Annotated in this window: 182 protein-coding genes, 1 other RNA gene, 2 pseudogenes and 2 riboswitches; of the genes and pseudogenes, 134 read left to right on the top strand and 51 right to left on the bottom strand. The window is 52.0% G+C overall.

Annotated elements, in window-relative coordinates; all coding sequences use genetic code 11:
• Positions 1 to 108: 108 nt before the first annotated feature.
• Both BOW06_RS04465 and BOW06_RS04460 read right to left on the bottom strand, forming a co-directional pair.
• Positions 109 to 423: pseudogene (locus BOW06_RS04465) on the bottom strand (YraN family protein); the annotation flags it as partial.
• Between the two features lie 13 nt (positions 424 to 436).
• On the bottom strand, positions 437 to 1756 hold the full coding sequence (locus BOW06_RS04460; RefSeq protein WP_078454461.1) for a penicillin-binding protein activator: 1320 nt from the start codon (positions 1754 to 1756) through the stop codon (positions 437 to 439).
• Positions 1757 to 1810: 54 nt separating this feature from the next.
• On the opposite strand from BOW06_RS04460, the gene rsmI reads away from it, so the two are divergent.
• Positions 1811 to 2665: a 16S rRNA (cytidine(1402)-2'-O)-methyltransferase gene (rsmI, locus tag BOW06_RS04455; protein WP_043116011.1), complete on the top strand. Its 855-nt coding sequence runs from the start codon at positions 1811 to 1813 to the stop codon at positions 2663 to 2665.
• A 34-nt stretch (positions 2666 to 2699) separates the two neighbouring features.
• Here the strand turns inward: rsmI and BOW06_RS04450 are convergent, their stop codons facing one another.
• Positions 2700 to 3131, bottom strand: coding sequence for an Hsp20/alpha crystallin family protein (locus BOW06_RS04450; protein WP_043116010.1), 432 nt, complete (start codon positions 3129 to 3131; stop codon positions 2700 to 2702).
• Between the two features lie 143 nt (positions 3132 to 3274).
• Here BOW06_RS04450 and rnpB point away from each other — a divergent pair.
• The 17 genes from rnpB to ftsZ all read left to right on the top strand — a co-directional run bounded on the left by rnpB (position 3275) and on the right by ftsZ (position 21509).
• An RNA gene (gene rnpB / locus BOW06_RS04445) (RNase P RNA component class A) lies at positions 3275 to 3633 on the top strand.
• Positions 3634 to 3876: 243 nt separating this feature from the next.
• The gene (gene mraZ / locus BOW06_RS04440; RefSeq protein ID WP_043116009.1) at positions 3877 to 4344 is read left to right on the top strand and encodes a division/cell wall cluster transcriptional repressor MraZ; all 468 of its coding nucleotides are present in this window, start codon (positions 3877 to 3879) and stop codon (positions 4342 to 4344) included.
• 4 nt (positions 4345 to 4348) lie between these two features.
• Positions 4349 to 5281 carry a 16S rRNA (cytosine(1402)-N(4))-methyltransferase RsmH gene (gene rsmH, locus BOW06_RS04435; protein WP_043116008.1) on the top strand — a complete coding sequence of 311 codons (933 nt, stop codon included), beginning with the start codon at positions 4349 to 4351 and terminating at the stop codon, positions 5279 to 5281.
• Complete coding sequence (gene ftsL / locus BOW06_RS04430; RefSeq protein WP_043116007.1) at positions 5278 to 5541, top strand: cell division protein FtsL; 264 nt, start codon at positions 5278 to 5280, stop codon at positions 5539 to 5541. The genes rsmH and ftsL overlap by 4 nt, the downstream gene beginning before the upstream one ends.
• Positions 5538 to 7331, top strand: coding sequence for a peptidoglycan D,D-transpeptidase FtsI family protein (locus tag BOW06_RS04425; protein WP_052132019.1), 1794 nt, complete (start codon positions 5538 to 5540; stop codon positions 7329 to 7331). The genes ftsL and BOW06_RS04425 overlap by 4 nt, the downstream gene beginning before the upstream one ends.
• Complete coding sequence (locus BOW06_RS04420) at positions 7331 to 8851, top strand: UDP-N-acetylmuramoyl-L-alanyl-D-glutamate--2,6-diaminopimelate ligase (RefSeq protein ID WP_230209788.1); 1521 nt, start codon at positions 7331 to 7333, stop codon at positions 8849 to 8851. The genes BOW06_RS04425 and BOW06_RS04420 overlap by 1 nt, the downstream gene beginning before the upstream one ends.
• On the top strand, positions 8848 to 10215 hold the full coding sequence (locus BOW06_RS04415; protein WP_078452605.1) for a UDP-N-acetylmuramoyl-tripeptide--D-alanyl-D-alanine ligase: 1368 nt from the start codon (positions 8848 to 8850) through the stop codon (positions 10213 to 10215). Before BOW06_RS04420 ends, BOW06_RS04415 begins: the two co-directional genes overlap by 4 nt.
• Positions 10215 to 11294: a phospho-N-acetylmuramoyl-pentapeptide-transferase gene (mraY, locus tag BOW06_RS04410; protein ID WP_043116004.1), complete on the top strand. Its 1080-nt coding sequence runs from the start codon at positions 10215 to 10217 to the stop codon at positions 11292 to 11294. The genes BOW06_RS04415 and mraY overlap by 1 nt, the downstream gene beginning before the upstream one ends.
• 22 nt (positions 11295 to 11316) lie before the next feature.
• On the top strand, positions 11317 to 12669 hold the full coding sequence (gene murD / locus BOW06_RS04405) for a UDP-N-acetylmuramoyl-L-alanine--D-glutamate ligase (RefSeq protein WP_078455141.1): 1353 nt from the start codon (positions 11317 to 11319) through the stop codon (positions 12667 to 12669).
• Positions 12669 to 13856 carry a putative lipid II flippase FtsW gene (gene ftsW, locus BOW06_RS04400; protein ID WP_052132017.1) on the top strand — a complete coding sequence of 396 codons (1188 nt, stop codon included), beginning with the start codon at positions 12669 to 12671 and terminating at the stop codon, positions 13854 to 13856. The genes murD and ftsW overlap by 1 nt, the downstream gene beginning before the upstream one ends.
• Positions 13838 to 14908, top strand: coding sequence for an undecaprenyldiphospho-muramoylpentapeptide beta-N-acetylglucosaminyltransferase (gene murG / locus BOW06_RS04395; protein WP_043116001.1), 1071 nt, complete (start codon positions 13838 to 13840; stop codon positions 14906 to 14908). The genes ftsW and murG overlap by 19 nt, the downstream gene beginning before the upstream one ends.
• Complete coding sequence (gene murC / locus BOW06_RS04390) at positions 14901 to 16337, top strand: UDP-N-acetylmuramate--L-alanine ligase (protein WP_143555787.1); 1437 nt, start codon at positions 14901 to 14903, stop codon at positions 16335 to 16337. Before murG ends, murC begins: the two co-directional genes overlap by 8 nt.
• Complete coding sequence (gene murB, locus BOW06_RS04385; protein ID WP_078452603.1) at positions 16334 to 17212, top strand: UDP-N-acetylmuramate dehydrogenase; 879 nt, start codon at positions 16334 to 16336, stop codon at positions 17210 to 17212. The genes murC and murB overlap by 4 nt, the downstream gene beginning before the upstream one ends.
• Positions 17209 to 18162 (top strand): D-alanine--D-alanine ligase, encoded by a 954-nt coding sequence (locus BOW06_RS04380; protein ID WP_043115999.1) that lies wholly within the window; start codon positions 17209 to 17211, stop codon positions 18160 to 18162. The genes murB and BOW06_RS04380 overlap by 4 nt, the downstream gene beginning before the upstream one ends.
• Positions 18159 to 18953: a cell division protein FtsQ/DivIB gene (locus tag BOW06_RS04375; RefSeq protein ID WP_043115998.1), complete on the top strand. Its 795-nt coding sequence runs from the start codon at positions 18159 to 18161 to the stop codon at positions 18951 to 18953. The genes BOW06_RS04380 and BOW06_RS04375 overlap by 4 nt, the downstream gene beginning before the upstream one ends.
• A complete protein-coding gene (gene ftsA / locus BOW06_RS04370) occupies positions 18950 to 20185 on the top strand; it encodes a cell division protein FtsA (protein ID WP_043115997.1) in 1236 nt (411 codons plus the stop codon). Before BOW06_RS04375 ends, ftsA begins: the two co-directional genes overlap by 4 nt.
• 73 nt (positions 20186 to 20258) lie before the next feature.
• The gene (gene ftsZ, locus BOW06_RS04365; protein ID WP_043115995.1) at positions 20259 to 21509 is read left to right on the top strand and encodes a cell division protein FtsZ; all 1251 of its coding nucleotides are present in this window, start codon (positions 20259 to 20261) and stop codon (positions 21507 to 21509) included.
• Between the two features lie 196 nt (positions 21510 to 21705).
• Here the strand turns inward: ftsZ and moaE are convergent, their stop codons facing one another.
• The 5 genes from moaE to BOW06_RS04340 form a co-directional block, all read right to left on the bottom strand.
• Positions 21706 to 22161, bottom strand: a complete 456-nt coding sequence (moaE, locus tag BOW06_RS04360) for a molybdopterin synthase catalytic subunit MoaE (protein ID WP_043115994.1) — start codon at positions 22159 to 22161, stop codon at positions 21706 to 21708.
• Between the two features lie 2 nt (positions 22162 to 22163).
• Positions 22164 to 22409, bottom strand: coding sequence for a molybdopterin converting factor subunit 1 (gene moaD / locus BOW06_RS04355; protein WP_043115993.1), 246 nt, complete (start codon positions 22407 to 22409; stop codon positions 22164 to 22166).
• Positions 22410 to 22602: 193 nt separating this feature from the next.
• Complete coding sequence (locus BOW06_RS04350) at positions 22603 to 24681, bottom strand: LTA synthase family protein (protein ID WP_179115154.1); 2079 nt, start codon at positions 24679 to 24681, stop codon at positions 22603 to 22605.
• 67 nt (positions 24682 to 24748) lie between these two features.
• Complete coding sequence (moaC, locus tag BOW06_RS04345) at positions 24749 to 25225, bottom strand: cyclic pyranopterin monophosphate synthase MoaC (RefSeq protein ID WP_043115991.1); 477 nt, start codon at positions 25223 to 25225, stop codon at positions 24749 to 24751.
• Entirely contained in the window at positions 25222 to 26484 is a 1263-nt protein-coding gene (locus BOW06_RS04340) for a molybdopterin molybdotransferase MoeA (RefSeq protein ID WP_078454465.1), read from the bottom strand. Before BOW06_RS04340 ends, moaC begins: the two co-directional genes overlap by 4 nt.
• Positions 26485 to 26514: 30 nt before the next feature.
• Here BOW06_RS04340 and BOW06_RS04335 point away from each other — a divergent pair, with 30 nt between their 5' ends.
• Together BOW06_RS04335 and lpxC are read left to right on the top strand one after the other, a co-directional pair.
• Entirely contained in the window at positions 26515 to 26712 is a 198-nt protein-coding gene (locus BOW06_RS04335; RefSeq protein WP_078454459.1) for a hypothetical protein, read from the top strand.
• On the top strand, positions 26705 to 27625 hold the full coding sequence (lpxC, locus tag BOW06_RS04330; RefSeq protein WP_043115987.1) for a UDP-3-O-acyl-N-acetylglucosamine deacetylase: 921 nt from the start codon (positions 26705 to 26707) through the stop codon (positions 27623 to 27625). The genes BOW06_RS04335 and lpxC overlap by 8 nt, the downstream gene beginning before the upstream one ends.
• 7 nt (positions 27626 to 27632) lie before the next feature.
• On the opposite strand, the gene BOW06_RS04325 is transcribed toward lpxC, so the two are convergent.
• On the bottom strand, positions 27633 to 28067 hold the full coding sequence (locus BOW06_RS04325) for a DciA family protein (protein ID WP_043115986.1): 435 nt from the start codon (positions 28065 to 28067) through the stop codon (positions 27633 to 27635).
• Positions 28068 to 28194: 127 nt separating this feature from the next.
• On the opposite strand from BOW06_RS04325, the gene BOW06_RS04320 reads away from it, so the two are divergent.
• The 4 genes from BOW06_RS04320 to BOW06_RS04305 all read left to right on the top strand — a co-directional run bounded on the left by BOW06_RS04320 (position 28195) and on the right by BOW06_RS04305 (position 34226).
• Complete coding sequence (locus BOW06_RS04320) at positions 28195 to 29061, top strand: M23 family metallopeptidase (RefSeq protein WP_179115153.1); 867 nt, start codon at positions 28195 to 28197, stop codon at positions 29059 to 29061.
• A 170-nt stretch (positions 29062 to 29231) separates the two neighbouring features.
• Positions 29232 to 32033, top strand: a complete 2802-nt coding sequence (gene secA, locus BOW06_RS04315; protein WP_179115152.1) for a preprotein translocase subunit SecA — start codon at positions 29232 to 29234, stop codon at positions 32031 to 32033.
• Between the two features lie 12 nt (positions 32034 to 32045).
• Positions 32046 to 33251: a bifunctional glutamate N-acetyltransferase/amino-acid acetyltransferase ArgJ gene (argJ, locus tag BOW06_RS04310; RefSeq protein ID WP_043115982.1), complete on the top strand. Its 1206-nt coding sequence runs from the start codon at positions 32046 to 32048 to the stop codon at positions 33249 to 33251.
• Between the two features lie 24 nt (positions 33252 to 33275).
• Positions 33276 to 34226, top strand: a complete 951-nt coding sequence (locus tag BOW06_RS04305) for a Nudix family hydrolase (RefSeq protein WP_078454456.1) — start codon at positions 33276 to 33278, stop codon at positions 34224 to 34226.
• Here BOW06_RS04305 and zapD read toward each other — a convergent pair.
• From zapD to pilB, 5 genes are all read right to left on the bottom strand, one after another.
• The gene (gene zapD, locus BOW06_RS04300; RefSeq protein WP_043115979.1) at positions 34206 to 34976 is read right to left on the bottom strand and encodes a cell division protein ZapD; all 771 of its coding nucleotides are present in this window, start codon (positions 34974 to 34976) and stop codon (positions 34206 to 34208) included. The genes BOW06_RS04305 and zapD overlap by 21 nt on opposite strands.
• Before the next feature lie 73 nt (positions 34977 to 35049).
• A complete protein-coding gene (gene coaE / locus BOW06_RS04295) occupies positions 35050 to 35658 on the bottom strand; it encodes a dephospho-CoA kinase (protein WP_078454455.1) in 609 nt (202 codons plus the stop codon).
• Position 35659: 1 nt separating this feature from the next.
• Entirely contained in the window at positions 35660 to 36526 is an 867-nt protein-coding gene (locus BOW06_RS04290) for a prepilin peptidase (protein ID WP_043115977.1), read from the bottom strand.
• A gap of 18 nt (positions 36527 to 36544) precedes the next feature.
• A complete protein-coding gene (locus BOW06_RS04285; protein WP_052132016.1) occupies positions 36545 to 37798 on the bottom strand; it encodes a type II secretion system F family protein in 1254 nt (417 codons plus the stop codon).
• Positions 37799 to 37806: 8 nt separating this feature from the next.
• Positions 37807 to 39504: a type IV-A pilus assembly ATPase PilB gene (gene pilB / locus BOW06_RS04280; protein WP_078462829.1), complete on the bottom strand. Its 1698-nt coding sequence runs from the start codon at positions 39502 to 39504 to the stop codon at positions 37807 to 37809.
• 356 nt (positions 39505 to 39860) lie between these two features.
• Here pilB and BOW06_RS04275 point away from each other — a divergent pair, with 356 nt between their 5' ends.
• Positions 39861 to 40313, top strand: coding sequence for a pilin (locus tag BOW06_RS04275; protein ID WP_043115974.1), 453 nt, complete (start codon positions 39861 to 39863; stop codon positions 40311 to 40313).
• 387 nt (positions 40314 to 40700) lie between these two features.
• Positions 40701 to 41153 (top strand): pilin, encoded by a 453-nt coding sequence (locus BOW06_RS04270; RefSeq protein ID WP_078452593.1) that lies wholly within the window; start codon positions 40701 to 40703, stop codon positions 41151 to 41153.
• Between the two features lie 161 nt (positions 41154 to 41314).
• On the opposite strand, the gene BOW06_RS04265 is transcribed toward BOW06_RS04270, so the two are convergent.
• The gene (locus BOW06_RS04265; protein WP_043115971.1) at positions 41315 to 41530 is read right to left on the bottom strand and encodes a PP0621 family protein; all 216 of its coding nucleotides are present in this window, start codon (positions 41528 to 41530) and stop codon (positions 41315 to 41317) included.
• A gap of 333 nt (positions 41531 to 41863) precedes the next feature.
• Here BOW06_RS04265 and sucC point away from each other — a divergent pair, with 333 nt between their 5' ends.
• The 4 genes from sucC to BOW06_RS04245 all read left to right on the top strand — a co-directional run bounded on the left by sucC (position 41864) and on the right by BOW06_RS04245 (position 46022).
• Positions 41864 to 43027, top strand: coding sequence for an ADP-forming succinate--CoA ligase subunit beta (gene sucC / locus BOW06_RS04260; protein WP_043115969.1), 1164 nt, complete (start codon positions 41864 to 41866; stop codon positions 43025 to 43027).
• A 17-nt stretch (positions 43028 to 43044) separates the two neighbouring features.
• On the top strand, positions 43045 to 43914 hold the full coding sequence (gene sucD, locus BOW06_RS04255; protein ID WP_078452591.1) for a succinate--CoA ligase subunit alpha: 870 nt from the start codon (positions 43045 to 43047) through the stop codon (positions 43912 to 43914).
• 123 nt (positions 43915 to 44037) lie between these two features.
• Positions 44038 to 45651 (top strand): NAD+ synthase, encoded by a 1614-nt coding sequence (locus tag BOW06_RS04250; protein ID WP_043115967.1) that lies wholly within the window; start codon positions 44038 to 44040, stop codon positions 45649 to 45651.
• 32 nt (positions 45652 to 45683) lie between these two features.
• Positions 45684 to 46022, top strand: a complete 339-nt coding sequence (locus BOW06_RS04245; RefSeq protein WP_043115965.1) for a P-II family nitrogen regulator — start codon at positions 45684 to 45686, stop codon at positions 46020 to 46022.
• 235 nt (positions 46023 to 46257) lie between these two features.
• Here the strand turns inward: BOW06_RS04245 and BOW06_RS04240 are convergent, their stop codons facing one another.
• Positions 46258 to 46998, bottom strand: coding sequence for a pteridine reductase (locus BOW06_RS04240; protein ID WP_078454454.1), 741 nt, complete (start codon positions 46996 to 46998; stop codon positions 46258 to 46260).
• Between the two features lie 94 nt (positions 46999 to 47092).
• On the opposite strand from BOW06_RS04240, the gene BOW06_RS04235 reads away from it, so the two are divergent.
• On the top strand, positions 47093 to 48262 hold the full coding sequence (locus BOW06_RS04235; RefSeq protein ID WP_052132014.1) for a class I SAM-dependent methyltransferase: 1170 nt from the start codon (positions 47093 to 47095) through the stop codon (positions 48260 to 48262).
• Positions 48263 to 48302: 40 nt separating this feature from the next.
• Here BOW06_RS04235 and BOW06_RS04230 read toward each other — a convergent pair whose 3' ends face one another.
• Entirely contained in the window at positions 48303 to 49118 is an 816-nt protein-coding gene (locus BOW06_RS04230) for an outer membrane protein assembly factor BamD (protein WP_078454453.1), read from the bottom strand.
• Positions 49119 to 49147: 29 nt separating this feature from the next.
• Between BOW06_RS04230 and rluD the strand changes: the two genes are divergently transcribed.
• From rluD to clpB, 4 genes are all read left to right on the top strand, one after another.
• Positions 49148 to 50149 (top strand): 23S rRNA pseudouridine(1911/1915/1917) synthase RluD, encoded by a 1002-nt coding sequence (gene rluD, locus BOW06_RS04225; RefSeq protein WP_078452589.1) that lies wholly within the window; start codon positions 49148 to 49150, stop codon positions 50147 to 50149.
• Between the two features lie 22 nt (positions 50150 to 50171).
• On the top strand, positions 50172 to 50903 hold the full coding sequence (gene pgeF, locus BOW06_RS04220; protein ID WP_043116686.1) for a peptidoglycan editing factor PgeF: 732 nt from the start codon (positions 50172 to 50174) through the stop codon (positions 50901 to 50903).
• Complete coding sequence (locus tag BOW06_RS04215) at positions 50900 to 51562, top strand: lysophospholipid acyltransferase family protein (RefSeq protein ID WP_052132013.1); 663 nt, start codon at positions 50900 to 50902, stop codon at positions 51560 to 51562. Before pgeF ends, BOW06_RS04215 begins: the two co-directional genes overlap by 4 nt.
• Before the next feature lie 70 nt (positions 51563 to 51632).
• Positions 51633 to 54209 carry an ATP-dependent chaperone ClpB gene (gene clpB / locus BOW06_RS04210; protein ID WP_078459451.1) on the top strand — a complete coding sequence of 859 codons (2577 nt, stop codon included), beginning with the start codon at positions 51633 to 51635 and terminating at the stop codon, positions 54207 to 54209.
• On the opposite strand, the gene BOW06_RS04205 is transcribed toward clpB, so the two are convergent.
• Positions 54206 to 54988, bottom strand: coding sequence for a TatD family hydrolase (locus tag BOW06_RS04205; RefSeq protein WP_078452587.1), 783 nt, complete (start codon positions 54986 to 54988; stop codon positions 54206 to 54208). The two genes, clpB and BOW06_RS04205, sit on opposite strands and share 4 nt — an antisense overlap.
• A gap of 189 nt (positions 54989 to 55177) precedes the next feature.
• Here BOW06_RS04205 and BOW06_RS04200 point away from each other — a divergent pair, with 189 nt between their 5' ends.
• Complete coding sequence (locus tag BOW06_RS04200; protein WP_052132093.1) at positions 55178 to 55996, top strand: arsenite methyltransferase; 819 nt, start codon at positions 55178 to 55180, stop codon at positions 55994 to 55996.
• An 11-nt stretch (positions 55997 to 56007) separates the two neighbouring features.
• Here the strand turns inward: BOW06_RS04200 and BOW06_RS04195 are convergent, their stop codons facing one another.
• The 7 genes from BOW06_RS04195 to BOW06_RS04165 all read right to left on the bottom strand — a co-directional run bounded on the left by BOW06_RS04195 (position 56008) and on the right by BOW06_RS04165 (position 60810).
• On the bottom strand, positions 56008 to 56802 hold the full coding sequence (locus tag BOW06_RS04195; RefSeq protein ID WP_043115957.1) for a thymidylate synthase: 795 nt from the start codon (positions 56800 to 56802) through the stop codon (positions 56008 to 56010).
• Positions 56786 to 57640: a prolipoprotein diacylglyceryl transferase gene (gene lgt / locus BOW06_RS04190; RefSeq protein ID WP_078452586.1), complete on the bottom strand. Its 855-nt coding sequence runs from the start codon at positions 57638 to 57640 to the stop codon at positions 56786 to 56788. The genes BOW06_RS04195 and lgt overlap by 17 nt, the downstream gene beginning before the upstream one ends.
• A gap of 213 nt (positions 57641 to 57853) precedes the next feature.
• Entirely contained in the window at positions 57854 to 58177 is a 324-nt protein-coding gene (locus BOW06_RS04185; protein ID WP_043115954.1) for a TusE/DsrC/DsvC family sulfur relay protein, read from the bottom strand.
• A 96-nt stretch (positions 58178 to 58273) separates the two neighbouring features.
• Positions 58274 to 58969, bottom strand: coding sequence for a type I-MYXAN CRISPR-associated protein Cas6/Cmx6 (cas6, locus tag BOW06_RS04180; protein ID WP_043115953.1), 696 nt, complete (start codon positions 58967 to 58969; stop codon positions 58274 to 58276).
• Positions 58970 to 58978: 9 nt separating this feature from the next.
• Positions 58979 to 59692, bottom strand: a complete 714-nt coding sequence (locus tag BOW06_RS04175; protein ID WP_043115951.1) for a hypothetical protein — start codon at positions 59690 to 59692, stop codon at positions 58979 to 58981.
• A 6-nt stretch (positions 59693 to 59698) separates the two neighbouring features.
• The gene (locus BOW06_RS04170) at positions 59699 to 59890 is read right to left on the bottom strand and encodes a hypothetical protein (RefSeq protein ID WP_043115949.1); all 192 of its coding nucleotides are present in this window, start codon (positions 59888 to 59890) and stop codon (positions 59699 to 59701) included.
• Positions 59891 to 59895: 5 nt separating this feature from the next.
• Positions 59896 to 60810 carry a TauD/TfdA family dioxygenase gene (locus BOW06_RS04165; protein WP_078454452.1) on the bottom strand — a complete coding sequence of 305 codons (915 nt, stop codon included), beginning with the start codon at positions 60808 to 60810 and terminating at the stop codon, positions 59896 to 59898.
• A gap of 402 nt (positions 60811 to 61212) precedes the next feature.
• Here BOW06_RS04165 and dsrA point away from each other — a divergent pair, with 402 nt between their 5' ends.
• From dsrA to BOW06_RS04050, 23 genes and pseudogenes are all read left to right on the top strand, one after another.
• A complete protein-coding gene (gene dsrA / locus BOW06_RS04160) occupies positions 61213 to 62463 on the top strand; it encodes a dissimilatory-type sulfite reductase subunit alpha (RefSeq protein WP_078454451.1) in 1251 nt (416 codons plus the stop codon).
• A gap of 93 nt (positions 62464 to 62556) precedes the next feature.
• A complete protein-coding gene (gene dsrB / locus BOW06_RS04155) occupies positions 62557 to 63627 on the top strand; it encodes a dissimilatory-type sulfite reductase subunit beta (protein WP_043115945.1) in 1071 nt (356 codons plus the stop codon).
• Between the two features lie 14 nt (positions 63628 to 63641).
• Positions 63642 to 64034: a sulfurtransferase complex subunit TusD gene (gene tusD, locus BOW06_RS04150; protein ID WP_043115944.1), complete on the top strand. Its 393-nt coding sequence runs from the start codon at positions 63642 to 63644 to the stop codon at positions 64032 to 64034.
• 15 nt (positions 64035 to 64049) lie between these two features.
• Positions 64050 to 64457 (top strand): sulfurtransferase complex subunit TusC, encoded by a 408-nt coding sequence (tusC, locus tag BOW06_RS04145; RefSeq protein WP_043115942.1) that lies wholly within the window; start codon positions 64050 to 64052, stop codon positions 64455 to 64457.
• Between the two features lie 11 nt (positions 64458 to 64468).
• Positions 64469 to 64765: a sulfurtransferase complex subunit TusB gene (gene tusB, locus BOW06_RS04140; protein WP_043115941.1), complete on the top strand. Its 297-nt coding sequence runs from the start codon at positions 64469 to 64471 to the stop codon at positions 64763 to 64765.
• Positions 64766 to 64799: 34 nt separating this feature from the next.
• Positions 64800 to 65132, top strand: a complete 333-nt coding sequence (locus tag BOW06_RS04135; RefSeq protein ID WP_043115940.1) for a TusE/DsrC/DsvC family sulfur relay protein — start codon at positions 64800 to 64802, stop codon at positions 65130 to 65132.
• 155 nt (positions 65133 to 65287) lie between these two features.
• Entirely contained in the window at positions 65288 to 66007 is a 720-nt protein-coding gene (locus BOW06_RS04130) for a respiratory nitrate reductase subunit gamma (RefSeq protein WP_043115938.1), read from the top strand.
• Between the two features lie 35 nt (positions 66008 to 66042).
• A complete protein-coding gene (dsrK, locus tag BOW06_RS04125; protein ID WP_043115937.1) occupies positions 66043 to 67590 on the top strand; it encodes a sulfate reduction electron transfer complex DsrMKJOP subunit DsrK in 1548 nt (515 codons plus the stop codon).
• Positions 67591 to 67657: 67 nt separating this feature from the next.
• On the top strand, positions 67658 to 69613 hold the full coding sequence (locus BOW06_RS04120; RefSeq protein ID WP_043115936.1) for an NAD(P)-binding protein: 1956 nt from the start codon (positions 67658 to 67660) through the stop codon (positions 69611 to 69613).
• Positions 69614 to 69640: 27 nt separating this feature from the next.
• Positions 69641 to 70063 (top strand): hypothetical protein, encoded by a 423-nt coding sequence (locus BOW06_RS04115; RefSeq protein ID WP_052132012.1) that lies wholly within the window; start codon positions 69641 to 69643, stop codon positions 70061 to 70063.
• A 20-nt stretch (positions 70064 to 70083) separates the two neighbouring features.
• The gene (dsrO, locus tag BOW06_RS04110) at positions 70084 to 70845 is read left to right on the top strand and encodes a sulfate reduction electron transfer complex DsrMKJOP subunit DsrO (protein WP_043116682.1); all 762 of its coding nucleotides are present in this window, start codon (positions 70084 to 70086) and stop codon (positions 70843 to 70845) included.
• Between the two features lie 3 nt (positions 70846 to 70848).
• On the top strand, positions 70849 to 72069 hold the full coding sequence (nrfD, locus tag BOW06_RS04105) for an NrfD/PsrC family molybdoenzyme membrane anchor subunit (RefSeq protein WP_043115934.1): 1221 nt from the start codon (positions 70849 to 70851) through the stop codon (positions 72067 to 72069).
• A 67-nt stretch (positions 72070 to 72136) separates the two neighbouring features.
• Complete coding sequence (locus BOW06_RS04100) at positions 72137 to 73534, top strand: cobyrinic acid a,c-diamide synthase CobB (protein WP_078454450.1); 1398 nt, start codon at positions 72137 to 72139, stop codon at positions 73532 to 73534.
• Positions 73522 to 73833 (top strand): HesB/IscA family protein, encoded by a 312-nt coding sequence (locus tag BOW06_RS04095; RefSeq protein ID WP_043115931.1) that lies wholly within the window; start codon positions 73522 to 73524, stop codon positions 73831 to 73833. The genes BOW06_RS04100 and BOW06_RS04095 overlap by 13 nt, the downstream gene beginning before the upstream one ends.
• 16 nt (positions 73834 to 73849) lie before the next feature.
• Positions 73850 to 74959: a hypothetical protein gene (locus BOW06_RS04090; protein ID WP_043115930.1), complete on the top strand. Its 1110-nt coding sequence runs from the start codon at positions 73850 to 73852 to the stop codon at positions 74957 to 74959.
• 37 nt (positions 74960 to 74996) lie between these two features.
• On the top strand, positions 74997 to 75593 hold the full coding sequence (cysC, locus tag BOW06_RS04085; protein WP_043115929.1) for an adenylyl-sulfate kinase: 597 nt from the start codon (positions 74997 to 74999) through the stop codon (positions 75591 to 75593).
• Between the two features lie 78 nt (positions 75594 to 75671).
• Positions 75672 to 76550, top strand: a complete 879-nt coding sequence (dapA, locus tag BOW06_RS04080; protein ID WP_043115927.1) for a 4-hydroxy-tetrahydrodipicolinate synthase — start codon at positions 75672 to 75674, stop codon at positions 76548 to 76550.
• An 18-nt stretch (positions 76551 to 76568) separates the two neighbouring features.
• Complete coding sequence (gene bamC / locus BOW06_RS04075; RefSeq protein ID WP_078454449.1) at positions 76569 to 77735, top strand: NlpB/DapX family lipoprotein; 1167 nt, start codon at positions 76569 to 76571, stop codon at positions 77733 to 77735.
• A gap of 8 nt (positions 77736 to 77743) precedes the next feature.
• Positions 77744 to 78520, top strand: coding sequence for an MBL fold metallo-hydrolase (locus BOW06_RS04070; protein ID WP_043115925.1), 777 nt, complete (start codon positions 77744 to 77746; stop codon positions 78518 to 78520).
• A gap of 74 nt (positions 78521 to 78594) precedes the next feature.
• Positions 78595 to 82482, top strand: coding sequence for a phosphoribosylformylglycinamidine synthase (purL, locus tag BOW06_RS04065; protein WP_043115924.1), 3888 nt, complete (start codon positions 78595 to 78597; stop codon positions 82480 to 82482).
• A 224-nt stretch (positions 82483 to 82706) separates the two neighbouring features.
• A complete protein-coding gene (locus BOW06_RS04060; protein ID WP_078452577.1) occupies positions 82707 to 83990 on the top strand; it encodes an NAD(P)/FAD-dependent oxidoreductase in 1284 nt (427 codons plus the stop codon).
• Between the two features lie 143 nt (positions 83991 to 84133).
• On the top strand, positions 84134 to 84478 hold the full coding sequence (locus tag BOW06_RS04055) for a YkvA family protein (RefSeq protein WP_043115922.1): 345 nt from the start codon (positions 84134 to 84136) through the stop codon (positions 84476 to 84478).
• A 5-nt stretch (positions 84479 to 84483) separates the two neighbouring features.
• Positions 84484 to 85185: pseudogene (locus BOW06_RS04050) on the top strand (aspartate/glutamate racemase family protein).
• A gap of 58 nt (positions 85186 to 85243) precedes the next feature.
• Here BOW06_RS04050 and BOW06_RS04045 read toward each other — a convergent pair.
• Both BOW06_RS04045 and BOW06_RS04040 read right to left on the bottom strand, forming a co-directional pair.
• Positions 85244 to 86242, bottom strand: coding sequence for a DUF3137 domain-containing protein (locus BOW06_RS04045; protein WP_143556036.1), 999 nt, complete (start codon positions 86240 to 86242; stop codon positions 85244 to 85246).
• A gap of 15 nt (positions 86243 to 86257) precedes the next feature.
• Positions 86258 to 86845, bottom strand: a complete 588-nt coding sequence (locus BOW06_RS04040; protein ID WP_078454960.1) for a LemA family protein — start codon at positions 86843 to 86845, stop codon at positions 86258 to 86260.
• Positions 86846 to 87030: 185 nt separating this feature from the next.
• Between BOW06_RS04040 and BOW06_RS04035 the strand changes: the two genes are divergently transcribed.
• Entirely contained in the window at positions 87031 to 87312 is a 282-nt protein-coding gene (locus tag BOW06_RS04035) for a hypothetical protein (RefSeq protein ID WP_043115920.1), read from the top strand.
• Between the two features lie 23 nt (positions 87313 to 87335).
• Here the strand turns inward: BOW06_RS04035 and BOW06_RS04030 are convergent, their stop codons facing one another.
• A complete protein-coding gene (locus tag BOW06_RS04030; protein ID WP_043115918.1) occupies positions 87336 to 87818 on the bottom strand; it encodes an EVE domain-containing protein in 483 nt (160 codons plus the stop codon).
• Between the two features lie 185 nt (positions 87819 to 88003).
• Here BOW06_RS04030 and BOW06_RS04025 point away from each other — a divergent pair, with 185 nt between their 5' ends.
• Both BOW06_RS04025 and BOW06_RS04020 read left to right on the top strand, forming a co-directional pair.
• Positions 88004 to 89932, top strand: a complete 1929-nt coding sequence (locus BOW06_RS04025; protein WP_043115917.1) for a tetratricopeptide repeat-containing sulfotransferase family protein — start codon at positions 88004 to 88006, stop codon at positions 89930 to 89932.
• Positions 89933 to 90000: 68 nt separating this feature from the next.
• The gene (locus BOW06_RS04020; RefSeq protein ID WP_043115916.1) at positions 90001 to 90189 is read left to right on the top strand and encodes a hypothetical protein; all 189 of its coding nucleotides are present in this window, start codon (positions 90001 to 90003) and stop codon (positions 90187 to 90189) included.
• An 18-nt stretch (positions 90190 to 90207) separates the two neighbouring features.
• Here BOW06_RS04020 and rsgA read toward each other — a convergent pair whose 3' ends face one another.
• Positions 90208 to 91215: a small ribosomal subunit biogenesis GTPase RsgA gene (gene rsgA / locus BOW06_RS04015; RefSeq protein WP_043115914.1), complete on the bottom strand. Its 1008-nt coding sequence runs from the start codon at positions 91213 to 91215 to the stop codon at positions 90208 to 90210.
• A 6-nt stretch (positions 91216 to 91221) separates the two neighbouring features.
• Complete coding sequence (locus BOW06_RS04010) at positions 91222 to 91485, bottom strand: hypothetical protein (RefSeq protein WP_043115913.1); 264 nt, start codon at positions 91483 to 91485, stop codon at positions 91222 to 91224.
• Between the two features lie 165 nt (positions 91486 to 91650).
• Between BOW06_RS04010 and orn the strand changes: the two genes are divergently transcribed.
• A complete protein-coding gene (gene orn / locus BOW06_RS04005) occupies positions 91651 to 92232 on the top strand; it encodes an oligoribonuclease (protein WP_043116677.1) in 582 nt (193 codons plus the stop codon).
• Here orn and queG read toward each other — a convergent pair.
• A complete protein-coding gene (gene queG, locus BOW06_RS04000; RefSeq protein WP_043115912.1) occupies positions 92229 to 93293 on the bottom strand; it encodes a tRNA epoxyqueuosine(34) reductase QueG in 1065 nt (354 codons plus the stop codon). The genes orn and queG overlap by 4 nt on opposite strands.
• A gap of 78 nt (positions 93294 to 93371) precedes the next feature.
• On the opposite strand from queG, the gene BOW06_RS03995 reads away from it, so the two are divergent.
• The 13 genes from BOW06_RS03995 to BOW06_RS03935 all read left to right on the top strand — a co-directional run bounded on the left by BOW06_RS03995 (position 93372) and on the right by BOW06_RS03935 (position 108563).
• Positions 93372 to 94874, top strand: coding sequence for an NAD(P)H-hydrate dehydratase (locus BOW06_RS03995; RefSeq protein ID WP_078454463.1), 1503 nt, complete (start codon positions 93372 to 93374; stop codon positions 94872 to 94874).
• A 3-nt stretch (positions 94875 to 94877) separates the two neighbouring features.
• A complete protein-coding gene (gene tsaE / locus BOW06_RS03990; RefSeq protein ID WP_179115151.1) occupies positions 94878 to 95339 on the top strand; it encodes a tRNA (adenosine(37)-N6)-threonylcarbamoyltransferase complex ATPase subunit type 1 TsaE in 462 nt (153 codons plus the stop codon).
• A gap of 115 nt (positions 95340 to 95454) precedes the next feature.
• Positions 95455 to 96873 (top strand): N-acetylmuramoyl-L-alanine amidase, encoded by a 1419-nt coding sequence (locus BOW06_RS03985; RefSeq protein ID WP_200885992.1) that lies wholly within the window; start codon positions 95455 to 95457, stop codon positions 96871 to 96873.
• A gap of 152 nt (positions 96874 to 97025) precedes the next feature.
• The gene (gene mutL / locus BOW06_RS03980; RefSeq protein WP_052132008.1) at positions 97026 to 98861 is read left to right on the top strand and encodes a DNA mismatch repair endonuclease MutL; all 1836 of its coding nucleotides are present in this window, start codon (positions 97026 to 97028) and stop codon (positions 98859 to 98861) included.
• On the top strand, positions 98858 to 99781 hold the full coding sequence (miaA, locus tag BOW06_RS03975; RefSeq protein WP_078454447.1) for a tRNA (adenosine(37)-N6)-dimethylallyltransferase MiaA: 924 nt from the start codon (positions 98858 to 98860) through the stop codon (positions 99779 to 99781). The genes mutL and miaA overlap by 4 nt, the downstream gene beginning before the upstream one ends.
• Positions 99782 to 99874: 93 nt before the next feature.
• Positions 99875 to 100129 (top strand): RNA chaperone Hfq, encoded by a 255-nt coding sequence (hfq, locus tag BOW06_RS03970; RefSeq protein WP_043115908.1) that lies wholly within the window; start codon positions 99875 to 99877, stop codon positions 100127 to 100129.
• A gap of 29 nt (positions 100130 to 100158) precedes the next feature.
• Complete coding sequence (gene hflX, locus BOW06_RS03965) at positions 100159 to 101451, top strand: ribosome rescue GTPase HflX (RefSeq protein ID WP_078452572.1); 1293 nt, start codon at positions 100159 to 100161, stop codon at positions 101449 to 101451.
• A gap of 110 nt (positions 101452 to 101561) precedes the next feature.
• Positions 101562 to 102740, top strand: coding sequence for an FtsH protease activity modulator HflK (gene hflK / locus BOW06_RS03960; protein ID WP_043115903.1), 1179 nt, complete (start codon positions 101562 to 101564; stop codon positions 102738 to 102740).
• Positions 102740 to 103597 (top strand): protease modulator HflC, encoded by an 858-nt coding sequence (gene hflC, locus BOW06_RS03955; RefSeq protein WP_052132006.1) that lies wholly within the window; start codon positions 102740 to 102742, stop codon positions 103595 to 103597. Before hflK ends, hflC begins: the two co-directional genes overlap by 1 nt.
• Positions 103598 to 103669: 72 nt before the next feature.
• Positions 103670 to 103855, top strand: coding sequence for a DUF2065 domain-containing protein (locus tag BOW06_RS03950; protein WP_078462828.1), 186 nt, complete (start codon positions 103670 to 103672; stop codon positions 103853 to 103855).
• Between the two features lie 18 nt (positions 103856 to 103873).
• Complete coding sequence (locus BOW06_RS03945) at positions 103874 to 105064, top strand: ATP phosphoribosyltransferase regulatory subunit (RefSeq protein WP_043116665.1); 1191 nt, start codon at positions 103874 to 103876, stop codon at positions 105062 to 105064.
• A 37-nt stretch (positions 105065 to 105101) separates the two neighbouring features.
• Positions 105102 to 106394: an adenylosuccinate synthase gene (locus tag BOW06_RS03940; RefSeq protein WP_043116663.1), complete on the top strand. Its 1293-nt coding sequence runs from the start codon at positions 105102 to 105104 to the stop codon at positions 106392 to 106394.
• Positions 106395 to 106556: 162 nt separating this feature from the next.
• Positions 106557 to 108563 (top strand): sodium-translocating pyrophosphatase, encoded by a 2007-nt coding sequence (locus BOW06_RS03935; protein ID WP_078454446.1) that lies wholly within the window; start codon positions 106557 to 106559, stop codon positions 108561 to 108563.
• Between the two features lie 108 nt (positions 108564 to 108671).
• Here the strand turns inward: BOW06_RS03935 and glnD are convergent, their stop codons facing one another.
• Positions 108672 to 111293: a [protein-PII] uridylyltransferase gene (gene glnD, locus BOW06_RS03930; RefSeq protein ID WP_078454445.1), complete on the bottom strand. Its 2622-nt coding sequence runs from the start codon at positions 111291 to 111293 to the stop codon at positions 108672 to 108674.
• 3 nt (positions 111294 to 111296) lie between these two features.
• On the bottom strand, positions 111297 to 112064 hold the full coding sequence (gene map / locus BOW06_RS03925; RefSeq protein ID WP_043115896.1) for a type I methionyl aminopeptidase: 768 nt from the start codon (positions 112062 to 112064) through the stop codon (positions 111297 to 111299).
• A 225-nt stretch (positions 112065 to 112289) separates the two neighbouring features.
• Between map and rpsB the strand changes: the two genes are divergently transcribed.
• The 35 genes from rpsB (at position 112290) to BOW06_RS03750 (ending at position 147165) form a co-directional block, all read left to right on the top strand.
• The gene (gene rpsB / locus BOW06_RS03920; protein WP_078452568.1) at positions 112290 to 113093 is read left to right on the top strand and encodes a 30S ribosomal protein S2; all 804 of its coding nucleotides are present in this window, start codon (positions 112290 to 112292) and stop codon (positions 113091 to 113093) included.
• Between the two features lie 58 nt (positions 113094 to 113151).
• Entirely contained in the window at positions 113152 to 114036 is an 885-nt protein-coding gene (tsf, locus tag BOW06_RS03915) for a translation elongation factor Ts (protein ID WP_078454444.1), read from the top strand.
• Positions 114037 to 114099: 63 nt separating this feature from the next.
• Entirely contained in the window at positions 114100 to 114822 is a 723-nt protein-coding gene (gene pyrH, locus BOW06_RS03910) for a UMP kinase (RefSeq protein ID WP_043115891.1), read from the top strand.
• Positions 114819 to 115376: a ribosome recycling factor gene (gene frr / locus BOW06_RS03905; RefSeq protein ID WP_043115890.1), complete on the top strand. Its 558-nt coding sequence runs from the start codon at positions 114819 to 114821 to the stop codon at positions 115374 to 115376. The genes pyrH and frr overlap by 4 nt, the downstream gene beginning before the upstream one ends.
• A gap of 34 nt (positions 115377 to 115410) precedes the next feature.
• Positions 115411 to 116160 carry a polyprenyl diphosphate synthase gene (gene uppS, locus BOW06_RS03900; protein WP_043115888.1) on the top strand — a complete coding sequence of 250 codons (750 nt, stop codon included), beginning with the start codon at positions 115411 to 115413 and terminating at the stop codon, positions 116158 to 116160.
• Positions 116147 to 116971: a phosphatidate cytidylyltransferase gene (locus BOW06_RS03895; protein ID WP_043115886.1), complete on the top strand. Its 825-nt coding sequence runs from the start codon at positions 116147 to 116149 to the stop codon at positions 116969 to 116971. The genes uppS and BOW06_RS03895 overlap by 14 nt, the downstream gene beginning before the upstream one ends.
• On the top strand, positions 116968 to 118140 hold the full coding sequence (gene ispC, locus BOW06_RS03890) for a 1-deoxy-D-xylulose-5-phosphate reductoisomerase (RefSeq protein ID WP_078454443.1): 1173 nt from the start codon (positions 116968 to 116970) through the stop codon (positions 118138 to 118140). The genes BOW06_RS03895 and ispC overlap by 4 nt, the downstream gene beginning before the upstream one ends.
• Before the next feature lie 6 nt (positions 118141 to 118146).
• A complete protein-coding gene (rseP, locus tag BOW06_RS03885) occupies positions 118147 to 119496 on the top strand; it encodes an RIP metalloprotease RseP (RefSeq protein WP_078455131.1) in 1350 nt (449 codons plus the stop codon).
• 272 nt (positions 119497 to 119768) lie between these two features.
• Complete coding sequence (bamA, locus tag BOW06_RS03880; RefSeq protein WP_256858095.1) at positions 119769 to 122150, top strand: outer membrane protein assembly factor BamA; 2382 nt, start codon at positions 119769 to 119771, stop codon at positions 122148 to 122150.
• A gap of 33 nt (positions 122151 to 122183) precedes the next feature.
• The gene (locus tag BOW06_RS03875) at positions 122184 to 122720 is read left to right on the top strand and encodes an OmpH/Skp family outer membrane protein (RefSeq protein ID WP_043115882.1); all 537 of its coding nucleotides are present in this window, start codon (positions 122184 to 122186) and stop codon (positions 122718 to 122720) included.
• On the top strand, positions 122720 to 123748 hold the full coding sequence (gene lpxD, locus BOW06_RS03870; protein WP_078452565.1) for a UDP-3-O-(3-hydroxymyristoyl)glucosamine N-acyltransferase: 1029 nt from the start codon (positions 122720 to 122722) through the stop codon (positions 123746 to 123748). Before BOW06_RS03875 ends, lpxD begins: the two co-directional genes overlap by 1 nt.
• 69 nt (positions 123749 to 123817) lie before the next feature.
• Positions 123818 to 124252 carry a 3-hydroxyacyl-ACP dehydratase FabZ gene (gene fabZ, locus BOW06_RS03865; protein ID WP_043115881.1) on the top strand — a complete coding sequence of 145 codons (435 nt, stop codon included), beginning with the start codon at positions 123818 to 123820 and terminating at the stop codon, positions 124250 to 124252.
• A 31-nt stretch (positions 124253 to 124283) separates the two neighbouring features.
• Positions 124284 to 125054, top strand: a complete 771-nt coding sequence (gene lpxA / locus BOW06_RS03860) for an acyl-ACP--UDP-N-acetylglucosamine O-acyltransferase (protein ID WP_043115880.1) — start codon at positions 124284 to 124286, stop codon at positions 125052 to 125054.
• Positions 125054 to 126223: a lipid-A-disaccharide synthase gene (gene lpxB / locus BOW06_RS03855; RefSeq protein WP_043115879.1), complete on the top strand. Its 1170-nt coding sequence runs from the start codon at positions 125054 to 125056 to the stop codon at positions 126221 to 126223. Before lpxA ends, lpxB begins: the two co-directional genes overlap by 1 nt.
• Positions 126216 to 126806, top strand: a complete 591-nt coding sequence (gene rnhB / locus BOW06_RS03850) for a ribonuclease HII (protein WP_043115878.1) — start codon at positions 126216 to 126218, stop codon at positions 126804 to 126806. The genes lpxB and rnhB overlap by 8 nt, the downstream gene beginning before the upstream one ends.
• Before the next feature lie 70 nt (positions 126807 to 126876).
• Positions 126877 to 130419 carry a DNA polymerase III subunit alpha gene (dnaE, locus tag BOW06_RS03845; protein WP_052132003.1) on the top strand — a complete coding sequence of 1181 codons (3543 nt, stop codon included), beginning with the start codon at positions 126877 to 126879 and terminating at the stop codon, positions 130417 to 130419.
• Positions 130420 to 130427: 8 nt separating this feature from the next.
• On the top strand, positions 130428 to 131387 hold the full coding sequence (gene accA, locus BOW06_RS03840; RefSeq protein ID WP_043115877.1) for an acetyl-CoA carboxylase carboxyl transferase subunit alpha: 960 nt from the start codon (positions 130428 to 130430) through the stop codon (positions 131385 to 131387).
• Complete coding sequence (gene tilS, locus BOW06_RS03835; protein ID WP_179115398.1) at positions 131374 to 132669, top strand: tRNA lysidine(34) synthetase TilS; 1296 nt, start codon at positions 131374 to 131376, stop codon at positions 132667 to 132669. The genes accA and tilS overlap by 14 nt, the downstream gene beginning before the upstream one ends.
• 251 nt (positions 132670 to 132920) lie before the next feature.
• Entirely contained in the window at positions 132921 to 133163 is a 243-nt protein-coding gene (locus BOW06_RS03830; protein WP_043115876.1) for an OadG family protein, read from the top strand.
• Between the two features lie 19 nt (positions 133164 to 133182).
• Positions 133183 to 134979, top strand: coding sequence for a sodium-extruding oxaloacetate decarboxylase subunit alpha (oadA, locus tag BOW06_RS03825; protein WP_043115873.1), 1797 nt, complete (start codon positions 133183 to 133185; stop codon positions 134977 to 134979).
• Positions 134979 to 136271: a sodium ion-translocating decarboxylase subunit beta gene (locus BOW06_RS03820; protein ID WP_078454440.1), complete on the top strand. Its 1293-nt coding sequence runs from the start codon at positions 134979 to 134981 to the stop codon at positions 136269 to 136271. The genes oadA and BOW06_RS03820 overlap by 1 nt, the downstream gene beginning before the upstream one ends.
• 135 nt (positions 136272 to 136406) lie before the next feature.
• Positions 136407 to 136919, top strand: a complete 513-nt coding sequence (locus BOW06_RS03815) for a YceD family protein (protein WP_078452560.1) — start codon at positions 136407 to 136409, stop codon at positions 136917 to 136919.
• A 21-nt stretch (positions 136920 to 136940) separates the two neighbouring features.
• Positions 136941 to 137114 carry a 50S ribosomal protein L32 gene (gene rpmF, locus BOW06_RS03810; protein WP_043115869.1) on the top strand — a complete coding sequence of 58 codons (174 nt, stop codon included), beginning with the start codon at positions 136941 to 136943 and terminating at the stop codon, positions 137112 to 137114.
• Positions 137115 to 137155: 41 nt separating this feature from the next.
• Complete coding sequence (gene plsX / locus BOW06_RS03805) at positions 137156 to 138163, top strand: phosphate acyltransferase PlsX (RefSeq protein ID WP_043115868.1); 1008 nt, start codon at positions 137156 to 137158, stop codon at positions 138161 to 138163.
• Positions 138160 to 139128 carry a beta-ketoacyl-ACP synthase III gene (locus BOW06_RS03800; protein WP_043115867.1) on the top strand — a complete coding sequence of 323 codons (969 nt, stop codon included), beginning with the start codon at positions 138160 to 138162 and terminating at the stop codon, positions 139126 to 139128. Before plsX ends, BOW06_RS03800 begins: the two co-directional genes overlap by 4 nt.
• A 33-nt stretch (positions 139129 to 139161) precedes the next feature.
• Complete coding sequence (gene fabD / locus BOW06_RS03795; protein ID WP_043115865.1) at positions 139162 to 140103, top strand: ACP S-malonyltransferase; 942 nt, start codon at positions 139162 to 139164, stop codon at positions 140101 to 140103.
• Positions 140096 to 140836 (top strand): 3-oxoacyl-ACP reductase FabG, encoded by a 741-nt coding sequence (fabG, locus tag BOW06_RS03790; RefSeq protein WP_043115864.1) that lies wholly within the window; start codon positions 140096 to 140098, stop codon positions 140834 to 140836. Before fabD ends, fabG begins: the two co-directional genes overlap by 8 nt.
• Before the next feature lie 120 nt (positions 140837 to 140956).
• Positions 140957 to 141190: an acyl carrier protein gene (gene acpP / locus BOW06_RS03785; RefSeq protein WP_043115862.1), complete on the top strand. Its 234-nt coding sequence runs from the start codon at positions 140957 to 140959 to the stop codon at positions 141188 to 141190.
• Between the two features lie 114 nt (positions 141191 to 141304).
• Entirely contained in the window at positions 141305 to 142549 is a 1245-nt protein-coding gene (fabF, locus tag BOW06_RS03780; RefSeq protein WP_043115860.1) for a beta-ketoacyl-ACP synthase II, read from the top strand.
• Positions 142550 to 142554: 5 nt separating this feature from the next.
• Positions 142555 to 143385, top strand: a complete 831-nt coding sequence (gene pabC, locus BOW06_RS03775; RefSeq protein ID WP_078452558.1) for an aminodeoxychorismate lyase — start codon at positions 142555 to 142557, stop codon at positions 143383 to 143385.
• Positions 143375 to 144430, top strand: a complete 1056-nt coding sequence (mltG, locus tag BOW06_RS03770) for an endolytic transglycosylase MltG (RefSeq protein ID WP_078454439.1) — start codon at positions 143375 to 143377, stop codon at positions 144428 to 144430. The genes pabC and mltG overlap by 11 nt, the downstream gene beginning before the upstream one ends.
• Positions 144430 to 145068 carry a dTMP kinase gene (gene tmk / locus BOW06_RS03765; protein WP_043115856.1) on the top strand — a complete coding sequence of 213 codons (639 nt, stop codon included), beginning with the start codon at positions 144430 to 144432 and terminating at the stop codon, positions 145066 to 145068. The genes mltG and tmk overlap by 1 nt, the downstream gene beginning before the upstream one ends.
• A complete protein-coding gene (locus BOW06_RS03760) occupies positions 145065 to 146033 on the top strand; it encodes a DNA polymerase III subunit delta' (RefSeq protein WP_052132000.1) in 969 nt (322 codons plus the stop codon). The genes tmk and BOW06_RS03760 overlap by 4 nt, the downstream gene beginning before the upstream one ends.
• A complete protein-coding gene (locus BOW06_RS03755) occupies positions 146033 to 146383 on the top strand; it encodes a PilZ domain-containing protein (RefSeq protein WP_052131999.1) in 351 nt (116 codons plus the stop codon). Before BOW06_RS03760 ends, BOW06_RS03755 begins: the two co-directional genes overlap by 1 nt.
• A gap of 2 nt (positions 146384 to 146385) precedes the next feature.
• Complete coding sequence (locus BOW06_RS03750) at positions 146386 to 147165, top strand: TatD family hydrolase (protein ID WP_043115855.1); 780 nt, start codon at positions 146386 to 146388, stop codon at positions 147163 to 147165.
• 211 nt (positions 147166 to 147376) lie between these two features.
• Here BOW06_RS03750 and BOW06_RS03745 read toward each other — a convergent pair whose 3' ends face one another.
• The 6 genes from BOW06_RS03745 to gcvT are packed head-to-tail and all read right to left on the bottom strand — an operon-like array spanning position 147377 to position 152685.
• Positions 147377 to 147748: a diacylglycerol kinase gene (locus BOW06_RS03745; protein ID WP_043115854.1), complete on the bottom strand. Its 372-nt coding sequence runs from the start codon at positions 147746 to 147748 to the stop codon at positions 147377 to 147379.
• A 3-nt stretch (positions 147749 to 147751) separates the two neighbouring features.
• Entirely contained in the window at positions 147752 to 149200 is a 1449-nt protein-coding gene (gcvPB, locus tag BOW06_RS03740) for an aminomethyl-transferring glycine dehydrogenase subunit GcvPB (protein ID WP_043115853.1), read from the bottom strand.
• Positions 149201 to 149241: 41 nt separating this feature from the next.
• Positions 149242 to 149742: a thiol peroxidase gene (tpx, locus tag BOW06_RS03735; protein WP_078452554.1), complete on the bottom strand. Its 501-nt coding sequence runs from the start codon at positions 149740 to 149742 to the stop codon at positions 149242 to 149244.
• 53 nt (positions 149743 to 149795) lie between these two features.
• Positions 149796 to 151157, bottom strand: a complete 1362-nt coding sequence (gcvPA, locus tag BOW06_RS03730) for an aminomethyl-transferring glycine dehydrogenase subunit GcvPA (protein ID WP_078452553.1) — start codon at positions 151155 to 151157, stop codon at positions 149796 to 149798.
• Positions 151157 to 151552 carry a glycine cleavage system protein GcvH gene (gcvH, locus tag BOW06_RS03725; protein WP_043115849.1) on the bottom strand — a complete coding sequence of 132 codons (396 nt, stop codon included), beginning with the start codon at positions 151550 to 151552 and terminating at the stop codon, positions 151157 to 151159. The genes gcvPA and gcvH overlap by 1 nt, the downstream gene beginning before the upstream one ends.
• Positions 151553 to 151593: 41 nt before the next feature.
• Positions 151594 to 152685, bottom strand: a complete 1092-nt coding sequence (gene gcvT, locus BOW06_RS03720; protein ID WP_043115848.1) for a glycine cleavage system aminomethyltransferase GcvT — start codon at positions 152683 to 152685, stop codon at positions 151594 to 151596.
• Between the two features lie 60 nt (positions 152686 to 152745).
• A riboswitch (glycine riboswitch) is annotated at positions 152746 to 152869 on the bottom strand.
• Positions 152870 to 152879: 10 nt separating this feature from the next.
• Positions 152880 to 152980: riboswitch (glycine riboswitch) on the bottom strand.
• A gap of 351 nt (positions 152981 to 153331) precedes the next feature.
• On the opposite strand from gcvT, the gene BOW06_RS03715 reads away from it, so the two are divergent.
• Genes BOW06_RS03715 through rimI form a run of 3 tightly spaced genes read left to right on the top strand, consistent with a single transcriptional unit; the run spans position 153332 to position 156036 of the window.
• The gene (locus tag BOW06_RS03715) at positions 153332 to 154879 is read left to right on the top strand and encodes a 2-isopropylmalate synthase (RefSeq protein ID WP_078452552.1); all 1548 of its coding nucleotides are present in this window, start codon (positions 153332 to 153334) and stop codon (positions 154877 to 154879) included.
• Positions 154880 to 154888: 9 nt separating this feature from the next.
• The gene (locus BOW06_RS03710; protein ID WP_179115150.1) at positions 154889 to 155572 is read left to right on the top strand and encodes a uracil-DNA glycosylase; all 684 of its coding nucleotides are present in this window, start codon (positions 154889 to 154891) and stop codon (positions 155570 to 155572) included.
• Positions 155569 to 156036 carry a ribosomal protein S18-alanine N-acetyltransferase gene (rimI, locus tag BOW06_RS03705; RefSeq protein ID WP_043115846.1) on the top strand — a complete coding sequence of 156 codons (468 nt, stop codon included), beginning with the start codon at positions 155569 to 155571 and terminating at the stop codon, positions 156034 to 156036. Before BOW06_RS03710 ends, rimI begins: the two co-directional genes overlap by 4 nt.
• Before the next feature lie 45 nt (positions 156037 to 156081).
• Here the strand turns inward: rimI and BOW06_RS03700 are convergent, their stop codons facing one another.
• The 3 genes from BOW06_RS03700 to BOW06_RS03690 are packed head-to-tail and all read right to left on the bottom strand — an operon-like array spanning position 156082 to position 157778.
• The gene (locus tag BOW06_RS03700; RefSeq protein WP_043115845.1) at positions 156082 to 156459 is read right to left on the bottom strand and encodes a glutaredoxin family protein; all 378 of its coding nucleotides are present in this window, start codon (positions 156457 to 156459) and stop codon (positions 156082 to 156084) included.
• A 20-nt stretch (positions 156460 to 156479) separates the two neighbouring features.
• The gene (locus tag BOW06_RS03695; protein ID WP_043116650.1) at positions 156480 to 156794 is read right to left on the bottom strand and encodes a BolA family protein; all 315 of its coding nucleotides are present in this window, start codon (positions 156792 to 156794) and stop codon (positions 156480 to 156482) included.
• A 33-nt stretch (positions 156795 to 156827) separates the two neighbouring features.
• Positions 156828 to 157778: a PDC sensor domain-containing protein gene (locus BOW06_RS03690; protein ID WP_043115844.1), complete on the bottom strand. Its 951-nt coding sequence runs from the start codon at positions 157776 to 157778 to the stop codon at positions 156828 to 156830.
• Between the two features lie 93 nt (positions 157779 to 157871).
• Here BOW06_RS03690 and hisI point away from each other — a divergent pair, with 93 nt between their 5' ends.
• The 12 genes from hisI to rimO all read left to right on the top strand — a co-directional run bounded on the left by hisI (position 157872) and on the right by rimO (position 169919).
• Positions 157872 to 158303, top strand: a complete 432-nt coding sequence (gene hisI, locus BOW06_RS03685; RefSeq protein ID WP_043115842.1) for a phosphoribosyl-AMP cyclohydrolase — start codon at positions 157872 to 157874, stop codon at positions 158301 to 158303.
• Positions 158300 to 159079: a hydroxyacylglutathione hydrolase gene (gloB, locus tag BOW06_RS03680; protein ID WP_043115840.1), complete on the top strand. Its 780-nt coding sequence runs from the start codon at positions 158300 to 158302 to the stop codon at positions 159077 to 159079. The genes hisI and gloB overlap by 4 nt, the downstream gene beginning before the upstream one ends.
• Complete coding sequence (locus BOW06_RS03675; protein ID WP_078454438.1) at positions 159080 to 160417, top strand: dihydroorotase; 1338 nt, start codon at positions 159080 to 159082, stop codon at positions 160415 to 160417.
• A 141-nt stretch (positions 160418 to 160558) separates the two neighbouring features.
• Complete coding sequence (ribF, locus tag BOW06_RS03670; protein ID WP_043115838.1) at positions 160559 to 161491, top strand: bifunctional riboflavin kinase/FAD synthetase; 933 nt, start codon at positions 160559 to 160561, stop codon at positions 161489 to 161491.
• Positions 161492 to 161528: 37 nt separating this feature from the next.
• Positions 161529 to 164345, top strand: coding sequence for an isoleucine--tRNA ligase (gene ileS / locus BOW06_RS03665; protein WP_078454437.1), 2817 nt, complete (start codon positions 161529 to 161531; stop codon positions 164343 to 164345).
• Complete coding sequence (gene lspA, locus BOW06_RS03660; protein ID WP_043115834.1) at positions 164345 to 164821, top strand: signal peptidase II; 477 nt, start codon at positions 164345 to 164347, stop codon at positions 164819 to 164821. Before ileS ends, lspA begins: the two co-directional genes overlap by 1 nt.
• A 172-nt stretch (positions 164822 to 164993) precedes the next feature.
• Complete coding sequence (locus BOW06_RS03655) at positions 164994 to 165407, top strand: sulfur globule family protein (RefSeq protein ID WP_078462830.1); 414 nt, start codon at positions 164994 to 164996, stop codon at positions 165405 to 165407.
• Between the two features lie 298 nt (positions 165408 to 165705).
• On the top strand, positions 165706 to 166179 hold the full coding sequence (locus tag BOW06_RS13035) for a hypothetical protein (protein ID WP_078462827.1): 474 nt from the start codon (positions 165706 to 165708) through the stop codon (positions 166177 to 166179).
• A 163-nt stretch (positions 166180 to 166342) separates the two neighbouring features.
• Positions 166343 to 166969, top strand: a complete 627-nt coding sequence (locus BOW06_RS03645; protein ID WP_043118949.1) for an L-threonylcarbamoyladenylate synthase — start codon at positions 166343 to 166345, stop codon at positions 166967 to 166969.
• Between the two features lie 8 nt (positions 166970 to 166977).
• Positions 166978 to 167937: an esterase-like activity of phytase family protein gene (locus tag BOW06_RS03640; RefSeq protein WP_078452543.1), complete on the top strand. Its 960-nt coding sequence runs from the start codon at positions 166978 to 166980 to the stop codon at positions 167935 to 167937.
• 65 nt (positions 167938 to 168002) lie between these two features.
• The gene (locus BOW06_RS03635; RefSeq protein ID WP_078454435.1) at positions 168003 to 168581 is read left to right on the top strand and encodes a transglycosylase SLT domain-containing protein; all 579 of its coding nucleotides are present in this window, start codon (positions 168003 to 168005) and stop codon (positions 168579 to 168581) included.
• Positions 168582 to 168587: 6 nt separating this feature from the next.
• Entirely contained in the window at positions 168588 to 169919 is a 1332-nt protein-coding gene (rimO, locus tag BOW06_RS03630; RefSeq protein ID WP_043118936.1) for a 30S ribosomal protein S12 methylthiotransferase RimO, read from the top strand.
• Between the two features lie 70 nt (positions 169920 to 169989).
• On the opposite strand, the gene BOW06_RS03625 is transcribed toward rimO, so the two are convergent.
• On the bottom strand, positions 169990 to 170205 hold the full coding sequence (locus tag BOW06_RS03625; RefSeq protein ID WP_078452540.1) for a YgaP family membrane protein: 216 nt from the start codon (positions 170203 to 170205) through the stop codon (positions 169990 to 169992).
• A gap of 86 nt (positions 170206 to 170291) precedes the next feature.
• Between BOW06_RS03625 and BOW06_RS03620 the strand changes: the two genes are divergently transcribed.
• Complete coding sequence (locus BOW06_RS03620) at positions 170292 to 171836, top strand: bifunctional aminoglycoside phosphotransferase/ATP-binding protein (RefSeq protein ID WP_052132358.1); 1545 nt, start codon at positions 170292 to 170294, stop codon at positions 171834 to 171836.
• Between the two features lie 9 nt (positions 171837 to 171845).
• On the opposite strand, the gene dusA is transcribed toward BOW06_RS03620, so the two are convergent.
• Positions 171846 to 172823 carry a tRNA dihydrouridine(20/20a) synthase DusA gene (dusA, locus tag BOW06_RS03615; protein WP_078454434.1) on the bottom strand — a complete coding sequence of 326 codons (978 nt, stop codon included), beginning with the start codon at positions 172821 to 172823 and terminating at the stop codon, positions 171846 to 171848.
• A gap of 153 nt (positions 172824 to 172976) precedes the next feature.
• On the opposite strand from dusA, the gene BOW06_RS03610 reads away from it, so the two are divergent.
• Positions 172977 to 173837: a glycosyltransferase family 2 protein gene (locus tag BOW06_RS03610; RefSeq protein ID WP_043118930.1), complete on the top strand. Its 861-nt coding sequence runs from the start codon at positions 172977 to 172979 to the stop codon at positions 173835 to 173837.
• 278 nt (positions 173838 to 174115) lie between these two features.
• Positions 174116 to 174373, top strand: a complete 258-nt coding sequence (locus BOW06_RS03605; RefSeq protein WP_043118928.1) for an acyl carrier protein — start codon at positions 174116 to 174118, stop codon at positions 174371 to 174373.
• On the opposite strand, the gene BOW06_RS03600 is transcribed toward BOW06_RS03605, so the two are convergent.
• From BOW06_RS03600 to BOW06_RS03590, 3 genes are read right to left on the bottom strand one after another with little or no spacing between them, the layout of a single operon-like run.
• The gene (locus BOW06_RS03600; RefSeq protein ID WP_078462826.1) at positions 174359 to 175297 is read right to left on the bottom strand and encodes a hypothetical protein; all 939 of its coding nucleotides are present in this window, start codon (positions 175295 to 175297) and stop codon (positions 174359 to 174361) included. The genes BOW06_RS03605 and BOW06_RS03600 overlap by 15 nt on opposite strands.
• A 2-nt stretch (positions 175298 to 175299) precedes the next feature.
• Positions 175300 to 176250 (bottom strand): hypothetical protein, encoded by a 951-nt coding sequence (locus BOW06_RS03595; RefSeq protein WP_043118926.1) that lies wholly within the window; start codon positions 176248 to 176250, stop codon positions 175300 to 175302.
• 25 nt (positions 176251 to 176275) lie between these two features.
• Positions 176276 to 177172, bottom strand: a complete 897-nt coding sequence (locus BOW06_RS03590; RefSeq protein WP_052132357.1) for a sulfotransferase domain-containing protein — start codon at positions 177170 to 177172, stop codon at positions 176276 to 176278.
• Between the two features lie 131 nt (positions 177173 to 177303).
• On the opposite strand from BOW06_RS03590, the gene BOW06_RS03585 reads away from it, so the two are divergent.
• Entirely contained in the window at positions 177304 to 180594 is a 3291-nt protein-coding gene (locus BOW06_RS03585; protein WP_078454433.1) for an Npt1/Npt2 family nucleotide transporter, read from the top strand.
• Positions 180595 to 180630: 36 nt separating this feature from the next.
• Here BOW06_RS03585 and BOW06_RS03580 read toward each other — a convergent pair whose 3' ends face one another.
• From BOW06_RS03580 to BOW06_RS03570, 3 genes are all read right to left on the bottom strand, one after another.
• Positions 180631 to 181458, bottom strand: coding sequence for an MBL fold metallo-hydrolase (locus tag BOW06_RS03580; protein ID WP_043118924.1), 828 nt, complete (start codon positions 181456 to 181458; stop codon positions 180631 to 180633).
• A 118-nt stretch (positions 181459 to 181576) separates the two neighbouring features.
• Positions 181577 to 182329: a FecR family protein gene (locus BOW06_RS03575; RefSeq protein ID WP_043118923.1), complete on the bottom strand. Its 753-nt coding sequence runs from the start codon at positions 182327 to 182329 to the stop codon at positions 181577 to 181579.
• Positions 182330 to 182340: 11 nt separating this feature from the next.
• The gene (locus tag BOW06_RS03570; protein ID WP_043118921.1) at positions 182341 to 183699 is read right to left on the bottom strand and encodes a tetratricopeptide repeat protein; all 1359 of its coding nucleotides are present in this window, start codon (positions 183697 to 183699) and stop codon (positions 182341 to 182343) included.
• A 332-nt stretch (positions 183700 to 184031) separates the two neighbouring features.
• Here BOW06_RS03570 and BOW06_RS03565 point away from each other — a divergent pair, with 332 nt between their 5' ends.
• Positions 184032 to 186263: a CHASE2 domain-containing protein gene (locus BOW06_RS03565; RefSeq protein WP_078455174.1), complete on the top strand. Its 2232-nt coding sequence runs from the start codon at positions 184032 to 184034 to the stop codon at positions 186261 to 186263.
• Between the two features lie 48 nt (positions 186264 to 186311).
• Here BOW06_RS03565 and BOW06_RS03560 read toward each other — a convergent pair whose 3' ends face one another.
• Complete coding sequence (locus BOW06_RS03560) at positions 186312 to 186833, bottom strand: cyclic nucleotide-binding domain-containing protein (RefSeq protein WP_052132355.1); 522 nt, start codon at positions 186831 to 186833, stop codon at positions 186312 to 186314.
• Positions 186834 to 187272: 439 nt separating this feature from the next.
• On the opposite strand from BOW06_RS03560, the gene BOW06_RS03555 reads away from it, so the two are divergent.
• From BOW06_RS03555 to BOW06_RS03540, 3 genes are all read left to right on the top strand, one after another.
• A complete protein-coding gene (locus BOW06_RS03555; protein WP_143556037.1) occupies positions 187273 to 189447 on the top strand; it encodes a hypothetical protein in 2175 nt (724 codons plus the stop codon).
• Entirely contained in the window at positions 189440 to 191392 is a 1953-nt protein-coding gene (locus BOW06_RS03550) for a hypothetical protein (RefSeq protein ID WP_078454848.1), read from the top strand. The genes BOW06_RS03555 and BOW06_RS03550 overlap by 8 nt, the downstream gene beginning before the upstream one ends.
• 612 nt (positions 191393 to 192004) lie before the next feature.
• Positions 192005 to 192469: a hypothetical protein gene (locus BOW06_RS03540; protein ID WP_078459974.1), complete on the top strand. Its 465-nt coding sequence runs from the start codon at positions 192005 to 192007 to the stop codon at positions 192467 to 192469.
• The last annotated feature ends 354 nt before the right edge of the window (positions 192470 to 192823 follow it).

Genomic DNA, 192823 nt, shown 5'->3' with positions numbered 1-192823 from the left:
ACTGAACAATCGTCCCCGAAAATGTCTTGGCATTAAAACGCCCAATCAAGTATTTTTCGGGATTAACCCATCCGTTGCACTAGTGAGTTGAATCCGCGTCCATTTGATTGGCCTCTTTTCTGAAATAGCGATCACGTCGAACCGGCATTCGGCATCGATCTGTGCAGATTGGAGGTAGCGTTGTGCAGTGAGAATAAGCTTGCGCTGTTTTCTGCTATCGACCGTCTCCTCGGGGAGCCCGAAACGGGTACTCTTCCGGTAGCGCACTTCAATAAATACCAGCGCCCCGGAATCCTGCATGATGAGATCGATTTCACCGCAGCGACAGCTGTAATTTTTCGTGACAAGAGATAGCCCCCGCTTTTGCAGGTAGTTCAGTGCCAGGTTTTCAGCTGTTGTTCCACTACTCCTTGTGGTTTGCATGGGCTGGCCCCGGCTAATGCACTGTGGGTGGCTGCACCTTGATCTGATCTTTGTCGTAATAGATCCAGGCAGGGTGGCGTCGGATGATGCCATCCTGGTCTGAGAACAGCAGACCGGTACTGCCTCTGATGGTCCTGTCAGGCGAAAGCTGCCAGCTGTTCAGGGCCAAAATCATGGCGTCTATACCCATCGCGTAGTAAGCAGCGTAATTGGAATCGAAACCTGGCATGGAGGCGATATCGTTCCATCCGGGTACGGCGCTGCTGATAATATCGCTTTGATAGCCGCTGGACTGGCTCGCACTGGCGGTCAGCATCGCCCAGTCGGGTTCGTTGCTTTGCGGTTGAATGGCAAGTGCCTCGGTGGCAGCGGTCTCGGCGTCCTGCGCAGTTGTATCGGCTTCACCTTGTGTTGCACTTGCAGGTTCGGGCCTCTCATCCGGGATGTTGATCGGCATGGCCGGCATCCAGGCGTTTCTGAGGTCTGCCGTATTGTGTGCGAACAGGCGGCGGTCGTAACCGCGTGCGCTGATATAGACAGGCAGGTCGAAATTGCCGTAGTAGAGCAGGAATGTTCTGAGTTCACGTGCTTTTGCGGGTTTGCCGACAACGTAGACAAAGTCACCACTGTTTTCGAGTACCGATTTGACTGCATCAGTGAGTCGCTCACGGTTGGTTTTTTTCTCCTGGCTGTCTGTTACTGTCTCGCCGGGAAGCGGGTATGCGGCAATTGTAGCGGTGACACCGCCAAGGCGTTCCCAGTGTTTGCTGAAGCCGGCAAGGTAGCGGCTGCCCCATGTTGTTTCCGGGTAGAGGATTGAGGCTGTGCGGTAGCCGTCGGCAAAGGCCTTGTTGGCGATTTGTCGGCCATCTTCATCCGGTGACAGGCCAAACTGGAAAACACCATAGGGAGATATGTCACTCACCTGGTTGAGGGTGATAACTGTTCTTGGCAGGCTGGTTGTCTCACGCATGACCTGGTCCACGTTCTCGCGTGAGAGAGGGCCGACCATGATGTCAGCACCGGTTGTTGTGGAGAGGAGTGCATCTGAAAGATCATTGCCCGAATCGATAAACTCAAGCATCGGGCGCTGTGAAGGCGATCGTCTGCTGTTGACCAGTTCCATGCCATTGCGTATCGCGGCCGAGACCCGTCCATACTTTCCGCTCATCGGCAGCATCACTGCAATCCTCGTAGAGGCATCGGGTGCAGATGTGGCAGCGGTGCGTAGAGGTGCATCTGTCCTGATGCCCCTGCCGCCGCAGGCAGAAAGTGTTGTGACGACTATGGTTGCTGCCAATAGCAGCTTGATCGGTGATAGCATGGGTTTCATATTATTTTGAATCGTACTCCTGTGAAGGATTCAGTATCGGAACTCGGAGCGGTGATGTCAACTGAACAAAAATCGGGCGTTCTCTATATCGTTGCCACGCCGATAGGAAATCTTGAAGATATTTCACGACGTGCAGTCAGGATTCTGTCTGAAGTTGATCTTGTCGCTGCCGAGGATACCCGTCACACGGGGCAACTGTTAAGTGCGTTGGGGATTCGCGCCGAGTTGCTTTCTGTGCATGAGCACAATGAAGAGAAACGTAGTGGTCAGTTGATCGACAAGCTCTCCTCGGGGCTTTCGGTTGCGTTGGTCAGTGATGCGGGAACGCCACTGATCAGTGATCCGGGCTTTGTCGTTGTGCGTGCGTGTCGAGAGGCGGGCGCGCGCGTGGTTCCGGTGCCCGGGCCAAGTGCCGTTATCACGGCGCTGAGCGTTTCCGGCTTACCTTCCGACCGCTTTCAGTTCGAGGGTTTTTTACCGCGCAACAGTTCAAAGCGTAGGTCGCGGCTCGAGGAGTTGATGAATCTGCCACACACACTGATCTTTTATGAATCATCTCACCGTTTGCGTGAATCACTCGAGGATTTCAGAACGGTTTTCGAGGCCAGCAGGCAGGTGGTGATAGCGAGAGAGCTGACCAAGCAGTATGAAACTCTTCTTAGTGGAACGTCGGGTGAGCTTCTCGAGATGCTTACAGACGATGCAAACCAGACGCGTGGCGAGATGGTGGTCCTGGTTGAGCCTGCACCGGAGGGTGGTGGTGAAGAGCTGGTCATCGGTGTCGACAAGCTGCTCAAAGCTGCACTGGATGAGTTACCACCAAGTCAGGCAGCAGCGATGGTGGCGCGCCTGACAGATTTGCGTAAAAAAGAGCTCTATCAGCGTGCCATGGAGATGAAAGAGCCCTGATCGCCTGCGCGATCAGGAATCCATTTGTTGTCGCTTAAGACTGTACCGAGATGCGGCGTGGCGACTGTGGTTCCTGCTTGGGGATCACTACTTCAAGTACGCCATCCTTGCTGGAGGCGCTGATGTGTTCGGCATCAACACCTTCTGGCAGTGCAAAACGGCGTGCGAATATGCCGTGAGAGCGTTCCACTCGCTTGAAGCCTTGTCCACTTTCAGTAGACTCGTGTTTACGCTCTCCCTTGATGGTAAGCACATTCTGATCCATGGAAAGCTCGATTTCATCTGCGCTGACGCCGGGAATGTCGGCGTGCAGAACGAAGCGATCATCCTCTTCCTTGATATCCACCGCAGGCGTCCAGTCACTGCCCTCGACACGACTGGTGTCATCGCCTCTTGAAGGCAGCTGGTTCAACTCCCTGTTCCACTGGTCAAGCAAACTCCAGGGGTCGCGTGTCATGATAGCCATAGTTTTATCTCCTCTGATAATTCAGATATTCAGTAAATTTCTGTTCCTGAAATAAATATAGGGCGGGGGTTTGCGGATTCAAGGGTGTGAGTGGCAAAAGTTGTTGGTTGCAACTTGCCACCGAAAGTAGTACCTTGCTCGCGAGAGTCGACCAGATGATCGCTGCCGCGCAAGCGGGAGAGGAAAGTCCGGGCTCCACAGGACAGGGTGCCAGGTAACGCCTGGGCGGAGAAATCCGACGGAAAGTGCCGCAGAAAAGATACCGCCTAAGCCCCTCGGGGCCGGTAAGGGTGAAATGGTGCGGTAAGGGCGCACCGCGCAACTGGCAACAGTTGTGGCATGGTAAACCCCACCCGGAGCAAGACCAAATAGGAAAGCGTGCACTTGTTGCAGTCTGTGGTCCGCAGGCGCTTTCGGGTAGGTCGCTCGAGGGATGTGGCGACGCATCCCCTAGATGAATGATTATCCACGACAGAACCCGGCTTATCGGTCGGCTCTCACCCCACTTTTTTTCGCCTTTGTTCTCTATTTGATCTACTTATCTTAATAATTCACTTTAAAAGCATTCTTTATGGAGATGTTTTAAGCGAGCTTTTTTAAAAACAGCGCATCAGCTGTAAGTGATTGTAAATTCAGTCTTTTTTTATCCATTGACCTTGACTCGACCGCTAATCCAACCTATTATTTAGGTGTATGTGGGGGAAAGTGGGGAAATAGGGGGAGAAATCCCTTAAAAGGGCTATTTATGTATTTTGGAACCAACCTCGTCAAGATGGATGCAAAGGGCCGGGTCGCGATACCAGCGCGACACCGCGATCGCTTGCGCGAGCGTTGCGGTTCCCGCGTCGCGGTGACGATTCACCCGACAGGCGGTTCCTGCCTGTGGATGTATCCATGGGACGAGTGGGAGACAACTGCCGAGATGATTGCATCCCTGCCGTCATTGAAACATGAAAATGCTGTCCTTAAACACATCCTCTTTACCAATCTCTTTGAACTTGAACTTGACGGGCAGGGCAGGATTCTGCTGCCGGCGTCACATCGTGTGCACGCTGGGCTGGATGCCAATGCCCAGGTCGGCATTGTCGGAATGGGCAAACGTTTCGAGATCTGGTCTGAAGCGGCGCTTGAGGAGCAAAACGCAGCCTGCCTGGAAGCTGCAAGACAGACGGACTCGGAAGTTTCTGACAGTCTGCAGCAGTTGATGCTCTAACCCTATGGAGAACGAACATGTTCCAGTGCTACTCAACGAGACACTGGAGGCGCTGTCGGTTAAGCCTGACGGCGTCTATATCGATGGGACTTTCGGGCGTGGAGGGCACAGTGCAAAAATTCTGGAACAGCTTGGAACGGACGGGCGCTTGATCGGGATTGACCGGGATGCCGCCGCTGTTGCCTGTGCGCAGCAGCGTTTTGGTGATGATCCTCGCTTCCAGATGTTCCATAAAGGTTTTGAAGCCTTGGCGGAAGTGGCTGCCGAAGCAGGAAAAACGGGCAAGGTTGACGGTATTTTGCTTGATCTTGGCGTTTCTTCGCCGCAATTAGACGAAGATGAGCGTGGATTTAGCTTCATGCGTGACGGGCCGCTCGATATGCGTATGGATCAGCGTGAGTCCATGACTGCGGCTGATTGGCTGGCAACTGCATCGCAGGAGGAGATTCGCGATGTATTGAGGCGTTACGGCGAAGAACGATTTGCCGGGCGCATCGCTACAGCGATAGTGACGCAGCGAGATGAACAGCCAATTGTTACGACCTTGCAGCTGGCACAGCTTGTTGAGGCGTCAGTACCGCGAAAGGAGAAGGGTAAGCATCCGGCGACACGTACCTTCCAGGCGTTGCGCATCAAGCTGAATCGTGAGCTCGAGCAGGTCGAATCAGCATTGCAACAATCACTGGAAGTGCTGAAGCCGGGTGGACGCCTGGTAGTGATCAGTTTCCACTCGCTGGAAGATCGCCTGGTTAAACGCTTTATGCGTTATCAGTCTACCGCGGATCACCTGCCGAAGGGATTGCCGGTATCAAGCGAGGGAATGCATGCGCCAATGCGCCTGGTTGGTAAGCCGGTGGCGCCCGGCGAAGAGGAGATTAACAGAAATCCGCGTGCACGCAGTTCGAGACTGCGTGTCGCCGAGAGGCTGGCGGCATGAAGTGGCTGGTGCTGAGCACTTTGATCGTGGCCGTGGTGTGGTCCGGCCTCGCACTGGTCGAGACGCAGCAGCAGCGCCGTGAGTTGTTTGCTGAAAAAGAGTCGCTGCGTGTGCAGCTCGATGAATTACAGATTACATGGGGCAAGCTGCAGCTCGAACTGGCGACATTCGCCGGGTATGTACGAATTGAAGAGCTGGCACGTGAAAAGCTTTCGATGCATATGCCTTCTATAGAACAGATACAGGTGCTTGAGCCTTGAAGAAGCGCGTTAAAAACCAGGAATCTGCTGCAAGCCGCCTGCGCAAGAGTAAGGCCAGGCAAGCTGCTGCCTTGCCGGTACCTGCTTATGATATGCGTCGCCGTTTTATGCTGTTCGTTATTTTCCTCGTCGCGAGTGTGCTGGTGGCAGGTGCCTGGTATCAACAGGTGAGCCGAACAGATTTTCTGCAAAAGCATGGTGATCGTCAGAACCTCAGGAAAGTACCTGTTTCTGCCGAGCGCGGGCGCATTTTTGATCGCAATGGCGAGGTACTGGCAGTGAGTACGCCTGTTGACTCCATATGGGCTGACCCCAGTTGCATCAAACAGGATAGTCAGACAGTTCGTACCCTGGCTTCCGCACTCAAGCAGGACCCGGATGCATTGCGTCAGCGCCTGGCTCTCTACAGCAACAAGCGCTTTGTCTATCTCAAGCGCTGGCTTAAGCCGCAGGACGCAGCGCACGTACTCAGCGTTGCTGATGAGTCAGGAATTCGTTGCGTCAACATCAAGCGTGAGTATCGTCGTTACTATCCGTCTGGCGAGGTGTTTGCCCACGTTGTCGGTTTTGCCGGGCGTGATGACAGTGGGCAGGAGGGTATCGAGCTACTCTACGAGGAGGCGTTGCGGCCGCACAGTGGGGAGCAGTTGGTACGTCGGGATGCCAGGCGACAGCTGTTTGATGTCCTGCAAAGTATCAAGGATGCAAAATCGGGAGAGGATGTCACGCTCAGCCTCGACAGGCGTTTGCAGTATTTCGCCTACAGGGCGCTGAAGAACGCAGTTAGCAAGCACAAGGCAAATTCAGCATCGCTGGTGTTACTGGATGTGACCACCGGTGAAGTACTGGCGATGGTCAACCAGCCATCGTTTAATCCCAATGCAAATCGCAGCAACCGTGGTGGACGTCTGCGTAACCGTGCCGTCGTTGATACGTTTGAGCCAGGCTCGACCATGAAACCAATCACGGTTTCATCGGCAATGCAGTTGGGTGTTGTCGATGCAAAATCAAGAATAAAAACAACTCGTAAGGGGCTGCTCAAGGTCGGGTCGAACACAATTAAGGATCCGAAAACCTATGGCGAGCTCGACCTCGCCGGCGTGTTGCGCAAGTCAAGTAATGTTGGTGCGGCAACCATCGCCCTGCAGATGAAGAGCGAAGAGTACTGGCGCATGCTCGATTCATTTGGATTTGGTCTCTCTACCGGCGTCGGCTTTCCCGGTGAGAGTAGTGGTCATCTACCTAACTACAGCCGCTGGGCAGAGATCGAAAAAGCGACTCTCGCTTTCGGTTACGGACTGTCGGTATCTGCGTTGCAACTGGCACAGGCCTATAGCGTGATTGCTGCCGATGGCATCAAGCGCCCGGTGACCTTGCTGAAAAGCTCGCAGCCGCTGGACCAGCAGCGCATTCTGGATCATGACATTGCGCGTGATGTTCGCGAGATGATGGAGGCGGTCGTCTCAACAGAGGGGACAGCGCCGCTTGCCGCAATCGCCGGTTACCGTGTTGCCGGTAAGACGGGTACTGTGAAAAAAGTCGGCAAGGATGGTTATACCGATAAGCGCTATCGTGCGCTATTTGCCGGTATTGCTCCCGCATCAAATCCGAGGCTCGTGCTGGTGACGGTTTTCGAAGAGCCAAAAGGTGATGTGTATTACGGCGGACAGGTCGCAGGGCCTGTTTTTGCCGATGTCATGGGGCACGCGCTGCAGTTGATGAATATCGCTCCCGACAGTGATGTGCCACGCCCTCCACTGCATCTGACAGCGATGGGGGGCACGCAATGATGGCTGCCGACAAACGCAAGCAGATGATAATCCTGGATAGCCTGCTCACCGGTATCGTTACGCTACCGCAGGAGGTGGCGCAGTTGGCAGTCACCTCTGTAACCCAGGATAGCCGCGAGGTTAAACCGGGTTCGTTGTTTATTGCGCGTGCTGGTCTGCGCTCTCATGGTCTCGATTATCTCGACACAGTGGTGTCGCAGGGTGCAATTGCTGTAGTGGCCGAAATTGATGAGCGTTGGAACGCAGAGCGTATTGAAGGTGCGTCGTCTGTCATTCCTGTTGTCGCGCTTGAAGAGCTGACGCAGGCGGCTGGTGTGATTGCAGCCAGGTTTTATGGCGACCCTTCAGCGAAGCTTGATCTTGTCGGTATTACCGGAACCAATGGAAAAACCAGTTGTGCCTGGATGCTTGCACATGCGTTGAACCTGCAAAGCCATGCTTGCATGATCGGGACCATTGGCAACGGCACACCGGGAGAGTTGTCATCGGCAACCCATACCACGCCTGATGCGGTGACCCTGCAGGGGCTTCTGGCAGAGATGCATGATACGGGGTGCTCTTCCGTCGCCATGGAAGTTTCGTCACATGCGATGACGCAGGGAAGAGTTGCCGGTGCCCGTTTTGATGTTGCCGTATTTACCAATCTCAGTCGTGACCATCTTGATTACCACGGCAGCATGGAGGCCTATGGCGATGCCAAGGCGCGGCTGTTCAGGATGCCGGGGCTGAAAGCGGCGGTCATCAATTTCGATGATGACTATGCTGAAACAATCTCCTCTGTCCTGGATGACGGTGTGAAGTTAATTCCTGTTTCATCAAGGGGTGAGATGCATGCGCTCGAATCGGGCCTTGCGGCAGAAAAAATAGAAACCACGGCGGCCGGCCTGGCATTTGACCTGCACTACATGGGTGATGTGGAGAGAATGCATACAGGTCTGTTCGGGCGTTTCAATGTTGATAACCTGCTGTTGTCAGCAGGTGCGCTGATTTCACTGGGGCACTCTCTCAAGCAGGCGATCTTTCTACTCTCGCAGGTGCAGCCCGTACCTGGTCGCATGCAACTGCTGACCAGGGAGAATGCGGCAACGGTTGTTGTCGATTATGCACATACCCCGGATGCACTTGAGAAGGCGCTGGATGCGTGTCGCGAGCATACACAGGGTGACCTCTGGTGTGTATTTGGATGCGGTGGTGACCGTGATCAGGGCAAGCGTGCAGAGATGGGGCGCGTTGCGAATTCTCTTGCCGACCGCCTCGTCATTACAAGTGACAACCCGCGTTCCGAGGAGCCGCAGTTGATCGTTGATCAGATTCTTGAGGGTGTTGCTGATCAGGCAAAGAGCCAAATCGAACTTGATCGGGCGCAGGCAATTGCTCTTGCCCTTCAGCAGGCATCTGCGGATGACCTTGTCCTGATCGCAGGTAAGGGACACGAGGAGTACCAGATTATCGGTGACCGACGCACCCATTTCAGTGATGTCGAGGTGGCCAGGCGCTGTTTCGAGGAGATGAGTGCATGATCAGTTTCAGCACCAGCGAAGCAGCAAGAATTTTAGACGGCAGGCTGATCGGCTCGGACGTGGTTTTTGACCGTGTCGGTAGCGACAGTCGTGCAGTTGAAAGTAATTCGCTGTTTGTTGCGATTTCCGGTGAGCGCTTCGATGGCCATGAATATGTAGGACAGGCGGCTGCAGATGGCGCAGTTGCCGCCCTGGTTGATCACCCGCTGGAAGACGGTATTGCACAGATAGTGGTTGATGATGTGCTTCATGCCTTTGGTGAACTCGCTTCTGCATGGCGACAGAAATCCGATGCACGCGTGATTGGTCTCACCGGTAGTAACGGCAAGACCACTGTCAAGGAGATGATCTCTGCGATTCTGGATCAGAAAGCTGATGTCCTGATGACCCGGGGTAATCTGAATAACGATATCGGGGTTCCGTTGACGCTCACCCGTCTGCAGGATGAAGCCTGGGCCGTGATTGAGATGGGTGCAAATCATCGTGGTGAAATCCGTTACCTCACTCATCTTGTAAAACCGGATATTGCCCTGCTGAATAATGCCGGGCGTGCTCACCTCGAGGGTTTTGGTTCTCTGCAGGGGGTTGCCGAGTCCAAGGCGGAGATCATCGAGGGGCTAGGTGATGACGGTGTATTCGTTTGTCATGGTGATTCCGAATGGCTGTCCATGTGGCGCAGCCTGGCGGGTGATCACAAGCTGGTGACATTTGGCGTCTCTGAACATGTTGATGTACGCCTGCTTGAGGAGTCGATTCGCTCCGAGTGGGATGAGAAGGGTTTTTCCCAGTCATTCGAATGCGTGCTTGAGGGAAAACAACTGAGCCTGACTATTCCCCTTGCAGGTCGTCACAACTGTATGAATGCAGTTGCTGCTGTTGCTGTTGCGCACGAGGCTGGAGTTGCTATGCAAGACATGGCAACTGCGCTGGCAGGGCTGAAGCCTGTCCCCGGACGTCTCATGCCGCTCTTTTCCGAACGCTGTCGTGTGTTCGATGACACCTATAACGCAAATCCGGACTCAGTCACCGCCGCGATCACAGTTCTCAAAGAACTGCCCGGGCGTTCAGTGCTTGTATTGGGGGATCTTGCCGAACTTGGTGAGGGCGCTGAACAGCAACATGCAAATCTTGGCGTGGTTGCACGTGAAGCAGGAATTGATCTGCTGCTGACGTTTGGTGAACTGAGTCGTCATGCAGCGGACGCTTTTGGCGAGAATGCATATGCAGCTGCATCACTTGATGAAATGCAGCAGTTTCTGAATGAAAAACTGATTCAAGGCGACACTGTTCTGGTCAAGGGATCGAGGGCCTCGGCGATGGAGCGGGTTGTCCAACTATTAATGGACGCAGGGGTGCAAAACTGATGCTGATTCTTCTTGCCAATTACCTGGCTCAGTTTGACAGCAGCTTTGCAGTCGTTGGCTATATCACCTTACGCGCCATTCTGAGTGTGCTGACGGCCCTGATTTTCTCATTCGTTGCTGGCCCGGCAATTATTCGCAAGCTGGCAACCTACAAGGGACAGCCGGTACGTGACGATGGCCCGGAGAGCCATTTCAGCAAGGCGGGTACACCAACCATGGGTGGTGTCATGATCCTTGCCGGAGTTGCTGTGGCGACACTCTTGTGGGGAGACCTCGGCAACCGCTATGTCGTGATCGCACTACTGACCACCATGGGATTCGGCATCATCGGCTTTATTGATGATTACAAAAAAATCGTCAAGCAGGACCCCAAGGGGCTGGCATCCAGACACAAGTATCTGTGGCAGTCGATTCTGGGTATCGGTGCAGCTACTGCCCTCTACATGACGTCAACAGCTCCGCAAGAGACGCAGTTCCTGATCCCGATATTCAAGGATGCCGTGTTTGATATGGGGCTTTTTTACATTGTCATGAGTTATTTCGTCATCGTCGGTTCATCCAACGCGGTGAACCTGACCGATGGGCTAGATGGTCTGGCGATTATGCCGACTGTGCTGGTCGCCGGTGGGCTTGCCGTTTTCGCCTACCTGTCGGGACATAGCAACTTTTCTGAATATCTGCACATGCCTTACCTCCCCGGGGTTGGCGAGTTGGTGATTTTCTGTTCGGCACTGATTGGTGCAGGTCTTGGTTTTTTGTGGTTCAACACCTACCCGGCAAAGGTGTTCATGGGTGATGTCGGTGCGCTTGCAATTGGTGCGGCACTCGGCGTGGTCGCAGTTTCGGTGAGGCAGGAGGTCGTGCTGGTCATTATGGGAGGGCTTTTCGTCGTCGAGACGCTCTCGGTGATGCTGCAGGTGTGGTCATTCAAGACACGTGGCAAACGTATCTTCCGCATGGCGCCACTGCATCACCACTATGAACTCAAGGGATGGGCAGAGCCAACCATCATCGTGCGTTTCTGGATCATCAGTCTGATCCTGGTGCTGGTTGGATTGGCAACATTGAAAATTCGTTAATGGCAGAGATGTGAACACAGCAATGGCAATAACAGAGGACAAGATGGAGGCACCCCGCACGCTGGTCGTTGGACTGGGCGTGACCGGTCTCTCCTGTGTCCGTTTTCTGTGTGCACAGGGCGTGTCAGTTGAGGCGTGTGACAGTCGGGGTATTCCCCCCGGCCTGGCGCAACTGCAGAGTGATTACCCCGAGGTTGTTGTTGTGACAGGTGCCTTCAATCCAGAGCAGTTCGCACGTGCTGAACGCCTGGTTGTGAGCCCTGGCGTGCCATTGGCTGAAGCTGCGATTCAGGATGCAATAGAAGCAGGTGTCGAGGTTATCGGTGACATCGAGCTTTTCATTCGTGAAGCAGCAGCGCCGATCATCGCGATTACCGGATCCAACGGCAAAAGCACTGTCACCACCCTGCTTGGTGAAATGGCGAAAGCCGCTGGTAAAGCTGTCGCAGTTGGCGGCAACCTGGGTATCCCGGTTCTGGATCTGCTTGATGAGACGGCTGAGCTCTATGTGCTGGAGTTGTCGAGTTTTCAGCTTGAGCTGGTTCACTCTTTGCGAGCCGAGGCTGCTGTTGTGCTGAATCTTTCGGCTGATCACATGGACCGTTATGACAGCTATGCCGATTACGTCGCTGCAAAAGCTGTTGTCTACGCCAATGCGAAGCACGCAGTCGTCAACCGTGATGATGCAGATGCAGCGGCACTGGCTGAGACAGAAAAGAGTGTCGGCTTTACCACGGCCGAACCCTCAGACGGCGATTTCGGTTTGCGCTCGATCAATGGTGAAAGCTGGTTGTGCCATGGTGATGAAGCACTGTTACCGGTTTCCGGACTGAGGATTGTCGGACAGCACAACGTTGCCAATGTGCTTGCGGCTCTTGCGCTGGGACATGCTTCTGGCCTGCCGATGCAGGCGATGCTGGATGCAGCTGTGGAGTTTCACGGTCTGCCACATCGCACCCAGTTTGTTGCCGAAAAAAATGGTGTCAGTTGGTACAACGACTCCAAGGGCACCAATGTCGGTGCCGTGGTATCGGCTCTGCAGGGGCTTGATCACAATGATACGAGTCGTACCGTGTTAATCGCCGGAGGTGATTGCAAGGGCGCGTCATTTAACGAACTTGCAGAAGTTGCACCCACCTATATACGTACGCTTGTGCTGATAGGGCGTGATGCGCAGCAGATCGCTGACGCATTGCCGGCACAGGTCCATATTCAATATGCAGGAGACATGGCCGAGGCCGTGGCGGCAGCATCTGCCGCTGCACTTCCGGGTGACCGCGTGCTGCTCTCTCCTGCTTGCGCCAGTTTCGATATGTATAAAAACTATATCGAACGTGGTGAAGTCTTCATGGCTGAAGTGGGGAGGTTGTTGTAATGATTGCTGTCGCTCAGATCATTCAACAGCGCTTCAAGGAGCCTCTGGCACTGGATTACCAGCTGCTGGGGGCTGCTTTGACCCTACTCTTTGCGGGCCTGGTTTTTGTTACATCAGCGACATTTCATCGTAGCGAGGCGGCGCCCTGGTTTTATGCCCAGCGCCACATGATTGCTATTTTTATTGGTCTCGGTGCGAGCCTGGTTACCCTGGCGATACCAATGCGGGAGTGGGAGCGCTGGAGCCCATGGCTGTATGCCGTTGGATTGTTATTGCTGGTTATGGTGCTGATACCAGGTGTTGGGCGTGAAGCCAATGGTGCGCGACGCTGGATCCCGATGGGGCCTTTCAACCTGCAGAGCAGTGAGTTCATGAAACTCTTCATGATGATGTTTCTTGCAGGCTACCTGCACAGGCGCGAGAGCGAGGTGGCAAGAAAGGTGTGGGGTTTTATCAAGCCGATCATCCTTATCATCATGGCCTCGGTGCTGATCCTGCTGCAGCCGGACCTTGGAACCACCTTTGTTCTGATGATGACTGCTCTCGGCATGTTGTGGCTGGCAGGTGTTCCTTTGTGGCAGTTCAGCATCATTCTCGCGATGGCTGCTGCTGCCGTGGTGGCACTGATTGTATTCGAGCCGTTCCGCTGGGAGCGTATCAAGGCATTTATCGATCCGTTTGCTGATCCACTTGATTCCGGCTACCAGCTGTCCAATGCGTTGATCGCATTCGGGCGTGGCGAATGGTTTGGTGTCGGTATCGGAAACGGTATACAGAAACTCTTCTACCTGCCAGAGGCGCACAATGACTTTCTGCTTGCGGTGATTGGTGAAGAGCTCGGCATGATGGGTACAGTTGCCGTGATCGCTTTGTTTACCTTTATTGCATGGCGTGCGATTCGTATCGCCGTTCTGGCCGAGAAGGCGGGTAATCGATTCTCTGTCTATGTTGCCTATGGTTGTGGCCTGTGGATCGGTCTACAGGGCTTTATCAATATTGCGGTCAATCTCGGCATGATGCCGACCAAGGGATTGACGCTGCCACTAATGAGTTACGGCGGTAACAGTATCATCGTTGCCTGCCTGGTCATCGCGATTCTACAGCGTATCCACATGGAAGTGAGTGGCATCGTTGCAGCACAAAAACCGGTCAAGAAGGAGGGTGCGTTATGGCGCAGATTCTCGTAATGGCCGGTGGTACAGGCGGGCACGTTTTTCCCGCACTTGCGGCTGCAAAAGAGCTGATCGCAAGGGGGCACAAGGTGACATGGCTGGGCTCGAAAGAGAGTTTCGAATCACGCCTTGTACCTACAGAGGGTATTGAGATCGATACCATCGACATCAAGGGGCTGCGTGGTAATGGGATCAAGCGTCTGCTGCTTGCGCCGTTGCAACTGAGCCGTGCGCTGTTGCAGGCATCACGTGTATTGAAACACCGCACTCCTGATCTTGTTATCGGCATGGGTGGTTTTGCCGCTGCTCCTGGCGGTGTGGCTGCACGCCTGATGGGGATTCCCCTGCTGATTCATGAGCAGAACGCAATTCCCGGATTGACCAACAGGCTGCTTTCGAAAATTGCATCACGTGTGTGCCAGGCTTTTCCGGGCGCCTTCGAGGGCGACAAGGTAGTACTGACCGGCAATCCTGTACGCCCGGAAATCACGACTTTGGCAGAGCCACAGAAACGGTATGACGCACGCGAGGGCAAATTGCAGCTGCTTGTCGTTGGTGGGTCACTTGGCGCTGCAGCACTCAACAAAACCGTACCTGCTGCATTGGCACTGATTGATGCTGACAAGCGGCCCGTGGTTCGCCACCAGGCCGGTCGCAACAAGGATGCTGCTGCTGCTGAGAGTTATCGCAGCGCAGGTGTTGATGCCAGCGTTAGCGCATTTATTGATGATATGGCGGAAGCATTCGCATGGGCCGACCTGGTGATTTGCCGTTCCGGTGCGCTCACCGTATCTGAGCTTGCCGCAGCTGGTGTGGCGGCCTGCCTGGTTCCCTATCCGTACGCTGTTGATGATCACCAGACAGCGAATGGAAGTTACCTGGCGGATGCAGGCGCTGCCGAGCTGATACAGGAGCGCGACCTTGATGCACATCTGCTGGCGAACTTTATTGTCGCCAGTGACAGGGCAAAGCTGAAGAAGATGGCTGTGATAGCCAGGCAGCTTGCCAAACCGGATGCAACGTCACGGGTTGCAACTCTTTGCGAGGAGGCTTTAGGGCATGGCTGATAATCCAGTAATGAATGGACGCACAGCAGAAGCGATGCAGTCACGCGTCAAGCATCTCTACTTTGTCGGTATCGGTGGATCCGGTATGAACGGTATTGCGCAGGTAATGCTCAACCTGGGTTACAAAGTGTCCGGTTCTGATATCGCCGAGAATGTCCCTGTCAGGCAGCTGCGAGACATGGGCGCGACCATCTATATCGGTCATGCCGCTGAACAGATCGAGGGTTGTGATGCGGTTGTCGTATCAAGTGCCATCAAGCAGGATAATCCTGAGCTGGTCGCCGCAAAGGCGCAGCGCATTCCTGTTGTACCACGTGCAGAAATGCTCGCTGAGTTAATGCGCTTTCGTTACGGTATCGCTGTCGCCGGTACACATGGAAAAACCACCACTACCAGCCTGGTGGCAAGTATTCTTGCTGAGGGTAATCTTGATCCGACATTCGTGATCGGCGGAAAACTGAACTCGGCAGGTGCCAATGCGCAGCTGGGTGAAAGCCAGTACCTGGTTGCCGAAGCGGATGAGAGTGATGCCTCTTTTCTCTACCTGCAGCCGATGATTTCGATCGTCACCAATATCGATGCTGATCACATGGGCACATATGGTGGCGATTTTGACCAGCTGCGCCAAACCTTTATCGAGTTTCTTCACCACTTGCCATTCTATGGTCTTGCGGTGATGTGCATCGATGATGATGAAGTGCGCCAGCTGCTGCCGAAAATTACCAGTCCTGTTCTTACCTATGGTGCAGCGGATGATGCAGATGTACGCGTTGTCGATATGGTTCAGGAAGGGATGAAAACAAACTTTACAGTTGAACGTGCTGACCGCGAACAACTGCAGGTCTCCCTGAATATGCCGGGTGAGCACAATGTGTTGAATGCACTGGCTGCAATTGCAGTTGCGACAGAGCTCGGTGTTGATGATGAAAGTATCCAGCTTGCATTGACACGTTTTGAAGGTATCGGTCGCCGTTTTCAGATCAGTAACGTGGCATGGCGCGATGGAGAAGTTCTGGTGGTAGACGATTACGGCCATCATCCGCGTGAGCTTGCCGCAACCTTGACTGCAGCTCGTGAAGGCTGGCCGGAGCATCGAATCGTGCTTGCCTTTCAGCCGCATCGCTATTCACGTACACAGGAACAGTTTGATGATTTTGTCGCGGTGCTCTCTTCAACAGATGTGCTGTTGCTCGGTGAGGTTTATGCGGCTGGCGAAACGCCAATACCCGGTGCCGACGGACGTTCACTGACACGTGCCATTCGTCAGCGCGGTGAACTGGAGCCCATCTTTGTTGAGCAGGTTGATGAGTTCTCTGACCGGATTGCAGCGATCATTGAACCGGGTGACCTGATACTGGTCATGGGTGCGGGTGATATCGGCAAGGTTGCAGCCAGTCTGCCTGCGGACCTTGAGGAGTGTGGCAAATGAAGCTGCGTGGCGAACTTCAGGAGAATGTGTCAATGGGTGACTTCTGTAGCTGGCGCACCGGTGGTGAAGCCAAGCGCCTCTATCGTCCCGAAGATGCAGAAGATCTTGCGCTGTTTCTCTCGGGCCTGCCTGAGAATGAACCACTCTTGTGGGTCGGACTCGGCAGTAACCTGCTGGTACGTGACGGAGGCTTTAACGGTACCGTGATCGTAACCAAGAACAGGCTTCTCGAAATGCGATTCATGGAGAACGGCATATTACGTGCAGAGGCGGGAGTTACCTGTGCCAAGATCGCGCGTATCTGTGCCCGTGAAGGCTTTACCGGATTGGAATTTTTTGCAGGCATTCCGGGTACGGTTGGCGGTGCGCTGGCAATGAATGCAGGCGCTTTCGGCAGTGAGACCTGGGAGCATGTCGAAGCTGTCGAAACCATTGACCGACAAGGGCAAATTCATCGTCGTTCGCCAGATGAGTACCGCGTTGCGTATCGCCATGTTGAAGGAAAGGAGGGGGAGTGGTTTCTGGCTGCAGAATTCCGCTTGGAGAATGGCGATGTTGATGAAGCGCAGGAGAAGATTCGTGCCTTGCTGGATAAGCGCTCGGCTACACAGCCGACTAACCAGGCAACTTGTGGTTCGACTTTTCGAAATCCCGATAATGATTATGCTGCACGACTGATTGAAGAGGCGGGCCTCAAGGGATTTGCCATCGGTGGTGCCATGGTCTCGGAAAAACATGCAAATTTCATCGTTAACCAGGGTGACGCAACGGCCGCTGATATTGAACAGTTGATTGCGCACGTGCAGACAACGGTTGAGGAACTGAATGGTATTCAACTGGTTCCTGAAGTCCATGTTGTGGGAGATCCATCATGAGCCAGATTAGTGCAGAACAGAAACAGGCACTCGGAAAAGTTGCCGTATTGATGGGTGGTACGGCTGCAGAACGTGAGGTGTCACTGGTCAGTGGTGCTGCAGTTCTTGCCGGGCTGCAACACAAGGGTGTTGATGCGCATGGTATTGATGTCACGGGGCCGGAGAGCTTGTCACAACTGATCGATGGTGGTTTTGATCGGGTTTTTATCGTCCTCCACGGCCGTGGAGGTGAGGATGGCGCCATGCAGGGTGCGCTGGAGATTCTCGCATTGCCATATACGGGAAGTGGGGTACTCGGTTCTGCGATTGGAATGGATAAGTTCCGTACCAAGCTGTTGTGGAATGCGATTGGCTTACCGACACCTGCCTATCGCATGGTACGCAAGGCAGCAGACCTGGATGCAGTTGCCGAGCTGGGTTTTCCCCTGATGGTCAAGCCTGCCCAGGAGGGCTCAAGTATCGGTATGGCGAAGGTTACCTCGGCAGACCAGTTACGTGGAGCCTGGGAGGCAGCAGCAAAATATGACGCCAATGTACTGGTTGAGCAATGGATAACTGGCAGTGAGTACACGGCGGCCGTTGTTGGTGATGAGGCAATGCCTGTGATTCGCCTTGAAACCGATAGTGATTTCTATGACTACGAAGCGAAGTACGAGTCGGATGAAACACGTTACCTGATTCCCTCCGGTCTCTCTGATGAGAAGGAGAGAGAGGCACAGAAGCTGGCCCTCGAGGCCTACAGTGCAGTCGGGGCAAGTGGCTGGGGACGTGTTGACCTGATGATGGATGAGTCGGGAAATTTCTGGCTTCTCGAAGTGAACACTGTGCCGGGCATGACAAGCCATAGCCTTGTACCGATGGCAGCACAGGCGAGAGGAATCGATTTTGACTCTCTGGTTGTGCGCATTCTTGAGCAGACACTCGAAGATGACAGCGAGGTGAATGCATGACCGCGACGCGTAATCGCAAGGTGTCACGCAAAGTCAAAGCGCCGCCTCGCAAGCCGATCGAGTGGCGTCGTCACCTGCGCGTTGCGCTGATTGTTTTTTGTGTGCCGGTCATCGCGTTTGCAGCCCTGTTCGTCTACCAGGCAGTTGCCGAACGTATGCAGTTGCCGATTACCGAAGTGATTGTAGATGCACCAGGCAAACAACTCGACAGCGATGCAATCAAGCAGGCGGTCGCTCCGGCAATTGCCGATGGTTTCCTGGCCGTGGATGTTCACGAGGTACAGCAGCGCGTTCTCGAGGTGCCCTGGATTGCGGAAGCGAGTGTGCGTCGTATCTGGCCCGGAACATTGGTCATACGGGTTGAACAGCATCGTCCGAAATTACGCTGGGGTGCGACAAAGCTGATTAGCCTCAAGGGCGTGCTTTACGAGCCGCCGGATATGCTTGATTACATGCACCTGGCGCGACTTAACGGTGATGACGCCTACCACACGCTGGTGTTTCAGAAATACCAGCAACTGGGTAAGAGATTTAAATCATTCGGTGAGATCGAATCACTCAGCCGAAGCAGCAGGGGAGGCTGGAGCATGATCCTTGATAGTGGCCTGGCTATCGTGCTTGGCAGCAGCGAGGTTGATGCCCGCATCGATCGTACCCTGAGATTTATGCGTCACTTCAGCGATCAACTGGCATCGCTGAGCCGAATTGATGCACGTTATTCAAATGGAGTGGCTGTGGAGCTCGACTTGCAGGATTACGAACAGAATATTTCAGAGGAAACTACATCATGAGCAAACGTGGCGACAGCAAGCTGATTGTTGGTCTTGATATAGGAACTTCCAAGATCGTCGCCCTTGTTGGTGAGATTCGCGACGATGATGAGATCGAGATCATCGGTATCGGCACGCACCCGTCTAGCGGGTTGAAAAAAGGCGTTGTCGTAAATATCGAGTCAACCGTCAGTTCTATTCAGCGTGCCGTGGAAGAGGCCGAGTTGATGGCGGGTTGTGAAATTCACTCCGTCTATGCAGGCATTGCCGGTAGTCACGTCAAGAGCCTTAACTCACACGGTGCGGTTGCAATCAAGGATGGCGAGGTGACCCGCAGCGATGTCGATCGCGTTATCGATGCGGCACAGGCAGTTGCCATCCCGGCTGATCAGAAGATGCTTCATATCCTGCCGCAGGAATTCATTATCGATGACCAGGAGGGAGTGAGTCAGCCTGTCGGAATGTCGGGTGTGCGTCTTGAGACGCGTGTGCACATGGTTACCGGAGCGGTCAGTGCTGCGCAAAATATTGAAAAGTGTGTCAGGCGTTGTGGTCTTGAAGTCGACGACCTGATTCTTGAGCAGCTCGCTTCCAGTTACTCGGTCCTTTCGGATGACGAGAAGGAGCTGGGGGTATGCCTGGTGGATATCGGTGGGGGTACGACAGATATCGCGGTGTTTACCGAGGGTGCGATCCGTCACACGGCGGTGATTCCAATCGCGGGCGACCAGGTGACCAATGACATAGCAGTTGCATTGCGTACACCGATGCCAAACGCCGAGGCAATAAAGATGCGTTATGGCTGCGCACTGAGACAGTTGGCGACAGCTGACGAAACCATCGAGGTTCCGAGTATCGGTGATCGTCCACCGAGACGTCTTTCCCGTCAAACGCTGGCAGAGGTTATCGAGCCACGTTACGAGGAACTGATTCAGCTGATCCAGGTAGAGCTGCGTCGCAGTGGTTTTGAGCCACGACTTGCTGGCGGAATCGTTATGACAGGCGGCAGTTCCAAGGTTGAAGGACTTGTGGATCTGGCCGAAGAGATTTTTCACATGCCGGTACGACTGGGTATACCCCAGCATGTTACTGGCATGTCTGAAGTGGTGAGCAATCCTATTCACGCTACTGGCGTTGGATTGCTCTTGTTCGGGCACCGGGAGGAGGCAGCGCGCATCAAGGATGCGCCTTCACCATCGGGTGCAAAAGGTATCTGGGATCGTATGAGAAGCTGGTTCCAGGGTAATTTTTGATGCAGGTGTGGAGAGATCGGAAAGCGTTTTCCGGTACATCATCAGGCATCGTTAACGGGCGTGGAGAGAAAATATGTTTGAGATAGTAGATAGTTACTCGCAAGAGGCAGAGATCAAGGTAATTGGCGTAGGTGGCGGTGGCGGTAACGCCGTGTCACACATGCTGCAGGCAAACCTTGAAGGTGTTGATTTTATCTGTGCCAACACTGATGTGCAGGCACTCAATAAAAGTGGCGTTGCGACACAATTGCCGATTGGTACCAGCCTGACCAAGGGTCTCGGAGCCGGTGCAAATCCGCAGGTTGGACACCAGGCTGCACTCGAAGACAAGGAGCGTATCAAGGAATTGCTGCACGGTGCGGACATGGTCTTTATCACTGCAGGTATGGGTGGTGGAACCGGAACCGGAGCGGCACCAGTCGTTGCCGAGGTCGCACGTGACATGGGCATCCTGACAGTTGCCGTGGTTACCAAGCCTTTCGGTTTTGAAGGCAAAAAGCGCATGAATATTGCTGAGGCAGGCATTGAGGAGTTGCGCAAGCATGTCGATTCACTGATCACCATCCCGAATGAGAAGCTGCGTGAAGTGCTGGGTTCCAACATGTCACTACTGGATGCATTCAACTCTGCAAATGACGTACTGCTCAATGCTGTACAAGGTATTGCCGAGTTGATTACCAAGCCTGGCTTGATCAACGTGGACTTTGCAGACGTTAGAACCGTAATGTCGGAGATGGGTATTGCGATGATGGGCAGTGGTGCTGCATCCGGTGAGGACCGTGCACGTGATGCTGCAGAAATTGCCCTGCAAAGCCCGCTCCTCGAGGATATCGACCTCGCAGGTGCAAAGGGTGTGCTGGTTAATATTACCGCAGGACTCGATCTGTCAATTGGTGAGTTCGACGAGGTTGGTGTGACCGTTAAGGATTATGCAGATGAAGATGCGACTGTTGTTGTTGGTACTGTCATCGATCCGGACATGCAGGACGAACTGCGTGTAACAGTGGTTGCTACAGGTCTCGGTGGTCAGACCAAGGGCGCACACAAACCAGTTCTGAAAACGATTGAAGTGCCCACTGAACAGAGAGTGCCACAGAGAGCTGTGGGGTCTGATCTTGAAGCCGGAGCTGATGCTGTTGCCGGTAATGCGTCGGGTAGTACGCCTGCAGAGGGAAGCAGTCCGTATGCGGGCCTTGATGAGCCGACAGTAATTCGCCGACAAAATGAGGCGCAGAGTCGCCCGGTAGATGCGCAGGATGCACTCGATCAGAATGATATGGATTACCTGGATATCCCGGCTTTTCTGAGGCGCCAGGCGGACTGACAAATGTTACATTCGTAAGAATGTACGTTGATGCAAACAGCATGCTCTCCACACGCTGATTTGCATGAGGGTTTTGTGCCCTCTGTATGAAACGCCCGTGGGAGGTCGCTGGTGCGCTAGCTAGCGTGTCAGCGGCCTGACCTCAGGAGTCACTGACTTCGGCGGGATGAATCTCTACCGGGCCAGGTATGGCCAGTCACTTCCAGCGCTCTGCCGCATCTGAGTCTGTCTCCCTCGCATCCACCCAGCGGCTACCCGATGCAGTCTCCTCCTTTTTCCAGAAAGGCGCTTGTGTCTTCAAGTAATCCATGATGAATTCACATGCAGAAAATGCATCACCACGATGGGCACTGGCAGTAGTAACAAAAACGATCTGGTCACCAGGCAGCAGTTTGCCGACACGGTGAATGACCATTGCATCGATCAGTTGCCAGCGTTCAATCGCCTGCTCAAGAATCTCCTGAAGGGATTTTTCCGTCATGCCGGGGTAGTGTTCAAGCGTCATTGAAGAGACTTTGTCGCTGAGATTGAGATCGCGAACAAGCCCGGTAAATGTCGCGACGGCTCCTATCTCGGTGCGTGATTGTTGAAAATGGCGTATTTCAGCGCCAATATCAAAATCCTCATGCTGTATACGAACGGAGCCCGGCATCTTCAGCCACCTGTGACAGGGGGAAAGAAAGCAATCTCATCACCATCTGCTGGTTGGGAGTCGAGCGACCCCATGGTGTGATTGAGTGCCACCATCAGCTTACCGTCCGATAGTGTCGACTGCCATGGCTCGCCACGTTGCTTAAGCATTTCAACAAGGTCTCGCACTGTATCGAAACCACTATCGAGTTCCTCTTCGCGGCATCCCAGTTCTTCTGCGAGCCGGGCAAAGTAGCAAATTCTGATCATCTCGTCTCCATTACCTGTCTCGTGGTGGAGGAAGCTTTCACCACTGTAGTTGGGCTGAGCTGGAGGGATTGGAATCGAACGCTTCTCTCCGCTCAGTGTGACCGATGTTATCGCAGCACAGGGTTTCTTGCCAGTTGAACGAATTCAAGAGACACCAATACCTGGTCAGTTCGGGGTTGTTTCGCATGGCGGCCTACCGGCTGACTGAAGCGGTGGTATCAGACGTTGAATTTGCCTGCTCAACCGGAATATAGCGCTTCTCTTTTGCGAGCCTTGCCGAGGTCTCATAAAGAGAGAGGTACTCATGCCTGAGCCGTTCGACGACATCGGGATGGGTATCAGAAATGTCATCCTCGATGATTTCATCATTGCGAATCTCGAATAGTTGGATTTCATCTCCGGTTGCTGCAAAAGGTGAATAGCGCAAGGCGTAGTTGCCTTTGAGGTAGAGGCTGTCGTAGCGGTTGCTGCTGATGGCACCGGCATCTGGCAGCGTTTCCTGTAACAGGCTGTTTCCCATGCCGCTGTATATGTGATTGCCATCCAGCAACTGCAGTATGGTCGGAATGATATCTACCTGGCTTGCATAGTGCCCGGGGTGTGGCTGCCAATGGTCTTTCATCACTTCGAGACGCGGGTTGTAAATAATCAGTGGCACCCTGATACGTTCCATCATGCCCTCATCATAAAGTACGCTGGTGTGATCAGCCACGATAACAAACAGGGTCTCTTCAAAAGCGGTGCGATTTCCCCTGAGGGTCTTGAACAGAGACTCGATACTTTGATCCAGATAGTGGAAGGCATTTGCTTTTTTGTTCTTGAAAGGCCTCTCGGCATCTTCCGGGATTTGCCATGGTGAATGCGTCGTGGTGGTGAGCAGGTGAGCTGTATATGGTGTGTCGACAGCGGCAAGGAAGTCGGCAGCCTCTTGTAAAAAGAAACCGTCAAATATGCCCAGTCCGTTGCTGAACTCAGGCATCACCTCTTCGCCTCCCAGGCGTACTTGAAAATCGAGGTAATCGAGTGACTTGTAGCCCTGGTTGCTCATAAAACTGCTGAATAGTTCACGCCGGTTGTGGAAGGCATGCATGGAGAAGTGTTGGTAGTGATCAGTTCCCAGCAGGTGGGGAAGGGAGGCGAAATAACCGTTGATCTCCACTGGCAGGAAATATTTCCAGTTCTGGTTAAAGAAGGCTTTGTGTACACCGGTGGCGGTAGAAAACACAGCACCGTCGGTAGCGTTGAAGCTCTGCACCATGTTATCAAAGTAGAGTCCTTTTTGGCTGAGCTGGTTCATGAAGGGAGTCATTTCCCTGCCCTCCTTACGGCGTCCGATGACCGACTGGCTCAATCCCTCGACCTGGATAATAATCACGTTCTTCAGTCCAGGCTCAAGTCGTTGTTTCAGCGTGTGCATGAGTGGATAGGTTTCATTGCTGCTGTCATTTCCCAGCAATATTTTTCCTGTCTTCAGTGCTTCCTCGCGATCAAGCAGTTCGGTCTTGTCTGATGACATGCCGGTAAAGGTTGCGGGTACATAAAAGCGCAGAAAATCATGGAACGGATTAACCACGGCCTGGTTGGTCTGGTAGCCATCAAAGCGCATATAGAGCTGGCTGGTTGTCGGAAATGGAATCCAGCCAAGCGTCCAGTGTTTTTTTACCTTGTTATCAACTGCGTCAAGATTGGAGATTGAGAAAAACAGGATTAGCATGATGCCACGACCGAGGTGACGGCGCGGTTTCCACAGGTCGAGTTTCATACCCGGCAACTGACGTGTGGCTCTATAGGAAAAATAGAACACCATTACGGTAAGAAGCAGGCTCGTGGTGATGAGCGCCGGGTGGAGTTGGATAAATGGAAGGATGGCGATCAGGACTTCATCTGGACTGGTGATGTTGGCGAGAAGCATCTCCCATAAGTGCTGATCACGTTCCATAAAGAAAAGTATGTTGGATAAGCCCAGGATGATGTGAATCAGGGTTAGTGTGATCAGTGTTAAAACAAAGGCGCGCAAGCGGAAATGACGTGTCAGGAGAAAGACAAGCGTCATGAGCGCGAGCTCGATTGCGACAAGTGCTGTATCCAGTCGCATGCCATACAGGGTAATCAGTAATACGTCGTCACTTGATGTGCCGGGTGAAAAATAGTGGATAAAAGCTATGCGGTAGAGCAGGTAAATTATCAGCGTGGTGAACAGGAATACAATAGAGGCAATCGCAGCCGGCTTCATGATACGTGGCTGGGTGGGGTTGTCCTGATTAGTGTCCATAGAGTGCTCCATAGATGAAAAGGTGGTTGTCCTGTTAATTACGCTGGTGTTGTTGTCAGTCAGTTTTTTACTTGCGTTTCCAGTGACCGCTCTTTCCACCCTTCTTCTCAAGCAGGGCGATCTCACCAATGACCATGCCTCGGTCAACGGCCTTGCACATGTCGTAGATTGTCAGGGCAGCGACCGATGCTGCGGTCAGTGCCTCCATTTCGACACCCGTGGGGCCAACTGTTTTACAGGTAGCAAGTATATGTACCGAGTTGTCGGTTTCATCCGTAGTCAGTTCAACAGTGACAGATGATAGTTGCAGTGGGTGGCACAGGGGGATCAGTTCCCAACAGCGCTTGGCTGCTTGTATGCCTGCGATGCGAGCGGTTGCGAGTACGTCACCTTTCTTATGGTTGCCTTCGATGATCAGCTTCAGTGTTTCCGGCAGCATGCTGACCTGACCGCTGACTCTTGCCTCTCGTACTGTTGCCTGCTTGGCCGAGACATCGACCATGACGGCATCACCCTTATCATTTATATGTGTCAATTTGCTCATGACATAAGTCCGCTGAATGGATAGAAGACGACTCTATCGCCTGTAGTGACGGTTTTATGTTCCCGAACCTCGACGAAGCCGTGCGCCCATGAAGTCGAGGAGAGTACGCCTGAGCCCTGGTTCGGGTAAAGTATCGCGCTTTGGCGTCCTTGTGCATCTGTCTGCAGCTGTGCACGCACGAATTCACGACGTGAACCCGATTTTTTCCAGTCGAAACCGGCGCTGACCTGGTACGAAACAGGCATCACATCTTCACGTTGCTGCATGGTCAGCAGGAAGGGGCGTGCCAACAGGCAGAAAGTGGAGAAGACAGAGACCGGGTTTCCGGGTAGACCGATAACCGGTGTATCGTCGACCTGGCCAAACACGACCGGTTTTCCCGGTTTGATGGCGACGCGCCAGAAATCGATTTTGCCGAGAGACTCGAGGGCTGCACGGACATGATCCTCTTCACCGACCGAGACACCACCGCTGGTAATAATGCAATCAGCCTCCGAGGCAGCCTGCTTGAAGGTTTCTATGGTAGCTTCAAGCGTATCCTCAGTAATGCCGAGGCTCACCAGTTCGCAGCCACATGCGCTGAGCAGCGCATTGAGTACAGACTGGTTTGAGTTGTAGATTTGGCCTGGCTCAAGCGGCTTGCCCGGTTGCACCAGTTCACTGCCGGTAAAGAATGTAGCGACACGCACGCGCCTGTAGACCTCGATTTCACCGATACCAACCGAGGCAGCAAGTCCGATATCCTGTGGCAGCAGTCTGCGACCTTTATTTAATATGGTCTCATTACGGGTAATGTCTTCACCCCTGCTGCGAACATTCTGGCCTGTCCTGATCTCGCCGCAGAAGGAGACGCTGCCATCCTCACCTATTGATGCGTTCTCCTGCATCACCACTGCATCAGCATTTGCGGGAATGAAAGCGCCCGTAAAGATACGTGCGGCGGTACCTGCTTCAAGAGGGTCGGGAGAGATGCCCGCCGGAATGCGTTGAGAGATTCTCAATGGCTCTCCCTTGTAGTCTGCGTTGGCAATGGCATAACCGTCCATGGCACTGTTGTCTGCCGGTGGCACATCGATTCCTGACACTAGGTCGACTGCAAGAATGCGGCCGGCCGCATCATGCAGTGGCACTGTTTCTGTATCGCTTATTCCTGGTGCTGCACACAGCAGGGCATCGAGTGCTGATTCCAGAGGTTGTAATTTTTCTCTGGAGTTATCACAATCACAACTGTTGTTCAGATCACGGGTGCTTGTTGTCATATTGATTTCATTCGAAGGAAGAGAGTTTGGATGCAATCTTACGCGATTCCTGTCGATGGGACACGGGGTGATAATAGAATTTTCTTTCGTAAAGCAACAGATAAGCTTGCATTGAGAAACCAATTCGTGTTCAATATTAGGGTATTCCCTAATGATAAGAAACAGCCACTTACAGGCGGTTCTTCGGTCACGGCACAATTAATAATGAGAGCATTGCGTGATGATTAAGCAGCGTACTTTGAAAAACAGCATTAAGGCGACTGGTGTCGGCCTTCATTCAGGTGAGAAGGTGCTGCTAACATTGCGCCCCGCAGCCCCTGATACAGGAATTGTTTTTCGACGTCTTGATTTTGATGCGCCTGTCGACATTGAAGCACGGGCAGAAAACGTTGGTGACACGAGCCTTTCGACTTCCCTTGTGAATGAAGAGGGCGTCAAGGTCTCCACAGTCGAACACCTGCTCTCCGCATTTGCCGGTCTCGGTATTGATAACGCATTTGTTGATGTCAGTGCGGTAGAAATTCCAATCATGGATGGCAGTGCGGCACCCTTCGTATTCCTGATTCAGTCAGCCGGTATTGTTGAGCAGGATGTCGCCAAGCGTTTTATTCGTATCAAAAAACCTATTGAGGTCACGGACGGTGACAAGCGAGCCTCGTTCGAGCCTTTCGATGGTTTCAAGGTGAGTTTTGGTATCGAGTTCGATCACCCTGCCTTTGTTGAGCGTCCTGCTTTTGCATCCATCGATTTCTCTTCCACCTCTTTTGTTCGCGAAGTCAGCCGTGCACGTACATTCGGTTTCTTGCGCGAGATCGAGGCTTTGCGCGAGATGAACCTGGCACTGGGCGGAAGCCTGGATAACGCTGTTGTCGTCGATGAGTATCGGGTCATCAATGAAGATGGTCTGCGTTACGATGACGAGTTCGTCAAGCACAAAATCCTTGATGCGATCGGCGATCTTTACCTGCTGGGTCACAGCCTGATAGGGCATTTCAACGGTTACAAATCAGGGCATGCGCTGAATAATAAGCTGCTGCGTGAGCTGCTGGTTCAGCAGGATGCCTGGGAAGAGGTGACTTTCAACGAGGAGGCGAATGCGCCAATCTCCTATGCCAGGCCGGCGACTCCGGAGACGGCATAACCATTATTTAGTGTTTCGGTCTTACTGCTTGTGCCAGGCGTTTCAGGATGGCATCAAGTTCAGGATCAGAAGAGTGGCCGATAGACGATTCGATAAGATCGGCGGCCAAGTCTGAGTGACGAGCCCGAGAGGTGATTTTATTTGTGATTTTTGGTTGTGTACGCGAAGCCTGTACCTTGCATGATATATAGCGTACACCCAGTTTATCTGCTAGTTTTTTAGATATAAGTCGCATTCTGCTCGCCCATGCGGGTGAGCTAAGATAGATAGTCATTGTCCCCTTTTGCTGGTGGACACTGACACAGTGGGAGGCAAGCTCCGCGGGAACCATTTGTCGTAACTGGATCAAGCGGTTATGATCGGCGTCTGCCTCCTGCAGAAGTTTCTTGATAGATGGCGCCTTGCGCAGGATTTGCTGAAGGCTCTTGGGCTCTTTTTTCATGGATGATTAAGTGTTCGGATTTATAATTAATAAGGGCGACCGGTGTTTACCAGGTCGGCTTAATTACATGGTGACATCTTTGATCGCAAAAAAGAACCGCATTTCCATAGGATCTATAGTATCGCTGGTGCTTGTGCTTGCTGTTGTAGGCGCAATCAGTGGTGGTGTTGGAGTCATGCTTGGCTATGAACGCGGTCTTCAGCAGGCATCCCCTGAGATGCTGACCAAGATTGATCTGCTTCAGCATAATCTTAACGAAGATCGTCAGACCGTGATAAAAGCACAGGAACGTGCAGAGGATGAACTTGACGCGCTGGCTGTCAGGTTCGGTTCCATCCAGGCGCAGGTGATGCGTCTTGAGGCTGTCGGTGAACACCTGGTTGGCGTTGCTGAACTCGATGAGAGTGAGTTTGTTTTTGGCCAGGAGCCTGGTCTTGGCGGACTTGATAACGGCAGTGACGGCGAGAGTGAATCAGGTATTCGCTTGCTGGCGGAGCTGGATAATTTTGAGACCCTGCTGAAGCAGCAGGAGTATCAGCTGACACTTCTTGAAGAGGTGTTGATGAATAAGGATGTACTCAGGGAGATCAAGCCTTCCGGTCTACCTGTCGGTAAGGGTGGCTGGGTCTCTTCAGGCTTCGGAAGTCGTATCCATCCTATTTCCGGCAAGCGGAAAATGCACCTGGGAGTCGACTTCCCGGGCAGGAGAGGGACAGAAATTCTTGCAGTAGCTCCTGGTATTGTTACTAAGTCCAAGTACGTGAGCGGCTATGGCTACCTTGTTGAGATTCGCCATGCCGATGGCTATTTGACTCGCTATGCACACAACAGCAAGCTTCTGGTTGGCGAGGGCGATCTTGTCGAAAAGGGTGAGAAAATTGCCCTCATGGGCCGCACAGGCTCGGCCACCGGTACGCACCTGCACTTCGAAGTGCGCAAGGACGGCGTTGCAGTCAACCCTAAAAAATTCATCAAGCACGTCGACAAATCCTGAATCTGTTGCCCGGCACAGATTCCAGCCGGGATATCATTTCTATCAGAAATAGCCGGTTTCGGCTAAGTTATGCGATTTCCTCCTGTTTTTTGGCAAATCTGCCCCAATCTTCGTGTCTCATGGCCGCGAATACGGTATCATCAGCGGCTGAAATTTGTGACGGATAGATAATGGCAAAGCTACTTTCCAAGATATTTGGCAGCCGTAATGACCGGCTGGTCAAACGTATGCGCAAGACAGTTGCGCAAATCAATGATCTCGAACCTCAATTCGAAGCGCTTTCCGATGAGCAGCTGAAGGCGAAGACCACTGAGTTCAGGGAACGCCACGAGGCCGGCGAATCACTCGATGCATTGATGCCGGAGGCCTTTGCTGCCGTACGCGAAGCGAGTCGCCGCGTGCTTGGTATGCGCCACTTTGATGTGCAAATGATTGGCGGCATGGTTCTGCACGATGGCAAGATTGCCGAGATGCGTACCGGTGAGGGTAAGACACTTGTTGCAACCCTGGCTGTCTATCTCAATGCGCTGGATGGTAATGGTGTACATGTTGTAACCGTCAACGACTACCTGGCTCGCCGCGATGGTGAGTGGATGGGGCGCCTGTATAATTTTCTTGGTCTCTCGCTGGGCATCATTCAGTCGTCCGGTCTGAATCCTGACCAAGCGTCTTTTCTCTTCGATGCTGATTACAAGGGTGACGAGGGTGGCTATCTTCACCTGCGCTACGCTACGCGTAAAGAGGCGTACGAGGCTGACATTACCTACGGTACGAACAACGAGTATGGTTTCGATTACCTGCGTGACAACATGGCCTTCTATGCAGAGCAGCGTGTGCAGCGCTCTCGCAGTTTTGCCGTGGTTGACGAGGTTGACTCCATCCTTATCGATGAGGCCAGGACGCCTCTGATTATCTCGGGGCCTGCCGAGGGTGATCAGGAAATCTACTCCCGCATCGACAAGCTGATTCCGGCCCTGACGCGCCAGGATCCGATCACGAATGAAGATGGCGAACCGGATTTTGGTCCGGGTGACTACTCGGTGGACGAGAAAGCACGCCAGGTTTTTCTCAGTGACGAAGGTCATGAGCATATCGAGCAGACGCTGGCAGATGCAGGTTTGCTGGATCCGGAAACCAGCCTTTACGATACGCAGAATATAATGCTGATGCATCATGTCAACGCAGCACTGCGTGCACATGTGCTGTTCCAGAAGGATGTCGACTACATTATTCAAAACGGTGAAATTGTCATCGTTGATGAATTTACCGGCCGAACCATGCCCGGACGTCGCTGGTCCGAGGGCCTGCACCAGGCGATCGAGGCGAAAGAGGGTGTGGCGATCCAGAAGGAAAACCAGACGCTCGCATCGATCACCTTCCAGAACTTTTTCCGCCTCTATGACAAGCTCTCGGGAATGACTGGTACGGCCGATACCGAGGCCTTTGAATTACAGTCGATCTACGGTCTTGAAGTGGTTGTTATCCCGACCAACAAGCCAATGACGCGTGATGATCGTGCAGACCTGGTCTACCTGACACCGGATGAAAAGTACGAGGCGATTATCGAGGATATTCGCGACTGCGTTAAACGTGGCCAGCCCTCGCTGGTTGGTACTGCCTCGATCGAGGTTTCAGAACTGATTTCGAAACTGCTGAATCAACGCAAGATTCCACACCAGGTGCTCAATGCGAAACAGCATGAGCGCGAGGCGCATATTATCGAGGATGCCGGTCGTCCGGGTGCGGTTACTATTGCAACCAATATGGCGGGTCGTGGTACCGACATCGTTCTTGGCGGCAGTCTTGATGCTGAACTGCAGGCGCTGAATGATGATGCTTCAGATGCGCAAGTTGAGAAGATCAAGTCAGAGTGGCAGGAGCGTCATGCCAAGGTCCTTGAAGCTGGCGGCTTACACGTAATCGGTACAGAGCGCCACGAATCACGCCGTGTCGATAATCAGCTGCGTGGTCGTTCGGGACGTCAGGGTGATGCCGGTTCAAGCAGATTTTATCTCTCGTTGCAGGATAGCCTGATGCGTATTTTTGCATCTGATCGAGTTTCCGGCATGATGCAAAAGCTGGGCATGGATAAAGGCGAGGCGATTGAGCACCCATGGGTTAACAAGGCGATTGAGAATGCCCAGCGCAAGGTTGAAGGGCGCAACTTCGATATTCGTAAGCAACTGCTCGAGTACGATGATGTCGCCAATGACCAGCGTAAAGTTGTCTATACACAGCGCAACGACCTGATGGATATGGAAGATGTCTATGACACCATCCTGGCAATGCGCGAGGAAGTGCTCAACGATACCATCAGCCTCTATTTTCCTCCGCAGAGTCTTGAGGAGCAGTGGGACGTGCCCGGCCTCGAAGAGGCGCTGAAGCGTGAATTCGCACTGGAAGCCCCGCTACAGAAGTGGCTTGATGAAGACCACGACCTGCATGAGGAGACATTGCGGGGTCGACTGCTGGAGATGCTCAACACGATTTACGACAAGAAAGTCGAGCTGGCCGGTGCCGAGCAGATGCGAAATTTCGAAAAGGGCATCATGCTTGAGACGCTGGATACGCACTGGAAAGAGCACCTTGCGGCGATGGATTACCTGCGCCAGGGAATTCACCTGCGTGGCTATGCACAGAAAAATCCCAAGCAGGAGTATAAGCGCGAGGCATTCGAAATGTTCTCGGCAATGCTCGATACGATCAAGGTCGATGTTATCAAGACGCTGTCACTTGTTCGTATTCAGCAAACATCTCCTCTGGATGTGCCGCATGAAGCGCCAAAGCAGATGGAGTTCATGCACCAGGAGTTCAAAGGCCTTGGTGACAGCGCGTCAGCTGAATCGGAGTCAGAGCCATCTGAGGAAGAGCATCAGCCATTTGTGCGTGATGAACGCAAGATTGGCCGCAACGAGCCGTGCCCATGTGGCTCCGGCAAAAAATACAAGCAGTGTCACGGTAAGCTATCTTGAGGAAGCCTGCGCATGACAGCCACTGACAAGGTTTACCCGGTTGCAGGTATCAGGTTAGCAAGTGTTGCTGCAGGTATTCGCTACAGTGGACGCGATGACCTGGTTGCAATTGAGCTGGCTGATGACGCCAGCATAGCTGCTGTTTTTACCCGCAACGCCTTCTGTGCTGCTCCCGTAACTGTTGCGCGTGAACATCTTGAGGCTGGTACACCGCGATACCTGCTGGTTAATTCCGGCAATGCCAATGCCGGAACCGGCGATAACGGTCTGCGAGCAGCGCGTGAATCCTGCAAGTCACTTGCAGCCGCCGCCGGCTGCGCACTCAGCCAGGTTGCACCATTCTCAACAGGCGTAATTGGCGAAGATCTCAATACGCAGGCAATTGCTGCAGCGGTTCCTTCATTGCTTGAAGGCTTGCAAGAGGAAGGCTGGCAGCGTGCGTCACAAGCTATCATGACGACTGATACAGTCGCCAAGCTGGTGAGCAGGAGAGTCAAAGTTGGTGATAGCGAAGTGACAGTCACTGGTATGGCAAAGGGTTCTGGCATGATTCGTCCGGACATGGCAACCATGCTTGCCTATGTCGCAACTGATGCAGGAATGCCGCAAGAGTTGCTGCAGCAGTGCCTCAATGAGGCGGTCGCCCCAAGTTTCAACAGCATTACTGTCGATGGTGATACCTCGACCAATGACGCCTGCGTCCTGATCGCAACCGGCTGTAGCGATGTCGTGGTTGATGACCTTGAAAGCTCCGCCGGTAATACCGTGTGCTCCGCAGTTCTCGACGTCTGCATGGAGCTCGCAAGAGCCATCGTCAAGGATGGAGAAGGTGCAACCAAGCTGGTCGAAATTCATGTCAGCGGTGCTGCAAGTGTTGAGGAGGCGAGGGATGTTGCCTACACGGTAGCGCATTCACCATTAGTCAAAACGGCAATGTTTGCCAGCGATCCGAACTGGGGCCGAATCCTCGCGGCTGTCGGCAGGGCGGGTGTTGAAGCGCTCGATCTCGATGCCGTACGTATTCTGCTTGATGATGTTCTGATTGTGTCAGGCGGTGGGCGTGATGCCGGTTATACCGAGGAGGCAGGACAAGCCGTTATGGATAGGGATGCCTATACCATTCATATTGAACTGGGGCGTGGTGATGCGAGTAGTCTCGTATTGACCTGCGACCTGTCGTTCGACTACGTTAAGATCAATGCCGAGTATCGAAGCTGATTTGATCGCTCGCTCACTATTCACATGCTACATGTTTCTGTAGCAGTTATCCGTGATCAGGCAGGACGTATCTTGCTGTCGCGTCGCCCTGATGATAAGCATCTCGGCGGGTTATGGGAATTTCCCGGCGGCAAGCTTGAACCTGGCGAATCCCTTGCGGATGGCCTCAAGCGCGAGATTGACGAGGAGCTTGGCATCCTGGTTGAGACCCACCGTCCCCTGATACAGGTCAGGCATGCGTATCCTGATCGTGAAGTGCTGCTCGATGTTCATCTTGTTGATCGGTGGCACGGTGAGGCGTCCGGGCGGGAAGGGCAGGAGATTGCCTGGGTTGAGCCTGATTCCCTTGCACGCTATCCATTGCCTCCAGCCGACAAGCCAATTGTCACAGCGTTAGAATTGCCCTCCCGCTACCTGGTGACTCCGCCTGGTATTGATCGTGTTGAATTGATGCGGCGTCTTGATTTCATCGCCGCAAAAGTACCCCGGCAGGAGCTGATTCTGTTACAGCTGCGCCTGCTTGAACACAGTCACGCGCAAGTGATCGAGATTGCACAACAGATGTTGGATCGCTATACAGAACTTGCCCTATTGGTTAAAGAGGTTGGGATGGCTGATGAGCTTGGCTGCGGTGTGCATCTGCGCGCGGCTGACCTGATGGCGCTCGACCAGCGTCCATTGTCATCTGCCCAAATGGTTGCTGCCTCTTGTCATACGCATGAAGAACTCATGCAGGCGGTTGTGCTGAATGTCGATTTCGTCACACTCTCGCCGGTGCAGAGAACGCTGTCGCATCCACATGCAGCACCACTGGGCTGGGACATGTTTGGTCAAATGACTGAAAATGTCACCATGCCGGTTTATGCGCTAGGTGGTATGAGTGAGTCTGACATTGAACGGGCATGGCAGGCAGGTGCCCAGGGTATCGCAGGTATCAGTGGGATTTGGCCTGTTCTAGAAGACGCACTTGGTTAACTCAAAGGGAACTGATTCAGTTGTTTGTGTAGGGCGATCCTTAAAGCTGTCCACTTTCAGAAAACGTACGCTGAATCTGTGCTTCCCACCACTGACTTCAGCAATCAGTCCCAGTTTGACGGGTATGGTTACGCGCAGCATCTGCACTGGTGTTTTCCTGTCGAGTGATTGCGGGAAGAATCCCTGTTCGGCAACTTCCTTGACAGGTCTGCTGCTGGTCCTGATCAGGTCAATAAGAAGGGCTGCAGAATTCTGCAATGGTTCAAGAGGGGCCATCCATTCCTTCAACTGCTTACAGCGTACTTGTGCGCTTTGCTGTAGCCAGAGGTTATAAACAGGCATATCAAAGTCACAGCTCCCGCCCGGTATTGAGGTTCTCTGCGTTATCGATTTAAGTAATTCGTGATCACGTAGCTCCTGTCCGAGCTGGCAGGAGATGTTGTGAAGTCCGCTGAGGTTATTTTCGAGCTGGCTGACAACAGAGTCCAGGCGGCTCATGTCGACATCAGAGTGTTGGCTGATGCGCACCAGGTTAGTCATGTGGCGCTCAAGCTCTTTAATGACTTCTGACTTGATATCCGAACGGGAAAGAATTGAAGAGATTTGTAACAGAACATTGACTGCAACGCGCGAATCAACCTGCTCCTCACGTGGCTGGAATGCTGAGAGCTGGTCGAACAGGTGCGCAAGTCGCAGCAACAGACGCGTGCGCTCGTTGAGAGGATGTTCGAATGTAATATTCTTTGCCACTTGTTCAGCAGTATCCTGATTGCAGTCCTGTCATAGCTATTGTGCTCGATTTATTCCCTAAATAAAAGCGGCCTTATTCACTTGTGGTCGCTTGGCTTAGTCGGGTGTAGTGTTTGTGCAACTCCTCAACCTTCTGCTTCAGTGCATAGATACTGTCATCATTCGTGATGATATCGTCTGCAACTGCAAGCCGAACTTCCCGGTCCGACTGTGCTTCAACCATTTTTCTGGCAGCTTCACCGGATAATTTGTCGCGTTCAACCAGTCGTTCCAGTTGTTGCTGTCGTGGTGCGTCAACGACAAGAATGCGATCAAGCTCGTACGGATAGCGGGTTTCTGTCAGAAGAGGGATGGCGACAATGACATAGTCTGCGTCGGATTCGGCAATGCGTTCATAGACACGCTGCCTGATCGCAGGGTGGAGTAACTCCTCCAGGGCGATTCGTTCCTCGTTGTTATTGAAAATACGTTGACGCAGCTTGGCTCGGTCGAGTGCCTGTGACTCATCAAGGATATCTTCACCAAAGAGTTCGCAAATCTGTTTCAGCAGTGGATTGCCGGGTTCTACCAGTTCCCTGCTGATAAGGTCCGTATCAATAACTTCAGCGCCGAGTTTTTCGAACAGGTCGGTGACAACAGATTTTCCGCTGGCAATGCCGCCAGTCAGTGCGACATGCAACATGCTAGGCGAGGCCCGAGATGCCAAGGTACCAGGTATTGATCTCGTTGCCCCAGAAGAGCGCGATGAGTCCGCCGAGTGCAAGGTAGGGGCCGAAGGGCAGAGCTTTGCCCATGCGCGCCTTGCCGGCAAGCATCAGGATGACAGCTCCCAGTACTCCGGAAAGTGATGAGATGATCAGTATCTGCGGCAGTAGTTGCCAGCCAAACCAGGCGCCAAACAGGCTGAGGAGTTTGAAGTCTCCGAAGCCCATGCCATCCTTGCCGGTAACCAGTCGAAACAGGTGGTAGATACTCCAGAGCAGCAGGTAGGCGAAAACGGCTCCATAGATGGCATCGACTGGTGATGCAAACAGGGACTGGGTGTTGATAAACAGACCGAGCCAGACTAACGGAAGCGTGATGCTGTCGGGCAGTAACTGCTCATCGATGTCGATAAAAGTCAGGGCGATCAATGCCCAGACAAGAATAATCGCGGCGAGTGCCTGTGCAGTTACTCCAAAGTGGATGATTGCGTAAAGCGTCAGCAGGCCAGTCAGAAGCTCGATGAAAGGATAGCGCAGGCTGATCGATGTGTTGCAAGTGTGGCATTTGCCACGTAGCAGCAGGTAACTGATGACTGGTATGTTGTGCCAGGGCTTGATCCGGGTCTTACATGTCGGGCAGTGCGAAGCGGGCAGAATGATCCCTGGTGGTTCATCCTCTGTTGATACTTCTTTGCCAAGAAACTCCTCGCACTCCTGTCTCCAGCTGTATTTCATCCTTGCTGGCAAGCGCAGGATCAGAACATTCAGAAAGCTGCCAACCAGTAGTCCTATGATGCAGGCAAATACCAGGATGAGTGGCAATGGCACAAGTTGTAAATCCTGCATCAGTCCAATTCAGTCCTGTTATCCGACAACATTACCGAACTGGAAGATCGGCATGTACATGGCAATAACCAGGGTACCGACGATAACACCGAGAACGACAATGATTAATGGTTCGAGCAGGCTGTTGAGAGAATCAACCGCGTTATCAACAGCCTCGTCGTAATAGTCAGCTATTTTCCCAAGCAGTGACTCGAGAGCACCTGTCTCTTCACCGATGGCAATCATCTGTCGCATCAGGTTCGGGAAGAGCGGTTCCTGGGTCATGGCAAAGTTGAGTGTTTGACCGGTGGATACACTGTCACGCATACGCAGGACGGCATCCGTGAACACAGCGTTGCCTGTTGCCCCGGAAACTGAAACAAGAGATTTGACGATGGGTACACCTGCGGCAAGCGTTGTCGCCAGCGTACGGGAAAAACGTGCGAGCGAGGAGTTCAGCATGATCTCGCCAAGTACTGGCATTTTCAACAGCAGGCGACCAACGGTTCGCTGAAACTTTGGAGAGCGTTTCCATGACCTGATGAAAAGAATGAACATCGTGGCGATGCCGATCAGCATTAACCATCCATATTCGGCCATGATATGGGAGGCGTTGATAACGACCCGGGTGAGGAGAGGTAGATTGGTCCCTGCAGATGTAAAGATTTTCTCAAACTGCGGGATAACATAGATCAGGATGATCGTGGTTACGGTAATAGCGACAGTGATGACCGCTGCCGGGTAGATCATTGCTTTCTTGACCTTGGCTTTCAGGCTTTCGGTTTTTTCCCGGTAGTCAGCCAGTTTCCGCAGCACCTCTTCGAGAATACCTGCATCCTCACCGACCTTGATCAGGTTGATGTAGAGCGTATCAAAATATTTCGGGAAATGGGTCATACTATCTGAGAGAGTCGAGCCACTCTCGATCTCTGTACGCAAGCTGTCGACCATGCGTTTGAACAAGGGGTTATCATGGCTGCCTGCGATGATTGACAGGCCTTGTACCAATGGAACACCGGCATCAATCATGGTGGATAACTGGCGCGTGAAGAAAGTGATGTCCCTGCTCTTGATGGACTTTTCAGAGAGCTTGGTCAGAAGTGTATCTTTCTTGATACTGAGCTTGTTAGGGGTTACGTTCTGTTTGCGCAGCTGGGCATTGGCCTGCTTGAGGTCCTTTGCCTGTACTTCGCCTGAAACTTTTTTTCCCCGACTGTCTCTCCCGTCCCACTTGTAGGTCTTTATTTCTACTGTCTTGACGGGAGATTGGGAGTCTTTCGGTTGTTTTGCCATGCTTGTTATTAATCCAGGGTGACGCGGTTGATTTCTTCGAGACTGGTGAATCCCTGCTTGATCTTCTCAAGGCCGGAACGACGCAGGTTCCATACACCCTGGGTTTCAGCCAGTTCATCCAGCTCCAATGTTGTACCGCCTTCAAGAATCATCTTCTGCATCGCCTCGTTGACAGGCAGAAGCTGGAAGATACCGGTACGACTGTTATAGCCTTCGGTACACTTGTCACAGCCGACCGCTTTGAAAAGATTGATGCCCTTTTTGATGTCCTCGAGTGAGAAACCTTCTTCGAGAAGAACTTCATCAGGCAGGCTCTCGGGTTCCTTGCAGTGTGGGCAGAGGACGCGCACGAGACGCTGTGCCATTATCAGCAGAACCGAGGCGGCAATGTTATAGGGCGGCAGTCCCATGTTGGCTAGACGTGTCAGGGTCTGGGGTGCGTCATTAGTATGCAGGGTTGAAAAAACCAGGTGGCCTGTTTGTGCTGCCTTGACGGCAATCTCGGCGGTTTCAATATCACGAATCTCACCCACCATGATGATATCCGGATCCTGACGCAGGAATGCTCGCAGAGCACTGGCAAAGGTCAAGCCAACCTTGGGGTTGACATTGACCTGGTTAATCCCCGCCAGGGGGATTTCTACCGGATCCTCTGCGGCAGAGATATTGGTTCCGGGTTTGTTAATTTTGTTCATCGCCGAGTAGAGAGTTACGGTTTTACCACTACCGGTAGGACCCGTGACCAGGATCATGCCGTATGGACGCCCGATGGCTTCCCTGTAGAGCTTGTTTTGCTCATCTGTCATGCCGAGAATATCAATATCGAGTTTGGCGGTACTTGGATCGAGTATACGCAGCACGACCTTCTCACCATATAGAGTAGGCAGGGTATTGACACGAAAATCGATCGACCTGTGTTTCGACAGGTGCAAACGGATACGACCATCCTGCGGGATGCGTTTTTCCGTGATGTTGAGCCTTGCCATGATTTTCAGGCGTGATGAAAGCCGTGCGCCAGTTGTGATAGGGGGTCTGCCGACTTCACGCAAAACGCCATCCTGACGGTAGCGGATACGGTAAAACTTTTCGTATGGTTCAAAGTGAATATCCGAGGTTTCACTGTTGATTGCATCGACGAGGATTTTGTTAATGAAGCGTACGATAGGCGCATCATCACTGTAAGAGACCTGCTCTTCTTCATCGTCCTCTGATTCACCTGCGTCGAATTCGATGTTATCAAGATGGGCTGTATCGAGCGCGTCGAACGCTGCTTCATCACCCTTGAACATGTCAGAGTCGAGAAGCGCTTTCATCGCATCATCGTCAATGACTACCGGCCTGGTCGAGAGTGCGGTCTTGAAGGAGATCTGCTCAATCGCCTCAAGTGAGACAGGATCTGTAATACCTATAAAGAGGGTTCTTCCGTGCTGGTGCAGCGGCATCACGCGCCGTGAACGGATGAACTCCTCGGGCAGAAGGTTGAGAGGCATATCCTGAACAATGATGGAGTCCAGATCGAGAAAAGGCAGGCTGTAGGCATCCGAGATCAGAAGACTGATTTTTCGAGGGGTAAAGTCATCGGACTTGAGTAGCAGTGAAACCTGGGATGTGTCTGTCTGGCGTGATTCTTCGATTAGTTTTTCTGCGTCCTCTTTGTTTATGAGTCCGCGTTTATGCAGATGTTTTACCAGTCCAGTCAGTGCCATGGTTTTTCCTGTACTTAAACGGTGTTACCGGAGATTGTTGAGATGCCGGAATCTCTTTACATGCCTAGTGTTCAGGTTAATGCATTAACCTGCATATTTCCACTGTTAGGAATGTCGGATTAAAAAATTAAAACAGAATCTTTCTTATTGCATTGAACATTATATATTATGCTAGACTAAAGTTTATGGGAGCATTGATTTGACTGGTTTTTTGGTCGAAGGCGCTCCGGATGAGAACTTTTGTTGACTCCAGTGGTGTTGGATGTCCATAATCAACAATATAGGCAGTGGTGATGCTTGAGACTCATCATGCTGAAACTAAGATATTGAAATACTTAAACAAGGGGTTTATTCAAATGAAAGACGTAAACAAACAGGTCAGAAAAGAGCAGGGTTTCACACTGATCGAGCTGATGATTGTGGTTGCCATTATTGGTATTCTTGCTGCACTGGCATTGCCCGCATATCAGGACTACACGGTTCGCGCCAAGGTTTCAGAAGGTATTATGCTGGCCAGTAAGTGTAAAGCGTCAGTAGAAGAGGCCAGGCAGAGTGGTGTGTCTAATGATGCAGATGACTGGAACTGTGGCGAGGGTGGTTCTTCTACATCTCCAATAACTGACTATGTTGATCAGTTGGCAACCGATACGAGTGGTAATATTACTATTCATTTTGATACAGACCTGACAGGCGATGATAATGAAATCGTACTCGGCGTACCGGCAACTGTTGGTGGAACCTGGTCTTGTGGTCCGGCTGCATCTGGTGGTGTTGACACAAAATACTTGCCATCTACTTGCAGCGATTAAAATTAATTTAATCAATGCGCAAAAAAGGCAGCCTGGCTGCCTTTTTTGCGCATGGAATCAGGCGGCGATGTGTTTGACGGTATCCTGTTGTATTAAGGTGGTCTGAATCCAGTACGCAGTGAGGTCGCTGGTATGCGGCATTCAATCCGTAGCTAAGGTGATCAACCGGGGTGTCGCGACTAATGTATATATACATATATACTGCTTGTAGTTAACTGGTGCTATGCTGAAATAACGCGTAACATAATTGTATACATAATTGGTTTGACAGTGATTATATTGCAGGTTAAATTTATCAGTAATCGTTGCTGGTGAATTGTATTACGCTATCCTGCATATATAAAAAATACTTCTTGAATAGAGAAGAGATCATATTAGGGATCGGGCATGTTAAAGAGCTGGACCAAGAGGGCTGCTGGATTCACTTTGATAGAATTAATGATGGTGATTGCCATTATCGCCATCCTTGCATCAATTGCCTTACCTGCATACAACGATTTCGCAGTTCGAGCAAAAGTGTCAGAAGGTCTGATGCTTTCAGGATCTTGTAAACAGGTTATTTCAGAGAAGTTTCAGGAAGGGACTACCACGCAGGCAACGCCAGACTCGTGGGGATGTGGTGAGGGTGGTAGTGCAGGGTCGCCGCGTAGCCTGTATGTCGATCAAATCAGTACTTCAGTGACAGGTACGATTACGATCTATATTGATACAGCCCTGGTTGGTGCAGACAACCAGATAGCAATCGTACCGCAGAGTAGCTCAGGGACAACCGACTGGGAATGCACCGCACCTGCAGTGGGTGGAGTGGTTGGACGGTACCTGCCGGCGTCTTGTCGCTGATGTTTCTTTCCAAAAAACGTACGCACTAAATCAGCAAGCAGTGCCTCGCAAATGTTGCCTTCAGTGAGAACGGATCAGATTTTTTTCAATTGATTGCTAGCGGGTGTCGGCCCGGTGACTGTAGCCAACCTGGTGACAATGCACCTATTGTTCAGAAGAAATCATCCCTTTGCATGATCACGGCAGCAGTAGTATTTTCCATCAACCTCGAATGACATCTCGAGTGGTACATGCAGGCCGCATTTTTCACATGCGACCATTTGTGCTTTCTTCTCTTTGCCTGACTGCTCGGGTGGCTTGAATTGCAATAGCCTCAGCCATGATCGAATGAAAAGTACGGCAAGGCCAAAAACAGCGGCCAGAATCAGGATTTTCATGTTTTACTCTCCATCTGAGCAGGGGTAATTCAATTTATCCAACATTTCACAGTGAAAAAACGAATAATAGTATGATTGTCCTATAACAATTAAAAAATATTATTAATTTTGTCTATTCAATTAGTTACATGCTTTGACTTACTGTTTTAAAATACATATCTATCATTTTCTTGTATTTTTTTCTCGTTAGTAGCAGTTTTCTGGCTATACTCATGCTGCACCGCATTACCCGTGCTGTGCAACAGGTAGACACGGGCTGCCAGCGCTGTACATCAGCGACTTGCCCGTTACTATCTGCATAATAACTGAATTTAACCACTATCTGGATAAGCTATGAATCTTCACGAGTATCAATCAAAGGCGCTGTTCCGTGATGCCGGTATTCCTGTCCCACAAGGAGAGGTGATTGCCAGTGCGGGGGAAGCGAGGGAAAAGGCTGAGGCACTTGGCGGTGAGCGCTGGGTTGTCAAGGCGCAGGCCCATACGGGCGGACGCGGCAAGGCTGGTGGCGTTGCCATCGTCGACAGCCTTGAGCAGGTTGAGAGCGAAGCGCAACGCATGCTTGGCATGACCCTGGTTACACACCAGACAGGTGCTGACGGCCTGCCGGTAAACGAGTTGCTGATCGAAGAGCCAACTGCAATTGCACGTGAGCTCTATCTCTCTGTTCTTATCGACCGCGGCAGTCGCCGTGTTGCTTTCATGGCATCAAGTGCCGGCGGTATGAATATTGAAGAGGTTGCTGACGAGACACCCGAAAAGATAATTACTATCCAGGTTGACCCTGTAGCAGGTTTGCAGCCTTACCAGTGCCGTCGTGTTGCCTTTGCACTTGAACTTGAAGGTACACAGATTCGTGAACTGCAGGCGATCATGGTGAATCTCTACAACCTGGTTCTGAATAATGATGCCAGCCTGGTCGAGATTAATCCGCTGGTCACTACCGGTGAAGGTAATCTTGTTGCACTTGATGCCAAGATTAACCTCGACAGCAATGCTCTCTACCGTCATCCAAACCTGGTCGCGATGCGCGACATGAGCCAGGAAGACGAGCGTGAGGCAGCTGCTGCTGAGCATGAGCTCAATTACATCAGCCTCGATGGCAGTATCGGTTGTATGGTGAATGGCGCTGGCCTGGCAATGGCAACCATGGACCTTGTCAAGTTGCATGGTGGTGAGCCCGCCAACTTTCTTGATGTTGGCGGTGGTGCAACAGCAGAACGTGTTGCAGAAGCATTCAAATTGATTCTTTCCGATGACCAGGTTAAAGCCGTGCTGGTGAATATTTTTGGTGGCATCGTACGTTGTGACCTGATTGCCGAAGGCATTATCAAGGCGGTCAATGAGGTAGGGGTCGAAGTTCCTGTCGTGGTTCGCCTTGAAGGGACCAATGCACCGCAAGGACTAGAGATGCTCGACAAGAGCGGACTCAACCTTGCAACAGCGGGCGGCCTGACCGAGGCAGCCAAGAAAGTGATTGAACTGGCCTCGGCCTGAACACCTGGAGAGTATCAATGAGTATTCTGATTAACAAAGAGACAAAAGTTATCTGCCAGGGCTTCACCGGAAAGCAGGGCACATTTCATTCAGAGCAGGCAATAGCCTACGGCACCAACATGGTCGGTGGTGTAACGCCTGGCAAAGGCGGCCTGGAGCATCTGGGGCTGCCGGTTTTCAACACGGTGCATGACGCGGTCGAGGCGACCGGTGCAGACGCCACCATGATCTACGTGCCACCTCCTTTCGCTGCTGATGCGATTCTTGAAGCTGCAGATGCAGGTATCAAGGTGATCGCATGTATTACGGAAGGCATACCGGTTCTGGATATGCTCAAGGTCAAGGCTGCACTGGCATCAACAGATGCATACCTGATCGGCCCCAACTGTCCGGGAATTATCACCCCGGGTGCCTGCAAGATCGGCATCATGCCTGGTAACATCCACCAGCAGGGCAAGATCGGAATCGTTTCACGTTCCGGCACCCTGACCTACGAGGCGGTACATCAGACAACCAATGCGGGACTGGGACAAAGCACTTGTGTCGGTATCGGCGGTGATCCGATTCACGGCATGAATTTTATCGACTGCCTGGAGCTTTTCCAGCAGGACCCGCAGACAGAAGGAATTGTCATGGTTGGTGAAATTGGTGGTTCTGCAGAGGAAGAGGCCGCGGCCTATATCCAGGCCAATGTCACCAAGCCGGTTGTTGCCTATATTGCCGGAGTCACCGCGCCTGCGGGTAAGCGTATGGGTCATGCCGGCGCTATCATCAGTGGTGGTGCAGGTACAGCGGAAGGCAAGTTCGCAGCTCTCGAGGCTGCCGGTGTGGCAACAGTTCCTTCACCTGCCGAAATTGGCGAGAAAATGGCATCATTGCTGGCCTGATCCCGCAGCATCTCGCTTTCAAAGACTGGTATGATCAGCATTAAGAGCTGTTGGTCATGCCAGTTTTTTGGTTTGGCTCATCGGCAGCAGGTATCAGGATAAAAGAATAGTCGCGAGGTAATTATGACATTGCGAGTTGTCATAGCGCAGGTCAACCTGTTGGTTGGTGATATTGAGGGGAATGCAAGACAGGTAATCAGGCTGGCATCACGTGCGCGTGATGAACAGCAGGCTGACCTGATCGTGTTTCCGGAACTGACACTGACCAGTTATCCACCTGAAGATCTGCTCTTGCGTCCCGAGTGCCATGACAGGATTGAGAAGGCGCTGACTGAAATCATCTCTTCCATTTCAGGTATTACAGTCGTTATCGGCTACCCGCGTTCGACTGATACCGGCATGTATAACATGGCGGGCGTGTTTCGTGATGGTGACCGGCTCGGTGAATACAGCAAGTGGTTACTGCCCAACTACAGCGTGTTTGATGAGAAGCGCTATTTTAGTGAAGGTGACAAACCCCTGGTTGTCGATGTTGAGGGAATACCCGTCGGCATTACCATCTGCGAGGATTCGTGGTTTTCAGAACCGACTGCTGCGGCCGCAGCGGCAGGTGCGAAACTTGTTCTCAACCTCAATGCTTCTCCCTTCCACACAGGAAAACCTGTCGAGCGTGAAGAACTGGTAGGGAAACGTTCGTCAGAGAATGGTATTCCCATTGTTTACTGCAACCTTGTCGGCGGACAGGATGAGCTGGTGTTTGATGGTGGTTCATTTGTCACCGATGCCGCTGGCAGCGTGTGCGCACGCGCGCCATTTTTTGTCGAGTCACAAGAGCTCATTGTCTTCAGTGAAGAGGATGGCGTGCTGGAGCCGGAGCAGTCTGAAGTAGCTCCCCATGCTGATGAGGAAGTCGAGGTTTACCAGGCGCTGGTACTTGGTGTTCGTGATTATGTTAACAAGAACGGCTTCAAGGGTGCGGTGCTGGGTTTGTCCGGTGGTATTGATTCTGCCCTGACACTGGCAATTGCAGTTGATGCACTGGGTGCCGAGCGTGTCGAGGTTGTACTGATGCCGTCACGCTATACGGCGGATATGAGTAACGAGGATGCAGCAGTCCAGGCTGACAAGATGGGCGTGCTCTACCGGGTGATTCCGATTGAACCGGCGTTCAGGGCGTTTCTGGGTATGCTGGAAGATGAGTTTGCAGGTTTGCCCGAGGATACTACCGAGGAGAATATCCAGGCACGCTGCCGCGGTATTATTCTTATGGCCCTGAGTAACAAGACGGGTAAAATGCTCCTGACCACGGGTAATAAAAGCGAAATGTCTGTCGGTTATGCCACCCTCTATGGTGATATGGCAGGCGGATATGCGCCAATCAAGGATGTACCGAAAACGCTCGTCTATCGACTCGCAGAGTATCGTAACCAGGAAGAAGAGGTGATTCCGCGGCGTGTTATAGAAAGGCCGCCTTCAGCAGAGTTGAGACCTGACCAGGTCGATACGGACAGCCTTCCTGACTACGAGGCTCTCGACTCGATTTTGTGGCATTATGTAGTGCTTGATCACAGCGTCGAACAGATCGTTGCCGATGGCCACGATGAAGAGACGGTTCGTCGCATTACCGGTATGGTCGACAGGAATGAATACAAGCGGCGCCAGGCTCCCCCGGGAGTCAGGATTACACGACGTGCATTTGGTCGTGACCGCCGTTACCCGATAACCAACGGTTTCTAGAAAGAGGTTTGCTTAAGGAGCGGAGACAGATAATGAAAAAAGTAGATGCAATCATCAAGCCATTCAAACTCGACGATGTACGTGAAGCCCTGTCAGATATTGGCATAACCGGCATGACGGCCACCGAGGTAAAGGGTTTCGGTCGTCAGAAGGGACATACCGAACTCTACCGTGGTGCTGAGTACGTGGTTGATTTTCTTCCCAAAGTGAAAATTGAACTGGTGGTGGCTGAAGAGCAGGTCGACCAGTGTATCGAGGCGATTACCAACGCATCTCGCACGGGCAAAATCGGTGACGGCAAGATATTTGTCAGCCCGATTGAGCAGGTCGTGCGTATCAGAACAGGTGAGACCGGCAAGGAAGCGATTTAAGTCTATTCACTGTAGGTGCCCTGTCCAGGAGCGATTGCTTGACCGGGGCAGGAATGGCGCTACACCCTATGCCCCGTCTCTCCTTGTCTGCGCCTGATCGCTTAAACCACGGCGCGAAAGGAACTCGTTCACTGTGTTTGTTCAGACAACCTTTCGCTTGCCCCGTGGTTTGAACTGGCTCCGCCAACGGAGAACCAGAGCATAGGGTGTAGCAGATGTCAGGCGCTTTGCCGGCTCACTGTTGCGTCATGCGCCCGCCATCAACAGCAATTATCTGTCCGGTAATATAATCGACTTCCGTCACCAGGAAGCGGATCGTACTGGCGATGTCATCCGGGCTTCCGGGGCGTTGCAGTGCTGTGCGTGACAGCATGCGGTTCTTCTCTTCATCAGCGAGGCCGTGTTCGGGCCACAGGATAATTCCTGGTGCGACGCCGTTGACACGCACATAGGGTCCAAGTTCCCGTGCAAGTACTTTGACCATCATCGCGTTGGCCGCTTTTGCCATTGAATAAACCGCGAAATCTTTTTTCGGACGGAAGCCGTGAACATCGACCATGTTGACAATTGAGCCATTCGTCTCCGTCAGCCATGGGGCAGCGGCCTGGGCAAGAAAAAAGGGTGCTTTCATATTTGTACCGACAAGATCTTCCCACTGTTCCGTCTCCACGTGCCCCATTTTTGTTGCATAGAAACTTGAAGCGTTATTAATCAAAACATCGAGACGTTGGTTGAAGGCAGCGGCCTGCTCAACGAGCCCAGGAATGATTCCATCCTCGAGTAAATCGCCTTGAAGAATAGTCGCTGAGCGCTCACGCAGTGAATTGAGCGCAGCTGCCAGTATTTCCGCGTTGTCAGTCGAATTGCGATAATGAATCACTATGTCATAACCGGCAGCATGCAGCAGGCGTGCTGTGGCGGCACCAAGCCTGGTAGCACCACCTGTAATCAGGGCTGTTTTTCTTGTCTGTTCCACTGCAGTTGCCTCTTTTGAGTCTATTGGCAGAAATTGTTGCTGCCTGATTTGCTACACTCGTTTTATCGAATAACGCATTTCATTATTACTCGCTATGCACATAAAGTCACTGCCACGGCCCGGAGATGAAGAGCTGGCACTCAGCAAACGCTTGCAGGCTGCCATTTGCGACGAAATTGAAGTGGCTGGTGGCAATGTCGGCTTTGATCGTTACATGGAGATGGCTCTCTATTACCCGGGGCTCGGTTATTACGCTGGTGGGCAGCAGAAGTTTGGTGCACATGGGGATTTTGTTACTGCGCCAGAGGTGTCGCCACTCTATGGACAAGCACTGGCACGCCAGGTTGCCGAACTGTTGCAGCAACTCGAGAATGGCTGCGTGATTGAGTTCGGTGCCGGCTCGGGAAAATTGGCAGTTGACCTGGTAACACAATTGGAAGTGGATGACTCTCTACCGCAAAGCTATACGATCATTGAGCTGAGTGCCGAACTCAGGCACAGGCAGCAGCAGACAATTCGTGAGTCGATCCCGCAGCACGAGTCACTGTTTCACTGGCTGGATCACTTGCCGGAGAGTCGTGTTGAGGCAGTCATTATTGCCAACGAGGTGCTTGATGCGATGCCGGTGCATCGTTTTCGCCATATTGCCGGCAGATTCGAAGAGCGACTGGTCGGTTGCCGTGAAGGGCGTCCCGTTTCCAGTTGGGGGAGGTGCTCGGTGGTTCTTACTGAAGCAATTGCAGCTCTCTCTGTCGATTTTGACGAGGGCTATGAATCCGAGATCAACCTGCGCTTGAGCCCCTGGATTCATGCCCTCTCAGATATTCTCGATCGTGGTGCAATCCTGTTGATCGATTATGGTTACGCGCGGCGTGAGTACTATCATCCCGACCGCTATACGGGCACCCTGATGTGTCACTACCGGCACATAGCGCATGATGATGCTCTATTGTGGCCCGGGTTGCAGGATATCACTTCACATGTTGATTTCACCGCAGTTGCTGAAGCGGCCTCTGCAGTGAGTCTCGATGTCCGCGGCTACACCAGCCAGAGCAATTTTTTGATTGGTTGTGGTATTGATGAGTTGATCGCCGGGTCTGCGCAGGGGCTTAGTATGACCGACTCGTATAGCCAGGCAGAGGCGGTCAAGCGCCTGATGTTACCAACCGAGATGGGTGAGGTATTCAAGGTGATGGCTCTGAGCCGGGGGATCGAGCAGCCCTTGCTGGGGTTTGGTTTCAGGGATTTAACCGGCAGCCTGTAGGAGCGCCACCAGGGTGGCGGCGTTCCTGCAGGTTGTTTGATCAGTTTTTGTCGAGACCCAATGTGTCCCAGATACTGCGCAGCAGGCTCTTTTCACCTTCCTTGTACTCGTCAGAGGCGAAGTTGACCTTGTTAAGCTCCAGAACTCGACGTGTGTCATCAGCAAGTTTCGGCAGCTCCATCTTGTCATAGGCCTGCGCCATGATTTCAAGGGCGTCCTTGACAGAAGGTGTGCGCTGATAATTCTGAACGACATAGATTCCGCGGTTGGCGGCTGCAAGGTAGGCGCCACGATCCAGGTAGTATTGAGCAACATGGACTTCGTGACGGGCAATTGTGTTGTGCAGGAATATCGCACGCTGCTTCGCATCCTTGGCATAACGGCTTGTCGGGAAGCGTTCTACAACTTCGCGAAATGCATCATAGGCATCCTTGAAAGTTTCCGGATCACGCTGTGATGAATCGGTTGGTATAAAACGGTCCAGCAGGCCAAGGTTGCGGTTCAGGTTAACCACTCCCTTCATGTAGTAAGCGTAAGCAACCTGCGGATGTTCCGGGTGCAGACGAATGAAGCGGTCGAGCGCATCAATGGCTGAGTCGGCTTCGTCATACTTGTAGTAGGCAAACGCAACGTCCAACTGCCCCTGTGCAGCCTGGTGACCGTAAGGGTAACGAGCCTCGAGTTTTTCGTAATACTCGATCGCGCCTTCATAGTCACCCTCAGCCAAGGCTGACGATGCTTCTGTGTAGAATCGATCTGCTGACCAGTTCCTGGTTTTATCATCATTTTTCTTGTTTGATGCACAACCCGTTAGCAGGATTGCAACGATCAAGATGTATAGGAAGTGCCGCCCCATCTGAGATTAATTCCTGTAATATTCGCCGAATGGACGAAAGTATAACGGATTTGACGTTGGAAGCGACAGAATCTGATCAATCTGAACCGGATTATCTGCAGGCCGTGGTCGATTTGGAGCTCTCGGGCAGCCGTCTCGACCAGGCTTTGGTGGCTTTTTTTCCCGATTATTCGCGCAGCAGACTGCAATCCTGGGTGAAATCCGGGCGCGTTCGCGTGAACGGTGAGACTGCCCGAAACAAGGATAAGGTCAAAAGCGGCGATGTGATTCTTCTCGATGCTGAAGAGGAGAAAGTGACTTATGTGGTTGCCGAAGAGATCGCACTCGATATCGTGTTTGAGGATGAGCACCTGATCGTGGTCAACAAGCCTGCGGGGCTTGTTGTGCATCCGGCTGCCGGCAATCCGGCCGGAACCCTGCAAAACGGCCTACTCTATCATGCGCCGGAACTGGAGAAGCTCCCGAGGGCGGGTATTGTCCATCGACTCGACAAGGAAACCTCCGGTCTGCTGGTGGTGGCGCGCAGCCTGAAGGCACACAAACGCCTGGTTGAATTGCTGCAGGCGCGTGATATTCACCGTGAATATCGCACGGTCGTCAATGGTGTGTTGATCACCGGCGGTCATATCGATGCACCGATCGGGCGTCATCCGACTCAGCGCGTCAAGATGGCGGTCGTGCCATCCGGCAAAGAGGCACAAACCGATTACCGTGTGTTGGAGAAATTCCCTGCACACACACTGCTGCAGGTTAAATTGCATTCTGGTAGAACGCACCAGATTCGCGTCCACATGGCACATATTCGTCACCCGGTGGTCGGTGATCCGGTTTACGGTGGGCGTTTGCGCCTTCCTGCAGGCGCTTCAGAGCCACTCAAGGAGGCTTTGAGGAGTTTCAAGCGCCAGGCACTGCACGCCTTCAAACTGGGTTTTGATCATCCAGACACTGGTGAATATGTCGAATGGCAGGCCGAGATGCCTGATGACATGCTGAACCTCCTCGAGACACTGCGAGAAGATGCCAATGCCTGATCGTATCGTCAGGCATGACGAAATTGACTGGATTGAACCCGACTGGCCTGTTCCGGCGAGCATCAGGGCCATCTCCACCATGCGTCATGGAGGTGTCAGTGCTGCACCATGGGCGAGCCTTAACCTGGGTGATCATGTCGGGGATGATTCACAGCATGTTGCACATAACCGGGCCGAATTGATTCGCGCAGCTGAAATTCCTGCTGAGCCGCACTGGCTCAGGCAGGTGCATGGCTGCGATGTGGTCGAGACGCAGCAGGTTCAGGGTGGATGTGACGCGGATGCAGCCTGTTCATTTCAAAGCAATGAGGTGTGCGTGGTGATGACGGCTGACTGCCTGCCTGTACTGATCTGTGACCGAAGTGGCACCATGGTTGCAGCTGCACACGCGGGCTGGCGAGGTCTCTGTGATGGTGTGCTGGAAGCGGCAATCGCGAAACTGGACTCGCCAGCCGAAAACCTCATGGCATGGCTTGGCCCAGCCATCAGCCAGCAGGCATTCGAGGTTGGTGAGGAGGTGCGTGATGCCTTTATTGCCAGGGACAGCAGTGCGCAAGAGGCATTTATACAAAACCAACAGGGGCGCTGGATGGCGGATATCTACCAGCTGGCACGTCAACGCTTGGAAAGTGCTGGAGTTGCCGATATATATGGAGGTAACTACTGCACTTTCACTGAAGAGAGTGACTTCTTTTCATATCGGCGTGACGGTATCACTGGGCGCATGGCGAGCATGATCTGGATTGAATCATGAGTACATTGACCTGGCTGTTGCTTGTGGTCTCAACAATCGTTGTGCTGTTTCACTTTGTAATGCCTGCTTATAACGGTGCAGAATGGGGAACACCCTTTCTCAACCGCCTCGATGGTCTCAACCGTCTCTTCTGCCGCTTTGTTCATCGGCTTCCGGAAGACAATTTCGACTTGCCTGAAACCGGGCCTGCAATCGTCGCTTCCAACCATGTCTCGGGGCTTGATTCTCTACTGCTTCTCGCAGCCTCACCGAGGCCCTTGCGTTTCATGATTGCACGTGAGCAATACGAACGTTTTGGCATGCAGTGGCTCTTCCATGCACTTGGTGCGATCCCGGTCGATCGCAGTGGCAGACCTGAAAAGGCGATGCGCGAGGCCCTCAACGCATTGAAAGCGGGAGAGGTCATCGCAATATTTCCGCATGGAAAAATTCATCTTCCAAGTGATCCCCCGCGGAAACTGAAAGGCGGCGCAGCGAGACTGTCAGCAATATCCAAATGCCCGGTTCACGCACTCATGATCGAAGGTATACGCCTGAAGGGCGTGGTGGTCGCCTCGGTTTTTGTCCCTTCGCGCGCCACGGTAAAAGAGGTAGATGTACTCTACCCGGAAGATGGTGCGCATGCGCTTCATGAGGAACTCGAGAAGATCTACACATGAGGCGTTGATTCTGCGTCGATTGTCCCTATATAGAAAGCAACAGATTATTATTTATAAGTGAGTTGTACCCATGCGAATGGACAAATTGACCAACAAGTTTCAACTGGCGCTGGCCGATGCCCAGAGCCTGGCTGTCGGACGGGATCACCAGTTTATTGAACCTGTTCATCTTCTGATCGCGTTACTCGACCAGGAGGGCGGTAGCGCACGCCACCTGCTGTCGAGTGCTGATGTCAACGTTAACCAGCTACGTTCCCGTCTTGGCGAGATGCTTGAGCGTCTGCCGACTGTTGAGGGGAGTGCCGGTGATGTCACTGTTTCAAATGACCTCGGGCGCCTGCTCAACCAGACCGACAAGTTGGCACAAAAGCGCAAAGATCAGTACATCTCCAGCGAACTCTTTCTGCTTGCCGCGATTGAGGACAAGGGCGAAGTAGGCAAGGTACTGCGCGATGCAGGCGCCGCCAAAGGCAGTATAGAGCAGTCAATTGACTCCGTTCGTGGTGGAGAAGCTGTGAATGACCCCAATGCCGAGGACCAGAGGCAGGCACTGGAGAAATATACGATCGATATGACCGAGCGTGCCGAACAAGGCAAGCTTGATCCTGTTATCGGGCGGGACGAGGAGATTCGTCGCTCAATCCAGGTGCTGCAGCGTCGTACCAAGAACAACCCGGTGCTGATCGGTGAACCGGGTGTCGGTAAAACCGCAATTGTCGAAGGTCTCGCGCAGCGTATCGTCAACGGCGAGGTGCCCGAGGGTATCAAGGGCAAGCGTCTATTGTCGCTTGACCTCGGCGCACTGCTTGCAGGTGCCAAATTCCGAGGTGATTTTGAGGAGCGTCTCAAGGCGCTGCTCAATGATATTGCCAAGTCCGAGGGGAATATTATTCTCTTCATCGATGAGATCCACACCATGGTTGGTGCGGGTAAGGCGGAAGGTGCGATGGATGCCGGCAATATGCTCAAGCCTGCACTGGCACGCGGTGAACTACACTGTATCGGCGCGACCACGCTGGATGAATATCGCAAGTATGTCGAGAAGGACGCTGCGCTCGAGCGTCGTTTCCAGAAAGTCCTGGTTGATGAACCGAGTGTCGAGGATACCATCGCTATTCTGCGTGGCCTCAAGGAGCGCTACGAAGTGCATCACCGTGTCGAGATTACCGATCCGGCGATTGTTGCCGCGGCAACCCTGTCAACTCGTTACATCACTGACCGCCAGCAGCCTGACAAGGCGATCGACCTGATTGATGAGGCGGCATCAAGAATTCGCATGGAGATCGATTCCAAGCCAGAGTCTATGGATCGTCTCGAACGCCGTCTGATCCAGCTCAAGATCGAGCGCGAGGCGCTCAAGAAAGAGTCGGACGATGCATCGAAAAAACGTCTCAGGGTGCTTGAAGAGCAGATTGCCGAGCTGGAGAGCGAGTTCTCCGACCTTGATGAAATCTGGAAGTCGGAAAAGGCAGCCGTGCAGGGTACTGCACATATCAAGGAGGCGCTTGAGCAGGCACGTATCGAATATGAAACCGCCAATCGCGCAGGTGACCTGCAGCGTATGTCGGAACTCCAGTATGGACGCATTCCCGAACTCGAGAATCAGCTCTCCCATGCAGCAGAAGCAGAGGCCGGGCAGCAGGAGACACAGCTGTTACGCAGCAATGTCACCGAGGAGGAGATTGCCGAGGTGGTGTCACGCTGGACCGGAATTCCTGTCAGCAAGATGCTTGAGGGTGAGCGTGACAAACTACTGCAGATGGAACAGCAGCTTGGCAAACGTGTCATCGGGCAGAGCGAGGCGGTTTCTGCAGTGTCAGATGCGATTCGCCGTTCGCGTGCAGGACTTTCAGATCCGAATCAGCCGAATGGTTCGTTCCTGTTTCTCGGTCCGACCGGTGTCGGAAAGACCGAGCTGTGTAAATCGCTTGCCGAGTTCCTATTCGATACTGAAGAGGCGATGGTGCGTATCGACATGTCGGAGTTCATGGAGAAGCATTCGGTTGCGCGTTTGATCGGTGCGCCTCCTGGATATGTCGGTTACGAGGAGGGTGGATATCTGACCGAGGCAGTGCGTCGCAGACCCTATTCCGTGATTCTGCTCGACGAGGTCGAGAAAGCACACCCGGATGTCTTTAATGTTCTGTTACAGGTGCTTGATGATGGTCGCCTGACGGATGGCCAGGGTCGTACGGTCGATTTCCGCAATACCGTGATCGTCATGACCTCCAACCTGGGTTCTGACCTGATTCAGCAGATGGCCGGAGAAGAGAACTACGAGTCGATGAAAAATTCCGTGATGGAAGTTGTCGGTGGTCATTTCCGTCCCGAGTTCATCAACCGTCTCGACGAGATCGTGGTCTTCCATCCACTCGGTCGCGAGCAGATTCGGGCGATTACGGATATCCAGATCAGCTACCTCAGGGAGCGTCTTGCTGATCGTGACATCACCCTGAATGTTTCAGATGCAGTGCTTGATCTTCTTGGTGAGGCGGGATTCGATCCTGTCTACGGAGCGCGTCCACTCAAGCGCGCTATCAGGCAGCAGCTTGAGAACAGGTTGGCACAGGAGATACTGTCAGGACGATTCGGTCCCGATTCAACAATCCACGCCGAGCTCTCTGACGGCGACGTTGTTTTTAATTAAACATGAGCTTGGGAATCGCCCGGCAGGTTGAAAACCCGCCGGGCGTTTTCTGTTGTATAGCGCTCAACTTCATCAGGTGATTCGTTACGCAACTTAGCAATCTCATCACGGACCTCAGGCAGGTACGCAGGAGAGTTGCGTTCACCATGATGATTGAATCCGGTCATGTCCGGAGCATCTGTTTCCAGCACGATGGTCTCGCGGGAAACCTGGCTGGCGAGTGTGTGCAGTCTGCGTGAATGCGGATAGGTCAGCATGCCGCCGAAGCCGAGGCAGAATCCGAGAGCCTGGTAATGACCTGCCTGCTGTAGTGAACCATTGAAAGCGTGCACGGTACCGCCGCGTACAGGTGTCTTCTTTAGCAGCTGAATCATCTCGTCATGTGCTTTTCTGACATGCAGAATCACGGGAAGGTCGATTTCTGCAGCAATTTCCAGCTGCTGTTGCACGAGCTTTTTCTGGTGATTTCTGTCCGGATCCGAGAGGGCAAAATCGAGACCGATTTCTCCTACGGCGACAACTTCCCCGTGTTCAACAAGCAGTTCCCTGAGCCTGTCAATATCCGGTGCCTGGTGCTGATCCATAAAGTAGGGGTGCAGGCCGAGAGCTGCATGCAGAAAAGGGTGTTCGCGGCACAGGTGTAGTGTGCGGAGCCAGCTATCTGCTGTTGTTCCCGGAATAACCAGGTCTGTTACACCGGCGTTGGCAGATTCCGTCAGTACAGCATCACGGTCGCGGTCAAACTCTTCAAAATCAAGATGACAATGGCTATCGATCATTTCTGTATTGTGGCTTTCCGTGGCGTGAATGGAAAGCCCTTCCTTGTGCTGTCTCCACCAGAGGGTTGAAATCGGCTATCATCGATACCATTGTTGAAGAGGCCAATTCGACCGTTTCACAAGGACGGTAGAGCTAAAATTATGGAGATCGAAATAGTGAGCAAAAGTGATTCATGTTGTTCTGATGATATGCAGAATGATGCCGCGAGCAGTGACGATGCTCACCGGCAAAGTATTCGTGAGGCCTATGCGAAGGTTGCGCAGGCAGATAACGAAGGCGCCAGCTGCGGAGTTGAGAGCAGCTGCTGTGGCGTCAGCGACGATATCGCGATCAGTTCCCTGATTTCGACCCGGCTCGGATACAGCAAGGCGGAACTTGATATGGTGCCGGAAGGTGCCGACATGGGGCTCGGTTGCGGTAATCCCAAGGCAATTGCAGCGCTGCAGCCGGGCGAGGTTGTCGTTGACCTGGGGGCCGGCGGTGGTTTTGACTGTTTCCTGGCAGCAGCAGAAGTGGGTGCTGACGGACACGTGATCGGCATCGACATGACACCGGACATGTTGTCGAAGGCACGTGCCAATTCGGTCAAAGGCAAGTTTGCCAACGTCGAGTTTCGACTTGGCGAGATCGAGTACCTGCCGGTTGCCGATGACACTGCTAACGTGATTATTTCCAACTGCGTTGTTAACCTTTCGTCCGACAAGCCGCAGGTTTTCCGCGAGGCCTACCGTGTGCTCAAGCCGGGTGGTCGTGTGGCGATTTCAGACGTTGTTGCAACTGCCGAAATGCCGCAGGAGATAAAAGAGGATATCGGCCTGGTCGCCGGTTGCATGGGCAACGCATCCCTGGTTGCCGATCTCGAAGAGATGATGCTCGCGGCCGGTTTCGAGCAGGTACGGATTCAGCCGAAGGATGAATCAAAAGAGTTCATCAAGGACTGGGCGCCGGGCACGAGTGTCACCGACTATGTTGCCTCTGCAACCATCGAGGCGGTCAAGCCTGCCTGACTATTGTTTGTCTAAATGGCTACCGGTGCCTTGATATGAGGATGGCACTGGTAGTCAACCACTTCGAAATCATCGAAGCTGAATTCAAACAGGTCTTTTATATCAGGATTTATACGCATGCTCGGCAGCGCGAAAGGCGTGCGTGAAAGTTGCTCGTCAGTCTGCTCAAGATGATTCAGATAGAGATGCGCATCACCGAATGTGTGCACGAAATCACCAGGCTCCAGCCCACACACCTGCGCCATCATCATGGTCAGTAGTGCATAGGAAGCAATATTGAAGGGTACCCCCAGAAAGATATCGGCACTGCGCTGGTAGAGCTGACAGGAGAGTTTGCCGTCAGCAACGTAAAACTGGAAAAAGGCGTGGCAGGGTGCCAGTGCCATCTTGTCGAGTTCACCGACATTCCATGCTGAAACGATAATGCGGCGAGAATCAGGATTGGTTTTGATCTGCTCGATAACCTGTGTGATCTGGTCGATATGTCTGCCGTCCGGTGTCGGCCATGAGCGCCACTGGTAGCCATAGACAGGGCCAAGATCACCATTTTCATCCGCCCATTCATCCCAGATGGAGACACCATTCTCTTTCAGGTAACGAGTGTTGGTATCGCCTTGCAGAAACCACAGCAGTTCATGAATGATAGAGCGCAGATGCAGTTTCTTGGTGGTTACCATGGGGAAGCCATCGGCAAGGTTGAAGCGCATCTGGTGGCCAAAACGCGACAGGGTACCTGTACCGGTACGGTCTTCTTTGCGGGTGCCTTCATCGCGCACGAGGCGCATCAGGTCAAGATACTGTTGCACTGGGGGTCTCCATATTTTTTTTATAAGCGACCAGCAATAACAGGACGCCACCGATAATCATCGGTAGAGAGAGTAGCATACCCATGGTAAACCAGCCGCCAAACAGGTAGCCGATATGCGCATCAGGCATGCGCACAAACTCTACCGAGAAGCGAAACAGGCCATAGAAAATCAGGAACAGCGCCGAGACGGCCATCACTGCTCTCTGTTTGGCTGAGTAGAACCACAGGATCAGGAACAGAAGGGCACCCTCCAGTCCTGCCTCGTAAAGTTGAGAGGCATGTACTGGTGCAGACATGCCTACATCTGATACACCAACGCGCTGGCATAGCTCATAAGATCTTTCGCAGGGAACTTTCATGCCGACTGCAAGTGATGTCGGGCCACCCCAGAGTTCAGCATTGATAAAATTGGCAATGCGACCGGTCAGCAGGCCGATTGGTACAAGCGGGGCGATAAAGTCGGTTACTGCAAAAAAGCGGCGCGAGGTTTTTCTTGCATACAGCCACATCGCAAGCATGACGCCCAGCAGGCCACCATGGAATGCCATGCCGCCTTCCCAGATGCGCAGGATGCGTATCGGATCGGCGAGCGTTTCATCAAATGAATAGAACAGGATATAGCCAAGCCTGCCACCAAGAATCACGCCGAGTGCGGCGTAGAAAATCAGGTCTTCTATCTCTGCTACTTTCCAGCCGCGGGCTGGCTGTGTACGGGCGCGATAGCGTGCCAGCCACCAGGCTGCGACGAAACCGACCAGGTACATGATACCGTACCAGTGAATTTTCAGTGATCCGATGGAGAGCAGGACCGGGTCGAGATCTGGGTATGTGAGCATTTTGGTCTGTGGGTTTGCCAAACTGCGGCTAGTTTAGCATTGCCGGATTCGCATGTGGTTGTTCAATTGGTAAAAGGCACAAGGCACAAGGTACAAGAATTTGTTGTGAAGCTGTCAGGGCAGAGTAGGCCTTTCACCTTTCACTTTGTGCCTTGCCAACTGAAAAAGGCGGCCGAAGCCGCCTTTTCAACAGGTATTGAACCTTCTAACAGATCAATATCCGCCTTTACGTGCGATGTAAGGCAGTCCCGCAATGCGGTTGCCCTGCTTGCTGGGTGCGCCCGGGAAAAGGACGTAGAGGTCCTTGCTACCGATTTTCTTGCCCCAGACTTTGCTCATGCCCTTGACGATCATACGCTCCATCGGCTGGTTCTGGTTGTTGTTGAAGTACTCGTCACGCAGGTAGTTGAGTACATCCATATGTTCCTGGGACAGCTCGCTCATGGTGTCATCAGCTGCTGCAAGTTCACGTGCAACATCTTCGCTCCATGCGTTTGGATCTGTCAGATTGCCGTTTGCGTCAGTATCAAGTGCCATGTTTCTACTCCTGTTCTTGTCAAATTGTCATAAATATTGTGTGCAGATTTTATGAAAAGAGAGTGTGTGCTGACAACTAGCCTCTTTGGGATAGACTCACTTCTCTTCCTCTTCGCCTTTGTTGACCGCTTCTATGCCCTTGTGCGGGATGAAGATGCCAAATCCCATGTGCCTGCCGGGGCCTAGCCCAACTTCCTGCAGCTTGAGAGTCTCCTCGGTTAACAGGTCTGCCAGCATCAGGCTGCGGCTCTCGATCGGACCGTCCGGCGTATAGACACTGACGTTTTTGCCGCACATCGCCTTCTTGATGCGGATGTCGTGCTGTTTCAATTCATTGGCGATACGCTGCAGGAAATTCATTTCGCTCTCATCCGGGTCGCTCTGCACGTAGCGTGAGAAGATTGTTCCCTGCTTGCTCAGCGGACGTTCTTTTGCCTTGCCGAGTGTGATTTGGCAGCCGCCCAGGTCGAGCTGTGCGCCGCTGAGTTTCTCTTCAGCCGCACTGGCATGCTCACGTGGGACGCGCAGGGTGAACTTGGTTCTGCGCGAGATGATGAGACGATTCTCGGTGTTGAAGTCGGGTCTTTCCCAGCCGTTCTGCGAGCCGGCTACATGAATCGTGTGTACCCCGAAGCGTCCATCCTCAAGTATCTCGGGCGCAATCGAGGTGATCGCAGTCGAGAGTGCGTATGCGTGGTCGACCGGTATTTCACGTCCGCGAATCTCGAACAGAAGATCTAGGATGCTATCCGGTACCTTTTCGTTTATTTTTTCGTCTTCTTCCCAGAACATGCCTGTTACCTAGTGGGGTAGTGATGCCTGGATTGCGTCGCGGTCGATCCACCAGTCATCCTGTGCCAGCACATCGATGACGTTGCGCAGACGTACCAGGAATTTGTCAGGATCGTTGAGTTCGAGTTTCTCGATCCAGAAGGAAAACTGCTCCTCGTTGTCTACCTGTGAGTGGCGCCGTGCGACCTGTCCAAGCATCTGGTTGGAGAAGAAGGTGAGGCGCTCTTTCTCTGTGCCTTCCTCGGCACGTACATCTGCGAGGAACAGGGCTGTCGCGGCAGCAACTGCAGCACCGTCGGCATCATCCGGGGTGTCGTCAACGATATGGCTCAGCAGATGAACGCTGATTTCCGGATCTATCGGGAATGTCACACCTAGCCAGGCGCCATTACCGAGAGCAACAAGTGAATCGGGCTGGTCACACTGGTAGAGAATGTCGCAGGCATCTGCTGCCTCTTCCCAGGCCTCGGCTTCTGCATAAATGTCGAATGCAGTACGCCCCAGCGGCCAGGCCTCGGCGCCACGCTCGAGTATCTGGTGGGCACGTGCCATCTCCAGTAAAAGTTTTGCGCGCTCGAGCGGGTTTGCACTCTCGGGTAATTTTGCCAGCTGCTGTTTAAGTTCGTGCAGTTCGCCTTCCAGCTGGGCGTCCTGTCCCAGCGTCTTGCGCAATGAGTCAGCAGCCGTATCCTGTAGTTTGTTCGGGTCAAATATGTCCGTCATGTCAATTTACCTGCCAAGTGTGCTGAAAGCTGCTTCGAGACGCTCTTCCCAGTCATTCGGTGTATCGAAGTACTGGGGTTTGACGTCGATACGGAAAAAGCGTTCACCGCTATTGGCAATTTCACTCACGGCAGCCTCAAGCTCCTCAAAGGTCTTGAACTGCTGGTTGGCAATCATAATTTCACTGAGTAATAGCATAATCTTTATCCGTTTTGGTAACCGGTTCCTGCGATACGGTCACTGAATCTTGCGCGGTAATATAGCCGCTGCTGTTCCGGTGCATCGCCATCTTTAAAAGCATCGCGGCGATGCAGGACATTGTTACAGATGACACCTTCCCCGGGCTGCATGTGGTGATGGATCACCGGGTATTCATCTCCACTCATCAATTCGACAATGCGTGCTGCTGCACGTTGTGTATCGGCGTCATCCCGCCAGATAATATTGCGTGTTCGGGCAGAGTAGCGCATGTGCAGGTTGCCGTCGGCACGAATCGAAAAAACAGGCCCGGTATGATCGGGACGAATCTCGACGCCATTTTCGATGTTGGCCGGAATCGTCATTGCCTCCGGGTGCATGAGGGCGTCGATCATTGCAGGGTCCTCGTCTCGCAGCATCATGTAGAGCAGTTCATGATCCATCAGGTCGTTGCTGCCACCCTCAGCCGCCTGTCGCAAGCAATACAGCAACATACCGTATATCTGTTCATCGCTGTCATTGTAATAACCATCCGTATGCCAGCTGATTTGTCTGCTGGTATAGGGGATATATGGGGTGCCTTCCTGTTTTTTCACACAAATTGCGCTGACACCGCTCTCTTCGGACTTGAGGTTGGCATCGAGGCTCGTCAATCCCAGCTGAGATGCAAACTGTTTGATCGTGTTCTGGTCAAGAGTGTCACGCTCTTCCATACGAAACAGCACCCAGTTGGTTGCCCTGACGCGTTCACGTATGGCGTCAAGCTCCGACTGTGTCAGCGCGGCAGGATTATGCACGACAACTGGATCGGCAAGCATTTCTGCTGCCGGTTGCTGTTCGAGCTTCCATTTTTTCCAGTTTTCATAGGCCTCTTTATTGGCCGTCAGAAAGGGCGAATCATGTTGCGTTGCTACATTCATGGGTTTATTACAATTTTATTGACTGCTTATAGAGTAGCGGCTAGGATACCTGCCAAACACATTCTTTGTACAGGGTTATTTTTTTCTTAACTCATTGGATTTATAGAGAAAAAGTGTGGAGGAGCAGCATTTTACCTGATATTCAGTGGTTTTCTGTACATCGGTTCAAAGTAGGCATATCCCCAAGGGGATAGCAATAAATTGCCTCTCCCCCACTTTGGTGGAATACCACTGATGTGTTGCACTGGACTATATTAGCGGCTGTTAATGGGACGGGAAGGTGATGTACTTTTCTCCCTTCTCGTTAAGAACCAGAATTTATTGATCCTCTTCCACGAAGTGGGTCGACAGAATTTTTTATGCATTTAGAACTAAAGCGTCTCAGTCAGGAGAACAAGCGAAATGGCAATTAATAAGCACCATACTCCGATGCTGGACCAGCTGGAAAGCGGTCCTTGGCCAAGCTTTATTTCCGGTATCAAGCGTCTGCGTGACGAGCATCCGGAAGAGCGTATCAACAAGATTACCAATGATCTTCTCGGTCAGCTTGAGCACTCATATGAAACCCGTAAAGGCTACTGGAAGGGCGGAACTGTTTCTGTATTCCAGTACGGTGGCGGAATCATCCCACGTTTCTCAGAAGTTGGTCATGCATTCCCGGAATCAAAAGAATTCCATACACTGCGTGTTCAGCCACCTGCAGGTAACCACTACAGCACTGACATGCTGCGCCAGATGGCAGACAGCTGGGAGAAGTATGGTTCAGGCCTGGTCACCTTCCACGGACAGACCGGTAACATCATGTTCATCGGTACTGATACTGAACAGACCCAGCACTTCTTTGACGAGATCAACGACTATGGTTGGGATCTTGGTGGCGCCGGTCCTTGTGTACGTACTGCAATGTCATGTGTTGGCGCAGCGCGTTGCGAGATGTCCTGCACCAACGAGCAGAAAGCACATCGCCTGCTGGTGAATAACTTCACCGACGATGTTCACCGTCCTGCTCTTCCATACAAGTTCAAGTTCAAGGTCTCCGGTTGCGGAAACGATTGTCAGAACGCAGTTGAGCGTGCCGACTTCGCAGTTATCGGTACCTGGCGCGATGACATGAACGTCAACCAGGACGAGTTCAAGGCCTACGTTGGACGCAAGGGTCGCCAGCACGTGATCGATAACATTATCACTCGCTGCCCAACCAACGCACTGTCACTGAACGACGATGACAGCCTGGAAGTGAACAACAAGGACTGTGTCCGTTGTATGCACTGCCTGAACGTTGTGCCTAAAGCACTGCACCCCGGCGATGACCGCGGTGTCACCATCCTCATCGGTGGTAAGCGTACCCTCAAGATCGGTGACCTCATGGGTACCGTTGTTGTTCCTTTCAAGAAGCTCGATACCGAAGAAGATTGGGAAGAGATTGTTGAACTGGCTGAAGAGATCATTGATTTCTGGGCTGAGAACGCACTTGAGCACGAGCGTTGCGGTGAGATGATCGAACGTATCGGCCTGGTGAACTTCCTTGAAGGCGTCGGCGTTGAAGTTGATCCGAACATGGTCAACAACCCGCGCGAATCTTCCTACATCCGTATGGATGGCTGGGATGAGGAAGCCGTCAAGTGGTTTGATCGTCAGGCTGAAGCTTCTTAATAAAAGAAGATTCGCTCGACATATTGATACTCTGTTCCCGGCTGATTGCAGCCGGGTGCAATACTGAATTTTTCGAAATTTCTGGAGGTAGAAATGGCAGACATGCGTGACCCGATCGAAACCGGGTGCCCTGATCCATTCCAGTACATGCATCCTATGATGCGCCGTAACTTTGGCCTGTGGGCTTATCATGAAGACCCACGTCCGGGTGTGCTTCTGCACGTTGCTAAAAACGGCGACAAGCTGTGGACCATCAAGGCCGGTACCCAGCGTATTCTGGATCTCTTCACTCTGCGCACCCTGTGCCAGATTGCGGATGACTATTCTGACGGTTTTATCCGTTTCACAATCCGTTCAAATCCTGAGTTCTTCGTAACTGAAGAGTCTCGTGTTGAGCCGCTGATTGAGAAACTGGAAGAGGCTGGCTTCATCGTTGGTGGTACCAAAAACTCTGTAACAACCCTGTCGCATACACAGGGCTGGCTGCACTGTGACATTCCCGGTACCGATGCATCAGGCGTGGTCAAGTCCATGATGGACGAACTCATTGATGAGTTTAAAGTTTCAGAAATGCCTAACCGTGTTCATATCACGACTTCTTGCTGCCAGATCAACTGTGGTGGCCAGGGTGATATCGCGATCAACGTACAGCACACCAAGCCACCAAAGATCAATCATGATCTGGTTGCTAACGTCTGCGAGCGTCCAACTGTTGTTGCACGTTGCCCGGTTGCTGCGATTCGTCCGGCAATGGTTAACGGCAAGCCTTCACTGGAAGTTGACGAGAAGAAATGTATCTGTTGTGGTGCATGTTTCCCTCCTTGTCCTCCAATGCAGATCAACGATGCTGAGCACACCAAGCTGGCAATCTGGGTCGGTGGTAACCACTCAAACGCACGTGGTAAGCCGACTTTCCAGAAGCTTGTTGCAGCTGGTATTCCTAACAACCCGCCGCGCTGGCCTGAAGCAACTGCTATCGTCAAGCGCATCCTTGCTGAATATAAAGCAGGCGCGCGTGATTGGGAGCGTGTTGGTGAGTGGATCGAACGTATCGGATGGCCGCGTTTCTTTGAACTCGTTGAGCTGCCCTTTACCAAGTACCACATCGATAACTGGCGTGGAGCTCGTAAGAGCCTGAACGCTTCAGCGCATATCCGCTTCTGATTCGGAGTGACGAGATGAAGTTAACCATTCAGGTCAATGAAGGGCCTTATCAGCACCAGGCGTCTGATTCTGCTTACTTCTTCACCAAGGCGGCTCTTGAGAAGGGGCACGAGATTTTTCGTGTCTTCTTCTATCACGATGGAGTCAACAACGGCACGCGTCTGACGACGCCTCCGCAGGACGACCGCAACGTCGTCAGTCGCTGGAGCGAGCTGGCAGCAGAGCATGATCTCGATCTTGTTATCTGTGTCGCCGCTGCCCAGCGTCGTGGAATCGTTGATGACGGTGAAGCAGAGCGTAATAAAAAGGACGCGACCAACATCGCACCTGGCTTTCGTATCTCTGGCCTCGGCCAGTTGGTCGAAGGTGGGATTCAGAGCGACCGTCTGGTCGTGTTCGGCGACTGATGCGGAGAATCGGATATGTCTGAAACGAAAAAATTCATGTACGTCAACCGCAGAGCGCCTTACGGCACCATCTATGCATGGGAGTCGCTTGAAGTTGTTCTGATTGGTGCGGCATTTGAACAGGATGTCAGTCTTGCGTTTATCGACGACGGCGTCTATCAGCTGGTCAAGGGCCAGGATACTGCCGGTGTTGGTATGAAGAACTTCTCACCGACTTATGCAGCGCTTGGCGACTATGAAGTTACCAAGATCTACGTTGAAAAAGAGTCACTGGAAGAGCGTGGCCTGACACTCGACGACCTTCAGCACCTTGTCTGGGAAGATGAGGATGATGACTGGGCCGAAAAGGATTCCATTCGTCTGGTTAGTCGTGCAGAACTTGCCGAGGTATTTTCCGGGCAAGACGTCATGTTTAACTTCTAGGGGAGAAGCAAATGTCAATTTTACATCTGGTGAACAAATCCCCTTACGAGCGCGATAGCCTGGATACTGCTGCCGACTACATGGTCGATGGCGATGCCATGCTGTTAATCGAAGATGGGGTCTACGCTGCCATGAGTGGTGGTAAAGCTGCATCAAAAATCAGCGGAATGAAAGTTTCCGTACTGGGTCCGGACCTGGCTGCACGCGGCATCTCGGAAGAGAAGCTGGTTGATGGCGTTACTGTCGTCGATTATGCGGGCTTTGTCGATCTGGTTGAATCAAACGACAAGGTTCAGTCCTGGCTGTAACCTGCAATTTATTTCTTATTTAGGAGATACACAAATGCCTATCGAAGTGAACGGTAAGACATTCGAAACTGACGAAGAGGGCTACCTCGCTAACATTAACGAGTGGGAGCCAGGTGTTGCTGAAGTTATGGCCAAGGAAGACGAACTTGAGCTGACCGACGAGCACTGGGACATCATCAACTTCCTGCGCGAGTACTACGAAGAGTACCAGATCGCACCAGCAGTACGCGTTCTGACCAAAGCGGTTTCCAAGAAGCTGGGTAAGGAGAAGGGTAACAGCAAGTACCTGTACGGCCTGTTCCCATACGGTCCTGGTAAGCAGGCATGTCGTTATGCCGGCCTTCCTAAGCCAACCGGTTGTGTCTGATTAATTTCGGATGATTTCGGGGGTGCCCTTCCATTTGGAGGGGCATCCATCCCGGCAGGGAAAATTTGCAGGTCGATCTTCACCCGGAAGATGGACTGCGTGTGGCTCGACCTGCACATTTTCAAGCTGTTGTTAACATTTAGAGGATTGGGAACATGTCTGTGGCCTACGCCATTTTGTTCTACATAGCACTTGCGATTCTGGTGATTGGTGTTGCGCGTCGCGTGATCATGTATGCGAAAGCACCTGCACCGCTCAAGATTCCAACAACTCCGGCACCGACAACGCAGACAGGTGTTGTCATGCGACTGTTCCGCGAAGTGGTCTTTTTTGAAAGTCTTTTCAAATCGACCAAGTGGACCTGGATTTTTGGCTGGATGTTCCACATCGGGCTGTTTGCCGTGCTCGCACGCCACAGCCGCTACTTTAATTCATTGATGCCCGCCGAAATTGTTGGCCCGCTCAAATATGCAGCCTTTGCGATGATTATCGGCCTGGTTGGCTTGCTGATCCGTCGCTTTGCTGTGGACCGCGTACGCTATATTTCGTCTCCATCAGATTTCGCCATGCTGTTTCTTCTGATTCTGATCGGAGTCAGCGGTGCCATGATGACCTTTGTATCGCATACCGATATCACCATGGTGACACACTTTTTTCACACTTTGATGTGGCCGTTTGACGGTATTGGTCAGCTACCGGGAGATATCCTGGTTTGGGTTCACCTGCTGTTGGTTGCATCGCTGATGATTATTTTCCCAGTGAGCAAGCTGCTCCATGCGCCGGGCGTATTTTTCAGCCCGTCACGCAACCAGGTGGATAACCCACGTGAACAGCGCCACATCTCTGATTGGGCGAAGAAGCTCGAACAGAATTGATTTTGCAGAAGAGAAGAGCCGACTGAGGAACACTCATGGCAAAAGTAGATTACGAAATTCCAGAGTTACAAGAGTATGTCGAGGTTCCAGAATTAGAGTCTGGCACCATGGCGCACAGTGCGCCGTATGTCGCCAAGCCCGAGTTCCAGGAACCACTAGGCTACGTCGGTGAAGTGCAGGACGACTGGAAAGAGAAAACCCTTGACGCAATGGGGGACATGCTGGGCAAATACCGCGGTCTGCAGGTATTTATGGATTCTTGTGTTAAATGTGGATCATGTACTGACAAGTGTCATTACTACCTGGGTACAAAGGACCCGCTGAACATGCCGGTTGCGCGTCAGGACCTGATGCGTCGCGTCTACCGCCGCTACTTTACTTTCGCGGGTAAATTTTTCGGCAAGCTCGGCATGCCCGAATTCGTCGGTGCGAAAGAACTCGAGCGTGAAGACCTGGACGAGTGGTTCAGCTACTATCACCAGTGTTCACAGTGTCGCCGCTGTTCTGTTTTCTGCCCATACGGTATAGATACTGCCGAGATCACAATGGCGGCAAGAGAAATTCTGGCACGCGTTGGCATCGGTCAGAAATACTCAAACGAAATTATCGGCAAGGTTTACAAGATTGGTAACAACCTTGGCCTTCCCGGACCAGCACTTGAGGATACTCTCGAGGGGCTGGAAGAGGATGTCGAAGACGAAACCGGCGTAAAGGTTCTTTATCCGCTGGACAAGAAGGGTGCGGATATTTTGCTGGTGACACCGTCAGCAGACTTTTTTGCAGAACCGCACGTTGATGGCCTGATTGGTTACGGCAAGGTATTTCACGAGGCTGGCGTTAGCTGGACCCTGAGTACAACTGCTTCCGAGGCAGCCAACTTCGGTATGTTTATCGGTTCCTACGAGAATATGCGCAAGATTTCGCTGCGTATTCGCGAGGCTGCTCTTGAACTGGGTGTTAAACGCATTGTATTTGGAGAGTGCGGACACGCATGGCGTGTTGCTTACTCATTCCTGAATACACTTGCAGGTCCGTTCGATTTTCTTGATCCGGAATACCCGGTGCCACAACACATTCTTGAGTTCACCTGGAACGAAATCCAGAAAGGAACCCTGAACCTGGATCCGTCACGTAACGATGACATGACGTTGACTTTCCATGACTCATGTAACGTCGCACGCGCGACCCGCATGGGTGATGAGCCAGGTGGTCAGTTCACCATTCCTCGTAATGTGATCAAGTCGGTTTGTAACAACTATGTTGATATGGATCCGGACACTATCTATGAGAAGACCTTCTGCTGCGGTGGTGGCGGTGGTCTGCTGACAGATGACCTGATGGAGATTCGCATCAAGGGCGGCATGCCGCGTATGACAGCGTTGAACAATGTCATCGAAGAGTCCGGTGTGACTCACATGGCCGCAATTTGCGCGATTTGCAAAAGCCAGTTTACAAAGATATTACCGTACTACGGTATGGAGATGGACCAGATTGTCAGTGTCCATCAACTCGTCTCGAATGCACTGATCCTCACCGGTCAGGTTGACGAAGACGATGAAGATACAGATGAAGAAGCGGCCTGAGCCGGGCCAGCTTCAGAGACCGGTTAATAGATATTAATTTTCGAATTAGTGGGAAGGAGAAAAATCCATGGCGACTTCCAGTGATGAAATGAACACAAAACTATCCTATCGTCGTTTTGAAGAAGGCGATGACCAGTGGGGTAGCTGGACAGATAAAATCTTCAATGAAGATAACTCTCACAAGTGCCCGACTTATGTCAACAAGACGCCACCTTGCCAGGGCAGCTGCCCGTCGGGTGAAGACATCCGTGGCTGGCTTGCAATCGTTCGCGAGCAGGAGAAGCCTTCTGAAGGTGTAGAGTGGCAGGAGTATGCATTCCGCCGTTCAACTGATGCGAATCCTTTCCCATCCATGATGGGTCGCGTTTGTCCTGCGCCTTGCCAGGATGGTTGTAACCGTAACGAGGTTGAAGATTTCGTTGGTATCAACTCGGTAGAGATGTATATCGGTGATACAGCACTGGCAAACGGTTATAAATTCGAGGCAGGCGCCTCTACCGGCAAAAAAGTCGCAATCATAGGTGGCGGTCCTGCAGGTATGGCAGCAGCTTACCAGCTGCGTCGTAAAGGCCACGCGGTTACCATTTTTGAATCACTCTCCGATCTCGGTGGCATGATGCGTTTCGGTATTCCGAACTATCGTATTCCACGTGACAAGCTGGGTAGTGAAGTGCAGCGAATCCTTGATATGGGTGACGTTGAAGTAAAGCTCAACACCCGTGTTGGAAAAGATATCTCTGTTGAAGAGATTGAGAAGGGTCATGACGCGATTCTGTGGGCGATTGGCTGCTGGACCGGTCGTGGTCTTTTTGTCGACAACTGGGACGAGACTCCTAACTGTGTGACAGGTGTTGACTACCTCAAGGCGTTCAACGAAGGACGCATGAAGGCGACAGGCACGAAGGTTGTCTGTGTCGGTGGTGGTGATACCTCTATCGACGTCGTCTCGGTTGCACGCCGTCTTGGCCACGTCGAAGGTACTGACGAGCTGCCTGAAGCGATTGTCCTTGATGACGCAGCTGAGCATGGTTCGATTACAACAGTTCCGTCTGACGTTACCCTTACTTCACTTTTCCCGATCGATAACATGACTGCTGCAGAGCACGAGGTTAAAGATGCACTGCACGAAGGTGTCACCATCCTTGACGAAGTGATGCCGGTTGAGATTGTCAGAGATGCTGCCGGTCGTGCAACAGGTCTGAAAATTGCCAAGTGTACGATGGAAGATGGTCGTCCATCTCCTGTTGATGGTACCGAGCAGGTGATTGAAGCAGACATTATCGTCTCTGCAATCGGCCAGGGCGGTGACATGGCGGGCCTTGAGGATTACGCCAACGATCACAACCTTATCGATGCTGACAAGCACTACCAGGTCCCAAACAAAGCAGGTCATTTCGTTGCCGGCGATATCGTTCGTCCGCATCTGCTGACCACGGCGATTGGCCAGGCATCTATTGCAGCTGACTCAATTGACGACTATCTCGATGACGGCACAGTGAATACACGTCGTCCAAAGGTTGACGTGCACCACTTCGACCTTGAAGACAAGCTCGAGGAAGCAGGTCTGAGCCCGGATGATTTCGATCCCAATACGACTGGCGAAGGCGACATGCGTGGAACCTTCCTCGGTAACTGGGCGATTCATAACTATGAAGACCGTTCATACGCAGAGATTATCAAGAATGACGAGCTTTTCCTTGGGCACTTTGAATTTCACGAGCGTAATCACCGTAAGGAAGAGGTTCCATCTTCTGACGAGGTACTGGGTCACTTCCACGAGCGTCTGATTTGTCTCGAAGAAGAGCGTGCGCAGGACGAAGCCAAGCGTTGTATGAGTTGTGGTATGTGTTTCGAGTGTGACAACTGTGTTATCTACTGCCCTCAGGATGCGGTCTATCGTGTCAAGAAGACAGAGGCAACAACAGGTCGTTACGTCGCAACTGATTACTCTCGTTGCATCGGCTGTCATATCTGTGCAGATGTTTGCCCAACCGGCTACATCAAAATGGGTATGGGCGAATAATTGTCGGTGACAACACCGGAGCATATGATGTCAAAAAGCATCGAACAGAAAAGTGTAAAGTTTGCAGTGTTATTCGCTCTGCTGGTCTCTTTGTTGATGATCAGCACGGCGCATGCGGGCAAGAACTGGCGTGCCGAGGGTAATTCTAAGGCATCAGAGATGGCGCAAACCGGCGGAATGTGTGTCCGGGATACTGCAGATATGCGACGCAATCACATGGACTTGATTCAGCACGACAGAGACGTAACAGTCCACCAGGGGATTCGTGCCCTTGATGGCAGCCTCAAGGGTTGCGTTAACTGTCATGCCAACAAGCAGGAATCCGGTGAATATGTACCTGTGACGGCCATGAGCGGCCCTGGTGGAAGCCAGTTCTGTGCGAGCTGCCATGTCTATACCAGCGTCTCTCTGGATTGTTTCCAGTGTCACTCAACTGTTCCAACTGAATAAGCGTGGAGAGGGAAGACAAAGTGAAAACCACTGATCAGACCGACCACAAGCGTCGAGACTTTCTTAAAACCGGTGTCGCAGCATCAGCCGTAACGCTTGCTCCCGGCATTGTCATGCATACGGCAGAAGCCGCACCACGTGACAAGGCTGTAGACAGCAGTGTTCGTTGGGGCATGCTGATTGATAGCAGCAAGTGTGCAAGCGGATGTGATTCTTGCGTGCAGGCATGTAACGATGAGAACGGTCTTGAAGCATACAGCATGCCTGAAGGTGCCGATCCGGAAAAATGGGACCAACAGCGTCCAAAGTGGATACGCAGTGTGACCCTCAAGGATAATCTCAGCGGGCGTATCAGTAACCTTCCTCTCATGTGTCAGCATTGTGAGAATCCGCCATGTGCAGATGTTTGCCCGACGGGTGCATCCTTCCGTCGTGCTGACGGTGTTGTCATGGTTGATCGCCACATCTGTATAGGCTGCCGTTACTGCATGATGGCTTGTCCCTACAAGGCGCGTTCATTCATTCACGAGAATGTTGATATCAAGCCTGAGCTTGCTCCACGTGGCAAGGGTTGTGTCGAGTCATGTAATTTCTGTGTTCATCGTCTCGATGACGGTCAGACCACTACAGCATGTCAGGATGCCTGCCCGGAGAATGCGATTATCTTCGGCGATCTGAATGATCCGAACAGTGAAGTTTCCAAGGCACTGGCTGAGTATCCAAGTGTTCAGATCCGTGCGGACCTGAGACTCAATACCGGCGTACGCTACAGCGGAATTTAAGCCATGAAAAAGATTTTCTACAAAGAGTGGGATATTGCCAGCCAGACTTACTGGATGATTCTGGCAGTACTTGCAGTCATCTCTGCGATTGCCGGCTTCGCCGTGCTGCATATGGAGCACAACGGCCACTGGGTTACAGGCATGAGTAACCAGATCGTATGGGGAACTCCGCACGTATTTGCGGTATTCCTGATCGTGGCCGCTTCAGGCGCACTCAACGTTGCATCGATCGCATCGGTGTTCAACAAGAAGGCCTATAAACCACTCGCACCGCTTTCTGCGCTGCTTGCGGTAGCGTTGCTGATTGGCGGATTGTTGATCCTGGTTCTCGATCTTGGCCGCCCGGAACGCCTGATCGTCGCCATGACCACCTATAATTTCAAGTCGATTTTTGCGTGGAACATCATTCTCTATAATGGCTTTATTGCAATCGTCGCTTTCTACCTGTGGACAATTCTTGACCGTAAGATGAATCGCTTTTACAAGGCTGCCGGAGTTGCAGCATTCCTCTGGCGACTGATACTCACCACTGGTACAGGCTCTATCTTTGGCTTCCTGGTCGCGCGCCAGGGTTACGATGCCGCGATCATGGCGCCATGGTTCATCATCATGTCATTCGGTTTCGGTCTCGCAATCTACATGCTGGTACTGTCTGATTTCTTCCGTCTCAGCGGCCGCCCGCTCGGCGATTCTGTGATGTTCCGTCTCAAGAACCTGCTGGGTGTTTTCGTTGCTGCAAGCCTGCTTTTTGCGCTGATGTACCACCTGACAAACCTCTACGGTACCGAAAATCACGCATACGAGGCATTCATTCTGCGTGACGGCGGTGTCTACACGGCAGCCTTCTGGATCGGCCAGATTCTTATCGGTGGACTCCTTCCGCTTGCGATCGTGTTTCATCCTTCGCTTGGAAAGTCCCGCGCATGGATTTATGCAGCAGCCATCATGGTTATCATCGGTGGTCTTGCAACTATCTATGTCATTATTATCGGTGGACAGGCATTCCCGATGACAATGTTCCCGGGTAAGACAGTGATTGCATCTGGCTTCTATGACGGCATCAACGGTCTCGCCAGTACTTATTCACCCTCACTTGCGGAAGCGCTGCTCGGCATTGGCGGCATTGCTGTTGCCCTGCTGATCACCGCGATCGGCGTACGTATGCTGAAAATTCTGCCAATGTCATTGGCAGATGAGGTTGCGGATCCACACTCTGCCTCTTGACGGTACGGTGGCAAGCCCGGGATGAAATAGATATCATCCCGGGTAGTCACAACATATCAAGGCCACCATGGCGCACTTTTATCTCTCTGCGGCGCACAAATCCTCTGGCAAAACCACACTCAGTATTGGTCTCTGTGCTGCACTTGCTGCGCGCGGTCTGAACGTCCAGCCCTTCAAGAAGGGCCCCGACTATATCGATCCATTATGGCTGAGTGCCGCAGCCGGCTCACCCTGCAGTAGTCTTGATCTGCACGTTGAACCTCGTGATGCAGTCTATAAGCGTTTCCAGCAGCGTATACATGGCGCTGATATTGGCGTAATCGAGGGCAACAAGGGCCTGTTTGACGGGCTCTCACTGGACGGTAGTGACAGCAATGCTGCCGTTGCAAAACTGGTGGATGCACCGGTCATCCTGGTTATTGATACACGTGGTATGACGCGCGGTATTGCACCCTTGCTGCAGGGCTATGTCGGTTTTGATCAAGAGCTAACGATTGCCGGCGTCATACTCAACCAGGTTGGCGGAGCACGTCACGAGGGCAAACTGAGAGCTGCAGTCGAAACCTACACGAATATCCCTGTCATTGGTGCCATACCGCGAGATCAGCGTCTCTCTATTGATGAGCGTCACCTGGGCCTGATGCCGAGTAATGAGCACCAGGCAGCACAGCAGAAGATTGAGTCGATTCGCGAAGTGATTGAATCGTATGCAGATCTCGACAAAATTATCGAAATTGCCTCTTCGACTGCAGCTCCGGCTCCGCAAGAGCAGCCTGCAGAGGCGGTTGTCGAAGCAGGGAGCATTGATGTGACAATTGGTGTTGCCAAAGATGCGGCATTCGGTTTTTACTACGCAGAGGACCTGCAGGCATTTCATACCGCAGGTGCCAATATCGAGTATTTTGATACCATTAACGATAAGTCCCTGCCTGATGTGGATGCGCTTTTCATCGGTGGTGGTTTTCCCGAGTCTGCAATGCAGGAGCTCGAGGCTAATGAATCGATGCGTGCAGCGATTAGCGACTTCATCGAGAGTGGCAAACCTGCCTATGCCGAGTGTGGTGGCCTGATGTATCTGTGCAGATCACTGAAGTGGCAGGACAAACAATGTAGAATGGTTGGTGTGATAGATGCGGACGTAGTGATGCATGAACGTCCACAGGGCAGGGGTTACGTCTCAGTTGAAGAGACCGCGCAACACCCCTGGGCCAAAGATGAACAGGCGGCAACAGTAGCAGCGCACGAGTTTCACTACTCACGTCTCGAGAATCTGCGCCAGGATTACCTGTTTGCGTATGAAGTCAGGCGCGGCTACGGGATTAATGGAAAGAGTGATGGTTTGATACACAAGAACCTGCTCGCCAGTTATACTCACCTGCGCGACGTGGCGGGAAGCCACTGGGTCAGGCGCTTTGTCAGTTATGTGCGTCGATGTAAAGAGAGAGGTCAAGAATGTTTAAAGTGACGGAAGCTGCTGCCGAGCAGATTCGTTTAGCTGCAACCCAGGGTGGTACAGATGGCATGGCTCTGCGCCTTGCAGCAACGCGCAAAGAGGATGGCTCATTTGACTACCTGATGGGATTTGATGATTCCAACGATGAAGATATCAGCTTTAAGTGTGAAGGTATTGATGTTGTCATGGCGCCCGAATATGTCCCTATGCTGGATGAGACGACTCTCGATTATGTCGCTCTTGAAAAGGACAACATGCAGTTTATTTTTCTGAATCCGAAAGATCCAACATACGTCCCACCCGCTGAATAAGTAACAGTTTTTCTGCATGGAACTCTCCTCGGAAGATGCTCTGCGTCTTAATGTTCTGCTGGCTAACAAGCCGGACGCGATCCGTATTCACGAATCCACGATGACCTTGTATGCCCTCACTGACAAGGGCGAGATGCAGGTTCAACTCACCCCGGATTGTAATGATGACAGGTATCTCAAGCGTGTCAGGGAGATGCTCTCCGGCCACGTCCTGGGTTCGCCCGGTGGCTACCCGGTCTACCTACAGCGCTGGACACGCATGGGTCAGATGCGCGAGGACAATCTCGATCAACTGCTGTTGCTGGGCGAACCCGAGGCAGTTGTGGCGGTCAGTTGTGCTGCCGGTCTCACCGATGAGTTGGCACGACGTGCCTGGTGGGCGATGGATGATGCAGACAATGCCCGGCGTATGCTCGCCAACGAGGCTGTGCGTAGTGGCGACATGGGCCCCGTTCTTGCTGACTATCTGGTCGAGCATTTGCCTTTTGAGAGCGAACCGGACGTTCAGATGACGACAGTTGCTTTCGTGCTGCAGCCCGGTTTAATCTCTGATGAGGCAAAGCAGGATTTGTGGAAAAAGTCGCGCAGGAAGAATAGCTATCTTGTCGGTTTTCTTGAGAGCTGTCCGAATGATTTACCGGGGCAGGGTGATGCAAGTGACCTTTACCGTCGCTTTGTCGAACACTTTGATAATGATGACAATGCGGTGGTTGTTCAGCTGAAAAAGCTCCTTTCACCACAGGGGCAGGCGTTCCTTCACACTGCTGAAGCAGTACTTGCAAAACCGTCAACCCAGGAGATTGTCACCAGGAGTATTGACATCATTGCACGTTATTTCGCACCATTACGCCCCGAAGGTGTCGAAGATCTGACGCTGGAGCAGCTCACCGGTGAGCTAGAGAGTTATCCGGACGAGCAGCAGTCTCTGTTTGCGAAACTGACGGAATTTGATGACAGGACTGCAGGATGGTTGACATCGATGCGGCTGTTATCCGGCCTGGGCTATGGTGTATTACGCCCAATGCTGCGCGATTCAACTGCGATAGGCAGCCTGATGCGCAGGAAAGTCGAACCGGTCTTAAACCCGGTCAAAGAACATCTCAAGCAGTTGAGAGTTGAAGATTAGTAATCTAATGGACCGTATGACGGCCAGGAGAGTGTGAGTGAGTCAGGATGTCTACTGGCATGAGAGTGTGATCAGCCGTAATGATCGTGAAGAACGTAACGGACACAAGGGTTGTGTGATGTGGTTTACCGGTCTGTCAGCGTCTGGCAAATCGACCACGGCGCATGCACTTGAGGCAGCCTTGTTTGAAAAAGGCTGCAATGTTGTCGTTCTCGATGGAGACAATGTCAGGCACGGCCTGTGTGCCGACCTCTCTTTCAGCGCTGAAGATCGTCACGAAAACCTGCGCCGCATTGGTGAGATGGCCAAGCTTTTCAGCGAGACAGGAGCCATTGTGCTGGCGGCTTTTATCTCGCCATACCGTTCTGATCGTGAGCTTGCCCGTAGCAAGGTGCCGCATGGTGATTTTCTTGAGATTTACTGTCAGTGCTCAGTCGAAACCTGTGCGGAGCGAGATCCGAAGGGACTGTACAAGCGGGCATTGGCGGGCGAAATTGATAATTTTACAGGCGTATCAGCACCCTACGAGGAGCCATTGCGAGCTGAGATCATCATAGATACAGCCGGCAATCCGCTTGAGGAGAATGTGGACACTCTCCTCGATGAGCTGAGACACCGTTCGCTGATTTCCTGAATCGTATGAATTATGCGGACTTGTCCCCGGTACGGGCGGCAGGGTAGAATTCGTGCACTTGAATTTCAGGATATTTCCATGATTACCGGCAGTCTTGTAGCGCTTGTCACTCCGATGCTTGATAACGGCGATGTCGATTACGATGCGCTCGAGAAGCTTGTCGAGTGGCATATAGCCGAGGGAACAGACGGGATTGTTGCGGTCGGGACAACCGGCGAATCTGCGACGCTCGATGAGAAAGAGCATTGTGACGTCATTCGCGCCACGGTAGAGACCGTCAATAAGCGAATTCCGGTTATTGCAGGCACAGGTGCCAACTCGACAAGCGAGGCAATCACCTTGACGACTTGTGCAAAATCAGCTGGTGCTGATGCCTGCCTGCTGGTGACTCCCTATTATAATAAGCCGACGCAGCAGGGTTTGTACTTGCACTACAAGGCGGTGGCGGAAGCTGTCGATATACCGCAGATACTCTACAATGTACCGGGCAGAACAGCTGTCGATATGGATGTGGAGACAGTCGGACGCCTGTCAGCGGTAAGTAATATTACCGGCCTCAAGGAGGCAGCCGCAGACGGGCCGTCACGGGTTGCAACACTGCGTGAGCTGTGCGGGAGCGATTTTGCTCTCTACAGCGGAAATGATGACACCGGCAGGGAGTTTGTTCTCAATGGCGGTAATGGTGTGATTTCTGTGACAGCAAATATTGCTCCCGGTATCATGCATCGTATGATTACTGCGGCATTGACCGGCTCACCTGAATCAGGTGAACTTGATGCTCAACTGGCACCGTTGCATGACAAGCTGTTTGTTGAAAGCAATCCGATCCCGGCAAAATGGGCTTTGGCTCGTATGGGACGGATCGGATTGGGTATTCGCTTGCCGCTGACTGTGCTGGACGAAGGCTGTCATGCAGAAGTTGAATCTGCACTGCGCGAATCTGGCGTACTGAATTAAGAGAGAGAATTGGTGAAAATGATGACAATGAAGCGTGTTTTGAGTGTGTCGGCGGGAATGCTTGTATCACTGGCCCTGGGTGCCTGCAGTACGAGCAGTGTCTTGCCGGACAAAAAAGTCGAGTACAAACGCGCGAAGCAGGCAGATACTTCGCTTGAAGTTCCACCAGATCTCACAAGGGACGGACTGGCAGAGGGTGGTGTTACCTTTGGCAGCAGTGGTGTTGTTACAACCTATTCTGAATATCAGTCAGGCAAGCAGGCTGGTGCTGCTGGTGGGTATGGTCGTAGCGTACTTCCCGAAAATCCGGAAGTCGAAGTGCGCCGCGATGGCAACAAGCGCTGGCTGCTGGTTACAGGTTCTCCTGATGCAGTCTGGGACAAGGTGCTCGATTTCTGGTTTGATGCTGGCATCATCCTGGTTGAGCAGGACCCGATTGCAGGCGTCATGAAGACCGACTGGATCGAGAACCGTGCAAATATCAAGTTAGACTTCATTACCAATTTTCTGCGCAAGAGCCTCGACAGTATCTACTCCAGCGGAACGCGCGACCAGTTCCGCACGCGTCTTGAGCGTGGTTCAGAGGGTAAAACCGAGGTTTACCTGACGCATTCTGCCATGGTTGAAAAACTGGTCAGTGGTGCAGGCAGCAAGGATACCGACCAGAGCATCTGGGTGCCTGCAGACAGTGATCCTGAAGTCGAGGCAGTTATGCTGCAGCGCCTGATGGCCTTCATGGGTGCATCTGATAAACAGACAGCTCGCAAGGCAGCTGCTACGACAGCAAGTGGAGAGCGTCTCTCGTCTCTGAATACAGGTGCTGCAGTCCCATCGCTTGATGTTCGGACCGATTATGCTCGCGCATGGCGCCTCGTGGGTATTGCAATGAACCGCGTCGGTTTTACCGTCGAGGATCGTAACCGCTCTGCTGGTGACTATTATGTTCGTTACAACGATCCGGATGACGAGCGTTACACCAGTAACAAATCAGGCTTGTTGTCAAAGCTGGCATTCTGGAGCGATGGAAGTTCAGATCGCCCGGATGGTGGGGTGACCTACATTATTCACCTTGCTGAAGAGAGCGATGAGTTGTCCCGCGTTACTGTACGTGATGATTCGGGTGCGTCGGTCTCGTCCAATACGGCTACACGTATTCTCTCACTGCTGCACGCCCAGCTACGGTAAGGCGGGGCATGCGCTTCTGCTCACTCGGGAGTGGGAGTCGAGGCAACGCGACACTGATCGAGGCGGGTAATACCCGCCTGCTGGTCGATTGTGGCTACTCTGTCAAAGAGCTGGAGCGGCGTCTGCAGCTTGTCGGTATTGATCCATCCCGTATCGATGCACTGCTGATAACGCATGAGCACGACGACCATATCCGCGGTGCCAACGCTTTCGCACGACGCTATGGGGTGCCCCTGTGGGCTACGCAGGGCACCCTGCGCAAGCAGGCCGGCAGGAGAGCCTGGCATGCGGATGTTGATTTACAGCCGATCAGCAGCAGTGTCAGCGATATTAAAATTGGTGAAATCCAGGTAACACCCTACACGGTACCCCACGATTCGGCAGAGCCATGCCAGTTCCTGTTCGAAGCATCGCACAAACGTTTTGCCATGCTCACGGATGCGGGTTCCATCACGCCGCATATCGTCTCGATCCTGAGTTCGCTCGATGCACTCTTTCTGGAGTGCAATCATGACCTTGGCATGCTCCATAACGGCCCCTATCCGCCTTCACTGCAGGCGCGGGTTGCGGGTGATCACGGGCATCTAAACAATCGCCAGGCTGCCAAGCTGCTCGAATCGATTCACGTTGAAGAGCTGCAGTGCCTTGTTGCAGGTCATATCAGTGAGAAGAATAATCACCCCGATCTTGTCGAGGGTGAATTGCGCAAGGCAATACCGGATCTGAATGAACGCCTGGCCCTGTTACAGCAAGATTCAGTGAGCGACTGGTTCGATATTAATTAACCTGCGATTCTTGCGCCTCTTGGGGTAAAATCCCCCTTTCAGCCTTTCTTGTAAATAGCCTGGATTTGAGAACCATGCAGATTCTTCGCGGCTCAGCTGCAATCTCCGATTTTCGTCGTCAAAAACTTCAAGCGACTCTGTCGCAGCAACTGGGCCGTGACTGCCTTGTTGATGCCGAGTATCTCCATTTTGTCGAAACAGAGACTGAACTGGATCAGGATAGCCAGGCTATTCTGGAGCAGTTGCTGAGCTATGGCCCTGCAAGTGAGCCTGTTGCCGAACGTGGACAGATGCTGCTGGTCGTACCACGAGCCGGGACCATCACGCCCTGGTCAACAAAGGCGACCGATATTGCACATAACAGCGGAATCGCATCGATTCAGCGAATTGAACGCGGAACAGCCTATTTTGTAGATGCTGGCGAAGAGCTCAGTCCAGAGCTGTTGATGCGTACTGGTGAGTTGTTGCATGACCGTATGACAGAAACAGTGCTGTTTGATCTTGAGGAGGCTTCTGCGCTGTTTGTGCATGCCAAGCCTGCGCCCATGCGTACGGTCGATGTTATCGATGGTGGCCGTGATGCACTGGTCACAGCCAATTCAGAGTGGGGACTTGCGCTTTCCGAAGACGAAATTGACTACCTGGTTGAGAGTTTCGTTGAGTTAGGACGAAATCCAACGGATGTTGAGTTGATGATGTTTGCACAGGCTAACTCCGAACACTGCCGCCACAAGATTTTCAACGCTGACTGGCTGATTGACAATGAGGCGCGTGAGCAGTCCCTCTTTTCGATGATCCGCCACACGACCAATAGCTCTCCGGCTGATGTCCTGTCAGCCTATAGTGATAACGCCGCTGTAATCAGTGGTCACCAGGCAAAGCGTTTCATGCCGCAGCCCGGCAGTGCTGAATACAGTGCTTCGGATGAACCGGTGCACATCCTGATGAAGGTCGAAACACACAACCATCCAACTGCTATCTCTCCTGATCCGGGAGCAGCAACAGGATCGGGTGGTGAGATTCGCGACGAAGGCGCGACAGGTCGTGGTGGCAAACCCAAGGCCGGTCTGACCGGTTTCTCGGTCTCAAACCTGCGCCTGCCAGGTGCTGAACAGCCATGGGAAGAGGATTTCGGCAAGCCATCACGTATCGTTTCAGCACTCGATATTATGCTCGAGGGGCCAATCGGTGCGGCCTCTTTCAACAATGAGTTTGGTCGACCCAACCTGTGTGGTTATTTCCGCAGCTACGAGGAGCGGGTTCCGGGAACAGCAGCAGATTCTGAACTACGCGGCTATCACAAGCCGATCATGCTGGCTGGTGGTCTTGGCAATATTCGTGAAGACCATGTCGAGAAGAGCATGTTTCCGCAAGGTTCACCCCTGGTCGTACTGGGTGGTCCGGCGATGTTGATCGGTCTTGGTGGTGGTGCGGCATCCTCGATGACATCCGGTACCTCGGCTGAAGATCTCGACTTTGCCTCCGTGCAGAGAAGTAATCCGGAAATGGAGCGTCGTTGCCAGGAGGTTATAGACCGTTGCTGGCAGTGCGGTGATGATAACCCGATTCTGTTTATTCATGATGTCGGTGCCGGTGGTATCTCCAACGCGTTGCCGGAACTGGTGCACGACGGTGAGCGTGGTGCCAACTTTGAATTACGCAAAGTGCCGAATGATGATCCGGGCATGTCTCCTATGGAAATCTGGTGCAACGAATCACAGGAACGTTATGTCATGGCGGTCGACCAGGAGCGTCTTGACGAATTTGTTGCTATTTGTGAGCGTGAGCGTTGTCCCTATGCAATTGTTGGCAATGCGACTGACGAGGAGCACCTGACGCTCTCCGATGAACATTTCGGCAACCAGCCAATTGACATGCCAATGTCGCTGCTGTTTGGCAAGGCACCCAAGATGCAGCGTGATGTGACATCCGTAAAACCTGCATTGAAGACGCTGGATACCAGCGCAATCAGTCTTGGCGATGCCATCGACCGCGTTCTCAGGCTGCCGACCGTGGCGGACAAGAGTTTCCTTATCACCATTGGTGACAGAAGCATTACCGGCCAGGTGGCGCGTGAGCAGATGGTTGGCCCATGGCAAGTGCCTGTAGCAGACTGTGCCGTGACCCTCAGCGACTATTCCGGTTACACCGGCGAAGCGATGTCGATGGGTGAACGCACCCCGACTGCATTGATCAATGCGCCAGCATCAGGACGTCTTGCCGTGGCAGAGGCGATTACCAATATCGCCGCTGCACCAATCAAAAGAATCAGTGATATCAAACTTTCTGCCAACTGGATGGCTGCAGCAGGTCACCCGGGTGAGGATGCGCGTCTTTACGAAACGGTCAAGACTGTGGGCATGGAGCTGTGCCCTGAGCTCGGCATCGCAATTCCGGTCGGCAAAGACTCCATGTCGATGAAAACCGTGTGGCAACAGGATGATGAGCAGCGTGCCATGACAGCGCCACTGTCACTGATCGTGTCAGCATTTGCACCTGTCACCGATGCACGTTCGGTACTGACACCACAATTGAGGCTGGATCAGGGGGAGACGCAACTTCTGCTGATCGACCTTGGCGCTGGTAAACAGCGCCTTGGTGGCAGTGCCCTGGCACAAGTGTTCCGCCAGCTTGGAGACGAGTGTGCCGATCTCGATAATCCGGCGCAGCTCAAGGGCTTTTTCAATGCCATCCAGGCACTCAATGCAGATGGCAAGTTGCTCGCCTACCATGATCGTTCCGATGGTGGTCTGCTTGCAACCCTGTGTGAAATGGCCTTTGCAGGCCATTGCGGCTTGGCGATTGAACTTGATGCGCTTGGCAATGATGACCTGGCGCTGCTGTTCAACGAGGAGCCTGGTGCTGTCATCCAGGTTCGTCAATCTGACCATGAGTCTGTACTTGCCGTGCTTGAGTCACATGGGCTTACAGCAGTGACTCAACCGATTGGCCAACCTGTGAGCGGAGATTCCATCAATATACAGCGTGACGGTGAAGCGGTTTACTCTGCACGACGTAGTGATCTGCAGTCTGCCTGGTCTGCCACCAGCCATGCAATGCAAAAACTGCGCGATAATCCGGACTGTGCCGATGAAGCGTATGCACGTATTAGCGCAGACGACGCGGGCCTCTCTCCGAGTGTTTCTTTTGATCAGGAAGAGCGTGTTTCAGCGCCAATGATCTCTACCGGTGTGCGTCCGAAAATGGCGGTTCTGCGAGAGCAGGGAGTGAATGGCCAGATCGAGATGGCGGCAGCTTTTGATCGTGCCGGCTTTACCTCTGTTGATGTGCACATGTCGGATATTCTTTCCGGTCGAGTGGCTTTGGATGAATTCAAGGGACTGGTTGCCTGTGGCGGTTTCTCCTACGGTGATGTGCTCGGTGCCGGTGGAGGCTGGGCAAAATCGATACTTTTCAATCCGCGTGCGCGTGATGCTTTCGAGGCATTCTTCCAGCGTGAGGATACTTTCTCTCTGGGTGTCTGTAATGGCTGCCAGATGCTATCCAATCTCAAGCAGCTGATACCGGGTGCGGAATTATGGCCACGCTTTGTGCGTAACCGTTCGGAGCAGTTCGAAGCACGTACGTCGCTGGTTGAGATTGTCGAATCCGATTCAATTCTGCTCGCAGGCATGCATGGCTCTCGTCTTCCGATTGCAGTGGCGCACGGTGAAGGGCAGGCCGAGTTCGAGTCTGCTCAGCAACTGGAGCAGGTGAAGTCCCAGGTTGCGATGCGCTATATCGAGAACAGTGGAGCTGTTGCCGAGACCTATCCGGCGAATCCAAATGGCTCACCGCAGGGCATTACGTCTTTAACCACAACGGATGGTCGTGTCACCATTATGATGCCGCATCCTGAGCGCGTATTTCGTAGCGTGCAGATGTCATGGGCCCCCGAAGAGTGGGGTGAGGCATCACCCTGGCTGCGCCTGTTTGAAAACGGACGTGCCTGGGTTGATTGAAAGCCTGTCTCTCTATTCCGATAGCTGAATCAGGATGGTCACAAAAAGGCTGGAAGCCTCGTTTAAACACTGATTGACTGCATGGGAGTATTCTCTTGCTCAATGCGGTTGCTTCTGTTGAAATAGAAGGCCGCTGCCAAAATGCGGAATTAGTACAGAATAATATTCAGTTTGTCTGATATAGATAAGTCGGGCACTAACCATAAAAATAGCAGGAGAAGAGCATGGCACATGTTGTCGTATTGGGAGCAGGAACAGGGGGTATGCCTTGTGCCTATGAACTTCGCGATGAACTGGGTAAGGAGCACAAAATTACCCTGGTCAATGAGAGAGACTACTTCCAATTTGTACCATCAAATCCCTGGGTTGCTGTCGGTTGGCGTGACCGCGATGATATCTGTTTCGAAATCAAGCCCTATGTCGAACGCCGTGGCATAGACTTCCGCCATGGACGTGTTGATACGCTCGATGCAGAAAACAGCAAACTGGTCTTTCAGGATGGTGGCACCCTGGAGTATGACTTTCTTGTTGTTGCAACAGGTCCACGTCTTGCGTTTGAAGAGGTTGAAGGTGCCGGACCAGATGCGGGTAACTCACATTCAATCTGTTCTGTTGACCATGCAGAATCAGCCTTTACAGACTACAAGGCATTGCTGGAGAAAGGCAGCGGACATATCGTTGTTGGCGCAATGCCGTTTGCCAGCTGTTTTGGCCCCGCATACGAATTCGCCTTTATTGTTGATACCGATCTGCGTAAGCGCCGTGTGCGTGACAAGTTCCATATGACGCTGGTCACATCTGAACCCTATATTGGCCATCTCGGCCTCGGTGGTGTGGGCGATTCCAAGGGTATGCTCGAGTCCGAGTTACGTAATCATCACATCAAGTGGATCACCAATGCCAAGACTCAAAAAGTTGAGCCGGGCAAAATGTTCGTTGATGAACTCGACAACAATGGTGAGACAGCCAAGAGTCACGAGGTGGAATTTGACTTCGCCATGATGCTGCCGGCGTTCAAGGGTGTCGATGCCGTCGCTAATGTTGAGGGGCTGTGTAACCCGCGCGGTTTTGTCATGGTTGATGAGCATCACCGTAATCCGAAATACCCCAACATCTATTCAGCTGGTGTATGCATCGCAATTCCGCCGGTAGAGGCGACCCCGGTACCAACAGGTGCACCAAAGACCGGTTACATGATCGAGTCCATGGTGACCTCCATCGTGCACAATATTCACAATGAACTCGACGGCAAGCAGCCGGATCGTCACGGCACCTGGAATGCCATCTGTCTCGCAGACATGGGTGACACGGGTGCAGCTTTCGTTGCCCTGCCGCAGATACCCCCGCGTAACGTCGCCTGGTTCAAGAAGGGCAAGTGGGTACACATGGCCAAGATCGTGTTTGAGAAATACTTCATCCGCAAGATGAAGAAAGGCAGCTCGGAGCCAATCTACGAGAAGTATGTTCTCAAGATGCTTGGTATTACCCGCCTCAAGGATCAAAACTGATCCAGCTGACCTGAACAGAAAGCCCGGTTACATACCGGGCTTTTTTGTGGCTTTGCCGATGATGCAGGATACTGGTTGTTCATTATTTATGAGTGCATATGGGGTATATTTATAGTCAGAGAATAAATTACCGAGCAGCGTGCATGGAAGGATTCACCGAAGAGTCGTTTTGGTCAAAGATCAAGAAATACGCGATCATGGCTGGTCGTGAAGTGATTGAGTTGGCTTTAAAGCTTTATTACGCAACGCTGGATTCCGATACTCCGGCCTGGGCGAAGACAGTGATCACGGGTGCTCTTGCCTATTTCATCCTTCCTGTTGATGCAGTTCCAGATCTTTTGCCTGGCGGATATGTTGATGACCTTGGCGCATTAGCTGCAGCGGCAGCTACAGTCTCTGCGCATATCAAAGAAGAGCATGCAGCGAAGGCCAGGGAAACACTCAAGCGTTGGTTTGGAGGTGATGATAATAGTTTGGGGTCAGAGTAATAACTATGAAAACAATCGGTTTACTTGGCGGTATGAGCTGGGAAAGTACACTCGGCTATTACAGGGAAATTAACGAGGGTGTCAGTCATGCGCTCGGTGGCTTGCATTCAGCAAGGATTGCTATGTATAGCGTCGATTTCGAACAGATTGCGACACTGCAGGCGGCAGGAGACTGGGAGGGAACAGCAGATACCCTGATTGAGGCGGCTAAAAATGTGCAGTCAGCAGGAGCCGACTGCCTGCTTATTTGCACAAACACCATGCACAAGATTGCCCCGGAGATTGCGGCTGCGGTTCAGATTCCGATACTTCACATTGCTGATGCAACTGCAGAAGTGCTGATTGACGAAGGCGTAAAAACAGTTGGTCTGCTGGGTACAGCCTTCACAATGGAACAGGAATTCTATAAAGAAAGGCTTAAGAAGAACTACGGTCTTGAGGTTTTGGTGCCAAATAAAACCGACAGGGAAATCATCCATAGAGTCATTTACCAGGAGCTTTGCCTGGGGAAGATCGAGTCCGGCTCCAGGGCTGCGTATCTGCGTATCATCAATGCCTTGTCAGATCAGGGGGCAGAGGCGGTTATTCTCGGGTGCACTGAAATCTGAATGCTGGTCAACCAGGCTGATACGGAAGTCAGGTTGCTGGATACAACTGCTATACATGCAGCAAAAGCTGTTGAGTTCGCAATTGCAGAGAGTCAATAGGCTGCTACTGACTGGGCAGGACTCTCTTATTGAGATCAGTCGTAGCGTGACAGTGTGATCAGGTCTGCTCCAACTTGAGGCCTTCAATGCAGTGGATGATCGCTTTCATCTCCTCCTGGATGGCCATGGCATAAGTTTTCAGATGAACCTGCTTTCCATCATCTTTGATATCGAACCTGTTACCCCTGGTCTTTATCATCAGATTAATGTAATCGTTCTTGATGGTTGCTCTGAACGCCGGGCGATTTAATTTTCTGCCCGAAGTTAGCGTCGGGCTTTGTGCCAGTTCGGTCAGTCGTTCCATAAATGATGGAGTGAGTATGGTGCGCGAACTGATCTGATCATCGGCATAAACGTCAAAGAGTTTTTCAAATTCCGGGCTTTCAAGTCGGATAAGGTCTTTGTCGGGAAACAGCCTGTTGCCAAGCGAGTCTGCCTTGATGCGTATATAGCCCTGGTACTGCCTGTTAAGATGTATCGATAGAACATGCCCCCTGAATACGGTCTTATAAGAAGTTCTTCGATGACCCTTTGTATCTGTCTCCTGCTTCTTTTGAAGCTCGACCTCGTAGAACTGAAAGTCGGTTCCCTTTATCTCCCCCTTAACCAGATCCTCTGAACTGTATCTGTCGTATTGGGGTGCAATATCTTTCAATGCGTATCTGAACTCGCTCTCACTAGCGCCTTCTCTGCGGAGTTCGATGCCATCACCGTAGTGCCAGAGGACACGATTGCCGAAATCGAATTTTATTTTCTGCTTGAATCTGCGGACCGGTCTGTAGGCGTGTTTACTGAGGATTCCCATTAGGGCAATAATGCCCGCCCCCAGGAAGAAGGGTAACGAATGATCACCGGGATCAGCCATGGGGAATCCTTTTCCCCGCAATGCCAGTACGGCAATGATGACAATCATCAAAATGCCAGTGGTGCGAATGGCAATGCTTTTCTTTCTGTAGTTAGCCAGTAGCTCGATCGATTCTGATTCAAATACGCTCGCGTCTTTGAAAATTTCCGGGTCGAGTTGGATGCGATTTGATTCTACGCGTTCATCAGCCACGGCAATCAGTCACACTCAGAGGTAGTCGGATGCATCGACAGACTTGCGGGCGGACTCCTCTGCCTCGAAGAAGGGCATCTGGCGAATGTTTAACCAGTTGGCAAAGAAACTACTGGGAAAGATTTCGACCGTGTTATTCAGATCGCCAACAGCAGAGTTGTAGAAGCGCCTTGCTGCACTGAGGTTGTTCTCGACGTTTTCCATGGAGTCCATTGCATCAAGCATGGTGGCATCCGATTTAAGATCAGGGTAGTTCTCCACCGTGATTTTCAGCGCATCGAGCTTCGACTTGAGCATATTTTCAGCATCAATATGTTTACCGACCTGTTGCGGATCAGACTTGTCATAGCTGACGTTGGCTGAACTTCTCAGTTCAACAATCTCGCTTAACAACTCTTTCTCATGCTCCATGTATTTCTTTGCAGCCTTGAGCATGTTGGGGACCAGGTCAGTACGTTTTTGAAACTGCACATCGATTCCCGAGAGTGCCTCGAGAACCATGTTCTTTTTACGAATCAGGCTGGCGTAAATTATGTATCCCACGATTAACACGATTAAAGGGATAAGTATGATAGCCGCCGTGATAATGAGTGATGGATCCATGCGCAAGCTCTCCGTTTCGATTGATTGTCTTTTGCTGATTATGCAGGATATTGCTGAGTACGGGTATAGTCTGCAGCCGTGAACTGCCGCATGTGAAGAAAACCGCAGGCGACCAGGCTTTTTTTCACTCCTCTACAGGGGTATTCTGTTCATATTCAAGAATATGAACGGGTTTCAACTGAAAAATGAACGACATTTCGAGTAAAGAGCGTCAAATCCTCATGACCATGCGCAAGGTGCTGGCAAATATTATCAAGGACACCACGCCTGAACATAAGGATATGAAGCATCCTCTGTCAGATGTGACAATTGACCAGGTACGCAACTGCCTGGGGATGATTTCGGCGCGCGAACGTGAGCTTGCCGACAAGGCAGGTGCAGCCGTCGAAAAACCCTATTTTACCGATGAGAAGCGCACTGCCGATGTGGTTTCAATCGACTCGATCAAGCCGGGTACGAAAAAGTAGAGTTAACCCAGGTTATATCTCCGTCATTCGAGTGACAGAATAAAATCCCACTGTGCTTCACTCAGGGGCATGATCGACAAGCGGTTGCCACGGCGAACCAGTGGACAGTCCTTGAGTTCCGTGTCAGCAAACTCTTTCAGCTCCTCAAGCGTAATGTTGCGCTTGAGTCTGCGTTTGTGCCTGATATCCACCATGTACCAGCGTGGATTGTCCGGGTCGCTCTTGGGGTCGTAATATTTCTCATTCGAGTCGAACGCAGTGTGGTCGGGATAGCCCTCTTTAACAACCGTCATGATGCCGACAATACCCGGCTGCTTACAGTTGGAGTGGTAAAAGAAGACGAGATCGCCCTTTTTCATCTCATCACGCATCATATTGCGTGCCTGGTAGTTTCTCACGCCGTCCCAGTGTTCGGTCTTCTTCGGCATGGCGATGAGGTGATCAATGCCGAAGACATCAGGTTCTGATTTCATCAGCCAGTAGTTTGGCTTCTCTTTTTTCTTCATTTCAATAAGTCCGTCAATGCGTTGTATCAGGGCATTTATAAATTTCAGTTGATTGCATTCAATTGTGCGCTATTGCACAATAAAGTTCATCCTGTTGTTTCTTCATTTGATGGCGTGGCAGGTTTATTTCTGGCGCTTTCAAGGCTTTTCTCATCCAGTCCCAATAACGACCTTTTCCAAAAGATATGACACAGAGCAATATTATTTCGTTTCTCAGAACCGGCATCAATAACTTTGAGCGTGGCAACCTGGCTGTTGCGGAGGATAATTTCAAGAAAATCCTGCAGATTAACCCCCGGCATCCGGACGCCCTGCACCTTCTCGGTATTGTTGCCAGTCAAAAAGGGGACAAGAAAGAGTCAGTTAGACTGATAAAGAAGGCGATTAAATTTGCTCCAAAAATAGCGATGTATTATCGCAACCTTGGTTTGATACTAATGGATCTTGGAAAAGCAAAGGATGCAATAACGCATTTCAAGAAGGCAATCAGCATCGATGGCAAGGATGCTGATGTCTATAATGATTTGGGTACTGCTCTCAGCAGTGTTGGAAGGATTCCTGAGGCAATCGAGGCGTACAAGGACTCCTTGAAAGTCAATCCGGGCAATCCGTTGGCGTTAAATAATCTGGGCAACGATCTCTTTCAAACGGAAAAATTTAACGAGGCGAAAGAGGCATACCTGAAAGCGATTGATATTGATCCGCGTTATTCAGAGGCTCATTTTAATCTTGCCAATGCGTATGCTGCCAGTGGCCAGTTTGAAGAGGCGATCGATAGTTTTAATGCGACGATCAGTATCAAGCCTGAATATGTTGAAGCTTATTATAATCTCGGTAACGCGTTATCGAATAACGGGCAGCATAACGAGGCTATAAAAAATTACAATAAAGCAATCCAGCTCAAGCCTGATTATGCTGAGGCTTTCAGTAATCTTTGTGAGATATACGAAAAACAACACATGCTTGCCGAGTTGGAAAGTGCCATTGAGCAGGCGCGCGGAGTGCTTCCTAGCGATGAGCCATGGCTGCTGTACCGAACAGCCCAACTCGCCAGTCGGGAAAAGCGTCTGGAAGATACCCGGGATATTCTGGAAAGTATCAATCTTGAGTCTGCTCAACCAAGATTGAAAATAAGCTGCGCAGAACTTCTTGCAAAGACATATGACAAACTTGGCCAGTTTTCACTGGCTTTCGACCAATTTGAACTCAGCAATCAGCTGACCACGGAGTTTTTCAATAATCCTCAAGCCAGTGCTCAGAACTACATGGATACGGTTGTGCGACTTTCTGACGCATGGTCGAGCGCTGGAAAAGTCAACTGGCCTTCAATTCCGAATTCGGAAAACCAGCCTTCTCTTGCATTTCTTGTCGGGTTTCCACGCTCCGGGACTACCCTTCTCGACACAATTCTTCGCTCGCACCCGGACGTCTCTGTTGTTGAGGAAATGCCCATGGTGAAAGCCATGAAGGATCACCTGGCCGATACAGCATCACCTGAGTTGTTGACAGAATTGAGTGATGAGCAAGTTGGTGAACTGAGAAAGATTTATTTTGATGAGTTGCATTCAAGTGCTGAGGTCGATAGTGCGAACAAGCTCATTATTGACAAGTTCCCCCTCAACCTGATGAATGTCGGTTTAATCCACCGGGTCTTTCCGGATGCCAAATTCATCCTGGCATTACGGCATCCATGTGACTGTGTTCTGAGCTGTTTCATGCAGTACTTTAAAGTGAACGAGGCGATGGCTAATTTTCTGGATTTACAGCAGTCGGCCAAGTTGTATGATGCGGTCATGAAGCTTTGGGAGCATTACAACAATGCACTTGATCTTGAGGTTGAGTCCTTGAAATACGAAGACTTAGTGCAGGATTTACAGGGTACGGTGGAGCCGATCCTGAATTTTCTCGATCTGGAGTGGGATGACAATCTGTTTGATTATCAGAAAACAGCTATGTCGAGAGGGCGAATTAATACGCCAAGCTATAACCAGGTAACCCAGGGCCTGTATACGCAAGCCAGTGGTCGATGGGTAAATTACAAGGACAGGATTGAACAGATTATCCCAACCCTTGAGCCATGGGCTGAAAAGTTTGGTTACAAGGGCGGGGCGTGAGTTTTGGTTTCCAGGGCTGAAACATCCCATGGACTCAGCTCTGTTTGAATGACCTGGAAAGATCAATTGTGGACGAAATGATTGGTAAGAAGTTGATGATTTCAGGTATGGCAATTGAAGTGATTTCTGATGCAGGTGATCTCTGGGAAACTCGCAACATCACCACCAGTGAAACCGTGTTTTTCAATAAGTCAGTTCTTCAGAACGCAATCAAGTTGGGCAAGGCAGAAGAGATTTCAGAATCTGATAATAATTAGAATTCTGTCAGGTGCTGCCTAAGATCGCCCATTTTTAAGGGTATCCGCCAGCTGTTGAAAATGCTCCAGGCGCCAAGCCGGTATCTTGCCGGCATCGCGTGCTTCAATCAGTGCGCAGTCGGGTTCGTGTGAGTGACTGCAGTTGGAGAAGCGGCAATGCCCCAGCTGGGAAGCAAACTCCCTGAACCCCGATTCCAGTTGCTCACGACTATTGATAGTGAGGCGAAAACTGCGCACGCCGGGCGAGTCGATGATGCGTCCGCCCGTTGGCAACCTGTAGAGAGTGGTTGTTGAGGTGGTATGGCGTCCCAGCCCGGTGGCCTCAGAGATTGCGCCGGTCTGAATCTCCTGGTCCGGGATCAGGCGGTTGATCAGGGATGATTTGCCTACGCCTGATTGCCCCACAAGGATGCTGGTCTCGCCGGCGAATAGCTGGTCCAGCTGTTCGAGCCCAATCTTCTGCTTGGCACTGATTGCGATCGTCTCATAACCGATTTCCCGGTAGTCATCGAGACGCTGTTCCAACTTGCGGGATGTATCACTGTCGTCGAGTAAATCACACTTGTTGAGCAGGATCACTGCCTTAACGCCGATTAACTCGGCTGTCACCAGGTACTGGTCAATCAGGTAACCGGTTGGTTCGGGCTGTGGTGCAATGACGACGACTAGCTGGGTGATGTTGGCGGCAATCGGCTTGTCGCGACCGCTGTAGTCGGGGCGAACCAGTGCTGAATGACGCTCCTCGAGTGCCGAGACAATACCGTGATGTTCGTCAATACGATGCCAGACAACATGGTCGCCACACACGATCTGGCCTATATTCTGCCGAATCTGGCAGGGTGTCATCTGTTGCTCGTTATCTGCTACGACCACCTGCTTGCCATGGCGAATGATAACGGTTCCTTGCTGTGCCTCACCAAGCGTTTCATCACTGTCAGTGGTTGATTCGCTGCCGGCAGAGTCTCTCTGTTGTTGCTGGCGTTTTGCAATGCGTGCAGCCTGTTGCTTGCTCAGACGCCGGGCCATGCGTGCTTACTTGAATTTGTAGTGGTTGTTGTTGAGATGTTTGACAACAGCATGAATATCCTCGTCGAACCAGCGTGTTCCAAGATTGGCATCACAACGCCTGACTTGCGCCTCAAGTGCATTGATGTTTCCAACTCTGCGGTCGGTGCGTGTATAGATTTCTGTCCCATGGCACCTGGAGCAATCACGTTGTAACAACTGTTCGGCATCCTGGGCTTGTGCAGCAGTTGCTGTCAGTAGCGCCATGCCTGCAAGTAACAGTTTTTTCATTTTCTGAATCCAATCTGTGAATGTAATCACAGTTTAGTCGAAAGCGGTTGCGGGTGACACCTTCATCCATGTGGAAATAGGTGAAGAGAGGTGCATCATTGACTCTTTGATTTCACAAGTCAAAAATGGCACTCTTTACCGATACCTCTAATGGAACTGAAATACATGGCTGAAGAGCACACTCGCCTGATCTGGATCGACTTGGAAATGACAGGTCTGGATACGCGCAATGACACGATTATTGAGATCGCAACTATTGTCACCGATCAGCACCTGGAGGTCGTTGCCGAGGGCCCTGTAATTGCCATCCACAAACCGGACAAGGTATTGGATGGAATGGACGACTGGAATACCCGTACCCATGGTGAATCAGGCCTGGTTGATCGTGTGCGTGAAAGCAAGCATGATGCGGCCGCAGCTGAACGCGAGACCTTGGCTTTTCTTGAGCAGTATGTGGCCGAAGGTGCATCGCCCATGTGCGGCAACAGCATCTGCCAGGACAGACGTTTCATGGCCCGCGAAATGCCCAGGCTGGAAGCCTGGTTTCACTATCGCAATCTCGATGTCAGTACAATCAAGGAGCTTGCCCGGCGTTGGAAGCCCGATGCGTTGAAGGGATTAAGCAAGCAGGCCAAGCACCTGGCGATGGATGATATTCGCGACTCGATTGCAGAGCTCAAGCACTACCGCGAGCATTTCTTCAATCTTGAGCCAATGAACGTGGCTGACGACAACGCTGATAATTAGTCGCTGCCGAGATTCGAAAGCGCCCACTCAATATGTTCTTTTACCAGCAGTGACGCATCTGCAAGCGCCCGTTGCAGGCTGCTGATGACTTCACTTCCACCGCTGGAATTTCCCAGTGCCACGGCAAGATTGCGTTGCCAGCGCTGGTAGCCGATACGTCGGATGGCCGAGCCTTCGGTGCGCTTCAGGAATGTCTCTTCACTCCAGCTGAACAGTTCGAGCAGGGTCTTCTTGTCAAGTTCGTGACGCGGCAGAAAGTCTTCTTCTCCGGTGCTCTGTGAAAAGCGATTCCACGGACAAACGGCCTGGCAGTCATCACAGCCGTAGATGCGATTGCCGATCTGCTTGCGCAGTTCCAGCGGAATCGCTTCGTGCAGTTCGATAGTCAAATAAGAGATACAGCGGCGCGCATCAACCACGAAGGGTTCGACAATTGCTTGCGTGGGACAGATGTCAATGCATTCGCTGCAGCTGCCACAATGCTCCTCAGCGGGATCATCAATTGGTAACGGCAAGTCGACGTAGAGTTCACCGAGAAAAAACCATGACCCTGCATTCCTGCTGATGAGATTGCTATGCTTGCCGATCCAGCCAAGCCCCGCCTTTTCCGCAATCGGTTTCTCAAGAACCGGCGCCGAGTCGACAAATACGCGATAACCGAATTTGCCATGTGCTGATGTGATCCGGTCTGCCAGTTGTTGCAGGCGCTTGCGCAGCAGCTTGTGATAGTCACGTCCAAGGGCATAGCGTGAGATAAATGCCTGTGCCGGTTCTTGCGTCAGCGCGAGCAGGTCTTCCTGCTTGTCCGGCAGATAATTCATGCTCACGGAAATCACCCGCAAGGTGCCAGGTTCCAGCTCTCCCGGGCGTGAGCGTTTCACACCATGCCGCGACATGTACTCCATGTCACCATGGTAACCATTGCCAAGCCAGGCGTGCAGACGTGACTCGGCAAGTGTCAGGTCGGTATCCGTGATACCGCACTGCTGAAAGCCGAGTTCACCGGCCCACGACTTGATGTCGCTGGCGACCTGTTGAAGAGCTGTTGATGATTCAGTCATCAAATGGCGTCTGCTGGGTTATTATTGAAGTTATCCATTATCCGTTTAACCTATGCAATACACCAGTTGAAAGATCAGATGACAGAAGTGAGAAAACTGCCGCACAAAGATCAGCTGCCTTATGCACTCTATCGTGCTGCACAGGTGCGTGAACTGGATCGCCTCGCGATCGAACAGTTTTCGATTCCATCACTGCAGTTGATGGAGCGTGCAGGGAGTTTTGCATTTGACCTTTTACGCAGGACATGGCCGCATAGAAAGAGCATCACAGTTCTTTGCGGTGGTGGTAATAATGGTGGAGACGGTTACGTGGTTGCACGCCTGGCACACGAGGCTGGCTTCACAGTCCGACTGTTGCCGATGGTTGATGAGGCGCGCTTGCAAGGCGATGCGCTGACCAATGCGAAGGCGTGTGAAAAGCTTGATATCAACGTCATATCATCACTGGATATCGACACGGATCATGGCGTGATTGTTGATGCCTTGCTCGGTACCGGGCTCGACCGGCAAGTTGAGGGGCGCTGGGCCGAATGCATTGCACAGGTGAATTCAATGCGAACGCCGGTGCTTGCAATTGATATCCCCTCGGGCCTCAATGCAGACAGCGGTGCAGCTATGGGTTGCGTTGTGCGTGCAGATGCCACGGCCACATTTATCGGTTTGAAGCAGGGGCTCTTCACCGGCGACGGACCTGGCTGCTGCGGTGAAATTCATTTTGATTCTCTCGATGTGCCGGCGAAACTCTACGCCAGCCAGATTCTCACTGCCCGTCGACTCGATTGGAAGAGGGAGAAAACACTACTGCGACCATTGATGCCGACTGCCCACAAGGGGAATCAGGGGCATTTGCTGATTGTTGGTGGCGATCAGGGTACTGTCGGGGCAACACGCCTCGCTGCCGAGGCAGCGCTGCGTAGTGGTGCCGGTCTAGTTAGTGTGGCGACGCGGGAAGCCAGTTGCGCGAGCATCATTGCAGGGCGCCCCGAGATCATGGCGCAACCAATCGAGGATCCGCAGGCATTGCGGGGTTTGCTCAAGCGTGCCGATGCGATCGTGGTGGGGCCGGGCCTCGGTCAGCAGAAATGGGGTCAATCACTGTTTGATTCTCTCTGTGAGACTGAACTGCCCGTGCTGATCGATGCTGATGGACTCAACCTGCTGGCAAAACAACCGGACAGGAATGAGAAACGGATATTGACACCACATCCGGGTGAGGCAGCACGACTGCTTGATTGCTCAACAGCCGAAATAGCCAGCGACAGGATTGCTGCAGCCGAAGAGATTCAGAAGCGCTACGGTGGTGTCATTGTTCTCAAGGGAGCCGGCAGTGTGATCTGCTATGGATCAGGACGCCGTCCTGCAATCTGCAGCGAGGGCAATCCGGGCATGGCGACTGCTGGTATGGGTGATCTGCTCAGTGGTGTGATCGGCTCCCTGCTTGTGCAGGGATATGACATGGCATCTGCAGCTGAAATCGGTGTTTGCCTGCATGCGGCGGCCGGTGACCTGGTGGCACGTGATGGTATGCGTGGCATGATCGCATCTGATCTTTTGCCGAAACTGCGTTCATTGTTGGGGTAACTGATGCAGATACAGCTCGACTCAGAACAGCAACAGCAGGAATTCGGTGCGCAACTCGGTTCACTGTTGCCAGCCGTTGCCAAAGGGGGGTTTGTCATCTACCTGCAGGGGGATTTGGGTGCGGGCAAAACAACCCTGGTGCGAGGTATGCTGCGTGGTCTTGGCTGGCAGAAGGCGGTCAAAAGCCCGACCTATACGATCATGGAGCCCTACGAACTGGATGTCATCAGTCTCTACCATTTCGATCTCTATCGCCTCGCCGACCCTGAAGAACTCGATTACCTAGGACTACGCGACATGGTTGGTCACGGTGTGCTGGTATTCGAATGGCCGGAGAGGGGAGTATCGGGTCTGCCGCCTGCCGATTTGCTGATAGAAATAGCTCATCGTCAACAGGGGCGTGAGTTAAATCTGACGAGTTGCAGTGCTTCAGGGCGCTCTCTGCTGCAGAAGGTGTCGGGGTAATACCTTCCTTTTATATAAATTATTTATTAAAAAAGATGCCTATCTCTAGGAAATTATTGGAGAAAGCATTGTTTTATGCTATTTTTTAACTATTAAAGGGTCGAGGAGGGTTTTTGTGTTTGCGCGTCTGCTGATTTCTTTGGCATTGCTCACAAGCTGCTTTGTCTCTGTCCCGCTGTTGGCCGGTGAGCAGATCAAGGGTGTGCGCAGTTGGAGTGCACCTGAGCGCACGCGCCTGGTTTTTGACACCACCGGGCAGGTTGAACACAGGATATTCAGTCTCGATAATCCCGGCCGGATTGTTATCGATATCAAAAACTGTCGACTCACAGACAACTCTCCCACACTGATTGACAACCGTTTCGTCAAGGCGATGCGCAGCGGTGTTCGTGATAAAAGCGGTATTCGACTGGTTCTCGATCTCAAGGAGAACGCCACGGCGAAAAGTTTCCAGCTCAAGCCGAACGGTTCCTACGGCCACCGCCTGGTTGTTGATCTTTATGAGAAAAAACAGGTCAGCGCAGAAACAGGTGTTGACGAGGCTCTTGCACGTCTCGCAAAAGCCGAGAAGGCGACAAAAGCAGCGGCAGCGGCAAAAACAGAAAAAGCCGCTACAACTGCAAAAGTTGCTAAAACCCCGGCTGAGCCTCCCAAGCCAGCCAGGGACCTGGTCATTGCGATTGATGCCGGACACGGTGGTGAAGATCCGGGCGCACGCGGTAAACGCGGTACGCGTGAGAAAGATGTAGTGCTCTCTATATCGAAAAAACTCAAGGCGCTGGTCGATGCCGAGCCCGGCATGAAGGGCGTGCTGGTACGCAAGGGCGATTACTATATTCCGTTGCGCAAACGTATGGTGATTGCACGCAAGCAAAAAGCTGACTTCTTTGTCTCCATCCATGCGGATGCTTTCAAGGACTCTCGTGCACATGGTGCATCGGTCTACGTCTTGTCCAAGAGTGGTGCTTCAAGTGAGGCGGCAAAGTGGCTTGCGGTGAAGGAGAACTCTTCCGACCTGGTTGGCGGCGTGAGCCTCGATGACAAGGATAATGTCCTTGCCTCAGTACTACTGGATCTGTCCCAGTCTGCATCCATGCAGGTCAGCCACGATGTGGCCGGTAAGACACTCCGAAACCTGCGCAAACTGGGGCCGACACACTCACGCAAGGTGCAGAAAGCGCGTTTCGTCGTACTCAAGTCGCCTGACATCCCCTCGATGCTTGTTGAAACAGCCTTTATCTCCAACCCCGGAGAAGAGAAAAAACTGCGTAAGGCGAGTTACCAGAAGAAGCTTGCAGAAGCGATTCTTGGTGGTATCCGTACCTATTTTCACAAATCGCCACCGCCGGATACCTGGCTGGCGCGTCGTAACGACCCGGTAAAAAGTGACAAGTATGTCATCGCCCCGGGCGATACCCTGTCGGAAATTGCGGTCAAATACAGCGTCAGTACCTCTGCGCTGCGTAGTGTCAACAATATCAATGGCGATCGCATCCGCATCGGACAGGTGCTGAAAATTCCTGCTGAGGGATAACGGCTTGTAAGAGCGGCGTACTCGCCGTGATTATGTGGCAGTTTCAATCGCCCGGGGGGCTCCTACAAAACAGCAGTCAGCATCCAGCATGTAGTGACTCTGTGATAGAGTGATACCCTATTGAAAATCGCACTTCTACCAACCGATTCAACGTGAGTAACACTTTTCGGCGCGTACACGCCCTTCCTTCAGTCCTCATCAACCAGATAGCCGCTGGCGAGGTTGTCGAGCGCCCGGCTTCCGTGGTCAAGGAGTTGGTCGAAAACAGCCTGGATGCCGGCGCAACAGATATTGATGTTGCAGTTGATCAGGCCGGCGTCAAGCGCATCCGCATCCGTGATGATGGTCACGGGATTCTTTCTGATGATATCGGCTTGGCACTATCACGCCATGCAACCAGTAAACTTACATCACTGGAAGATCTCGAGCGCATAGCCAGTATGGGTTTCCGTGGTGAAGCCCTGCCGAGTATCGCCTCGGTATCACGTCTTGCCCTGACATCTCGTACTGCAGATGATGCGCATGCCACCATGGTCGATTCTGCCGGCGAGGTGAGTGCGGCAGCACACCCTGTTGGCACGACGCTGGAAGTGGTCGATCTTTTCTACAATACTCCGGCACGCCGCAAGTTTTTGAAAACCGAGAAGACCGAGTTCGGTCACATTGAGCAGCTGCTACGACGCATTGCGCTGGCACGTTTCGATGTCGGTTTCCGGTTAACCCATAATGGTCGTGAGGTGTTGCGCCTTGCGCCTGCCATGCAGCGAGAGCAGCAGCTGCAACGCCTGGCACAACTCCTCGGCAAGGGCTTTGTTGAGAATTGCCTCGAGCTTGATCACGAGGCGGCAGGTCTGCATTTGTGGGGCTGGGTTGGCTTGCCGACTTTTTCGCGTAGCCAGGCCGATATGCAGCACTTTTTCGTCAATGGCCGCATGGTGCGTGACAAGCTGGTTGCGCACGCTATCCGCCAGGCGTTTCAGGATGTGCTTTTTCACGGCAGGCATCCCGCCTATGTTCTCTACCTTGAGCTCGATCCGGTGCTTGTTGATGTCAACGTGCATCCCACTAAGCACGAGGTGCGTTTCAGGGAAGGCCGCCTTGTTCACGATTTTCTCTTCCGTACCCTGCACAAGGTGATTGGTGAGAGTCGTCCTGGTGATCTACCCGCTGGCAGCGAAGAGGGCGTGTCGTCGACTGCACAATCTTCCTTTTCTCCGGGAAGGCCCGCCTATACACAAGCGGCGGTGCCTCCACAGCAGTCACTCGGTCTCTCTGTGCGCGACAAGCAGGCAACTTATGAGGCGGTTAATCGCCTGCAGATGCCTGCATCCGGCAGACAGCAACCGGCAGTCGGCATTCAGCAGCAATCAGATGAGATGCAAGTGCCCGTTGGTGATGAGAGTGTGCCGCCGCTGGGTTACGCGGTGGCGCAGTTGCATGGCATCTATATTCTTGCCGAGAACAGTGAGGGCATGGTTGTGGTCGATATGCATGCAGCCCATGAGCGTATCACCTACGAGCGCATGAAACTGGCGCTGGAGGAGGGCGGTATGCGTTCACAACCGTTACTGGTTCCAGTCTCAGTCGATGTCAGCAGTCGTGAAGCGGAACTGGCACGAGAGTGCCGTGATCAGTTACTGGAACTGGGTATGGAGATTGATGCACTGGGCAAGGAAAAACTTGTGATTCGATCCATGCCGGTCTATCTGCAGGGTGCCAATGCCGAACAGCTGTTGCGTGATATCCTTGCTGACCTTGCGGTCCACGGTAATAGTCAGCGTGTCGCGGAGAATATCAACGAGATGCTCGGCACAATTGCCTGCCATGGCTCGGTGAGAGCGAACAGGCGCCTGACGCTACCTGAAATGAATGCATTGCTGCGCGACATGGAAGAGACTGAACGCAGCGGTCAGTGTAATCATGGCCGTCCAACCTGGGTTCAACTCGGGCTTGGTGAGATCGACAAGTGGTTCAGCCGCGGACAATGAAACAGCAACTGCCACCTGCTATTTTTATTATGGGGCCTACCGGGTCGGGCAAGACAGCGCTGGCAATGGAGCTGGTTGAGGGCCTGCCGTGCGACATCATCAGCGTTGATTCTGCGCTGGTCTACCGTGATATGAATATCGGCACCGCGAAACCGACGCCAGATGAATTACACCTTGCGCCACACCGGCTGATCGACATCTGTGACCCGGACGAGGCCTATTCAGCAGCACGTTTTCGCGAGGATGCACTGTGCGAGATGCAACAGATCACTGAGGCCGGGCGTATTCCCTTGCTGGTCGGTGGCACCATGCTCTATTTTCGCGCCCTGCAGCACGGCCTGTCGCCACTACCGGAGGCGGATGAGTCGGTTCGGACGCAGTTGCTCGAAGAGGCGCAGCAGGACGGCTGGGAAGCGATGCACCGGCAGTTGCAACAGGTAGATCCGGCAGCGGCACAGCGAATTCATCCCAACGACCCGCAGCGTATCCAACGCGCACTGGAAGTCTATCGTATTACCGGCAAGCCAATGACGGAGGTGCAGCAGCAAAAACAGGAGCTACTTCCGTACCGGGTTCTGAAGCTGGTATGGGCGCCCTTTGGCCGAGAGGAGTTGCGTGAGAGGGTCGCTGTGCGTTTCAGGCAGATGCTGGAACAGGGCTTCGAGGATGAGGTTCGCTCCCTGCTGGAGAAATATGACCTCGCCCCCGATTTGCCCTCGATGCGCAGCGTCGGTTACCGCCAGATGTTGCAGTATATTCGCGGCGAAATCAGTCATGATGAGATGGTTGAGACGGCGATCACGGCCACGCGGCAGCTCGCCAAGCGCCAGATGACATGGCTCAGAAAGGAGGAGGATGCGATCTGGCTGAAACAGCGTAGTGAGCTTGGGGAACATTTACACCATTTCGGAGTCCATTGAGTTTCAAGCTGTAGATGTCTATGATAGGCAGACTGGCGCCGGTGTTTTACGCCAAAAAATTACAATAACCAAGCCACAAAAGGATATACCATCATGTCAAAAGGGAAAAATTTACAAGATCCTTTCCTCAACGCGCTGCGTAAGGAGCGTGTACCTGTTTCGATTTACCTTGTGAACGGCATCAAGCTGCAGGGCCAGGTCGAGTCTTTCGATCAGTTTGTTGTTCTGCTCAAGAATGCTGTCAGCCAGATGGTCTACAAGCACGCCATCTCCACCATTGTGCCAGCACGGAATGTCCGTCTCGCCACTGAAGAAGATTCTGACCAGCCTGAGCCGGGTAACGCCTGATATCATTATTTTCAGGTTCTGATTAACTCGTGGAGCTTTTCGAACGCCCGGATAGTGGTGAGCGTGCCGTCCTTGTGCATGTCGGTTTTTCCGGGCAGCCAGACGAGGAGGAGCTCCAGGAGTTTGCTGAACTCGCCGGTTCTGCCGGTGCAGAGGCGATTGCACAGCTGACAGGTGTGCGTACATCACCGGATAGCAGGACATTTATCGGCAAGGGGAAGCTCGAAGAGCTCAAGGAACTGCTTGCCATGCACGACGGCGAGCTGGTGATATTTGATCATGAGCTATCACCTGCCCAGGAACGCAACCTCGAAGCCGAACTCTCCTGCCGGGTACTCGATCGATCCGGCCTGATACTGGATATTTTCGCCCAGCGTGCACGCTCCTTCGAGGGCAAGCTGCAGGTTGAGCTGGCGCAGCTCAAGCACCTCTCCACGCGTCTGGTAAGAGGCTGGACTCACCTCGAACGTCAGAAGGGTGGTATCGGCCTGCGTGGACCGGGTGAAACCCAGTTGGAGACAGACCGGCGGCTCATCGGGGCGCGTATCACCCGTATCCAGAAGCGTCTTGATAAAGTTGATGCCCAGCGCGAACTGGGGCGCAAGGCACGTCGCCGTGCAGATACGCCTACCGTTTCCCTGGTCGGTTATACCAATGCCGGCAAATCCACTCTCTTCAATCGTCTCGTTGAGGCCGATGTCTACGCTCAGGACCAACTGTTTGCGACACTTGATCCAACACTCAGGCGGCTTGAATTACCGAATAATACCTCGCTGGTGCTGGCAGATACGGTCGGATTTATTTCGCGTCTTCCGCACGAGTTGATCGCGGCATTCAAGTCAACCCTGCAGGAGACCATTGATGCTTCCCTGCTGTTGCATGTTGTTGATGCCTCCAATCCGCAATATCAAATACAGGTTGCCGAAGTGGATGATGTGTTACAACAGATCAACGCGGAAACCATCCCTCAGCTGATCGTAATGAACAAGATCGACCGAATGGAAGAGGTCGAGCCGCGTATCGAAAGAGATGATGAGGGGCGTCCGATCAAGGTCTGGCTCTCTGCCGTCAGTGGTGAGGGAATTAACCTGCTTATCGAGGTGCTGGCAGAACTCGCGGCGAGTGAGCAGGTGACGAAAACAGTCGAATTGCCCCCGTCAGAAGGCGCATTGCGAGCTGCACTCTACCGTGAAGCAGACATCCTCGAGGAGAAATACTCGGAAAAGGGCGATACGATCGTCAGTTTCAGGATGCCCCTGCGCAGCTTCAATCAACTCAAAAAGAACTTCCCTCTGTTGGGCGAGGAACCATCCGCAGAGTGAAGTAGTCCAAAATCACTTGAAGTGTATGGTATGAATTGTGCGCCAATCCGGCTAGAATTCGTGCTTTGGCATTATTTGTCCATTATTAAATTACTATTCCGGAGTTTTGAATGGCATGGAATCAACCGGGTGGCGGCGATCGCGACCCCTGGGGTGGAGGCAATCGTAATGACGGCCCGCCTGATCTAGACGAAGTAGTCAAGAATCTGCAGAAGAAGCTTGGCGGGCTGTTTGGCAAATCGCGTGGCAACGGCGGCGGTGAAAGCTCCGGTGGTGGCGGTGGCTTTCCCAGCGGTATTGGCGGCAAGGGTGTCGCTGCACTGTTGGTGGTTGCTGCGGCAGTCTGGGCTGCGAGCGGGTTCTATATTGTGCAGCCGGCAGAACGTGGTGTTGTGTTGCGTTTTGGTGCCTTCGGGGATGTTACCCAACCGGGGCCAAACTGGCATATCCCTTATCCAATAGAGGAAGTTATCAAGGTTAACGTTGATAATGTCGAGAACTTTCAAGTTGAAGCACACATGCTGACGCGCGATGAAAATATCGTCGACCTGGAACTCAAGGTGCAGTATCGCATCTCAGCTCCTGAAACCTACCTGTTCAGGGACTTTGCCCCGGAGAAAACCATACGCGATGCGACCGAAACGACGCTGCGTGAGGTTGTGGGACAGAATCCACTCGACAGCATTATCGTCTCGGAAAATCGTAGCCAGATTGCAGACGCTGTAGAGCAGGGCCTGCGTACTTTGGTCGAACGTTATCAGACGGGTCTCGAGATTGTTGGTGTCAATATTCAGCGTGCGGGTGCACCACCTGCTGTAAAAGAGGCGTTTGATGACGTCAACAAGGCGCGCGAGGACAAGGAGCGCTTCGAAAACAAGGCCGAGGCCTATGCTAACGAGATTGTACCGCGTGCACGTGGTGCTTCTGCCCGTCGTCTTGAAGATGCCAAGGCCTACAGGGCCCAGGTCATTGCAGAGGCTGAAGGTGAGTCTGCGCGCTTTCTCTCGCTCCTTGGCGAGTACAAGAGGGCGCCAGAAGTGACACGCCAGCGTCTTTATCTGGAAACTGTTGAGCAGGTCTACAGTGACACGAGTAAAGTGGTCATGGATACCAACTCAAGCAATAATCTTACCTACATTCCGCTGGACCAGTTGATGAAGCAGCGCACCCGTACAGCTCCTCAGCAGGAGCAGTTCGATGATCTTGGGACGACGGCGGCAGATCCCGGCGACAGCCAGGCAACAGAGCGTGTTGATTCGCGTGGCAGCCGTGACAGGAGGACTCGTTGATGGGTAAATTAATCGTTGGAATCGTACTGGTTGCACTGGTTGCACTGGTTTCTATGGCATTTGTCGTCGATGAGCGCGAGGTTGCTATCAAGCTGCGTCTCGGTGAGATCGTCGAGACCGAATATGATCCGGGTGTCCATTTCCGTATCCCGCTGATCAACTCCGTAATCAAGTTTGACCGCCGCATACAGACGCTTGATTCACGTCCACAGGAATTTCTCACCATTGAGAAGAAGTTCGTCGTGGTGGACTCTTTCGTCAAGTGGCGCATTTTACAGGTCGAAAAGTTCTACCGTACCACGCGCGGTGACATGCGACGTGCAGCTGAGCTGCTGGGCGAACGAATCAACACGGCACTGCGTGACGAGTTCGCCAAGCGCACCATCCAGGAAGTTATCTCTGGTGAACGTGCTGAAATCATGGAATTGCTTGCGAAGTCGGCTTCTGAAGATGCATCTGACCTTGGTGTTGAAATTATCGACGTACGTGTCAAGAAGGTTGATTTCCCCCCGCAGTTGAGCGAGGCGATCTACCGTCGTATGCGTACCGAGCGTGAACGTGCGGCCAAGGAGCTGCGTGCACAGGGTGCCGAGGCAGCCGAAAGGATTCGCGCAGAGGCAGAGCGCGAGCGTACTGAACTGCTAGCTGAAGCCTATCGTGATGCGGAGAAAATCCGTGGTGAGGGTGATGCGAAATCTGCAGAGATTTACGCCACTGCATTTGAACAGGATGCTGAATTCTATGCCTTCTGGCGCAGTCTCAGCTCCTATCGCACCATCTTCGAGCAGGGTGGTGACGTGATGCTGTTGAATCCTGAATCGGAATTTTTTCGTTACTTGAATCAGCAATCGCAGTAGAATCAGATTGTTGAGTTAGTTGCACAGGCCGGGCTTGTCCCGGCCTTTTTCAGGATTGACCCGGGCTAGACTATGCAGGATCTGTGGGCGGCACTTGCGCTGTTAATGATTATCGAGGGAATTTTTCCCTTTCTCTCGTCACAGAAATTTCGCGAGACAATGCGTAAAATGTCCGACATGGACGACAATTCGATGCGAACGGCGGGGATAATCAGTATGATTGCCGGCCTTGTCCTGCTTTACCTGGTGCGTCTGTAGAAAACGACATAGAGAATGATGAAAAGGCAAAATGAACACTGGTTGCTGCCGGAAGGCATAGACGAACTGTTACCGCCACAGGCGGAACAGGTTGAACAGTTGCGCCGGCAGTTACTGGACCTGTACCACAGCTGGGGTTATCAGCTGGTGATGCCGCCGCTGGTCGAGTACGTCGAATCGCTGCTCACCGGAACCGGTGCAGATCTTGATCTGAAAACTTTCAAACTGACCGATCAGCTGAGCGGCCGCATGATGGGTCTGCGTGCAGACATGACACCGCAGGTTGCACGCATCGATGCACACAAGTTGTGCAGCGACAAACCGTCACGGCTTTGTTATATCGGTAATGTATTGTGGACTCGTCCCGATGGTTTTGGCGGTTCACGCAGCCCGCTACAGGTAGGCGCCGAGCTTTTTGGTCATGACGGTGTTGCCAGTGATGTCGAGGTTCTGACCCTGATGCTGGAGACGCTAAAGGCAGCGGGTTTGCCGCGTATTCATTTCGACCTCGGGCACGTGGGCATCTATCGTGGCCTTGTCGAGCAGGCAGGTATCAGCAGTGAAGATGAAATGGTGCTGTTCGATGCGCTGCAGCGCAAGGCGCTGCCAGAGATCGAGAGCCTGATCGCTGAGCTGGAGCTGGACAGTGACATGGCCGACATGCTGCTGGCTCTGCCGAGTCTGAGTGGCGATATTTCAACGCTTGATGATGCGAAAAACAGGCTGGCTAAGGCATCACCAGAGGTCAAGGCGGCGCTTGAGAATCTTGAGCAGATCGCCACCGCGATCGCATCGAGAGTCAGCGAGGCGAGTGTGCATATTGATATTGCCGAACTGCGCGCCTATCACTACCAGACAGGTATTGTGTTTGCAGCATTTGCACCGGGCAGTGGTACCGAGATAGCACGCGGTGGTCGCTATAATGATATTGGTCGTGCTTTCGGACGTGCTCGTCCGGCAACAGGTTTCAGCACAGATTTGCGTGTTCTTTCGGAGCTTGGCTCTGTACAGCAGGCGCAACAACCGACACGCATTCTGGCTCCCTGGGGTGAAGATGCTGAATTGCTTGCGCTGGTTAACAGCTTGCGTCAGGAAGGACGCATCGTAATCCAGGAGTTGCCGGGGCAGGATGTTGATATGGTCGCTATGGAGTGCGGCGAGGTTATACGCAAGACAGATGCTGGCTGGCGTGTCGAGAAAGGGAATTGACACAAGTTTTTTTGATTTTATTTTCGGAAGTGTAGAGATGGGCAAGAATGTCATAGTAATCGGCTCCCAGTGGGGAGATGAAGGCAAGGGCAAGGTCGTTGACCTGCTGACTGATAAAGCGTCGGCGGTTGTGCGCTTCCAGGGCGGGCATAATGCCGGTCATACGCTGGTTATCGATGGGCAGCAGACGATTCTGCACCTGATTCCATCCGGTGTACTTCGTGAAAACGTGCTGTGCCTGATCGGGAATGGCGTGGTGCTCTCTCCTGCAGCACTGCTCGAAGAGCTGCAGATGCTTGAAGAATCCGGTGTACCGGCACGTGAACGTCTTCGTATCAGCGAATCCTGCCCACTGATCCTGCCGTACCATATTGCGCTCGACCAGGCGCGCGAGATTGCACGTGGCAAAAAGGCGATCGGCACCACGGGTCGTGGTATCGGTCCAGCTTACGAGGACAAGATTTCTCGCCGTGGCATCCGACTGGGTGAGATGGTAGATGTTGAGCACTTCAAGGCGCGTCTTGCAGAAGTGATGGAGTATCACAACTTTGCACTGGTTAACTACTACAAGCAGGATGCGGTTGATTACCAGGCGGTACTTGATGAGGCTCTGGAGCAGCGTGAGCAGTTGATTGGTTTGATCGACGATATTCCCGGTATCCTGCATCGCATGCGCCGCGAGGGCAAGAGCATCATGTTCGAAGGTGCCCAGGGCGCCCTGTTGGATATTGACCACGGTACATATCCTTATGTGACCTCTTCTAACACCACTGCCGGTGGAGCTGCTGCAGGTTCAGGTGTTGGTCCGCGCGATTTCGATTATATTCTTGGCATCGTCAAGGCCTATACCACTCGCGTTGGTGCCGGGCCCTTCCCGACGGAGCTTTTTGACGAGGATGGCCACCATCTCGGTGAAAAGGGCCATGAGTTCGGTGCCACTACCGGGCGTGAACGTCGTTGCGGCTGGCTTGATTCAGTTGCCCTGCGCCGTTCTCTCGAGATCAACAGCGTGACAGGTATGTGCATTACCAAGCTCGATGTACTTGACGGTATGGACACCCTGAAAATCTGTGTTGCCTACGATCTCAATGGCGAAGAAGTGACGCACCCACCAGCCGGGGCTGATCTGTTTGAGCAGTGCAAGCCAATCTATATAGAGCTTCCAGGCTGGAGCGAATCGACGGTTGGCGTCAAGAATTATGACGAGCTGCCGGAAGCTGCAAGGAAGTATCTGCGCAAGATCGAGGAGCTCTGCGAGACTCCGATCGACATCATTTCAACCGGTCCGGATCGCGCGGAAACCATGATTCTGCGACACCCGTTTGAGTGAGCATTGTGCAATACACCATAAAAAAATGCACCCTAGTGGTGCATTTTTTTATGCCTGAATCCCTATACTTAGAGACATTCAAAGCATAGACTTTGTCCTGCTAAGTAAAAAACCATTCAAGTTACATTGTAAAAAAAATTACACATATAAGTGGGGTAAGTTATGACTGGTGAAATAGCAGTTTCTTTTGGAGTGATAGGGCTTGTACTAGGCTTTGTCATTTTTAGTATGGTCAAGCGCCACCCGGTGACAATCGACCGAGTTGGCGAGATCGGTGATGAGATTCATCACGGTGCGATGGTCTTTATCAAACGCGAATACAGTATGCTGGGTATGTTTTCCCTGGTTCTGCTGGTTGGCCTCTACTTCAGCCTTGGCTGGGAAACAGCGCTGGCATTCCTGGTCGGTGCACTTGCATCTGCTACCGCTGGCTGGATTGGTATGTATACGGCCACCCACGCCAACTCGCGCACCACTTGTGCTGCAAAAGACGAAGGTCCAGCGGCAGCACTTTCAGTTGCCTTCTTTGGCGGTTCCATCATGGGACTGGCAGTTGCCTCGTTGGGTCTGATTGGCCTTGGTTCTCTCTACCTGGTGTTTGGCGGTGATCCCGAGACGGCTCATGCGATCCACGGTTTCGGCATGGGTGCTTCCACGGTTGCGCTCTTCTCTCGTGTCGGTGGCGGTATCTTCACCAAGAGTGCGGACGTTGGTGCCGACCTGGTTGGCAAGATAGAAGCAGGTATCCCTGAAGATGATCCACGTAATCCGGGTGTTATTGCTGATAATGTCGGTGATAATGTTGGTGACGTTGCCGGTATGGGATCGGATATTTTCGAGTCCTACTGTGGCTCCATGATCGCTACTATCGCGATTGCATCAACGTTGTCAGCGGCGACGCTTGCCAGTTTGGGTACGCAGGAAGCACTCATGAGTCTGCCATTGCTGCTGGCGTCTGCCGGCCTGTTGAGCTCGATTCTCGGTATTGCCACAGTCAAGCTGGTTTCCGGTAAGGAGCCTGCGGTGGCACTGCGTATCGGCACCATGGGAGCGACCATTCTTTTCATGGTTCTGGCCTACTTCGTAGTGACCATGACAGGTGTTTCGGTCGGCGTTTGGGGTTCAGTGCTTGCTGGCGCGCTCGGCGGTATCGTCATCGGACTGGTAACCGAGTACTACACTAACGGTTCCCCGGTAAGAAGGATTGCTGAAGCCGGTGATACCGGACCTGCAACCGTTGTCATCGCCGGTTTTGCAATCGGCATGCAATCAGTGGTGATTCCTCTGTTGTCGATTGTTGCCATTATTATTGCCTCTGACTGGCTCGCCGGTCTCTACGGTGTCGGTATCGCGGCTGTCGGCATGCTGGCTACCGTCGGTATTACTATGGCAATCGATGCTTACGGTCCTGTTGCCGATAACGCCGGCGGTATTGCCGAGATGGCGGAACTTGGTCCTGAAGTTCGCGCTATTACCGATTCACTTGATGAACTGGGTAATACTACAGCGGCGATCGGTAAAGGCTTTGCAATCGGTGCTGCTGCACTGGCTGCACTGGCGATTATTACCGCCTTCGTGGAAACCATTGCAGCAAGCAAGCCGGATTTTGCTCTCGAACTGGGTAACGCGCTGGTACTTGGTGGAATGCTGATTGGTGGCATGCTGCCATTCCTGATTGCATCCCTGACTATGACTGCTGTCGGTGAAGCCGCGTTCGACATGATCCATGAGATTCGTCGCCAGTTCCACGAGATCCCCGGTCTTCTGGAAGGTACAGCCAAGCCTGATACTGAGCGTTGTGTCGATATTGCAACTACCGCTGCACTGAAGAAGATGGTGCTGCCAGGTGTGATTGCCGTTGGTGCACCAATCGTTGTCGGTTTCGGTCTTGGTCCTGAAGCGCTAGGTGGTATGCTGGGTGGCGCTCTGCTGGCTTGTGTTCTGTTGGCAATCACCATGGCGAATGCCGGTGGTGCTTGGGATAACGCCAAGAAGTATGTCGAGAAGGGTAATCTTGGTGGCAAGGGTTCCGAGACTCACACGGCCGTCGTTGTTGGTGACACCATAGGCGACCCCTTCAAGGATACCTCTGGTCCATCAATGAACATCCTCATCAACGTAATGGCGATAGTCTCACTGGTTATCGCACCGCTGTTGGTTAATATGTAAGAGAGCAAGAGATGTTTGATTGCTGCCCGGGGCTTGCCCCGGATTACAATTATTAACGCAAAAGACCGCCCTCGTGGCGGTCTTTTGCGTTCTGGTCTGGCTATCCTGCTATTCGAGGTGCTCTAGCAGCAGCGACTTGATGCGTTCAAGATGCTCCGGGTCGGTAATGGGTTCGTCATTACGGTCGACCAGGAAGAAAGTGTCCTCTGCCTTTGCTCCCACAGTAGCGATAATGACGTTCAGCAGACGCACCTCAGCCTGGCTGAGGGCGAGACCGACGCGCGACAGCAGACCGTGCCTGTCAGCAGTCTGCAGTCGCAGTAAAGTGCGCATGTTGGTCTTGTCCTGGCTGAACTCGATGGTCGTGGGAATCTCGAAATGTTTAAGCTGGCGCGGAACATGTCGTGAATTGACCGGTGGCTCGGTAAGATTCTTTATATCGTCGATGAGGCGAGAGCGAATCTCTTCCTCGCGGTGCCTGTCACAGATCAGGCTACCGTCCTCCTCAAGTACCGAAAAGCTGTTGATTGCCTTGTTGTCATCCGTGGTTTCACAGCGTGCCTGTACTATGTTGAGCGCACACTGGTCAATTATCGAGGTGATGATGGCAAACAGGTTGTCATGATCGATATCGACAATAAGAATCTCGCTCGCACCCGGCTTCATTTCACACTGGATACGAACCTGTGGATATTCATGTTCCGGGGTGGAGAGAATGACATCAGCGTGCCAGGCTATCTCTTGCACACTATGGTGTTGAAAGTAGTCAGTACTAAATTGCATCCATAATTGTGTCACCGCTTTCTGGTCCTGATCGGCAAGTTCCTCGCGTGCCTGTGTCTGCTTTTTCTGCAGCTCGGAGTAATCATCCGCTTCAGACTGTGGATTGTTCAGCTCTCTGAGCGTGTGGCGGTAGAGTTGTTTAAGCAGGGTATCTTTCCAGCCATTCCAGCGTTTCGGATTGGTTGCACGCATGTCGCACAGTGTCAGCAGGTAGAGGTGCTTGAGGTGTTTCGGCGTCATCACAAGCTTTGCGAAGTTGCGGATGACGTCCGGATCTTCAATGTCCTTGCGCTGCGCAGTCATCGACATCACCAGGTGGTTTTTTACCAGCCAGGAGATCAGGTGCACCTGCTGTTCGGACAAATTGTGTGCACGGCAGAAATGAAGCGCATCAACCGCACCGAGTTCCGAATGGTCACCGCCACGACCTTTTGCTATGTCGTGAAACAGGGCGGCCAGAATCAGGGTCTCCTGCTGATCAATTGAAGCCATTATCTCACTCGCCAAAGGGAATTCACTGCTCAGTTCAGGAACCGTCAGGCGTCGCATATTTCGAATCAGGAACAGGGTATGCGTATCGACTGTGTAGACATGAAACAGGTCGTATTGCATACGTCCGACGATATTGGTGAAGGCGGGAATATAGGCAGCCAGCAAGCCATAACGGTTCATGCTGCGCAGCACTCGGTAAACACCATGCGATTGTCTGACAATCTGCAGGAAAAGCTGTTTTGCCTTCGGGTCGTTACGAAAACGACGATCGATAAGGTGCAAGTGCTCGTGTATCAGGCGGATCGTTGAGGCACGTATGCCACGGATCATGGGGTTCTGGGTGATGAGAAAGAAGATTTCCAGCAGTGCCAGCGGCCTGTGGCTGAAAATCTGGCTGTCGACAGCCCCGATGTAGCCATTGACGATATGAAAACGGCGGTTCAGCACTGTAATTTCGCGCTTCTCATCCGCGTTGAGGATCGATTCCTCAAAGTATTGCAGGAGTATCTCGTTGAGACGCTGCAGTCGGGCAATGGTCCGGTAGTACTTCTGCATGAACTGCTCGACTGCGAGGTTGGCCTCGTTGTCCCTGTGTTCAAATGCTGCTGCCAGTTTCTGCTGCAGGTCAAACAGCAGGCGATCCTCCTCGCGCTCGGTAATTGTGTGCAACATGAAACGAATGCGCCACAGGTGTTTTTTACCCAGTTCAAGAGATCTGAACTCGGCCTCGGTGAGAATGCCGCGTTCGACCAGTTCGTTGAGTGATGTCACTCCGAATTTGCGCCTTGCGACCCATTGGATCATCAGGATATCGCGCAGGCCGCCAGGGCCGCCCTTGATATTGGGTTCCAGATTGTGCGCGGTATCATCGTATTTTTTGTGCCGCCTCTGTTGTTCTTCAAGCTTGGCCTGGAAGAAGGCATCTGGCGGCCACACCTTGTCCGGCCCGGTTGCAGCCTGCATTTCGGTGTAGAGGCTTTCGCTACCAGCCAGCAGGCGGGATTCCATCAGGGTAGTGGTCACAGTGATGTCATTCTCTGCCTCGGTGGCACACATTTCCGGTGTGCGAACGCTATGTCCTATATTCAGCCCAATATCCCACAACAGGGTGACAATGGCAGAAATCTGTTCTTCGCTCTCCTGTTGAAGGGATTCTTCTACAAGGAACAGCAGATCAATGTCCGAGGAGGGATGGAGTTCACCACGGCCGTAACCACCAACAGCAATAAGGGCCGCTCCGCAATCAGGGTCACATTTCTGCTCCCAGATCGACTGCAACAGCTTATCGACCAGGTGTGCACGCCCCGTAATGACGCTATCGATGGAAGCGCCCTTTTTGAAAGCAGCTAGAAGGGCCTGGTTGATGGCATCGATATAACTTTTGAGCTCGCCGATATGGTCTCCTGCAGATTCCAGTGTCTTCAGGAGTGGGAGTTCAATTTCAGCAGGAAGCATTGTTCAACTCCGTTCTTCTGCACCCAGGGTGAAGACTTCGAATCCATCTTCAGTGACAGCCAGCGTATGTTCCCACTGGGCAGAAGGCTTGCGATCCTTGGTGACAACTGTCCACTTGTCGGGCAGGAGTTTGATTTGACGCTTACCGGCGTTGACCATGGGCTCAATCGTAAAACACATGCCTGCCTGGAGGGTGAGTCCGTTACCTGGTGTGCCATAGTGGAGAATCTGCGGATCTTCGTGAAACTCGCGCCCGATGCCATGACCGCAATACTCGCGTACGACTGAGTAACCACTGGACTCGACAAGAGTCTGGATCGCATGGCCGATATCGCCAATATGGACGCCCGGCTTTACCATCTCGATACCTTTCCACATCGCCTGGCGGGTAATGTCGATCAGGCGCCTGGTGAGAATCGAACCCTCGCCGACAATGAACATACGGCTGGTATCGCCGTGGAAGCCATCCTTTATAACAGTGATATCGATATTGATAATATCGCCATTCTTAAGTTTTTTGCCGCCTGGAATGCCATGGCAAACCTGGTGGTTGACAGATGTACAGATCGATTTCGGGAAGCCGTGATAGTTCAGTGGGGCAGGAATTGCCTGTTGTGCATTGACTATGTAGTCATGGCAAATAGTGTCGAGTTCTTCGGTGCTCACGCCGATCTTGACGTGTTCGCCGATCATGTCCAGAACATCAGCTGCGAGTCGCCCGGCGATACGCATCTTGTTGATTTCTTCTGCTGTTTTTATTGTGACGGCCATAATTTCGTTGTTTGCCCTGTTAGGTATTGCTGCGGATTATACAGACTCTTATCCGTTAAAGATTGAGATTGGGCGCGCATTATGCTATAAATCGCGCCCTTCATGGAGCAAAGTCGCTTCAGTGAAGTTAATCCGCACATGTATCGACACGATTTTCTGGGTGCCTCTTGAAGGTTGAGAGTCGGGATACATGGAGGCCCAACCCGATATTGGAGTTATTAAAAAATGGCAAATATCAGCATGCGCCAGATGCTTGAAGCAGGCGTACATTTTGGTCACCAGACCCGCTACTGGAACCCGAAGATGGCTAACTACATCTTTGGCGAGCGTAACAAGATCCACATCATTAATCTTGAGAAGACCCTGCCACTGCACAATGATGCGATGAATTTCATCGGATCCCTTGCAGCCAATGGCGGCAAAGTTCTCTTTGTCGGCACCAAGCGTGCGGCACGCGATGTGATTCGCGAAGAAGCCGAGCGTTGCAATATGCCCTATGTCAACCATCGTTGGCTCGGCGGCATGCTGACAAACTTCAAAACCATCAAGCAGTCTATCAAGCGCCTCAAGGATCTTGAGAGCATGAGCGAGGATGGTAGCCTTTCAACCCGTTTCAACAAGAAAGAGCAACTGACTCTTACTCGTGAAATGGAAAAGCTGAACCGCAGTCTTGGTGGCATCAAGCACATGAACGGCATTCCCGATGCGCTCTTTATTGTAGATAGCGGTTACGAGAAGAATGCTGTAGCTGAAGCCAGCAAGCTGGGGATTCCTGTTATTGCTGTCGTTGATACCAACAATGACCCGGATGCAATCGATTACGTCATTCCTGGAAATGATGACGCTATCCGCGCAGTACAGCTATATGTACAGGGCGCATCTGCGGCGGTTCTTGAAGGTCGTGCCAGTGCAGCAACAGTTGCAGCCGGTGGTGACACTGCACCTGCAGCACCAGCACCTGAAGCGGCTGCAGAGCCTACTCCAGAAGCAGCAGCTGAACCTGCACCGGAAGCACCTGCAGAAGGTTAATTCCTTCGCAAGGCTTACTGGAACCCAAACCTAATTCAATTCCTACGAGGTCGATGTAATGGCGATTACCGCGTCTTTGGTTAAAGAGCTGCGTGAAAGAACTGGCGCAGGCATGATGGAGTGCAAGAAAGCACTGGTCGAAACAGATGGCGATATCGAAACCGCTATCGAGAATATGCGTAAATCCGGTCAGGCGAAAGCTGCCAAGAAGGCTGGACGCATTGCTGCGGAAGGTCTGATTGTTTTTGCTGCCAGCGATGACAACAAGTCAGCCGCAATGGTTGAAGTCAACTGTGAGACTGACTTTGTTGCAAAGGATGAAAACTTCTCATCTTTTGCCAATGCAGTTGCAGAGCGTACGCTCAACTCTGATGTTGCGGATGTTGAGACACTGGTCGATATGCCTCTGCATGATGGTGAAGAGGCAACAATTGCTGCGACACGTGATGCACTGATTTCAAAAATCGGTGAAAACATGTCCGTGCGCCGTTTTGTACGTATCAACTCCAGTGGCGGAGTCTACTCTTATCGTCACGGTGTGCGTATCGGTGTTCTCGTCGATATGGAAGGTGGTGACGCAGAGCTGGGTCGTGATATCGCAATGCACATTGCTGCAAGCAACCCTGTATGTGTTTCTGCAGACGATGTTCCTGCCGAGAAGCTCGCCAGCGAGCGTGAAATCTTTCGCTCCCAGGCTCTTGAGAGCGGCAAGCCTGAAGCGATCGTCGACAAGATCATTGAAGGGCGTGTTCGCAAGTACCTCGAGGAGATCACTCTTAACGGTCAGGCTTTCGTCAAGGATCCCGATGTTACTGTCGGCAAGCTGCTTGAAAAGGCAGGTGCAAAGGTGATTAGCTTCACGCGCTACGAAGTGGGTGAGGGGATTGAGAAGAAACAAGAGGATTTTGCAGCCGAGGTTATGGCGCAGGTCCAGGGTTCCTGATCCGAACAGGCGTCCCGAACGGGGCGCCTTTTTTCTGGGCGTGATTCAACAGGATATGACTCAATGAGCTATCAGCGTATTTTACTGAAACTCTCCGGTGAGGCCCTCATGGGCAATGGCGATTCCGCCATTGATCCGGAGATCATGCAGCGCGTTGCCGCTGATCTTCAACAACTCGTCGCCAGGGGTGTGCAGGTTGGCCTGGTTATTGGTGGCGGCAATATCTTCCGCGGTGCCGGACTGGTGCAAAGTGGCATTAACCGTGTCACCGGTGATCACATGGGGATGTTGGCAACTGTCATGAATGCGCTTGCGATGCACGATTTTCTGCGTCGTTTACAGGTACCGAGTCGTGTCTACTCATCGTTTGATATGCAACAGGTGTGTGAGCCCTACCAGCGTGACGCAGCAGTTCGTTTTCTGGAAACGGGCGGTGTAGCTCTCTTTTCAGCCGGAACTGGCAGCCCCTTTTTCACCACGGATACCGCGGCGGCTCTGCGAGCAGTCGAAATTGGTGCCGATCTCCTGATCAAGGCAACCAGGGTTGATGGTGTCTATGATGATGATCCGCTGAAAAATCCGCAGGCAAAACGTTACGAAAGACTGGATTATGATCGGGTAGTGCGCGAGAATCTCGGTGTAATGGATCTCACAGCGATTCTGTTGTGCCGTGATCACGGTATGCCGCTGCGGGTTATGGATATCAATGAGGCCGGCGCTTTGCTGAGTCTCGTGGAAGGTGAAGAGGTTGGTACGCTTGTGCACGCAGGAGAGAAAGACAGATGATTGATGACATCAAAAAAGATGCAGCGGACAGAATGGGCAAGAGTGTCGAGGCACTGGCGCGCGAACTGTCAAAAATAAGGACTGGCCGGGCGCATCCGAGCCTGCTCGATCACCTGAGCGTCTCCTACTATGGCAATCCAACACCACTCAACCAGGTTGCAAACATCTCTGTAGAGGATAGTCGCACACTGTCAATTCAGCCATGGGAGCAGAACATGGTGGGCGCGGTTGAGAAAGCGATCCTCGAGTCTGATCTTGGTCTCAATCCCAATACTGCAGGTACTGTTATTCGTGTGCCCATGCCGCCACTGACCGAGGAGCGTCGCAGGGACCTGATCAAGGTTGTCCGCAGCGAAGGTGAGGGCGCCAAGGTAGCGGTACGTAATATTCGCCGTGATGCCAACAGTGATCTCAAAAACCTGGTTAAAGAGAAGCTGATTTCCGAGGATGATGAGCGTCGTGGCCAGGAGATTATCCAGAAATTGACAGATCAGCATGTCAAGGAAGTTGACCAGGCGTTGGAAGTCAAAGAAAAAGACTTGATGTCAATCTGATGCTTCTGCATCAATTTCCTCTGAGAGCAGGATAATGAGTCACGACGGTTGGCGAGGAGTGCCACGCCATGTTGCCATTATCATGGATGGCAACGGGCGTTGGGCCAGGCAGCAAGGCAAACCACGCCAGGCTGGCCACAAGGCCGGTGCCGAGAGTGTGCGTGCAGTCATTGAAGAAAGTGTCACTGCCGGTATCGAGGTGCTGACACTGTTCGCCTTTTCCAGTGAGAACTGGAGCAGGCCGGAGAAAGAGGTCAGCTTTTTGATGGACCTGTTTCTGCGAGCCCTGACTCGTGAAGTGAAACTGCTCCAGGAGCAAGGCATCCGTTTCCGTGTCATCGGGAATCGCTCCAACCTCTCATCGAAACTTGTGGATACCATTGTTGCTGCTGAAAAGCGAACAGCCGGCAACAGTGGCATGGTACTGCAACTTGCTGTTTCATACGGTGGTCGCTGGGACATCGTGCAGGCAGCTCAAAAGACAGCACGCCTGGTCGCCGATGGTCAACTCAGTGCCGATGATATTGATGAAAACAGTTTCTCTCAGCAGCTCTCCTTTTCAGACCTGCCGGAAGTTGACCTCTTTATCCGCACCGGCGGGGAGTTGAGGATCAGTAATTTCATTTTGTGGCAGGCAGCATACGCAGAGTTCTATTTTAGCGACACCTTGTGGCCCGATTTCTCGGCAGACTCATTACGCCTGGCCCTGAATGATTATGCCAACAGGGAGCGTCGTTTCGGGCGTACCAGTGAGCAGTTGGGGGTGAAAAATGCTAAAGCTTAGAGTTATTACGGCATTACTGCTTGCGCCACTGGTCATACTGGGAGTTCTGAAGCTCTCCAACCCGATGTTCTCCGGCGCGCTGCTACTCGTTATCCTTCTATGCGGCAATGAGTGGGCAAGACTTGCGGGTCTGCGTGGTATTGCCGAAAGGCTGTTTTACCTGTTGAGCATGGCCGGCCTGATGATCGGTTTGTGGCTGAATGCCTCTGACCCGGTTCTCAACCTTGCTATATTGGCGATTGCCGGAATCTGGATGGGGATGACAGCCGCACTCTTTGTGTGGGGGCGCAAGCCACTTCAGCAGGTTTCCAATCAGCCCGTGGTGGCACTGTTTGGTCTCATGCTGCTTCCCTTTGCCTGGTTCTCACTGTCACGCCTGCATCTTTCTTCGGAAGTTGGACCGCAACTGACCCTGGCGTTACTCTTCCTGATCTGGCTTGCCGATACTGCCGCATACTTTGGAGGCAAGCGTTTCGGACGCAATAAATTATCTCCGGTGCTGAGTCCAAACAAGACCTGGGAAGGATTTTTCAGTGCAATGCTCTCAGCCCTGTTGTGGGTAGTTGTAGTCAAGCAACTCATCGCTGTTCCTGTCGGTTATGTTTCACTGACGGCGATAGCGCTCATTGTCGCCTCGGTATCGGTTGCCGGTGATCTCTTCGAGAGCATGGTCAAGCGCCGTGCCGGCGAGAAAGACAGTGGACGGCTACTGCCCGGACACGGTGGTGTCTGGGACCGTATCGACAGCCTGGTTTCTGCAGCGCCCGTGTTTCTCGCATTAATGATCATGCTCGGTGGTTTTGACGGATGATCGGTGTAGTCGTACTGGGCTCGACCGGCTCTATCGGTACTAGCACGCTGGATGTCATCGCGCGCCATCCCGATCGTTACCAGGTAATGGTTCTTGCTGCCAACACCAGTGTCGATGCCATGTGGTCCCAGGTTGAGAAATTCAAACCGCCATACGTTGTTATGGTTGATCCGCAGGCCGCAGGCCGGCTACGTGAGAAGGTTCTTACCGCAAATCTTGATACAGAAGTCCTCAGTGGTTCAGTTTCACTCGAAACAGTTGTTGCCCTGCCGGAAGTTGATACGGTCATGGCTGCAATCGTTGGTGCCGCTGGCCTCGGTTCATCTCTTGCTGCTGCCCGGGCTGGTAAACGTGTTTTGCTTGCCAACAAGGAGTCGCTGGTTCTGGCGGGTTCGCTGTTTATGCGCACCGTCAAGGAGAATGGTGCACGGCTTCTTCCCATCGATAGTGAACACAATGCGCTGTTCCAGTGTATGCCAGCACCCGATACAGAGGTCGAAAATGGTATCAGGCGACTCCTGCTGACGGCGTCGGGTGGACCATTCCGCTCAAAATCCCTGTCAGAGTTGCAGTCTGTTACGCCTGAAGAGGCGTGTGCCCATCCGAATTGGGATATGGGCAAGAAGATCTCCGTCGATTCGGCCACCATGATGAACAAGGGGCTGGAAGTGATCGAAGCACGCTGGCTGTTTGATGTCGGATGCAAGGATATCCAGGTGGTGGTGCATCCACAGAGCGTGATTCACTCGATGGTTGAGTATGTTGACGGCTCGGTGCTGGCGCAGATGGGTAATCCTGATATGCGTACACCGATCGCCCATGCACTGGCATGGCCCGAACGGATCACCTCCGGGGTGGCGTCGCTTGACCTGTTTGAAGTGGCCCGTCTCGATTTTGAAGCACCGGATTTTGAACGTTTTCGCTGCCTCCAGCTGGCCTATGATGCAATCTCCAGTGGAGGTGTCAGCGCCGCGGTACTGAATGCCGCTAACGAGATCGCGGTGGATGCGTTTCTTCAGCGCAAGCTCACCTTTACAGATATTCCGGTACTCATTGAAGAGACGCTTGCAGATGTTGCCAACAGCGAAGTCGAATCAATCGCGCACCTGGTGGATGTGGACCGTGAGAGTCGCAGTGTGGCGAATCAGCATCTGGCACGAAGAGGCTAGGCGATTATGCTGCAAACCATTTTCTGGACCATAATCGCGATTGGATTGCTGGTAACCGTGCATGAATTCGGTCACTTCTGGGTGGCGCGCAAGCTGGGCGTCAAGGTGCTGCGCTTCTCGGTCGGTTTTGGCTCACCTTTGTGGAAAAGAACTGCACGCGATGGCGTTGAGTATGTCGTCGCCGCGATACCGCTGGGCGGATACGTAAAAATGCTCGATGAGCGTGAAGGCGGAGTCGACGAGGCAGAACTGCCAAAGGCATTCAACCGTCAGAAACTCGGTGTGAGGACGGCAATCGTACTTGCCGGTCCGCTTGCCAACCTGATTTTTGCGATATTTGCCTACTGGGCAATTTTTCTCTCCGGCGAAACCGGGCTCAAGCCGATACTGGATGAGCCGATCCCGGAATCTGCAGCTGCAGCTGCGGGATTCCGCTCCGGTGACGAGATTGTCGAGGTTGGCGGAGAGTCGGCAAATAGCTGGGAGCGTGTGATTTATCAGCTGGTTGAGTATGCCGTCGACGGAGAGGCTGCGCCTGTTAGCGTCGTTGGAGAGGATGGTATGCAGAGAGAGCTCTTTCTGCCTGCTGAATCCCTGTTGGTGCTTACCGAGAGCCAGGGTGCTGTCAGTCAAATCGGATTGGTACAGAAGCTCCCCCATATTCCTGCCGTAATCGGAGAGGTTGTCACTGACTCTCCTGCAGAGGCTGCCGGTTTTCAGCCCGGTGACAGGGTTACCGGCGTGAATGGCAAGCCAATTCAAGACTGGCATGGCTGGAGCCGCGAAATCCGTGAAAATCCGGGGCGCGGCCTTGAGGTCGAAGTTGAGCGTAACGGACGGCTACAGCTCCTGCAGTTGATCCCGGGAGAGAAGGGGAGTGGCGACAGCGTGATCGGTTTTGCCGGCGTTAGCTATACCGATGACGTCGATTTCGGCCGCTATCGATCCGAGATTCACTACACTCCGCTCGCCGCTCTGGAGAGAGCAGCGCAGGAAACCTGGAAAATGTCAGCCCTGACACTGAAAGTGATCGGGGGCATGCTTAGCGGCCAGCTCTCTGTCGAGAGTCTTGGCGGCCCCGTGACCATTGCCAAGGCTGCAGGAGACACCGCGGAAATCGGTATTGGCGCCTTTGTTCGCTTCCTGGCAATGCTGTCTGTGACGATCGGCATTCTTAATTTACTGCCGATTCCGGTGCTGGATGGGGGGCACCTGGTTTTATACCTGATCGAATTCCTTGCCGGGCGGCCCCTGCCGGACTCAGTGCAGGCACGCGCACAGGGAATCGGCATGATGATCATGCTCGGCATCATGCTGCTGGCGCTCTATGTCGATTTTGGCAGGTTTTTCGGGTGATTAAGGATTCTCTGGTCAGGCCATAATTTTTGACCTTACCGTGAGAATTCACCAATTCTACGTTGTAAATCCTCAAAATTGCGATGCAATTACGTGCGATTCTCGCCTTGAGCTGACGTAATTTAATCGGCAATTTTTTCAGGTAGACAAAATCTGAGGCTCCTTAAGGTTCAGCTTCCCGTTTCAACATTGGCAAAACTCCTTTATACTCCGAGTAATCGATTTTTTGTTGCTCAAGAATGAATAATATAACCCCGGGCTCGTTAACCATGATGAAGCAAACATCTCGTCTTTTTGTTGTAGTAATTGCGCTGCTGATCTCTTCAGTTGGCTTCGCTGCAAGCTTTTCTATCAAAGATATCCGCGTAGAGGGATTACAGAGAATATCGGCTGGTACCGTCTTCAGCTATATTCCCTATGAAGTGGGTGATCGCGTCGATCAGAATGCGCCTGCTGAAATTATCCGTTCACTCTACGGCACCGGTTTTTTCAAGGACGTTCAACTGGAGCAGGACGGTAATGTTCTGGTGGTCTCAGTTGTCGAGCGTCCTGCAATCGCCTCGATCACGCTGGAAGGCAACAAGGATATCGATGACGAGACGATCCTTGAGAGTATGCGTTCCGTAGGCTTTGTTGAGGGCCGGGTTTTTAATGAGCTGCTGCTGGATCGTACCAAGGAGGGGCTCAAGAGCGCCTACTTCGATCGTGGCAAGTACAGTGTCCAGATCGATTCCGTGATCACTCCTCTTGAGCGTAACCGTGTTGCAGTCGACCTGCTGATCAGAGAGGGCAGGACAGCCAACATTGAGGAGATCAACATTGTCGGTAACACGGCGTTTGACGAGGATGATCTGCAAGATGAATTGTCACAATCGACCGGAAGTATTATTTCGCGTTTTACCAAGGAAGACCGCTATTCACGCCAGAAGATGACGGCCGACATCGAGACCCTGCGCTCCTATTACATGGATCGCGGCTATATCAAGTTCGATGTCGATTCTACCCAGGTCAACATCAGCCCCGAGAGTGAAAAAGTCTACCTGACAATGAATATCAGCGAGGGTGATGTCTACACGCTCAGCGATGTAAAGATCGCGGGCAAGACGATTGTCGAGCCAGAGAAACTCTTTCCGCTGATTCACCTCGTGCGTGGCGAACCCTTCTCACGCAAGCTGGTTGTACGTAGTGCCGAGCGCCTCACCAGTGCACTATCTGACCAGGGATACGCTTTTGCCAAGGTCAATCCGATTCCGGTAATCGATGAAGAGAAGAAAACAGTCGCAGTCACTTTCTACATTGAGCCAGGTCGCCGCGTTTACGTGCGCAGAATCAATATCCAGGGCAATACACGTTCACGTGATCGCGTGCTGCGTCGTGAATTCCGCCAGATGGAATCTGCCTGGTATTCAGCCGAGCAGGTGACCAGGTCGAAAGAGCGCCTGTTGCGACTCGGTTATTTTGACAAGGTGGATATCACCACGTCGCCTGTACCAGGTGCGCCTGACCAGATTGATATCAATGTCAGCGTGGTTGAGCACCGCTCCGGTGAATTGATGTCTAGTGTCGGTTACTCGCAGTCGGGAGGTGTTTCACTGCAGGCGAGTATCAGTGAAGAGAACTTCTTTGGAACCGGCAAGAAGGTGAAGCTGGGATTCAATACCAGTGATGTCACGACCTATTACGAACTCAGCTATACCGACCCCTACTTCACTATGGATGGCGTTAGCCAGGGCTTTACCTTGCGCTATAGTGAAACCGACATGAGTAATGTCAGCGGTTCGGTAACAACCGACTATGCAACTGATGATGGCAGAATTGGCATCAACTTCGGTTTCCCGATTACCGAGCATGACCGTTTTCGTGTCACGGCCGATATCGACTACACCAAGCTGAAGATTGTTGATCCACATGACGGTGGTACTGATGGGGATTACTGTACTCCAGGTGATCAGACCGGGGACCTGAATCCTGCGGAAGACTTTATTTGCGGGCAGGATGGCAATGACAGCTATCTGAACTATGTTGTAGGTTTCGGTTGGACACATGACAGCCGTAACCGGGCTTACTTCCCAACCAACGGTAGCCAGATCTCCGCAGGCCTCAAGGTTGCTACACCAGGTAGTGATCTTCAGTACTTCACGGCAAATTACAACCAGAAGACCTACGTACCGGTTTGGGAAGATTTCGTGCTTGCAGGTCGTGTCAATCTCGCCTACGGCGCCGAATATGGTGACAGCAGTGAATTTCCTTTCTTCAAAAGGTTTTATGCTGGCGGCCCGGGTTCTGTGCGTGGTTTCCAGGCCTACTCGATGGGTCCGACCGAGTGTGAATATCTTGGCATTGCCGAGGACTCAAGCTGTAGCGATGCAATTGGCGGCACCATCAGCATGACTGGTTCACTCGAATTCTGGACGCCACCACCGCTAGCTGATCTGAAAGACAGCATGCGTCTTGTCGGCTTTGTCGATTTCGGTAATGTTTTCGACCCGGACATCAGTGATTTTGATGTCGGTGAGCTGCGTTACAGTGCTGGCATCGGCATGAGCTGGCTCTCCCCGGTTGGCCTGCTGAATGTCAGTTATGCACTGCCATTGAACGAAACGGAGACTGATGAGGTCGAAGAGTTTCAGTTCACTTTTGGTACGCGCTTCTGAGTGCGCGCCTGAAACCAGGTTAAAAACAACGTTATGCTGAAATTGACAAGAACCGTATTGCTGGCACTTCTTTTTGTGCAGGTATCCACGGCAAGTGCCGAGACATCTCACAAGGTCGGCTTTGTAAATGTACCCCTGATTATGAAGAAGTCGCCCCAGGTTGCCGCGATAGAAGAGGGCTTGAAGCAGGAATATCTGAGCCGTAACAAGGTGCTTGATTCACGCCGCGAAAAGCTTAAAGAGCTTGAGTTTGAACTCAAGGATTCCGGCTCTCTCTCTTTTGAAGATCGCACCGCACTGGAACGCAAGGTTCTCACCGAAAGACGTCGTCTGAAAGAGGCAACAAGTGAGCTTGATGAAGATATTGCATTCAAGAAGACCGATGAGCAGAACCGTTTACGTATTCTGATCGCCGAGACGATTGAGTCGATCGCGAGGGAACAGTCTATCGATCTGGTGTTTGAAGCCGCAGTGGTCCATGCAAGCGAGCGTGCCGATATTTCAAACCAGGTACTGGAACGTATGCAGGCAGCATTTGAGGCGAACAAGGGCGAATCAGTCAGCAAGTGATGAGTAATCACGCCATGCCTGTTAGTCTTGAACGGTTGGTAACGATAACCGGGGGCGTGTTGGAAGGTGATGGCAATCACCTGGTTGACGGAGTCGCTACCCTGCACGATGCGCAAAACCACCATGTTGCGGCTCTCACGAACAGTCGCTACAAACGAGAGGTGGAAAAAAGCAGTGCCGGATGCATATTAGTTGCCGAGAAGGATGCCGAAGGGCTGGACTGCAACAGGATTCTTCACCCTGACCCTTCATTGGGTTTTGCCATGGTGAGCAGGTATTTCAATCCACCCAGAGCGGTCGTGCCTGGCGTTGCAGATTCTGCAGTGATCGATGTCACGGCAACAGTTGCTACCAGTGCCGAGATTGGTGCAAACACGGTTGTCGGTGCCAATGCCGTGATTGGTGAAGGTGTTTATATTGGGCCTGGTTGCATGATTCTCGATAACGCCATTGTTGGAGAGAGCAGTCGCCTGATTGCCAACGTGACCCTGTGTGAAGGAGTTGAGATTGGCACGCACTGCCTGCTTCATCCTGGAGCAGTAATCGGCAGTGACGGTTTCGGATTTGCGAACGAGGCGGGCAAGTGGCTTAAAGTGCCCCAGATCGGACGTGTGGTGGTCGGAAATCTTGTTGAGATCGGTGCCAATACATCGATTGATCGCGGTTCCCTGCGTGATACGGTGATTGGTGATGGTGTCAAGCTGGATAACCAGATACAGATTGCTCACAATGTCGTGATTGGCGCACATACGGCAATCGCAGGCCTGGTTGGTATTGCAGGCTCTACAACGATAGGCAGTCACTGCACTATTGCAGGTGAGGCTGGTATTGTCGGACACCTCCAGATTGGTGATTACTGCCATATCGGGGCGCGCGCGATGGTGACGCGTTCCCTGAAAGAGAGAAGTAATGTCAGTGGTGGCGTCCCTGCTGTCGAGTCTGGCCTGTGGCGGCGTATGATAGCCAGGCTGCGGCGAATTGATGCGATGGCTGATCGCATCAGTGCACTCGAGAAAATGAAAAAATAGCCGCAGGATGCACTTTCAATAAAAATTTGTGCCCAGGCACAGTCGAATCGGAGAGAAATTGTGGTCGTAATGGATGTTCAACGGATCATGGAGCATTTGCCCCATCGTTATCCCTTTCTGCTAGTGGACAGAGTGGTCGAGATCGAAGGTACCAAGCGTCTCGTCGGGATCAAGAATGTCACCATGAATGAGCCACAATTCACCGGACATTTTCCGGTCAAGCCGATTATGCCCGGTGTCTTGATTATCGAGGCGCTTGCACAGTGCACGGGCCTGTTGGCGATGGAGTCACAGCCAGAGGAAGTGTCGGAGAATTCAATCTACTATTTTGTCGGAATCGACAAGGCTCGCTTCAAGCGCGTTGTAGTACCAGGCGATCAGCTGAGAATGGAAGTCGAATTCATCAAGCGCAAACGCTCTATCTGGGTCTTCAGCGCCAAGGCAACCGTTGATGGCGAGCTTGCTGCTTCAGCAGAAATCATGTGTACAGCACGTGAAATCTGATTTCAGGATTCTCATCTAGCGGAACAGACGTGTGATTCATCCAACAGCGATTGTAGATCCACAAGCAAGGCTTGCAGATGACGTTGAGGTGGGTGCCTACAGCATCATCGGCGCTGACGTCGAGATCGGATCCGGTAGCGTCATAGGTCCGCACGTGGTGATCCATGGCCCCACACGTATCGGCACTGATAACAGAATTTACCAGTTTGCATCAGTCGGTGAGGCGTGCCAGGACCTCAAGTACAAGGGTGAACCGACCCGGCTCGAAATCGGTGATCGCAACACCATCCGCGAATATGCAACTCTACATAGAGGTACAACCCAGGACCAGGGATTGACGCGAGTCGGCAGCGATAACCTGCTGATGGTGTCGACCCATGTCGCTCACGATTGTCTTGTCGGTGATCACGTGATTCTCTCGAACGGCGCATCACTGGCTGGCCACGTCACTGTCGAGGATCATGTCATCCTCAGCGGCTTTACACTGGTGCACCAGTTCTGCCGTATTGGGCAGCACGCCTTTGCAGGCATGGGTAGCGGTGTGAACCGTGATGTCCCCCCCTGTACGCTTGTGAGCGGGAATCCTGCTCAACCTCACGGTATCAACAGTGAAGGTCTCAAGCGACGTGGTTTTGAGCCAGAGACAATTCGTGCAATTAAAAATGCCTACAAGATTCTCTATCTGAGCGGCAGGAAACTGGACGATGCAATCAAGGAGATTGCATCAACAGCTAACGGAATTGCAGCACTCGAATCATTCGTCAGCTTCCTGGAAAATTCTCAACGAAGTATCGTTCGCTGATGTCATTGACAATAGCCGTGGTTGCCGCAGAGCCGTCGGGTGACCTGCTAGGTGCCGCGCTGATGGTCGCGCTGAAGTCCCGTCATGCAGATATCAGGTTTATCGGTGTTGGTGGTCCGGAGATGACCGCCGCCGGTCTCGACAGCAGGATTCCGTTGGAGAAACTCTCCATCATGGGTATTTTCGAGGTACTGCCGCGCTTGCCGGAATTGCTTAAACTGCGCAAGCAGTTGCGTCTCTGGTTGATAGAGCAGAAACCGGATATTTTTATCGGTATCGATGCGCCTGATTTTAACCTTGGGCTTGCCCGCTCCCTGAAAGAAACAGGTATCAAGACGATCCAGTATGTCTCACCAAGCGTGTGGGCGTGGAAGGAGAAGCGTGTAAAGAAGATACGCGCCTCGGTTGACCGGGTCCTGTGCCTGTTTCCATTTGAAGAGAGTTTTCTGCACCGACACCATGTCGCGGCAACCTATGTCGGGCACCAGATGGCAGATCAGTTGCCGATGAGTCCCAACAGGCGTGAGGCGCGTGAAGAGCTCGGCGTGCCCGAGGATGCTAATATACTCGCGTTGTTACCGGGAAGCAGGGCAACAGAAGTTGAGCGCCTTGCTCGCCCGTTTCTGCAAACAGCTGTCGAGGCCAGTGCACAGTTGGATAATCTGCACGTCGTGGTTCCACTGGTTAACGCAACGACGCGCGACCTATTCGAGAAGTTGGCTGAGCCGTTCCGTTCTGAATTGAACCTGGTACTTGTCAATCGCAACGCAACAGCAGTCATCACAGCGGCGGATGTTGTTCTGTTGGCTTCCGGTACAGCGACATTGCAGGGGATGCTGTGCAAGCGCCCCATGGTCGTGGGTTACAAGGTGAGCAGTCTTACCGCGGCCTATATCAGGCTGTTCAGGATGATAAAAATTCCCTACCTGGCGATTGCAAACCTGTTATGTGACGAAATGTTGGCGCCCGAGTTTATCCAGGAGCGTTGCCGTGCAGAATTGATGACGCCTGCTGTAGTGCAGATGTTTACGGATAAAGAACAAACACAGAATATCGTAAAGCGATATACAGAAATCCACGAACAATTACGTTGTGCTGCTGCTGCATCTGCCGCCGAGGCGGTACTTGATCAGCTGAGATATACGGGTGGTGGTGCCAATCATGCCTGAGACTTTGGTATGTGGTGTTGATGAGGTTGGGCGCGGCCCGCTTGCCGGACCGGTCGTGACGGCAGCCGTCATCCTCGATCCCGATGTCGAAATCATTGGTCTTGATGACTCCAAAAAACTGACGGCAAAGCGCCGTGATTACCTCGCTGATGAGATCCGCGAAAAATCACTCTGCTGGGCTCTTGCGCGTGCAGAAGTCGCCGAGATCGACGAGTTGAATATACTGCATGCAACCATGCTGGCAATGCGACGTGCGATTGAAGCATTGCCCATTCTCCCTGCGCTCGCACTGATTGACGGCAACCGCATTCCACCGGGACTGAATTGCAGGGCAGAGGCGATCGTCAAGGGTGACAGCCTGCACGCAGAGATTGCAGCAGCTTCAATCCTTGCAAAGGTGACACGCGACTCGGAAATGGTCGAAATGGATGCCTGTTACCCGGGTTACGGCTTTGCATTGCACAAGGGATACCCGACAAAAGTACACATGGAGGCCCTGCAAAGCCTTGGTGTTACGCCAATTCATCGTCGCTCTTTTTCTCCCGTGCAGAAAGCATTGCACGTATCAGTAAAATCATCTTGATGCAGCGGCGCGGGCAACGCAAAATAAAAGCCTCTCATAATCAGAATATCTACCAGGCTGTTTGATCGTAATGGAACCAAGGTTCGTCCATCTCTGCATTCATTCCGAATACTCACTCGTCGATGGACTGGTGCGTATCAAGCCGCTGGCTGCGAAAGCTGCACAGCAAGGCATGGCTGCAGTTGCGCTGACTGACCGTTCCAATCTCTTCGCCATGGTCAAGTTTTACCGTTCGGCATTGGCTGCCGGGGTCAAACCGATCATCGGTGTCGACCTGCTGATACATAATGAAGAGGATACGAGTCACCCCCACAGGTTACTGATGCTGGTCAGGAACGAGGCAGGCTATCTCAACCTGAATCGTTTGATCTCGCGTGCATACCGTGAGGGGCAACACCTCGGTGTGCCGATGATCGAACGCGACTGGCTTGACGAGGCAGCTGACGGCCTGATTGCCATTCTTCCCTGTTTTGACAGTGATATCGGGCAGCAGCTGCTTGCCGGTAAGGAGCAGGAGGCTGTGCAAAGCCTTGCCGCGTGGCAGAGCTGTTTTCCAGCATCTCTCTATCTTGGGGTGAGCCGTACAGGGCGGCCCAATGAAGAGGAGGCCGTACATGCAATGGTTACGCTCTCATCAAAAGAACAGGTTCCGCTGGTTGCGCTCAATGATGTACGTTTCATCGGCAAGCAGGATTATGATGCACATGAGGTCAGGGTGTGTATCCATGAAGGCCGCACACTAGACGACTCACGGCGTCCTCACCTCTATACCGAGCAGCAGTATCTACGCAGCGAAGATGAGATGTGTGAACTGTTTGCCGATATCCCCGAGGCTTTGCACAACAGTGTCGAGATTGCCAGGCGCTGTAACCTTCAGCTAAGCCTGGGTAAGAATTACCTGCCGGAGTTTCCGATCCCCGAGGGGATGACCACGGAAGAGTATTTTGCAGATATCTCCAGGAAGGGACTTGATGAACGTCTGCAGACAATTTTTGCAGATAACCCGGAAGAGATTGAAGCGCAACGGGCGCCTTACGACGAGCGCCTGCAGATTGAGCTCGACGTCATCAACCAGATGGGTTTTCCCGGTTACTTCCTGATCGTTGCCGACTTCATCCAGTGGGCCAAGGATAACGCCATACCCGTAGGTCCCGGGCGTGGTTCGGGTGCCGGTTCACTGGTTGCCTATGCACTCAAGATTACTGATCTCGACCCGATTGAACATGATTTGCTGTTCGAGCGCTTTCTCAATCCCGAGCGAGTCTCGATGCCTGACTTTGATATCGATTTCTGCATGGATAACCGAGACCGTGTCATTGATTACGTGGCGCAAACTTACGGGCGCGATTCGGTATCGCAAATTATTACCTACGGTTCGATGGCCGCCAAGGCGGTGGTGCGTGATGTCGGGCGTGTACTGGGACACCCATACGGATTTGTTGACAGGGTTGCCAAGCTGGTCCCTTTCGAAGTTGGCATGACGCTGACAAAAGCGATGGATGAGAATCCGGAGTTTCGCCAGGCCTACGACGAGGATGAGGAGGTCAGGGAACTAATCGACATGGCTTTGAAGCTGGAAGGTATTTCCAGAAACGCCGGTAAGCATGCCGGCGGCGTGGTCATAGCGCCGACAGTACTGACAGATTTCACCCCGCTCTACTGTGAAGCCGGCGGTGCCAATCTCGTGACCCAGTTCGATAAGGATGATGTCGAGGCAGTGGGCCTGGTCAAGTTCGACTTTCTTGGCCTGCGTACCCTGACGATCATCGATTGGGCAATTGGTCACGTCAACCGTCAGCGTAAGAAGGAGGGTCTTGAAGCGCTGGATATCGCCAAGATACCGATGGATGATGTCGATGCTTTCAAGTTGCTCAAGACCGGACATACGACAGCAGTATTTCAGCTTGAATCACGCGGTATGCAGGAGCTGATTCGCAAGCTTCAGCCGGATAACTTTGACGATATCACGGCGCTGGTTGCCCTGTTTCGCCCCGGACCCTTGCAATCGGGCATGGTTGATGACTTCATCAACCGTAAGCATGGGCGTGCACAGGTTGAATACGCGCACCCAACGCTGGAACCGATTCTGCGTTCGACATACGGTGTCATTCTCTACCAGGAACAGGTTATGCAGATCGCCCAGGATCTTGCGGGCTACACCCTGGGCGGCGCCGACCTGCTGCGCCGTGCAATGGGCAAGAAGAAGCCCGAGGAGATGGCGAAGCAGCGCGAAATATTCCTTCAGGGTGCAACAGAAAATGATGTCGACGAGGAGGTCTCCACCTATATTTTCGATCTGATGGAGAAATTCGCCGGCTATGGTTTCAACAAGTCGCACTCTGCTGCCTATGCACTGGTTTCCTACCAGACACTGTGGCTCAAGACGCACTACACGGCTGAGTTCATGGCTGCAGTCCTCTCGTCGGATATGGATTCGACTGACAAGGTCAAAATTTTTGTCGAGGAGTGCAAGCAACTCGAACTCGAACTGCTGCCGCCCGATGTCAACAGTTCCGCCTATTACTTCACGGTCAGCAACGAGGGTGGAGTTATATACGGGTTAGGTGCGATCAAGGGTGTTGGCGAGGCGGCTATCGAGGAGATTGTCACTTGCCGTGGTGAGAAAGGCTACAGGGACCTGTTCGACATGTGTCAGCGCATTGATCTGAAAAAGGTCAATCGCCGTGTTCTCGAATCACTGATTCGTTCCGGTGCAATGGACAGTTTTGGTTCCAACCGGGCGACACTCTCGGCACAAATTCCGATGGCGTTGAAAATGGCAGAACAGCAGAATGCCATGGATGCAGCTGGCCAGGATGACCTGTTTGGCATGGGGTCAGACGACAGTGAACAGCCATCAATGGATGAAAGTATTTTACCGTCGCATGATGAGTGGCAGAACGAAATTCTCCTGCAGGGCGAACTGGAGACACTCGGGCTCTATCTTACGGGACATCCAATGGATGCTTACGAGACTGACCTGGATGCACTCGGGGTACGTCGCCTGCAGCAGCTGGAGACAGCTGCTCCACCCAAAGAGAAGGGACGTGGTGAGCGAGTCCGACTCGCCGGGCTTGTAACCGCAATCAACAGGCGGGAAACACAACGCGGTACCATGGCAAGCGTGTTGATCGAGGACGGAAAAGCTCGTTGCGATGTTGCCTTCTTTTCCGATGCTCTGGAACGGCTCGAAGAGTTTCTGGTGAACGGCAATATGTTGTTGATTGAAGGTACGCTCTCCTATGACTCCTACCGGGATGCGATCAGTATCCGTGCTGATAATGCAGTGCTGCTCGAAGAGGCGCGTCAGCTCTCATGTCGACAATTGTATCTTGTGATTGAAGAGAGTCAGTGGCGCAAGGCAGGCGAAACACCGGCATCATTTGTGGAATCTCTGATGCAGTTAATGCAGCCTTACTGTGGTGGCAACAGTCGCGTCTGTCTTAATTACAGGGGAGATCATTACACTGGCAGTTTGCTGCTCGGGGATCAGTGGAGCCTTCATCCGAAGGAGGCGCTGTTGCAGACATTGAGAAGGACGCTTGGAGAAGAGTCTGTTCGACTCGGCTATAGCGAAATGCAGGATTCCGCAGTCGCTGAAACTTCTGTATAGTTCACCCTATGGATCTCAATTTTCTAGATTTCGAACAGCCGATCGCCGAACTCGAGGCGAAAATCGCAGAGTTGCGCCTGGTAGATACTGACGCCGAGATAAATATCCAGGATGAAATCACCAGGCTTGAAACCAAGAGTAGCGAGCTGACAGGTACGATTTTCTCCAGTCTTACACCATGGCAGATTTCCCAGGTGGCGCGTCATCCACTGCGGCCCTATTTTCTCGATTATATTGAACGCATTGTTGATGATTTCGAAGAGCTGCATGGCGACCGTGCCTATGCAGATGACCCTGCGATCATCGCCGGCATTGGCCGTATCGGCGAACGCCCGGTCGTACTGATTGGTCATCAGAAAGGACGCGATACCAAGGAGAAGCTGCATCGCAACTTTGGTATGCCCCGTCCGGAAGGATATCGCAAGGCGTTACGCGTGATGGAGTTGGCTGAACGCTTTGAACTCCCGATATTTACCTTTATCGATACCCCGGGTGCCTATCCAGGTGTCGGTGCTGAAGAGCGTGGACAGAGTGAAGCAATCGCACGTAACCTGCGCGAAATGGCACGTCTGCGCGTACCTGTTATCTGTACCGTGATTGGCGAGGGTGGTTCTGGTGGTGCGCTTGCGATTGGTGTTGGTGACCGGGTGCAAATGCTTCAGTACAGTACCTATTCTGTTATTTCGCCAGAAGGCTGCGCCTCAATTCTGTGGAAGGATGCCGACAAGGCTTCACTTGCTGCCGATGCCATGGCGATTACCTCGGACAAGCTCAAAGAGCTCGGGCTGATCGATACCATCATTGAAGAACCGCTTGGTGGTGCACATCGTGACCCGGATACCATGGCAAGGTCTCTCAAGGCCTCGCTGCTGGAGACGCTTGAGCGGGTTGAGTCGATAGATAGTGAAGAGCTGCTTGAGCTGCGTTACAAGCGCATCATGGAGTATGGGCGTTTTGAAGAGGGATGATGCCTTCAATCCGCAGCAACTGCTGCAGGTGATCAAAAAAGCGCCCCCGACGGGGCGTTTTTTGCTGGCGCTTTCCGGTGGTGTTGATTCGATCGTGATGCTCGATGCAATGGTGGCAATCAGGAAGTCACTGCTGCCGGTTCGGTTCGCTGCAGTGCATGTCAATCACCAGCTTCATCCGAGAGCAGAGGCATGGACAGACCATTGCCGGCAGGCGTGTGAAAGTCACAATATAGAGTTGAGCGTTCTCACGGTTGAGGTTGAAAATGGAGATGGCCCCGAGGCATCAGCGCGACAGGCTCGTTACGATGCGATCGCTGCCATCATGGAGCCGGGGGATGTGCTGCTTTCTGCACATCATCTCGATGACCAGGCGGAGACGCTGTTGCTTAACCTGATGCGCGGTTCCGGTCTGCGTGGTCTTGCCGGTATGCCGTTGCTGAGACCTTTTGCCGACGGGTGGCTGATGCGTCCACTACTCGATTGCTCACGTCAGCAACTACTTGATTATGCGAATAACAGAATGCTTGAATGGATTGATGACCCGAGCAACCTGGATGAGTCGCTGGACAGAAATTTTGTGCGCCACTCTGTTATCCCGTTACTTCAGAATCGTTGGTCAGCTGCTTCAGGCAGCCTGGCAACCAGTGCCGGACTGCTGCAGGAATCAGATGAACTGCTTGGCATACAGATAGAAGACGAGCTGGCTGCATGCGTGGATGAGCGGGCTTGTCTGCTTCTCCCCGTGTTGCTTGAGCACGAAGAGAAGATGCAGGCGCTGCTGGTAAGAAAGTGGTGTGAATCACGTGGCTTTGGATCTCCTCCAAGAGCAAGGTTGTATGAACTCTTGAAGCAGCTAGAGTCTCCTGCTGACCGTCAACCTGCGTTTACCTGGAACAGCCTCTTTATTGCTCGTCATGCAGACCGGCTGATCGCGCACCAGCTATTGCCGGAGCACGATAGCAACTGGCGCTCATCGTGGAAGGGTGATGAGCCGCTGCAGCTGCCGGGGAACCTGGGTGTTCTGCATTCGGCCGGAGGTCAATTCAATATGCCGCTGGAGGTCGGTTTTCGCCGTGGTGGTGAGCGTCTTCTGCAGGGAGGTATGCATCGTGATCTGAAGGCGCTGTTCCATATGAATGATGTACCAGCCTGGCTCAGGGAGCGCGTGCCACTGTTGTTCAGGGAGGGTGAATTGATTGCAATCGCCGACATGCTGATCAGTGACACTGCAGACATTAAAATCGATTGGCGGCGGGGTAAGGGCTGGCCAAACTATTAATAGTTGATTCCCCTGAAAGGAGGGGATGTGAAATCTTTCCTGTTATTGAGTAAACTATCTTTCGGTCAGAGAAAATTGTCCGGAAAAACAAGTGCAAAATAGGACAGTTGTCCGACTAAAAAGTTAAAAAATTGTTGCAGTGCAATGTAATTTGGTTTTGAATAACCAACACTTATGACTGGCAGACGGCATTTTAATTCTATGCCGACAGTGTTCGGTTAACTCTAATTCGTGATCGGGAGGTAATGGAAATGCAGGTTTCAGATCTCATGCTAGAAGGCGCACAGCTCATGTTACTGGGTATGGGGAGCGTCTTTATATTCCTGACCATACTGGTCATGACAATGAAAGCGATGAGCTGGTTGGCCATTACTGTTGGCGGCGAGGAAGAGGCGCTTCCATCAAAGGCACCGGTTCGCGACAGCGGAGTTGATGCCAATATCATTCCGGTCATCGCGGCAGCAGTAGCCGTATGGCGCAAGCGACATAATTAAAACCAAGCGGATAACGACCATGACACAGAACAAACTCGGAATCACCGATAACGTCCTTCGTGACGCTCACCAATCCCTTTTTGCAACGCGTATGCGTATCGACGATATGCTGCCAATCGCGGAGAAACTCGACCAGGTCGGTTTCTGGTCGCTTGAAACCTGGGGTGGAGCAACCTTTGATGCCTGCATCCGTTTCCTTGGTGAAGATCCGTGGGAGCGCCTGCGCCTGCTGAAAGAGGCGATGCCAAATACACCGATGCAAATGTTGCTGAGAGGACAGAATATCCTCGGTTACCGGCACTATGCAGATGATGTTGTTGAACGTTTTGTTGAGCGTTCAGCAGAAAACGGTATGGATGTTTACCGTATATTTGATGCGATGAACGATGTTCGCAATCTTGAGACTGCAATTAAAGCAACGCTCAAGGTAGGAAAGCATGCACAGGGTACGATTTCCTATACAACAAGCCCGGTCCACTCGATTGATGGTTATGTTGATATGGCGAAGCAGATGGAGGACCTCGGTTGTCACTCTATCTGTATCAAGGATATGGCGGGCCTGCTCAAGCCTTATGTAGCTGTTGAGCTGGTGACCCGACTCAAGGAGGCACTGGATATTCCTATCGCATTGCACTCCCATGCCACAACCGGCATGAGCACCGCGACACACGTCAAGGCAGCTGAAGCCGGCGTTGATGTTGTTGATACATCAATCTCATCCATGGCGATGACTTATGGCCATTCGGCAACTGAATCAGTTGTTGCAATCATGCAGGATACCGAACGTGATACGGGGCTTGATCTTGGATTGCTCGAAGAGATTTCTGCTTACTTCCGCGAAGTGCGCAAGAAGTATGCAAAGTTTGAAGGCTCTTTGAGAGGAATCGATTCACGTATTCTTATCGCACAGGTTCCCGGCGGCATGCTGACCAACATGGAAGGCCAGTTGAAAGAGCAGGGTGCGGCAGACAAGTTTGATGATGTACTCAAGGAGATTCCTGAAGTTCGCAAGGACCTTGGCTATATCCCGCTGGTCACACCGACCAGCCAGATTGTTGGCACCCAGGCGGTACTGAATGTTCTGACCGGAGAGCGCTACAAGTCAATTTCAAAAGAGACAGCAGGCATCCTGAAAGGTGAGTATGGCGCATCTCCTGCACCGGTCAATGCTGAACTTCAGGCACGTGTACTGGAAGGCGGAGAGCCGATTACCTGTCGCCCTGCAGATCTTCTCGAAGCGGAATTTGACAAGTTGACTGATGAGTTACAAGAGATCGCCGGTGAGAAGGGTATCGATCTGGCAGACAGCGTTGAAGATGATGTGCTGATCTATGCCCAGTTCCCGCAGATTGGCCTCAAGTTTCTTGAGAATCGCAATAACCCGGATGCCTTCGAACCGGTACCAACAGCCGAGGATGCGACTGCAGCAGCTGCGCCCGCAGCAGCTTCTCCGCAGAGTGCTGTTGAACCGGAAGCATTGTCTGTCAGCGTTAACGGCGTAACTTACGATGTGGTCGTTGGTCCTGGCGGGGCTGTTACCAGTGTACAGACTGCCGCAGCTCCTGCTCCGGCAGCAGCGCCTGCACCGGCAGCTGGTGGTGCAAGTGAAGATATTCCATCGCCGCTTGCAGGTAACATTTACAAGATCAATGTGACCACCGGAGACGTGGTCAATGACGGTGACGTCATCATGATCCTCGAAGCGATGAAAATGGAAACCGAAGTACGTGCTCCGAGGAGCGGTACGGTTACCACGGTCAGCGTCAAGGAAGGCGATTCTGTGCAAGTCGGTGAAACCCTGCTGGTACTCTCCTGATGGAAGGTTTTGAAGCACTCTGGCTATCGATGGGGATAGCCAACTTTGCATGGGGGCAGTTGCTGATGATGTTTATCGGTGCGCTGCTGATCTATCTTGCGATCTCACGTGGTTTTGAGCCTCTGTTGCTGTTGCCGATCGGGTTTGGTTCGATATTGGCCAATATTCCCGTTGCCGGTCTCGCCGAAAGTGCGGTTGAACAGCTGATGCATTACGGATCGTTTGAGCATAAAGAGCTATTTGCGACCCTGTTGCAGGTAGAGGTTGACCAGATTGGAGCGGCATGGAAACAGGCGGGTGCTGCGATGCAGTTATCCGGAGCCCAGTTAGCCAGTGATCTCGGCTATTCGGATGGCATGCTCAACCAGTTTTACAACGTAGCTGTTGCCAGTGGTATCGCACCCCTGCTGATTTTTATGGGTGTCGGTGCGCTGACAGATTTCAGTGCGCTGATCGCAATGCCAAAAACCCTGTTTCTGGGTGCGGCAGCGCAGTTTGGAATATTTGCAACCCTGCTTGGCGCCCTTGCGCTAAACCTGATTCCTGGTTTTGAGTTTACTCTTGCCGATGCCTCAGCGATCGCAATTATCGGTGGTGCCGATGGCCCGACAGCGATTTTTCTTGCTTCCAAGCTTGCACCCGACCTGCTCGGTGCGATCGCGGTTGCTGCCTATTCATACATGGCGCTGGTGCCTATTATTCAGCCGCCGATTATGCGAGCACTGACCTCCGAAAAGGAGCGCAGTATTGTTATGAGTCAGCTGCGCCCTGTGAGCAAGCTGGAGAAAATCTTCTTCCCCTTCTCCGTACTGGTGCTGACTATCCTGTTTCTGCCATCAGCCGCGCCCCTTATCGGTATGCTGATGTTCGGTAACCTGCTCAAGGAGAGCGGGGTTGTTGATCGCCTCAGCAAGGCTGCTCAGAACGAGATTATCAATATCGTCACCATCTTTCTTGGTCTTTCAGTCGGCTCCAAGCTCTCGGCAGACAAGTTTCTCAGTGTAGAAACACTGGGTATCCTGGCCCTTGGTGCAGTCGCCTTCATGATCGGAACTGCAACAGGCGTACTGATGGGCAAGGTATTGTGCAAGATAAGTGGCGGTAAGGTTAACCCACTGATTGGCGCTGCCGGCGTATCGGCGGTACCCATGGCTGCACGTGTCGCGAATAAAGTTGGACTGGAGTCAAATCCACATAACTTCCTGCTGATGCATGCAATGGGGCCAAACGTGGCTGGTGTTATCGGCTCCGCAGTTGCTGCCGGTGTGTTGCTTGCAGTTGTAGGTGGCTGACCTGCAAGAGTTTTAGTCTGAATCCCCGCTGTCGCGGGGATTGTTCTTCGTCAGAATTCACGGCCGCAGTTTTTTAGCCGAAACTCGTTGATTTCTTTTGACAAAAACAGGGTGTTGCAATACTATTGCGCCCCTATGTCGCCACAGTGTCCCGAACTTGTCGATCCTGAGCGTTTTGCAAGACAGGAGAGCAGCTGCAGCGGAAGCGCACAGCTCGATCAATTCGAGCGCATCGCGCCCATGCTGGCCAGTCAGGAAGGGAGTGTTGACTTCAGGTTCCGGTTTACCCGTGATACCCGTCACCGCCCGTTGCTTCAAGGCAGGGTAGAGGGCGTATTGCTGTTGCAGTGCCAGCGCTGCATGGAGCCAGTTGATCTTAGCGTCGATGCCGAGGTTTCACTGGTTGTCGTGCAAGGGTTAGACGAGGCTGAGAGCCTGGAGCCGGAGTTTGATCCGCTGATTCTTGAAGAAGAGCGTGTCAACCTGCTGCAACTGGTCGAGGACGAGTTGTTGCTGGCTATACCGGCAGTTCCGCGTCACCTCGATTGTGAAGCGGCAACAACAGAAAGTGGCGAAGAATTGGAAACAGAAGCGGTGCATGAGAACCCATTTGATGTTCTCGCGCAGCTTAAAAAGAGTAACGACTAATCCGTTAGTCAGGAGAGAACAATGGCAGTACAACAGAATCGTAAAACACCATCAAAGCGCGGTATGCGCCGTTCACATGATGGCCTGAAGAAAGAGACGCTGTCTGTCGACCCAACCTCGGGCGAGACACACCTGCGTCACCACGTATCCGCTGATGGTTTTTATCGCGGACGTAAAGTAGTCGACAAGGGTTAAGAACCCACCCCATGGCCTCTTCTGCGGCCCCGTCTGAAGGGATGGTACGCATTGCACTGGATGCCATGGGAGGCGACCACGGCGTTTCTGTCGTGGTTCCAGCTGCCTGCGCCTACGTGGCATCCAATCCTGCTGTCGAGCTAATCCTCGTCGGGCAGGAAGATGTGATCAAGGCTGCTATGCCTACAGGCTGCAAACGCATTCGTATTCATCATGCCAGCGAGGTTGTTGGTATGGATGAACTACCATCACAAGCCCTGCGCAGAAAAAAAGACTCCTCGATGCGAGTCGCCATTGACCTGGTCAAGTCCGGCGAGGCTGATGCCTGCGTCAGTGCGGGTAATACCGGAGCCCTGATGGCCACCGCACGTTTTGTTCTGAAAATGCTGCCGCATGTTGATCGCCCTGCGATCATCACAGCTCTCCCCAACACCAAAAGCCATACCTGGATGCTCGACCTGGGTGCTAACGTTGATTCGAGTGCCTCACACCTCTACCAGTTTGCCGTGATGGGTGTTGAGCAGGTAGCTGCTCTGGATGGCAATACATCTCCGACTGTCGGTTTGCTCAATATTGGCGAAGAGGAGATCAAGGGCAACGAGCAGGTCAAAAAAGCACACGAACTTCTTTCCGGCAGTGATCTCAACTATGTTGGTTACGTCGAAGGGGATAACATCTATGACGGCTCGGTTGACCTGGTAGTCGCAGACGGTTTTGTCGGAAATGTTGCGCTCAAGGCCTCCGAGGGTGTTGCCAAGATGATTAGCCACTATCTCAAGGCCGGTTTCAAGCAGAGTCTTTTCAGCAAAATGGCTGCACTGCTGGCGATGCCAATACTGAAAAGTTTCGGTAAGCGGATTGATCCGCGTAGTTACAATGGAGCAAACCTGCTGGGCCTCAACGGTATTGTTATCAAGAGTCACGGAGGCGCCGATGAGCTCTCTTTCGGTAACGCGATTAAAATTGCGGACAAGGCTGTGCATACAGATATCCCACGTAGAATAGAAAAGAAAGTCGAGGCACACCTGCTGCCAGGGAGTGAAGCTTGATTTACTCAAGGATTGCCGGAACGGGCGGATATCTGCCCGAGAAGATACTCACCAACCATGATCTCGAGAAGATCGTTGATACCACGGATCAGTGGATTCGTGAACGCACCGGAATCGAGAAGCGTCATATTGCCGCTGAGGGTGAGACCACCTGTGACCTGGCTGAACATGCTTCTCGCAAGGCGATGGAGATGGCTGGTGTCACTGCAACTGATATCGACCTGATCGTGGTTGCGACCACAACACCTGACAAGATTTTCCCGTCAACAGCCTGCCTGCTGCAACAGCGCCTTGATATTCATGGCTGTGCAGCATTCGACATACAGGCCGTATGCACCGGTTTTGTCTACGCACTGGGTGTTGTTGACCAGTTTGTTCGCAGCGGTACTGCTCGCAAGGCGCTGGTCGTGGGTGCTGAGACTTTTTCACGCATTCTCAATTGGAATGACCGCGGTACCTGTGTCCTGTTTGGCGATGGCGCCGGAGCAGTTGTACTCGAGGCCAGCGATGAGCCGGGTATTCTCTCCACGCACCTGCATGCGGATGGTTCTTACGAAAACCTGCTGCATGTGCCCGCTGGCGTTTCGACAGATTATGATGCCGTGATCAGTGGTACTGCCTTTGTAGAGATGAAGGGCAACGAGGTATTCCGCATGGCGGTCAATACGCTTGGACGTATTGTCGATGAGACCCTTGCGGCGAACAACATGGAGAAGTCGGATGTCGACTGGCTGGTTCCGCACCAGGCAAATACCCGCATTATCCAGGCGACAGCACGCAAATTGCGAATGAATATGGATCATGTCGTTATGACTGTTTCCCAGCACGGAAACACATCGGCAGCCTCTGTCCCGCTTGCACTTGATGTGGCTGTGCGTGATGGACGTATACAGCGGGGAGAAACCGTATTACTGGAAGCCTTCGGAGGCGGTTTTACCTGGGGTTCGGCGCTACTCAAATTTTGAACCGATAGTAAACAACAAGAACAGACAAGAACAATGACACAGCAGATTGCATTTCTATTCCCGGGGCAGGGCTCGCAGTCAATTGGCATGCTAGCAGACCTGCAGGCAGCCTATCCTGTCGTGGCAGAGACCTTTGCCGAGGCATCGGATGCGCTTGGTTTCGACTTGTGGAAACTGGTACAGGACGGCCCGGAATCGGATCTCAACCAGACACATAATACCCAGCCCGCAATGCTGGCTGCAGGTGTTGCAGCGTGGCGCGTGTGGAAGCAGCAGGGTGGTAGTGATCCAGTCGTTATGGCAGGTCATAGCCTGGGAGAGTATTCAGCATTGACATGCAGTGGATCCCTGCAGTTCACGGATGCGGTCAGGCTTGTTGCCGAGCGCGGCTTGTTGATGCAGCAGGCGGTACCAGAGGGTGTTGGTGCAATGGCGGCTGTTCTCGGACTCGATGATGATGTTGTTCGCCAGGTGTGCGCTGATGCAGCCGGCGAAGAGGTCGTCGAGGCAGTAAACTATAATTCACCCGGCCAGGTTGTGATTGCCGGTCATGCTGCAGCCGTGGCTCGTGCCATCGAAGCGGCCAAGGAGGCGGGTGCAAAGCGAGCTCTGCCGTTGCCGGTAAGTGTTCCTTCTCACTGTGCCCTGATGAAGCCGGCAGCTGATAAGCTTGCCGAAGTACTGTCGGGAATCGAGGTCAATGTACCCGCAATTCCTGTCATACATAATGTGAATGTTGACGTTGCTGACGATGCCGACAGCATACGCCAGATGCTGGTTGAGCAGCTTTACTCGCCAGTTCGCTGGACCGAAACAGTGCAGCGTATGCAGTCTGATGGCGTCTCATTGCTGGTTGAAGCGGGTCCCGGTAAGGTACTGACTGGTCTTGCACGACGTATCGACCGCAAGCTGGGTGCAATGCCGCTGTTTGATCCGGCAAGCCTGGAAAAATTGATGGAGAGTCTTGATGTCTGAACAGAAAATAGCACTTGTAACGGGCGCCAGCCGTGGTATTGGGCGCGCGATTGCCGAGGAACTTGGCCGCGCAGGATTGACTGTTATCGGTACTGCAACGACTGACAAGGGTGCAGAAGCAATTTCAGCCTATTTATCCGAGCAGGGTATCGAGGGGCGTGGACTCTGTCTCAATGTGACCGACCAGGAGTCCGTTGACTCGGTTATCAAAACCATCAATGCCGACTTCGGTGTACCGACCGTATTGGTTAACAATGCCGGCATTACCCGAGACAACCTGCTCATGCGGATGAAAGAGGATGAGTGGCAGTCGATAATGGATACCAATTTGACATCTGTTTTTCGCGTGTCAAAAGCCTGTTTACGTGGCATGATGAAGGCCAAAACTGGTCGTATCATCAATATAGCCTCCGTGGTTGGCGCATCCGGTAATCCGGGTCAGACGAACTATTCAGCCGCCAAGGCGGGTATATTCGGTTTTTCCAAGTCGCTTGCGCGCGAGGTGGGGAGCCGGGGTATTACAGTTAATGCAGTCGCGCCAGGTTTTATCGATACCGATATGACGCGTGAATTGCCGGAAGAGCAGCGTAATGCGCTGCTTGCTTCGATTCCGTTGGCGCGCCTCGGCGAGCCACAGGAGATTGCGTCAGTGGTTGCATTTCTTGCATCCGATGGCGCCGCCTATGTCACAGGTGAAACCCTGCATGTCAATGGAGGCATGTATATGGCGTAAATGTCGGGTAAACTATGCGGAAGTGTCTCGTGTTAGGGAATTTCCGCGTTGACGAACAGATAAAACCCAATACAATTATGCTAATTATTTTGATTTAATCCCCATACAGAGGAAACTAGAATGAGTGTTGAAGACCGTGTACGCAAGATCGTAGTAGATCAACTTGGTGTTAAAGAGGAAGAAGTCACCCTGGAAGCTTCTTTTGTCGACGATCTTGGTGCCGACTCTCTGGATACTGTCGAGCTGGTAATGGCGCTTGAAGAAGAGTTCGAGACTGAAATTCCTGATGAAGAGGCAGAGGGTATCACCACTGTCAAGCAGGCTGTTGATTTCATCAACGCAAACGCCAGCTGATCGATTCAGGTAAAGAAATTCCAGAGGCCGTCAGCTCCAGTTGAGCGCGGCCTCAATTGTATTTACGCTTTTCACTGGTGAAAAGCTGATTTGATACCACGAGGTGGGTCCTACATGTCTCAACGCAGGGTAGTGATAACGGGTCTGGGTCTTGTTACGCCAGTTGGTAATGACGTTTCAACGTCTTGGGAAAATATCAAGGCCGGTGTCAGCGGTATTCGTCCGATTGAACACTTTGATATTTCGGAGTTCAGTGTGCGTTTCGGCGGCACGATTGTCGACTTTGATATCACAGACTATATCTCCAAAAAAGATGCCCGCAAGATGGATCCCTTTATCCATTACGGTATGGCAGCAGGCATCCAGGCGATCCAGGATTCTGGCCTGGAAGTAACAGAGGAGAATGCAGAGCGTATCGGTGTTGCCATCGGTGCCGGCATTGGTGGTATCTATACCATCGAGAACAACTATGGCGCTTTTCTTGAAAGAGGACCGCGCAAGATCTCTCCTTTCTTTGTTCCCGCAGCGATCATCAACATGGTTTCCGGAAACCTCTCGATCAAGTACGGTTTCAAGGGTCCGAACATCTCGATTGTTTCTGCATGTAGTACGGGTGCACACAATATCGCTGATGCGGTACGCATGATCCAGTACGGCACAGCAGATGTCATGATTGCCGGTGGTACGGAATATGCGACTACGCCAATCGGTATCGGCGGATTTGCTGCAGCACGTGCGCTCTCAACGCGCAACGATGATCCAACGACTGCAAGTCGTCCATGGGATAGGGACCGTGACGGTTTTGTTCTCAGTGACGGAGCCGGAGTCATGGTTGTTGAAGAGCTGGAGCATGCCAAGGCACGTGGTGCGACCATTTATGCTGAAATTCCCGGTTGTGCAATGAATTCCGATGCGCATCACATGACAGCACCTGCCCCGAATGGCGCCGGTGGTGGACGTTGCATGGAACTGGCGCTGGAAGATGCTGGCATCAATACCGACGAGGTTGACTACATAAATGCTCATGGTACCTCGACACCCGCTGGTGACGTGGCTGAAACCAATGGCATCAAGGGTGCTTTTGGCGCACATGCCAATGAACTCTGCGTTAGCTCAACCAAGTCAATGGTTGGACACCTGCTCGGTGCAGCTGGTGGTGTAGAGGCGATTTTTACCACGCTGGCAATTCGTGACCAGGTGGCGCCGCCAACCATCAATCACGATAATCCAGATCCGGAATGCGATCTCGATTATGTGCCAAATGCCGCACGTGATATGAAAATCGATGTCGCACTCTCCAACTCATTCGGCTTTGGTGGAACCAACGGGACACTTGTGTTTCGCCGCTACACCGACTAATCGGGATGCTGGTAAACGGTCAGCAGTGTGACACTGTTTCATTGCTTGATCGTGGACTTCAATACGGCGATGGCCTCTTCGAGACCATCGCCGTTATTGGTCATGAGATGCCACTTTGGCAGCGTCATTACGCACGTCTCTCCAGTGGCTGCAAGAGGCTTGCTATCGAAGTCCCGCAAGAGCAGCAGATCAGAGATGAAATCCAGCAGGAAATTTTTCATCATGGGGAGCAATCCGGGCGTTGTGTTGTCAAACTGATAGTTACGCGTGGAGCTGCCGGAAACGGATATTTTCCAGCTGAGGGAGATACACAACGAATTGTTATCCTCCGCCAGTCGGCAGGATTCGATCATCATGACCGTGAACATGGGATCGATATTCATTTATGTGAAACTTGCCTGGCGAGCGGTTCGCCTCTTGCGGGAATCAAGCATCTCAACCGCCTGGAGCAGGTGCTGGCAGCACGTGAAGCAGAATCCAACAATTGCCGAGAGGCAGTTGTGTGTGACAGCGAAGGATTTGTAGTCGAAGGTGTTATGTCGAACATCTTCTGGATCACTGGAAGTGAAATGTTTACCCCGCTACTGGATGGTAGTGGTGTTGCTGGTGTGATGCGCGAAGAGGTGATTGCGCAGGCGGCAGTATTGGGAATTTCGTGCAGGGAAGTGCGTGTCACCCCAGGCGAGTTGTCAGGCGCAAACGCGATATTCCTGACCAATGCAGTTAACGGTATTGTTCCTGTCAGGCGACTGGCGGGGCGTGAGTACAGCCTGGATGCGATTTCGCATGACCTGCTGGAAACAATCAACAGGAAACTGATGAAACATGAGGCTTGAGAGTCATATACATTCACCGCAACAGGGCGGTGTCTTCATTGCGTTACTGGTGTTACTGGTTGTAGGTGCTGCAGCCGGTTACTGGCTATGGCACGATTATCAGCGCTTTCAACAAGCGCCTCTGGTACTCTCGGATAGAGGGATTAATTACCGCATCGAACCGGGCACCACGCTGACTGCTATCGCGAATGACCTTGCAGACAAGGGGATCTTGCGCCAACCACTCTACTTGCGCCTGTTGGCACGCGAACGAGCCGATGCAAACCGGATCAAGGCGGGTGAATACCATATTCCAGGTGGCACCACAGCTGTAGCCCTGCTTGACCAGCTGGTCAGGGGGAAGGTCATTGAGTACTCTGTTACCCTGATTGAAGGCTGGAACTTCCAGCAGGTGTTGTCTGCCGTACGCACTCACCCGATGATTGTGCAAACACTCTCCGAGAGTCTCAGTACCGAACAGCTGATGGAAGCGATTGGACTCCAGGGTCAGCATCCGGAAGGGCAATTTTATCCGGATACCTACCTTTTCCCGCGTGGAACGACAGACAAGGAGTTTCTGCAACGAGCCTACCAGTCAATGCAGAATATTCTTGCTGAAGAGTGGGAGCAAAAAGATAAAGACTTGCCCCTGGAAACGCCCTACGAGGCTTTGATTCTCGCATCCATTATTGAGAAAGAGACAGGGCTACCAGAAGAGCGTACGGAGATCGCCGGAGTTTTTACCAGGCGCCTCGAGAAGGGCATGCTGCTACAGACTGATCCGACCGTAATCTACGGGATTGACAATTTCGACGGCAACATCCGCCGTCGCGATCTGAAGAAAGATACGCCTTATAACACCTATACGCGGGCAGGCTTGCCACCAACACCAATTGCAATGCCTGGTCGTGACGCAATTTATGCTGCCCTGCATCCGGCAGATGGCAAGTCGCTCTATGTCGTTGCTACCGGCAATGGCGGACACTACTTCTCTGCAACACTCAAAGAACATAATCGTGCAGTCAATAAATACCAGATCCAGCGGCGCAAGCAGAGAAGCGAGTAATGAGTTTGGAACAGGCGCTGTTTATCACGGTTGAAGGTATCGAGGGCGCTGGCAAGAGCAGTAATATTGCCTACTTACAGGAGTTGCTCGAAAAGCGCGGCCATGAGTTGTTGATGACACGTGAGCCCGGGGGTACCGAATTAGGTGAGCAACTGCGTGAACTGTTGCTGGGTCACAAGCACGATGGCATGTCCTATAAGACTGAATTGCTGATGATGTTCGCAGCACGTGCCGAACACTTGCACGCAAAAATATTGCCAGCACTGGCCGAAGGAAAAACGGTCATCTGCGATCGTTTTACAGATGCAACTTATGCTTACCAGGGTGGTGGACGACTCATTGATATTGAATCGATCCGACTGCTGGAGAGCTTCGTGCAGGAAGAGGTACGGCCTGATCTTACCCTGCTGCTGGACTTGCCCGTGAATGTCGGTATGGCTCGCGCCAACCAGCGATCGGCGCCAGATCGTTTCGAAAAAGAGCGTCACGACTTTTTTGAGCGGGTACGCAATGCATACCTGGAAATCGCCCGGCAGCATAAAGAACGCGTCAAAGTGATCGATGCATCAAAGCCACTTGAGCAGGTTCAGTTGCAGCTGTCACAGGTAATGACTGATATTCTGGGCGCTGCAGAATGAATTGCCTGCCGTGGCAACAAGAGCAGTGGGAACGCCTCTGCAGTTACCAAGAGAAAGGCCGTCTGCCGCATGCAATCCTGCTTGAAGGTCCTCGCTCAACGGGAAAGCAGACCTTCGCTCGTGCGTTCGCCAATTACATGCTGTGCAGTTCGCCACGCAACAATGAGCCCTGCGGTAGTTGTCACGGTTGCCAGTTGCTCAAGGCGGGCAATCATCCGGATTTTGTTGATATGGAGCCTGAGGAGGGTGGTAAGACAATTAAGGTTGACGAGATACGCGCCTTTGTCACCTCTACAGCGCTTACCCCTCAGATTGCAGCCTGTCGCATTACACTGATTTCACCAGCGGAAGCAATGAACTCGGCAGCAGCAAACAGCCTGCTCAAGACGCTTGAGGAACCCAATCCGGGGAATCATATCCTGCTTGTCAGTCATGCTCCATGGGAATTGCCGGCAACGATCCGCTCACGCTGCCAGCACCTGATGTTTCCCCTGCCTGCAAAGCAGGAGGCGATTGAGTGGCTGACTGCACAACAGCCAGATGATGAATGGCCCGGACTTCTTGATTGTGTTCGTGGTGCGCCACTCAAGGCGCTTGAATTCCAGCAGCATGGCTTGGATAGTTACCGCGAGGAGAAGAGGCGCTTTGCCGCACTGCTCTCAGGCAAGGCGAATCTTGTCGAGGTCGGAATGGCCTGGAGCAAGGATGAGACCGGCATGATAGCCAACTGGATCTATCACTGGACACTTGATCTGGCGCGAGCAAACGAATCTGGCATTATGCAAATGCATGACCGGGAGCTTGCAGATTGGTTGAAAGACTTGATTCCACAACTGGATTCGGTGAAACTCTTTAGTGTTCTGGATAAATTATCATCGCTGCAGCAGGGTATCAGGTCGCGTAACCTGAATGTACAAATGCAGTTCGAGACCCTGGCGCTGGAATTAATGGAGGCAGGAACGTAATGCTGAAAAGAAATACTCGCGGTAAAAAGATGATGGTGGCTGAATTCGATAGCCGCGAAGAGCTTTATCGTTGCTTCATGCCCTATGTAAACAACGGTGGTCTCTTTATCAAGACTGATGAGGATTATGTGCCCGGCGACCAGTTGATTCTGATGGTCAAATTGCCCGGTTTAAAACAGAAGTTCCCGACATCCGGAAAGGTCGTCTGGTTGACACCAAAATCATCCGTCTCGAGAGTACCCGGAGTCGGTGTGCAGTTTAGCGAAGAGGATAATGGTCGCCTGCGCACAAGTATCGAGGGCCTGCTGGCTGGCCTGCTGGATAGTGAATCAGCAACTTATACCATGTAATCATGGGGCTGATTGATTCGCACTGTCATCTCGACAGGGTTAACCTGTCGCACTACAACGATTCATTTGAAACCATGGTTCAAAAGACCATGGAGCATGGCATTGATCATATGCTATGCGTCTCGATTGACCTCGAAAGTTATCCTGCAATGCTGGAGCTGGTTGAGCCCTTTGCGTCAATTTCAACTTCCGTCGGTGTACACCCCAACGACAGGGACAGAAGGGAGCCGAGTGTTGAAGAGTTGGTTGAGCTGGCCGGGCATCCGAAGAATGTTGCCATAGGCGAGACCGGGCTGGATTACTACTACAACAAGGATGATGTCGAGTGGCAACAGGAGCGTTTTCGTACCCATATTCGTGCTGCGCGTGAATGCAGCAAGCCACTCATTATCCATACCCGTGATGCACGAGAAGATACCATCCGTATTCTGCGTGAAGAGCATGCCGAAGAGGCTGGTGGCGTCATGCACTGTTTTACCGAGACATGGGAAATGGCACAACAGGCCCTGGAACTTGGTTTCTACATCTCCTTCTCAGGCATAGTGACATTCAAAAACGCCGAAGAGTTGCGCGAAGTTGCGAGCAAGGTGCCACTTGATCGCATCCTGATCGAAACTGACTCTCCCTATCTTGCGCCGGTTCCATTCCGGGGCAAGCCAAATGAACCCGGCTATGTCTCTTACGTGGCAGAAAAGATTGCAGAGTTGAGAGGGTTGTCGGTCGACGAGGTTATGAAGATTACGACGGAAAATTTCTATCGCCTGTTTCCTGCATCAAGATAGGCTGTGAGCTTCGTTTGATGTGATCAGGCATCAAGCACCCCGCATCGGGTCGCCTGTCTCCGCCTGATCGTTCAAGCTGCGGCGCGAAAGGAACTCGCTCACTGCGTTTGCTCAGACACACTTTCGCTTTCTCTGCAGCTTGAACGGGCTGCGCCAATGCGACCCGATCCGAGGCACTTGCTGCCTTGTGTGTGACAAGGCCGGATAGAGATCAGGTCAGATACTTTGGTACAAGGATCAGGGCCCACATGATTGCGGCAATCATGATCGCCAGTGCAACGCTGGCAGAACCGATATCCTTCGCTCTTCCAGATAGCTTGTGATGTTCAGGGCCAATTCGGTCGACCACAGCTTCAATCGATGAGTTGATAAGCTCAACCAGTGGAACCAGCAGCCAGCTACCGAGCAGCAAGGCACGCTCCACTCCGCTATCTCCAAGGTAAAGTGCCAGCGGTACAAGTATCAGGGAAGCAGCAACTTCCTGTCGGAAGGCTGCCTCATGCTTGAAGGTTGCCTTGATTCCCTTGATTGAGTAGCCGCTCGCCTTGATGATGCGGGTGAAGCCTGTGTTCCCAGGTTTCATAGCCTATTTTCCACTCCAGCGCAGATCGAGTTCACGTGCCGCCTTGACGTCATCAAGACGACGAACCGGCTGTGTGAATGGTGCCCCGGTGACAGTTTGTGGCTCTGTCTCTGCCTCGTGCTGGATCTTCTGCATGACCTCGGCAAAGTAGTCGATATCCTCTTTTGATTCGGTCTCCGTCGGCTCAATCAGGAGGCATTCCGGAACAAGCAGCGGAAAGTAGGTTGTGGGTGCGTGTACACCGTAATCGAGCATGCGCTTGGCAAAATCCATCGCCTTGATATCGAGCTCTTTCGCCTGCTTCTTCAGGGTGACGATAAATTCATGCGTCGCCCTGCGGTCAGGAAATGCGATCTCAAAACCCGACTCTTTCAGCAATGCCATCAGGTAGTTGGCATTCAGTGTTGAGTATTCCGAGACTCGCAACATGCCGTCACGACCAAGCATGCGTGCGTAGATATAGGCACGCATCAGAACACCTGCATTGCCTGCAAAAGCCGACAGCTTGCCGATGGACTGGGGGCGTTCCTCTTCCGTTACCCAGCGGTAGTTTTCACCATCATGGGCAACCATTGGTACTGGCAGGAAGGGCTCAAGGCGCTTGCTGACACCGACAGGGCCGGCACCCGGACCGCCACCACCATGTGGTGTAGAAAAAGTTTTGTGGAGGTTCATGTGAATCACGTCAAAACCCATGTCGCCCGGACGAACCTTGCCGAGAATCGCATTGAGGTTGGCGCCATCGTAGTAGAGCAGGCCGCCTGCCTCGTGCACGAGACGGGAGATCTCCTCGATGCGCTGTTCAAATACACCAAGTGTTGAGGGATTGGTCAACATGATCCCGGCTGTTTGTGGACCAAGTGCGGCTTTCAGTGCATCAACATCAACATCACCATCTGACTTGGTCGGGATCTCCCGGACCTTGTAGCCACACATGACTGCAGTAGCCGGGTTGGTTCCATGTGCAGCGTCGGGGCAGATGATCTCGGTGCGCTCATGATCATTATTTGCATCATGGTAAGCACGAATCATGGCAACACCGGCAAACTCACCCTGTGCACCTGCTGCAGGTGTCAGGGAGACAGCTTGCATACCGGTGACCACTTTCAACATCTCCTGCAGGTCATACATGCAGGCCAGGAATCCCTGGCTGTGCGACTCGAGTGCATACGGATGGCGTGCGAGAATTCCGGGCAGCATGGCGAGCGTGTTACACGCACGCGGGTTGTACTTCATGGTGCACGAACCAAGCGGGTAGAAGTTGGTGTCGATCGAGAAGTTTTTCTGTGACAGGCGCGTATAGTGCCTCACTGCCTGCATTTCGGAGACCTGTGGCAATGCCGCCGTCTCCTTGCGTAGCAGTTCTGCAGGGATGTCGCTGACATCTCCCATGGCAGCAGGTGACTGGGCAGTGGCGCGGCGGCCAGTGTGTGATTGTTCGTAAATCAGCATCGGTTTATCCGTCTGTATCTATCTGTTTATCTGTGTCCGACTCAGGCGCCTATTGCCTTGAGTGCGGCATCATAGTCAGGTTCTGTCGCTATCTCTTGTGAAAGCTCGGTATGCACCACGACGTCATTTTCATCAAGAACCACCACGGCACGTGCAGTAATGCCCTCGAGTGGGCCGTCGACAAGCAGGACACCGTAATCCTTGCCAAATTTCTTGTCTCGCATCATTGACAGGTTGACGACATGCTCAAGACCCTCTGTGCTGCAGAAGCGCTTCATCGCCCACGGCAGGTCAGCCGAGATGATGATGACAACCCCGTCGACACTGGCGATACGGTCGTTGAATATTTTTGTCGACATGGCGCAGGTCGGTGTATCGAGACTTGGGACGATATAGAGAATTTTCTTTTTTCCCTTGAAGTTTTTCAGCGTCCAGTTCTTGAGATTCTCGGTGACAAGGCGAAAATTTGGCGCCTTGGTACCAACTGCAGGCAGTTCGCCAATCGTATTACAGGGAGTGCCTCGTCTTGTAATAGCAACCATTCTGTTAACTCCTTCGGGAATGGCCGGGATGTGTCTGGATGATAAGGCTGGCGTTATGCATTCAGAATCCCGTTCAGCTTGTCGCGGTAGTTTTCGATTTCTGCATCAGTGCGTTTTTCGGTTGCACAGACGAGCAGCGCGTTACCCAGTTCCGGGTAATCCTTGCCAAGGTCGTATCCGCCTAGCAGGTTGTTCGTGGCCAGTGAGCGCAATACATCTTTGACCGGCGCATCGAGCTTGAGCACGCTTTCATTAAATGCCGGTGTAGAGAAAAGCTGTTCGACACCTTCGATTGAAGTCAGCGCATCTTTCAGTTTGCCAAGGGCCTGGTGGCTGTTTGATGCAGCATGTGCCAGACCGGTTCCACCCATCATTGCCATGTGAATGGTTGACGCAGTAACCATCAATCCCTGGTTGGTGCAGATGTTGGAAGTCGCTTTTGAGCGACGGATATGCTGTTCACGAGCCTGCAGGGTCAAGGCGTAACCGACCTTGCCTTCAAGATCCTCGGTACGACCGATGATACGTCCCGGCATCTGGCGCACATGTTTCTGATTACAGCACATGAAACCGTAATAGGGGCCGCCTGAGGCGAGTGGAATGCCCAGTGGCTGGCCTTCTCCAACACAGATATCGACACCGCCATCTCCCCATTCACCTGCCGGTGTCAGCATGGACATTGCAAGCGGATTAACGACTGCGATGGTGAAAATATTACGCTCTTGCGCCCAGCTTGTGAGTGCATCGGCATCTTCAAGTACACCAAAAAAGTTTGGCTGGGGGATGACCAGTGCAGTGATATCTTCATCGCTATAGGCATCCAGCGCAGCCAGGTCGGTGCGCCCGGTTTCTGCATCGAAAGGAATCTCGACCAGCTCAATTTTCTGGTTGGTGACGATGGTTTTGGCTGTTTTCCGATATTCCGGATGCAGGCAGCGCGGTACCAGGATTTTTCTCGACTTTGACTTGCGATTGGCACGTACTGCCATCAGGATCGCTTCGGCGAGTGCGGATGCACCGTCATACAGGGACGCATTTGAAACATCCATACCGGTCAGGGCTGTCAACATCGATTGAAATTCATACAACAGCTGCAGGGTGCCCTGGCTTGCCTCGGCCTGGTATGGCGTGTAGGCGGTGTAGTACTCACCGCGGGTAGTCAGTTCCCAGACTGCTGCAGGTATGTGGTGATCGTAAGCGCCTGCACCGATAAAACAGGTTGGCACACCATCCTGGTTGGCTCTTTCGTGCATCAGTGCGGAGATCTCCATCTCCGAAATACCCTGCGGAATCGCATCGAACTTGTCGGTCCTCAGTGAATCCGGAATTTCATCAAACAGGTCATCGATGCTGTCGACCCCGATGGTCTTCAGCATTTTCTCGATGTCGTGTTCCGTGTGTGGAATAAACGGCATTAGTGATCCTCGGACTCTGCATGTGCTGTATATGCTTCAGCGTTCATCAGGGCATCAAGCGCACCGGCATCGGCAAGCTTGAGCTTGAGCAGCCAGCCATCCTCGTATGCAGAATCGTTGACCTGCTCAGGTGCATCCACGAGCGCCTCGTTGACTTCGATAACCTCGCCATCGAGTGGGCTGTATACGTCAGATGCGGCTTTGACTGATTCGACTACTGCAATTTCACTACCTGTTTCTGCGCTTGCACCGACTTCCGGCAGTTCAACAAATACCAGGTCGCCAAGTAGCTCCTGTGCATGGTCGGTAATGCCGATAGTGACAATGCCGTCACCCTCGTTACGGATCCACTCATGCGAATTTGTATATTTCAGGTCAGCTGGTACGTTGCTCATATTCTTTCTCCAGGTAAATTAATCTTTGAATTCTGTTTGTTTTACAAATCGACGCAGGCTTTGCCATTGCGCACAAATGAGATTTTTGTTTTTCTGACCGGCAGGCGCTTGCCTCGAATCTCGACCTCAAATTGCTCTGGTGCATCGGCATCAACCCGTGCATAGGCGATGCTGCGTTCGAGTGTCGGTGAAAAGCCGCCGGATGTGATTTCACCGATCTGCTTGTCACCATCAAAAAGGGGCAGGTGGTCACGCAGGATGCCGCGTCCCTCCAGGACCAGGCCGACAAATGTTTTCAGGTTGCCTTCGGCAAGCTTCGCTTCCAGCGCCTGGCGCCCAACAAAATCACGTTCTGCAGGCTCAAGCGCAATGGTCCATTTGAGTCCGGCCTCAAGCGGGCTGGTCTCTTCATCCATATCTGAACCGTAGAGATTCATTCCGGCCTCCAGGCGCAGGGTGTCGCGTGAGCCGAGTCCGCATGGGCGTACGCCCGCATCTGCCAGCTGCTGCCAGAAGTCAGTAGCATCATTTTCCGGCAGGATAATTTCAAAACCATCCTCACCTGTATAACCGGTGCGTCCGATAAACCAGCTGCTGTCCCATGTTGCATGAAAAGGCTTGAGAGTACCGGCAGAATCACGAATCTCGTCATTCAGCAGCGGCAGGGTCTTCGCCACTGCATTTGGGCCCTGTACGGCAATCATCGCCAGGTCACGGCGTGGTGCCACTTCGATATCGAAACCGGATGACTGGCCGATAATCCAGCCGAGGTCCTTGTCGGCGGTGCCGGCATTGACCACCATGCGGAACCAGGTGTCATCGAGATAGTAGACGATCAGGTCATCAATAACGCCGCCCTGTTCATTGAGCATGCAGGAGTAAAGTGCCTTGCCCGACTCTTTCAGGCGTGCGACATCATTGGCGATCAGGTGACGCAGGAAATGTGTGCTGTCGCTTCCCTTGATATCAATAACCAGCATGTGCGACACATCGAACATACCGGCATCCTGGCGTACAGCATGGTGCTCCTCGATTTGCGAGCCGTAGTTGACGGGCATATCCCAGCCGCCAAAAGGCACCATGCGGGCGCCCATGGCGCGATGGCTTTCATTCAGAATGGTTTTTTGATCCATGGTCGACTCCGTAGCGACAGTTCAAACGCAAAAGGGCGGCACCAGGCCATATTTTCCTGGTGCCGCCCCTCTGTCCTCGAACCTGAGAGTTTGAGTGAAAGGTTGTCCCTGGTTCGGGATTTCCTGAAATTCACCCTGCCCCGTCGGTGAGCCAATCTGGTGGCTGCTCTCCAGAGTTGACCTGGCAGTTATGTGCCAATTCCGCGGTCCTTTTGCCTGAGCGATTCCGGGCGGTTTGCGCCTTCGGCGTTGGCGCGTCTGCGTACAGACAGCCAATCTCTCCCGCAGAGTTGTGGTCAAGTGCCAATAGTACCTTTGATTCTGGCTATTGGCAAAGGAAGAAAAGCGGGTTATATTGGTCTTTCACGACTCCGGGAATCAACCTGGCGTCAAGCAGAGAAAACCTGATGACACAGTGCGCACGCCACAATTCGGCTCATCATACGACTTTCAGTCGTAATGATCGTCCGTGTGCGCCTGTTCTACTCATGCTATCACTCCCTGGTCTGCTGCCCTGCGGGGCTTAATACGACCGACCTGCCCTGGCGAGGGCACTAAATCCACCGCAATACCCTGAATTTATATAGAAAAGATTGAACGATCTGCCATAGTCCGTAAACTATGGGGCTGATCAGGAGAGGATTCCATGAGTAACGACAAACTCATCATATTTGATACAACACTGCGTGACGGTGAGCAGAGCCCCGGCGCATCCATGACCAAAGATGAAAAAGTGCGCATTGCCAAGGCGCTGGAGAAGCTGCGTGTCGATGTTATCGAGGCGGGTTTTCCAATTGCCAGTGTGGGTGATTTTGAGGCTGTCAAGGCGGTTGCCGAGACTGTTACTGACTCTACAGTTTGCGGCCTTGCACGTGCCCTTGATGCCGATATTGATCGTGCCGGTGAGGCACTGAAGAACGCCAATTCGGCGCGTATTCATACATTTATCGCAACCTCTCCGATCCATATGGAGCACAAGTTGCGCATGAGCCCCGACCAGGTGGTCGAACAGGCCGTTTATGCAGTCAAGCGAGCACGCAACTTTACCGATAATGTTGAATTTTCCGCAGAGGATGCGGGGCGCTCGGAGATCGATTTTCTGTGCCGTGTTTTCGAGGCAGTGATCGATGCCGGTGCAACCACGATTAATGTTCCTGATACGGTCGGCTATGCCATGCCGTGGCAGTTTGGCGATACCATCAAGCAGCTGATTGAGCGTGTGCCCAACTCTGACAAGGCGATTTTCTCAGTGCATTGTCACAATGACCTCGGTCTTGCCGTGGCCAATTCACTGGCTGCTGTGCAGAATGGCGCGCGCCAGGTTGAGTGTACTATCAATGGCCTTGGTGAACGTGCAGGCAATGCCTCGCTCGAAGAGCTGGTGATGGCAGTGCGTACACGTCACGATGTCTACGACTGTGAGACCAGCATTGATACCACGCAGATCGTCACCTGCTCCAAGCTGGTATCCAACATTACCGGTTTTGCGGTACAGCCGAACAAGGCGATTGTCGGTGCGAATGCATTTGCACACGAGTCCGGTATTCACCAGGATGGTGTACTCAAGAGTCGTGAGACCTACGAGATCATGCGTGCACAGGATGTCGGCTGGTCGCAGAACCGCATGGTGCTCGGCAAGCACTCCGGGCGAAACGCTTTTCGTACCCGCCTCGAAGAGCTCGGGCACAAGTTTGAGACTGAGGCTGAACTGAATGTCGTCTTCAGCCGCTTCAAGGATCTCGCTGACAAGAAACATGAAATCTTCGATGAAGATCTCCAGGTGCTGATGTCTGAAAGCAGTGGAGAAGCCCTGCAGGAGCGTATCAAACTCATTTCGCTGAAGGTCTGTTCCGAAACCGGCGAAACCCCTACGGCAGAGCTCGTCTTGTCTGTTGATGACGAGGAGGTCAGTGGTTCAGCAATCGGTAGTGGTCCGGTCGATGCCGCATACAAGGCGATCGAGTCGATTGTCGATAGCGGTGCGCACCTGCAGCTCTACTCGGTGAATAACATTACCTCGGGTACAGATTCCCAGGGTGATGTGACCGTACGCTTCGAGAAAGGTGGCCGCATCATTAACGGTTCTGGAGCCGATACCGATATCGTCATCGCCTCGGCAAAAGCCTATCTCAATGGCCTCAACCGCTTGCTGGAGCCCGAAGTGAGGGAACATCCGCAAGCAGCAGACGTGTAAGCCAGATATATGTTGGACCAGCGACAACACAGCATGCTGGATGCCATGGGCATCCAGCTGTGGTCGCGTCGTCAGCAACACCAGCCTGGTGATATTGTAGACGTTACACAGCCGGATGAAGCTGAAGAGCAGTTGCATGATTGGGAATCCCTTCAGCAGGCTGTTGAGACGTGTCATCGCTGCGGACTTGCTGCCACACGCACACAAACAGTTTTTGGCGCAGGCAATCAGCATGCAGAGCTGATGATCATCGGCGAGGCTCCCGGCGCAGACGAGGACAGGCAGGGAGAACCTTTTGTCGGCAGGGCGGGGCAGTTGCTCAACCAGATGCTGCTCGCCTGCGGATTCAGTCGTGAGCAGGTCTATATTGCCAATATTCTCAAATGCCGACCGCAGGGAAACTGTAATCCCTCGCCAGAAGAGATGATCTCCTGCCGCCACTATCTCAATCGCCAGATCGAACTGGTCGCACCGAAATTACTGCTTGCGGTAGGTGGGGTTGCAGCGACCAGTCTGCTGGATAGTGACAAACCGGTTGGCCAGCTGCGTGGTGAGCTCTACCACTATGGAGGGCAGAAGGTGCCGATGATAGTGACCTATCATCCTGCCTACCTGCTGCGCCAGCCGTCAGAGAAACGAAAAAGCTGGGAAGATCTGCAATTTGCGATGCGCAAGCTCGGAGACTTGTCGTGAGCGCAGTAATCAAGCCGGACGAAATTTCATGCCGTGAGATGACCCGTCAAGACCTCGGTGCAGTGATGAAGATTGAGACGATCGCCTATAAGCACGCCTGGACCAGGGGGATATTTCGTGACTGCCTGCAGGCTGGTTATATCGGTATCATCGCCGAGCAGGAAAGCTCAATCATCGGTTATGCCATGTTGAGTGCTGCAGCCGGTGAAGCACACCTGCTGAATATCTGTATTCACCCGCACCTGCAGGGACGGGGGTATGGCAGACAGCTGCTGGACCGTCTTATCGCTATTGCACGAGAGCGGAGTGTTGAAACCCTGTTTCTCGAGGTGCGTGCGTCAAACGTCGTTGCCCAACAACTCTACCTTGATTACGGTTTCAATGAGATCGGTTTTCGCCCCAACTACTATCCTGATGGTGACAAGAGAGAGGATGCGCTGGTTTACGCCATGTCACTCTTGTAGTTAGTCAGTTACAAACTGCAAATCGAAACTGTTTCGTTGCCCGGTTCAGGCCTGGATGACAATATTTTTGCCGAGCCAGTCAATAATGTCATCCGATTCGTAAAGCCATTCAACCTGGCCGTCACCACTGGTGATTTTCAGGCAGGGTGTCTGGTATTTCCCACCCTCTTCCCTGAGTTCATCTCCCCACGCGGGATTGCGTTTTGCATCACGCAGTTCAACGTTAAATCCCTTGCGGCGAAGCTCTTTGCGTACTTTCATGCAGAAAGGACATGCCTTGAATTCATACAGCGCCAGTCCCTGTGTCTGTGCATCAATCGCGGCTTGCTGCTCCATGCTGTACACAGGTGGTTCCGGTGCAGTCATTTTTTCGTAGGCAAGCACACCACGGCCGATAATCCAGCGAAGTCCTTCGAATATCATGTTTGAAAACCTCTGATCTGTTACTTTTTAGAACCACCAAGACAAGGTGGTGAGTCGGGAGCAACTCCGCCTTTAGCAAACCACTCTTCTGGTGTCATGGTGTGAAGTGCGAGTGCGTGGATGCCGTCTGCAAGCAGTGCAGCAAGTGAGCTGTTCACGGCACGGTGACGTTGTACCAGTGGTTTGGAATCAAATTGATCGCTCACCAAGGTGACCTTGAAGTGTGACTCGGAACCCTCGGGAACACTGTGCATATGGGATTCATCTGCCACCTCCAGAAACATCGGGGTAAAGCTTTCCTGGAGCAGGTGTTCAATCTCTTCTTTACGACTCACTGCAGTTCTCACTCTTCACGAAATAGATATGTGTCAGGCAATACCGCCCCAGAAATCGGAATCCCGGGCGAGGAACTGCTCATGGGGGATATAGTGTGAACCATCGCAGGAAAAGTTCAACCCGACAATTCCATTGAAAATATTCACCGAGCCGGCACGCAAATAGATGGTTTCATCTGCAAAGCGCAGGTATTTGAAGGTCTCGAGGATCGGCTGCAGCGCAGATTTCGGTACCAGTGCATTGTCAGGATAGGCACGGTGTGGATAGGCGAGACAGATATCCGGGTCGATCAGGGCGTCATAGTTGAGAAGCCGGTAGCGATATGGGTCGTCGATGTGCCAGATGGTTGCACGGCTTGATGCAAAGTGGATCTTGCCGTGAAACACGCCGCTTTCTGCCATCAGCTCTTCTATAACGGGCAGAATATCGTCGATATGCTGGTCAAGCATGCTTTCGGCGCGACTCTGCTGAAACAGCTGTCCGCGTATGGCAGGGTCGCCCTTGAGCTGGTGCCACTGGTGCGGTTCCTCATAGATTGCACGTGTCAGCGGCAGTTCGCGCAAGTCGAAATCGATACCTAAAAATCCAACGAATTCACCATCCTTGATGATCGGCTGCATGGCCGTGACCGAGGGACGCTTGCTGCGCATGCTGATATAGGATTCAGACAGCGACATGGTGTCCCGCGGCGGATAGGGCTGCATGTAAGGTCGCTGTGAGCGGTTGCGGTGGTAGTCGAGCTCGATAAAGCCGTTGCGTGATGCATTGAAGCTCTGCTGGATACCCTCTGCATCTACAACATAGAGATAGGTTGCGAAGGGCACCATTGAGAAGGCATTACCGAGCAGCGAATTGATAGTTTCAAGGTCGCCCCATACGGCCGCCAGTTCATGCGCAATACGCTGTGTCGGGTCTACCAGCATGTTATGCAGGGAGGCGCGTTGGATCTCGACACTTTGTTTGAGGTTGTCAGTCTGCTTCATGCGGCTATTTTACATCAAATAATCGTTGGAAATGGCTTACAATGATCTCAGACTGACTTAAACCCAATAGTAGAAATGGGCGTGGATACAGCGATGGGATTTTTCAAGTTACGCGAGCAGGATTCTGCAGGTGATGCCAAGACGCTGGGCGAGACCCTGGAAGCGCTCAAATACAACAGCGATGGATTAGTGCCTGCGATTGCACAGCAGTACGACAGTGGTGAGGTTGTCATGATGGCGTGGATGAACCGTGCCGCAATCGAGGAGACGCTGGAAACCGGTCGTGTCTGCTACTGGTCGCGTTCACGCCAGGCCTACTGGCGCAAGGGAGAGTCCTCGGGGCAGATTCAGAAACTGATCGAGATGCGTTTCGATTGTGATGGTGACGCACTGTTGCTGAAGGTTGATCAGACAGGTCCCGCTTGTCACACAGGTCGCCGCAGCTGTTTCTATCACAAGGTTGATGGTGACAGGGTTGTCATCGACGGTGAACCCCTGATCAATCCTGAAGAGCTCTACAAATGATTGATGTTTTTCCGATACCTGCATTTGACGATAACTATATCTGGTGCCTGACAGGTGGAGATGGCGGCTCTGCAGGGGTCGTTGATCCCGGTGATGCAGATCCCGTGCTTGAATATCTTTCAGAGAATGGGCTGGTTCTCAGTGCGATACTTGTTACTCATAAACATGGTGACCATGTCGGTGGTGTCCGGGAGCTTCTTGAGGCGTTTCCCGGTATTCCCGTTTTTGGCCCGCGCAATGAGCCGATCTCCTCGCTGACAGAACGGGTCGGTGCCGGTGACAAGGTTGAATTGCCTGAAATTGGTGCGCAGTTTGAAGTCATGGATGTGCCGGGACATACCGAGGGGCATGTCGCCTATTTTGGGCATGGCATGCTGTTTTGCGGTGACACCCTGTTTGCTGCAGGTTGTGGCAGGGTGTTCAGTGGTACGCATGAACGGCTGCATCACTCGCTGATGGCAATTGCATCACTGCCGGGTGATACCCTTGTCTACTGTGCGCATGAGTACACACTGGCCAACCTCGGTTTTGCAAAATGGGTCGAGCCTGACAGTGAGGTACTTGCCGAACGAATCCATAATGACAGTGAACGACGCAAGGCAGGCAAGCCGACAGTGCCATCGCTGCTGTCGCTGGAGAAGGAGACGAATCCTTTTTTGAGGACAGCTGAAGCGCATGTCATTGCTGCAGCAGAGAAATATGCCGGCAGATCATTGTCTGGCGGCACAGAAGTTTTTACCGCAGTACGAACCTGGAAAGACAGGGAGTATGACTAAATGAAATCAATAGTGATCAAGAATGCCCGCATTGTTAACGAGGGCTGTATCAGCGAGGGTGATCTGCGAGTTGCTGATGGACGCATTGCGCAGGTTGGTGGCGAAATCAGTGTGCAGGCCAATGACAGGGTGATCGATGCAGGCGGCAAGCATCTGCTGCCGGGCATGATTGACGACCAGGTTCATTTTCGTGAGCCGGGCCTGACCCACAAGGCGGATATGGCGACCGAATCTCGTGCGGCAGCTGCGGGCGGTATCACCAGCTACATGGAGATGCCGAATACCAATCCTCAAACGATTACAGTTGAGGCGCTCGAAGCCAAGTACCAGTTGGCGGCCGGCCGCTGCATGGCGAACCACGCCTTCTATATGGGTACCACCAACGACAATATTGACGAGATCCGTAAACTGAAGCCGGATCAGACCTGCGGTATCAAGATATTCATGGGTGCATCAACGGGCAACATGCTGGTCGATAACCCCGAGACACTGGCAATGGTTTTTCGTGATGCGCCAATGCTGATAGCGACGCATTGTGAAGATTCGCCAATGATCGAACAGAACGAGGCAATCTATCGTGAGAAATACGGTGAAGATGTCCCGATTGAGTATCACCCGCTGATTCGTAGCGAAGAGGCATGCTACAAGTCATCCTCAATGGCTGTTGCGATGGCTAAAGAGCATGGCACCCGTCTGCACGTACTCCACATGACGACGGCACGCGAGCTTGAGTTGTTCGAACCGGGCCCTGTTCTCGACAAGCGTATTACCACCGAGGCATGTGTGCATCATCTCTATTTTGATGAAAGCGATTATGCGCGCAAAGGCACCCTGATCAAGTGCAACCCGGCGGTTAAAAAGGCCTCGGATAAAGCAGGACTGCGCAAGGCCCTCGCGGAAGACCGAATCGATGTTATCGCCACCGATCATGCACCACACCTGCTTGAAGAGAAGGATAACAGCTATTTCAAGGCACCTGCAGGGTTGCCCCTGGTGCAGCATGCCCTGCAAATGGCGCTCGAGCTGTACCACGATGGTGTTCTGACGCTGGAACAGGTCGTCAACAAGTGCTCTCATGCACCGGCGCAGCTGTTTGGTATCAAGGAACGCGGTTTTTTACGTGAAGGCTATTGGGCGGACCTGGTATTGGTCGATTTGGATAAGCCAATAACAATTGAGCGTCAGGATATACTGTACAAGTGTGGCTGGTCACCGCTTGAGGGAGATACCCTTGGTTCGACGATTGACACCACGATTGTCAATGGTGAAATTGTCTATGATCAGGGTGTCATTTCCAATGTGATCGCGGGTCGGCGACTTGAATTCACCGGTCGCTAACGGCTTGCTGCAGAATTTCCCGGTTGTCCGGGTGTTTGAATATGAGTGCGATACGTTCCATTCGGAAAAGAGCCGGAAAATGAGGCAGCCTGACGCTTTAATCCTGATATAATTGCGTTTTTCGTCAGCATCCGCTCGAATATGCGTCTAATACGCGGGCTTCATAATCTACGCCCCGAAGATCATGGCTGTGTCGCCACAATTGGTACCTTTGACGGTGTACACCGTGGGCACCAGGCTGTTTTTCGCTCGTTGCATGATGTCGGCAGCCAGTTGGGCTTGCGTTCGACCGTAATTACCTTCGAACCGCAGCCAACCGAGTATTTTCGTCCCGACGAAGCCCCGGCGCGTCTGACGCGTTTACGCGAGAAGCTCCAGGTATTACAGGCGTGTGGAATTGACACGGTGCTCATACTGGAATTCTCCCGTCGACTGGCTTCCATGGGAGCAGAGACCTTTATCGACGAGATACTGGTACGTGGTCTTGGTGTTGAGCATCTCTACGTGGGTGACGATTTTCGCTTTGGGCGTGCACGCAGTGGCAACGCTACGATGCTGCGCGATGCCGGTGAACTGCACGGTTTCGCTGTAGACGATATGGATACACACATGATTGATGGTGAGCGCGTCAGCTCCACGCGGATACGCCAGTGCCTCGCGGATGATGACCTCGAGACAGCCACGGCGCTGCTGGGAAGGCCCTATTCAGTCTGCGGGCGAGTCGCGCATGGTGACAAGCGTGGACGTACGATCGGTTTTCCGACGCTGAATATTCCGGCGCACCGTCGCAAGACGCCGTTGCACGGTGTCTACGCAGTACGCGTGAAGGGGCTTGGTGACACGCCTGTCGAGGGTGTTGCAAATATCGGCAGTCGACCGACTGTCGATGATGGTAAACAAGTCATCCTGGAAGTGCACCTGTTTAACTTCGACAGGGAGGTGTACGGAATGCATATCGAGGTGGAGTTTGTTGCACACCTGCGCAACGAGATAAAATTTGAATCCTTTGATGATTTGAAAATGCAGATTAATAAAGACGTTATCCATGCGCAGGAAGCGCTTGAGAAACGTTGAACCGTTATAAAGAATTGATACAGACCTGAGAACTATTGTGAGTAACTACAAAGAGACACTGAATTTGCCAAAAACAGCCTTTCCGATGAAGGGTAACCTGGCACAACGTGAACCCACGCTGCTGCACCATTGGGAGCAGACAGGTCTCTATGAAAAGATTCGCGAGGCCTGCAAGGGACGTCCGACTTTTATTCTGCACGATGGACCTCCCTACGCGAATGGCGAGATTCATATCGGCCATGCGGTTAACAAGGTTCTGAAAGACATCATCGTCAAGTCACGCACCCTGGACGGTTATGATGCGCCATACGTACCCGGCTGGGATTGTCATGGACTGCCAATCGAACTGCAGGTTGAGAAGAAAGTCGGCAAGCCAGGCAAAAAGGTTACTGCTGCCGAGTTCCGCAAGGCGTGTCGTACGTATGCGACCAAACAGGTCGATGGCCAGCGCGAGGATTTCAAGCGTCTTGGTGTTTTTGGTGACTGGGCGAATCCCTACCTGACGATGCAATACCAGGTCGAGGCAGAGATCATCCGCTCCCTGGGGCAAATCGTAGACAACGGCCATCTGCACGAGGGAGCCAAGCCGGTGCACTGGTGTACTGATTGTGGATCTGCGCTTGCCGAGGCCGAAGTCGAATACAAGGACAAGCAGTCACATGCAATCGATGTGCGTTTTGGCGTCATTGACGAGGAAGCATTTTTCGCACGCTGTCACTCGGTGCCTGATCACCACGGTGAGGGCCCGATGTCGGTTGTCATCTGGACTACCACGCCGTGGACTCTACCGGCGAACCAGGCTGTGGCCTTCAATCCCGCACTCGAGTACGCCATTGTTCAGGTGGAAAATGATGCGGGTAAAGAGCGCCTGATGGTTGCCGAGGGCATGCTCAAGGAGACCATGGATCGCTGGAATATCGAGCGTTGTCATGTGCTCGCCTATGGAAAGGGCGGTGAGTTCGAAAACCTCATGCTGCAGCATCCATTCTATGATCGACAGGTACCGATTATTCTCGGTGAGCATGTCACGCTCGAGACCGGTACTGGCGCTGTCCACACAGCACCGGGGCATGGTGTCGAGGATTTTGTTGCCGGACAGTATTACGACCTGCCGGTCGACAATCCGGTCAATAGTCATGGTGTATTTGTTGAAGGCACAGAGCTGTTTGCTGGCGAACATGTGATGAAAGCCAATGCTCACGTTATCGATGTGCTGCGGGAGCGTGGCGCACTGCTGCGTGAAGAGGCGCTGGTGCACAGCTATCCGCACTGCTGGCGTCACAAGACACCGATCATTTTCCGTGCTACACCACAGTGGTTTATCAGCATGGAACAGAATGGCTTGCGCAAGGCAGCACTTGAAGAAATCAAAAAAGTACACTGGATGCCTGAATGGGGCCAGGCGCGTATCGAGGGTATGGTCGAGGGACGCCCGGACTGGTGTATCTCGCGCCAGCGCACATGGGGTGTCCCGATTACACTCTTTATTCACCGGCAGACTGGCGAATTGCACCCGAATACAACTGAACTCATCGAGCGTGTTGCGGCAGAGGTCGAGCAGCAGGGAATCGAGGCGTGGTTCTCTCTCGATGTTGAGGCATTCCTTGGTGATGAAGCATCTGACTACGAAAAGGTAACGGATACGCTGGATGTATGGTTCGATTCGGGCGTTACTCATGCCGCTGTACTGAATCATCGTGATGGCCTGCATGCACCTGCAGATCTCTACCTTGAGGGTTCCGATCAGCACCGTGGCTGGTTCCAGTCATCCCTGATGACGTCGACCGCCATGTATGGTCACGCGCCTTATAAGAGCGTTCTCACCCACGGATTTACCGTCGATGCCAACGGTCGCAAGATGTCCAAGTCAGAGGGTAACGTACTGCAGCCGCAGAAGGTGATCAAGAACCTGGGCGCGGATATCATCCGTTTGTGGGTGGCCGCAACTGATTATCGCGGCGAGATGAACGTCTCTGAAGAGATTCTCAAGCGTACTGCCGATGCTTATCGACGTATTCGCAACACGGCACGCTACCTGTTGTCGAACCTCGACGGTTTCGATCCGTCTGTCAACATGGTGTCTGCCGACAAGATGGTGTCACTCGATCGCTGGGCTGTTGCACGAGCTGCGCAGTTGCAGGATGAGATCATCGAAGCTTATCGTGGCTACAGCTTTCACCTGATTTTCCAGAAGATTCATAACTTCTGTGTCACTGACATGGGAGGCTTCTACCTGGATGTCACCAAGGACCGGCAGTACACATGCCAGGCAGACAGCCTTGCAAGGCGTTCAGCACAAACTGCCATGTATCACATTGCCGAAGCATTGGTTCGCTGGTTTTCACCAATCCTTAGCTTTACCGCTGAAGAGATCTGGCAGCACATGCCTGGTGAGCGTAGCGACTCAGTCTTTCTGGAGACCTGGTATGAGGAGCTGTTCAACCTGACTGACGCTGATGTGGTTAGCACAGAACAGTGGCAGCAGATCATTCGTGCACGTTCTGCCACCGGCAAACTGCTGGAACAGGCACGCAAGGATGGAGCCATCGGTTCATCGCTGGATGCCGAGGTGGTTCTCAGTTGTGAAGGCGAGTTGCATGATGCGCTGGCTGCACTCGGTGATGAGCTGCACTTTGTGCTCATCACTTCGAAAGCATCAGTTGTTACTGGTGATGCGGGTACTGAAACCGAGTTGAGTGGATTGCATGTCACTGTGACACCGTCCGCGGCCACCAAGTGTGATCGTTGCTGGCATCACAGCGAGGATGTTGGTGCTGATTCAGATCATCCGGAGCTTTGCGGCAGATGTGTGACCAATGTTAGCGGCGAGGGTGAAGAGAGAGTATTTGCCTGATGCTGCGCTGGCTGTTGCTATCTCTGATTGTTGTTGTCTTCGACCTGGCGACAAAGCTGTGGGTAGAGGCAAGTTTCGAATTCAGGGAACAGTTGCCCGTGATCGAGGGCTTTTTTAACCTGACACTTGTGTATAACAAGGGTGCTGCATTCAGTTTCCTCGCTGATGCGGGGGGCTGGCAGCGCTGGTTTTTCATCGTGCTTTCGATCGTGATATCGATTGGGCTGCTCGTATGGCTCAAGCGCCTGCAACCACATGAGCGAGTTGTTGCTGTTGGTGTCAGCCTTGTGCTTGGAGGCGCCATCGGTAACCTGATTGATCGTGTGCTCTATGGCCAGGTTATCGATTTTCTGCTCTTCTATTATGACCGCTGGAGCTGGCCCGCTTTCAATGTGGCTGATAGTGCTATCTTCCTGGGTGTCGTATTCCTGCTGTACGATGCGTTTTTCGGGAAGCAACCAGAGACACACTCCTGAGACAGGCCGAGGAGTCACCTCGGCCCCTTAATAAGAATAACTAATTAGCAATATAAGCATCTCAAATTAGACAATTTAAGCAATTACTTATATTCTTATTGTCACTGAGACGGCGCGCGGTACTTCCGGATCACGAAACGATTGAAACATGAAAACTCTTTTGGAGACTGAAATGAAAAAGATTATTACAGCAGCTGCAATCGCAGCGATCATGGGCGCCTCTTCAGCTGCAGTTGCTGAGTGGGACATGCCTTTCTTTGATAACGACGACAACTACTACAACGACAACAACTGGAACAACGATTGGTACAACGATGGTTACGGTTACGGACGTGGTGACGGTCGTGGACGTGGCAAAGGCCGTGGCAGCTTCAACATGAACTTCGATGCTGATGCCGATACCGATTGGGAAGGCGACGGTTCTAGCGACTACTACGGTCGTGGCTACAACAACTGGGACAACCGTTGGGACAACCGTTACAACAGCTACAATGGTCGCTACGGCGCACCTTACGGCTACGGTCCAGCTCCTGTTGCTCCAGCTGCCCCCCAGGCACCTGCAGCTACTGGTAACTGCCCACAGTAAGTCATACTGGCAGTTAGCTGATAAAAACACCGGGCGGGGTAACCTGTCCGGTGTTTTTTTATTATAATCTCGAGTATCCGGCAATATCACTCTGTGCAATAGCTCTCCTTTCCTGTCTGATCAGAATCACATCTGGGTCAGTCCCAGGTATTAAATAAAAGACATAAATGCAAATATAAAAACATCATATTAGATAATTTAAGCAAATGCTAATATACTTATCACCACTGAGACGGCGTGTGGCACTACCGAATCTCAACATCTGATTTTAAACGTGAAAACTCTATTGGAGACTGATATGAAAAAGATTATTACAGCAGCTGCAATTGCAGCAATCATGGGTGCTTCTTCAGTTGCAATCGCGGATTGGGATATGCCTTTCTTCGATGACGATGATGATTACTACAGCGACAATAACTGGAACAACGACTGGTACAACGATGGCTACGGTCGTGGCTATGGTCGTGGTGATGGTCGTGGTGATGGTCGTGGTGATGGTCGTGGTGATGGTCGTGGACGTGGACGCGGTCGTGGCAGCTTCAGCATGAACTTTGATGCTGACGCAGATGCAGATACCGATTGGGAAGGCGACGGTTACAGTGATAACTACTACCGTGGCTACAACAACTGGGATAACCGTTACTACGGTCGTAGCTACAACGGTCCTTACGGCTATGCTCCATACGGCTACGGTCCAGCTCCTTACGGACCAGCTCCTGTTGCTCCAGCTGCCCCTCAGGCACCAGCAGCAACTGGTAACTGCCCACAGTAATTTAATACTGGCAGTAAGCTGATAAAAACACCGGGCAGGGTAACCTGTCCGGTGTTTTTTATTGGTGTCATGGAGCGATAAATTTATAATAGATAACTATCAAGAAGGCGTCAGGCCCTGTATGCTTCGTCCCAGATCATTTAATGCTATTGAGAATCCGGCAGTGTCACAGTTTTTTCAGATCCATCCCGACAATCCACAGGCACGCCTCATCAGTCAAGCTGTTGAAATCGTTCGCAATGGCGGAGTTGTCATCTACCCGACTGATTCAGGTTATGCACTTGGTTGCCATCTTGAAGACAAGGAAGCGATGGAGCGTATTGTGCAGATTCGCCGAGTCGGAAAAGATCATAATTTCACCCTTGTATGCCGTGATCTCTCCGAGATCGCAACCTATGCAAAAGTGTCGAATGCCTCATACAGGACACTCAAGAGTCTGATTCCCGGTCCCTACACCTTTATCTTTTCTGCGACGAAAGAGGTGCCAAAGCGCCTGCTAAATCCAAAGCGAAAAACCATTGGTATCCGTGTCCCGGACAACCGTATAGCGCTCGATCTGCTCGAGTCACTCGGTGAACCGCTGATGAGTACCACCCTGATCCTGCCGGGCGAAGAAGATCCATTAACCGATCCTTATGATATGCGCCAGACACTGGAGTACGCCGTCGACCTGATAATTGATGGTGGCTACTGTGGAATTGATGCCACCACCGTGGTGCACATGGATGAAGATCCACCCAGGGTATCACGTGCCGGTCTTGGGGATACCTCGATGTTTGAGGCGGGCTGAGCCCACGTATGGCACGTTTTTTCCTGTGCCTTCTTCTTGCGAGTGTCATACCACTGCATGCCGATGTAATTTCATGGCCTGTGAATTCCTACGTCGGTGAAAACACTCCTGACGGAATCAGGGTGCTGGCAGCATTCGAGTTGGACGATGAGGCGGAAGACAGCACGCCGATTTCTGGATTGTCTGCACTTGCCTGGGATGTTGACAACCAGCTGCTCTATGCCGTATCTGACCGGGGTTGGCTGCACCATCTACAGTTGCGTTTCGACAGTCGAAATCGGCTGGCTGAAATAAACCGGCTTGCAAGCTACCAGTTACGTGACCTGAAAGGGAAACCGCTGAAGGGCAAATGGCGAGATGCCGAGAGTGCATTTGTATTGCAGGGCGACAACGGTATTCGCGATGATACCCTGATCGTGATCGGTTTTGAGCGTTCACCACGCATTGTCCGCTACCGTCCTGATGGCTTTCAGCAGGGCCGTTACAGCTTGCCAAAGCAGTTATCGAAGAAGAAAAAATTTCACAAGCCAAATGATATGTTCGAAGCTGTCGCCATGCATGAAGAGCTCGGTGTTATGTTAATCCCGCAGAAGCCACTGATGGGGCGTGAAATCAATGCGCTCTATCGTTTAAAAGGTGAAAAGCAATGGGATTACGAGATGGAGAGTGAGAGGGGGAATTCCATGGCAGCACTCGAGGCTCTACCTGATGGCTCCCTTGTAGCAATGGAGCGTGCCTGGGATAGAGTTTTTTTCTCACTGGTGATAAATCTGAAGCAGATAAGAGTTGACTCTGACCGGCTTGTGGTTGAGAAAATTGCACGCCTTTCCAATGCAGAAGGCTGGATACTGGATAATTTTGAGGGTCTTGCACGCCATCAGGATAAACGTTTTTTTATTGTCAGTGATGACAACCAGAATCCGCTACAAAGAACACTGCTCTACTATATTGAACTGAAAACCAGGTAAGACGGGATGCAATCTTTGCGTGGCGCTTGTATTATTTCTATATGACTATCGAATAGGCAGGACAGATGCGAAATACCTTTCTCCTGACTTTGCTTGGTGCCAGCTTGGCCTTGGGCGGTTGTGCGACCACACCACCGAGTAATACCGGTAATATCTGCTCGATTTTCGACCAGAAAAATGGCTGGTACAACGACGCAAAAGATGCAAACGCAAAATGGGGTACACCGATTCACGTGATGATGGCGATAATCAAGCAAGAGTCCCATTTTCGCCATGATGCCCAGCCGGCAAGAAAGAAGATTCTGTGGGTGATCCCTGGCAAGAGACCTTCCTCAGCCTATGGCTATCCGCAGGCGCTGGACGGTACATGGGCTGCCTACAAGAAAGACACCAACAGCTTCTTTGCCGATCGTGATGATTTTGCTGATTCCGTCGATTTTGTCGGTTGGTATACGGACAACAGTCAGCGCAAACTAGGGATTTCCAAGTGGGACGCCTACAATCAGTATCTTGCCTATCATGAGGGGCAGGGTGGCTATGCACGTGGTTCGTACCACAAGAAAGGTTGGCTTAAAACGGTGGCAAAGAAGGTTGATAGTACAGCCAGGACCTATGGTGCCCAACTAAGACAATGTCGTGGATAACTGCTGATGAATCCACCAGCGGGCCCAGCCCCGAGTGTCGGTTTTGTCAGCCTTGGTTGCCCAAAAAACCTGGTTGACTCGGAACGTATTCTCACACAACTGCGCGCCGAGGGTTACGAGCTTGCATCAGACTATGCCGAATCGGATATCGTCGTCGTCAACACTTGTGGATTTATTGATGCCGCAGTACAGGAGTCACTCGACACCATAGGCGAGGCGCTGCAGGAGAATGGTAAGGTCATCGTCACTGGTTGCCTCGGCAAACGTGATGAGGAGATCCGCGAAGTTCATCCAAATGTATTGGCAATTACAGGTCCACACGAATACGAATCTGTCATGGAGCAGATTCATACTTACCTTCCACCACCACATGATCCTTTCAGCAGCCTTGTGCCACCGCAGGGCGTTAAGCTCACACCAAAGCACTATGCCTACCTGAAAATATCAGAAGGCTGTAATCACAGCTGCAGCTTCTGCATTATTCCGTCACTGCGCGGCAAGCTGGTCAGTCGCCCTATCGGTGAGGTGTTGCGCGAGGCACAGACTCTTGTCGAAGGTGGTGTGCGTGAACTGCTCGTGGTGTCGCAGGACACCAGCGCCTATGGTGTTGACACAAAATATCGTTCCGAGCTGTGGAAGGGTGGCATTATCCAGACCCGTATACGTGACTTGGCACGTGAGCTGGGCGAACTTCAAGCGTGGATTCGGTTGCACTATGTCTATCCCTATCCGCATGTTGATGACCTGATTCCACTGATGGCGGATGGCCACATACTGCCTTATCTCGATATGCCGCTGCAGCATGGCAGTGAGAGAATTCTCAAGTCGATGAAGCGCCCCGCAGCCACCGAGAAGGTGCAGGACAGGATTTCCCGATGGCGAGAGATGTGCCCGGATTTGACCCTTCGCAGCACTTTTATCGTCGGTTTTCCCGGTGAGACTGAGGATGATTTTGAGCAACTGCTTGATTTTATCGCAGAGGCGCAGCTCGATCGTGTCGGCTGTTTTACCTACTCTCCGGTTGAGGGCGCCACTGCAAATGAATTACCCGGTGCAGTTCCAGAAGAAGTGAAAGAGGAGCGCCTGCAGCGATTTATGGAATTACAGGCCGGAATCAGTGCTGAGAAGCTGCAACGAAAAATTGGATCAAGGCAAATCGTGTTGGTTGACGAGGTGCATCCTGAACTTGTGGTAGCCCGCAGCGAGGCCGATGCCCCGGAGATCGATGGCAACGTTTTGATCGAGGGTGGCTGGGATTTGGCCCCGGGGGATTTTGTCGAGGTAGAGGTGACGTCGGCAAGCGAGCATGATCTCTACGCTGTTCCGGTTACGGAGTAGCCTGTAGGTTCAAGTAAAAAACGGGCTGCCTCGCGGCAACCCGTTATTGCATCAAATCAGTGAGCCTGATTTAGAATGCAGCACCAGGCTTGGCGCCCAGTTTTTTCAGGATTGTCGCCAGTGGGCAGAAGCCTGTGAAGGCAGACTGCAGAATGTTGGCACCGACAAAAGCGGTCAGCCACAGCCAGTTGGCGTTGTGGAAAATCGGGCTGGCAGATGCACCCAGAGCAAGACTGATCAGTACCACGGTACCGGCAAAAGCCATTACAATACGATCGATAGACATAAAATAAACCTCAAAATTTTTTTATTAATAAATATTAATACATTTCAGCGCCGTTAAGTATCAGTAAGTTGCGCTGGGTTGTCAACATGGCAGAGATGATGGTTACTACCCTTGAAGAGCACGCCAGTCTGACTGCGGCACTGGAAAAACAGCTTGGTGCACGCCGCTATGAAACCCATATTTCCACCGTCCTGGTCGCAAACGGCAAGGCGTGGAAGATCAAGAAACCGCTCGACCTCGGTTTTCTTGATTTCTCTACCCTGGAGCGTCGCAAGTTCTGCTGCGAGGAGGAGTTGCGTCTGAATGGGCGTCTTGCCGATGATGTTTACCAGCGTGTCACGCCGATCTGCGGCAGTATCGATGCACCAACCCTGGGTACGGGAGGGGAGGTGATCGAGTACGCAGTGGAGATGCGGGAGTTTCCAGCCGACGCACTGCTGGCTGATCATCAGCACCTGCTCACGGTAGAAGCAATGGATGCAATTGCTGGCCAGATTGCCGATTTCCAGAAAGAGATTACAAGTGCCACAACGGGCGGCGAGTTTGGTTCTCCCGAGGCAGTGCTGTTCCCGATGCAGCAGAATTTCGACCAGGTACGTCAACTGATCGATGACAGTGATGATCATGCCAGGCTCGATGTTCTCAATAACTGGACGATTGCGCAGCATCAACGTCATGAATCCCTGCTTGTATCACGTCTTGAGAATGGTTTTGTCGCCGAGGGACATGGTGATATGCACCTCGGGAACATCGCCGTTGAAGATGGCCGGTTCATTATTTTTGACGGGATCGAATTCAACCCCAATCTCTGCTGGATCGACAAGGTCAACGAGATTGCCTTCTTCATGATGGATCTCGATCGTAATGGGCATCACGACCTGTCAGCACGTTTTCTGAATAGCTGGCTGATCCATACAGGCGACTACGAGGGGCTGGCGTTGCTGCGTTTCTACCAGGTCTACCGGGCCATGGTACGCACCAAGATTGCCGCTTTCCGCCTCGCACAGGAGATCAGTGATGAAGAGCGTGATGCAGTCACGCAGGCTTACCGCGAATACCTGTCACTTGCCGAGTCCTATATTGTTGATGAGCAGCCGCGCCTGATGATTACCTGCGGGCCTTCTGGTTCCGGCAAGAGTGTTGTTGCGCGAGCAGTTGTTGCGCAACTGGGAGCTATACAGGTTGCATCAGATGTTGAGCGTAAGCGACTCGCAGGACTTGCCGCACTTGAATCCAGTAACAGCGAAGTCGATGGCGGCATCTACACAAGCGAGATGTCGCAAAAAACCTATCAACGTCTTTTGCAGCTGAGTGAGACTATCGTCAAGGCAGGGTTCATAGCAGTTGCAGATGCGACTTTCCTGAAGCATGAGTATCGTGACCCATTTGGTGAGTTGGCGGGGAAGCTTGGTGTACCGTTTCATATCCTGAGTATGGAGACAGGCGAGGAAGAGCTGGTCAAGCGCATTGAAGTGCGCCTGGCACGTGGAGATGATCCTGCAGAGGCGAATGTCGAGGTGCTCAGAAAACAGCTGGAATCACAAGAGACGCTGGATGAGAGTGAGCAGACGCATGCCATTATTCTCACTCCCGGCGATGTTGAGGCTGGTGACTACCTCAAGCGCTTGTAAAGTGAGCTGCTAATCAATCGTGACCTCGTTCATAGCGGTGAGCAGTAATGAGGCGTCTGCATCAGGTCGAATGGCACCTTCCGAGAGGATTCGCCGCCAACGGCGTGCACCGGGCATGCCGCTGAAGAGCCCCAGCATGTGACGTGTAACGTGAGACACCTTGCCACCTTCCGCAAGGTGTTTCTCTATGTAGGGAATCATTGCCTCGACTGCCTTGCGCGGTGAGGTGCATGGGTCCTGTTGTCCGTAGAGGGTGCTGTCGATTTGCGATAGTAACCAGGGGCTATGATAGGCGGCACGGCCGATCATGACGCCATCAACCTGCTGCAGGTGTGAACGACTCTCTTCAAGATTCATGATGCCGCCGTTGATGATAATCTCAAGTGCAGGAAACTCCTGTTTGATACGGTAGACACTCTCGTAACTGAGAGGTGGAATTTCGCGGTTCTGTTTTGGGCTCAGCCCCTTAAGCCATGCCTTGCGTGCATGAATGATGAAAGTGTTGCATCCGCTATTGGCCACCGTGCCGATAAAATTGACCAGCTCTTCGTAGCTGTCTTGCTCATCGATACCGATTCGATGCTTGATGGTGACGGGGATTGAAACGGTCTCCTGCATCGCCCTGATGCAATCCGCGACGAGTTGTGGCTCAGCCATCAGACAGGCGCCGAAAGCACCATTCTGTACGCGGTCGGAAGGGCAGCCGACATTGAGATTGATTTCGTCATAGCCCCGGGATTCAACAAGTTTTGAAGCAGTTGCAAGATCAGCCGGGTCACTACCGCCGAGTTGCAGGGCAACAGGGTGCTCTTCCGGGTTGAATTGCAGGTGTCGATCGACATCGCCATGCAAGAGTGCACCTGTGGTGATCATTTCTGTATAGAGCAAGGCACAACGCGTCAGTTGCCGGTGAAAATAGCGGCAGTGACGGTCTGTCCAGTCGAGCATCGGCGCTATAGAAAACAACCTGTTGATATTAGTAGTCATTATGTATCTTGTTTGTGCGCAATATCTGAATAAGTGTGCACGCTGCTCTGTATGGAAGCCAACGTGTCCGGATTTATTGATGGCTCAACCAAAAACAAAACACTACACTGTTTATCAGGATTTTTATTCAATTAACGCGATAAAAAGTAATTCATGGCTCCAATAATATCATTTGTCATTCCATGTAAAGGAAGGCTCGATCATCTGAAAGAGACGTTACCAAACCTGGTTGATCAGGAATCGTCCGAGGTTGTCATTGTTGATTATGATTGCCCGGATGGTACTAAAGAGTGGGTGAATCATAACTATCCCCGGTTTATTGTCGAGAAAGTCGAGAATCGCCCGGAATTTAATCTCTCGAAAGCCCGAAATATCGGTCTGCACAGAGCTACTGGTGATTGGGTGTTTTTTCTGGATGCCGATATATTCTTATCAAAAGATTTTGTATCCGGGATAAAGAATACTCTCTCAACGAATCATTATTACCTGCTTGGCAAGGAGAGGCATATCGGTTCTAAAGGATCAGTCCTGGTTCAGCGAGAAATGGCCCTGGCTATAAAAGGGTATGATGAAAACTACCTGGGATACAGCTGGGAAGACATCGATTTTTTCACGAGGCTGACGTACGGCGGCTTAAGCTCACAGCTATTGACCGAAGAGCCAATAGGAATAATTACACATTCAGATGATGCGAGAGTCGAGCACTATGATATTAACCGGATGCAATCAATCTCAACTAACAGGCTATATACAGCAGTAAAGAGGGACTTGATGAGGTTTTATAATAATATCAACCTGTCAAATGACGTATTAGTTTCATTACGCAACAACTGTGAGCAATCCGTACTCAATGCAATAGAGAAAGGGGAGGTAACAGCGAGTTTGGTTACTACCCTTCCGGAAGAGAAAGATGTCACTACAAACAGACTTCCTGAATATAGCCTGTTCCGCAGAAGGCTCCATGTTGAAGTGCAATTATGGGAGCCTCCAGTACCAAGACCGGATTTGGATTAAGGAAATCTGAAAGTTGTACTCCCTCACTTGGATGATCCAACTGCAAGATGAATAAAGGAACCTCTGATCAAGCCATGAATTTTGACCTTGCCGCCAGAATACGCCATTTCTGCGTTGCAAACCTTCGTAATAGCGCTGCTATTACGTGCGATTCGCGTCTTGAATTGACGCATTCTGATCGGCAATCTCTTCATACAGACTTAATCAGAGGCTCCTAAAGTGTACAGGCCGATGGCAATGAAAGTATTTCTAATGATTTTATTCTATGGGGGAAACGAATGACCCAGAATGACATTCTCAAAACTCTTCTGGATGAGCTACATGAACAGACTATTAGCCCTGACATTGATTTAAAGAATCATGTACACCCTGGAAGTATCAAGTTCGAAGAGTTGAGGTTGGATAGCCTGGATACTCTCATGCTGGCAATGAATGTCGAAGAAAAGCTTGGCCTGGAGCTGGAGGTTTCCGAGTTTCCACGAGATGCCACACTTGATGAATTTGCCGAATACCTGTTTGAGTTAAAAAATCAGTGATTTGAATTCTTCCAGTAATCGCCTGTTTTCCAGCAACAAGGCTGGTGTAGTGTGTTTGCATTCCTTCAACTCAGAAATTTGCATGCCAGGAACGGAAGCAAGGTGCCTGGCATGCGCCTCGTCAGTTTTTGACTCTGAACCATAGATCACTTTCCTCTGAACCCCATCGTCTTTTTCAGTGAGAATTTTAACCATATCAACGCATACGTCCGGGTCAAGCTGAGCCTTGATTTCCTCAGTCATATATTTTCCGGTTGGGAGTTTCGATTGTTCAGATATGTCTGAACGTATGGAGAAGCCGAGGTATCCACAGCACTGGATTCTGTTTGACATCAGTAATGATGCAAAACCGCCCGAGGAAAAACCCGTGATAAAAATATCATCGATTCCCTTGTTTCTGAGGAATTCTGCAATTGAAACGCTCGATGTAGAAAAGTCCTCCGAGAAACCGGGAATCCCATTCAGATAATTGAAGTATGAAGTATCCTTCAGAAATAGCAGGGAAATCCCAAGTTGTCTCAGTAACGCCAACATGACGAGATTTGAAAAATAAAAATTGTTATACATGGTCGTAAAGATGACCAGGGCGATGTTTTGATGCTTTTTTCCGGTCTCGAAATATGGCTTGTCGAGTTGATAGAGTTCACGCATAAGCTCTGCATCATCAAGGCATTGCTGAAATGTTTCTATTTCCTGAATCGCCTCCCATTGAACTCTCAGTTTTTCCAGGAATGCATGTGCATCTGGATGTGTATATTGTTGTTGTAGCCTGGCATAGAGTGTTTTGAATTCAGGGACACCCTGTGTTGCCAATTCTGATATCAGAAAAAAACTCTCCTTCCTTGTTCTGTCACGCTTTCCGGCAAGCTGTCGTAGCAAGGTGTGTTGACTTGGGCTGTACTGAAATTGGCTATGAAAACGCATGATTAAATCTCGATTCGTACATTAGCGCAAAGCGGGTAGTTAAAAGGATCGCTGTTTTCCTGCATTTCGAGTTTGACAGGGGTGATACTGCATTCGTAACCACTGATCTCTTCTTTTAGGTGTTGAAATATAAATTGTGAGATTGGGCGACCAAGACAGACATGTGCCCCAAAACCGTATAAGGATGAGAGGTTTTCCTCTTCTGTATATTCACTACTTTGCGTGATACAGCGTACTCTCTGTCCTGAGCGGAATTGACTGGAGCCAATGTGAGTGTCTGAAGTGCAAACTCTGTCAACGTAGGTCAGGCTGCTTTTTTTGTATCCATAGCCTAAATCCAATGTAGAAGCTTTTCCTGTTATGTTCTGAAGAATTGCATCATACAAGGATAAAGCCAGTGAGCCAGTTAATGGCCTAGTGCCTAGTGCCGCCAGCGCGATGTGAAGAATTTTCCCTTCACCTTGCCTATTGATGATTTCGGTGAGTCTGTTGTTGATGATTTCACGTTTTCGTATTGATAACACCGGGCTGAAGAGCGAGGGGATAGAGTCGATAACCTCCTGGGCATCATCTTCGCACTGACTGATTCTTACAGCGATCGCGTGCCAAAGTGGTCGTGCAAAGTCAGAGACAAGATCAAGTTCGCAGCAATTGGTAAAATACTGCCTCAGTAGCTTATCAATCGTATTTTTTGCTTCCTCCTCCTGTTCATTTTTTGTCGCAGCGATAAGGAGCGCCATGTTTTTTCTGTTTTTCTTGTGAGCTTCACCATCCATGAAGATTGGCAGCTTCTCAATCAGTGAGATTGCGGTGGAGAAATCTATTCCTGATCTGGACTGCATCTCCCTGTATTTTTCTGCCATGTTATACGAGTGAAAATCCTTCGACATGATGACCGCTTTGGCATCAGGGAATTTGATCGTCATGATCTCTTCATTATCTTGCGGTTTCATTATTGCTCTACACTCTTCATTTTAGTCACGCAATACTTTCAGCATGTTTTGACCAGTTCTCAATGTTGGCCAGTTCGGGGTATCTGTCAAAGCAGTATGAATACTGCTCTGATAATAATTGCTTGAATGACTGAGTGAAAGCAGTCTGAATATCTTCATCTTCCGGAGTAGATGCACGATTGAAATACTTGTCTAACCAGTCTGGTCTGGATTGCAGGCCAATAAAGGAAGATAGCCTTTCCAGTTCGTGTTTGCTAAACATGGTTTCATAAATGCCAATATGAATGTTTTGTTGATCAAAGACTGAGTCCAGGTTGTGCAGGGTATCTTGATAATTCGAATTTCTTATAACAGTCGGAAGTTTACAAAGTTCTTTCAGGATTTCATCAATATGGCTATCTCTATTAAATCTCTTGCCTGCGTATATGCCTACTCGTTGAGCCATTTTTGCAGACGAGATAATGCGGGATACTGGATCCCTCATGAAAAAAACGACCTTGGTTTGAATGCCCCGGCTTTTGAATTCATGATTGATCAATGACAGAACTTCGACTGGTAACCCCATATAGCTGGGAGTGATGTCTGCAGAGATTGAGATTATGTCGGAATAGAGCGATGCAAAATAATCATAATACTCATCATGATTATCGCGGAACTGTTCCAGGCGCTTTTCCTGCGCCTCCTGTTTTCTCCTGAATCCGCTCTTTGATGAGCTACCTGCACGGTTTTTATTGGGGCGGCAGTGATCAGTGCCTTCTAGATAGGCCGCATCAAAAATATGGTATTCCTTTTTGAAGCCAAGGTCAGTGCATTCAAAAGAGTTCAGATAGTTATAAAACCATGTGGTGCCAGTTTTTGGCGCACCAATGCAAAGAATAAAAACTGGTTGTGTGTGATGGCAGTTTGCAGTGATAGGCATCATTAATACGGCGCCGGAACGACAGAAAGCAGACTGAGATTTATATTCGTCATGTATTGGACTGAATGTGCACTATATTTAGTATTGTGTGCATCAGGTTCATTCATATTCAATGATCGATTGTAAAAAGTATCATGACAGATGATACACTTTCATCTACTGCTCTGCTCACCATCAACAGGTATAACCAGGTTTTGGAAAAAGAGGCACTCAGTTCACGAATTCACAGAATTTTTGATCTAAGGCGCGACGAGTCACGCCTTGTCAGTGGTCTCTTTTTGCATTATTTTTTCCAGGGCTTCGGTTTGGCATTGATGCTTATCATCGCCAATGCCGAGTTTCTGGCAAATCACCCAATACACAAACTCCCGGTTGTCTACATGCTTGCTGCTGTAATTCTGCTGATATTTGGTAGAATTTATGCGTGGCTTGAGCACAAACTGGATCTGAAAAGGCTCTTTTTTACCATTGCACTGATCATACTCTGCCTGTCTGTCTCCTCATGGGCGGGGTTTTCGTTTCTCGATAGTGCATATGTCAGCTTCGGGCTGATTATTGCCTACCAGGTGATCTACCTGCTGGCAAATCTCGAGTTCTGGGGGTTGTCCGCAACGCTTTTCGATGTGCGTCAGAGCAAACGGTTGTTTGGCCTTATCTCTGCCGGAGACGTGCCTGCCAAGCTTCTCGGCTACCTGTCGGCCTCGCTGTTTGCTCCTGTCATTGGTATCCAGAATATGCTTTTGATCGGCACGATCAGTTTTCTACTCTCCGTGCTTGTCATGAACAGGGTGATGTCACAACAGAAGCTTCATGCAGGGGGGCATGGAGGTCACCAGGAGCATCACCGGCATGAACGCGGGGGGCACCTGTTTCAGAAGTTATTTGGTTCGAAACTTGTCGTAACACTTGCCCTGCTGTCAGCGATAGCAATGATTTCCATGACTGTGATTGATTACGCATTCCTCAGTGGTGTGAAACAGCGATTTCATTCTGATGTTGAATTGGCACGCTTCCTGGGCTTCTTCTTTGCGCTTGGTTCAGCAATCACTATCATCATCAAGCTCTTTCTCTCCGGAAGGCTTGTGAAAAAATTTGGCGTAATTCGTGCGTTGCTGGTACTTCCGATGCTGCTTTTGATCGTTAGCATTGCGATTATCATTTCCAACTATGTGTCAGTAACCGGTTTTACTGTTTTTATCCTCTTCGGTATCCTGATGATGGTATCGGAAGTGTTCAACTATGCGTTGCATAATCCGGTTTTTCTCGCCATGTTCCAACCCCTGGATTTACACAGGAGGCTACAGGGTCACACCACGATCAAGGGGCTCACAGACCCGTTCAGCCTGGGTGTTGCCGGTATCATTCTCTATTACCTTTTTCCACCCGGCGGGGCACAGCAGAGCGATCTTGTTTTTATCTCCTACCTGTTTCTCGCTTCTGTTGTTGTCTGGATACTGACTCTGCTGTTTGTCAGGAAGCACTATTTTCAAACGCTCAAAAGCGCTATCTATAATCGTTTTCTAGGTACAACACAGGTGCAGTGCAACGATAGCGAATCAGTTGCGATCCTGCGTGACAAGCTGGTGAGTTCATATCCAGAGGATGTGATTTATGCTCTCGAGCTCATGCGGCAATCCGGTGTCGATAACATCCATGAAGTATTGCAGCAGCAGATATCAAGTGATTCAGAGGTTGTTCGCGGTTACGCCGTAAAATTGATTAAAGAGCAGGAGTGCCGACAGCTATTGCCGGATTTACTCAATCTCATCAGGACGGAATCCTCAGTCCCCGTCAGGAGGAAAGCTATCATCGCCTACTGTCGCCTCGCAGAAGAAGCGCATGATGTCATTATCGACTTGCTCGGTTCAACAGACCTCAATTTGCGTTCAGCTGCAATTTGCGGCCTGATCGAGACTGGAGGTATTGAAGAAATTGTATTGTCAGGTGAGTCACTGTTAGCCCTTGTTGGAAGTGAAGATGAATTGGAAAAACTTGCAGCGATAAACATCATTAGTGACCTCAAGATCAGGAAGTTTTACCGCCCCCTGCTGCGTTTTTTTGATGATGACTCGTTAACTGTTCGAAAGGCAGTTATTTCGGCCGCTGGCGTACTTGGAAGTGAGAGGTTGCTTCCCTCGGTGTTGAAGCAGCGGGAGGACAGCCGGCTTTCCCAGCATGTGCTGGAGGCATTGCCGGGTTTCGGTTCAGCTGTTATTCCGGTTGTCAGGGGGGAACTCCAGGGGCAGGATGAGAGTAACTGTTTTAACTACGCCAGCCTGATCAATGTTGTCGGAAAAATTGACACACATGATGCAATCGTCCTGCTTGAAGAGGAGTCTGAATCCCACTGGTTATGTATAAGGGATGCGGTTCTGTCAGCACTCCACTCACGTAAATATCATGCCCGCGATCAGGAACCCTGGTCGAGAAGCATTCAGTACGATCTCGCCCTTGCATACAATATAAATGGCAGTTTGCGTTTCCTTGTTCCTGGCACAGACAAGCTTGTGATAGACGCACTCAATTTTGAATTGAATCGTGCGCTTAACAGGATACTGACCACGCTCTCTTTTATTTACAGCCGCGAGGCGCTGGAGCGAGTATCAAGAGGGATTCAGTCGGAAGACAAGGAGCGCAGGGCTAATGCAATTGAAACGCTTGATAACGTTTTACCCGACACGCTGTGTTCGAAACTTCTGCCGCTCGTTGAGAAGCATGATGCGGGTGTGTTTGATTCGATGATTGATCGCTATGCCACAGTAGAATATGAAAGCCGTGATGACGTGTTTAAACAGATACTTGTTACTGGTAACCGTGCCTTTCACGCATGGACCCTTACCGTCTGCCTCTACCAGACGCGAGGTTTAATGTGCAAGGAACGGGAAACTTATACGCATAGTCCTCATCTGATGCTTCGGCAAGCAGCTCAACTAAGCGGAGATTATAAACTGGATATGAAACATCACACTGATACGAAAGGGCAGTCTGATCTGCTTGAGATTGAGAAGGTAATCATCCTGAAAAGCTCGGTTCTCTTTACGGAAACGCCGGAAGAGATACTTGTGGAAGTTGCGCAAATTCTGAAGCCGATAAGATTCGCGGAAGGTGAGGCAATTTTTGAGAAAGGTGAGTATGGCGACAAGATGTACATCATCTACGAAGGGGAAGTCAGCATACATGATGGTGATCATGTGCTCAGTACCCTTGGCCGACGTGACTTTTTCGGAGAACTGGCGTTACTTGATCCGGAGCCCAGGTCGGCAAGTGCTACAGCCAGGAGCAGTTGCCTGTTGCTTGAGCTGGAACAGACGCCATTTTATGAGCTAATGGCTGAACGCAATGAAGTGAGTAACGGAATTATGAAGGTTCTGGCGCGCAGAATCAGGGAGGATAATATAAAGATTATGGAACTGCATTCAGACTGAATAGCAGTGTCACCTGCATGCGTAACGCACGATGGCTCAAAGAGTCAGGGTTTCACCTTCCCGCGCAGCAATAACTTTCATTGAATCGCCGACTTTCTCCTGACACTCGGCAACGATTTCATCCAACTGGTCATCCGTACGATCTGGCTCATGATGAAACAGCACAAGCAGTTTAACGCCCGCATCGAGTCCAAGTTGAAGTGCCTGCCCTATAGAGGAGTGTCCCCAGCCTATGCGGGTCTCAATCTCTTCATCGGTATAGGATGCATCGTGAATCAGGCAGTCGAGTCCGTGGCAGCGCTCAACCCATTCTTCATAACTGGTCGGGGGCTCGTTTGGAGGGAAGAGTTCATTATCAGTCATGTAAGCGAGTGATTTACCGCCAGAGCGGAAAAAATAGGCAGAGCCGCCACCAGGGTGGTTGAGAGGTGCTGTCGTTACGATTGTGCCTTGAAAGTTGACATCCCTGATTCCCTCTTCATCGAGGAGATGGATATTGGATGGCAGGGCACTGGCCGGAACCGGAAAGAAGGGATCTGAAAACTGCTGTGTTAATGACAGATTCTCATGGGATTCGCAGTTGAAGCAGACGACAAATATCTCTGAACTACCACGATAAGCCGGTTTAAAGAAGGGGAAGCCCTGAATGTGGTCCCAGTGCTGATGGCTTAGAAGCAGGTAGATTGGCCTGTGGTCGCCGGCAAGTTCATCACCGAGTCGACGTATTCCTGTCCCGGCATCAAGAATAATGATTTCATCAGAACCGTTATCAACTCGCAGGCAAGGTGTATTCCCGCCGTAGCGCACCGTGTCAGGACCCGGTGAGGCGATTGATCCACGTACGCCGTAAAACGTCACTTGCATGGTTGTTCCTTATCAGCGTCGCTGATTCAAATATTTGTTATTTTGTTATTAAGTGTCCCACGCTAGCATGGTTCAATAAAACCTACTCTTATTAGCTTTTAAGTCCAGTGCCCCTTGTCTAGTAAATGCCGCCTCCACTATCAAGGACCTCATTGGGAAAGAACGGAAGCCCGGAATCCGGATCACCGGATGTAGGACCGAAGCTATCCAGGTTAAGTGGATCATCATCCGGGCCTGTGGTCGGGTCCATACTGTGGCCGGCAGAGAATGGGCTTCTGCCGCCATCAAACTCAAGCAGTTCACACTCCCCTGCTGCTGAGACTCTTACAATACGAAAGGGGTGTCCATCACCAAGTGAGGCATCACAACCGGGAGCCGTTACCTTGCCGCGGCCTTTCCAGAAAGCAACGAACAGGTTATCACCAGCCAGTTCAGCTTCGTAGACGGTTCCCTTGATTCCGATTGTGGCCAGTGGAGTCTCCAGGCGATAATCTTTGGGATCATCCTTGCCAACTGCACCGGAAATCGTACGCAGACCACCCTTGGTCAATTTCATGATGACAGAGTCGTCAGAGCCCGGTTGCTTGTATTGATATTCAAGAAGTGACAGGGAGCTGTTTTCCTGGAGTGCAATCACAGCGCCATCCTGCATACGAAACTGGGCCCGACTCTCATTGCCTGTCTCGAGAACCTCGGACTCGTGAATGGCAGAGCGGCGCTTGAGTTTTCTGATATCCTGGCCGGCTGTTGCGGTGACGTTGCCCTTGGCTAGCAGGGTAATCCCGGCTTTTTCTGCGTCCGCGACAGAGATACCTGAAAAGATGCAGCTGACAAGCAGGGCGGATAATTTGATTGTGGTATTAGGTTTCATTTTCATCGCCCTCAAAACTGTCGACGCAGGCCGATCTGGAATAAGTGTCTTTCATAATCTTCCGGGGAAGCTTTATAATCCCATTCATATATGTTGCTGTCATTATTCTGATATGAATACCTGGCGAAGAGGATGGTGTCGGCCGCAACTGTACGGTCATGGCCAAGAGTCACGCCAGCAAGGTCATCTTTCTGTTTTTCGCCAGTGAAATAGAAACCGGCATATTCGGGATCAATGGCCTTGTGGTTTTCGCGCTGGTAAAAGATCTGGGCGAATGTCTTGCTGTTGGATGCGGCGCTGATATGCGTGAGGCGGTAAGAGATTCCGTACAAGTCACGGGCGTTATATTTACCTTCAGAGTCATCGGCCCATTCAGTTCCGGCATATGCCATTACCTGGTGGGAGACCGAGACAGATTTTCTGGAGATGCCCGCACTGATGAGTAGTCGCTGGCGATCCGCAAGGTTCCCGTCAATTATGTCGTCAACCATATCATTCTCATCAAAATAGCTCCATTGAGCCCCAAGTCGGAAATCAACTGCTTCATTGATATTCTTTGAGAAACCGGCATCCAGCTGATAGAGAGTGCGATAGTGATTACCGCCGGTCCACAGCGGCTTTATTGAAGCGGAATAGTTGTATGACCTGTCTCCATCGCTTTTTGCTACTCCCGCAGTGAATGCAAGACTGGTTACGTTTGTGTCCTCGACATCATCGTAGACCCGAAATTTTCCGGCAGCTTTAAGGAAGCCCACATAACCGGATGAGATCGGCTTGGAGTAACCGAATTTCGCACTGACTTCTGCAAAATTGCCTTCAATTTCACTTTTATCACCATAATATCCGCCATAGATTTCGCCCTCATCCTCGTCCATTCCAACATTCAGATTGGTATCATGGCCTACGGAAAATACCACCATGGAGTGGGTGTTGGCCTCTGCTTCCAGTGCCTCTATGCCCATTTGGTCGGCGAAACTCATTATTTTATCTGAGCGCATATCAGTTGAAGAGATGCGGCGAAGCTGAGCAAATTCATGCTTGGCGGCTTCACTGTTTTCCAGCGCCAGGTAGGCTTCGATCAACAGGATGCGGGCGTCTCTGTTATACGGGTTGTTAACAACCACTCTTTCAAAGGCAAACACGGCATTTTCTGTATTGCCACTGCGTAATGCTGCAAGACCGTATGCGTAGTCAAAATCAGGATCGCCACCCATGGCTGCGTTGTGCGACTCTGCCAACTGGAAAGCTCTTGTGTAATCAGTGGCGTCCAGTGCCTGCTGCAGGTCGGCAGGTACAGCTGCAAGGAGAGGTGAGGATAATGCGCCTGTCAGACTCAGGCAGAGCATCCATCGCGATACTGTTGTTTTCATTTCGAGAGCTCCCGGGTGCTCATAATCTTTTTTTATCTGCTAAATGTATGAAATCTCAAGTGAACTATACAATAAACTTGTGATTAGGTTGTATATTTTGCTCTTATGATGCGGCCTTGTAAGCAGAGTTATTATTCAGGCCCAGCCACCCATGATCGATATCAAGAGCAGGTTTCAGTATAGTACATATTGATATTGATATTGATTGCGATTGATAAGGCTTGTTTGCAATTGCCATAACAATTTACCTATCAACCTTCTGCTTGTGAGATAAAACGGCCATTATTAACTATCCTGTTTAAAATGAGTGAAACCGACATGCCAATAATCCGATGATATCCAGGCATCTTCAAAAATACCGACTGTTTGCTGTCAGTGGCACCCTGTTGTTACTGACAACATTTTTTTACCTGGAATTCTACTCTCCGCACGGCTTGCGTGAATGGGTCAACCGGATTGACGGATTGCTCTATGACGTCAAGGTTCGCACCACCCTTCCCGAGGTAACCCGGGAAGACCCACCAATCCTCATTGTTGATATCGACGAAAATAGTCTGAAAGAGGAGGGGCGCTGGCCCTGGTCCCGCATCAAAGTAGCGAAACTGGTCGATCGCCTCTCTGAGGCTGGTACCATGATGCTTGCATTCGATGTGGTGTTTTCGGAACCGGAAGAGAATGCGGTTGATGTTCTCCAGGGGAATGCCATCAGTGTTCCCCCGCCAATCAACGCGTGGTTACTGGAGCAAAAAGAGCATATCGATGCGGATAACAGGTTGGCCGCATCGCTAAACAGTACTGACACCATTCTTGGTACGCTATTTCACAAGTCTGAAATGGTTCGTACAGGACAACTAGTTCCTCCTTTATTCAATGAGAGTAACGGAACCGAGTTGTTACCGGAGAAGATGGTCGTTTTTGAATACTCCGGCTACTCGGCACCAATCAGCGAGCTCATGGATAACGCGATTGGAACCGGGGCGATAAATACGAATCCGGATAACGACGGTGTTGTTCGGCGATCGCCCCTGTTGATCAAGTATGCTGACAAGCTCTATCCGACTCTTGCGATGGAAACGGCGAGACAATATCTGCTTGAAGAATCGATCAATGTTGGCACTGCAACGATCGGTGAGGTTCAAACGGTTACCCACCTTACACTCGGTGGTAAGGATATCCCCACGGATGCAAAAGGCAATATCCTGATTCCCTTCATGGGTAGGGCCGGTACCTTCAAAACCATCTCTGCTACAGCTGTACTCAATGACGATGAGGTGTTGAAAGAATTCGAAGATGCGATTGCCTTTGTCGGTACATCCGCCCTGGCCCTTGCGGATCTGCGACCAACTCCAATATCGGGTTCTTTCCCCGGTGTAGAAATTCAGGCATCCATTCTCAATGGCCTGCTGCATCCTGAGCTTCTGGCATCCGAGCACGACTGGCTACCGGGTGCGCTGGCAATGCTGCTTCTGGTGATCGGTTTGATCCTGATCATTGTGATGCCGCTTGTATCAGTGACGACTCAGCCGTTGATTGGAATTATCCTTGCTTTCCTGATCGTGCTGCTTAACTACTGGTTCTGGAATTCGCTGAGAATCAATATGGCGCTTTTTTCCCAGATTGGTTTGATCCTGGGGGCAACGACTATGTTCACCATTGAGAGTCTGATCAGGGAGACACATGAGAAACTCAAGATCCGTGGCAGTTTCGGTCAGTATGTACCGCCGCAGCATATTGATCGCCTGCAAGGTGGTGGCTGGGACAATAGCCTGCGGGGTGAGCGACGTGAAATGTCGGTGCTTTTCAGTGATATTCGCAGTTTTACTCAGCTCTCGGAAGGGCTGGATGCAACGGAGTTGAGAGAGTTTCTGAACCAGTACTTAACCCCTATTACGAAAATCATCTTCGATTCAGGTGGAACGATAGACAAATATGTCGGTGACATGGTCATGGCATTCTGGAATGCGCCTATTGATGACCCCGGGCATCCGTCACATGCGGTACACACCGCGCTGAAGATGAGAACGCAGCTTGAATCCATGCAGGATCAATTCCAGGAGATGGGACTGCCCAAGGTCGCTGCCGGTATTGGTATACATACCGGCGATATGAATGTCGGCGACATGGGCTCAGAATACAGGCGTGCCTATACTGTGCTTGGTGATGCAGTGAACCTGGGTTCACGCCTCGAAAGCCTGACCAAGTTCTATGGTGTGGATATTCTCACCAGTGAAGAGACCATGGTTTTGTGCCCCGATGTCAGCTTTCGATATATTGATCGTGTAAGGGTAAAGGGAAAGGAGACTGCGGTTAAAATGTATGAACCGCTATGGATCAAGGGTACTGAGCATGATGAAGCGATTGATCAAGTTCATGCTGTCTACATGCAGGGTGTTAACCACTACCTGAACCAGGAGTGGGAGAAAGCGGTAGCTGTTTTTAAGCAGCTAAGCGAAGATGTACCTGGTGAACTGATTTACCGCATCTACCTGGAGAGATCGGAAGAGCTCATGCGAAACCCACCGGGCCCGGACTGGGATGGCATCTATACACATACGACAAAGTAAAAAGGCGCCAATGGCGCCTTTTTACTGATGTAGCTAATGATCGTGTCATCACTCGCTGACAGTCGACTCCCCGACGATATGCCTGATTCCGGCATGGACATCATCGACATCGGAGGAGTTAAGCAGTTGTGACAGCTTGATAGTGGTGTCACGCTGCCTTTGCGATGACAGAATCGCCATTTCGTGAATCAACTTGTAGGCAACCGGGTGTTCCTCAGTGACCAATTTATCAAAATCCTCGCTGCCGACACGCAGGAAGATTGAGTCTGCGGATGCACGTACAGTTGCCGAGCGTGGCAACTTGTCGAGGATCGACATTTCACCAAAGCAGCCTTTTTCGCCGATTTCAGCGATTTTTTCACCACTCTTCAGAATATCGACCCCACCCCTGTAGACCACGTACCAGGCATCACCCTCAGTACCTTCCTCGAAGAGGATATCGCCCGCCTGGTATTCGGCTTCCTTAACAACATGGAGGATTTCCTGTAGTTCTCTTGGTTCAAGGGTCTCGAAAAAAGGGGTCTCCAACAGGAATGTGATCATATTTTCGGGTGATATATGCCTTTTCATCTTTTACTCCAGGTCAGTTCAGATATGCGATCTCTACACGCACAATGATATGTTGGTGATACCTGCGAGGTTGTCATGCGTACCAATAATCCCGCATACCAAATACCCTGCTTTTATTCTCTCTCACCTGGAGCAGGTGATGTCTTGATTTTCGTCAATAAAAAGCTATCTGATCATTCATACGTTGATTCATGAATTCAGTGAGAAATCACGCAACTGGTAACCCGGGTGTAGTGAAGTGCGAGTTGTACGCACATGTGGTTTTGTTGCACGGCCAGTTAGTGCTAATGTGTCACTATTGAGAAGGTTGTCAGTAGTGCACCATGTGGTGACGATGAAGAGCCTGGCTGAATCAACCCCATGGAGTGGGGCGTCAAAAGGCGGACAGAGACTGGCTGGCCTATATGATAAGTAAGGAGACTTGAGAAGGATGCAGTACATGAAATATACGATAGCCTTCATGCTTTTTCTGTGCGGTTCCATGAACTGGGCAGTTGCAAGCGATATCGAAATTCCTGAGCCTCTTGAGCCATGGGTTGAATGGGTCAAGGCCAACTCTCCTGATATGGATTGTCCAATGCAATATGGAGACGTTGGTACAAAACAGTGTCGCTGGGCCGGCACTCTCCAACTTGACGTGTGGGAAGATGGTGGCGTCTTCAGTCAGCAGTTCACGACCTATTCAGAGAGTTGGTTGCTTTTGCCGGGGGAGCGCAGCTACTGGCCTGACAGCGTCCGTCTGAATAATGAACCGGCTGTCATACTGCAGCACGAAGGATTTCCTGCACTCAGGGTTGCTGCAGGAGAACACCATGTCAGCGGTACATTCAAGTGGAAGCAGCTTCCAATCTCACTCGCCTTGCCTGTTGATACCGGTATCGTTAACTTGAGTATTGATGGTGACGCTGCCAACGTCAATCGTGACCAGCAGGGGAAACTGTGGCTCAAGACAGGTGTGAGCCATGATGCGCTTGCAGAGGCGGACCGACTGGACCTGCAAATACACAGGCGTTTTACAGACCTTTCACCGATGAGAATGGAGGCCAGGTTGATCCTGGATGTTTCCGGCAAACAGCGTGAAACACTTCTGAGCGGTGTTTTGTTGGATGGATTTATTCCTATCGATCTCAACAGCCCCTTGCCGGCACGGTTGGAGCAAGAGGGTATGTTAAGGCTTCAGTTGAGACCGGGCCATTGGGAGATCAGCATCATCGCTTATCGCCCAGGTGAAGTGACAACAATCACGGTGCCACAGGCAACAAAACAGATGCCTGCACAAGAGTTATGGAGTTTCGAGTCGCAGAATCACCTGCGCCTGGTTGAGCCTGAAGGGTTGCAGCAGGTTGATCCGCGCCAGACGACACTTCCACAAGCGTGGCGAAAATCCCCGGCTTTCATTGCGCATGCATCTGAACCGGATAAACCGGCAGAGGTGCTGAAACTTAAACAGATTCGTCGGGGCGATCCGGATCCCGAACCTGACCGGATTAATCTTGCACGTACCCTGTGGCTCGATTTCGATGGCAAGGGTTACACAGTACAAGACAAGCTCAGTGGCGCGATCACGCGTAGCTGGAGACTTGAATCTGCACCTGATCTTGACCTGGGGCGAGTCGCTATTAATGGAAAAAACCAGCTGATCACCCGTATGGCGGAAGATGACGGTCAGGGTGTTGAGATTCGTCGTGGAAACCTGGACCTGGTTGCTGATGGACGTTACGAGGGAAGCGTTCAGCATGTTCCACTTGGCTGGAAGCACGACATGAACCAGGCAAGTGTGACTTTGAAGCTTCCCCCGGGCTGGGAAATCTTCTCCGTTAGCGGAGTTGATAACAACCCGCACAGCTGGATTCAACGCTGGACACTGCTGGATCTGTTTTTTGTTCTAATCGTGGGTGTTGCGGTTGCGCGGCTTCGTGGTTACCTGTGGGGCCTGGTTTCCCTGGTCACACTGGCACTCACATGGCATGTGGATCTTGCGCCTCACCTGGTGTGGCTCTACCTGATTGCAGTATTGGCGCTCTTGCGAGTGGTACCAGCCGGGAAAATGTATATGCCCTTGCTTTGGAGCAGAAATCTCCTGTTTATCGGACTTATCCTGATTGCAGTACCTTTCATCGTTTTACAGGCAAGATACGGTATCTACCCACAGCTGGAAAAAATGCCTTTATACGAGTCTGCGGCACGCTATCCCGTCTCTTCAATGGCGCCAAGGGGTTCTGCTGACCAGGTGATGATGGAAAAGGCTGGCAAGATGAAGCGGGAGCTGTACTACAGCTCTCGTCAGGACAAGCGCATGAACCAGATGCTGGATATCCAGTCGATTGATCCTGATGCCAATATTCAGACGGGCCCCGGACTGCCAAACTGGGAGTGGAACAGTTTTACCCTTGAGTGGAATGGCGCTGTTACCAAAGATCAGACAATCGATTTGACACTGATCCCGCCGGGACTCTACAGGGTGATTCATTTCCTCAGGATTCTTCTCGTGTTGCTGCTGGCGTATGGGCTTATCAGTGATAAATCATCCGGAGGCATAAAAGGCTGGCTGGCAAGTTTTACTTTGCGTTTACCTGCAAGACCTGGTGACGAAGGGGAGAAAGCCAATGCCTAGGTTTATTGCTGTTGTGCTTTTGCTGCTTCTATCCTGGCCTGCATTTGGTGCAAGTTTTCCTCCCGCAGAGCTTCTTCAAGAGCTTTCGCAACGATTATCAAAACCGGCTGAATGCCAGCCGCATTGTGCAACCATTCAGCACCTTGAGATCAAGGCAGGGGCTGAGCAAATCCAGATGCAACTGGAAGTGTATGCTGGCGACCAGTCGGCGATTCCGTTGCCTGTAAAAGAGGGGCAATGGTGGCCTGCGGAATATCGCCTCGATGGTGATTCGAATCCGGTGCTCATGCGTGACTCTCAAGGGATATTGTGGATATTGGTCAGCGAAGGCCAGCACTTGCTGGAGTTGTCAGGGCCGACTTCGGTTCGCAGTCAGTTGGACCTGCCTCTGCCTTTATCTCCAGCCCGTATCAAGGTCATATCAGAGGAGTGGGTCGTCAATGGGCTGGACGAGAATGGTGTGCCTGAACAGCAACTTCAGCTGATCCGGAAAAAACAGGTTGAAGCGGGTAGTGGAGAATCTCTCGAACCCGGGGTACTGCCGCCACTGCTTGAAGTGACCCGCATATTACATTTTGGTATCGAGTGGAGTGTGGATACGCACATTCGCCGTATCTCACCTCCGGGCTCTCCTGTCACACTCAATCTCGCACTGCTTCCGGGAGAAGCAGTCATCACTTCAGGGCTCGAGGTTGATTCCGGGTCATTGCAATTACGCTTGCCTGCAAATCAGTCAGAACTGACATTCACATCAAAAATTACACCGGTCGAGCAGATTATTCTGAGTGCATCTGACGACAAGCGTCTATCAGAAAAGTGGCAGCTGGATGTTGGACCGGTTTGGCATATTGATTTCGAAGGACTGCCAGTCATCCATCACCAGGATAGCTCAGGTGCATGGTTACCGACATGGGCTCCTTGGCCTGGTGAAGAGGTGAATGTCAACATTAGCCGTCCAATAGCGAAAAAGGGCAACCTTCTGACGATAGATAAATCCATGCTGGAAGTGACGCCTGGGCGGCGTGTCACCGACAGCAAGTTGTCGTTTGAATTAAGAGCAAGTCGTGGTGGTCAGCATAAGATACAGCTACCTTCAGGAGCTGTTTTACGCAGTGTAAAAATTGATGGTGTTGCCCAGCCTGTGCGTCAATCAGGAGGTACTGTCAGCATCCCCGTGAGACCTGGCAAGCAGAAAGTTGAATTGAACTGGCGAAATGAGCAGGGTATTGGGCTGGTTTATCAAACACCGGCTGTCGATCTGGGTGTCGAGAGTGTCAATCACAGTATCCAGGTTAAGCCAGGTGAAGATCGCTGGACACTGTTTCTGTTTGGGCCATCAATGGGGCCGGCAGTGCTCTTCTGGTCAATGATGGTTATCGTTGTGCTGCTTGCATTCATTCTTGCACGCATCGGCACAACGCCCCTGAAGTGGTATCACTGGCTCTTGCTTGGTATTGGCCTGACACAGGCATCACTGTTCGGTGCTGTGATCATTGTTGCCTGGCTGCTTGTTGTGGGTCAGCGTGATCAGATCGCGACCAGCCTTGAGAACGATAATATCTACAATCTCACCCAGGTGGCGATAGTGATCCTGACTGTCATGGCACTTCAATCACTGTTTGATGCAATCAGGTTTGGCTTGCTTGGTCTGCCCGAGATGCAGATCGAAGGAAATCATTCCAGTAGCCAGGTATTGAAATGGTATCTCGACAGGGCAGGGATGGTACCTGACTCGTCAACACTCATATCGGTTCCACTGCTCTATTATCGACTCGCAATGCTTGCATGGGCGCTATGGCTGGCTTTCGCCTTGCTGGGATGGCTTAAATGGAGCTGGAGAGTCTTTGAGCGTCATGGTTTCTGGAAACGCAGTGGACCGGTGCTGAAAATTAGGCTACGCAGAAAAAATGCGCCGACTGATGACAAGGATAAAGATCCCCAGTAAATAGCTGCCTGAATACTGGTATTGCTCATACGGCTTTGAGCAGTACCTTGTATTCAGTATCTCAAAAACAACATAAGCCGACTAAAAGCCGGCTTATGAAGAAGTGCAATCCTTGCACATTGTGATTGCTGCCCATCCTGAGTCAATACGACATCCTTGCCGCGCAACCTGTTCAGGAATTCCTTTCCTGTTTTGAAAAGCGTGGTGCTATCCTGGCTCCTAGTATCAATCCCGACTGCAACACTTCCTGTGTATTTGAAAGCTGTTTCCTTCCATTCAGATCGGTGCATCTTCCTGACACTCCGTTTGATACCTTGAGTAAAAGTATACGTCTTGGCTTGAATCAGGACAGTGGTGAAATTCTGAAAGTTTTGTAGGAAAATTCCTACACTGTATTAATGTGTATTGTCGAACAACCGCTCAGATACTACTGGTAAGAATGTTGTTCATTCTCATCTTGAATAACTTGATCGTATGCTAATCGCAAGACGGGGTAATCGAGGTTATAATGAGCCTGCATTGCATCCTGTAGTGCAGACAATTAATTAACTGTAAAGTATGGAAGCATGTAGATTCATTGATGATGTCTACATTTACAACAAGGAAGAGACAATGAAATCAAGATTACTGAATGCATCACTAAGCTCAATTCTGCTTCTCGCAGTATCATCTATACAGCCACTGTATGCGACTAGTGTCGTCGCCGAGTCAATTGAAGTCCTACTGTTAAACGCCTATAGCGGAACAATTTCTGATGACATTATCAAGGAAGATATGTTTTTGTTAAATCTTCCCATGGGTGATGGGCCTACTGGTGAACCTGTCAGTCAGTTCCTGGTGAAGGTTAAGTTTAAAGGGCCGGCCGGTGAGGTTGTCAGGGGTGAAAGCCTCACGCTTAACGTGATGGCGCAGGAAAGTGGTGAAGTCAAGTTAAGTAGAGAGTATGATTTCTTTGATTTTTATGCGAGTAGTGAAGGAACCTCATATGAGTTTGTGCTGTTGAATGGCGCATGCGATTCGCTGCAGTTGAGTATTGGCCAGTTAACAAAAAATATTAACTTTAACTGTGGCGAATAAACTATTCGTCTGAATATGTTGATCCCGGTGTGCTGCATGATTAAACCAGTACACCAGGGTGGCGCCAAACCGAGGCCTGGAAGTTTTGTCTTTTAGATTAATGAATTCTCCTGTAACAACAAAAACCGACGCATGGCCGGCTAATGAAGTTGCGCTGTCCTTGCGCAAAGTGGTTGCCATTCATCCTGAATGAGTGTGACACTCCTTGTCATGCAACCTGTTAATCAGGAGATCCTTTCCTGAAACGAAAAATAGGGTGCCATCCTGGCTCCAAAAATATTAACCCCGACTGCGGCGCATCCTGCGCACTGGAAGAGAGAACTCATCCTTTCAATCGGTGTGTCGTCCTGACAC

The sequence above is a fragment of the Solemya velum gill symbiont genome (assembly GCF_002020255.1).
Classification (GTDB): Bacteria; Pseudomonadota; Gammaproteobacteria; order Chromatiales; family Chromatiaceae.
This window is presented reverse-complemented; position numbering and strand designations above follow the sequence as displayed.

What these genes read in the sequence shown, in the direction of transcription:
- BOW06_RS03950 (WP_078462828.1), top strand. Translation starts at nt 103,670, where the DNA reads ATGCAGGATCTGTGGGCGGCACTTGCGCTGTTAATGATTATCGAGGGA.
- BOW06_RS03750 (WP_043115855.1), top strand. Translation starts at nt 146,386, where the DNA reads ATGGGGCTGATTGATTCGCACTGTCATCTCGACAGGGTTAACCTGTCG.
- BOW06_RS04375 (WP_043115998.1), top strand. Translation starts at nt 18,159, where the DNA reads ATGACCGCGACGCGTAATCGCAAGGTGTCACGCAAAGTCAAAGCGCCG.
- BOW06_RS04135 (WP_043115940.1), top strand. Translation starts at nt 64,800, where the DNA reads ATGCCTATCGAAGTGAACGGTAAGACATTCGAAACTGACGAAGAGGGC.
- rsmH (WP_043116008.1), top strand. Translation starts at nt 4,349, where the DNA reads ATGGAGAACGAACATGTTCCAGTGCTACTCAACGAGACACTGGAGGCG.
- rseP (WP_078455131.1), top strand. Translation starts at nt 118,147, where the DNA reads ATGCTGCAAACCATTTTCTGGACCATAATCGCGATTGGATTGCTGGTA.
- BOW06_RS04235 (WP_052132014.1), top strand. Translation starts at nt 47,093, where the DNA reads ATGCACATAAAGTCACTGCCACGGCCCGGAGATGAAGAGCTGGCACTC.
- BOW06_RS03710 (WP_179115150.1), top strand. Translation starts at nt 154,889, where the DNA reads ATGTTGGACCAGCGACAACACAGCATGCTGGATGCCATGGGCATCCAG.
- BOW06_RS03605 (WP_043118928.1), top strand. Translation starts at nt 174,116, where the DNA reads ATGACCCAGAATGACATTCTCAAAACTCTTCTGGATGAGCTACATGAA.
- BOW06_RS04100 (WP_078454450.1), top strand. Translation starts at nt 72,137, where the DNA reads ATGGCGCACTTTTATCTCTCTGCGGCGCACAAATCCTCTGGCAAAACC.
- moaD (WP_043115993.1), bottom strand. Translation starts at nt 22,409, where the DNA reads ATGATCAGAATTTGCTACTTTGCCCGGCTCGCAGAAGAACTGGGATGC.
- BOW06_RS03570 (WP_043118921.1), bottom strand. Translation starts at nt 183,699, where the DNA reads ATGAAAACAACAGTATCGCGATGGATGCTCTGCCTGAGTCTGACAGGC.
- BOW06_RS03820 (WP_078454440.1), top strand. Translation starts at nt 134,979, where the DNA reads ATGGAAGGTTTTGAAGCACTCTGGCTATCGATGGGGATAGCCAACTTT.
- queG (WP_043115912.1), bottom strand. Translation starts at nt 93,293, where the DNA reads ATGACTGAATCATCAACAGCTCTTCAACAGGTCGCCAGCGACATCAAG.
- BOW06_RS03625 (WP_078452540.1), bottom strand. Translation starts at nt 170,205, where the DNA reads ATGTCTATCGATCGTATTGTAATGGCTTTTGCCGGTACCGTGGTACTG.
- hisI (WP_043115842.1), top strand. Translation starts at nt 157,872, where the DNA reads ATGGGATTTTTCAAGTTACGCGAGCAGGATTCTGCAGGTGATGCCAAG.
- BOW06_RS04415 (WP_078452605.1), top strand. Translation starts at nt 8,848, where the DNA reads ATGATCAGTTTCAGCACCAGCGAAGCAGCAAGAATTTTAGACGGCAGG.
- BOW06_RS04070 (WP_043115925.1), top strand. Translation starts at nt 77,744, where the DNA reads ATGCGCTTCTGCTCACTCGGGAGTGGGAGTCGAGGCAACGCGACACTG.
- BOW06_RS04450 (WP_043116010.1), bottom strand. Translation starts at nt 3,131, where the DNA reads ATGGCTATCATGACACGCGACCCCTGGAGTTTGCTTGACCAGTGGAAC.
- BOW06_RS03585 (WP_078454433.1), top strand. Translation starts at nt 177,304, where the DNA reads ATGACAGATGATACACTTTCATCTACTGCTCTGCTCACCATCAACAGG.
- tusD (WP_043115944.1), top strand. Translation starts at nt 63,642, where the DNA reads ATGAAGTTAACCATTCAGGTCAATGAAGGGCCTTATCAGCACCAGGCG.
- BOW06_RS04205 (WP_078452587.1), bottom strand. Translation starts at nt 54,988, where the DNA reads ATGATCGATAGCCATTGTCATCTTGATTTTGAAGAGTTTGACCGCGAC.
- lgt (WP_078452586.1), bottom strand. Translation starts at nt 57,640, where the DNA reads ATGCTCACATACCCAGATCTCGACCCGGTCCTGCTCTCCATCGGATCA.
- fabD (WP_043115865.1), top strand. Translation starts at nt 139,162, where the DNA reads ATGACACAGCAGATTGCATTTCTATTCCCGGGGCAGGGCTCGCAGTCA.
- BOW06_RS03895 (WP_043115886.1), top strand. Translation starts at nt 116,147, where the DNA reads ATGCTAAAGCTTAGAGTTATTACGGCATTACTGCTTGCGCCACTGGTC.
- BOW06_RS04095 (WP_043115931.1), top strand. Translation starts at nt 73,522, where the DNA reads ATGTTTAAAGTGACGGAAGCTGCTGCCGAGCAGATTCGTTTAGCTGCA.
- BOW06_RS03640 (WP_078452543.1), top strand. Translation starts at nt 166,978, where the DNA reads ATGGCACGTTTTTTCCTGTGCCTTCTTCTTGCGAGTGTCATACCACTG.
- dapA (WP_043115927.1), top strand. Translation starts at nt 75,672, where the DNA reads ATGATTACCGGCAGTCTTGTAGCGCTTGTCACTCCGATGCTTGATAAC.
- secA (WP_179115152.1), top strand. Translation starts at nt 29,232, where the DNA reads ATGGCAAAGCTACTTTCCAAGATATTTGGCAGCCGTAATGACCGGCTG.
- rnhB (WP_043115878.1), top strand. Translation starts at nt 126,216, where the DNA reads ATGCCTGAGACTTTGGTATGTGGTGTTGATGAGGTTGGGCGCGGCCCG.
- BOW06_RS03600 (WP_078462826.1), bottom strand. Translation starts at nt 175,297, where the DNA reads ATGCGTTTTCATAGCCAATTTCAGTACAGCCCAAGTCAACACACCTTG.
- BOW06_RS04055 (WP_043115922.1), top strand. Translation starts at nt 84,134, where the DNA reads ATGGAAGGATTCACCGAAGAGTCGTTTTGGTCAAAGATCAAGAAATAC.
- BOW06_RS04170 (WP_043115949.1), bottom strand. Translation starts at nt 59,890, where the DNA reads ATGCTATTACTCAGTGAAATTATGATTGCCAACCAGCAGTTCAAGACC.
- BOW06_RS04165 (WP_078454452.1), bottom strand. Translation starts at nt 60,810, where the DNA reads ATGAATGTAGCAACGCAACATGATTCGCCCTTTCTGACGGCCAATAAA.
- tsf (WP_078454444.1), top strand. Translation starts at nt 113,152, where the DNA reads ATGGCGATTACCGCGTCTTTGGTTAAAGAGCTGCGTGAAAGAACTGGC.
- BOW06_RS04010 (WP_043115913.1), bottom strand. Translation starts at nt 91,485, where the DNA reads ATGAAAAAACTGTTACTTGCAGGCATGGCGCTACTGACAGCAACTGCT.
- BOW06_RS04265 (WP_043115971.1), bottom strand. Translation starts at nt 41,530, where the DNA reads ATGAAAATCCTGATTCTGGCCGCTGTTTTTGGCCTTGCCGTACTTTTC.
- murD (WP_078455141.1), top strand. Translation starts at nt 11,317, where the DNA reads ATGGCAATAACAGAGGACAAGATGGAGGCACCCCGCACGCTGGTCGTT.
- fabF (WP_043115860.1), top strand. Translation starts at nt 141,305, where the DNA reads ATGTCTCAACGCAGGGTAGTGATAACGGGTCTGGGTCTTGTTACGCCA.
- miaA (WP_078454447.1), top strand. Translation starts at nt 98,858, where the DNA reads ATGAAACAGCAACTGCCACCTGCTATTTTTATTATGGGGCCTACCGGG.
- rsmI (WP_043116011.1), top strand. Translation starts at nt 1,811, where the DNA reads ATGTCAACTGAACAAAAATCGGGCGTTCTCTATATCGTTGCCACGCCG.
- fabZ (WP_043115881.1), top strand. Translation starts at nt 123,818, where the DNA reads ATGGATGTTCAACGGATCATGGAGCATTTGCCCCATCGTTATCCCTTT.
- BOW06_RS04250 (WP_043115967.1), top strand. Translation starts at nt 44,038, where the DNA reads ATGACATTGCGAGTTGTCATAGCGCAGGTCAACCTGTTGGTTGGTGAT.
- mraZ (WP_043116009.1), top strand. Translation starts at nt 3,877, where the DNA reads ATGTATTTTGGAACCAACCTCGTCAAGATGGATGCAAAGGGCCGGGTC.
- BOW06_RS03945 (WP_043116665.1), top strand. Translation starts at nt 103,874, where the DNA reads ATGAAAAGGCAAAATGAACACTGGTTGCTGCCGGAAGGCATAGACGAA.
- ispC (WP_078454443.1), top strand. Translation starts at nt 116,968, where the DNA reads ATGATCGGTGTAGTCGTACTGGGCTCGACCGGCTCTATCGGTACTAGC.
- mltG (WP_078454439.1), top strand. Translation starts at nt 143,375, where the DNA reads ATGAGGCTTGAGAGTCATATACATTCACCGCAACAGGGCGGTGTCTTC.
- BOW06_RS04025 (WP_043115917.1), top strand. Translation starts at nt 88,004, where the DNA reads ATGACACAGAGCAATATTATTTCGTTTCTCAGAACCGGCATCAATAAC.
- accA (WP_043115877.1), top strand. Translation starts at nt 130,428, where the DNA reads ATGGATCTCAATTTTCTAGATTTCGAACAGCCGATCGCCGAACTCGAG.
- lpxC (WP_043115987.1), top strand. Translation starts at nt 26,705, where the DNA reads ATGATTAAGCAGCGTACTTTGAAAAACAGCATTAAGGCGACTGGTGTC.
- BOW06_RS04380 (WP_043115999.1), top strand. Translation starts at nt 17,209, where the DNA reads ATGAGCCAGATTAGTGCAGAACAGAAACAGGCACTCGGAAAAGTTGCC.
- orn (WP_043116677.1), top strand. Translation starts at nt 91,651, where the DNA reads ATGGCTGAAGAGCACACTCGCCTGATCTGGATCGACTTGGAAATGACA.
- BOW06_RS03940 (WP_043116663.1), top strand. Translation starts at nt 105,102, where the DNA reads ATGGGCAAGAATGTCATAGTAATCGGCTCCCAGTGGGGAGATGAAGGC.
- tusC (WP_043115942.1), top strand. Translation starts at nt 64,050, where the DNA reads ATGTCTGAAACGAAAAAATTCATGTACGTCAACCGCAGAGCGCCTTAC.
- dsrA (WP_078454451.1), top strand. Translation starts at nt 61,213, where the DNA reads ATGGCAATTAATAAGCACCATACTCCGATGCTGGACCAGCTGGAAAGC.
- gcvH (WP_043115849.1), bottom strand. Translation starts at nt 151,552, where the DNA reads ATGAGCAACGTACCAGCTGACCTGAAATATACAAATTCGCATGAGTGG.
- acpP (WP_043115862.1), top strand. Translation starts at nt 140,957, where the DNA reads ATGAGTGTTGAAGACCGTGTACGCAAGATCGTAGTAGATCAACTTGGT.
- tpx (WP_078452554.1), bottom strand. Translation starts at nt 149,742, where the DNA reads ATGGTTGCTATTACAAGACGAGGCACTCCCTGTAATACGATTGGCGAA.
- moaC (WP_043115991.1), bottom strand. Translation starts at nt 25,225, where the DNA reads ATGAGCAAATTGACACATATAAATGATAAGGGTGATGCCGTCATGGTC.
- BOW06_RS04290 (WP_043115977.1), bottom strand. Translation starts at nt 36,526, where the DNA reads ATGCAGGATTTACAACTTGTGCCATTGCCACTCATCCTGGTATTTGCC.
- BOW06_RS04215 (WP_052132013.1), top strand. Translation starts at nt 50,900, where the DNA reads ATGAGTACATTGACCTGGCTGTTGCTTGTGGTCTCAACAATCGTTGTG.
- gcvT (WP_043115848.1), bottom strand. Translation starts at nt 152,685, where the DNA reads ATGGATCAAAAAACCATTCTGAATGAAAGCCATCGCGCCATGGGCGCC.
- BOW06_RS03610 (WP_043118930.1), top strand. Translation starts at nt 172,977, where the DNA reads ATGGCTCCAATAATATCATTTGTCATTCCATGTAAAGGAAGGCTCGAT.
- glnD (WP_078454445.1), bottom strand. Translation starts at nt 111,293, where the DNA reads ATGCTTCCTGCTGAAATTGAACTCCCACTCCTGAAGACACTGGAATCT.
- BOW06_RS03550 (WP_078454848.1), top strand. Translation starts at nt 189,440, where the DNA reads ATGCCTAGGTTTATTGCTGTTGTGCTTTTGCTGCTTCTATCCTGGCCT.
- BOW06_RS04245 (WP_043115965.1), top strand. Translation starts at nt 45,684, where the DNA reads ATGAAAAAAGTAGATGCAATCATCAAGCCATTCAAACTCGACGATGTA.
- sucC (WP_043115969.1), top strand. Translation starts at nt 41,864, where the DNA reads ATGAATCTTCACGAGTATCAATCAAAGGCGCTGTTCCGTGATGCCGGT.
- BOW06_RS03935 (WP_078454446.1), top strand. Translation starts at nt 106,557, where the DNA reads ATGACTGGTGAAATAGCAGTTTCTTTTGGAGTGATAGGGCTTGTACTA.
- BOW06_RS03760 (WP_052132000.1), top strand. Translation starts at nt 145,065, where the DNA reads ATGAATTGCCTGCCGTGGCAACAAGAGCAGTGGGAACGCCTCTGCAGT.
- rsgA (WP_043115914.1), bottom strand. Translation starts at nt 91,215, where the DNA reads ATGGCCCGGCGTCTGAGCAAGCAACAGGCTGCACGCATTGCAAAACGC.
- BOW06_RS03755 (WP_052131999.1), top strand. Translation starts at nt 146,033, where the DNA reads ATGCTGAAAAGAAATACTCGCGGTAAAAAGATGATGGTGGCTGAATTC.
- murC (WP_143555787.1), top strand. Translation starts at nt 14,901, where the DNA reads ATGGCTGATAATCCAGTAATGAATGGACGCACAGCAGAAGCGATGCAG.
- nrfD (WP_043115934.1), top strand. Translation starts at nt 70,849, where the DNA reads ATGAAAAAGATTTTCTACAAAGAGTGGGATATTGCCAGCCAGACTTAC.
- gcvPA (WP_078452553.1), bottom strand. Translation starts at nt 151,157, where the DNA reads ATGCCGTTTATTCCACACACGGAACACGACATCGAGAAAATGCTGAAG.
- BOW06_RS04275 (WP_043115974.1), top strand. Translation starts at nt 39,861, where the DNA reads ATGAAAGACGTAAACAAACAGGTCAGAAAAGAGCAGGGTTTCACACTG.
- BOW06_RS03590 (WP_052132357.1), bottom strand. Translation starts at nt 177,172, where the DNA reads ATGATGCCTATCACTGCAAACTGCCATCACACACAACCAGTTTTTATT.
- BOW06_RS04040 (WP_078454960.1), bottom strand. Translation starts at nt 86,845, where the DNA reads ATGGATCCATCACTCATTATCACGGCGGCTATCATACTTATCCCTTTA.
- BOW06_RS04060 (WP_078452577.1), top strand. Translation starts at nt 82,707, where the DNA reads ATGGCACATGTTGTCGTATTGGGAGCAGGAACAGGGGGTATGCCTTGT.
- plsX (WP_043115868.1), top strand. Translation starts at nt 137,156, where the DNA reads ATGGTACGCATTGCACTGGATGCCATGGGAGGCGACCACGGCGTTTCT.
- bamA (WP_256858095.1), top strand. Translation starts at nt 119,769, where the DNA reads ATGAAGCAAACATCTCGTCTTTTTGTTGTAGTAATTGCGCTGCTGATC.
- BOW06_RS04285 (WP_052132016.1), bottom strand. Translation starts at nt 37,798, where the DNA reads ATGGCAAAACAACCGAAAGACTCCCAATCTCCCGTCAAGACAGTAGAA.
- gcvPB (WP_043115853.1), bottom strand. Translation starts at nt 149,200, where the DNA reads ATGCTGATTTACGAACAATCACACACTGGCCGCCGCGCCACTGCCCAG.
- fabG (WP_043115864.1), top strand. Translation starts at nt 140,096, where the DNA reads ATGTCTGAACAGAAAATAGCACTTGTAACGGGCGCCAGCCGTGGTATT.
- BOW06_RS04175 (WP_043115951.1), bottom strand. Translation starts at nt 59,692, where the DNA reads ATGACGGACATATTTGACCCGAACAAACTACAGGATACGGCTGCTGAC.
- rpsB (WP_078452568.1), top strand. Translation starts at nt 112,290, where the DNA reads ATGGCAAATATCAGCATGCGCCAGATGCTTGAAGCAGGCGTACATTTT.
- BOW06_RS03875 (WP_043115882.1), top strand. Translation starts at nt 122,184, where the DNA reads ATGCTGAAATTGACAAGAACCGTATTGCTGGCACTTCTTTTTGTGCAG.
- BOW06_RS03655 (WP_078462830.1), top strand. Translation starts at nt 164,994, where the DNA reads ATGAAAAAGATTATTACAGCAGCTGCAATCGCAGCGATCATGGGCGCC.
- ribF (WP_043115838.1), top strand. Translation starts at nt 160,559, where the DNA reads ATGCGTCTAATACGCGGGCTTCATAATCTACGCCCCGAAGATCATGGC.
- dsrB (WP_043115945.1), top strand. Translation starts at nt 62,557, where the DNA reads ATGGCAGACATGCGTGACCCGATCGAAACCGGGTGCCCTGATCCATTC.
- BOW06_RS03620 (WP_052132358.1), top strand. Translation starts at nt 170,292, where the DNA reads ATGGCAGAGATGATGGTTACTACCCTTGAAGAGCACGCCAGTCTGACT.
- BOW06_RS04305 (WP_078454456.1), top strand. Translation starts at nt 33,276, where the DNA reads ATGCTACATGTTTCTGTAGCAGTTATCCGTGATCAGGCAGGACGTATC.
- BOW06_RS04115 (WP_052132012.1), top strand. Translation starts at nt 69,641, where the DNA reads ATGTCAAAAAGCATCGAACAGAAAAGTGTAAAGTTTGCAGTGTTATTC.
- lpxD (WP_078452565.1), top strand. Translation starts at nt 122,720, where the DNA reads ATGAGTAATCACGCCATGCCTGTTAGTCTTGAACGGTTGGTAACGATA.
- BOW06_RS03555 (WP_143556037.1), top strand. Translation starts at nt 187,273, where the DNA reads ATGAAATATACGATAGCCTTCATGCTTTTTCTGTGCGGTTCCATGAAC.
- gloB (WP_043115840.1), top strand. Translation starts at nt 158,300, where the DNA reads ATGATTGATGTTTTTCCGATACCTGCATTTGACGATAACTATATCTGG.
- BOW06_RS03565 (WP_078455174.1), top strand. Translation starts at nt 184,032, where the DNA reads ATGATATCCAGGCATCTTCAAAAATACCGACTGTTTGCTGTCAGTGGC.
- BOW06_RS04420 (WP_230209788.1), top strand. Translation starts at nt 7,331, where the DNA reads ATGGCTGCCGACAAACGCAAGCAGATGATAATCCTGGATAGCCTGCTC.
- rpmF (WP_043115869.1), top strand. Translation starts at nt 136,941, where the DNA reads ATGGCAGTACAACAGAATCGTAAAACACCATCAAAGCGCGGTATGCGC.
- BOW06_RS03575 (WP_043118923.1), bottom strand. Translation starts at nt 182,329, where the DNA reads ATGAAACCTAATACCACAATCAAATTATCCGCCCTGCTTGTCAGCTGC.
- pilB (WP_078462829.1), bottom strand. Translation starts at nt 39,504, where the DNA reads ATGGCACTGACTGGACTGGTAAAACATCTGCATAAACGCGGACTCATA.
- hfq (WP_043115908.1), top strand. Translation starts at nt 99,875, where the DNA reads ATGTCAAAAGGGAAAAATTTACAAGATCCTTTCCTCAACGCGCTGCGT.
- BOW06_RS04185 (WP_043115954.1), bottom strand. Translation starts at nt 58,177, where the DNA reads ATGGCACTTGATACTGACGCAAACGGCAATCTGACAGATCCAAACGCA.
- BOW06_RS04460 (WP_078454461.1), bottom strand. Translation starts at nt 1,756, where the DNA reads ATGAAACCCATGCTATCACCGATCAAGCTGCTATTGGCAGCAACCATA.
- ftsW (WP_052132017.1), top strand. Translation starts at nt 12,669, where the DNA reads ATGATTGCTGTCGCTCAGATCATTCAACAGCGCTTCAAGGAGCCTCTG.
- BOW06_RS04270 (WP_078452593.1), top strand. Translation starts at nt 40,701, where the DNA reads ATGTTAAAGAGCTGGACCAAGAGGGCTGCTGGATTCACTTTGATAGAA.
- mraY (WP_043116004.1), top strand. Translation starts at nt 10,215, where the DNA reads ATGCTGATTCTTCTTGCCAATTACCTGGCTCAGTTTGACAGCAGCTTT.
- hflC (WP_052132006.1), top strand. Translation starts at nt 102,740, where the DNA reads ATGGGTAAATTAATCGTTGGAATCGTACTGGTTGCACTGGTTGCACTG.
- bamC (WP_078454449.1), top strand. Translation starts at nt 76,569, where the DNA reads ATGATGACAATGAAGCGTGTTTTGAGTGTGTCGGCGGGAATGCTTGTA.
- rimO (WP_043118936.1), top strand. Translation starts at nt 168,588, where the DNA reads ATGAATCCACCAGCGGGCCCAGCCCCGAGTGTCGGTTTTGTCAGCCTT.
- lpxB (WP_043115879.1), top strand. Translation starts at nt 125,054, where the DNA reads ATGTCATTGACAATAGCCGTGGTTGCCGCAGAGCCGTCGGGTGACCTG.
- BOW06_RS03635 (WP_078454435.1), top strand. Translation starts at nt 168,003, where the DNA reads ATGCGAAATACCTTTCTCCTGACTTTGCTTGGTGCCAGCTTGGCCTTG.
- dusA (WP_078454434.1), bottom strand. Translation starts at nt 172,823, where the DNA reads ATGACTACTAATATCAACAGGTTGTTTTCTATAGCGCCGATGCTCGAC.
- purL (WP_043115924.1), top strand. Translation starts at nt 78,595, where the DNA reads ATGCAGATTCTTCGCGGCTCAGCTGCAATCTCCGATTTTCGTCGTCAA.
- BOW06_RS03830 (WP_043115876.1), top strand. Translation starts at nt 132,921, where the DNA reads ATGCAGGTTTCAGATCTCATGCTAGAAGGCGCACAGCTCATGTTACTG.
- tmk (WP_043115856.1), top strand. Translation starts at nt 144,430, where the DNA reads ATGAGTTTGGAACAGGCGCTGTTTATCACGGTTGAAGGTATCGAGGGC.
- clpB (WP_078459451.1), top strand. Translation starts at nt 51,633, where the DNA reads ATGCGAATGGACAAATTGACCAACAAGTTTCAACTGGCGCTGGCCGAT.
- BOW06_RS04120 (WP_043115936.1), top strand. Translation starts at nt 67,658, where the DNA reads ATGGCGACTTCCAGTGATGAAATGAACACAAAACTATCCTATCGTCGT.
- moaE (WP_043115994.1), bottom strand. Translation starts at nt 22,161, where the DNA reads ATGCCGGGCTCCGTTCGTATACAGCATGAGGATTTTGATATTGGCGCT.
- oadA (WP_043115873.1), top strand. Translation starts at nt 133,183, where the DNA reads ATGACACAGAACAAACTCGGAATCACCGATAACGTCCTTCGTGACGCT.
- ftsL (WP_043116007.1), top strand. Translation starts at nt 5,278, where the DNA reads ATGAAGTGGCTGGTGCTGAGCACTTTGATCGTGGCCGTGGTGTGGTCC.
- dnaE (WP_052132003.1), top strand. Translation starts at nt 126,877, where the DNA reads ATGGAACCAAGGTTCGTCCATCTCTGCATTCATTCCGAATACTCACTC.
- BOW06_RS03700 (WP_043115845.1), bottom strand. Translation starts at nt 156,459, where the DNA reads ATGATATTCGAAGGACTTCGCTGGATTATCGGCCGTGGTGTGCTTGCC.
- sucD (WP_078452591.1), top strand. Translation starts at nt 43,045, where the DNA reads ATGAGTATTCTGATTAACAAAGAGACAAAAGTTATCTGCCAGGGCTTC.
- dsrK (WP_043115937.1), top strand. Translation starts at nt 66,043, where the DNA reads ATGGCAAAAGTAGATTACGAAATTCCAGAGTTACAAGAGTATGTCGAG.
- ftsZ (WP_043115995.1), top strand. Translation starts at nt 20,259, where the DNA reads ATGTTTGAGATAGTAGATAGTTACTCGCAAGAGGCAGAGATCAAGGTA.
- map (WP_043115896.1), bottom strand. Translation starts at nt 112,064, where the DNA reads ATGGCCGTCACAATAAAAACAGCAGAAGAAATCAACAAGATGCGTATC.
- ftsA (WP_043115997.1), top strand. Translation starts at nt 18,950, where the DNA reads ATGAGCAAACGTGGCGACAGCAAGCTGATTGTTGGTCTTGATATAGGA.
- frr (WP_043115890.1), top strand. Translation starts at nt 114,819, where the DNA reads ATGATTGATGACATCAAAAAAGATGCAGCGGACAGAATGGGCAAGAGT.
- murB (WP_078452603.1), top strand. Translation starts at nt 16,334, where the DNA reads ATGAAGCTGCGTGGCGAACTTCAGGAGAATGTGTCAATGGGTGACTTC.
- BOW06_RS13035 (WP_078462827.1), top strand. Translation starts at nt 165,706, where the DNA reads ATGAAAAAGATTATTACAGCAGCTGCAATTGCAGCAATCATGGGTGCT.
- murG (WP_043116001.1), top strand. Translation starts at nt 13,838, where the DNA reads ATGGCGCAGATTCTCGTAATGGCCGGTGGTACAGGCGGGCACGTTTTT.
- BOW06_RS03560 (WP_052132355.1), bottom strand. Translation starts at nt 186,833, where the DNA reads ATGAAAAGGCATATATCACCCGAAAATATGATCACATTCCTGTTGGAG.
- lspA (WP_043115834.1), top strand. Translation starts at nt 164,345, where the DNA reads ATGCTGCGCTGGCTGTTGCTATCTCTGATTGTTGTTGTCTTCGACCTG.
- BOW06_RS04230 (WP_078454453.1), bottom strand. Translation starts at nt 49,118, where the DNA reads ATGGGGCGGCACTTCCTATACATCTTGATCGTTGCAATCCTGCTAACG.
- BOW06_RS03690 (WP_043115844.1), bottom strand. Translation starts at nt 157,778, where the DNA reads ATGAAGCAGACTGACAACCTCAAACAAAGTGTCGAGATCCAACGCGCC.
- BOW06_RS03675 (WP_078454438.1), top strand. Translation starts at nt 159,080, where the DNA reads ATGAAATCAATAGTGATCAAGAATGCCCGCATTGTTAACGAGGGCTGT.
- BOW06_RS03715 (WP_078452552.1), top strand. Translation starts at nt 153,332, where the DNA reads ATGAGTAACGACAAACTCATCATATTTGATACAACACTGCGTGACGGT.
- BOW06_RS03540 (WP_078459974.1), top strand. Translation starts at nt 192,005, where the DNA reads ATGAAATCAAGATTACTGAATGCATCACTAAGCTCAATTCTGCTTCTC.
- BOW06_RS03995 (WP_078454463.1), top strand. Translation starts at nt 93,372, where the DNA reads ATGACAGAAGTGAGAAAACTGCCGCACAAAGATCAGCTGCCTTATGCA.
- BOW06_RS04090 (WP_043115930.1), top strand. Translation starts at nt 73,850, where the DNA reads ATGGAACTCTCCTCGGAAGATGCTCTGCGTCTTAATGTTCTGCTGGCT.
- BOW06_RS04335 (WP_078454459.1), top strand. Translation starts at nt 26,515, where the DNA reads ATGCAATCTTACGCGATTCCTGTCGATGGGACACGGGGTGATAATAGA.
- BOW06_RS04200 (WP_052132093.1), top strand. Translation starts at nt 55,178, where the DNA reads ATGCAGAATGATGCCGCGAGCAGTGACGATGCTCACCGGCAAAGTATT.
- pabC (WP_078452558.1), top strand. Translation starts at nt 142,555, where the DNA reads ATGCTGGTAAACGGTCAGCAGTGTGACACTGTTTCATTGCTTGATCGT.
- BOW06_RS04340 (WP_078454465.1), bottom strand. Translation starts at nt 26,484, where the DNA reads ATGACAACAAGCACCCGTGATCTGAACAACAGTTGTGATTGTGATAAC.
- BOW06_RS03595 (WP_043118926.1), bottom strand. Translation starts at nt 176,250, where the DNA reads ATGAAACCGCAAGATAATGAAGAGATCATGACGATCAAATTCCCTGAT.
- coaE (WP_078454455.1), bottom strand. Translation starts at nt 35,658, where the DNA reads ATGTTGCATGTCGCACTGACTGGCGGCATTGCCAGCGGAAAATCTGTT.
- cas6 (WP_043115953.1), bottom strand. Translation starts at nt 58,969, where the DNA reads ATGTTCTGGGAAGAAGACGAAAAAATAAACGAAAAGGTACCGGATAGC.
- pyrH (WP_043115891.1), top strand. Translation starts at nt 114,100, where the DNA reads ATGAGCTATCAGCGTATTTTACTGAAACTCTCCGGTGAGGCCCTCATG.
- BOW06_RS04030 (WP_043115918.1), bottom strand. Translation starts at nt 87,818, where the DNA reads ATGAAGAAAAAAGAGAAGCCAAACTACTGGCTGATGAAATCAGAACCT.
- BOW06_RS04035 (WP_043115920.1), top strand. Translation starts at nt 87,031, where the DNA reads ATGAACGACATTTCGAGTAAAGAGCGTCAAATCCTCATGACCATGCGC.
- BOW06_RS04350 (WP_179115154.1), bottom strand. Translation starts at nt 24,681, where the DNA reads ATGGACACTAATCAGGACAACCCCACCCAGCCACGTATCATGAAGCCG.
- BOW06_RS04130 (WP_043115938.1), top strand. Translation starts at nt 65,288, where the DNA reads ATGTCTGTGGCCTACGCCATTTTGTTCTACATAGCACTTGCGATTCTG.
- BOW06_RS03745 (WP_043115854.1), bottom strand. Translation starts at nt 147,748, where the DNA reads ATGAAACCTGGGAACACAGGCTTCACCCGCATCATCAAGGCGAGCGGC.
- tusB (WP_043115941.1), top strand. Translation starts at nt 64,469, where the DNA reads ATGTCAATTTTACATCTGGTGAACAAATCCCCTTACGAGCGCGATAGC.
- BOW06_RS03580 (WP_043118924.1), bottom strand. Translation starts at nt 181,458, where the DNA reads ATGCAAGTGACGTTTTACGGCGTACGTGGATCAATCGCCTCACCGGGT.
- argJ (WP_043115982.1), top strand. Translation starts at nt 32,046, where the DNA reads ATGACAGCCACTGACAAGGTTTACCCGGTTGCAGGTATCAGGTTAGCA.
- rluD (WP_078452589.1), top strand. Translation starts at nt 49,148, where the DNA reads ATGGACGAAAGTATAACGGATTTGACGTTGGAAGCGACAGAATCTGAT.
- tsaE (WP_179115151.1), top strand. Translation starts at nt 94,878, where the DNA reads ATGCAGATACAGCTCGACTCAGAACAGCAACAGCAGGAATTCGGTGCG.
- uppS (WP_043115888.1), top strand. Translation starts at nt 115,411, where the DNA reads ATGAGTCACGACGGTTGGCGAGGAGTGCCACGCCATGTTGCCATTATC.
- BOW06_RS04325 (WP_043115986.1), bottom strand. Translation starts at nt 28,067, where the DNA reads ATGAAAAAAGAGCCCAAGAGCCTTCAGCAAATCCTGCGCAAGGCGCCA.
- BOW06_RS03815 (WP_078452560.1), top strand. Translation starts at nt 136,407, where the DNA reads ATGTCGCCACAGTGTCCCGAACTTGTCGATCCTGAGCGTTTTGCAAGA.
- hflK (WP_043115903.1), top strand. Translation starts at nt 101,562, where the DNA reads ATGGCATGGAATCAACCGGGTGGCGGCGATCGCGACCCCTGGGGTGGA.